The following is a 230,686-nucleotide window of genomic DNA, read 5'->3' on the forward strand; positions in this document are numbered from 1 at the left end:
TCGAGCTTGAAATACGTGCAGGTCAGCATGGGTTTTATGGATCAGAAACAACACATATTTAAGATTTTGCTTGGCTGTTGGGCCATCAATTCGACCGCTTTTATGCATACTCTCGATTAGCTTGAATAGATTGTTCAAGTGCTCCTGAACCTGCTTGGACTTCTCTGGAGAATCGATTTTAACGGGAGGGTGTTTGTCGGTTTTATCAAGAACCTGCTGACGGGTTTGTTTAACGGTATCTAGCCACTTATCCACGGGCTTATCGGTTTTGAGAGCAGCCAGATTTTTACAGGCGTCCTCCATTTGCTTGAGCAGGATAAGCTTGAGCCCTGAATTCAAATACTGGCCCGGAATCTCGGTGAGCAGTCGCGAGGCACGATTGTAGCTGTCGCGCTGATCCCGAATTTTTCGCATGCGTTCGATGCGGGCCTTTTCCCGCATCTGGGTAACCACGATGATCACTAAAGACAGGACAACGATAGCCGAAAGTATGATGACGATGGTGGTCGTTTCCATGTTCAGGGCGTGGCTCCGAATAGATTGGCAAAGAAGGCAGTGCGTGGGGTGCCAACGAATTTTGCGATATAACAGTCTGAAAGACTAGCAGAATTCTTCGGATTCGTCCGCTTGATGGTGATGCGCGCTGATGCCCTATAGATTTCATGAATTGTGATAAGTCGGTATATTAGTGGGGTGAATGAGCTAGGCCTTCACGTTCTCATTTCTGGTCGCGAGGTGTTGTTAATGGATATTTCCCGTGTGGATCTTAATTTGCTGGTCTACCTCGATGTGTTGCTGCGGGAGCGGAACGTCACCAAAGCGGCCAACCATCTGGGCATCACCCAGCCGGCTATGAGCAATGGATTGAGGCGGCTTCGGGACCTTTTCGGTGATCCGATCCTGGTGCGCACCAGCGAAGGAATGACCGCCACAGAGCGGGCGCAGGAATTGCAGCCGCTGGTACGTTCCATTCTCTCGAACATTGAGCAGGCCGTTCAGGAGAAAACGCCTTTCGCGGCAGAGAACAGTCAGCGGGTGTTTCGGATTATGGCCAGTGACTATGCGGAATCCTGCCTTATGCCGCGTGTGTTGCGCCGAATTCGGCAGGAAGCGCCGCACGTTACGCTGGATGTGCTGACGCCGAGTGATGTCAGCTTTCTGGATGTCGAACAGGGCCGTTTGGATATGGCGATCAACCGGTTCGACAAGATTCCACAATCGTTTCACCAGAAAACGTTGTGGACGGAATACTTCGCGTGCTTGATGAATGCCCATAATCCGGTGCTGGTGGAACCCTTCACCTTGGACACCTATCTGGATGCAAGTCATATCTGGGTAAGCAAAACCGGATTTGGTGTGGGGGTAGGGGTTAACCCGAAAGACGTACAGCGTTTAGGCTGGGTGGACGAAGCGCTGGGCTTAATGGGTCGTAAACGGCAGATCTCAGTGTTCACGCGGCACTATCAGGTGGCTATGTTGCTGGCTGAGCAGCACGATTTGATCGCAACCTTGCCATCGCGGGCGGCCTGGCTGCAAAAAGATAACCCGAACCTTGTGGTGAAGGTGCCGCCGTTTGAAATCCCGCCGTTCGAATTGAAAATGGCTTGGAGCCCGCTGCTGCAACATAACTCAGATCATCAATGGCTGAGAAAGCTGGTTGCCGAAGTTGCGGAAGAAGTGGACGACGAATTTGTCCCCTTTGGCGCGCAATTTGAATCGCCGCAGGCGCTGGGGTCAGATCGGTAGTTCGCGCAGTTCCAGTGATGGTTGGGCGGTGTCCCACATGCGCTGGAAAGCCTCTTCTTTAAGTTTCAGCCGCCGCCCGGCGGTGAAATTGGCGAATCCTTCAGGTTTATTGAAGTCGTGGCGGCAGAGCAGGCCGTCGCGATCGACCACGATGAAGGCTTGGTCGTCTTGCGGATAATCGTCGTTGATGACACGTAGTTCGATGCGGCTGGGCAATCGGCGCATCAGCTCGATCAGGCGGTGGCGTTTTTGTACCAGGGGTTTGTCGTCGTGTATCAGAATGCGAACATCGCTCAGGCGGTGCTGGCGAGCAACGGCGGAAATCAGTTCGCGCAGCTGGTGGCGGTCGTACCGGTCATGGTCCAGTAGGCGATCGTAAATCCAGAGACGTTGTCTTGCCTGACCCACCAACGAATCCATCAGTCCCAGAAACGTGGATTCCTGGTCGAACAACCAGCTCTCGGTGTCTGTCCCCATAATCAAGGGCTGTGCGCGATCCCTGAGCCCATGATGAGCGAGAGCCGGGGCCAGGCAGCGCATATCCAGATGAGGAATGCCGGCATCGTCATAGGGGGATGAGCACACGTGAAAGCCGCTGCGCTGATAGAAACCGATAGCATGTTGCTGGGCTGAGAGCCTGAGTTCCTGATAGCGCCCGGAAGATTCTTTCAGCAGATGCTGTATGAGAGCTTCGCCAATGCCTTGTCCGCGATATTCCGGCAGCACGGCCATGCGCCCGATGTAGCCGGTTTCTTCCAGGGCGGAGAACAGTCGCGCGGTGGCAATGGGCTGGTTGTTTGAATCGACCGCCAGGTAATGATCGGCGATCTCGTCTGTGTCATCCCACTCCAATTCCGCTGGCACTTGTTGTTCATCGATAAACACCCGTTGGCGGATATCGCGGATGGAGCCGGGAGCCAGTTGCCAGCTGTATTTGCGGAATCGTGGAGTCATTGCTTACTCGAAGTACACGGAGCCTTGGTTGTACAGCGTGGTTAGCAGGCCCACAAGCGCTTCATCCTCAGCAAAGGATGCCAGCTTGGATGGATCGATGCGGGCACCTGAGCACAGAAGAGGCGCGATCGGTTGAGCATCACCTCTCAGTAAATATTGTTCGCCGTCTACGAACAGGGCGGTTTCGCCTTCAAATTCGTGGTAGGCGAAGCGCGACCCTTCGTTCCAGCGTAGCTGCTCACCGGCTTCGATGGCTGCAATCAGGTCTTCGGGCGTTGCGGGCTCTTCCGCAGGCACGACGATATCGAGGCTTTTCGGGGCCGTGGTGTATTGGCCAAACCAGAGCGCCAGTTTGCGACGGTCGCTGATTTGTTCGCGAATAACGTGATCAAGGCGATCAATCACGTCCGGAGAAATAGTGCCGGGGTTGTCCTGAACTTTTAGGTCGGGGTCGCCCAGATGCTCCGCGGCTTTTTCCTGGTTGCACAGGAAATCGGTAAAGCCGGTCAGCATGTCATCGATCGTCGGCGCTCGGAAGCCGATCGACAAGGTAATGCAATCGTCTTCAGCAACACCGTGGTGGCCGACTCCGGGAGGAAGGTAAAGCATGTCGCCCGGTGCCAGTGTGACGGTTTCTTCTCCGTCCCAGCTGCTGAGGATTCTCAGGGGCGTGCCTTCAACTCTGGGGGAGGTGTGGTCGCAATGACCACCAAAGGTCCAGCGCCGATGGCCCTCTGCCTGCAGCAAAAACACATCGTATTGGTCGTAATGCGGGCCTACGCTGCCGCCCTTGGGCGCATAGCTGGCCATGATGTCATCCAGCCGCCAGTTGGGCACGAAACGAAACGCTTCCAGCAAATCGGATATTTCCGGCACCCAATGGTCGAGGCCTTGAACCAGTAAAGTCCAATCCTGATCCGGGAGGGTGCTGAACCGTTCCGGTGTGAACGGGCCGTTGTGTAGTTGCCAGGGCTTACCCGATTCGTTTTCAAGAACGATGCGGGATTCCACGGCTTCTTCACAGGCCAGACCCGCCAGTTCGTCCGGGCTGACCGGGCACTGGAAGCCGGGGAATGCCTGACGGATGACGAGGGGCTTCTTCTGCCAGTAGTCGCGCAGAAATTCAGAGGCTGTCAGTCCGCCAAGCATATCCATGGTGCTGCTCCAGATTTAGATGTTGCCGGCTTGTTCGACGGCGTTACCAATGTAGGTTTCCGGCGTCAGCGCGCGCAACTCGGCTTTCGCTTCTTCCGGAATCTCCAGTGTTTCCACGAAATTCTGAATCACTTCCGCTGACATGGTTTTGCCGCGGGTCAGATCCTTGAGCTTTTCGTAAGGCTTTTCGATGTTGTAGCGGCGCATCACCGTCTGTATGGGTTCCGCCAACACTTCCCAGGCGCTGTTCAGGTCTTCGCCCAAACGAACCGGGTTGATTTCCAGCTTGCCCAGACCTTTCATAGTAGCTTCGTAAGCAATCAGGCTGTGGGCAAAGCCGACGCCCAGATTACGCAGTACGGTCGAATCGGTCAGGTCGCGCTGCCAGCGGGAAATCGGTAACTTGGCCGACAAGTGCCCGAAGATGGCGTTGGCGATGCCCAGATTGCCTTCCGAGTTTTCGAAGTCGATCGGGTTGACCTTGTGCGGCATGGTAGAAGAGCCGATCTCGCCGGCAACCGTCTTCTGCTTGAAGTAACCCAGAGAGATGTAGCCCCAGATGTCACGATCCAGATCGATCAAGATGGTGTTGAAGCGGGCGATGGCATCGTACAGTTCCGCGATGTAATCGTGGGGTTCGATCTGAGTGGTGTACGGGTTCCAGTCGAGGCCGAGGCGTTCGATGAATTCTTTCGCATTGGTGGCCCAGTCTACCTGCGGGTAGGCAGACAGGTGCGCGTTGTAGTTACCGACGGCACCGTTGATTTTGCCCAGCAGCTCCACCGATTTGATCTGCTTAAGCTGACGGCGCAGGCGGTACACCACGTTTGCCAGTTCTTTGCCGACCGTAGTGGGGGAAGCCGTCTGACCGTGCGTGCGCGACAACATGGGCTGATCAGCGTGTTCTTTGGCAAGCTCGGCCAGTTTGTCGATCACTTTTTCCATGCCCGGTAGCAGGCCATGATCCAGGCCTTCACGCAGCATCAGGGCGTGAGACAGGTTGTTGATGTCTTCAGAGGTGCACGCGAAGTGAACAAACTCGGTAACGGCGTGCAGCTCGGGAACTTCGGCAATCTTCTCTTTGATGAGGTATTCAACCGCTTTGACATCGTGGTTGGTGGTGCGTTCGATTTCTTTGATGCGTTCCGCATCTGCGAGGCTGAATTCGCTGACCATTTTGTCCAGAAATGCATTGGCTTCCGCTGAAAAGGCTGGCACCTCGGTAATGGCCGGGTGTTCAGCGAGCTTTTGCAGCCAGCGGATCTCGACGGTTACCCGGTTACGGATCAGTCCGTATTCACTGAAGATGCTGCGAAATACGCTGACTTTGCTGCCGTAGCGTCCATCGACCGGGGAAATGGCGGTCAGGGCGTTGAGTTCCATCGAAAACCTCTCAGTTCATCAAAGAATCGGATAAGAATAGTAGGGGGTCTATGATACACCAGCCCGCGTCGCGAATCAGCGCAACAACTCGCGGGCGTGGTTGACCACTTTTTTACGGGCAAAAATCAGTTGCCAGCGACGGCCGCCGCATTGTCGCCAAAGCACCGCGGAACGAATACCGGCAAGGAGCAGCGCGCGAACCTTGGCGGCATTCTCGTCTTGCTGCAGGACTTGCGGATTGCCGCTGACCTGAATGCGCAAACGGAAGGTGCTGATAGTATCGGTGTAGATCGAGGCCAGATTGCCAATCAGATTACTGTGGTTGTAACCAAAATGGCTGGCAGTATGCCGTGCTTGTTCGATGCGGCTACCGATCACGTCAAGAAGGTCCGGGCTGCTTTTGAGCTTGGATTCCAGTTGCACCAGATTCAGCACATAGCGAAGTGTTTCAACATCCTCCGCGCCACTTTGCTGAGCCAGAGAGGTTGACAGTGCTTTCAGGCCTTCCCGTATATCGGACAACTCGCCACCGTACACGTCGAGAGTAGATGCGGGGTCGGTGGCAAACAGTGAGCGCAGCGAGGTTTCCAGGCTCTCTTCGTCGCACGTTCCTTTATGCGCAACTTGCTGAACCAAAGAGGCCGCCTGAAACAATCCGGCCAAGGCTAAGGTCTGGTCGTGCAGAGTGCGGCTCATGAACGCGCCTCAGCCGTATGGTTTTGATCCAAACGGCCTGGCAGTTCTTCGTTGTCGCGCCAGGTTTCTTCGATGACGCCACCGCCGAGGCACACGTCGTCGACATAAAATACTACCGACTGACCGGGTGTCACCGCCCGCTGGGCCTCGTCAAACACAACTTTCACGCCGCCGTCGATAACTGTGACCTCACAATCCTGATCCGGCTGGCGATAACGGGTTTTTGCCTTGCAGCGGAACTGCCTGGACGGTGCGTCGCCGGCAATCCAGTCTATCGGGCCGGATACCAGCCCACGGGAGAACAGCAGCGGATGGTGTTTGCCTTGCACTGCAACCAGCACGTTTCGACTCAAGTCTTTTTCGGCGACGTACCAGGGATCATCGCCGTATTTGGCCAGCCCACCAATGCCCAGGCCTTGGCGCTGACCAATGGTGTGGTACATCAATCCCTGATGCTTACCGATCACTTCGCCATCCGGGGTTTCAATGTTGCCGGGCTGGGCGGGCAGATACTGTTTCAGGAAATCGGTAAATTTGCGCTCGCCGATGAAACAGATGCCGGTGGAATCTTTTTTGTCGTGGGTGACAAACCCTTGCTCTTCCGCGATGCGGCGTACTTCGGGTTTTTCCAGTTCACCCACCGGGAACAGAGTACGGGCAATGCGATCACCGGATACGGCGTGCAGGAAGTAGCTTTGGTCTTTGTTCGGGTCCAGTCCTTTCAGCAGTTCGGCTTTACCGCTGCCATCGTTCAAAGGGCGTTGCCGGGTGTAGTGGCCCGTTGCGATGTAATCAGCACCAAGGGTTACGGCGTAGTCTAAGAACGCCCGGAATTTTACTTCCTTGTTGCACAAGATGTCGGGGTTGGGGGTGCGCCCGGCACTGTATTCTGACAAAAAATGCTCGAATACCCGGTCCCAGTATTCCGCGGCAAAGCTGGCGGTATGCAATTTGATGCCAATGGCGTCGGCCACCGCTTGCGCGTCGGCAAGATCGGTCATCGCGGTACAGTATTCCGTGCCGTCGTCTTCGTCCCAGTTCTTCATGAACAGGCCTTCCACCTGGTAGCCTTGGTCTTTCAACAACCAAGCGGCAACCGAAGAGTCTACACCGCCGGACATGCCAACGATGACGCGGGTGTTTTCTGGGGCTTTGGAATCTGGATGTGAAGTCATTTGCCTATTGATAACCGATTAGAAAGCGGCGATTTTACCACCTTGTGAGGGTTACGTCTGTCCGTCGATCACGACTTCAAGGGGGAATTGACGACCGTCTCGGTAATCCTCGATGCATTGCAGCACCAAAGGGCTGCGTAGTTTGCTTCCGAGATCCCGAATCTCGTCTATCGTCAGCCAGTGCGGTGCGATGATGCCGTTGTCCAGTTCGTCCGTGATCTTGCGAACCGGCTTGGCCGCGTAACAAAAGCGGTGATAGGTCACGCCGTTGGTCGGGGCTTTGTAGGTGTAAATACCCAGAAAATAAGTGGGTTCAACCTCCCAGCCCGTTTCTTCCAAGGTTTCCCGGCAGGCGGCCTCGAGGATCAGCTCGTCTTCTTCAATGTGTCCAGCCGGTTGATTAAAAACAACCTGACCGTTACTGAGTTCTTCGACCAGCAGGAATCGGCCTTGATCGTCTTCAGCAATGACAGCAACGGTTGCATGGGGTTTCCAGATCATTTTGAGAGGGTCCTCCTTTGGGGGCGGCGTGCTTTCGGTGAGCGAGAGCCGGTTCGGTGCGGCTTGCCGGGGGATGCCATTGGCGCGTCTGGAAGGTGCACGTGCTCTATGCGAAATTCGCCCGGCTTTAGCGTGCCAAGTGTCCAGTCACCAATTCGGTAACGGATCAATCTCAGGGTAGGGTAACCAACGGCCGCTGTCATTCTGCGTACCTGGCGGTTGCGACCTTCCGTAATGGTGAGCTCAATCCAGCTGGTGGGAATGGTTTCCCGGTGCCGAACGGGTGGGTTACGTGGCCACAGGTCAGGTGCGTCAAGTTTGCGGGCTTTCGCTGGGCGTGTCGGGCCGTCTTTCAGGTCCACGCCTCGGGATAGCTGGTCAATGGCAGCGTCCGATATGTCGCCTTCCACTTGGGCCCAGTAGGTTTTAGGCATTTTGTTGCGTGGCGAGGCGATGCGGTGTTGCAGGGGACCGTGATCCGTTAGCAGAAGCAGACCTTCGGAATCGTAGTCCAGCCGTCCAGCCGCGTAAAAACCCGGTTTTTTGATCCACTCTGCGAGGGTTGCCCGAGGGTTTTTGGGGCGCTCATCCGTGAATTGGCTGAGAACCTGAAACGGTTTGTTAAACAGGATGATGTCCGCCATTCACAGATTCCTGTCAGTTGCGGGTGGGCTAAGCTGACAAGCCTACTGTAATGGAAGCAATGAAAAAAGGATGGGTGTTGGCTCCCACCGGTGGATACCGGCAGGGAAGCGGTTGTGCCGGGCCGGGAGTGGCTCAGGCGTTTGCGGCTCGGGCGTCGTGCTGCGCGGGTGTGGTGTCGCTTGCGGCGACATCCGGCACGATGTTCACTGCATGAACGCCTTTGTCACTCGGCTTTTTATCAAACGTGACTGCCTGACCAGCTTTAAGGGTTTTGTAGCCTTCAATCTGGATGGAAGAAAAGTGCGCGAACAAATCGTCGCTGCAGCCGTCTTCTATAATGAAGCCGTATCCCTTGGCGTTGTTGAACCACTTAACCTTGCCCCTCGGCATGATGAACTCCCCCGTCCCTTAGCTGTCTCTTTTATTATTGGAGTGTTTATCCGTTGATAAACTTTCGCTGCATTCCGTTACATTAAATTACATACAATGTTAACTGTCGACCAATCAGGTTTCTGAGTCAAGGGTCACAGCTGATTGAATAAGTGTTTCATCAGGGTATGGAATCGGTATCATGTTCTCAGAGTCATAGATCCTGCGCTGGAATAGGTGCTTGCCTTGAAAATGTCTGGCCAGGTAACCACATTAAGATAGCCATCCGAATAATCGGTACATAGAACCATGCGGACAATTGAAAATTCTCTACTAATATTTAATCAGGGGGAGGACGACCAGCCCGGGCGTCAAGATGGGGTGAGTGTAGCGCCCGAGAAGCCGGCCCTGAAGCGTCCCGCCCGCTTTAGGGTGTTGCTCCTGAATGATGATTACACCCCGATGGATTTTGTGGTGGAAGTGTTGATGACGTTCTTCGGTATGAACGAAGAGAAGGCGACGCAGGTGATGCTGCTCGTCCATACGCAAGGAAAGGCCGTATGTGGGGTATATACCCGCGACATCGCAGAAACGAAAGCGGCGCAGGTGAACCAGTATTCTTCAGAATGCGAACACCCGTTGCTTTGCGAGATAGAACGCGCGGACTGACAGACCTAGGGGTAGCCCATGCTGAGTAAAGATCTTGAATTTACGCTGAATACAGCCTTCAAAAATGCCCGCGACAAGCGCCATGAATTCATGACCGTGGAGCATTTAATGTTGGCTCTTCTGGAAAATGAATCGGCAGTGGGAGTGTTAAAGGCCTGTGGTGCAGACCTCAAGCAGCTTGAGGATGAATTGATTGAGTTTGTTGATTCCACAACACCGCTGATTCCGTCCAGCGACGGCGACCGGGAAACCCAACCAACACTTGGTTTTCAGCGTGTGCTGCAGCGGGCCGTGTTCCACGTTCAGTCCTCGGGCAAAAAAGAAGTGACTGGCGCTAATGTGCTGGTGGCCATCTTTAGTGAACAGGAAAGTCAGGCGGTCTATGTTCTCAAGAAGCAGAACATTGCCCGGATCGACGTGGTGAATTTTGTTTCTCACGGTATTTCCCGTGTCCAGGGTGCCGAGGATCAGGAAGGAACCGATCACGCAGCGCAGGAAGATGCAGGCGAAGAAAGCGGCCATGCACGCCCGTTGGAAAGTTACGCTGCAAACCTGAACGAGCAAGCCCGCGAAGGGCGTATTGATCCTTTGATCGGTCGAGAGGTCGAGGTAGAGCGGGTTGTGCAGATTTTGGCTCGCCGCCGGAAAAACAACCCGTTGCTGGTGGGCGAGGCTGGCGTGGGTAAAACCGCCATTGCAGAAGGCTTGGCCCGGCGCATTGTTGACGGTGAAGTGCCGGACATCATCTCGGACGCGGTGGTTTACTCGCTTGATATGGGCGCCTTGCTGGCGGGTACAAAATACCGTGGCGACTTCGAAAAGCGCCTGAAAGGGCTGCTCGGCGATTTGAAAAAGCAGGAACACGCGATTTTGTTCATTGATGAAATCCACACCATCATCGGCGCCGGGTCGGCCTCGGGTGGCGTGATGGATGCGTCCAACCTGCTGAAGCCCATGCTCAGTTCCGGTGAGTTGCGTTGCATCGGTTCGACGACTTATCAGGAGTTCCGGGGCATCTTCGAGAAAGACAGCGCCCTGGCGCGTCGTTTCCAGAAGATTGATGTCAACGAGCCGAGCGTGGACGACACGTATCAGATCCTCAAGGGCCTGAAACCAAGCTTTGAAAAGCACCATGACCTGACCTATACCGATCAGGCGCTCAGGGTTGCAGCAGAGCTGGCGGACCGCTACATCACCGACCGGCACATGCCGGACAAAGCCATTGATGTGATTGATGAAGCGGGCGCGCGCCAGCGTCTGCAGCCGGAAGACAAACGCAAGAAATCGGTTGAAGTGGTTGATATTGAGGATGTGGTGGCCAGCATTGCCCGGATTCCGCCGAAGAATGTGTCCACCAGCGACAAAGATCTTCTGCGCAATCTGGAGCGCAACCTGAAGATGGTTGTGTTTGGGCAAGACCCGGCGATCGAATCTCTGTCTACCGCCATCAAGCTGGCTCGTGCAGGCTTGAAAGCGCCAGAGAAACCGGAAGGCGCATTCTTGTTCGCAGGTCCGACCGGGGTGGGTAAAACCGAGGTGACCAAGCAGTTGGCCAAAGTTCTGGGTATCGAGCTGGTCCGCTTTGATATGTCGGAATACATGGAACGACACACCGTGTCGCGCTTGATTGGCGCGCCTCCGGGCTACGTGGGTTATGACCAGGGCGGGCTGCTGACTGAGGCAGTCAACAAGCACCCGCACTGTGTGTTGCTGCTGGATGAAATCGAAAAGGCGCATCCGGAAGTGTTTAACCTGCTGCTGCAGGTAATGGATCACGGTACGCTGACGGATAATAATGGCCGCAAGGCGGATTTCCGGCATGTGATTCTGGTGATGACCACCAACGCTGGTGCAGAAAACATGGCTCGACGCTCGATTGGTTTCAGTGAGCAGGACCACAGCACCGATGGCATGGAGGTAATCAGCAAAACCTTCACGCCGGAATTCCGAAACCGTTTGGACGGCATCATCCAGTTCGGCGACCTGCAGAAGGGCACTATTACTCATGTCGTGGACAAGTTCCTGACCGAGCTGCAGGCGCAGCTGGACGAGAAACATGTGGTGCTGCATGTGAGCGAAGGGGCCAAGTCGTGGTTAGCAGAAAAAGGCTACGATGCGACTATGGGGGCGAGACCGATGGCGCGTTTGATTCAGGATAAGATCAAGCGGCCGCTGGCAGAGCAAATATTGTTCGGGAAATTGTCGGAGAAGGGCGGGGATGTGTTCATCCAGCTCGAAAACGACGAGCTTGTCTTTGAATACGAAGACGAACCGGCAGAAGCTCTCTGAAGCAACAAAAAAGCCCCGCATTAGCGGGGCTTTTCAGATGTCACGAGAGCATTAACGGGCGCGGTAAACGATGCGGCCCTTGCTCAGGTCATAGGGAGTCAACTCTACCTTGACCTTGTCTCCAGTCAGAATGCGGATGTAGTTCTTGCGCATCTTTCCTGAGATGTGTGCGGTCACAACGTGGCCGTTAGACAGCTCAACGCGGAACATGGTGTTCGGAAGGGTGTCTAGAATAACGCCTTCCATTTCAATGACATCTGATTTCGCCATTCAGTAAAAACCTCGTTCGGAATACTTTCGGTGATTTTAAATTGCGCAATTCTGCCTGAATTCTTGCCGTTTGGCAAAAATCAGCGGTTGCTCATTTCATGCCACTGGCCATCTTGCAGGGCTTCGATGGGTCTGTAGCGGGTTTTGTAGTTCATTTTTTTACAATCTTTAATCCAGTAACCCAGATAAAGGTGGGGCAGCTCTCGTTCTTTGGCTTCTTGTATTTGCCACAGCACAGCAAATGTTCCGAGGCTGCGATGCTCGTACTCCGGCGCGAATACGGTATATATCGCTGACAGGCCATCGTCGAGTAAGTCGATGGCGGCCAGACCTATCAGTTCGTCGCCTAAAGAGATTTCCAGAAACCAGGAGTCGGTGGAGCCTTCGACTAAAAACGACGTGAATTGTTCTCGCGTCGGCGGGTACATGTCGCCGTCTTGATGGCGTTCTTCGATGTAGTGCGCGTACAAGCGGTAGTAACGCTCGCTGTAGGCTGCCGGAACGAGCCGGCATTGCAGGTCGTCATTCTTTTTGAGCACTCTGCGCTGGCTTCGATCTGGCTGAAAATCATCCACTTTCAGGCGTACAGGCACGCAAGCCGAGCAAGATTCGCAGTGCGGCCGATAGTAATGCGAGCCGCTGCGACGAAAACCCAGTGCCGTGAGCTGGCTGTAGAGTTTTTTATCTATTTCCGCCCGCGGGTCTACAAACATCGTTGTGGCTTCACGATCAGGAAGGTAGCTGCAATCGTGGGCGGGGGTCGCAAAAAACACGAGCGTTCGGAGATTACTCATGCGTTTCTCCTAACGAGGCCACTGCCATGTAAAATTCCACCCTGACTCTTTGGGCTTGGCGTCTACACATGCTTTGAGTATAGATAAAAATTCCCGGCGGGAAACTGTTGTCGCCCCCATGGATAACAGGTGGCTGCTCTCCACCTGGCAATCCATAATCTCGTAGCCCCATTCTTGCAGTTGGTGAGCAAGGTGCACCATGAGAACTTTCGAGGCATTGGTTTCCAGCGAGAACATGGATTCACCGAAGAAACACCGCCCCAGGGCAACGCCGTACATGCCGCCGGCAAGGTCGCCATTTTGGTTCCAGACTTCAATAGAATGAGCGATGCCGAGCCGGTGAAGTTCGCTATAGGCATCGATCATGTCATCCGTAATCCAGGTGCCTTCAGCCCGAGTCGATGCGCAAAGCCGGATGATTCGCCCAAAGCATTGGTCAGATGTGATGCGAAAACGCTGCTGATTGAGGGTGCGACGAAGGCTTCGTGAGACGTGAACTTTTCCGGGGACCAGCACGCACCTAGGGTTAGGCGACCACCATAAAATGGGTTGGTCATCACTGAACCAAGGGAAGATTCCGTTCCGGTAAGCCAGTTGCAGCCTGTCTGCAGACAAATCCCCACCGACGGCCAACAGGCCGTCGGGGTCGTCTAAGGCTTCTTCGGCGGGAGGGAACCAGAGTTTATCTGGCTCAATCCACGGTAAAGACGTCATGTGGACCGGCTCGCCTTAGTCCTGCTGATCCAGAAACTTCTCGGCATCCAGCGCGGCCATGCAACCAAAGCCGGCTGAAGTTACCGCCTGACGGTAAACATGGTCTGCCACATCGCCGGCTGCAAAGACGCCGGGGATGCTGGTTTGGGTGGCCATGCCTTCCAGTCCGGATTTGATTTTCAGATAGCCGTTTTCCATGTCCAGCTGGCCGGCAAACAAGTCGGTGTTTGGTTTGTGGCCGATGGCAATAAATACGCCGGCCAAGTCCAGGTCTTGCGTGCTGCCGTCTTCGGTACTTTTGATGCGCATGCCTGTAACGCCGGTGCCATCACCCAGTACTTCTTCCAGGGTGTGGTTCCACATGATGTTTACGTTACCGTTTTCGGCTTTTTCGAACAGCTTGTCCTGCAGAATCTTTTCAGAGCGCAATTTGTCGCGGCGATGCACCAGGGTGACTTCATCGGCGATGTTGGACAGGTACAAAGCCTCTTCAACGGCCGTGTTGCCGCCACCGATGACAGCAACTTTCTGTTTGCGGTAGAAGAAACCGTCGCAGGTTGCACAGGCGGATACGCCTTGGCCTTTGAACTTTTCTTCAGAGTCCAGGCCCAGATACATAGCCGAGGCGCCAGTGGCGATGATCAGGGCGTCGCAGGTGTATTCGCCGCTGTCGCCTTTCAGACGGAATGGGCGATTTTGCAGGTCGGCTTCATTGATGGTGTCGTACACAATGGAGGTTTCAAACCGTTCGGCATGCTTTTGCATACGCTGCATCAGCTCCGGGCCCTGCACACCGTCGTTGTCGCCAGGCCAGTTGTCGACGTCTGTGGTGGTGGTAAGCTGCCCGCCCACTTCAATGCCGGTAATCAATGTCGGGTTCAGGTTAGCGCGTGCGGCGTAAACTGCAGCGGTATAACCGGCCGGGCCGGAACCAAGAATGATCAGGCGGTGGTGTTGGGTTGTGCTCATCGAAATCTCGCTAATAGTTAGGTCTGGTTTGAGCTCGCTGCCCGAGCTCAGTGTTCGAAGTGTGGTAGAAGGCTATCATGAATTTGATTGGCTGCCATTTGTTTCACAGTATACCGTTCATTGACGTTGGCTATCTGAATAGAGCCGGGAATCAAAGGACCGATACTGTGCTCAGCAGTTGGCGAACACGCTCTTGGCTTTTGCCGGTTTCGCCTTGTTCCAGGCGATGTTCGGCCACCGACGGGAATACCGCTTGAAGATCGTCGGGTAGTACGTGATCGCGCCCGGCCATTAACGCCCAGGCTTTGGCTGCGCGCAACAATCCCAGGCCAGCCCGGGGTGATAGGCCGTACATCAGGCCCGGCATCCGACGGCTTTGTTCCAGTAATCGCTGCAGGTAATCGAGCAGAGCAGGGCTGGCGGATACTTTCTCAGCGGCCGCTTGAGCCTGCTCCAGTTCTGCCTGTGGCAGGATTGCCTCAAGGCGGTCCGTTAATGCTCTTCTGTCTTCGCCTTCTAATAATTCGCGTTCTGCTTTTGGATCCGGGTAGCCCAGTTTCAGGCGCATCAAAAAACGGTCAAGTTGTGATTCCGGTAACGGGAAGGTGCCGCCTTGTTCGATCGGGTTTTGAGTGGCGATTACGAAAAACGGAGAGGGCAATGGGCGGGTTTCACCTTCGATCGAAACCTGCCGCTCTTCCATGGCTTCCAGCAGGGCGCTTTGGGTGCGCGGGGATGCCCGATTGATTTCGTCGGCCAGCACCACTTGCGCAAAAATGGGGCCGGGGTGGAACACCAGGCTGTTGGCTTGCTTGTCGTACATGGAATAGCCCAGCACGTCCGCCGGCAGCAAGTCGTTGGTGAACTGGATTCGCTGATAACTCAGCCCCATGATGCTGGCCAGCGCATGGGATAAGGTGGTTTTGCCCATGCCGGGAATATCTTCGATCAGCAGGTGGCCGCGAGCGAGCAAGCCGCACAAGGCAAGGCGTACCTGTGGCTCTTTTCCCAGCAAGATAGTGTTGAGTTGGTTAACAACCTTGTCCAGTTTTTGCTTCATGCGTTGGTTAATCCCTGACCCGTTTCAGAATGTCGCCGTAGGCATCGATGCGCCTGTCTCTCAAGTACGGCCAGATTCTGCGAATGGATTCCGATCGGTTGCGGTCTAAGGTGGTGATCAGGATGCCTTCTTGCTCATCGTCGGCCCGCGCAAGAAATTCGCCCTGAGGGCCGCAGATGAAGCTGTTGCCCCAAAAAAGAATGCCGTCGGTCTGACCTGACGGGTCTGGTTCTGTGCCTACCCGGTTTGGTGCGATTACCGGCAGGTTGTTGGCCACGGCATGGCCCCGCTGCACGGTAACCCAGGCATCCAACTGACGAGCCTGCTCGTCTTGGTCGTCGGTAATGTCCCAGCCAATGGCTGTTGGGTAGATCAGCACTTCGGCCCCCGCTAGCGCCATCAGGCGTGCGGCTTCCGGGTACCATTGATCCCAGCAAACCAAAACGCCCAACTTGCCCACCGAGGTTTGGATGGGTGTAAACCCGCTGCTGCCGTCGTTAAAGTTTGCGTCGCCCGGAGTGAAATAGAATTTTTCGTAAAAGCCCGGGTCGTCGGGTATGTGCATTTTTCGATAGATGCCGGCAAGGCTGCCGTCCGACTCATAAACGACGGCGGTGTTGTGATAAACCCCATTCATGCGGCGTTCGAAAATCGAGCCTACCAACACGATACCGAACTCTTTCGCCAGTGCTGACAATCGGTTGCTGGTTGGACCGGGAATAGGTTCGGCCAACTCGAAAACATCGGTGTCTTCCGTCTGGCAAAAATACAGGGTGGCGTGCAGCTCCTGTAAAACCACCAATTGCGCGCCGCCTTCTGCCGCCTCACGAATTAACCGTTCGGACGTGGCCAGACTGACCGCTTTGTCGTGACTGCAGCGTTGCTGGATGGCGGCAACGGTCAGCGAGTTGGAGGCTTTCTGGGTCATACTTCGACGACTCCCGCGGGAACCTGCATGGTGACGCAATGCAAACTGCCATGCTGATGAATCAGTGGGCGGCAGTTGATGGGGATGATTTCCCGATCTGGAAAAATGTCACCCATAACGCGTATGGCCTCTTGATCTTGCGGCACTTCGTAAGTTGGTAAAAGCACAGCGCCATTGATGATCAGAAAGTTAGCGTAGGTTGCGGGTAGCCGCTCGCCGTCTTCGTCGAAAATCGCATCCGGCCAAGGCAATGCGGTTAATTTATAGGGCGTTCCGTCTTTTTGGCAGAAGCCTTGTAGCTCTTCTTCCATGGCGGCGAGTGCGCTGTAATGCTCGTCAGCGACATCCGGGCAGGCCACGTAGCAGATGTGGTCTGGTGCGCAGAAGCGGGCCAGAGTGTCGATGTGACTGTCGGTGTCGTCGCCGGCCAGATAACCATGGTTCAGCCACAGGATGCGGTCTGCACCCAGCATTTCGGTAAGCAATTGCTCTATGCTGGTGCGATCCATTGTCGGATTGCGGGATGGCGTGAGCAGGCATTCGCTGGTGGTTAGGAGCGTTCCTTCACCGTCCGATTCTATGGAGCCGCCTTCCAGCACGAAGTCCACGGTTTGCATGGGGTGCTTGCCAAACACACGGGCGCCGGCCAAATGCATGTTGAGCGCGTTGTCTTTTTCCCAGTTAAATTTTCCGCCCCAAGCATTGAACTTGAAGTCGATCAGGGTGGGGCCGTCTTCTGTCGCAACGGTGATTGGGCCGTGATCTCTCACCCAGGTGTCGTTAGCTGGAGCGGGCACGGTGATGACTCTGCCGGGCAATTGGTTGTCCTCTGCCCAGGTATTGAGTTCGCCGCCGAGCTCTTGTAACCGCGCAACGTATTCGCAGCTGATAATCAGGTGCTCGAAACGGAGAGTGGCCTTGGCGATTGCCAGAAAAACTGGCTCTACCTCGGGCATCACGCTGGCCCAATCGGTGCCAGGGTGTGGCCAGGTTAGCAGGACGGCGCTCTGGGGTGCCCACTCGGCAGGCAAAACTCGTTTGGAACTCACTGTATTAAGCCACCTTGGTTCGCAAAAACTGCCATTCTATCTGACCGTTATCGGAACGTCAGGCCAAGAGAGAAGAAACTTGTCATTCCAACTAATGTATTCAGTGTTTCGGACGTTTTACCACAGCGTGCATGACGAGGTCGCGCTCGAAATAGACGACGAAGTCTGAATAATGCCACTGACTGATGGGTGGTTGGCCAACCGGGCCCTGAATGTCGAGGGGGTTGCCCCAGCGCTGGCGCACCGATGCCTGGCTCATGCCATTAGCGGGCAGGCTGATTGCGCTGCGATCCGCTTGACTGCCGACCGGGATCGCCAGATCTTCTGCCTGAACGGCCGGTACCATGGCGGTGGCCAGAAGGGCTGCGAGGCCGATTGCTGCGCCCAGGTTGTGTTTCTTTTTCATTGCGGACTCCATTAATGCTGAATTTGCTCCGGCCCTTTTGGCACATGGATAAAGCGTAATATGGTGAAAAGCTTACGAAAAGCCAACTCTTTACTGCGAGTTTACTGTTTTTGTTTCTGTCGTATTTGCCACCGCATCACATGACGGGCAATTTGTTGGCGGCTACTTTCGTCCAATTCGACGAATGCGGCCTGAACCCACGTGCCCTCTGCGGTGGTGCGGTCGAGTTCGATCACTCGGGCAATCCCTTGTGGTTGGTAAAGTTCGGGTGGCAAGGTCATGCGCACGGCCATTCGATCCCCGGCCTGCCACGCGGAGTAGTGGCTGAAAAAGGCCAAGCCACCTTCGCTCAGCGTCACATCTTGCCAGTCATCCGGTTGCAACGGATTTTGCTCAAAGGCGATAATGCGCGCCAGCGTATCCAGCTTGCTATTCAGGGTGGTTATCAGGCCGGTTAGTAAGCGGTCGCGTTCGGCAAGGTTAGCCAGATGGGTTTTTATGTCTTGGTCTAGCCGACGGTATTCGGCTTTCAATGCGTCCAGCGGCGTGTCGGTAAACAGGTCGGGATCTGCCGGAGCGTTATCGTCGAGTCGCCGGACTTCTAGCCCGATACGATCCTGAATCCGGAAAAACTCCCGACGATCTTGTGGCGACCGGGGCGTTGAGCCCGTAGTATCTTGGCTTGGCATTCTTTCTCCGGATAGCTGAGAAAATTGATAGTACAAAGTAGTTTAGCAGTTTCTTAAACCACGACAGACCCGAAGGTAGCGACAGGCACCTCCCCATGTTCAGACCCTTATCGTTTTACATTGGTTTGCGGTACACCGCGGCCAAGCGTCGTAATCACTTTATTTCGTTTATCTCTCTCACATCCATGATAGGCCTGATGCTGGGAGTGGCGGTGTTGATCATCGTACTGTCAGTCATGAACGGCTTTGATCAGGAACTCAAACAGCGCATTTTGGGCATGGTGCCGCACGCGACGATTCAGGGTGCGTCGGGACCTTTGAATGACTGGGAGGAGCTTGATAGCCGTGTAGAACAGAACCCTGATGTTCTGGCTGCCGCACCGTTTATTCAGGGGCAGGGCATGGTTACCGGAGGCGGTAACGTGCGAGGTGTGATGCTGAACGGCATTTTGCCGGAGCAGGAAGCCTCCGTCTCAATCATTGAAAACCACTTTGTGGAAGGCGGGCTGGGTGATCTCAAATCCGGTGAGTTCGGCATCATCATCGGTCGCCTGATGGCGAACAGCCTCAGGTTGGGTGTCGGGGATAAGTTGACGGTCGTTTTACCTGAGGCTTCGGTGACGCCGGCTGGCGTGTTGCCCAGGCTCAAGCGTTTCACGGTAAAGGGCATTTTCAGTGTTGGCGCTGAATTGGACGGTAACTACGCGCTGATTCACATGGACGACGCGGCTCGACTGATGCGCACCGGCGGTAAAGCTGAAGGGCTGCGCTTGTTAATGGATGATTTGTTCTCCGCCCCACGGGTTGTTAACGATGTGGCCTCTGGTTTGGGCGGTCGTTATTACGTGTCGGACTGGACGCGCACCCACGGTAACCTGTTCAACGCCATTCGCATGGAAAAGACCATGATTGGACTGTTGCTGATGTTTATCGTTGCGGTTGCCGCTTTCAATATTGTTTCTACGTTGGTCATGGTGGTTACCGATAAAACCGCAGACATCGCAATTCTGCGCACCATGGGCGCCACCCCGGGCCGGATTATGCGCATCTTCATTATTCAAGGCGCCGTGATCGGCGTTTTTGGCACCTTGATTGGCACCGCGCTGGGTGTGCTGGGGGCGCTGAATATCAGTGCTTTCATCGCTTGGCTTGAGGCCGCTATGGGGCATCAGTTCCTGAGTGCCGATGTGTACTTTATCAGTTATCTGCCGTCTCAATTGCAATGGCAGGATGTGGTAGTAATCAGTGGTGCCGGTCTGGCGATGAGCCTGTTGGCAACGATTTACCCGGCTTGGCGGGCGTCGCGAGTCGAACCGGCGGAGGCTTTGCGCTATGAGTGATGCAACGATGACTAACACAGCAACGCCTCTGGTGATTGATTGCCGGCAAGTAACGCGCACCTACAGCGAGGGGCCGGAAAAACTGACGATATTCTCTGATATTTCCCTTGAAGTGTCGGCCGGAGAAACCGTTGCGATTGTTGGCAGCAGCGGTGCCGGTAAAACCACCTTGCTGAACCTTCTGGGTGGCTTGGATAAACCCTCGTCCGGGAAAATCGAAATCTGTGGCGAGAATATTCACGGAATGTCGGAAGCGGGCCGTGCTCGATTCCGCAATCGGCATCTGGGCTTTGTCTATCAGTTTCATCACCTTTTGCCTGAGTTCACGGCACTCGAAAATGTGATGATGCCACTGGCGTTGGGCGGGCAATCTCCCCGGCAGGCAAAGCCCAAGGCCGAAGCATTGCTGGAGCGGGTAGGCTTGGGGCAAAGACTTCGTCACAAGCCGGGCGAGCTGTCGGGTGGTGAGCGTCAGAGAGTGGCCATTGCTCGCGCCTTGGTTAATGAGCCTAACTGTGTATTGATGGACGAGCCGACCGGTAACCTTGATCAGCATACAGGCGAAGGTATACGCGCTTTGATTCAGGATCTACGCGATAACTCGGGTACGGCGTTTATCATGGTAACCCACGATATGGGGATGGCGAAAAGCTTGGGGCGGGTATTGCGGTTAGAACAAGGAACCTTGGTTCAGGAGTCCTGAAGCTTGTTGCGCTGCCGCTTGGCTCTCAGGTGGCGGCGCAATTGCCAATCCGAGCGTACTTTCCGGCGCCATAGATATTGTACAGCCAGGTAGGCGATGCAAGCGCTGATGGTTGCAAGCAGTACTGAGCCCAAATAGAGCGGAATGCCAATTTCGAACAGCCGGTCACTGACCCAGTGCCAGTTTGCGTGAAATTCGAAGGGCAGCACTGGCCGGTCCAGTATCCAGGCACCTACTTTGTAGTTGAAGTAGAAAATAGGCGGCATGGTTAGGGGATTGCTGATCCAGACCAATGCGACGGATAGCGGCAGGTTTGCATTGAACCAGATGGCAAAAAAAGCGGCGGCTAGCATCTGGAACGGCATTGGAATAAAGCAAAACCAGATACCGATCAGAAAGGCCCGTGCCACGCAGTGACGATTAATGTGCCACAGGTTGGGCTCGTGAAGGATATCGCCGAGAAAGTGCAGGCTCTTCATAGACTGCACTTTTTCTGGGGTCGGCAAATACCGTTTCATAAACCTCTTCGGCATTGGACGTTTGGCCTGTTCTTTCGGTATGGATGGTAATCGGCGCATGGGAGGCGTCGATTTTGATCGGAGGACAAGGATTGTCCAGAAAAAGCACCCAGTTCAGCGCGAACGCTGAAAGATCTCTACTTTGCCCATTGGGCGTGTTCGCATTTAGTTGCGGCGTTATCTTACTGTATCGGTTCTCGGTTTTGCCACCTTATCTGTGGCTGTTTTCATCCCTATTTGTACTACCGCTGCTTTTGAAGCCGCAAACAGCCCGTTTTCGTGTGGTTGTTTTCGGGATGATCTGGTTTGCGACTGGTCTGGGATGGGCAGCATGGAATGCAGATGCCCGCCTACAGAAACAGCTTACACCCGGGGAGGAGGGTGTACCAATAACCGTCTTCGGGTATGTCTGTGATCTACCGCAGCCAGGCAGCTTCAACAGCATCCGGTTCAACTTTTGTGTGGACCGTTGGCCAGCAGGCTTCGGTTCGGCGGGAACTGGCATGCACCCCGATAAGGTTCGCCTTGCTTGGTACGGTTCCGGCGATAAGATTTTGCCCTCAGGACCAATCGCGCTGGAAGCGGTTCTTAAGCGACCTCACGGAAGCCTTAATGATGTTGGGTTTCGCTACGAGGATTGGTTGTTCAGGCACGGAGTGGGCGCGACAGGAAGCGTTCGCAAGGTAACGGATTTGCCGGGTGCTTCGTGTGGTTTGGTCTGCTCTTATCATGCTTGGCATCGGGCAGTGGCATCGGTTGTTGAGCGTTATTTTGGCGACGCAGAGCACTATTCGTTAGTCGCGTCATTGTTGATCGGTAACCGTGGGCATCTGTCTGCCGAGCAATGGCAAACCCTGAAGGCCACCGGCACGATTCATTTGGTGGCTATTTCTGGCTTGCATCTAGGTTTGGTGGCGCTGATTGCAGGATTGGTTGTTCGCCGTTTTTTACTGATGTTGCCAGCCGGAGTCATCTCCGAAAATGGCATTCGGACAACCGTTTATTGTGGCGTGCTGCTCGCATGTCTGCTCTATGCCTTGCTGGCAGGTATGACAATACCGACACGTCGGGCGCTGATCATGGTGATTGTTGGTGGGTGGTTCGTGCTCAAAGCGCGGGAGGTCAGCCCTTGGTGGCCCTTCGTGATCGCCATGGCAGGCGTTTCGATGCTCGACCCTTTCGCGCCTCTTGACCAAGGTTTTTGGCTGTCGTTTTCCGCGGTTGCGCTGCTGATTTGGGTGTTCGCCAACCGTTTGCAAGGTTTGGGGTGGCTTGCCGGCTTGGTGTTGGCGCAAGCGGCAGTGTTTGCCGGGCTTTGGCCGGTCCTGCAATCGTTCGATCAAGCCCAGCCGTTGGCGGGTGTCCTGGCGAATTTGGTTGCGATTCCCTGGGTGTCGTTTGTGGTGATGCCTGTTTTGTTGCTCGGGACGTTATTGGTAGTCGTAAGTGGCGGCACATTAACGGCCTATGTAAGCGCGGGCTTCGATGCCGTACTTGGGGTGTTGTGGGGCTTGCTGCAAGCGGTGGCGGCGTTGCCGTTATATCCGCTGCCCGGCGCGTCGCAAACCGTATTAGTGGCATTCGCTGTGCTGGTTTTGTTGCTGCTACGCTTTCCGAGCCGGTCATTCAGGGTGTTGAGTGGCGTGGTGTTTTTAGGGTGGCTAGGGGTTGGCTGGCTGACCAATGTGAATCCTGAAAATCGTTCGGTGGGGCTGTCTGAAGTTCGCATTTTTGATGTCGGGCAAGGCTTGTCGGTATTGGTCCGCTCAGGGCAGCAAGTCTTGATGTATGACACGGGGCCTGAAGTAAAAGGCGTTTATTCTGCTGCGGAGTCGGTGTTGATACCGAACCTGAAGGCGATGGGCGTGCATCGAATCGATCATCTCGTCATAAGTCACGGTGATAGTGATCATGCGGGTGGGCTGGATCTGCTGATGGGCGAGTTGGCAATAGGGCGGATCTCAACCGGAGAGCCGGAAGTGGTGCGGGGTAAGTTGGCGCGTGAACCGGTAGCGGATATTCAGCCGTGTCCTCGCTTACCGCAAGTGATGGGGGCTTTTGAATTGAGTTTCTGGAGCAGCCCCTTGCCACGCTCGGGTAACGATGCCTCGTGTGTGCTCAGAATATTTCATCGTGAATCGGGCGTGGATCTGCTGCTCACCGGCGACATTGGTCATGATGTGGAGGCGGAAATGTTGGCTGAGCCGAAGCCGGAGTGGTTGTCATTGTTTTCAGGCCAACGAATTCTGATTGCCCCACATCATGGCAGCAAAACATCGTCCTCGATGCAGTGGGTGAGGGCAGTCATGCCGAATTGGGTGATCTATACCGCGGGATATCGGCATCGCTATGGCCACCCGCACCCTGATGTCGCTAACCGTTACCGGCAAGTGGGTGCGTTGCCCCTGAACACCGCGTGTTCAGGGCAGATATCAGTGCGATTTGAGGGTGACGGCCCGAAGATCACCGAAGCAAAGCATCGGACGCCGTTTTGGATTGGTGGTCCTGGTCTTACTCGTGATCAATGTAAAATACCGTGACATTGCAGGTGTGGCCTGCACCGGCAGCTATGCTAAAGTAGCGCGGCTTGTCATTAATCAGGGAGATCAAGCGTGTTTGAGCTGTTGAAAGCCGGTGGCATCCTGATGGTGCCCATTGTTGCCTGTTCCATTTTAGCGCTTGCGATTATTTTGGAGAGGTTTTGGTCGTTGCGTGCGTCCCGCGTGGCACCTTCCCAATCGCTAAACGAACTTTGGCGCTGGATTAAAAAGAAAGAGCTGAATGGGCGCAAGCTTAAAGCGCTGCAGGGTTCGTCCCCCATGGGCAGAGTGCTCGCGAGCGGGCTTATGAACGCTAAACATGGTCGTGAGATCATGAAAGAAAGCATTGAGCACGAAGCGAGTCAGGTTATTCACGAGCTCGAACGTTTCCTTAATCCACTGGGGACTATCGCTACCATTACCCCGCTGCTGGGCCTGTTGGGCACCGTCATTGGCATGATTAAAGTGTTTGCCGAAATTCAGCTGGCGGGTGTTGGCAACGCCGGCAACCTGGCGGGCGGCATTTCGGAAGCATTGATTACGACTGCATCAGGATTGAGCGTCGCCATTCCGGCGTTGATTGCTCACCGCTATTTTATTCGCCGGGTTGATGAGCTGGTAGTCAACATGGAACAAGAAGCCATCAAGTTGGTGGAAGTGGTTCATGGTGACCGTGAAATCGACGTGGAAGGAGCCTGAACACCGTGAAGTTCAAGCGCCAGAGAAGTCAGGAAGTCGGGGTAGACCTGACGCCATTGATCGACGTGGTGTTCCTGCTGCTGATTTTTTTTATGGTTTCCACAACGTTCACTCGAGAAAGTCATCTTGAGGTGGAGTTACCGGAAGCCAGTGGTGACCCCGCAGAGCCGGCAGAAGTGCGTCAGATTGATGTGGTGATCAACGCCGAGGGTCAATATATTCTGAACGACAAAACGCTGGTCAATAATCGCCGGGAGACTCTCGAGCGCGGAGTCAGCGAATTGTCCGAAGGGGATAACAGTTTGCCGTACATCATTACTGCTGATGCCCGCACCCCCCACGAGTTTGTGGTTCGTGCTATGGATGTGGCGGGTAGGTTGGGGTTTGCTAAATTAAGCATCACCACCGAGCGGGAGGCTGAATCCCAGTGAGTCGTGCAATTCCAGAGCCCCTGAAAACGCCGCCGGCCGGAAGCTGGACGACCTATAAGCGGTTATTGACCTACGTTAAACCTTTCTGGCTGGCGTTTTCGTTAGCTGTTCTTGGGAACGTGCTCTACGCTGCGGCATCGACAGGCATGGCGGCAGCTATGGAGTACGTCATCACAGCCATCGAAAACCCGACATCGCAGAATCGTGTGCTGTTGACCGGTTTGATTGTTGGTGTGTTTGCCCTTCGGGGCGTGGGCACGTTCTTCAGTCAGTACTTCATCAGTTACGTTGGGCGTAATGTCATTAACGCTCTGCGTAATGACGTATTTGACCGGATGATGACGCTGCCGTCCCGCTATTTTGATGAAAACGCTGCCGGTAGATTGGTGTCCAAGCTGACGTTCAACGTAGAGCAGGTGGCCGAGGCCGCGACTAATGCGATCACCATCACCCTACGTGAAGGTCTCACCATCGTCGGGTTGTTGGGCTTTATGATCTACACCAACTGGAAACTCACGCTGGTGTTTCTGACGGTGGGGCCGGTCATTGGTTTTGTCGTTAGCTACGCCAGTAAGCGGTTTCGCAAGATCAGTAAGCGCATCCAGGGTTCCATGGGCGATATCACCCATGTCGCGACGGAATCGATTTCCGGCTATCGCGTGGTGCGCACCTTCGGTGGTGCAGATTACGAACGGGACCGTTTTCGCGAGGTTAGCGCGCGCAATCTGAAACAAAGTCTGAAAATGGCTTCAACGCAGGCCATCAGTGTGCCTGTCATCCAGGTATTGGTTGCGATTGCCATTGCAGCATTGGTCTGGACCATGCTCGCCCCTGAAATCCGCGGTGAAATGACCACCGGGCAGCTTATAGCCTTTATCACCGCGGCGACGACCATGGCGAAGCCGATTCGTCAGGTTACGTCTATCCATTCCAAGATTCAGAAAGGTGTTGCTGCAGCCTACGACGTGTTTGAAACCATGGACGAAAAGCCGGAAAAAGACGGCGGCACCCATGCCCCTGATCGCGTAGAAGGGCGCATCGAGTTTGATCAGGTATCGTTTCGCTACCGTGACCAGCTCGATAACGTTCTGGACCAGATCTCGATCGATTTACCTGCGGGCCAGAGTGTCGCTTTGGTGGGACGCTCCGGCAGTGGTAAGTCCACGTTGGTCAGCCTGTTGCCCCGGTTTTACGACTTCACCGGTGGCGATATCCGGGTGGATGGCCACTCCCTAATGGACTTCTCTCTCGAAGCGCTGCGCGCCCAAATAGCGCTGGTAACCCAGAACGTGGTCTTGTTTAACGATACCATTGCCGCAAACATCGCCTATGGCGCACTGCGGGATTGTAGCCGGGATGAGATTCGTGATGCCGCCGCTAAAGCCCATGCGCTTGAGTTTATTGATCGTATGCCCGAAGGTCTGGATACCGTGATCGGTGATAACGGTGTGATGTTGTCGGGTGGCCAGCGGCAGCGTTTGGCCATTGCCCGGGCGCTTCTTAAAAATGCCCCGATATTGATATTGGATGAAGCCACCTCGGCTTTGGATACCGAATCTGAACGTCACATCCAGCAGGCACTCGAAACCGTTATGCAGGGGCGCACCACCTTGGTCATTGCGCACCGACTTTCAACCATCGAAAAGGCCGACCGGATTCTAGTGATGGATAACGGCCGCATCGTTGAATCGGGAACCCATGATGAACTGCTGGCGGCTGGCGGTGCTTATGCGCAGTTGCATCAGGTGCAGTTCAGCGAGCATGCATGAGTAACGTAATCGATCGTTTGTGGTACGGCCAAAAGCGGCCTTTGAGCATTTTGGCGCCGCTCGCCTGGTTATACCGTGCAATCTCTGAATCCCGCCGCCGAAAGGCGTGGCAGGCTCAGAGCGAAAGCTTACCGGTGCCTGTGGTCGTGGTGGGCAATATTACTGTCGGCGGAACGGGGAAGTCGCCGTTAACCGCCCGATTGGTAGAATGTATGCGCCAGAAGGGGTGGCAGCCGGTTATCTTGAGCCGGGGCTATGGTGGCAAGAGTGATAGCTACCCGTTACTGGTGAAGGAGGGCACGCCCGCCGGCGTTTGTGGTGATGAACCCCTCATGCTTTCTCTGGCAACCGGTTGTCCGGTTGTGGTGGACCCTCAGCGTCTACGTGGTGCGCGTTGGGCGTTGGAGCATGGCTTGGGCAATGTGTTGATCTGCGACGATGGTCTTCAGCACTATCGTTTGCCCCGGGATATCGAATTGGCCGTATTTGATGCTCAGCGCGGTATCGGTAACGGCGCGCTGCTACCAGTGGGTCCGCTGAGGGAATCGGTTGACCGGCTGCACTCTGTCGATTTCGTGATACTCAATGGCGCTGAGTTCCCGGCAACCGGGGAGAGTATCGACGAATTCGCCAGCACGGAACATTCCGATATCCACGCGATGGCCTTGCGGCCGGCTTCCCTCGTCAATATCAACTCCGGGGAAACCCGCGCGCCCGAAGCCCTTAACGGAAAACCCGTACGCGGGGTTGCAGGCATTGGCAACCCGGGCCGATTTTTCGACACCCTCAGGCAGCTGGGTGCTCATGTTCAAGAAGAGGCATTTCCTGATCACCATCGCTTCCGGCCCGAAGACCTGGCTTCAGGCGCTGGAGAGTGGCTGGTGATGACCGCAAAAGACGCAGTGAAATGTCGCGGCTTTGCGCCTGATAATGCCTGGGTATTGGCCGTTGATGCCTGCTTGTCCGAACCTTTTGAACAACGCTTTCTGGAACGGCTCAACGAATGTGCTGAGCAGTTGCAGCCTCAAATGACCGAGAGATCAAATCATGGATAAGAAACTTCTGTCTATGCTGGCTTGCCCAGTGTGCAAAGGCGAGCTCAAACTGAATGAAGCTCGCACAGAGCTGGTGTGTTATCAGGACGCCATGGCGTTTCCGATTCGGGAAGGTATTCCCGTTATGATTGCCGGAGAAGCGCGCACACTGAGCACAGACGAGCGTCTGGACAAGCATTGAGTTAACCGTTAGCAGGACTGTCTGTATGTCTTTTACTGTCGTGATTCCCGCTCGATTCGCGTCTAGCCGGTTGCCAGGTAAGCCGTTGGCGATGATTGCTGGCAAACCCATGATTCAGCATGTCTACGAGCGCGCTCAGGAAAGCCGGGCGGGTCGTGTCGTGATTGCAACGGACGATTCGCGCATTGAAGAGGCGTGCCAGGCGTTCGGGGCAGAAGTTGTGATGACTTCACCTAACCACGCCAGTGGCACAGACCGGCTCGAAGAAGTTGCCCGTGCGCTAGAGCTCGAGTCCGATCATCGAGTTGTGAATGTCCAAGGCGATGAGCCGCTCTTGCCGCCCGCTTTGATCAATCAGGTGGCTGATAATCTGGAGCTTTACCCAGACGTTGCGATATCGACTTTGTGCGAGCGCATTCACGACGCTCAACAGGTATTTAACCCTAACGTGGTTAAAGTGGTGTTCGATGCTCAGGGCATTGCCCATTACTTCAGTCGTGCCCCGATTCCCTGGGCTCGCGATGCGTGGCCTCAGATTGCCAGCGGCGGAGAAATCGATTTACCCGATGGAATCGGTTACTTCCGTCACATTGGCATCTATGGGTATCGGGCCAGCGTGCTGGGTGACTTTGTCAGTTGGGCGCCCGCGCCAACCGAGCAGGTGGAAGCGTTGGAACAATTACGGGCGCTTTATAACGGTGCCAGTATCCATGTAGATGTCGCGGAGCGGCCCCCCGCGCCGGGCGTGGATACAGAGGAAGATTTAGAGCGAATTAGAAAGTTGATGGAAGCCGGAGGGCGTTATGTCTGAATCCGTTCGGGTTCTTTTTGTCTGTTTGGGAAACATTTGCCGTTCGCCCAGCGCGGAAGGCGTGTTTCGCAATCTGGTCACCGAGCAGGGGCTGGCCGATAAAATCTTTATTGATTCGTGCGGTACGGCTGACTGGCATACCGGAAAGTCGCCCGACTCTCGCTCTATTGAAGCGGCAGGGCGCAGGAGGATTGATCTTTCGGGTCTGAAAGCGCGTCAGCTCCAGTCAAACGATCTCGACACCTTTGATTATGTTTTGGTGATGGACCGCTCTAATCTGGCCGATGTGCGGGATATTTGGCGCCAGAACGGCGGTACTGAGCCAAAATTGTTTCTTGAATTCGGACGCTCGAATGAAGTAGAGGTGCCGGACCCGTATTACGGTGGTGGCGAAGGTTTCGAACATGTTCTCGATTTGATCCAGGACGCCAGTGAAGGGTTACTGGAGCATATTCGAGGAAAGCTGGCTTGAGCTACGGCCTGAATATCCGCGAACGGGTCGATTTGAAAGACCTGAACACGATGGCAATCGCCGTCAACGCCCAACAGTTTGTCGATATCGAAAATGCCGATCAGCTGGTCGAAGCTCTCGACCTGGCTGCTGACCGGCAGCTTGAAACGCTGGTGTTGGGTGGTGGCAGTAACCTGGTTTTTGCCGGTGACTTCGAGGGGCTTGTCTTGCACATGGCGCTTCGGGGGCGACGCTGGGAGCAGGTCGAAGGCGAGACGGCGGTGCTGGCGCTGGCCGCAGGTGAAAACTGGCACGATGCGGTGCTCTACGCCGCGCGCTCCGGCTATCGGGGTATCGAGAATTTGGCGCTTATTCCCGGAACGGCGGGCGCTGCTCCGGTTCAGAATATTGGTGCCTATGGCGTGGAATTATGCGATACGCTGGTTAGCGTAACGGCGCTGGATTGCGATTCACGCAAAACGGTCACATTAACTGCTGAAGACTGCCAGTTTGCCTATCGCGACAGTTTTTTTAAACGCAATCCGGGGCGATACATCATCCTTGAGATACGCCTTCGGCTATCCCGTTCGACATCTCTTAAACTAGGATATCGGGATCTTCAGGACTATCTGAGCGATGTTGATACAGCAAAGCTTAGTCCGCTGGAAGTGGCTGAGGCGGTTATGGCAGTGCGCCGGCGAAAACTGCCGGACCCCGATACCTTGCCAAACACCGGCAGTTTTTTCAAGAATCCGGTGATCGATCAGGCCCGGTTCGAACAGCTGCAAAAGCGGTTTCCGGATGTGGTGCATTATCCTCTGACTGATGGTGTCAAACTGGCGGCGGCTTGGTTGATTGATCAGGCTGGCTGGAAAGGCTATCGCAACGCCCGAGTGGGTATCCATAATCGACAGGCGTTAGTGCTGATAAACCATTCGCAAGGCACGGGTGAGGATGTGCTGACGTTGGCAGAGGATGTGCGAAGATCGGTGCGGGAAAAGTTCGGGGTAGAGCTGGAGGTCGAGCCGGGTATCATCGGAACACGCTAATAGGATTGGAACATTCCGGGTAACCACTCGGGCTACCCGGAATGTTTGCGTCTTACAGGCTCGCTTTCGGCGAAGCTTTCATCAGCACAGGCAGTGCGTCTTCTACCGCAATATCCTGTTTGTCTTCATCACGACGGCCTTTGTATTCCAAAGTGCCAGCGTTCAGACCACGCTCCGAAATAACGAACCGGTGCGGAATGCCCATCAGCTCCATGTCCGCAAACTTCACGCCGGGGCGCAGGTTGCGGTCATCCAGAAGTACGTCATAACCCGCTTCAAGCAGCTCGTTGTAAAGCTTTTCGCCAGCTTCGGCAACGGTCGGTGCTTTGTGGGCGTTCAGCAGCACAATGGCAACCTGGAAAGGTGCAATCGCGTCTGGCCAGATGATGCCTTTGTCGTCATGGTTTTGTTCAATGGATGAGGCCACGATGCGTGACACGCCAATGCCGTAGCAGCCCATTTCCATAACGACCGATTTTCCGTTTTCATCCAATACGGTGGCATTGAGCGCTGAGCTGTACTTGTTGCCCAGCTTGAAAATGTGGCCAACTTCGATGCCGCGACGAATTTCCAGTGTGCCGTTACCGTCCGGGCTTGGATCACCTTCTACAACGTTACGGATATCTTCAACGCGGCCTACCGGAACATCACGCTCCCAGTTAACGCCCGTCAGATGATAGTCGTCTTTATTGGCGCCGCACACGAAGTCTGCCAGATGGGCCGCGCTGCGATCGACAATGGTCGGGATCGGCAGGTTGACGGGGCCGATTGAGCCCGCTTTGCAGCCAATGGCTTTCTCGATCTCTTCATCGGCGGCCATGGTCAGAGGTTCAGCCACGCCCTGCAGATTTTCAGCTTTGATGTCGTTCAGGGTGTGGTCGCCACGCAGGATAAGCGCAATCAGGCCGGCTTCACCATTCTCGTCGGCCTCAGCTTTCACAATCAGGGTTTTCACGCTGCGCTCGGCGGGCAGGCCCAAGAATTCGGATACAGCTTCAATGGTTTTCTGACCCGGGGTGTGCACTTCTTTCATTTCTTCTGAAGCTGCAGGGCGGTCGCCGGCTGGCGCAATCGCTTCCGCTTTCTCGATGTTTGCTGCGTATTCACCGCCTGTGCTGAATACGATGGCGTCTTCACCAGAAGAGGCCAGTACGTGGAACTCGTGGGAGCTACTGCCGCCAATAGAACCAGAGTCTGCCTGTACCGGGCGGTAATCCAGGCCCAGACGATCAAATATGTTGCAGTAAGTCTGGTGCATGAGCTGGTAGGTGTCGTCCAGCGATGCCGCGTTAATATGGAAGGAGTAGGCATCCTTCATGATGAATTCACGGGCACGCATTACGCCGAATCGTGGACGGCGTTCATCACGGAATTTGGTTTGAATCTGGTAAAAGTTCGCAGGCAGTTCTTTGTAGCTTTTGAGCTCGTTGCGAACCAGATCGGTGATCACTTCTTCATGAGTCGGGCCTACGCAGAAATCCCGGCCATGACGATCGTGCAGGCGAAGCAACTCGCCACCGTATTGCTCCCAACGGCCGGATTCTTGCCATAGCTCGGCCGGCTGAACCGCAGGCATGAGTACTTCCTGGGCTCCACTTTTGTCCATTTCTTCACGTACAATCCGTTCTACTTTGCGCAAGGTTCTTAGGCCTAATGGTAGCCAAGAGTAAAGGCCTGCGGCCAACTTACGGATCATGCCTGCGCGTAGCATCAGCTGATGGCTGATAATTTCCGCGTCAGAAGGAGTCTCTTTTTGGGTGGCAATCAGATAACGGCTAGCTCGCATCGTGTCTTCCGCTTTATTGAAAAGTGGGGATTGGACTAATTGGCAGTGGTACTGGCCCGAAACTGCCTTTCATTGTCTTAAAGTGAGCGTTATTGTACGGAGCCTGCCCCATAAGGTACAGATGATGACAGACGAATCTATAAATGTAGCGCCGCGCCGAAAGCCTGTACAGGCGCGTAGCCGAGAACGTGTCGATACCATTCTCCGCCATGCGGCCGAAATCTTTCACGAAAATGGTGTGGATGGCACCAGCATGTCGGCCATCGCCCGCCAATCGGGGATGTCGCTGGCTTCGCTCTATCGCTACTTTCCAAACAAAGCAGCCATTGTTCACGCGCTCGCGGAAGGGCACGTTGAAAAAATGGAAACAGCGCTGCGTGAGCGCCTGCAAGAAGTCGGCTTGTCTGAAGCCGTCGACGTGCTGATCGACCTTTTCTACGAGTTCTATCGAACTGAACCGGCTTATTCGGCGATCTGGAGTGGCGTTGAATCAATGCCGGAACTTCGTGAGCTGGATCTGCGGGAGCTCTACAGTAACGCCCGGGATTTTGATGCGCGGCTCAAACAGGAGTTTCCCGGTATACCCGATGAGCGCCGTTGGACGGCTAGCCTGTTATTGCCACGCTCTGCAGGCTCCATTCTCAGGCTGGCAGCGACTTTGCCTGAGTCGCAGGGGGCTTTGCTGGCAACCGAGCTCAAATGTATGGCCCGCGCCTATCTAATGGAGCTGATTCGTCAGGACAAGTAACCCAAAGGCAGGGCGGTACTGTCGATGACTCGCCGCAATACGAAACTTGAGTGAACACCGCTGACGCCGGGTATGCGGGTGATGTGGTTGAGCAAGAACTGGTGGTAGTGGTCCATATCCGGTACCACAACTTTTAACATGTAATCCGCACTCTGCCCGGTGATCAGATAACATTCCTGTACTTCCGGGTAGTTTGCAATCTGCTCCTCGAAATCTGCGAACCGTTCCGGGGTGTGTCTGTCCATTCCGATCAGAATGACGGCGGTCAGGGCTAATCCTAGTTTCTTGTGGTCTAGGATCGTGGCGGTTCGGATGATGATACCCGCTTCTTCTAATGACCTAACCCGGCGTAGGCAAGGCGAAGGCGAAAGACCGACCTTCTCGGCGAGTTGCTGGTTGGTTAGTGATCCATCTCTCTGCAATTGTTCGAGAATCTTTCTATCAGTTTTGTCTATTTTAGCTAACGCTTTGTCGTTGCTTGGCACAATATTTCACCATTCGAGTTGATCTGGCAATATTTTGCCATACCTTTTGCAGCTTCGGCTAAAATTCGCAATCGAATGGCGCAATAAGTTAGTTAAACTGTCGTTATCTCTTAGATCAGTGAAAGGAATTGTCAGACATGGCTTTTGATCATCGGAAATACGCTCCCTTTAAGCCCGTAGCCAAGAAAGATCGCCGTTGGCCTGATGCGGTCATTGAGAAGGCGCCTACCTGGTGCGCCGTGGATTTGCGGGATGGCAACCAGTCTTTGATCAAACCGATGTCGGTTGCGCAAAAGCAGCGCCTGTTTGACTTGCTGGTGAAGCTGGGGTTCAAGGAAATTGAAATAGGGTTTCCGGCGGCCAGCCAGCCAGACTTCGATTTTTGTCGGAAGCTTATTGAAGAGAATCGAATTCCGGCTGATGTCACCATTCAGGTGCTGACACAGGCTCGCTCGGAATTGATTGAACGTACCTACGAAGCTCTTGATGGTGCCAAGCAGGCCATTGTGCATGTTTACAACTCCACCTCTACGGTTCAGCGTGAACAGGTATTCGGGCTCGATCGTGACGGCATCTGCGACATCGCTCGCAATGGAGCTGCGTTGGTCAAAGAGATCGCGGGACGTTATCCGAACACCGAGTGGGCATTCCAGTATTCTCCCGAAAGTTTTACCGGCACCGAACTGGATTTCGCTGCAGATGTTATCGATGCAGTCACCGAGGTGTGGCGGCCGGATCAAGGGCAACCTGTGATCATCAATTTGCCGGCTACCGTTGAAATGTCAACGCCGAATGTTTTCGCAGATCAGGTGGAATGGATCTGTGAAAACATCCGGTACCGGGATTACTTGAGCATCAGCGTTCATACCCATAACGATCGCGGCTGCGGCGTGGCGGCAGCGGAGCTGGCGGTCATGGCCGGTGCGGATCGGGTTGAAGGCACCTTGATGGGTAACGGAGAGCGCACAGGTAACATGGATTTGGTCACAATGGCCATGAACTTGTATTCCCAAGGTGTTGATCCTGAACTGGATCTGTCTGGTATGGCTGAGATTACCGAAGTGGTAGAAGCCTGTACTGAGATCTCCACACATCCTCGTCATCCCTATGCTGGCGAGTTGGTCTTTACGGCGTTTTCGGGTAGCCACCAGGACGCGATCCGAAAATGTCTGGCACAACGCAAAGACGGGGATGTGTGGAATGTTGCTTACTTGCCAATTGACCCCGCCGATCTGGGCCGTCGTTATGAAGAGGTGGTACGGATTAATAGCCAGTCCGGTAAAGGTGGTGTGGCCTACGTGTTGGAGCGCGATTACGATATCAGCTTGCCTAGATGGTTGCAGATTGAGTTCAGCAAGGTGGTCCAGTCGGAAGCCGAAACCAACGGTGGCGAGATTGACTCAAACACCATTCATCGCCTCTTCGAAGAGCGGTACCTGAAGGTAGCGAAAGACTGGGCGTTGCGTACTTACAACCTGCATCGTGACGATGATGGCGTTCGAGCCGATGTGGTCGTTGGCGCAGATGAATCGTCTGTTGCCTTGGAAGGTCGAGGCCTGGGTGCGGTTGAGGCCGTTTCAGATGCGCTTACCGGTCGATTTGGCGTCTCCATCGCGGTTGAGGCCTACGATGAGTTTGCGTTGGGTGAGGGGACGAAAGCGAATGCTTTGGCTTGTATTCGTTTGAATGCCAACGGCAGGCTTTGTAGTGCGGCCGCACTGGCTGAAGATACAACTTCGGCGACCTTGCAAGCATTGTTCTCAGCGGTGGCTCAGGAAGTTGGCGAGCAGATGCCTGCGTCAGCTGAAAGCTCGGAGCCCGTCTCCGCTTAATGGTTGTTATTTTAGCTAGAATGGAAACCAAAACAGCCGGCACGAATGCCGGCTGTTTTGTTCCGTCTGCCCGTGAGGGGCATCAGGCAGTTAACATAAGCCTTTTATAGCGGCGTTACGTTCTCTGCCTGCGGGCCTTTGGGGCCCTGAGTAACGGTGAACTGCACTTGCTGGCCTTCGGCCAATGTGCGGAAGCCGCCGGAGTTGATTGCGCTGTAGTGAACGAAAACGTCACTGCCGCCTTCCTGCTCAATAAAGCCAAAGCCTTTAGCTTCGTTGAACCACTTAACCTGGCCAGTTTTTGTATCAGACATTGATCTATCCTGTACTTACTAAAAGGTTTGCCCTCACGGGACCATGCATGCTGAATAATTCGGGAGGTTCTGATGAAAGGGGCAACGAAAAGCCGGGGGCAGGACGTTGGAGCACATTCGCCAAATACCGCTGCAGAATTACACAGCAATTTCAGTATAGACCGACTTTACCGTCCGTCAATTTTTTATTTGTCGCATTCGAAAGTTTTTTTGTCATAAAAAACAATTGTTTGTGACTTCTTGGGAAACACAAGACCACCTCCGCAATGGAGGTAGTCTCGAATCGTTTCTGCGGAGGTGCGTTTGGCAGGTCAGTGCCTGAGAGCTTCGCTGATTTCCTCCAGAATGGCCGGATCATCTATCGTACTTGGTACGCTGTATTCTTCCTGATCGGCAATCTGACGAATGACTCTCCTCAGAATTTTGCCTGATCGCGTTTTAGGCAGACGCTCAACCACGATCGCGCGCCGGAAACAGGCTATCGCGCCAATTTTTTCTCGCACCATCTCTACAAGCTCTTCTTCGAGTTCATCCGGGTCGATGGTCGCGCCGTCTTTAATGAGCACCAAGCCAATGGGTAACTGGCCTTTGAGGTCGTCGTGGGCGCCAACAACGCAACACTCTGCGATTGCCGGATGAGAGGCGACCACTTCTTCCATCTCACCGGTTGAGAGGCGATGGCCTGCCACGTTAATGACATCGTCGGTTCGACCCATGATGAAAACGTAACCGTCTTCGTCAATGTAGCCGCCATCGCCTGAACTGTAGTAGCCCGGAATCGGGCGGAGATAACTGTTCAGGAAGCGTTCGTCGTCGCCCCAAACGGTCATCAGGCAGCCGGGGGGCAGCGGGAGTTTAACGGCGATCTGGCCTTGCTCACCATCGGGAACGACAGAGCCATCCATGTTGACCACGCGCACATCGTAGCCCGGTGACGGTACGGTTGAAGAGCCGGGTTTGGTGGCCATCATTTCGATTCCGGCCGGGTTGCAGCAGATTGCCCATCCGGTTTCGGTTTGCCACCAGTGATCCAGAATCGGAAGGTTGGTGTTCTCTTTCAGCCATTCGTAGGTAGGCGGGTCCAAGCGTTCGCCGGCCAGATAAATCCGCTTCAGTGACGAGGTGTCGTATTTGCTGAGCTGTGTGGCTTCGGGGTCTTCCTTCCGAACCGCGCGAAAGGCCGTAGGGGCGGTAAACAGTATGTCTACCTTGTGGTCCTGGATGACTCGCCAGAAGGCCCCCGCATCGGGCGTTTTAATGGGTTTGCCTTCGTAAAGCACCGTGGTGCAGCCGGCGAACAGCGGACCGTAAACAATGTAGCTGTGCCCAACAACCCAGCCAACGTCGGAGGCTGCCCAATACACATCCCCGGGTTTCGCATCGTAGACCAGGCTCATGCTGTACTTGAGCGCAACGGCATGACCGCCGTTATCCCGAACTACGCCCTTGGGTTTGCCCGTGGTCCCCGACGTGTAGAGGATGTAGAGCGGATCGGTGGCGTTCACTGGTACGGGGTCTGCGGGTGCGGCGTTTACGCATAGATCGTTCCAGTCCCGGTCCCGGCTGGCTTCCATGCTGGCTTTTGCTTGTGGACGTTGGAACACCACGCAGATCTCGGGCTTATGGCTCGATTGCTCGATGGCTTTATCCACTAGCGGCTTGTATTCAATCACGTTGCTGATTTCGATACCGCAAGAAGCGGTGATGACGGCTTTTGGAGTGGCATCATCAATTCGCACAGCCAGTTCATGAGCCGCAAACCCGCCAAATACCACCGAGTGGATAGCGCCAAGACGCGCGCAGGCCAGCATGGCAATGGCGGCTTGGGGGATCATTGGCATATAGATAATGACCCGGTCGCCTTTTTGTATGCCTTGCGCTTTCAGTGCGCCTGCGAAAATTGCAACTTCGTCGCGCAGTTCGTTGTATGTGTAAGTTTTCTGGGTGTTGGTGACCGGCGAATCGTAAATAAGGGCGGCTTGGTCGCCACGGCCAGCGCGAATATTGGCATCCAGCGCAACATCACTGGTGTTCAGTGTTCCGTCTGGAAACCATTCGCCGTGACCGTTTTCGAGCGGCCGCCAGATGGTGTTGGGTGCCGAGGCCCAATCGATGTGGCGGGCTTGTTCACGCCAGAAGTCGTCACGTTGATCGATGGAATGGCGAAATGCGGAGTTGTAGCTCATAAGCTCCACCTTAGTTGAGCGGTTTTTATTTTATGTTTGGTTCCGTCAACTGTAGGAGTTTTGAGGGGCTGAGCTAGTAGACCATAGGCGTAGTAAGGGGCGATTAGTTTACCGTGGCTCAATCTCTGTAACGCTCGCCGAAATATGCCCTTGGCCGAATTGGGTGCGAATGGTGTCGCCTGTTGAGAGTTGGTTTGCGTTTCGGACGATGTCGCCGGATTCGTTTTTGACAATGGCGTAACCTCGGCCGAGCGTGGCGAGGGGGCTGACAACATTCAGAGTTTGCGCCTGCAGCTGGAGCTTGTCTTGTTGCAGTCTTAGGTTGTGCTGTATCGCCGCATGCATGCGTTCACTCAGTCTGACCACTTGCTCTTGTGTACTGAAGAGGAGTTTCTGGGGAGATTGGGTTTCGAGTCGCTGGGCCAGGTGGCTGGTTGCAAGCGACTGGTGTTCCATTTTTTGCCGCATGGCCTTGTTCAGGCGCATGTCGAGCTCGTCCATGCGCTGTGCTTTGTCCTGCAGTTCCCGGCGAGGGTTCCGAAGGCGAGCGCTAAGGTGTCCCAGTTGGTTTTCCAGTCGTTTAAACAGGCGTTGGGCCGAGTGACCCAGGCGCACCTGTTGTTCATTCAGGCGGCGAAGCCAGTCTTGTTGGTCCGGAGAGATTTTCTCGGCGGCGGCTGACGGGGTCGGAGCCCGCAAATCGGCCACGAAGTCGGCAATGGTGACATCAACTTCGTGACCAACAGCGCTGACCGTGGGGATAGGGCAGTTGGCAATTGCCCTGGCTACCGCTTCCTCATTGAAGCACCACAAATCTTCGAGAGAACCGCCGCCCCGACCGATGATCAGAACATCTGCGACATTGTGCCTTTGCGCGCGCTCGATGGCGTTGACGATTTCAGCGGTAGCTGCCTGGCCCTGAACGGCAGTTGGATAAAGTGTCACGGGAATGGCAGGACAGCGTCGCGCAAGTACGGTCAGGATGTCGTGAATTGCCGCGCCCGTGGGCGAGGTGACCACGCCAATGTGTCTAGGGGTCGGAGGCAGTGGTTTTTTATTGGTTGGCTCAAACAAGCCTTCTGCTTGAAGCTTTACTTTAAGTGCTTCGAACGCTTGCTGCAGCGCGCCCAGGCCAGCCGGTTCCATGTGCTCGGCAATGATCTGAAAATCGCCGCGATTTTCGTACAGAGTGACCTTGCCGCGAATGCGAATTTGGTCGCCTTCGCGGGGCAGGGTGCGAATGCGTTGGTTGGCGCCTCGAAACATAGCGCAGCGAATCTGGCATTTTTGGTCTTTTAGCGAGAAATACCAGTGCCCGGAAGATGGTCGCGACAGCCCCGAAATTTCGCCTTCGACCCATACCTGCATAAAGCTGGTTTCCAACAGGCGGCGAGCCTGACGGTTCAGTTCACTGACGCTAAGAGCGTGGGGTCGGGTGTCCGGGTAGGCGGGGGTCAAAGTCGGGCTCCGTGGATTTTATACGCAATAGCCGAGAAGGTGACGGGTAAAAATAACGGAAATTCAGAAAGATGCAACCTGATGGTAAGAACCCCGTGGTTTACTGTGTTCTGTCACCACTTTATAATAGATCGATTAAGGATTTCGCTCTGCCACACCGCGTCTGGTGTGGCTCTGGAGCACCCAACTTAGCATGATCAAAAGGCGGACCCAAATGCTGCGTATTGCCGAAGAAGCCCTCACGTTTGACGACGTTCTGCTTGTGCCCGGATTTTCCGAAGTGCTTCCTCACCAGGTTGACCTGAAAACTCAGTTGACCAAAGGGATTACTCTGAATATTCCGTTGATTTCTGCCGCAATGGATACGGTAACCGACGCCGAACTGGCGGTCGCGATGGCCCAGGAAGGCGGTATCGGTATCATGCACAAGAACATGACGGTAGAGCAGCAGGCCGCAGAAGTGCGCCGAGTCAAGAAGCATGAAAGCGGTGTGGTTAAAGACCCGATTACTGTAACCCCGGACACCACCGTTCGCGAGCTGGTCGATATCACCATGGCAAACAATATTTCCGGGCTGCCGGTTGTCGATGGCAACGATCTGGTTGGTATTGTTACTGGCCGTGATATTCGCTTTGAGAGCCGGATGGACACCCCGGTTCGGGATATTATGACCAGAAAAGAAAATCTGGTGACAGTGAAGGAAGGCGCTGACCTTGTTGAGGTAAAAGAGCTTCTGCACAAACACCGCATCGAGAAGATTCTGGTTGTTAACGACAACTACGAACTGCGCGGCCTGATTACCGTTAAAGATATTCAGAAAGCCAAAGATTACCCGATGGCTTGTAAAGATGATCAGGGGCGCCTGCGTGTTGGAGCTGCAGTTGGCACCGGTGGCGATACAGAAGCCCGTGTACAGGCATTGGTAGAGGCCGGTGTCGATGTGATTGTTGTGGATACCGCGCATGGTCACTCCAAAGGCGTTATTGATCGCGTGCGCTGGGTTAAAGAAAACTATCCGCAGGTGCAGGTGATTGGCGGCAACATTGCCACTGCAGACGCGGCCATTGCCTTGGCAGATGCTGGCGCTGATGCCGTGAAAGTAGGGATCGGCCCCGGCTCAATTTGTACAACGCGTATTGTCGCGGGTATTGGTGTGCCCCAAATTTCCGCGGTATCGAATGTTGCCGCAGCTCTGAAAGATCGCGGTGTTCCGCTGATCGCGGATGGTGGTGTACGTTTTTCCGGCGACATTGCCAAAGCGGTTGCAGCGGGCGCGAACTGCGTCATGATTGGCAGTCTGTTGGCGGGTACTGACGAAGCGCCGGGCGAGATCGAATTGTTCCAGGGCCGTAGCTACAAAGCTTATCGTGGCATGGGTTCTCTTGGTGCAATGGGGCAGGGCTCCAGTGACCGGTATTTCCAAGATGCCAGTAAAGGCATTGAGAAGCTGGTGCCGGAAGGTATTGAAGGCCGCGTTGCCTGCAAAGGCCCGATGCGCAACATTATTCACCAGCTGATCGGTGGCTTGCGTGCTTCTATGGGGTATACCGGTAGCGCGAACATCGATGAGATGCGTACCAAACCGGAATTTGTCCGTATTACCAATGCGGGTATGCGTGAGAGTCACGTACACGATGTGACCATCACCAAAGAAGCTCCAAACTACCGCATCGGTTAATTATTGCTTGATTTAACACAGCCCGGTTTCCGGGCTGTGTTGTTTCTCTTCAGCCCGAGGACTCCATGGCTCAGAACATTCACGACCACCGTATCCTGATTCTTGATTTCGGTTCCCAGTACACCCAATTGATTGCTCGCCGCGTGCGGGAGATTGGTGTGTACTGCGAGGTGAAAGCCTTTGATATCACCGAAGATGAACTAAACGACTTCAACCCCAAAGGCATCATTCTGGCTGGCGGGCCTGAATCGGTTACCGAATTGGGAGGGCCGCGTGCGCCAGAGAGCCTGTTCGAAAAAGGTATTCCGGTGCTTGGTATCTGCTATGGCATGCAGACCATGGCTGAGCAGCTGGGAGGCCGTGTTGCCAGCTCGGAGAAACGCGAGTTCGGCTATGCGCAAGTTAAAGTACGTGCGAAAGGGCCATTACTAAACGACATCACCGATCACCTGACGCCCGCCGGCGATTCCTTGCTGGACGTATGGATGAGTCACGGCGATAAAGTGGTGGCCATGCCAGAAGGCTTCGAGCTGCTGGCTTCTACCGAGAGTGCTCCGATTGCAGCGATGCAAGACCTGTCGCGGAATCTGTTTGGTGTGCAGTTCCATCCTGAAGTCACTCATACGCTACAGGGCAAGCGGATTCTTGAGCACTTTGTTCTGAATATCTGTACCTGCGAAGCACTATGGACACCAGCAAAGATCGTGGACGACGCTGTGCGCCAGATTCGCGAGCAGGTAGGTACTGATAAAGTATTGCTAGGCCTGTCAGGCGGTGTTGATTCCTCGGTAACCGCAGCGCTTTTGCATAAAGCGATCGGTGATCAGCTGACCTGCGTATTTGTCGATAACGGGTTGCTGCGTCTGAACGAAGGCGATCAGGTTATGGATATGTTCGGCAGCAGCATGGGGGTTAAAGTCGTCCGTGCGGATGCAGAAGATCTATTCCTGTCGAAGTTGAAAGGGGTCAGTGATCCGGAACAGAAGCGGAAAGTCATCGGCAACACCTTTATTGATGTGTTCGATGAAGAGGCTGCCAAGATTAAAGATGTGAACTGGCTGGCTCAGGGCACAATTTACCCCGACGTGATTGAATCTGCGGCATCAAAGACGGGTAAGGCGCATGTGATCAAGTCCCACCACAACGTGGGCGGTTTGCCAGAAACCATGAAGATGAAACTGGTAGAGCCATTGCGTGAGCTTTTCAAAGACGAAGTACGCAGAATCGGTCTCGAACTAGGCCTTCCCTACGATATGGTGTACCGCCATCCGTTCCCGGGGCCAGGTTTGGGTGTGCGGATTCTGGGCGAAGTTAAGAAAGAATACGCCGACATTCTGCGTCACGCCGATGCCATCTTCCTTGAAGAGTTGCACCGTGCCGACCTTTACCACAAAACCAGTCAGGCGTTTGCTGTCTTCCTGCCGGTTAAATCTGTGGGGGTTGTAGGTGATGCTCGCCGCTACGAATGGGTTGTGGCACTGCGCGCGGTTGAAACCATCGATTTCATGACTGCTCGTTGGGCGCACTTGCCGTACGAGCTGTTGGAAACGGTTTCTAACCGGATCATCAACGAGATCACCGGCATTTCCCGTGTGACCTACGATGTATCGTCCAAGCCGCCTGCGACGATAGAGTGGGAGTGACAGGTACCGACAAGTAACACTTGGCAATATCTAGCAATAACAAAATAAATCTCAGAGCCCAGCGTTTTCGCTGGGCTTTCTGTTTGTGTGGGAGAGCAAGTCCGGTCATTGAGCTTGCTTAGGATGACCTTTGTGAGTGCTGGTAGGCAATTTTTGCTTTAGTTGTAGTGGTCAATTTGTTGCTGAGAGCCGTCTGTTGGGCCTATCCTGGTAAGCTGTTGTATTTGGCTGATTACCAGAGGAAGATGATAGATGTGCAGTCGGAGCATGCTCTCCCTGCGATCTCTTAGAGGTGGCGCTCCAGCCTATTCATCCATTATGGCAGGCCGAACTGGCGGAAGAGTGGCTGTCGCTGGGTGTTTCCAAAATCCCTGAGTTAGATTGATGTAGAGCACACCGAGTCGTTTTCTCCACATATTTAACACGTCGTAGGCGTTCAGCGAGAGCATGGCGTCAATGTAAAATGAGTCAGACATTTTATAGACACTGTATCGCCATCCCTGGGAATAACTGCTGGTTAGCCATAATGTGGCTTTATTAGATAAAGCTCTTTGCTTTAATTTATCTTGCTCCTAGAAAAGAAATAATTAAACTTGTAAGAGTGTCGTTTGCTTCCTGGTAGCTTATCTCACCATGATTCATAGCTTTTCCAATTTCTTCAAGAGCTCCGAATATCGCGATTAGCTTTATTCTGAGTTCATCGTTTGGAATGGATACAAAAGGACGAAATAACTTGTGATATGACTTAACAAAATAATCTCTTATCTGAACTCGTATATTGTTATATTCAGGGTACGCCAATAAAGCTGAAATTACAGCCTCGTATAAACTCCCACAGATCTTCACACAATCCATATAGGAAGAAGCAGCGATACTGGCTGCATCTTTGAGGCTGGAGGTTTTTACCTGAATAGACACAGTCATTGCAGAGACTAATTTTTCATCGCAACGTTTATACAATTCCGAAAGCAAACCTTCGCGATTAGAAAAGTGTTCATATGTTAATGGTTTGGTTACGCCTGCCTTTTCGGCAAGCGTAATAAGTGTTAATGCATCTGCTCCTTCATTTCTAACGATCTCTTCGGCAATAGACAAGAGCTGCTCTCGACGAGCATCCTTTGACATGCGCTTTCCCATTAAATCGGCCTCTTATTACAATTTGTTGTAAGTAGTAAAGTCGTGAAAACCTGCGCGACTATAATAAACATGGCTCCTCCTGATAACAACATTTCATCGAAGAACCAAGGGCCACCATTTCCAAACTTATAGACCCCTTCATAGATGTCGTCCCAGCCCATGAAGTGTTGCATAGCTGCAACTACGAAACCGTAGCCACCTAAAACAGTAACTATATATTTAGTAAGTAGTGGATGTAATCGTGAGGTCATTAATAGTATAAGCCCCAAAATACCAATGATGGTTCTCTGGGTTCGGCAATAAGGGCAGGGGTAAGTCAGACCAGTCAGGTCAATGGCCCATGTGATTAGGAATATGGCGATGGAAACAATGCCAAAAAACCGAATAAGACGACTGTATGATGGTTGGTAATTACGCTGGCTGTTCATGTTTTCTCCTGTTGTAGTATGTTGGTTTTTATGTTTTAAGATTAAATGTTTGTAGTGCGGCCAGTTCACTTGGGGCAAAAGCGTTATACATTCACCATTACTTAAGTAACTGACCGCTTATTGATTCCATATAATGTTAAATTTTTTTGGTGTGGCTCTTATTGAGCTGATAGAGGCAGTCCAAATATTCGGTCGAACGTCCAATTATAAAAGAAAGTGAAAAACATAAAAAACAAAGTTAACCCAATATCAAGCATGAATGCGTCCCATAGTGATAGATCAAGCCACCATGAAAATAAAGGTAGAGTAATAGCTACAAAACCAACTTCAAATCCTACAGCGTGGATCACTCGTCGTATTACATCTCGCCCACGTTTAGCCAGCTTGGATTCCCACCATTCAAAAACTGTGTTATATGCAGTGTTCCAAATGATAGCCAGAACTACCGTCACAACACCTAGCATACTGGAATGTGAGGCATCTTTATCTGAGAATAAATAGAATGCGGTGCTAATAATAGCAAGAGTTATTGCTTCATAAAATAATACGTAGGTAACTTTGCGTTTAATTCCTTGCATTTCCGACCTCTTCGATAATAAACATTGAATTCCCCTGTGCTAGGGGTATAAAGCCACGTATTACGAATAGTAGGTGGACAGTGAGTACAGACTCCTGCACGCATACAGAAAAGGTCGCAATTCATATTGTTATCCATTCATATTACCCCAGCTGATTGAGCCGCCTCTGAAACTATCGGGCTCTGTCACACTTGGTTATGTTACCATTAGTAAGTTACCATTGGTAATTTTATTGTCAAGTGCATATCCAGTATGAGGATCCTTTTGCCTAGTTTTTAGTCTTGTCTACGGTGAGCTGTGTCTGCCGCTTTGGAAGGGCTTACGATGCCGCTTTATTAGTAGAGTTAGGGCAGGGCGATACCATCATGGTTGCGTCGCTGGCCGGGCTGACTCTGTTAAAACTGATTGCCTGGCAGGAGCGGGGAAACGAGAGCAGCAAAGACGTGGCTGACTTCTTAACCATTCTGCTTGAGTATCAGCATGTTCAGGAGGATCGTCTGTGGGAGCCTTATGTCCCGGCAGAGCGCCTGGAGTATGATACCGAGAGGCAAGGGGCTTTCCTGCTCGGGTATGACTTGAAGATGATCTTGTCTGAGCCAGCCACCAGCCTGGAGACCGTCAGCAGGATAACCGCATTGGCAGCTGGTATTGATGGACTGGTTGGGGCTCAGTTCAGGAGTCAGAACCTCTGCAGTTACGAGAGGGTAGAGCAGCTGCAGCATGACTTTTGGTCGGGACTGGAGTTGTAAGAACAGTCTCCACTCAGTAAAAAACCAATAAAATTCTGAACATGGTATTTTTCTTGGCATCAAAGATGTGTGGTTTGTTAAGTTATTGATATTTAATGGCTTAAGTTCGCTGTTAATAATCGAGTGGGAATGATCGGTTATTAAGCGAGTGCCTGAAGGTGTACGATAATGTGTCCAGTTATTTTACGCTCTTCCGGCGCGCGCGCTTGAGCTTTTCTTTAATTGATTGATTTTATTAGCGTATTGGTTTTAGGCACAGGATGTGCAGGCTAAAAAGTAGCGGTACTCAAATAAAGAAATTGGGGAAACCCAGGGAGCTCCTATGCGACACTTTCAATTTGCTTTAGTATTTTTTGTCTCGATGTGTTTGCCGGGTCTGGCAAGCGCTGCACTCATATCGGCTGGCTTTCAGGTAAATCTTAACGATTCAGACCCTGGGCTGGTCGTTGATTCTGCAGATATCGCGGCGAATCCGTTTTCCTTCACGTTAAACGAGGGCGGTAGCACAACGTTTAATTTGTTTAAAATTTGGACGGATGAGTCTGCGGTTAATAACGATGATGAGGTCGCAAAACCTATCTCCGTTGATTTTAACTTTACCTCTCCTGCGTTAGTGGCGGGCTCGGCGAACGGAAATACCGTCGGCAAAAAGTGGATCGGCGGACTGTTCCAGGGCGGGACTCTCTCATGGGGCGCACCTTTGCAATTGGTGTTTGGAGCGCTTGGAGATGGCCTGCTAGAGGTAAGTTTGTCTGATACTAAGTTCAATAAAGGGCTCTTTGGAATTAACGACGGTGAAAAGTACGGCGGGAAGGTTAAAGCTACCATCACGCTTGTCCGCGAGGCGAGTCAGGTACCAGAGCCCGGAACACTGGGTCTGTTAGCGGCCGGCCTTCTAGGGTTTGGGCTGCGCGCACGTCGCCGTGTGGCGAGCTAAGCGCGATCCCGCAACGTAAAGAGAGTGCCGTAACGGGGCCAGATGGGAATCTGGCCCCGTTCTTATTTGGCAGGAAAGCAGCCCTTCGATAGAACGAACAGGTCGTTAAAGTAGATTCCCGACTTTCGTTCCGGAACGCGCGCGATGAATACGAAATGCATTGCATTGATGTGGATCTGGGTGATGTAAAAAAAGCCCAGTCGCACGCTATGTCCAAGGAAGAGTTGTTGACGGGGGTGTTTGAGTCGATCCCCGATTTGTTTTTCTTGGTGACGGAAGACGGAACGATTCTTGAGTGTCACGCCGGCGATAGCCGGAAGTTATACGTTCAGTATGAAAATCTACTGGGCGAGAATATGGCGGATTTTTTGCCTGAAGAAGTGGCCGCCAAGTTTAGGAGTTACATCGAAAAAGCGATCCGGGAGGGTAGGCGACAAAGTCCTCGTTGAAGCAGCTAGAAATCGAAGAACAGTTATGTGGTGCGCTGGAGCGTGATGAATTCGAGGTTTACTATCAGCCGAAAATCAATTTAAAAGACCGGAAAGTGGTGGGTGCTGAAGCATTTTTGTCAGTGGCATAACGGCGAATAAAGAAGATCGTGATCTTGTAACAGCCACCATAGCGATGGCCCACAGCCTAAATCTGGACGTTGTAGCTCAAGGCGTTGAAACAGGTGAGCAGCTTAAACTATTAAATGGCCTGGGGTGTGATGTGGCGCAGGGGTATTATTTCAGCAGGCCTATTCCCAAGCTTGAGATGATGAAGTTCGATTTAAAGAAACGCCTTGAAGCTGAATGCTAAACAGAAGGTGCGGTGATTGAGGTAGCTAGGCCTTCGTTGTTGGTTGAAAAGCGGAATAGTGTTATTTTCCGCGTTGCTGAATGGCCGTTGCTGCGATTTGTTAAGCCCCTACCTACCATACGAACCTCGTTTATGTCCGATATACACGCCCTTGATGAATACTGGATGGCTCGCGCTTTGGCGTTGGCTGCTCAAGCTGGCCAGCTTGATGAAGTCCCGGTCGGCGCGATTGTCGTTCGCGATGGCCGAGAGTTGGGGGTAGGTTATAATGCGCCGATTACCGGATGCGATCCGACCGCCCACGCAGAGGTGCGTGCTTTGCGCGATGCTGCTGCCAGGGCAGGAAACTATCGGCTGAGCGGAGCTACGCTTTACGTTACGCTAGAGCCCTGTACCATGTGTGTAGGTGCTATTGTACACAGCCGTGTAAGCCGCATTGTTTACGGTGCACTAGAGCCCAAAGCCGGTGCCGTCGAATCGGCACGGCGCACCCTTGAGGAGCCCTTTCTCAACTGGCAAGTCGAGACGGTTGGTGGAGTTCTTGCCGATGAGTGCGGGCAAGTTATCAGCGACTTTTTCAGCCGCCGACGTAGTGAAATCCGTCGTCAGCGTAAACAACATTCAGGGAAGGAGTAATTCCACGTGAAAGTACTTGTGACCGGCGGTGCCGGCTATATCGGCAGCCATGTAGTTCGCCAGTTGGCTGAGGCCGGCCATGACATTGTTGTGTTTGATAACCTGTCAACCGGTTACCGCTGGGCCGTGACTGCTGGTGAGCTGGTGGTTGGCGATCTTTGCGATGAAGCGGCCATTGAAGAGCTGTTTGCCGCTCATGATTTTGAGGCGGTTTTGCATTTTGCCGCGAACATTGTGGTGCCCGAATCTGTCAGTAATCCGTTGAAATACTATAGCAACAACACTCGAAATACTCTGAATCTCCTGAAGGCAATTGAGCGTCACAAAACACCTTATATGGTGTTTTCGTCTACAGCGGCGGTCTATGGTATGCCCGAGCAAACCGTGCTCACCGAGGGTATGCCCCTAGCTCCGATCAATCCGTATGGCGCGTCGAAGATGATGAGTGAGCGGATGATTATGGATCTGGCCGCGGCATCCAGTCTCAATTACGTAGTGTTGCGCTACTTCAACGTCGCAGGCGCAAATCCGGACGGCCTTTTGGGGCAGGCAACACCAGAGGCTACGCATCTTATCAAAGTGGCTTGTGAATGTGTGACCGGCCAGCGCGAGGGCATGAGCGTGTTCGGTACCGACTACGAAACCCGTGATGGCACCTGTATTCGCGATTACATCCACGTTGAAGATCTGGCCAAGGCTCACGTGATGGCGTTGGAGTACATGGCGAAGGGTGGCGAGTCCCAGGTGCTTAACTGTGGCTATGGCAGCGGGTTTACGGTTAACGAAGTGATCGGTGTGGTTAAAGAAGAATCCGGAGTTGATTTCCCAGTTGAAACTACGGGCCGAAGGCCTGGCGACCCCGCAGCGCTTATGGCCGAAAATACCAAAATCAAGAACGTTTTAGGCTGGCAGCCCGATTACGACAACCTGAATACTATTGTGCGCACCGCTTTAGCCTGGGAAAAGATTTGGCTTCAGAAAAAAGCTGCGAAATAACCCTTTATTAGAGAGTTCTCGGGAAATACTTCATGAAGATTACGATTTTTGGAACGGGTTATGTCGGTCTTGTGACCGGTGCTTGTCTGGCAGATGTCGGGCACGACGTGTTATGCATGGACGTTGATGAAGGCAAGATCAACAAGCTCAAGAATGGCCAAATCCCGATTTATGAGCCGGGCCTTGAGTCAATCGTTAAGCATACCTTTGAAGCGGGACGCTTATCGTTCACCACCGATGTTGAAGAAGCCGTTAAGCACGGAACCTTGCAGTTCATCGCCGTCGGAACACCGCCGGACGAAGATGGTTCGGCTGACCTTCAGTACGTATTGGCCGTGGCAAAATCCATCGGCCAGTATATGGACGAGTATAAAGTGGTGGTCGATAAGTCTACGGTACCCGTCGGAACCGGTGACAAGGTGAAGGCTGCCGTGCGCGCGCAATTGGATAAGCGCGGTCTTGAGTTGGCGTTCGATGTTGTTTCCAACCCGGAATTCCTGAAGGAAGGGGCGGCGATCAACGACTTCATGAAGCCGGACCGTATTGTGATTGGCACCGATAGCGAGCAAGCGGCGGATTTGCTCCGGGAGGTGTATTACCCGTTCAACCGGAACCGCGACCGCATGATCTTCATGGATATTCGTTCTGCGGAACTGACCAAATACGCCGCGAACTCCATGCTGGCCACCAAAATCAGTTTTATGAACGAGATGTCGAATCTGGCGGAGCGTTTGGGGGCTGATATTGAGGCCGTTCGTCGCGGGATTGGTTCCGATCCACGTATCGGTTACCACTTCATCTACCCGGGATGTGGCTACGGTGGGTCGTGCTTCCCGAAAGATGTTCAGGCGTTGGCCCGAACCGCCCGTGATTGCGATTACGATGCCAAGCTTTTGAATGCGGTTGAGGCGGTCAACTACGCTCAAAAGCACGTATTGTTCGATAAGATCAGTCACTACTTCCAAGGTAACCTGGACGGCAAGGTTGTGGCGCTTTGGGGTTTGGCGTTCAAGCCGAACACCGACGATATGCGTGAGGCATCATCCAGAACGTTGATGGAAAGTTTGTGGAAAGCCGGCGCGAAGGTTCAGGCGTTTGATCCGGAAGCGATGAACGAAACCCAACGCATTTATGGCGACCATGACAGTCTGATCTTGTGCGGCACAAAAGAACAAGCGCTGAAAGGGGCCGATGTGCTGGTGATTTGCACTGAATGGAAGGAGTTTCGTTCCCCGGACTTTGATGCCATTGCGGGTACACTGAAACAGCCTGCGGTGTTTGATGGCCGCAATCTGTATGAACCGGAAATGCTGGAACGTTATGGCTTGACGTATTACGCCATCGGGCGCGGCCAGAACCAGTTTCATTCGGCGGGCTGATAGAGGGTAAGCCATGTTTGAGCTCCACGAACGACTTGCTGCCGACACCCATAGCTTGGGCCAGTCGGCGCTGTGCGATGTGCGATTAATGAACGACCGCACTTGGCCGTGGATTATTCTGGTGCCGGCGGTGTCCGGCATTCGGGAAATCTATCAGTTAACGGCCGATCAGCAGATGCAGTTGCTGAAAGAATCGTCGGCATTGAGCAAGGGCATGATGGAGCTCTTTGAAGGCGACAAGATGAACGTGGCGGCACTGGGTAATATGGTGCCGCAATTGCACCTGCATCATATCGTCCGGTTTCAGGATGATCCGGCTTGGCCGGGACCGGTCTGGGGCACCCAAGCCCCTGTGCCTTATACGGCTGAAGAGTTGGAGCGGGTCACTGAAAAGCTTCAGCCTGTGCTTGAGTCGTTGGCGTTGCCCTGTATCTGATTATTCCCGGCCCTGTTGCCACTGGGCGAGGGTCTGGGAACCTACCAAAATCATCCGCAGTTCGATTTTCAGCTTTGCTTTGAGCTCGTCTCGTTCTTTGGGGGTCGCATCCAAGGCTTCTGCGCCTTGGTTGAACACGAGTGTGACCATCGCCTCGGCGACCATTCGGGCGTCTGAAATTGGCTTATTTTGCTCTTCTGCGAAGCGACGCAAGTCGGCCGCCAATTCGGTAACAAAATGTTCGATCTCTGCTTTGACTGCAGTGCGGAATGGCTTGGATACGCCGGTTCGCTCCCGCAACATCAACCGGAACAGGTTGGCGTTGTTGCCAAGGTACTCCATAAAGGTGTCCACCGATGTGGAGATGGCGCTTCCATCCCGCACGATGCGCTTCCGCGCTTGACGCATCAGTTGCCGAAGCGCAACGCCGCCTTCATCAACGAGCGCCAGCCCCAATTCGTCCAGTTCAGAGAAGTGCCGGTAAAACGAGGTGGGGGCTATGCCGGCTTCGCGGGCCACTTCGCGTAAACTCAAACTGCCAAAGCCCCGATCTGCACTCAGTTGTGCGAGGGCGGCATCCATCAATGCCCGTCGGGTTTTTAGTTTTTGCTCTGCTCTGGTGGCCAAAACGGCTGCTCCAATTGCGGCTAAAGACGGTCATTCTAGCCGCCTGTCTTCATAGAGTCATCAGAGTGTCTTAAATGCGTTCTTGTACGCCTGATTTTCGGCGTCATTGTGTTTATAATGGGCGGCTTTTCCAGTAAGGTCGCAAAAATTCCAGCGACCAAGATTTTGCTGCAAGCAAGCAGGTGGAGATGGCTTTCCGAAACACGCTGTGAATACGTCCGTGTACGCTCGGCTCCGCCATCCATGGCTCCGCACGGTTTCGGAAAGCCATCTCCACCTGCTTGCCCAGACTTAACGATTTAACGCACACATTCAGAAACTACGGGAACCGGTATGCGCAGTCATTATTGCGGTGGGATCAACGAATCTCACATTGATCAGGAAGTTACACTCTGTGGATGGGTACATCGCCGCCGTGACCACGGTGGGGTTATATTCCTGGATCTGCGGGACCGGGATGGTATTTCTCAGGTCGTTGTTGACCCGGATACCGAAGAAAGTTTTGCGCTGGCGGAAAAAGTTCGCAGCGAATACGTTGTTAAAGTAACCGGTCGTGTGCGTCGTCGCCCCGCCGGTACTGAAAACGACAACATGCCGACCGGCCAGGTAGAACTGCTGGGTAAAGAGCTGGTTATTCTGAATGCCGCCGCCACGCCGCCGTTCCCGCTGGATGAGCACGTCGACGTAGGTGAAGACGTTCGCTTGCGCTACCGCTTTATCGACTTGCGTCGCCCGGAAATGATTAACCGCCTGCGTTTCCGCTCGCGGGTAACCAGCTACATCCGTAACTTCCTCGACAGCCGCGGCTTTATGGATGTGGAAACGCCCATCCTGACCCGTGCGACTCCGGAAGGAGCCCGTGACTATCTGGTACCGAGCCGTACTCACGATGGCTCCTTCTTCGCATTGCCTCAGTCTCCGCAGCTGTTCAAGCAGATGCTGATGGTCTCGGGTGTTGACCGTTACTACCAGATCGCCAAGTGCTTCCGCGACGAAGACCTTCGGGCAGATCGTCAGCCAGAATTTACTCAGGTAGACATCGAGGCCTCTTTTGTTGATGAAGAAAGCCTGATGAACCTGAACGAAGACATGATCCGCACTCTGTTTAAGGACGTGCTGGATGTTGAGCTTCCTGAATTCCCGCGTATGCCATACTCCGAAGCAATGCAGCGTTACGGCAGCGACAAGCCAGATCTGCGTATCCCGCTGGAGCTTCAGGACGTAAACGATCTGGTTGAAAGCGTGGACTTCAAAGTCTTCGCCGGCCCTGCGAAAGATCCGAAAGGCCGTGTTGCTGCGCTGCGCGTACCGAAAGGTGGTGAGCTGAGCCGTAAGCAGATTGACGAATACACCAAGTTTGTCGGCATCTACGGTGCTAAAGGTCTGGCTTACATCAAGGTCAATGAACTGGCCAAAGGCGTTGAAGGGCTGCAGTCCCCGATTGTTAAGTTCCTGGGTGACGACGTTGCCATGGCGATCATGGAGCGTGTGGGTGCGGAAGACGGCGATATCGTGTTCTTCGGCGCAGACAAAACCACCGTTGTAAACGAAGCCTTGGGCGCGCTGCGCATCAAAGTGGGCCACGACCTGAACATGCTGACCTGCGAGTGGGCCCCGATGTGGGTGGTAGATTTCCCGATGTTCGAGGAAACCTCTGACGGCGGCCTGACCGCCATTCACCATCCGTTCACTGCGCCTTCCTGCACACCGGAAGAGCTGGCGGCAGACCCGGCGAATGCTCTGTCCCGTGCCTACGACATGGTGTTGAACGGCACCGAATTGGGTGGAGGCTCCATCCGTATCCACGATGGCGCGATGCAGGACACGGTCTTCCGTATTCTGGGCATCGGTGAAGAAGAAGCGCGAGCGAAGTTCGGCTTCTTGCTGGATGCGTTGAAGTTCGGTTGCCCGCCACACGGAGGTCTGGCCTTTGGTCTGGATCGTCTGGTAATGCTGATGACTGGCTCGGCGTCTATCCGTGACGTAATCGCGTTCCCGAAAACCCAGAGCGCCACCTGCTTGATGACGCAGGCTCCGGGTGAAGTAGACGAGAAGCAGTTGAAAGAGCTGCACATCCGCTTGCGACGTTCCGCCAAACCCGCTGACGGCGGAAAAACGGAAGAGAAAGCGTAAGTGTGAACGACAAGAGGCGGCTTAGGCCGCCTCTTTGTTTTGGTGATCCTCTCACGGATTTGAAGGTAGGCGGATGCCAATCATTCTGGGTGTAGACCCCGGTTCCAGAATTACCGGTTACGGAATCATCCGCGTGGATGGTCGCCAGACCGAATATATTGATAGTGGCTGCATTCGGGTGGGGCAAAAGCCCATGGCCGAACGGTTGCAAGCCATCTTTCAGAGTCTTGCGCTGTTGATTGGTGAGTACCGTCCGGAAGAGTTTGCCATTGAACAAGTGTTTATGGCTCGCAATCCGGATTCTGCGCTTAAGTTAGGGCAGGCCAGAGGTGCGGCTATTGTTAGTGCCGCTAATAGCGGGTTGGCCGTACATGAGTACTCTGCTCGGCAAGTGAAGCAGGCCGTCGTAGGCACCGGAGGTGCCGATAAGTCGCAGGTACAGCATATGGTTCAGGCACTGCTGGGGTTGTCCCGAAAGCCACAGGAAGACGCAGCCGATGCGTTGGCCATTGCTCTGTGCCATGCCCATATGAGTCAAAGTACGCTGAAGCTTGCAGGCGTTGGCGGTAAAGTTCGGGGCGGTCGTGCCCGCCGGCAATAAACAAACGTTGATGAATGCCAGAGGAGACGGGCTTTGATAGGTCGTATTCGCGGTTTGCTGGTTGAAAAGGCCCCGGGCCAGGCGCTGGTGGAATGCGCTGGGCTGGGGTACGAAGTCGATATTCCTTACACCACGTTCTTTCACCTGCCGGAAACTGGCCAAGAGGTGACGCTTCATACCCATTTCGCTGTTCGTGAAGATGCACAAAGCCTTTTTGGCTTCGCTTCTTTGCTTGATCGTAATCTGTTTCGGCTACTGATTAAGGTGAACGGCGTAGGTCCGAAAATGGCCATTGGTATTTTGTCCGGGCTGGATGCACAACAGTTTATTCAGTGTGTGGAAGCACGAGACGTGAACGCGTTGGTGAAGTTGCCCGGTGTCGGCAAAAAAACCGCTGAGCGTTTGTTGATCGATATGGCCGATCGCATCAAGCAACTGGAAGGCCAGTTCGTGCCCTCAATGCCGGAGCAGTTGGCAGTCGGGGCTGCCAGCGTTGCACCTGTAGCGGGGTCTGACCCCAGAGAGGAAGCGGAAGCCGCCTTGATAGCGCTGGGCTACAAACCTCAGGAGGCGGCCAAAGCCATCAGCAAAGTGGCAGAGCCAGGCATGAGCAGCGAGCAGTTAATCAGACTGGCACTGCGAAACATGATTCCAGCCGGGTAAGCCCGGCTTTTTTGTGTCGTAAGATGACGCTAATGTGTATAGAGCTTAACGTGACTCAGCCCGCGCCCTTTGTACAATTAGGGCACTCAAAGCCAAGGGCGACCAGCAGGCACGTTGTTTATTCCCAGTAAGTGGATAATGCCATGATCGAATCGGACCGACTGATAACGGCCAAAGCCGGAGAATATGAAGAGGTGCATGATCGCGCCATCCGCCCCACGCTGTTGTCTGAATACGTTGGTCAGCCGACGGTGCGCGAACAAATGGAGATCTTTATCTCTGCTGCACGGGCCCGTCAGGAAGCTTTGGACCATACCTTGATTTTCGGCCCGCCAGGGCTTGGTAAAACAACATTGGCGAATATCATTGCCAATGAGATGGGTGTTGCCATCAAAACCACTTCGGGGCCCGTGCTTGAAAAAGCCGGCGACCTGGCGGCGATGCTGACCAACCTCGAAGAAGGCGATGTTCTTTTTATCGATGAGATCCATCGTTTGAGCGCGGCAGTCGAAGAGGTGTTGTATCCGGCAATGGAAGACTATCAGCTGGATATCATGATTGGCGAAGGCCCGGCCGCACGTTCGATCAAGCTGGATTTGCCACCGTTCACGCTGGTTGGAGCCACCACGCGTGCAGGCTTGCTGACATCGCCGTTGCGGGATCGTTTCGGCATTGTTCAGCGCCTTGAGTTCTATAATAACGCCGACTTGACTCATATTATTGCCCGATCAGCCCGATTGTCTTCGGTAACCCTTGATGATGGCGGTGCTTTTGAAATTGCCCGCCGCTCTCGGGGCACGCCGCGTATTGCCAACCGGTTGTTGCGCCGGGTGCGCGATTTCGCCGAAGTTCGGTCAGACGGTCGGATTACCGCCGAGATCGCGGACCAGGCACTTAATATGTTGAAGGTGGATAGCCAGGGCTTCGATCACATGGATCGCCGGTTGCTGTTAGCGATGATCGAGAAGTTTGATGGTGGCCCGGTGGGTGTTGAAAGTCTGGCGGCCGCGATCAGTGAAGAGCGCGGCACCATCGAAGACGTGCTCGAGCCGTTTTTGATTCAACAAGGGTACATGGTGCGGACACAAAGAGGGCGTATGGTAACCTCGAGCGCTTACCAACATTTTGGCGTGGTGCAGCCCGAGTCCGGGAAAGAGGGTAGCGGCTTTGACTGAGGTGGCCGGAACATCTGTCTTCGAATTACCGATTCGGGTCTACATAGAAGACACCGACGCGGGCGGAATTGTGTTTCACGCCAAGTACCTTCACTACATGGAGCGTGCCCGCACGGAATGGGTTCGCAGCCAGGGGGTGGAGTTGCGGGCTGGGCTCGAGCAGAACGTGAGTTATGTGGTGCAGAAAATGACGCTGCATTATGCGGCCCCGGCCAAGCTGGATGATCAGTTGCTGGTAACCGCCGAGCCGATTGCGTCTTCCCGGGTGTCGATGACCTTTCGTCAGCAAGTCCTTAAGGCCGATAGCCGGGCTGTGCTGTGTGATGCCGAGGTGAGAGTGGCGTGTGTGGCTCTGGATACCGGTAAACCTCGGCGTTTGCCAGATAATATGAGTGTAATTCTAAAGAACGTGCTTTAATCATCTGAAAACATAGAAACTTCTTGGGAGTGTACAGTGGGATCCGAACTATCAGTCTGGCATCTGATTGCGAACGCAGGGCTTCTGGTGCAGCTCGTTATGCTGTTACTGGTGCTGGCCTCTGTGGTGTCTTGGGCGCTGATCTTTCAGAGAGTGAAGGTCTACCGTCAAGCGAAACAGGCTCAGCTCGCGTTCGAAGAACGGTTTTGGTCTGGCATGGACCTCGGCCAGCTGTACAAAGATGTGAACGCCAACCCAACACCAAACTCGGGTATGGAGGCACTTTTCCGTGCGGGCTTTAAGGAGTTCTCCAGGCTGCGCCAGCAAAGCCGTGATGCTGACGCGGTCATGGAGGGAACCCAGCGGGCGATGCGTGTTGCCTTCTCCCGTGAGCATGAACGCCTGGATATGCATCTGCCGTTTCTGGCCACGGTTGGTTCGACCAGTCCTTACGTGGGTTTGTTTGGCACCGTTTGGGGCATCATGAACTCCTTCCGTGGTCTGGCACAGGTGCAACAGGCGACGCTTGCAACTGTCGCTCCGGGCATCTCGGAGGCATTGATTGCAACGGCGATGGGTTTGTTCGCAGCGATTCCTGCGGTTATCGCCTACAACCGCTTCTCGACGATGTCGGATGCACTCTTGAAGAACTATGAAACCTTTGCGGATGAATTCTCCAGCATCCTTCATCGCCGGGTGCATAACTCTGAACAGGCCGGCTCGTGATGGGTTTAGACGGTAAAGGGAGGGTAGCCCGATGAAAGGTATGGGAATGATGTCCCGGGAACCGCGCAAATCCATGTCGGAAATCAACGTGGTGCCCTACATTGACGTCATGTTGGTGCTGCTGGTTATTTTCATGGTGACGGCACCTATGCTCACTCAAGGCGTGAAGGTGGATTTGCCGGAAACTACCTCGGACCCGATCACGCAAGATAAAGACGTTGAAACCATCACGGTGTCGGTGGACAGCAACGGCGCCTATTTCCTGGACGTCGGTGACGACAGCAGTGAGCCTATGTCGTTGGAGAGCGTGCGGGCACAGGTCTCGAAAATCCTGTCACAGCGTTCAAATGCGGAAGTGATGGTTCGCGGCGATGAGTTTGTCGATTACGGCGTGGTTGTGCGTTTGATGGCTGAGCTTCAGGCTGCCGGTGCTTCTGGTATTGGCCTGATTACCGATGCACCTCAGGAACAGCCTTAATCAAGTGGCGGGATTGTTGTGAAGGGTCACGAACGGGACACGGTAAATAAAGACAACGTTTCATTGAAGTCGCCTGTAGCGCTTTCGCTTGGGTTGCATTTGATGATTGTTGTGGTTGCGCTTGCGGGATGGTCGTGGACCAATCCCGTGCAAGAACCGGAACCGCGGAGTATTTCTGCCAGGCTGATTAGCCCGGAACCAAAGCCGAGCCCTGTCGTTGATGAGGAAGATCAACGGGCCGAGGCCGAGAAGCGTGAGCAGGCGGCTGAGCAACAGCGTAAAAAAGACGAGGCAGAACGCAAAAAAGCGCAGCAGGAAGCCGAACGCAAAGCAGCTGAAAAAGCGGCTCAGGAAAAAGCTCGAAAGTTAGAGCAAGAGCGCAAACAGCAAGAAGCCAAAGCGCGGGAAAAGGCTGAGCAGCAGGCGCGCGCTAAGGAGGCGGCTCGTAAAAAGGCGGAAGCCGAAGCGAAAGAGCGTGAGCGCCAGAAGGCCGAACAGGAACGGAAGCGACAGGAAGAGGCCAAGCGCAAAGCCGAGGAAGAGAAAAAACGCCAGGAAGAGCGGCGTCGCGCAGAAGAAGCGGAGCGTAAACGGAAAGAGGAGCAGGCTCGTAAAGAAGCCGAGCGCAAGCGAAAAGAAGCTGAGCGGCGGCTAAGAGAACAGCAACTTAACGCATTGGCAGAAGAGGCCGAGCAAGCTCGCGAGAGCGAAGCGCGCAGGCAACGAGAGGCTGCCGCTGCTAGAGCCCGTGAAGCTCAGATGTTAACCGACAGCGAAAAGTATCAAGCGCTGATTCGCGATCGTCTGGCCCAGGCGTGGTATCCGCCAGCTTCAGCGACCGAAAACATGGTAGCGCGACTGCAAATTACGTTACTGCCGACCGGCGAGTTGCAAAGTGTCAGTTTGGTCAGCAGCAGTGGTAATACCGCGTTCGATAACTCGGCACTGAGCGCTGTGCGGTCTTTGAATCGATACCCGGTGCCGGGCGACAGGGATACGTTTGAACGATATTTCCGGCAATTTACGATTGAATTCAACCCCAAACGGTTGCGGTGAGGCAAAACATGCATAAGAGCAATAATTCGAGACATGGACTGGCAAAACGACATCTAACCGCGATTGGCTGGTTGCTGGTTATGTGCTTTGTTGCATCGAGTGCCCGTGCAGAGTTGCTGATTAGAATTACTGAGGGCGCAAACTCTGCCATTCCGGTCGCGGTCGTTCCGTTCGCGGAGAGCGGAGCCATGCCAGCCGGCGATAAGGTCAGCAGCATTGTGCAGGCCGACTTAACAATGAGTGGCGAGTTTAAGCCGTTAGATCCTTCTAAAATGCTGAGCCTGCCTTCCGAGCGTTCGGAAGTCTATTTCCGTGACTGGCGCATGCTGGGGCAGCGCTATGTTTTGGTTGGTCAGCTTACAAATAAGGGCGGAAAAATTGAGGCCCGTTACGAGTTGTTTGATGTGAATCGAGAGCAACGCATTTTAGGCGAAACCGCTGCAGCGCCTGCTGGAAATGTCCGGTCTCTCGCGCATCACATCAGCGATCGCGTCTACGAGGCGATTACCGGCGAGCCCGGCGCTTTCTCCACTAAGTTGGCCTATGTCACGCTCTCGGGCACCGGTAAGAATAGCGTCTATCGTTTGCACGTCAGTGACATTGACGGGCAACGTTCGAAGGTGCGCCTGGAAAGCGACGAGCCTATTCTGTCGCCTTCGTGGTCGCCGGACGGCAAGAAGCTGGCCTATGTGTCTTTCGAAACCGGCAAGCCCGCTATCTATATTCACGAACTGGCTACCGGCAAGCGCACCAAGGCCGCTGATTTTCCCGGGCTGAATTCTGCGCCGGCGTGGTCGCCGGATGGGCGGTCGCTGTTAATGACGCTTTCCAAGGACGGTAACGCCGAGGTGTACGAGAAGAATTTGGCCAGTGGCCGGATTACGAAACTTACCAACCATTGGGCCATTGATACGGAAGCGGCGTGGGATCACGCAGGGAAGGGCGTGTTCTTTACCTCTGACCGATCCGGTGGCCCACAGATTTATTACATGGAACGGCCCGGAGCGGAAGCGCGGCGGCTTACCTTTGGTAGTCGTTATAACGCACGCCCGCGCCCGGACTCCAAGGGTGAGTACGTGTACTACGTGCACCAACGGGATCGTTCTTTCCATATAGCGCGGCGGAACCTGAAAACCGAAGAGGAGTTCATTGTTACCCGCACCGGAACGGACGAGTCTCCCAGCGTGTCGCCGAACGGCCGCATGCTGATCTATGCCACTGAGCAAGGCGGGAAAGGCGTGCTTACTGTGGTTTCCGCTGATGGCGGTGCAGCCTATAGCTTGCCTGCGTCTGAGGGCGAAGTGAGAGAGCCTGCGTGGGGACCGATTACTCGCTAACCCCTGAAAGCTAAGAAAGTAAATGTCACCTAAAGAAGGAAAGTACTTATGAAGCTGTCTGCACAAAACAAAGCATTTGCCATGTTGTTGTCTTTTGGTCTGGTTGCGGGCTGTAGCTCGACCGGTGACACCATGGAAGATGGTGGATACGACTCCGGCTCAGATGTCGCTGCGATTGATCAGGAAGGCGGCTCTACCGTTTACGGCGGAGAAGACGGTGAAGGCGTTTCCTCTTCGGTTCTGAGTGACGAAGAGCGCGCCGAGGCCCGTGCGAAAGCAGAGCAGGAAGCCTTGCGTAACATCACCACCTTCTACTTCGACTTCGACACCTCCGAGATCAAGCAAGAGGCTCGCAACGCGCTGGTGACTCACGCCCGTTTCTTGTCCGGTAATCCGCGCCAGCAGGTTCGTCTGGAAGGTCACGCAGATGAGCGTGGTAGCAAGGAATACAACCTGGCACTGGGTGAGCGTCGTGCCAAAGCCGTCGAGCGCTTCCTGGTTGTGAATGGTGCTTCACGTGGCCAGATTGAAACCGTAAGCTATGGTGAAGAGAAGCCGGTGGTTCGTGGTTCAGGCGAAAGCGCTTACGCTCAGAACCGTCGTGTTGAGCTGATTTTCAAGTAATTAACGTTAAAACGGACTGACCCATGAGACAAACACTCATGGCGGCCGTGCTCATCCCGCTAGGCCTCGGCCTGGCGGGAGCTGTTTCTGCACAGTCGTCGACGCCTGCATTCCAAAATGTTGCTTCAGAAGCCCAGCGCAACGCTGGCAATAGCCAGGCAACTGCCGAATTGTTTTATATGATTCAGCAGCTACAGGGTGATGTGCGACGGCTTCAGGGTAAGGTAGAGGAGCAGCAATATGAAATCCGCAAGCTGCAGCAACAGGGAAGGGACCGCTACGTAGATCTCGACCAGCGTATACTCGATTTGTCGAAAACACTGGAAGAGAAGGCCTCGTCATCCCGTGGGGATGCAAGTAAGGCTACGACGTCATCGGCGAAGCCGGAAGTGCGCAAGTATAGGGCTCCGGATGCGGAGGAGCGGAAAACCTATAACCAGATTATTGATCTGATCCGCAATCAAAAGGCTTATGACGAAGCCATCACTCAGCTATACGAATTCGTTGATCAGTATCCGGAAGGCGACTTGACGGTGAATGCCTATTATTGGCTGGGCGAAGTGTATCTTGCTAAACCTCAGCTGGAGCAAGCCAAGCAAGCCTTTACCATAGTAGCGACCCGCTACGATGATCACCGAAAAGCTGCCGATGCGGTGTACAAATTAGGTGTGACGCTCGACAAGTTGGGTGAAAAAGACGAAGCTAAACGTCGGATGCAGATGGTGGTCGATCATTACCCCGATTCCAGTGCAGCCAATTTGGCCCGAAAGTTTCTGGATGAAGCGTGAAGTTGGTCGCATAACCACCAAGTTGATCGCTGTTTAGACAGTATCTGAAAAAAATTAAAAAACCCTGAAAAAGGGGTTGATCAGCAAAAAAATATCATTAATATACGCGTCTCCATTGGGTCGTTAGCTCAGTTGGTAGAGCAGTTGGCTTTTAACCAATTGGTCGATGGTTCGAATCCATCACGACCCACCAATTTCAGAACATCGGATATGTCCGTTGTTCGTCGGGTGAAAAACCGGCAATACCAGTTATGGGTCGTTAGCTCAGTTGGTAGAGCAGTTGGCTTTTAACCAATTGGTCGATGGTTCGAATCCATCACGACCCACCAACACAGCAAAGCCGGAATTGTGGTTTTGCTCGAAAAAAGAGCCTTCGGGCTCTTTTTTTTTGTCTGCAGTTTTTGGGGAGATGTCTCACTGTCCTCAATTCAAATGGGGAAGTGATATACTCGGCCTGTAACGTTCAACGCAGAGATCCATCAATGACACGAGCGCAAGACCGTATCCTTGTTCAGGAACACCTGGCTCATGCCGCTGAGCCTAAGCCTCTCAGCACTAGCGAGAAAGCCGAGCTTGAGGCCCGCATCAAACAGGTACTTTTAGACAAAGATGCTGTGCTGGTTGCTCATTACTACACCGACCCTGATATTCAGCGATTGGCTGAAGAGACAGGCGGCTGTGTGGCTGACTCTTTGGAAATGGCGCGTTTCGGTAACCAGCATTCAGCCACGACCGTGGTCGTGGCCGGTGTCCGGTTTATGGGCGAAACAGCGAAGATACTAAACCCTGAAAAACGCGTGCTTATGCCAACGCTGGAAGCGACCTGTTCGCTTGACGTAGGCTGCCCGGCGGACGAGTTTTCAGAATTCTGTGATCAGCACCCTGACCGAACCGTGGTGGTGTATGCCAACACCTCGGCGGCCGTAAAGGCGAGAGCAGACTGGGTAGTCACCTCAAGCTGTGCGCAGGCAATTGTCGAAGATCTGGATGCGCGGGGAGAAAAGATCCTCTGGGCACCCGACAAACATTTGGGCCATTACGTTCAGAAAACGACCGGCGCCGACGTGCTGTTGTGGGACGGTTCCTGCATTGTGCACGAAGAGTTCAAGTCCAGAGGGCTTGAAGACCTGAAAGCGCTGTACCCGAATGCTGCGATTCTGGTGCACCCCGAGTCGCCAGACGCAGTCGTAGAAATGGCCGATGTGGTGGGCTCGACGTCTCAGTTGATCCACGCCGTGCAGAGCATGCCGAATGAAGAGTTTATTGTCGCCACTGACAACGGCATCTTCTACAAAATGCAGCAGTTGGCACCCAATAAAACACTGATCGAGGCACCTACCGCTGGCAACGGCGCCACATGCCGGAGTTGTGCGCAGTGCCCCTGGATGGCGATGAACGGTTTGGAAAACCTGCTTCATGTGCTGGAAACCGGTGATCAGGAAGTACACGTTGATTCTGCCCTCCGTGAAGACGCTTTGCGCCCACTCAAGCGCATGCTGGATTTCACCGCAGGTATGAACCTCAAGGCGGCCGGCAACGCCTCCTGATGGGTTAGCAGGTCCTTGTCAGGACCTGTTAGCTTGCTGAATGCGGCTGGCGATATCGCTCAGCCGCTCGCTAACCACTTGCCGTTCTGCTGAGCCTGCGGGCAGCTTTTCCTGAGCTTGTCTGAGCTGGCGCTGAGCGGAACGGTAATCCCCCCGCAGTGCATCGTATTCGGCTCTCGCTCGATGGACGCCGACAATGTTTCTCGCCATGCCTTCCGCTTCCGCAAGTCGGAGCCAAATCTGATCGCCGGAGGGGCGCTGGCGGGTTAGATCTTTTAAATAACGAGCGGCTGCAGAGCCGTTGCCATCCGCAATCTCGAGCCCGGCTAGCGCCCAGGTGATCGGATAATTTCCAGGGTTGCGTGAGAGCGCCGTTTTCAGGATTTGTCGGGCATCTTCATAACGCTTCTGCTCGGTATAGATCTCGGCAAGCGTTACCTGGAAGGTAATGCGCCCCGGGTTTTTCGAAAGAAGTTCCTGCAGAATGCTTTCCGCTTTGGCCAGCTGCTTGTTTTCTTTATAGGCCACGGCAAGCCCGTAGCGTATTGCATCATTCTTTTTAGTGTCGTCTCGATTCAGGTACGACTCGAATATTTCGACCGCCGATGCCGGTGTTTTGGCGTAATGAACCTGCAAGCGGCTGCGCATCAGGTGGTACTCCTGACTATCGTGCACCGTTTTGCTGGGATACTGCTCAGCCCGGTTTTGCGTGTCAGAAACGCGGCTCTGAGTCAGAGGGTGTGTGGATAGATATTCGGGCATCTTGTTCCCTTGCAGGCGGTTCTGACGCATCATGATTTCGAACATCTCGGGCATGCCTCGTGGGTCAAGGCCGGCATTGGCGAGAATGTCCAGGCCTACCCGGTCGGCTTCCTGTTCATGAGCCCGGCTGTAGGACAGCATGTTTTGAATAGCCATAGCCTGTGTTCCTGCTATGGCGGCAATGCCAATGTCGGATTGAGTCACGGCAGAGAGCACGATGCCCGCGATCATACCGGCCAATGTTAACGGGGCGCTGGTTTCCTGCTGTTCCATGCGGCGTGCGAAGTGGCGCTGACTCAGGTGGGCCAATTCGTGGGCGAGTACCGACGCAAACTGTTGTTCTGTGGTGGCGCTGAGAAAAAGCCCGCCATTAACCCCGACTACGCCACCCGGCACGGCGAATGCGTTCAAAGCGGGACTGTCGATGAGCACCAGTTTCAGGTTTCGGTTATCTAGCGGGGCGGACGGTACGAGTCGGTAAATCACGCTGTACAAGTAGTCGTATACCAATGGATCTTGCACCTGCGGTGCCGATCGCCGGATAGATGTCATCACCTGCTCCCCGATGCTGGCTTCCTGTTGGCCAGCAATCAGGCCGCCACTGCCGCCGAACGAGGGCAGGGGGGTTGGTTCAGCCTTTACCATGGATGTTGCGACAAACGCTGTAAACAGAGCGGCCGCAATGAAACAGGTCAAAGAGCGGCGATTGTTACGAAGGAGCGTCATGGACTTTGATGTTGCCTCAACATAAGTGTGTGATGTGCGTTACGAATGGCTCTAGGGTGCCTTGCCCGATGATCCCGGGCAGCATTACCAACTGTTTTGATGCATTAGAGTAACACTGTCGGCATAATGCCTGCCCATTGTTGAATGAATATTAATGGTGTTTCCCAAGATGGCTGACAGAACTCTGGATGCAAGTGGGTTGCGTTGCCCTATGCCCCTACTGAAAACCAAGTTAGAGCTCAATGCAATGGCTGCTGGCGAGCGTTTGGAGGTGATTGCGACTGATGCCGGGTCAGCACGGGATATTCCTGCCTACATAAAATTATCCGCACACGAGCTCCTTAGCTATAAGGAAGATAACGGTGAATACCGGTTCGTGATAGAGTGCGGCGGATAATCGTCGGAGCGTTTCATGATCAGAGTCTTGCGAGATCTCGCGAATAAATATTTTTCAGACGAAGAAGCAGTGGTGCTGTTTCTTATCTTGCTTGCGGGCACCGTTTTTATTGTTTGGTTCGGCGCCATGCTGGCACCTGCTATTGCTTCTTTGATCGTTGCTTTTATTTTGCAAGGGTTGGTGCTCAAGCTGCAGCGGTGGGGCGTACCGGATTTCATTGCCGTCATCAGTGTATTTTTGATGTTTCTGGGTGTGCTGGTCGGCTTCCTGTTCGGATTGCTGCCGCTGGTTTGGTCGCAGGTGTCGAATCTGGCGAAGGAAGCGCCAAGGATTATCCGTGAGCTCCAGTCCTATTTGGAGGTGTTTCCTCATGAGTACCCGCACCTGATCTCAGCGGACGCGGTCAATGCGGTGTATCAGCAGGTGTCTAGCGAAGTTGCCCATATTACCCAGTGGTTGGTGTCGTTTTCGTTGTCCAGCATACCGGATCTGGTGGCGCTGCTGATCTATATGGTGTTGGTGCCAATTCTGGTGTTTTTCTTTCTGAAAGACCGGGAGTTGCTGATTAACTCGTTTGCGCGCCTGCTACCAAAGCAGCGCCCGATGATGATCGGTATCTGGCACGAAGTGAACCTGCAGTGTGCCAATTACGTCCGAGGTAAAGCGGTTGAGATCCTGATTGTGGGGTCGGTGACATACATTGCATTCAAAGTGTTAGGTATGCCCTATGCGGCCTTGTTGTCTTTGCTGGTGGGATTGAGTGTCGTTATTCCTTACATCGGTGCTGCTGTGGTCACCATTCCGGTCGCGGTGATCGGGCTGTTTGCGTTTGGGTGGGGTAGCCACTTCATATGGGTGATGGTTGTGTACGGCATTATTCAGGCACTGGATGGCAACGTGCTGGTGCCGGTTTTGTTCTCGGAGGTTAATAATCTGCACCCGGTCGCCATTATTGTGGCCGTGTTGTTCTTTGGGGGTGTCTGGGGCTTGTGGGGTGTTTTCTTTGCTATCCCTTTGGCGACAATGCTTAAAGCTGTGTTTGCAGCCTGGCCGGTGAAGAGCGATGTTTCCTCACCGGCGGCGAAGGTTTAAAGGCTAGAGAGCTTTGACCGCGTCTAGCACCTCGTCGGCGTGGCCTTTCACTTTAACGCCACGCCACTCTTGACGGAGCACGCCTTTCTTGTCGATCAGGAAAGTACTTCTCTCAATACCCAGATGCTCTTTTCCGTAAAGCTTTTTGAGTTTGATAACGTCAAAAAGCTTGCACAGGTCTTCGTCTTTGTCTGAAATCAGGTGAAACGGAAATTCGTGCTTGGCCCGGAAGTTCTCGTGCACTCGCAAGCTGTCTCGGGATACACCGAATATTTCGGTGTTCAGAGCAGTGAATTGCTCCATGCGATCACGAAAATCCTGGCCTTCTGTGGTGCATCCGGGGGTGTTGTCTTTCGGATAAAAGTAGATAATGACGTTTTTACCCTTAAGGTCCGCCAGGGTAATTGATTGATCACCGGTGGCCTGGGCCTGAAAATCGGGTACAGGCTGATTCAATGCTACGGATGACATGACATCTCCTTTAATTCCCTTGTGTCAGTTCGAGCCCAACATTACCATATCGGTTTTATTCGGACGGAGTTTTTATGATTACGGGTAGCCTCGTCGCACTAGTTACGCCCATGCATCCCAATGGTGACATCCACTGGGAAGATTTGGACAAACTAGTGGACTTTCATATCGAAAATGGCACTCATGGCATTGTGGCTGTGGGCACCACTGGTGAGTCCGCCACTTTGGACCCGAAAGAACATTGTCGGGTTATCGGCCATATCATAAAACGAGTGGATGGCCGGATTCCTGTGATCGCCGGTACCGGCGGCAACAGCACCCGGGAAGCGATTGATCTGACGACTGAAGCGCACAATCTGGGTGCCGATGCGTGCTTGCTGGTCGTGCCGTACTACAACAAGCCCACCCAGGAAGGCTTGTACCAGCACTTCAAGGCCATTGCCGAAGCGGTACCGGGCATGAGCCAGATCCTATACAACGTGCCGGGGCGGACTGCTTGCGACATGCTGAACGAAACGGTGCTGCGTCTTGCAGACATTCCCAACATTGTGGGCATCAAAGACGCGACCGGTAATATCCCCCGCGGGACCGAGCTGATTGAAGGTTTGGCAGGGCGCTTGGCGGTGTACTCCGGTGACGATGCTACCGCTGCAGAGTTGATGCTTGCCGGCGCCAAAGGCAACGTTTCTGTAACGGCCAACGTGGCGCCCAAAGGCATGGCTCAGTTGTGTGAGGCCGCCATCGCCGGCAACGAAGAGGAAACGCGCCGTCTGAATGAACAGCTTATGCCGCTGAATCACAAGCTGTTTCTGGAAGCGAATCCGATTCCGGTTAAATGGGCTCTACAGCATATGGGCATGATCGGTGAAGGGATTCGTTTGCCGCTGACTCCGCTCAGCGATAAGTTCCACGGTGAAGTGGAAGACGCACTCAAGGCTTCAGGTGTTCTCTGAGGCCAACCCCTTTTCTCTTCAACCGGAGTAACCCGATGCAGGTTCCTGGAAGAACCCGTAACAAACTTGTATCCCTAGCCCGGCCTGTTGCCGGGTTTGTGTTTGCTGGCACACTGGCAGGCTGTGGCTTTCTGCACGACCGTTCCGAAGATTATGTGAATGCACCTGAAGGTACGCCCATTGAGGTGCCTGCCGGCTATGACAATTCCCGTTTGGGCGAAGCTATGCCAATTCGCAGCATTCGTACGGATGATTCCCGCCGAATGTACCCGTCTTCCATTCCCCGTCCTCCTGATATGACGTCTGATATTCTCGACGAGAACTACGTTATTGAAGAGTTGGACGGCCGATTGTGGTTGCTGGTGAATGATGTGCCGGGGCGATTGTGGCCAGCTGCGAGTGCGTGGATGAATCAGTCAGGGTTGGGTGTTGCGCACGACAGCCCCCAGTTGGGTGTTTTGCAAAGCGAATTGGCCAATTTCAGCATAGCGGCGAGAACGCTGCTTGAGTTGGATAATGCGCCCGGTGCCTCTGAGCCCAAGGTGCTTGTGCAACTGAGACTGGCTCCCGGTATTCGCCGGAAAACCACGGAAATTCGTGCTCGGGTATTAGAGTTCGATGAAAAGCCTGAGGGTCTGGTCGCCTGGAACACGGATTCAACGGACAACGAGCCTTCGCAAGCGCTTCAGAAAAAGCTCTTGGGTGAACTGGCAGAGTTTCTGAAACAGCGAGAAGACAGTAAATCGTTCTCCCGAGCGGCTTCCGGGATGGTGGCGAAACCACTGGTTCGTTTGGTTTCGGAAGACGAAAAGGCGAAAGCTGTTGAAGTGGAGCTCGATTACGGCCGTACCTGGGCCGAGGTGAACCGTTCCCTTGAAGAAATTGGCGCGAACATTGTCGATATTGATCGCAGTGCCGGCTGGGTTCAGGTGGATTTCCGTACTGAAGACGAACGTTCTCCTGGCTGGTTCTCATGGTTCAGCGACGACGACAAGCTCACTCATACTCACACGGTAACAATCCGCCAGGCAGGCTCTGCCATGGTGGTTACGGCAGAGCGCGTTGACACCTATAATGGTGAACAAACCCGTGCCGACCTGCTTACCAAATTGTTTGAACATCTGTATTGATTAACGGGGTGGCCGGGCAGGCCGCTGACCGTTTGGAGACCTTAATGGAAAAGCGCGAAGAGCTATACGCGGGCAAGGCAAAATCTGTTTACCGCACCGATGACCCCAATCGTTTCGTTCTGGTATTCCGGGACGACACCTCCGCCTTCGACGGCGAGAAGAAAGAACAGCTGAACCGCAAGGGCATGGTGAACAACAAGTTCAATGCCTTCATCATGGAGAAGCTTGAGGCGGCCGGTGTGCCGACTCACTTTGAAGGGTTGCTGTCTGATACTGAATCTTTGGTGAAAAAGCTCGATATGATTCCGGTGGAATGTGTTGTGCGCAACATTTCCGCGGGCAGCCTGTGCCGCAGAATTGGCGTGGAAGAGGGTGTTGAACTGAACCCGCCAACCTACGAGCTGTTCCTGAAGGACGACGCTCTGCACGACCCAATGGTGAACGAGTCATTGGCTGTGAGCTTCGGCTGGGCATCAGAAGCCGAGCTGGCGCAGATGAAAGAGCTGACCTACAAGGTAAACGATGTCCTTAAGGCGCTGTTTGATGAAGCTGGCATGCTGCTGGTGGACTACAAGCTGGAATTTGGCCGTAGTGAAGGCAAGATCGTCTTGGGTGACGAATTCAGCCCGGATGGCTGTCGTATCTGGGATAAGGAAACCCGTAAAAAGATGGATAAAGACCGGTTCCGTCAGGGGCTGGGTAGTGTGATCGAAACCTACGAAGAAGTAGGTCGTCGTCTCGGTATCAGTTTTGACTGATCACTATAATAAATAACCAAACGACAGGGTGTGTTATGCGTAAATTGATGATTGCTGTGGGTGGCTCTTTGGTACTTGCCGCTCCGTTGGCCAGCGCTGATGTAGTTGGTGCGGGAGCAAGTGTTAGCTACTGGAACTCGGATTTTTCCGGTGATGTGGTCAACAAAGGCGACGTTGTCGATATCGACAAAGACCTCAACATGAGCAGCGACGGCAACGCCAACTTTACCGCTAACTTTGAACACCCCATCCCGGTACTGCCAAACGTACGGTTGAATTACACCGGTATTTCGCAAAGTGGCCGCGGCAAAGTTGGTTTAGCTGGCTTTGACATTATAGGTGCTGATGCTGACGTTAAATCCGACCTCGACATCGACCAACTCGATGCGACCTTTTATTACGAAGTGTTGGATAACTGGGTGAACCTAGATCTCGGCCTAACTGCTAGGAAGTTGGATGCTGAGCTGATTTTGCGCGACCTAAGTGATAGTGCCAAAGTTAGTAAAACCTCCGTTGATGGCGTGCTCCCCATGGGCTACGCGTCCGTTCGCTTCGACCTACCGTTCACCGGCGTATCGGTTGGTGGCGAAGGCAACGTGATTTCCTACAGCGGTGATTCGTTGTACGACGTCAATGTGTACGGTCAGTTTGACGTTGCAGTACTGCGCCTGCGCGCCGGTTACCGCGAAATGGCGATTGACTACGAAGACGACGATGATCGACTGGATGTGAAGCTGTCCGGCCCGTTTGCAAGTATCGGCGTGGACTTCTAAGCAAGTTATAAAGGCGCCTTCGGGCGCCATTTTTTTGGAGAACAGATTTTGAAAATCCTCGTAACGGGCACTGCTGGATTCATCGGCTCACACCTGGCTCATCGGCTGCTGGATCGCGGTGATGAAGTGATTGGTGTGGACAACGTTAACGACTATTACGACGTCAACCTCAAGGAAGCGCGATTGGCGCGGTTGCTGGATAAGCCGGGCTTTACCGAAGTGCGTGAAGACGTTGCGAATCGGGAAGCAATGGAAGCGCTGTTCCGCGAGCACAAGCCAGAGCGTGTTGTGCATCTGGCAGCCCAAGCCGGCGTGCGCTATTCACTGGAGAATCCCCACGCCTACATCGATGCCAATTTAGTAGGCTTTACCAACATTCTGGAAGGTTGCCGTCACAACGACGTGAAGCATCTGGTGTATGCGTCCAGCAGTTCTGTGTACGGCGCTAACGAAACCATGCCGTTTTCAGTGCATGACAACGTGGATCACCCGTTGAGCTTGTACGCCGCATCCAAGAAGGCTAATGAGCTGATGGCTCACACCTACAGCCATCTGTACAACATGCCGACCACCGGTTTACGGTTCTTTACCGTCTACGGTCCCTGGGGCCGCCCGGACATGGCGCTGTTTATCTTCACGAAGAAAATTCTGGCGGGCGAGCCGATTGATGTATTCAACCACGGCCAGCACCGTCGCGATTTCACCTACATTGATGACATCGTTGAAGGCGTAATCCGCACGCTGGACCACGTGGCCGAGCCAAACCCGGAGTGGTCAGGTGCTCAGCCAGACCCCGGCACCAGTAAGGCGCCGTACCGCATCTACAACATCGGTAGCAATAACCCGGTTGAGCTGTCCCGGTTTATTGAAATTATCGAGGAGCGAGTGGGTAAGAAGGCACAGAAGAATTTGCTGCCGCTGCAGCCCGGTGATGTGCCGGCTACCTATGCCAACGTTGATGATCTGATCAACGATGTAGACTACAAGCCGGCCACACCGGTTGAAGAGGGCATTGCCAACTTCGTGGATTGGTATCGAGACTTTTACAAAGTTTGACCGAAAGACTGTCTGCGCTTTAGCAACGGGCAGTCGAACGCCAGATGCACGGCTTCAAGTTGTAAACCGGCTGCATCTGGCGTCCCGTAAAGTCTGTCGCCGACAATAGGGTGATTGATACCTGCAAGGTGCCGTCGAATCTGATGCTTGCGGCCGGTTTCGATGGCCACTTTTACCACCGTAGTGTCTGCCTCACTATCGTAATTCAGTGTTGTCACTCGACTAATGGATTCCTTTCCATCCAATTTCGCATCAATCACTAAATCTTCCGCAATTAGCGGGCCTGTTACTGTAGCCCGATAGATCTTGGATACCGTACGGCCCGAAAACAGTTGTGAAAGTGCGCCTGCGGATTTGCCGTCATGAGCAACTAACATCAAGCCGGCTGCATCACCATCTAGGCGATGAACCAGAAAACAGGGCTTATTCAGCTCAACTTCTGCCAAGCGAAGCAGGCTGCAATGATCCCCCCATTGCGAACCTTGGGAAAGAAGACCGTGGGGTTTGAACCAAACACTGTAACTCCGAAAGGCTTGGACCAGTTTCGGAGGTTCGGGAATCTTTGATAGCACCTGATCGTCATAAAATAGCTCGATGCGCGTACCTACTTTAAGTTCCCGTTTGGCCTTTCGAAGCCGAACCTTCTTGCCTTTCTGTGTCCACCAGCACGCCCCTTTCGCCATTGCGTCTTTTATGCGCTGCTTGGGTAGCCCCGACGCTTGCGCCAGCGCATCCACGGCGCTTTGAGCGGAATCAACGGTGATATCAATCTGTTTGCGCATCGGGTGTCCTGGAAGCTGCGAAGATCGGGGCAATGGTACGAAGCTACACAAGGCGGGACAAGTGGTTTCTTGTTTGGGGACAGAGTTAACCAATCGGAGGAGAGGGTGTACACTGAAGTAAAACCTGCAAAGGAGAACGGTAATGCCGCTCGTAGGATGGCTCTTCATATTAGCTGCGTTTGCCATGGTGATTGGTAGTCTCTTGTTTCTCAGAGACAGTGCCAATATGAAAATTCCGGAAGAGAAGCTGGAAAAAATCCGCGCCCGAAAAGCTCAACTTGAAAAAGAAGAGCAGGAAGAGGAAAAACGGGAGGGTTAAGCGCTAGAACCCTGCCAGCAACACGTAATCTTGAGCGAAATTGAACGCCCATTCGTAATAATAGTATGGATCCAAGTATTTGGTTTCAAACAATTCGGGGTGGTCTGCGATCACTGCCAAGGCCATGATACCCGTTGCACAAGCGCACTTTTTTCCGGTTGTCACGCTCAACTCCTTTTCAACATCTCACCTCTAAGTTGAAGATGTGTTGTCTTCAGCTACGCATCTGCATACTTCCCACAAGAATAGTAGACACGGCCCAAGCATCCAGTTTTTCCGGCTATTTTTTTAGAACGGAAATTCAGAATCATAGCGGTTGGTTGTTTTGGCCTGTTAAGCGTACGTGGAACTGCTGATTTCAGTGATCAGAGGCTGTATTGTTTTGCTGATCATTTAATGATCGAGGATATTCCGACTAACAATAAGAACGTAGGATTTGCAATCATGCCAAGACGCGCAGTGCAGTTGTGCGCCGCTCTTACCAGCGGGCTCGTGGTTTCAAATGCCGATGCCAGTATGGGTAATTTGGGGACCAGTTACGGGTTAATGCCCCAGGATGTCGCCACAGCCCAAGGGCTTTCGTTGTTTAACAGTGCAGCTTCCGCGACCTACTCGCCGACTCAACACGTATTGCTTGGTTTCAAATCGAATCTTGCGTCTTTGACCCGTAAGAGGCATCCCGTCTATGTAGGTGTAATGATTGGCCTGGAAAAGTACGGCAAAGAGATGATGCCCTTCCGCTCCGAAACTGCAGACACGGGGCAACTACGATTACCGAAGGCGTGTCGGTTGGGGGTTCTGTCCGGTTAACGTTGGAATCCCGGGCAGAGTTGAAAGCGCTTTCGACGCTCGAAGGTGAGACGAGCCAAGAGCGTTTGCAGGTAAACGCCCAGCCGTCGCTGAAGACCGGCACGGATGTGATCGACTATTCGCTTGAACGAATCGATGGCGGGTATAGCGTTAGCCTCATGCCGGCAGAGCCACTGCATACTGGGACCGAGTATAAACTTATCTTCGACAAAACCGTGCTCTCTGATAAAGGGCGGCCATTCCGAACACTCTATTCGAACCGTCAGACTTCGCTTCGTTTCGCATTGAGCTGACTCACCCGGTTCATCCGGATTGGCAGAAGTTGGGCGGCAAGATTGAGCTTTTGGATGATAAGGGCAATTCGGTACAGGCAGACGTGTTTGTTCAGGATCGCCGAATTACCGTTGACCCCTGCGTTGCCGAAAGTGCCGCTAACTGTGGCTTGCCCGGGGATAAGCTGGCCAGTGGCGAACGCTACACTTTGAACACTCAAGCGCTTCCGTCCGTCAACGGAGAGCATCTAAGCAGTAAAACGGAATTCAAGGCGATGAAAACGGAGCCGGTGGTTGTTCAGTTTCAGAACGTGACCGACCCGGGCATCACGGAAGGGAATGCGGACTTGGTCTTGTCCAAGTTGAACGGACAGCCCGTCAACGGTGTGATTTTGAATTCGATGTTGCTTGGTACTACCGATGCCTCAGAGAGCAGCGGTGGTCTGTACAGTGAGTTAGCCTATGCGCCGGCATTCAGACCCGATGAGCCGTTGCCGATCCGAGTGCCGCGGGGCACTCGATTGATTGGCAGCTCCATCGATGTGAAAGCCAATGGTACTGTCTCAGTGCTTGATGAAGATGCCGGTCAATCCCTTCGTTCTGGCGCATTGAATGTTATTACGATTAGCGATGCCACGGGTTATTTAATCCCGAACCCTTATACCGACCATGTGGACGCGCCAAGCCATGTTCGATTGTTTAGCGATGCGGCAATGATCACAGAAGCGGCTAGCACGAACACAGCTTTAACGCAGAACCTGCCGCACATCGAAATGGTAGGCATCGCCCGGGTGACGGATGGCCTTTGAACCATTGATGTGATGGCGGTGCTGAAGCCGAACCTGTTAGGCCGGGAGGTCGCGGATTCTACTGTGGCCTTCCAGATAACTGCCGACACCTCGATTGATGCGCAGATGGAAGCGTTTGACAACCGAGCGCCAGACCGGGATGCGCCGAAGCTTGTGAGCTGGTCGCCCGGGTCTGATGGAAAATACGATTTCATGCCCGATCGCGATGCAATGCACCGGCCCGGTGATCCGGTAACCCTGTTTTTCGATGAGCCTGTTTTGGCTTTATCGGTTGAGTCTGGTGTCATTCAGAAAGCCGGCGCAAGCGAAGTGCCTGTAAAGTAATGGGTGGACGGCGCATCGGTGAGCCTTAACCCTGAGGGTGGTCTGCAACACGGTGTGCGTTACTTGTTAGAGCTCAACTCCAATCTTACAGACCTTGCAGGGAATGCTATTCCTCACCAAGTTCTGGAGTTTGAACTTCCGGATTTCACAATCAATCGATATAACCACGGTGCGAATAGGGGATACGTTCAGGGTGGATTCGGTTAACGAAGACGGAAGTATCCTCACTGAGAATATTCCCGGCCGGTTGGAATTCAGCAATCAACGCCTCCAGTTCTTGATTGCGAATCTCGGAATAATTGCCGGGAGCCGTTTAACCATAAGCTGGACCCCAGAGGTGAGGCGGCCCCAACACCCTACCGGCCCAGTGAGAATGCGACCACCATCTTAGCCGGTGGCAATTCCAGTTTCTTGGGTGTTCCTTCGATCCCGACAAGGATCGGGTGTGATCCATCTTTAAGTGGCGATTGCCCTGATGACAAGTTTCTGTACAAAACCTATGGGCTGAACATTGAATTCGAAGGGCCGATTGATCCAGACGTGTTCGGGAAAGAAGGCGTTGAAGTCAAAGTGTATCCAACGGTCATCGCCACCACAGGGGTTAGCGTATTTTTGACCGGGGTAGGAGAGCAGAATACCGGGCCAGCCATCGTCCGGATTCGGCATGTACCAACCGACGACAATCCTCAAGGCCATCTTGTCGGCTTGATTGACGAAGGCCCGGACGACGGGCGATTGCTGGTAACCCTTGAAACTTTAAAAGCCGTTGAACTGTCTGCCAAGGTGGATTTTAAGAATATTCCCGAGATTTTTCGAGGTATGGTTGAGATCCCTCTGATTATTCCGTCCGGCGGGGCCAATTTGAACTTGATTTCTCTGCCGATCAAACAGATGCCGGAGGCTCATCAGGTGGCGCCTTGAGGTGTTCTTTAGAGTAATAGTCAATTCGAGGTGGCATTAAAGCAGGTCGAACACTGTAACGAGGCTGCTTTAATGCCGTTTAGTTCATGCAGTTTGAGTACGTAGTTTCGCAGCGCCAATACCTGCCAAGCCAAGCAGCATAAGAATTAGAGTTGCTGGCTCTGGAACCGGAACAGGATTGATTTCCCTTTTAAGTTTCTCAATCAGTACCTTCTCGAAAGTATCGAAGCCACTAGCAAGTAATGAGAATGAATCCGGCCCATAGGCGAAGTCCGGCGCTGTCCCGGTACCTATGCCGATAGCGTTGACAACCGTAGCTTTGCCATTATCTACGGCCCAAGCTGACGTGCCATTTGTTCCCGCTGATCCGGCCGGGTCAACGCCGCGATTCCACCTTCCATCTGTTGAAACATCGATAATTGAGCGCAGCGCACTGCCTGTGAACGTGCTCTCTGCAGCAACTATGCCGCAGGAGATACATGTTGAGCTGCCATTACCAGATTTGCTAAGCCCGAGGAAGAAGTTGCTGATATTGGTAACGTCTGTGCTATTTGCTATTGTGGTCATTGCGCGGACCACCGATGCTGTCCTGCCAAATCGCACTACAGATACTGCAACTGAGCCATCTGTTGGGAGAACGGCGGTTAAGGCATTGGAATACCCTTGCATTTGCAAGTTCCACTCAGAAGAATTGATGCTCCCTGATGCATCAACAACCAAGGAGAGTTCTATCGGGACAGCGTTGGCTGATATGGGTGTTAATGCGATCGCTGCGGCAAAAATAATCGAGTTTAATAATTGTTTTATGAGTTTCATGATTAGATTTCCTTCTCATCCTTTGATCCAGGATAGTGCCGGTCTGACGAGTTCGGTTGGAACAAGTCGTGGCACTGGTGCACCCCCAGTGCGCCAAACGAAAGTGCACCTGAGGTACTGAGCGGGCTTGCAGGAACTAGACCAATTTATAAAGCCAAGAGTTAATCGATGCTTTTCATTTGCTTATGGCTTTGATCCAAGATTTTCATCTTTGAAAAATAGGTGGGGCGTAAAGAAAGCCGACGCCGGAACGTTTGCATCTGCGGTATAGCGTGGCTTGAATCAGCCGAATACGCACGTTTTTATTGAGCGTATGTGTAGATATGCAGTGTGTGGGGGGAATGTCAGTTATAGGCGAGGGAAATATCAAGCCTAATGTGGCCAAGATGCCGATCAAAATTCGGGCGCAAAAAAAGCCACTTGGCTTACGCCTAAGTGACTCTTTTACTCGCAGAATTGGTAGGACCACCCAGATTCGAACTGGGGACCTCTACCATGTCAAGGTAGCGCTCTAACCAACTGAGCTATGGTCCTATGTCCTGCAACGGGGACGAAATATACTGATTATCTCGTTACTGGTCAACTACTTTGAGTAGTATTTTTCACTTTGATCAGGCCTTTAATCGCACGCCGCAGGGCGCTCCAGCGATTGACTAATAAAGCCGCAAATATAAGGGCGCAACCGCCGATTTGGAGGAGGGTCATGCTCTCGTCAAACCACACAGCGGCAAACAGCGCGACCCATACTGGCTCCAAAATCAGAATCACCACCCCGTGGCTGTGCGCTGACAGACTTTGCGCATAGGTTTGCAGTAAAAAACGTCCCGCGGTGGCGATGAGGGCACTGGCCAATACCCATACGTACAAGATTGGCGGCGGGTTGGTGAAGGTTGCCGCCCAGGGTTCAGTGATGGCCGATTCAGCCAATGTAACTGCGCCCACGGTCAGGAGTGCCATGGCAGTGAGTGGAAGGGCGGGTACTTTCTTTTTCTCGATGGTTTCCCCGTGTTTGTTTACCACGGTTCGTTGGTTAGCCGTCCGGGTGTTCAGGGTAAAATAGAGAGCAAAAATAAATGCAGCCATCACGAAATAGAGCTGGCCCGGGTCTGGTTTGAAACCGTTTTCCAGTGAAAGCAGGGCTAGCCCGGATATCGCGATGGGTATCGCTATCCATGTGCTTATGGGCTGCGCTTCACCAAATACCGCCCTTGCGAGTATGGGTACAATAACCACGCCCAAGCTGGTTAGAAAAGCGCCTTCACCCATGCTGTCGCCGTGAAAAAGCCCCATAATCCAGCAGGTCATCGCAATCCCGAACACGGCCCCAACGCCAATACTGCGCTGAATTTGATCCATGCTCAGACGGCGCAAAGCGGGTAAGGCCAAAAGAAACAACACGCCACCGGCAACTAAAAAGCGAACGGCCATAAATAACAGCGGCGGCATCATCAGGACCGCTTCTTTCGAAAACATCCAGCCGACTGCCGCCAGAAGCGTGACAACAACCAAGAGAAAGTCGGATTTATGAGCGTCAGACATGGGTAAGCAAAGCCTGCATCGATAAAAAAGGTGGACCAATTTATCGTTAGGACGCTAAAAAATAAAGCAGCGAAAACCGATAGGCGGATGATAAGAACTCGTGCATTGTGCCTAAAGCGACATATACGCTACATTGCCGTATAACATTCTTCATCGTGCTCAATGCTAAGTGGCGGTTAAAGGCGGCCACAGTTAACCGGTCAGAGGCAACAGGATGCGGTACCTGCAAACATTTCATCGTCGCTTGCGCTATCTCCGCGAAGCGGGCCAGTTATCTTGTTCCGACATTGCGGCCATGTGTGGCGTAGAGGAAACCGTGGTTCAGCGCTGGGAGGCGCCGGAACTCAAGCAGCGGAGTTACCCGGGCTTGGCAGAACTGCTGGATTTGTGTGTAAAAACAGAAACGCCGCTAGAACAAATGCTGGACATGAATGAGGACAGCGATGCCGACCAGTTGGAGCTGCCGGGCTTGGTTGTCAGTAACGAGGACGGTCTGGCGGAAGCGCTAAAGGAGCTGGAGCAGGAAATAGAGCGCGTGCGGTTGTCCGATGAGGAGATGGAAATTCTGCGCCGGTTCCGTAAAGCCTCAATGGACAACCGGCGCATGGTATTGCAGCTGCTAGGGGGCTAAGCCCTTACTTGCCTTTCTTGTAGATGTTTTCGTACACGTAATTGGTGGCTTCCACAAAGCCATCAATGCTGCCGCAGTCGAAACGCTTACCTTTAAATTGATACGCCAGCACGCAGCCGTTCTTGGCTTGTTCCAGTAGGGCATCAGTAATCTGCACCTCGCCGTTTTTGCCCGGAGGCGTGCGCTCCAGAATCTCAAAGATGTCCGGCGTCAAAATGTAGCGACCGATGATCGCGAGGTTGCTGGGTGCATTCTCGGGCGCAGGCTTTTCAACCATGTCGGTGATGCGGTACAGGCCGTCTTTCATGGATTCACCGGCAATCACACCGTACTTATGGGTTTCATCCATCGGCACTTCTTCGATGGCGACAATTGAGCAGCGGAACTGGTTGTACAGTTTCACCATCTGGCTCAGTACACCGTCGTCGTCCTCCGGGCCCACGCAGAAGTCGTCGGCCAGAACCACAGCGAACGGGTTGTCACCAACCAGGTTGCGGCCCGTCAGAATGGCGTGCCCCAGACCTTTCATCTCGCTTTGGCGCGTAAACGCGAAGGTGTTGTTATCAATCAAATCGCGGATTGAGGTAAGCAGGCCTTCTTTGCCTGTACCGGCGATCTGGTGTTCCAGCTCGTAACTGATGTCGAAGTGGTCTTCGATTGCGCGCTTACCGCGGCCCGTCACAAAACCAAACTCGTGTATGCCAGCGTCTGACGCTTCTTCGACGCCGTACTGAACCAGCGGCTTGTTAACAACCGGCAGAATCTCTTTGGGCATGGCCTTGGTGGCCGGGAGGAAGCGTGTGCCATAACCGGCAACGGGGAAGAGACACTTCTTGATCATAGGGTTCATCCTTTATTCGATTCGGGCTTGTTGGGAGCCTTCCCACAAAGTGCGCTAAGTGTAGCGAAGTTGCGGCGCTAAATGGAGGGTTTCGTGGGCTTAAAGGAGGGAAGTGCAGGCTTCGGCCAAAATCATGCTAACAATTATACTTTCGCCGTAAGGCATATTGTTGACAATCCACGAGTTGAGGCGTACTTTTCGAAACATCATAGTCTGGATTGTTAACAAAATATGGCTGAAGTTCAGTTACAAACTCAAACCCGCGCAGACGAAGCGTTCGATTGTTTGCAAACCGCCATTGTTAAAGGTGATCTGGCGCCGGGTGAAAAAATCGGTGAGGTGGAGCTGTGCTCTCGCTTTAATCTGACCCGTGGGCCGCTTCGAGAAGCGCTGGGCCGGCTGGAATCTCGCGGCCTGTTGGTGCGCCGGCCTCATGCCGGGGTGAAGGTGGTTTCTGTCAGTGCGGATGAGTTGATCGAACTGTACCGAATTCGAGAAGTGATGGAAGGCCTGGCGGCTCGGCAAGCGGCCGAGCGCATGACTGATGAGGAAATCCAGGATTTGCTGGCGACTCTGGACAGTCATGAAGCGATGATCGAAGAAGCCCAAGGGCAGGCTTACTATCAGGCCGAAGGCGATTATGACTTTCATCACCGCATTGCCACCGGGAGCAGAAACACCAAATTGGCCCAGATGCTTTTGGGCGATCTCTACTACATGGTGCGAATGTATCGCTACCGATTAAGCACATCCGCCGGGCGCCCCCATATGGCGCTGGGTGAACACCGCAGTATCGTCGAAGCCATTGCCCAGCGTGATGGTGAACTCGCCGAATTTCTAATGAAAAGACACATCAACGCCGCCCGTCAAAATATTGAGAAAAAGATTCAAGAAGGCGTTCTAACCATCTGATTAAGAGGTAAATGTTATGGCAAAGCTTTCCGCAGGTGCTCGTTTCCGCAAAGCTCTTAAAGAAAACCAACCGCTGCAGATTGTCGGCACGATCAACGCGTACGCAGCCATGATGGCTGAGCGGGTAGGGCATCAGGCCATTTACCTGTCAGGTGGTGGTGTTGCGAACGCATCCTACGGCCTGCCGGATCTGGGCATGACCAGCATGAACGACGTTGTCGAAGACGTTCGCCGTATTACTGCCGCCACCGATGTACCGCTACTGGTTGATATCGACACGGGTTGGGGTGGTGCTTTCAACATTGCCCGCACCATTCGGGAAATGGAACGTGCAGGCGCAGCCGCTGTTCACATTGAAGACCAGGTTGCCCAGAAGCGCTGTGGCCATCGTCCGAACAAAGAAATTGTCTCCAAAGAGGAAATGGTAGATCGTATTCGTGCGGCCGCCGATGCCCGTGAAGACAAAGATTTCTTCATCATGGCCCGTACCGATGCCTTCCAGAAAGAAGGTCTGGAAGCTGCGATTGATCGTGCGAAAGCCTGCATCGAAGCCGGCGCGGATGGCATTTTCGCCGAAGCGGTCCACGAGCTGTCGGACTACAAGGCCTTTGCCGAAGCCATCGACGCGCCGATCCTGGCAAACATCACCGAGTTTGGTGCTACGCCGCTGTACAACAAGGCTGAGCTGGCGGAAGCTGGTGCCGCTATGGTGTTGTACCCACTCAGTGCCTTCCGTGCGATGAACAAAGCAGCACTGACGGTTTACCAGAACATCTTGGAAAAAGGTGACCAGAAAGACGTGGTGGATCTGATGCAGACTCGCATGGAGCTCTACGACTTCCTGAACTACCACGACTTCGAGCAGAAGCTGGACGAATTGTTCACTCAGAAAAAAGACTGAATCGTTAAAACTCTAACAACTGAACATTGAGGGAGACCAACATGGCTGAAGCAAAGAAACTAGGTGGAGCAGGTCTGCGTGGCCAGGTAGCTGGTGAAACGGCGCTATGTACGGTAGGTAAAACCGGTGCGGGCCTCACGTATCGCGGCTACGACGTGAAAGATCTGGCCGAAAATGCCCAGTTTGAAGAAGTCGCATACCTGCTACTGCGTGGCAAGCTGCCTAACCAGCAGGAGCTGGATGCATACAAGGCCAAGCTCAAGAGCCTGCGCACTCTGCCGGACGCCCTGAAAACCGTTTTGGAGCAAATTCCGAGCAACGCCCACCCGATGGACGTGATGCGCACCGGTTGCTCCATGTTGGGTAACCTGGAAACTGAAAACGATTTCAGTGAGCAGGACGATAAGATCGACCGTATGCTGGCGGCGTTCCCGGCGATTATCACTTATTGGTACCGCTTCGCCCACGAAGGCGTGCGTATCGATACCGCGAACAGCGAATCCGACTCTATCGGTGGCCTGTTCCTGGAACTGCTGCACGGCAAAAAGCCGAGCGAGCTGCATGAGCGCGTGATGAACGTGTCTCTGATTCTGTACGCAGAGCACGAGTTTAACGCGTCTACCTTCACCGCTCGCGTGTGTGCGTCAACCTTGTCAGACATTCACAGCTGTGTGACCGGTGCTATCGGTTCTCTGCGCGGACCTCTGCACGGTGGCGCCAACGAAGCAGCTATGGAACTGATCCAGCGTTTCAAGACTCCGGATGAAGCCGAAGCGGGTTTGATGGGCATGCTCGAGCGCAAAGAAAAGATCATGGGCTTCGGTCACGCGATCTACACCGACTCGGACCCCCGCAACGGCATCATCAAGAAGTGGTCCGAGAAATTGGCACAAGAAGTGGGCGATACCGTTCTGTACCCGGTTTCGGTGCGTTGTGAAGAAGTTATGTGGCGCGAGAAGAAACTGTTCTGCAACGCGGATTTCTTCCATGCCTCGGCTTATCACTTCATGGGCATCCCGACCGAACTGTTTACGCCCATCTTCGTGATGTCGCGAGTATCCGGCTGGACCGCGCACGTGAAAGAGCAGCGTGCCAAGAACCGTATCATCCGCCCAAGCGCGGACTACACCGGCCCGGAAAATCAGGAATGGCTGCCGATTGAAAAGCGCAGCTAAAGGCTAAGCAATTATAGGGAATTGTTGACTCCCCGTTGGGGTCTGACCCCGCGGGGTCAGACCCCAGCCATGTTGCCCGAGCCTATCTCCTAATTAGAGGACACAAGATGAACACCGAATACAGAAAGCCGCTTCCGGGTACCGACCTGAAGTACTACGACACCTGGCAGGCCATCGAAGACATCCAGCCTGGCGCCTACGCCAAACTGCCTTACACGTCGAAGATTCTGGCCGAACAACTGGTTCGTCGTTGCGATGCCGAATCACTGACGGATTCCCTGAAGCAACTGATTGAGCGTAAGCGCGATCTCGACTTCCCGTGGTATCCGGCGCGAGTGGTTTGTCACGACATTCTTGGCCAGACCGCATTGGTTGACCTGGCCGGCCTGCGTGATGCCATCGCCGAGAAGGGCGGTGATCCCGCCAAGGTAAACCCGGTGGTTCCGACCCAGCTGATTGTGGACCATTCCCTGGCGGTTGAAGCCGCGGGTTGTGATCCGGATGCTTTCGAGAAAAACCGTGCGATTGAAGAGCGCCGAAACGAAGATCGTTTCCACTTCATCAACTGGACACGCACCGCTTTCCGTAATGTGGACGTGATTCCGGCTGGTAACGGCATCATGCACCAGATCAATCTGGAGAAGATGTCTCCGGTGATCCAGAACCGTCCTGATGAAGACGGGCATCCGATTGCCTTCCCGGATACCTGTGTCGGAACCGACAGCCATACGCCGCACATCGATGCGCTGGGCGTTATTGCGATTGGTGTGGGTGGTCTGGAAGCAGAAACGGTTATGTTGGGACAGCCCTCCATGATGCGCCTGCCGGACATCGTTGGCGTGAAACTGACCGGCAAGCGCCAGCCAGGCATCACCGCAACTGACATCGTTCTGGCCATTACCGAATTCCTGCGTAAAGAACGCGTTGTAGGCGCGTATCTGGAGTTCTTTGGAGAAGGTGCCTCCAGCCTGACCATCGGCGACCGGGCGACCATCTCCAACATGACACCGGAATACGGTGCCACCGCGGGCATGTTCTACATCGATGAACAGACCATCGATTACCTGAAGCTGACCGGCCGTGAGCCAGAGCAGGTTGATCTGGTTGAAAAGTACGCGAAAGAAACTGGCCTGTGGGCTACCGAAATGACCGAAGCCCAGTACGAGCGTGTGCTGGAATTTGATCTGTCTACGGTTGTTCGCAACGTGGCTGGCCCGTCCAACCCGCATCGTCGTGTTGCAACCTCAGAGCTTGAAGAGCGCGGCATTGCCGTGAATCTGGAAGCAGCGCTGGAAGAAGAGCGTAAAGGGTTGATGCCAGACGGCGCAGTTATCATCGCGGCGATCACGTCGTGCACCAACACGTCTAACCCCCGGAACGTGGTGGCGGCTGGTTTGGTGGCGAAAAAAGCCAACGAGTTAGGCTTGGTTCGTAAACCTTGGGTTAAATCTTCCTTCGCGCCGGGCTCTAAAGTGGCTCGCCTGTACTTGGAAGAAGCCGGCCTGCTGCCAGAAATGGAAAAGCTGGGCTTCGGTATCGTGGCCTACGCCTGCACCACCTGTAACGGCATGTCTGGCGCGCTGGACCCGAAAATCCAGCAGGAAATCATCGACCGTGATCTGTACTCAACCGCAGTACTGTCCGGTAACCGTAACTTTGATGGCCGTATCCACCCGTATGCGAAGCAAGCCTTCCTGGCATCACCTCCGCTCGTTGTGGCCTACGCCATTGCCGGTACGGTGCGCTTCGACATCGAACAGGATGCCTTGGGTTACGACAAAGACGGCAAGCCGGTCACATTGAAAGATCTGTGGCCGTCTGATGAAGAAATCGACCGCATCGTCGGCGAATTCGTGAAGCCAGAACAGTTCAAAGAAGTCTACATCCCGATGTTCAACCTGGATGCCGTTGAACAGGCCAAGAGCCCTCTTTACGACTGGCGCCCGATGTCTACCTACATCCGTCGCCCGCCATACTGGGAAGGCGCTTTGGCGGCAGAGCGCACCATGACAGGCATGCGTCCGCTGGCGGTTCTGGGTGACAACATCACCACAGACCACCTGTCGCCGTCCAATGCCATCATGATGGATTCTGCAGCGGGTGAATACCTGCACAAAATGGGCGTGCCGGAGGAAGACTTTAACTCTTACGCTACCCACCGTGGTGACCACCTGACCGCACAGCGCGCGACCTTTGCTAACCCGAAACTGCTGAACGAAATGGTTCGGGATGAAAACGGCGAAGTGAAGCAGGGCTCCCTTGCTCGCATCGAGCCGGAAGGGCAGGTCACTCGTATGTGGGAAGCTATTGAAACCTACATGGAGCGCAAGCAGCCACTGATTATCGTTGCCGGTGCGGATTACGGCCAGGGTTCCTCCCGTGACTGGGCGGCCAAGGGCGTTCGTCTGGCGGGTGTGGAGGTGATTGTCGCGGAAGGCTTCGAGCGTATTCACCGTACCAACCTGGTTGGCATGGGCGTACTGCCGGTGCAGTTCCGTGAAGGCGACACTCGCCACACCTACAACATCGACGGCACTGAAACCTTCGATGTAAAAGGCGAAATTGCCCCGGGTGCGGAGCTCACGCTGGTCATCAACCGCAAGAACGGCGAGTCCGTTGAAGTGCCTGTGACGTGCCGTCTGGATACCTTCGCTGAGCTGAACATCTATTCAGCTGGCGGTGTACTCCAGCGCTTCGCCCAAGACTTCCTGGAAGCCGAAGGCGCTGCGTAATCAGATTGTAGTTTGGGCATCTGACCCCAGCCATTCTGGCAAAGGGGTCAGACCTCACCCATCCAAATGCTTTCAAAGAGAGGCATTTCATGAGCTTCCCCCCACAAATTAAAGTACCCGCTACCTACATGCGCGGCGGCACCAGTAAAGGCGCGTTTTTTCGTCTGCAAGATCTGCCCGAAGCCTGCCAAGTGCCCGGCGAGGCTCGCGATAAGCTGTTGCTCAGAGTCATCGGCAGCCCCGATCCCTACGAGAAGCAAATCGACGGTTTGGGCAACGCCACCTCCAGTACCAGTAAAACCGTGATTCTGGCGGCACCTACTCAGCCAGACCACGACGTGGACTACCTGTTCGGTCAGGTGTCCATCGACAAACCCTTCGTGGATTGGAGCGGCAACTGCGGCAACCTGACCGCGGCAGTCGGTGCGTTCGCCATCAACAGCGGCTTCGTTGCGAAAGAGCGCATTCCTGAAAACGGCATCTGCACGGTTCGGATCTGGCAAGCGAACATCAAGAAGACCATCGTTGCCCACGTACCCATCACCAACGGTAAGGTGCAGGAAACCGGCGATTTCGAGCTGGATGGCGTGACTTTCCCGGCCGCTGAAGTGAAGGTCGAGTTCATGGACCCGGCCGATGGCGAAGGCTCCATGTTCCCGACCGGCAATCTGGTAGACGATCTGGAAGTGCCGGGCGTAGGCACGCTCAAAGCGACCATGATCAACGCCGGTATCCCCACGATCTTCGTGAACGCCGAAGACATTGGCTACAAAGGCAGTGAGCTTCAGGGCGACATCAACAGTGACCCGAAAGCTTTAACCATGTTCGAAACCATCCGCGCCCACGGTGCGGTGAAAATGGGCCTGATCACAGACATCGCCGAAGCAGCTAATCGTCAGCACACCCCGAAAGTGGCCTTTGTCGCCAAACCAGTCGATTACGTATCGTCCAGCGGCAAGCAAATTAACGCCTCGGACGTGGATTTGCTGGTACGCGCTCTGTCTATGGGCAAGCTGCATCACGCCATGATGGGCACGGCGGCGGTGGCTATCGCGACGGCATCGGCTATCCCGGGCACATTGGTGAACCTGGCGGCTGGCGGCGGTGACCGTGCCGAAGTTACCTTTGGCCATCCTTCAGGAACTTTGCGCGTAGGCGCGGAAGCCAAAAAAGTGAATGGCCAGTGGACTGCAACCAAAGCCATCATGAGCCGCAGTGCGCGGATTATCATGGAAGGTTGGGTGAGGGTGCCTCAAGACAGTTTCTGAACTAAGCTGAGGCATACCCTGACGATTCCGGAAATTGGAGGATTTTGCCATGGGAGCCAACGTAGACCAGAACATACGTCCTGATTACGATGAGGTGTTACAGGAAATTGCGGACTATGTCCTCAATTACCAAATCGACAGTGACGAGGCATGGGAGACTGCCCGTTACTGTTTGATGGACACCCTGGGCTGCGGGCTTCTCGCCTTAAAGTTTCCGGAATGCACCAAACACCTTGGCCCCTATGTGGAAGGCACTGTTGTTCCTCACGGGGCGAGGGTGCCCGGCACGCCATATCGGTTAGACCCGGTTAAAGCGGCCTGGGATATCGGCTGCACCGTGCGCTGGCTGGATTACAACGATACCTGGCTGGCGGCCGAATGGGGCCACCCCTCTGATAACCTCGGCGCCATTCTCGCGGTTGCCGATCACCTTTCCCAGAAACGCGTCGCCAACGGGCAAGCGTCCCTAGCCATGAAAGCCGTGCTGGAAGCCATGATCATGGCCCACGAAATTCAGGGTGTTCTCGCTCTGGAAAACTCGTTTAACCGGGTTGGGCTGGATCACGTTGTACTCGTAAAGGTGGCCTCCACCGCTGTAAGCGCAAAATTGATGGGGGCGGATAGAGAGCAAATGCTCTCGGCTTTGTCCCACGCTTGGGTAGACGGGCAATCCCTTCGCACATACCGCCACGCCCCAAACGCTGGCTCCCGTAAATCCTGGGCCGCAGGTGACGCCGCATCACGTGGCGTGCGTTTGGCCGATATTGCTATGCGAGGCGAAATGGGTGTTCCCGGAGCCCTGACCGCCAATCAATGGGGTTTCTACGACGTACTCTTTAGCAAGACCAATCGCGATCAGGCTCTAAAGCCTGACGCACTCCGCAAGTTCTCATTACCGCAGCCTTTTGGCTCCTATGTGATGGAGAACGTGCTGTTCAAAATCTCGTTCCCGGCGGAGTTCCATGCCCAAACCGCGGCCGAGGCCGCTGTGAAACTTCACCCGGAAGTGAAAGACCGGCTCGATGAGATCGACCGCATCGAGCTAACCACCCACGAATCCGCCATACGTATCATCTCCAAGCAGGGCGAACTGGCCAATCCGGCCGACCGTGATCATTGCCTGCAATACATGACCGCGGTGCCACTGATTTTTGGCAGCCTTACTGCCGAGCACTACGAAGACAGCTTTCACCAAGCCCACCCCGAGATCGACCGCCTGCGCGAAAAAATGCAGGTGATTGAGGATGAACGCTACACGCGGGAATATCTGGAGCCAGACAAGCGCTCCATCGCCAACGCAATTAAGGTGTTTTTCACCGATGGCAGCAGTACGGAAAAGATCGCGGTGGAATACCCGATTGGGCATCGGAGAAGGCGAGAAGAGGGTATGCCGTTGTTGGTTGAGAAGTTCGAAAACAGCTTAAAATCGCGATTCGTGCCGCGGAAATGCCAGGCGATTATGGCCCGTTGCGAAGATCTCGGGGCGTTGGAGATTATGCCGGTGCATGAGTTTGTGGGTTTGTTTGGGGTGTAGATGGCGTGTCTTAACGCTCTCCCGTTTGAAACGGAATTGTAAAACAAAATAAAATCTTGCTCATGGGGTGATTGAAGTTTCAACTAATTGACGTACAATCTTGTTACGGTTTGTTACGGTGTGTAGCAAGGGACGCTAGTAGTACAGTGCAGTATAAACCGCACAAGGAGATGACGTGGCCCACGTCAGGTTATTCAGACACTATATCCACCTGCCTTTTGTAATTCTTGGCTTCATTGACTTTGTTGTCATATGCCTTGCATTTTCACTGGCCGCGTTCTTCCGCTTTTTCGGGGAAATGGACTTCTTTGCGGAAAGTTTTCTCTTCGTTTTTCCTTCCATTCTTGTTTTCGCGTTAGCCAACCTGATTGTCATGATCGCCCTCGGTGTGCACGAAGCCAGCGTTGAGGAGGGCATGTCCGGAATGATGCTGCGAACCATCATGGCGATGATTCTTGCCATACCTGTGCATGGTTTTGCGTATTTTATTGCAGATGATTGGCTCTGGTATCTCGGTAACTTTGGAGTGCTTACCTCAGCCACTGTGCTTTCAATTTTTTCACTCGGCATTATTCGTGTTTTATTCTTCGCGATGGTTGGCAGTGATGTTTTCAAGCGACGCGTTCTGGTGCTGGGCGCAGGGCACAGGGCGAAACAGATGCTTGAAGACCTCACCACTCCCTTCAACCGGAAAGGTTTCAAGCTAGACGGCTTTGTGCCGATGCCAGAAGAACAGGTGCAAGTCGCCGAGGAGCATCTTCTTAACGTCCCCTTTACGCTTCACGACTATGTGTTACGCCATCCTGTGAGAGAAATTGTGGTCGCCGTAGATGACCGCCGGCGTGGGTTGCCAATGGAAGATCTTTTGGAATGCAAAATGGAAGGCGTTCAGATCATTGATGGTGCGAGTTTCTACGAACGGGAGTCCCGCAAAGTCGCGCTGGAGATGATTACGCGGGGCTGGCTTGTGTTCTCGGATGGCTTCACCGTTTCTTCAGTTTACGGCTTAGGAAAACGCGGCCTGGACATCCTGACTGCCTGCACTTTGCTGCTAGCCACTTTCCCGATCATGTTGCTGACAGCGCTTGCGATCAAGATAGAGGATGGATTGAAAGCACCTGTGCTCTATAGCCAGGAGCGAGTGGGGCTAAATAACCGGGTCTTTCGTGTTTATAAATTCCGGTCTATGACAACCGATGCGGAAAAGCATGGTGCGGTATGGGCCAAAAAGAATGACACCCGGGTTACGCGAGTCGGTGAATTTATCCGCAAAGTTCGGATCGACGAGCTGCCACAGATTTTTAACGTGCTCAACGGCACCATGGCCTTTGTTGGGCCACGCCCAGAGCGGCCGGTGTTCGTGGAACAGCTCTCCGAGAGCATTCCCTTTTATTCGGAGCGACACCGCGTGAAGCCCGGTGTGACCGGGTGGGCACAATTGTGTTTTGCCTACGCAGATAATGAGGAAGATACCCGAGAAAAGCTCAGGTATGACCTATACTACATCAAGAATCAAAGCCTGCTTCTTGATCTTCTGGTTATTATTCAGACAGTCGAAGTGGTGTTGTTCAAGAAAGGATCAAGGTAGTTTCGGGATAAAGCTGTTCCCGGGACATGGAACGAAGCACGGACCTCAGACGCGAGGAAATAAGATGTCACGGAAGTATCTCACCCAAGGGCTTATTGTCTCTTTGTTGGCGGTAGCGTTGTTTTCCGGCTGTGCCGGCCCATCTGCCTCTTCTCCCGAGAAGATTCAACGCGCGTTAAAAGTTGAATCACGCGATAGTGTTGATCAGTACATCTTAGGTGCAACCGATGTGGTTCAAGTGTCGGTATGGCGAAACGAAGACCTGAGCATTGCCGTTCCCGTTCGGCCGGATGGCAAGATCTCGGTTCCTTTGGTTGGTGATGTGCAAGCCAGCGGACGCACCCCGGAAGAGTTGGCAACTAATATCAAAGCATCACTCGCAGAATACATACGTGAACCTCAGGTTAGCGTGGTCGTTACTTCCATGGGTAGCCATGAATTTACCGACCGGGTGCGGGTTACCGGAGCGGTTCGCCAGCCCCTATCCGTGCCACATCGCAGTGGAATGACGGTGCTGGATGTGTTTCTCAGTGCCGGTGGAGCAAATGAGTTTGCGGCGCTAAACGATGCCATGCTTTATCGGAAACTAGACGGTGAGGTTGTCGCCATTCCGGTGAATGTTGATGACATCCTGAGTAAAGGTGAAGTAACCACCAATTACTCCATGCGCCCGGGAGATATCCTGACCATTCCTGAACGGCGGTTCTGATGGGCAGTTCCATCGGAACACAGAAGGTTAAGTAATATGGCTTTACCGCTCTCGCAGATACCGCAGGAAGTTATCAGAGAAGTTCGCAACCGAAAGTGGCTTGCGTTCTTCGCGTTCGTAGTCGTGAGTTTTGCAATTCTTGGCGCTGGTTTTTTGTGGCCTTACAAGTACCAGTCTGACGTCGTGATTTTTGTAGATGACAAAAATATTATCACTCCGCTCATGGAGGGGAGAGCTGTCACTACGGAGATAAGTGATCGCATATCGGCGGCTAAGGAACTTCTCCTTAGCCGCACCGTTATCGAAAAGGTCGCTACCGACTCGAGTATTTTTGGTGAAGCACCAGCTGATCAGGAATCTATCGAAAAACGGATTGCATACGTGCGCTCAGGTGTCGCAGTGCGTCCGCGTGGAGATAACTACTTTAGTATTGGTTTTAAATCTACATCTCAAATGGAGTCGTTCCGAACAGCTCAACGTTTAGCCCAGCTGTTTATCGAAGAAACAAAGAATAGAAAACGCGTTGAAAGTCGTGGCGCGTACGAATTTATAGATAAACAGGTTAAGGGGTACGAGCAGCAACTCGCCGATGCGGAGAATCGCCTGAAACAGTTTTTGTCGGAACACAATGACGGAACAGAAGAGCAGGGTAATGCTCGTATGGCTCAGCTTCGAAACCAATTAGAACTGGCGAAGCTAGAGCAAGAAGAACTCATTACCCGAACTGCCTCCCTGGAAGAGCAGCTAGCAGGGGTTCGACCGACTATTCGGCAAGGTCGGAGCCAAGACAGCTACAGCGAGAGGATCCGAATTCTTGAAGAACGTTTGGACTCCCTAAGACTGCAGTACCACGACACCTACCCGGACATCGTTATTCTGCAAGAGCAACTTGCAGAGCTTAGAAAGCAGCAACGAGCAGCCGCACGTCGCCCGAACACTCGACGGAGTTTGTCCGGTGAAGATGCGGTGAACCCGCTCTATCAGGAGCTCAGTGCATCCCTTTCAACCACTCGGGCCGACATGGCTACGGTGAAGACCCGTATTGGCTCCCTCGAAAAGCTGATGGAAGAACAAACGCTCAGAATGGAGCGGATTCAAGCTAACAAAGCTCGTTATTCCGAGCTAACCCGGGATATGGAAGTAAACCGCGAGATATACGACGACTTACTGAAGCGTCGGGAAAAAGCCCGTGTCTCCATGCATTTGGATATTGAAGGGCAGGGGCTTAATTACCGAATTAACGAGCCCGCACAGTACCCTCGTGAACCCACAGGCCCTAAGTTTTCAATGTTCGCGATTGCCGGATTGTTTTTGGGAATGGCTGCACCTTTCGGAGCGCTGGCCGGGATTCTCCAGGTTGATCCGCGCATACGAGCTTCCAAGCAGTTGGAAGATGATATTGGGCTTCCTGTGCTCATCGAAATTCCTAAAGTACGAACGCCTTATGAAAAGCGCATCGACCGTAAAGTGACGCTGCTTGTGGGTGTTTTAGCACTCGTGGCCGTTGTTATTTATGTTGCCGTTGTCGTACTTGCTTATCTGGGAGTGGTTTGATGCCTGAACAAAGGAACCTGAAGTCGGAGATGCCACGGCGCGATGAGGAAGATTCCCGTTTGTTGGTGCCGAGTTCTCTAGAGCTCGGGCCCGGGGCTGTCGATAAGTACGTAATCAGCAAACAGATCGTTCGGATGCAGGAGCCCCGGAAGTTAACCCCGGATGACTTGGACGAACGGCGGGTAATATATCCGGAATCTCCTGACCGGGGCTTGGTAAACCGTTTCCGTAACCTAAGGACCAAACTGCTGGAGCTTTCAGGCGGCAACAACTTTACATTAGTGGTTAGTGGAGCCAGCCCAGGCGCTGGTACTTCCTTCGTGGCCCTGAACCTCGCGGCCGCCTTTGCATTCGACCAGTCAAAAACTGCTTTGATTATCGATTGCAACCTTCGGGACCCATCGTTGCACAGCACCTTGGACGTTATGCCGGAAACAGGCTTAACCGACTTTCTCGATGACCCGGATTTCGATATCGCCCGAATTCTCTATCCCACCGGTATCCCTCGCCTACGGTTGATTCCGGCCGGAAGCCGGCGAGAAACTCCCGGCGAATTCTTTACGTCGTTTCGCATGAAGCAGTTTTTGCAGGCGGTTCGCCGGCGTTACCCGGATCGCTTCATTGTTTTGGATACGGCACCCATCTCGGAATCGCCAGACGCACGCATTCTCACTGAACTTTGTGATTACGCCATGCTTGTGGTGCCTCACGGCAAAATTACAGCCACTACTGCGGAAAATGCAGCAATGGCGTTCAATCCCGACAAATTCGTTGGAGCTGTGATCAATGGGTAGGCCGCAGAACGTGAGGGTTCACCGTAGCATAGCCCCAATGATGTTGGTGTTGGCAGTGGCCGGTACATCGATGCCGAGTGCTCAGGCTCAAGTAGAACTTACCGGAGGTTTGGATTCCAGGTATACCGACAACGCGAGCAAGGCCAGCCGAGATGAAGAAAGTGATCTCGAGTCTCGGGTATATATCAAAGCTGAATACACCAGTGATCCAGGGCGTTGCAACGCGACATTTGCCGGAACACTGGGCTATTCAAACTGGTTGGACGGGACCTTTGATGACGAAGCCTATGGAGAGATGGACTTTCTTGGCGACTGCGAATTGGCCAATCAGCTGTACTGGGATGTGGCTAATACCCTTCGTGAAGTGACCCAGAGTAGCCGTTCAAGCGATACGCCGGATAACCGCACCCGGAAAAACGTGTTTAGCACCGGGCCCAGATACAACTGGCGCATTAACGAGACGAATTGGTTAACCCTATCTACACGCTATGAGAACACGGAATTTTCTGAGGGAGATACCAGCGACACCGAACGTTATTTAGGGTCCGCCGCTTGGAATCATGCCTTCAGCAAAACCTTTAATGGTGGCGTGAGCGCCAACTACAGCCGTACTGAATACGAAACAGGGGCTGAAGTTGACGTCAAAACCGTAAACCTAACGTTCGGCAGAAACTGGCCGACCATGGATGTGTCAGGCGCGATAGGTGTAAGCGAAATTGAAACCAAGGCAGGTAGTTCGACGCAATCCAGTGATGGTCTGGTGGGCGAACTGTCGATTCAACGGGCGCTTACACCCAGCTCGGATTGGTATCTGCGTGCAGCTCACCAATTGACGGATAGAAGTTCGAACGTGGATTTTGTTTTCGAGAACTTCCAGTTCAGTTTAGAAGATTCCATTACCGTCGAAACGACGACCGTTTCGACGGGCTTTGACAATCGTTTCTCCAACGGCGCAACGCTAAATGTCGAGTTTTATGGCAGCCAGTCGGACTATATCGATGACCCCGAACGAGAAGACGGCGGTGGCGTGAACTTCAGATACGGCCGTCCAATTGCAGAGCGCACCACAGGGCATATTGGGTTGGGGTATGACTACCTGACATATGCCAGCGACGAGCTGGATGAACGAATTACACGGTTTGAAGTAGGGGCTGAGCATGAGGCCTCCAGAGATTTGAGCTTGACCGCAAAAGTCGGTCATCAAAATAAAGTCAGTGATGCGCCCACCAGTGAATATGACGAGAACTGGGTGTTGGTTGGTTTGGAATACCGATTCCGATAACACGCACAGGATGTGCGAGAGGCTTGAGCGATGACGCAGCGAATTCAAAATGCATTGACCATCGACGTGGAAGATTACTTTCAGGTTGCTGCGCTGGCGGAGGCCGTGGATTACGACGATTGGGCCAGCATGGAGTATCGGGTTGAAGCCAATACAGACCGAATCCTCAGTTTGTTTGACGAAGCCGGCGTAAAGGGCACATTTTTCACACTAGGCTGGGTGGCAGAGCGTTCTCCGGAAATGGTTAAGCGTATAGCAGTGGCGGGCCATGAAGTGGCTAGCCACGGCTACAGCCATCAGTTGATTTATAATCAAACCCCAGAAGTATTCCGCGAAGAAACCATCCGTTCGAAAAAGATTCTGGAAGACATTGTTCAGGCGCCTGTCACAGGCTACCGCGCAGCCAGTTACTCCATCACGAATGAGTCGCGATGGGCGCTGGATATTTTAGCCGAGCAAGGCTTCACCTGGGACTCATCAATCTTCCCGGTGCACCACGACCGATACGGCATGCCCGGCACCCCACGATGGCCGCACCGGCTAACAACCGATAACGGTTATGAGCTAGCGGAATTCCCACTTAGCACCCTGAAGTTTCCCGGTTATACCTTACCGATTGCGGGTGGCGGATATTTTCGCTTATTCCCGTATAGGTTTAGCAGGATGGGGCTGGGCTCAATAAACCGCCAAGGGAAACCTTTTGTCTTTTATCTCCATCCTTGGGAGGTAGACCCTGAACAACCTCGGCTTGACGTGAAATGGTTCTCGCGATTTCGTCATTACAATAATCTGGATGTGTGTGAGCAGCGATTAGCAACGTTGTTGTCAGATTTCCGGTTTACCACCATGAGCAAAGTTCTGGAAAGCGAGGGAGTTCTTGACCGATCACTGAACACTCTGGGTTCAGACTCTGTAGCAGGGATAGCATGATGGTTGCAGTTTTCTGGTTGTCTTTCCTGTTGTTGCTATACATATACTTTGGCTATCCCATCTGCATCAAGCTGCTGGCGGCAGCGCGCCCTTTGCCAATAAACAAGAGCGGTGCTTATCTACCAAAAGTCTCGATACTGATAGCGGCCTACAATGAGGCTAAAGATATTGAGGCTACGCTCAGGAACAAGCTGGCGTTGGACTATCCCAGGGAGCAATTGGAGATCCTGGTGGTTTCCGATGAGTCAGAGGACGGAACCGACGAGATTGTCCAGGCGGTTGCTGCGGATGCGCCTTTCCCGGTCAAACTGTTTCGTCAGGTACCTCGGCAGGGAAAAACCGCAGGGCTCAACATGCTCAAACAGCATGCGGAGGGGGATATTCTGGCGTTTTCGGATGCCAACTCCGAATGGGATCAACAAGCCCTTAAAGCACTGGTGAGTAACTTCAACGACCCAGCGGTGGGATACGTAACCGGAAAAATGGTCTACGTGAACCCGGAGGGCGCCCTGATTGGCGACGGCTGTAGTGCTTACATGAAGTATGAGAACTGGCTCAGGGCACAGGAGACTCTGGTAGGCTCTGTGGTGGGCGTTGATGGTGGCATTGACGCAATGCGTAAAGAACTGCATTCCGAGCTGAATGCCGATCAGTTGCCGGATTTCGTGCAGCCACTCAAAGTGGTTGAGCAGGGGTACCGCGTTGTTTATGAACCTGGGGCGCTGCTCAAGGAAGAAGCATTAAGCGATGGGGGCAGTGAATTCAGCATGCGGGTGAGGGTTAGTCTTCGTGCGTTGTGGGCTCTGAAAGATATGAAGCGGCTGATGAACCCAGCCAATGATCCGCTTTTCGCTTGGCAGCTTATTTCCCACAAACTGCTTCGCTACGCGGCCTTTGCGCCCATGGTAACCCTTGCGATTGCAGCACTTTATCTTGCATCGGTGAAAGGGCTTTATGCATTAGCGGCAATTGGTTATGCACTGTTTCTTTATTTCGCGTGGGCGGGCTATCAAAAAGAGAGCCGGGGACAATCGCTTTCTACCGTTTATGCCCTGCCTTACTACTTCGTGTTGTTAAACCTTGCGTCCTTTAAGGCATTTGTCGCCTTCTCCAAGGGCGAGAAGAAGGTTGTCTGGAATCCAAGGAAGGGCTGAGTTGAGTATTCGTGTGCTACACCTCATCGATAGCGGCGGGCTATACGGGGCAGAAAAAATGCTACTCGCCTTAGCTAAAGCTCAACTTAATCAAGGTTTGGAGCCTGTCATACTTAGCGCCGGGGAGCCTGCTAACGACGAGAAACCGCTTGAATTAGAAGCCCGACGCCTTGGGTTGCCAATTAAACCATGGCGAATGAAACCGGGGTTCAACATCAGGGAGGGGTATAGAATCGTTAAGTGGGCTCTTAACAATAACTTTGACATTCTCCATTCACACGGCTTCAAGTTCAATATTTTGGTAGGATGCTATCCAAAAGCGTGTAGGCGAATGCCGATGGTGGCAACGTTACACGGTTATGTACACGCCAGAAGATTTTCAAAAATATGGTTTTACGAGCTTCTTGATCGGGTTGCACTCGCATTGTTACAAGGTGTGGTTCTTGTGGGAGATGCGATGAAGAGAGAGCTTCCCTCAGTGTTATTGAGGGGGGAAAAGGTAAGGGTTATTCCAAATGGCCTAGATATTAAAGGAATCCAAGCGCAGGCAGATCATCCTATTGATTTGCCGATTGAGGATTTTTTGGCTAATCACTCTCCGGTGGTCTTGGGCGTTGGGCGCCTGTCACAGGAAAAGGGCTTTGACCGTTTGGTCGAGTCGTTTCAGATTCTTTGTCAAAAATATCATAATCCCGGGCTAATTATAGTTGGTGAGGGAAAGGAGAGGGATCGTCTCGATGCAAGAATCACTGAACTTGGGCTGAGCGATAAAGCCTTAATGCCTGGATACTGTAGCAACGTGCCTGGCCTTCAACGAAGATCAGACCTTCTTGTAATGCCATCTCATACAGAAGGCTTGCCTATTACTCTTTTGGAAGCAATGGCTGTTGGAATTACAGTATTAGTTTCCCCCGTAGGAGAAATGCCAGCTGTCGTTGGCGAGGGTGAAGGTGGTTATCTACTAGCTAAAGACTGTAATTCAGAAGATTTAGGAAAGCATATTGTTAGTTCTTTGAATGATAGTCAAAGAGAGGTTAAGGCGAAATGGTCTATTAGTAAAGTCGTTAGATACTACTCTGTGGAGGCGATGGAAGAACGCTACAGGGAAGTTTATATCGCGGCGATGGGAGTTGCCGTGTGATTCGAACGTTTCGTTACTATCTGACACGTATGTTTTTTGTTATTGCGGGGCTCAGGGTTGCTAAATGGTACAGATATACGGAGAATTTTTGGAATTCAAGCAAAGAAGAGAGGAAGTTAACATTAGAGAATCTATTGAGGACTCAAAGCCTCCTCAACTCAGATAGCATTCCGGTGTTGTCTTTAGACGAAATCTATGGATCTCCCATATTAACCAAGAGTAGGTACCGGGAAATCAATACGAAGTTCTCTAATCGCGGTAGTTTCGAGAGAAAGACTTCCGGAACCACTGGTGAGCCGACAAAGGTTCCGTTATCTCGAGATGAATTGTCGCGCATGTTGGGAGTAAGGGATTACTGCTTTAGGCATTATGGTATTCGCTTGGGAGAGAGAGAAGCGCGATTTTGGGGCAGGGCCGAAGAGGGGATAAAAAATAGACTGAAAAATTTTGCTCTTAACCGAAAGGTTTGCTTTCCAGTGGGTGAGAGTGCGGTTGCGTCAATTTCAAAAGTATTGAGCTGGAAACCCGACTATCTTTATGGGTACGGATCACTGTTATTAGAAGCTGCGGCCTTGGTTGAAAAACACAAGATAGAATTTACGCCACCTGAATTAGTGATCTGTACTGCAGAAACGATTACACCGGCACAGAAAGATTATTTGGCGCGAATATTCAGCGCCCCAGTTGCGGAAGAGTATGGAGCTACTGAATTCGATATTCTAGCTTTCGAGTGCAGGAAGGGGCATCGGCATTTTGTGAGCCCTTGGATTCTGGTGCGAGCCAAAAATGGACAGCTTCTCGTTACAGATATAGCCCGAAACTCAAGTAATTTGGTCAATTACGATATCGGAGATTCTGGCGAAATTGGTAATTCCGAATGCGCTATGCTAGGAGGGCCTGACTACATCTCTGTTCTTGAGGGGCGGTCCATACACCGTTTTGTCTATTTGAATCCAGATATACGGTTCCATTCTGTGGATTTGGCCTACGCTATCAATGCTTATCAACATTCACGACGAGAAATTTTTAGTTTTAAGTTTGTGCAATCAGAGTATGGTGCTGTTGATCTATATGTAAGTGCCCGGCCCTCTGCTGGAACTATAGATTTACAGCAATACATAGAGAGTGAAATTCGGGCTCGGACGGGAAATAATATAGTTATCTATCCACACTTTGCTGAAAAATCTAATCAGAAGATCGAGAAATCATATTTTATCCAGATGCTTCAGCATCCGACGAGAGATGCGGCAACGCTATGAATATCAATCTTGAGGCACTATCCGAAAGATTCAAAATAGAGGCGTCCCTGATTGCGGGACGGGTTGTCCCTTACTTCAGGCGCGTTCTTCGATTTTTAGCTCTTCCTTACTGTTTTTCAAAAGTAAATTGGGATGAGTGTACTAAGAAAAGGCGGCAGGTTTTCTTTGATTTTTTATATGTATTCTTTAGATTAAAATACTTTCCAGATAATTATTCATCCTGCCGTCTCTGGGAGAAGAGCAGGGCAGAATGGGTGTATTACTACGGATCTAATTACGACCCTTATCAAAGAAGGCAGCTTCGAAAAGAGGTTCAGCCTGCAGTTTACGAAATCCTCTTCCAAGATAAAGTGGTGTCTGAATTGCTGTGTAACGCAAAACAGATTCCAACACCAAAAGTGTTAAAGGTTACATCAGATGGTGAGAGTATCGAAGTTATTGCGCGCCAACTAAGCATGGATGGTATCGCCCAACTTATATTCAAACCCCGGTTCGGAAAAGGGGGCGGGGGGATTGTCTGTACTGAGTTTCAAGATGGTGTTTTAAAAGCGATAAGTAAAGGAAAAGAGGTTTCGATAATTAACCTGAGATCACAAGGTGAAATGGTTGTTCAGGAATTCATTAAGCAGCACTGGGGTATGAATAGAATTTCGAACTCAACCAATACAATTCGCGTGGTGACCATTCGGAAGAGAAGTGGTGACGTTATTATCATTGGGACCTATGCTAGGTTTGGTGTGGGGCATAGTAAGGTAGACAATCTCAGCCAGGGAGGGATCTGTGTTGGAGTCGACATCCTTACGGGTAGACTCATGCGGTCGGGTACAGATCGTATGAGTCGAGTTTTTGAGGCTCATCCAACTTCTGGTGTGACATTTAGTGGTTATCAGATTCCTTTTTGGGACGACATAATCAGTTTGGCTAGAAGGGTTCAGAATTCATTTGAATTCTACCCACTTTTAGGTATGGATATCGCGATTTCGGACGGTGGGCCGGTCGTTGTTGAGATTAATTCTGGTTACGACAACGTGGATCTTGAGCAAGCAACTGGACCAATTTTGAAGAAACCAGAGGTTTATCAGGCCTATGAAGAGTACAGTCTATTTATTAATAAGTATCAAAGAAACTTGAAATATGTTCAATAAGGTTTTTGATGTGGATAAAGAAATTTGCTGGATTACATGGGAGGATCATCGACGATCGATTGAGCTTGCCAAACAATTAGCGGCTGACTATCACTATGTTCGATCAAAGGAGACATTTGTAATTCGGCATCTGATTAAGGCAGTTAAAACCATATCGATTATTTATCGCTATAGAAAGGGGATGGTTGTCGTCCAAAACCCAAGTCGTATTCTTGCGGCTTTGGCTGCATTGATGAAGCTGATATTTCGTTTTCCGTTGATTGTAGATAGGCATACCAATTTTCGCATTGGTAAAGGTTTTACGCTTAATCCTGCAATATGGTTTGTGATTTTGTGTAGCGAGTTTAGCTTGAGAGTTGCCGATCTGACTATTGTTACAAATGATTTTCTGAAAGATTTGGTTGAGCGTAAAGGTGGGAGAGCTTTAGTTTTACATGACAAGATTCCGTGTATGAAACAGCCTGAAAAAATACTGGATTTGCCTAGAGGTGTTAACATTCTTTTTGTCTGTAGTTATGCACCGGATGAACCCTATCGTGAAGTGGTATCGGCAGCTAGATTGCTATCGTCTGATTTTCATATTCATATCACTGGGAATTACCATAAAGCTAGCCTTGGCGACATAGGTCAGGATTTGCCTCCAAATATTCATTTACTCGGGTACGTTTCAAATGAGGAATATGATGCTTACATGTTTAATTGTGATGTTGTTTTGGTTTTGACGACCTCGGAATGGGTTGTCGTTTGCGGTGGCTACGAGGCCTTGGCAGTAGAGAAACCCTTAATAACGTCTTCAACAACCGCACTGAGAGAGTTCTATCAGGGTTATGCATGTCACACTGAGCCATCCGCACAGGCAATCGCCAACGCTATCTTGGATGTGGGCGAGAATTTACAGGGGTACCAAAAAAGTATATGTGAACTAGCGGGTATCGAACGAGAACGTTGGATAGAGCAATGGTCGTTTTTTTGTCGGGAATTGAAGAGGTTAGCTGAGCTGTAATCGGAAACCTGATAGGTTCGGTAGCTCAAATGTATCTCAGTGTTTGGTTGCCAGATTCGTTGTATTTGCTAAACTTAAAACTAGGTAATCAGATTCGCTGTTACAGTGCTCTTTAGAGCATTAGTCGAGCAATCCTGAGAATGCCTCTCGTTGGAGGGCGGGTCATGAGAATTATAGCTAAGCAAGCCTTGGTAAGAGTTCTTTTCTTTATTTTTGCGTTTTCGTCAAGTTCAGTATTGGGTAACGTCAGCGTTACTGAGCTCTCGATTGAAAGAGAATTTTCTGGTCAGGGTGACTCAAAGCTTTTGATTTCTTTGAAGGGGTCGGGTTTTGGTTTGAAGCAAAATGCACCCCCATTGCTTTGGGTATTCGGGGCGGATGTAAGGGAAAAGGGTGTGTCGGTATCAGGCCTTGACTATAAGGTTGGTCAGCCTTTAGCGTCAAACGGTACTAAGGTATGGGGGCGCATTGATCAGTCGGTCACTATAAGTGACGTTGTTCGTTATCCCGGTTTGGATCATTCATATTTTGTTGGTAATTCGGGAACTATTGGGAGCCCCTATGTCTTTGGTGGTGATAACCCTCCATACTCAGACCGCATTTATTTTTCATTTCGGGTTAAACCTGTAGAGGCTTGGCATAATTTTCGAAGTTCAGAGTTTTCCAGCCTCTCCGGAGTGTTTTCAACAGGATTTTCCCGTTATGAGGCCGGCGAAAAGATAGTATTGCAATCAAAGTTCGATGGCTCCAAGACTTTTGGGCGAATAATATATTTGGACCCTGTGACCAAATATGTGACATTTGAGACAGACGAAAACTGGGGGCGAGAGCAACTTCAAAATGCGTCTGTTTTTGGAGTCAAATCTGGAGCATATATGACTCTAAATACAGATAAACACTATGCTTTCAGTACAGGTTCTAAATATTTCCGAATGTGGTCGGGTGGAAAGCCAGGCCTATATAATACGTTTTCGACCAATCGTCTGATTGTTGGTTATAGAGATGATTTTGGAAATGTTATAGCTGTACCCCAAACTGAAGATGGTCAAAAAGATTTGGGGTATGGGGTTCCCGATGTTACGGAAAAGCTTGAGTGGAGGTTAGTTGAGTCCTTCATTGACCAGTCGGGCACTGATATTAAAGTCTACTTGGATATAGATAATGAATCAAGGAGATATTTAAATAACCTAGTTGTTTCAGATGGGGCCAAGTATAAAGATCGAAGTCCTACGATTTCGCAGTTAGGGTTAGATGCCGCTGGTGGCACAGAAATGATAGATGCTGCGCTATATTTTGGAGAGATCTATTTTGATAACTCTCCAATGCGTATAATGATTAGTAACAGCAAGACGTATTCGGATTCGGGTGCAGAATTGGAGATCCAGTTCCCCTTAGTGTGGAAGGAGGATTTTTTGCAGTTTGAGTTCAGGCGAGGAGGGTTGAATACTTCAGATGATCTGTATATGTACATATTTGATGCCGATAGTAGGCCAAATGAGAACGGGATCCCCCTTTGTATAGACTGTAAACTGGCAGCTCCGGCCTCGGTAGAACTGCTGGTTGAGTAGATTTATTGTTTTAGAGATCTTGTGCTCATGCCGATTGAAATTGCGCTTTGTTTAGGTTGCTACAATGAGCACTCTAAACAATTGTTGATTTTAAATGTTAATTAAACGGGTGCTAGCCTAGCGGTTTCTGTACAATTTATAAAAGGTTTATTGTGTGCTTTTTAGTATGCTGGCCTGAGGTCTACTTTTGAACCCCGTTAAAAATGGGGGGATTACCAACCCACGTCGCAGTATTACCGGCTATTACAAATAGTATGGCTTGGTTGCAGGATTTTACAAAGGGGTTGAGCGAAAAATGAGCAGCAATCTTTAGAGTAAACAAAGTTCAGATATTCATTCGGTTGAAAACGATTCTTGGCAAATGCCTGATTATCATCATTATCAGCGCCCATTTCATGGGGACATAAGCGGTTGCCCTGTGAGAGTCTATGGCTTTGAGTATCTGCTGGGCCACGTCGCGCACGTCGGCGAATGAGTCAGCGTTTGTCATTGCCTGCGTCATCGGTGTTTTGGTTGGTCCAGGCTTGACTAGGGTGACCCGCACGCCTGTTTTCGCGAATCTGTGCTGGAGTCCCTGGGCGTATCGTGTGACGAGTCCCTTTGCTGCGCCGTAAACATAATTGGACTTTCGCCCCCTGTCTCCTGCTACCGAACCAATCAAAGCGATATGGCCGTAATCCAGTGGTGCCATTTGATTGGCGAAAGCCTCTGCGAAGATCACCGGTGAAGTGCCATTGATCGTCAGCGTGTGTTCACACAGGCTAAGATCCTCTTCGCACGCCTGCTGATCGGGTAAAGTTCCATGTGCTATTAACGCGATATCAACGGGAATTTCTGAAACCCGCGTAATGAGTTCGGAGATTGCGGCGGGGTCTGTAAAGTTGACTTGATAAAGCTTGCACTGCGTGTTGGGGTTTCTGGTTTCAAGGTCTTTTTGGATGCGGGCGCATCTTTGCTGATCTCGTGCAATCAGAGAAAACAGGCAATCTTCGCGTTCAGCCCATATACGAGCGCAGTGCTCTGCCATGGCGGATGTGGCACCTACAATAACAATGTGTTTCATTGGGTCGGTCAACTTCCTGTTAGTCGGCGAGATAGGGAGGAGCTGATGCCCGGGTCCCTGAATCGCTGGAATTTCTGGAGGTTAGGGTAGCCGAGTTCGAACAGCTCCCTGGGCATGCGTGCGTCTTTTGCAGGGTAGATCCTGCCGTGGGCCTCCCGGACGATGGCATCCAGCCGCTCAAACAGCTTTAGCGTAGTGGTATTCCTATTGGGGAAGTCCAGAGCGAGTGTTACGCCTTCCATCGGAAAGCTCATCAGCCCCGGGGGTTGCCTCGCCCCGAACGTTTTAAGTACTGCAAGCATTGAACCTTGTCCGGAGCGCTTTATTTCATTAAGCATTTCGGCGGTCGCATCTTCTCGGTGTTTTCTGGGAACAACAGACTGATATTGATAAAATCCGCGACGGCCGTACGCTCTGTTCCAGTGCTTAATAGCGTCTAGTGGGTAGAAAAAAGGTTCGTAGTGTTGGACCTGGATGCCAGCACGTTTTGATTGTTGGCGGAAGTAGATTGAATTAAAGAGTGGCAGTGAAAACCGGTTTACCAATGACATTGGCGGAATGAAAGGAAGCGACAGCTTTTGAGGGCGTTCTTCGGGAGTATCCCTTCTCCGGGAAGGGTTTCCTCGCATGAATATACCTCGGACTCCGCGTTGGCTGGTGCAGTCAATCCAGGAGACAGTGTGCTCCCACTCAGATTCCGACTCGTCCGACAAAAGAAAGAACTCATCCAGGCTGTGGTAAGGGATACTTTCAGTAGTTAGCCAAGGGCCGCAGGTGGCTTTCAATTGTATCGTTGCCGACAGGATTACGCCGGTAAGCCCAAGCCCCCCGGCAGTGGCTGTGAACCAGTCGGTATTATGTTCTTTGCTGCAAGTGAGGCGCTTGCCGTCTGTCCTGGCGAGCTCAAGTACTGTTACGTGATCACAAAAAGATCCATGGCGGTGATGATTTTTCCCGTGGACATCGTTGGCGATGGCTCCACCAACAGTTATGAGTTGTGTCCCTGGGGTTACAGGAAGCGTCCATCCTCTTGGAATGAGCAGGCGTTGTATGTCTGCAAGGAGGACGCCCGGCTCGCACGTTAACAACCCCGTTTCGGAGCTGAACGAAATAAGGCGGTCCAGAGTGCGTGTTTCCCAAAGAGTCCCGCTGGGGTTCAGGCATGAGTCGCCATAGCTGCGACCATTGCCAAAGGGGAGAGACGGTCCTCTGGTCTTGGCTATAATATCTGGCGCGTTCGTGACGGAGCTGAGTGTTACCAAGGTGTGGGAGGGGGTAGAAAGCCTGCCCCAGGATTCAATCTTCGTCACGTCGCCTCCGTGCGAAATACGTATCGCTTATCAAGATGATATTTCGTCAGGTATCCCACGGCAAGGCCAAGTATTCCCCCTAAATATCGCATTTCTTTTGTTTCAAATAGCAGATGGAAAGTGAACTCAAAGCCCCAGAATACTATGGTTGTTACAATGCCCATAATCGAATACAAAAAGAAAACTTGGCTATCGTGAGACAAACTTTTGCTCTGGAACGCAAAAATGTAACGCTTGTCGAGTAGATATTTGACAACTAGACCCGCGCCCGTGCCTACGAACACTGATAGAATTACGGGTAATGGGCCTTTATAAAACCTCGTAACCAGGTCCTGCGCCCCGATATTAGCGATGGTGGCGATTACGGCGAGAATTGTATAGATTAGCGCGATTCTCATGTTTCGACCGTGCCTGCAGGGAAGTGAGTAAGGTATGTTTTATGGATGATACAACACTAGCGGTGCCCCCACTACGGCAAGTCCGTGGGCTTGTGAAGCTGGTTCGGCCTAAACAGTGGGCGAAAAACGGTTTCGTGCTGGCACCTTTGGTTTTTGCGGGTGAATTTCTTGATCCGGCATCCGCATCCAGCGCGCTTTTGGCTTTTGCTCTATTCTGTGTTGGGTCCTCAGCCACGTACATTGTTAACGATCTCAGCGATATTGATGGCGATCGTCGTCATCCTCGTAAGCGACACGAGCGCCCACTCGCTGCCGGCCAGGTAAAACCTGGAATGGCCTTTGGGCTGTTAATTGCGCTATATGCAGTGTTGGCTGCGTGCTGGTTTATTGTCCCTTCAGTCGTTTCCGTTATTGGCATCTATCTTGTACTGAATATTGCTTACACATTTGTGCTCAAGCATCAGCCCGTTCTTGATATTTTTACCATCGCCATCGGGTTTGTGTTGAGAGTGTATGCCGGTGCAATGGCGCTGGCCGTTCCTGTATCTGGTTGGATGTTTGTAACTACCCTTTGCCTTGCGCTTTATCTGGCGGCCGTCAAGCGTAGGCAGGAACTCAGCCAGAGTGGCGACCAGGCCCGAAAGGTTCTTGGAAGTTACAGTGTTGCGCTGGTTGATCGTTATGCTGAGATGTCGGCGACTGGCGCATTGGTGTTTTACAGTATGTTTGTTATGTCTGCTCGCCCTGAATTGGTTGTAACTGTGCCGCTGGTTCTATTTGGTCTTTTTCGATACTGGTATGTCGTTGAAACGATGGACGGGGGAGAGTCTCCAACGGATGCGCTTTTTTCTGACTGGCAGCTGTTGCTCACTGTCGTGCTTTGGGTAGCTACCTGTGGATGGGCGTTATGGCCCGAGGCTGTTCTGGTATGACGTTATCGTATGCGATTACGCCATTCACCGCCTGGTTAGTGGCGGGAGGGCTTAAATTTCTGGTTAATTCGATTCGGGCTGGAAAACCAGCGTTTGGATTGATTGGCTACGGTGGTTTTCCAAGTAACCATAGCGCCATTGTTAGCAGTATGTGTGCTTTGATTGCTTTTTTAGAGGGCGTAGATCACCCCGCTTTTGGAGTCGCACTGACGGTAGCATTCATTGTCATGCTTGATGCTTCAAGCCTTAGGCAGCAGGTTGGGAAGCAAGCTGCCTCAATCAATCGGCTCACCGAGCAAATGGCCGAGCGTAATATTCATCGAGAGCGTATGGGGCATACTCCGTTAGAAATTGCCGGGGGAGTGCTGGTTGGTATCGCTGTCGGAGCGTTCGTGGCCTGTTTTTCGTAGTCGAGGTAGCGGGAACGTTTTTGTAGGGCACTGAAAGTCAGCGGCTAAGGATAGTGATTATGAATGATGACAAGCTTGGGGTGGTTGCCCGTACGTTTTTACTGGCTGTGCTGTCTGCTTTGGCAGCAGTCGCTATTTTACCCTATGCCTCTGCATTTCCTTCTTTGATTATTGAAGATGATGGTTTCTTCTATGCAGAAATCGCCAGAAACATTTCTGCGCTCGGTGTTTCCACATTCGATGGCCTGCATGAAACCTCTGGTTATCACCTTCTGTGGATGGCCGTTATGGCAGGTACGTCCTGGGTGTTACAGTTAGTTAGTTCTCAGCCGGAGTTTTTGCTCTGGGGCTATCTTTCGCTTTCGTTCTTCGTTATCTCTGTCTATACCAATCTTTTCTTTAACAGTCTTGAGGCCCGGATTTTAGTTTGGGTTTTGTCTTTGATGTGTTCGCTGTTGATGGAAGTGAATCTGTTGGTCCTCCTGATTCTGCCGGCCTATCAAGTTCTCTTAGATCGCATTCAGAATCGGGCGAGCGTGCCGCTCTGGTTCTACGGATTGATCGCACTGATACCCTTGGTGCGCATCGACGCTACAATTATGCTTGCCGTGCCGATTTGTTATCTTTTAATCACTGATCGCCGGATTGGTTTTGGCGGTGGGATTGCACTCCTGTTTGGTCTTGCGGTTCAGCTGGTTGTGATGAAGCTGGCTTTCGGCCATATGTTTTCGGTGTCCTCGACCCTCAAGGCTGCCGATATGGAGGGCTCGCGATTGATCAGTAATCTGTTGCACCGAGGGGCGGACTATACACTGCGCAATCTACTGGCATTTGGGTTGCTGGTGCTGGCTTTTGGTTTAGCAGTCATTCGCAGGCATTGGCTTGCCGTTGCCATTGTCATTTCCGTGGCAGGGTTCTATGCCGCGCACTTAATTTTCAATCACCAGCGGCACTGGTACTTCTTACCGGTCTATCTGTCCGCCTTTTATTTGGTGGTGAACCTCTGGCCTGTCAGCGGGTGGTGGTTCCGGATTTTCCGACCTGGGGCGTTGGTTGCGGCGCTGATACTAGGCATGGGTTTTGGGCTTGGCTATCAATTGACGCACATACCTGCGCGCATTAACTCGCTGGCGTTTGTGAAACAGGCGAATGCTATCCTTGATGAGTCAGATGTTGTCTTTCAGGTGGATGGTTCCGGCTGGACGGGATTTTTTCTGGATGCGCATTTGGTGAATGGGGACGGCTTGGTCAATTCTTACGAGTACGCTAACCGCTTAGTGAATGGGGAACTCGCAGGATACCTGGGCGATATTGATGCTGATTATGTGTTGGTTAATAAGCCCTACAGAGACAATTTAGTGGTTGACATCGGTGGCTTGAAGGTGTCGGAGTCTGATCTCGAACCGGTACTGGAAACCGCTTTGCAATCTGATTATCGGTTCACACAGTTTAAGCTCTACAGGCTCAAGTAGGTGAAGAAATGAAACCTTTAGTTTCTGTTCTCACGCCAGCGTACAATCGGGCTGCCTTTATAAGTGAGGCTGTGGAATCCGTCCTTAATCAGACATACGACAATATCGAGTATATTGTCATTGATGATGGCTCGACTGATGACACTTACAGCATTCTTCAGGAATACGAGGATACTGGTAGGCTCCGGTTGCTGACCCATAAAAACCGGCAGAATCGTGGTCAGTCTGCTTCGTTGAATCTTGGCCTGAAGGCGGCGACCGGTGACTACATTGTAATACTGGATAGCGATGACCGATTACACCAGCACAAGCTTCAGAAGCAGGTGGAGTTTCTGGAACAGAATCCTGGAATCGGGATGGTGTATGGACAAGCTATGGCGATTGATGAAGGGGGGAAAGAACTGTTTCCAATTCCTCCCGACAACCATGTTGAGCCAGGTGATCCAAATCGGTTGCTCCTCGACTGCTATATGGCGTTGCCGGGTGGCGCGATGGTCCGGAAAACTGTCTTTGATTGCGTGGGTTTTTTTGAAGAGGAGTTCAGGGCGAGTCAGGACCATGACATGGTCATTCGATTGGCGGAAGCCGCACCGTTTGCCTATGTGAAGGAAACGGCTTTTTATTACCGAAAGCACGATGACGCTATTAGCAGTCACGGCCTGGAAAGACGATGGCGGGCAGGGTTTGAAATACTCAATCGCGCTGCTGCTCGGTATCCATATAAGCGCTCGACCCTCCGCAAACGTCGTGCTTTGCTTCACTTTAGAATGGGTCAGGTCTATTGGAAGAAGGGGAATGTTGGGCGCTCTGCTATCCATATTCTACTGGCTGGATTCGGTGATCCGGTGCGCGCTGTAAACGTTATTCTGGGTGTTGAAAAGCCAAGCTGAATCATTGGGAAGTCGTCTTATGGAAATGGGAAGTCCGGTTCGTGTTCTGTTTGTGATCGATCATTTCTCCAGCCCCTATGCAGGAACAGAAGGCCAGTTGCTTCAACTCATCTCAAACCTTCCTGCTGATCGATTTGTCCCGGAGTTGTTGGTTCTTCGTTCATCAGACTATGTCTATGAAGGCAATATCCCATGTAAGGTGCACGTATTGGGCTCCTCGAAGCTTTTCAACATGAAAACATGGCTGGCATTGTTTGAATTTGCTCGCCGACAAAAACGGGCTGGCACGGCTCTGTGCCATGTATTTTTCAACGATTCATCCGTTCTTTGTCCTCCTGTATTTGGCCTTGTGGGAATTCCTACGCTTATTTCCCGAAGAGACATGGGGTATTGGTATACCCGTAAATACCTTTGGGTGCTCCGGCGAACGGCTGGTTTTGTGAGGGGCGTTGTTGCAAACAGCGAAGCGGTAAAACGAATCACTGTCCAGAAAGAAGGGTTTTCAGATGCGGATGTTTCAGTGATTTACAATGGATACCCTGAAGATGACGAGGAGTTGCACCCTTTGACCGGCGAAGAACGACAGCGATATGTCGAGACTCTGGGCTTGCCGAAAAGTGGACGGTTTGTGGTGCTGGTTGCAAATTTGCGTGACATAAAGCGAATTGGTGATGCTATTAGTGCTTTAGCCCGACTTAACCAAACGCTCCCCGATACTCATTTGGTATTGATAGGAGCGGGTGATCAGAAGCCCTACCGTATGCTCGCCGAAGCAGCAGGTATTGCCGGACAGGTCCATTTTTTGGGGGCACGTTCGGATGTAAAAAATATTCTGCGAGTCATGGATGTTGGTTTACTGTGCTCGGAGTCAGAAGGTTATTCGAATGCCATTGTTGAGTATATGCAAGCCAGGCTTCCGGTTGTGGCATCTGACGTTGGAGGAAATAGTGAAGCCGTAGAGCATGGTGTTACGGGATTCCTGTTTCCGATGGGTGATGTTGATCAAATGGCTGAGCAGTTGGCTACTGTTCTGAATGGTGAGTCACGAGCAGTGGCCTCCATGGGTGAAGCTGGCTACAAACGTGCGGGACACCGGCATGCATTGCACACAATGATTGAGGCTCACTGTGGTTTGTACGATCGGTTGTTGTCGGGTTCAGATTATAGCCGGTCGGAATTGGGGGTTCGATGAATATCTCGAGGTGGGTAAAGATCGTTGGTGAGGCGGGGGGCTATGCCCTGTCTCGAGCTATTACTGCTCGTCGCCCGCGTATTCTTATGTATCATCGCTTTTCCCGGCTACCCAAGAATGGCTATGTCAGCGCGGAGGAATTTGAGTGGCAGGTAAGGTATATAGCGCGGCATCTTAATCCAGTAACGGTTTCCCAAATTGCGTCGTCACTCTATGGCAGCCATGAACTCCCCAGGAACAGTGTTGCGATTACTGTAGATGACGGTTACCAGGATTTCTATTCAATTGCCTGGCCGATCCTGAAGAAATATGGTGTGCCGGCCACATTCTATGTAACCACAGGGTTCGTGAGTGGCGATCTATGGTTGTGGCCAGATCAATTGCGATATTTATTGATGAATGCCCCACAATCACAAGCAACGTTTGATCTCGGCCTGTTCCACATTCAAACACCGTTGAGTACAGACGATTTTGAGAGCGAATTTTGGAGGGTCAATCAAACCCTCTTAATGGCTGATGACGCAGAAAAGCTCGAGTGTCTGGCGAGTATGGCTCGCACCTGGAAGGTTGAATTGCCGAAGTGCCCCCCTGAGGCGTTCAGGCCCGTTACGTGGGACCAGCTGAAAGAGATGCAGGCTGAGGGGCTGGAGGTCGGAGGGCACACTGTTACCCACCCATCGCTCGCCAGAGTGAGCAGCGATCAGGCCAGAAACGAGATTCTGGGTTGTGGGAGAATGCTGGAGAAAATGCTTGGTAACGTTACCCGTTCGTTTTGTTACCCAAACGGAACGCCCGATGATTTCGTTGGAGGGCAGGTTCAGTTTGTAAAGGATGCAGGATTTTCGTGTGCTGTCGTGGCTTTTGCCGACGATGGGGAGCATCGCCAACGCTACGCCATGCGCAGACATGCGAGCTCTTCAGACCAGTTTCAGTTTCTCAAAGCGGTTTCGGGTATTGAATTACTTGGGATGAAGTTCAGAGGGCACCATTTAGAGACCCGATATGACTAGTGTAGGGGCTGATGAAAGAGCGTCGGCCAGCGCATTTACATTTTGGTTGTTTATCTATTTTCTAGTAGATTTTTTTCTTCACCTCTCGGCCAGGATTCCTGGTTATGGGTTAATCAGGCCGACCTTACTCTTAGTAGTGCTGATCTCTGCGAGTCTTTTCTTACAGCGGGACAAGTTTCGAGGATGGGCCCGAGACCCGATTGTGGCGTCTCTTTTGGTATTGGTTGGCTATCTGGTGGTATCTCTGCCTTTGGTTGAATGGCCGGGTAGCGTTGTGAAGAATAACTTGGGAGATTTTGTTAAAGCGATTGTGTTTTTCTTTTTTACCGTGCTTTTGGTGGACTCGAATCGACGACTGAAGATTTTCTTGACCGTGTTTATCGCGTGCCAGGTTTTACGAGTTCTCGAACCCTTGTTTTTGCACGTGACGGAGGGATATTGGGGCAGCAGAACGCATCTTGGGCATGGGGAGTTTTCACAGCGGCTGGCTGGTGCGCCTTCGGATGTTATTAACCCCAATGAGTTAGGCTTTGTGATCGTAACGGCCGTACCTTTTCTTCATTATCTGCTTTGGTCATCAGGGTTTAAGGCGAAGCTTCTTTATCTGCTTTTGATGCCACCTTTACTGTATGCTCTTATTCTAACGCAGTCGCGAGGGGCCCTGTTGGCATTGTTCGTGGTCGCTTTTTTTGTGTTCAAGGAGTCGAGCCGAAAGTTCAGTTTGATTGTCGTAGCTGTGTTGATCGGCTTTGCAGGGTGGCAAGTGATGAGTGATGAGCAGAAAGACCGTTATCTGTCGTTGGTTGGCCAGTCTGAGACGTCCAATGCGGCGACCGCTGACGGCCGCATTCAGGGAATGATGCGAGAATTCGCTCTGGGCTTTGAACGGCCGATTGTTGGCCACGGCCTTGGCACGACGCCAGAGGCTAAAACGCACATACTGGGCAGTCGTCAGGCTTCTCACAATCTGTATGCGGAATTGCTGATTGAGCTTGGCATCATTGGAACCCTGATTTTTCTGCGCTTCCTTTTAAAGGTCTACCAGGGGCTTTTCGAAATTCAAAAGCGAATCTCTCGGCTCTCTAAAAGTCCTGGGTCCTTCTATGTCAGTTTGAACAAAGCTTTGATCGCCTTGTTCTGGATGTATGCGGTATACAGCTTAAACTATTGGGGGCTTTCCCAGTACTATTGGTATCTCTTTGCGGGTGCGGTTGTCGTATTTCATCGTTTGGTTCTGTTGGACCTGCTGGATGCCAGTGAGGTTGAAAGTATTCCTGTCAGTTCGGTTCAGAAAAGCCGTTTCAGTAACTTGGTTGGCCTGGCCGATAGGCGCTAACTCTTCGTTTTAAAGGGAATTTTGAATGCAAGTTGTTGTATTTGCTAGGCACCCAGGTGGAGGAATTCGAACCTATTTCTCTTATGTTTATGGGGACAAAGTATTCAAGGATTTTGAGTTTAACCTCATAGCACCGAAATCTTCGGCTCTGGAGTCTTTGGTAAATCGTATAGACAACGTTTACGTAAGAGAACAAACCACGGAAAGTAATGTAAATCTGTTAATTTCACTTTTACGGTTTGTAATGAAAAATCGGCCGGCATTGGTTCACTCTCATGGTTTTACCGCCGGCCTGATCTCTGCATTTCCGCTTTGGATATTGCGTATCCCTCACATCATTACAACGCATGATGTTTTTATGCCCGGCCACTTTTCAAGCAGGCTAGGAGGGCTTAAAAAGTTCATTATGGCCCGCCTATTTTCCCTAGCAAATGTGGTTAATCCCGTGGGTGAAGATGCCGCTGAGAACTTTCGGGAAACCTTTCCTGCCCTCGCCGGGAAGGGGCGGGTTCAGGCTGTAAGAAATGGCATCAGAACCCAGGCATTTCTTGGAGACGGCGCCAGAGAGCTTCGGAAAGAGGCTCGCATTCCCGAAAACGCCCTAGTCGTTGGCTTCTTTGGCCGATTTATGGCCCAGAAAGGATTCGGTTTGTTGGTTGATGCTGTCGAACAGTGGAACGGTGCGCAGCTTGGCAGGCCCCTTCACGTGTGTTGTTTTGGCTGGGGAGGATTTATTCGTGAGGAACAGGCGGATATCGCGCGTAGGAAACTTGACCAGTATTTTCATTTTTTTCCCGGTACGGATGAGATGGGCGCAGCCATTCGAGGTGTTGATGCGGTTGTTATGCCATCCCGCTGGGAGGCCTGCCCGTTGCTGCCGATGGAAGTGATGGTGGCTGGTAAACCTCTGATTGCAACCAACTGTATTGGTTTGAAGGAAGTCGCTGAAGACACACCTGCTTTGATTTTTGATGTGGGTTCGTTAGAGGGCTTGCTTGCCCGGCTTTCTGAATTTGAGGAACGGCAGGCAGATTTTGCCTCGAAGTCTATTGATTTCAGAGCGATTGCAGCAAAGCGATTTAATGTATCCGCCACGGCAGAAACTCTTTTGAGTGTATTCAATTCGGCGCTTGATAGTACGGAACAGGAAAAGTGATCCGAACGCTGTTAGTGAACACTGGGTCAAACGTTCTGGTGATGTTCGTTAAGCTGGCGATTACTTTCATCATGACGCCCATATTTGTACATAATTTGGGCAAGTATGATTACGGTCTATGGGAGATGATTGGTGCCGTTATTGGCTATATGGGGATACTTGATCTCGGATTAAGACCTGCAATTAGTCGATACGCAGCGAAGCACCATGCAGAAAATGACGAAGTTGCACTTCAATCTGTGTATGTGTCTGCACTGGCATTTATGGCCGTTGTAGGTGCGCTTCTTTTCCTTTTCTTTTTCCTATGGGGGAATTGGTTTTCATCTTCCCTTGCGCCAACAGGCGAACCTAACCAAAAATACACTCTGCTGCTGATCATTATTGGTGCTTACCTTTTAATTTCTTTTCCTGGTTATGTGTCTGAAAGCTACCTTGAGGGGTTTCAGAAATACTATTTAAAGAATAACGTTACGATTATTAATTCGATTGTAGGATCAAGTCTTTTATACGCGTTTATAACCCCTGAAAACGGTCTTTTGCTTTTAGCTGGGATTAATGGAATCGGATTATCGATAAAGTATGTACTATTCATGTGGATACTTTCCCGGCCTGCATATGGAGCGCTTAAGGCACAGGCTGGTAACTATTCGTGGGCTCGGCTAAAGGAATTGATTGGTTTTGGTTTTAAGTCTTTTGTGCAGGGTATTGCGTCAAGAGTCGAAAATGCGACCGATGTCTTGGTGATCGGGATGGTTCTCGGCCCTGCGATGGTTCCGTTTTACAGTATTCCCGCCAACCTCACGCAGCAGATTAGGACAATGGGGTGGACGTTAACTCATGCGTTTATGCCGTTGTTCAGTGGACTAAGTGCGAAATCCGACGAAACAACGATTAGGCAGGTGTTCGTTGTTTCGTCCCGATATGTTGTCAGTATTTTACTTGCCATGGGTACCGGGGCTTTAATGTTGGGTGTGCCGTTCATTTCGGTTTGGCTTGAGCCGGAGTTTGCTGAAAAAGCGGGCCTTATCATCGTGTTTTTGGTGTTCTTCACAATTCTTCCTTTTATCAATCCCTTCTCAAGTCGGTACCTCACTGCCATTAATAAACATGGTATTTTAGCTAAGCTGACGCCAATCGCGGCGGCGATTAACGTAGCTTTGAGTCTTATACTAGTGCATCCCTTCGGCTTGGAAGGCGTGGCTTTTGCGTCGGTTGTACCCGGTCTGATTTTTGTGCCCTTGTATCTTCATTACACCTGCCGACACTTGGGTATCTCCGTGCTCTATTATCTGCAGTCGTCAGTTCTGCCTGGGTTTTTGCCAGCTGGAATTATGGCGCTGGTTTTAGTGATTGTCGGTGAGTACCTGATTTATGATTCTTACACCGATATCCTTGTAGGAGCGGGGTTAAGTAGCCTTAGCTGGCTAGCCGGCTTCTGGTTGCTGGTGCTGAACAAGGAAGAACGAGGATTTCTGGGTGCCAAAATTGCTCGCATGCATAAAAGGACGTAGCAAATGTGTGGTTTTGCCGGGTTTGTAAGCCTTCAGGGCTCTGGGCTAACAGAGAATACGTTGCGCAGGATGGGGCGGGCGATAGCCCATCGTGGGCCAGATGCTGACGGCGTGTGGATTGGCGAAGGGCTGGGTGTGGGGTTAGTTCACCGGCGCTTGGCTATTCAGGATCTGTCTCCCGCAGGGGCACAGCCTATGGCATCGGCCTCTGGCCGTTACGTGATCGCGTTTAACGGGGAGATTTATAACTTCCGGCAGATTCGAAAGGACTTAGAGAAGGGTGGCTGCGTTTTCATAGGCCATTCAGATACTGAAGTCATGCTTGCGTCCATTGAAGCGTGGGGGTTGGAAGCAAGTCTTGAGCGCTTTTCCGGGATGTTTGCCTTTGCCTTGGTAGATACTCATAAACGAAGGCTCTTCCTAGCGCGGGACCGCATGGGGGAGAAGCCCCTGTATTACGGTTGGCAGGGGAAAACACTACTGTTTGGGTCCGAGTTAAAGGCGCTGCGTGTGCACCCGGACTGGAAAGGAGGCATAGAGCCGAAAGCGTTGGCCCTGTTGCTGCGCCATAACGTTATTCCAGCCCCATGGAGTATTCACCCAGGGATTTTCAAGTTACCACCGGCTTCGCTGATTTCTTTTGATTTAACGAGTCTCACTTCTGGTCAGGCTCCAGCCCCTAAACGTTACTGGCAACTCGAAACGTGCTTTAGCAAGCGGGCTGAGGGCACGTTTGAAGATTGCAGTCAGCAACTCGAGAGCCTGTTAGGCGATGTGATCGAAGACCAGATGGTGTCTGATGTGCCTTTAGGCGCATTCCTTTCTGGTGGAATTGATTCTTCAACTGTCGTCGCGCTGATGCAATCTCGGGCATCCAACCCAGTCCGGACCTTTAGTATTGGGTTTGATGACCCCGGTTTTAACGAGGCGATCCATGCGGCCGAAGTGGCGCGGCATCTCGGCACCCAACATACCGAGCTTTACGTAAAGCCAGCGGATGCTCTGCACTTGGTTCCTCAATTGCCCGAGCTTTACGACGAACCCTTTGCAGACTCCTCGCAGTTGCCAACCTTCTTGGTCAGCCAAATGACCCGTAAGCACGTCACGGTTGCGCTTTCCGGAGACGGTGGCGACGAGCTGTTTTGCGGTTACACCCGCTATCAATCCGTATTTAATCGTTGGCAGAATCGGTTCGGTGCTAAGTCTCTAGGGCGCAAAGCTGCATCCTTCCTGCCCGAGGCCCTGGCAAGCAGGGCCATACGCGCAGCTGTACCCTCGCAGAGAGGGCGTTCACATTTGGCGGTTGCCCATCGCTTGCAAGCTGAACGAGCCATGGCAAAAGCCGGTAATATCTCAGAGTTTTATCGCCAGTCGGTCTCGTTTTGGAATGGGCCAGAAGGTATCACGCAGCCATTTCCCGAGGGCGTCTATGGATTAAACAGTCCGCTGCCACAAGACGTGCCGGATAACAGCATGAAGACTCTGATGTGGCGAGATCTAAACTGGTACTTACCCGATGATATTCTGGTGAAAGTAGACCGATCTGCCATGGCTTGCAGTTTGGAAACTCGCATCCCGATGCTGGACCCGAAGGTTGTTGCTTTCGCGCTATCACTACCCTTGAGCTATAACGTTAGAGGTGGTGTTGGAAAGCAGGTGTTACGTAGTGTTCTATTTCGACATGTACCACAAGCACTGGTCGACCGCCCCAAACAAGGTTTTGCGGTGCCAATTGGCCAGTGGTTAAGAGGGCCTCTGCGCGACTGGGCAGAGTCTTTACTCGCGCCTTCCGTATTCCGCAAGCAAGACTTCTTGGATGAAAAGGTTGTTTTGGCTTTTTGGCAGGAACACTTGCGCGGGCGGGAGGACTACTCCTCCGAACTGTGGGGAATCCTGATGTTTCTTGCTTGGCTGGAGCGGTCTTTTGGCTAAAGTTGTTCCTTATAATGACCAATTACATCGTGATCAAGTACTGGCACTGTTTTCTGATGTGCCTTTCAAAAAAGCTATGTGGGAATATCAGTTCCTATTGAATCCCGGTACGGTTAAAAGCGGTTTTCAGCCTGTTGTTGCGGTAGAAAGTGATCGTGTAGCAGGTTTTAATGGCGTGGTTCCTGTGGCTATTTTATGGCACGGTAAGCATCGCGAAGGTCTGTGGAGTTGCGACTTTAAAGTTTCTAGTGAACTTCGGGGTAAGGGAGTAGGGCGATTAATCAAAGAAGAACTTGCTCAACAATCTCCGATACTTATTTCTTTTGGTATTAGCCCAGTTGCCGCCATTGTTTTGAAACGCATGGGTTGGCAACCCAACAATGATGTTCACTTTCTTAAAAAGATCCGATGCCCATCCTCCATGCGTGACCACGCACTTTCAGTTTTCCAGCGTATGACGTCGGTTGTTAACTGGACCTTTGGTGGCGATGAGTACTCCGTTTCAGTGCGTGAGACACTTCCGGAACAGCCTGCCGTTGACGCCCTGTGGGACGATGTGAAAACCGGTTATAACAAAGTGGTTGTCCGAAACTGGTCCTACCTGCACTGGCGTTATGAGACGCACCCTTTGGCTACGTACAGTTTCCTAGAGCTAAGTGACAGCGCTAACAAATTAAAAGCAATTGGTATCGTTCGGGCGTCCGGGGGGCAACTGCGCCTTGTTGATTACATGGGGCCCGCCCGAGATTTAGGCGTTAAACGAGCGTTAATCAAAGGGGTGCTAGATACCTGGCCCGATGCGAAAGCCGTCTCGGCGATGACTTCAGACCTGCAGTTCAAAAAGATTATGAAGTCCCTGGGTTTTTACCAAGGGCGTGAGCAGCCACGCTTTTATGTATGGACATCTCCAAGGGAGTTTAGCCCCGCAGAGTGCGAACGTAACACGGAAGGCTGGTTCATTATGGGTGGGGATTCCGACGGTGAATTGTTGCAAGCCGCAAGTGAATCTTGGAATGAGAATATCAACCACAGGGAAAACGTGTAATGTCGCTTCATCGGCCCTTAGTGAGCATCATCACGCCAACGTACAACCGAGCGGATTTTCTAGGCGAGGCCGTCGAAAGTGTATTGTCTCAGAGCTACCCTGATTTCGAGTTTTTGATCGTTGACGATGGCTCTGAAGACAATACATCGGAAGTGCTCGCACCATACTTGAACGATAGCCGGATCAAGCTGTTTCGGCAGGAGAATCAGGGGCAAAGTGTAGCGCGAAACCTGGCTTTGGCTGAGGCGAAAGGAGAGTTTATCTGCTTCCTGGACTCCGATAATTACTGGCCAAAGCAGAAGCTTGAACAGCAAGTTCGGTTGTTTGGAGCACATCCCGAAACAGACGTGTTGTATGGCGATAATGTCATTATCGATGAAAACGGACGTGAGATCAGCCGTAAAAATATGTCGCGTTATTCTGGCCGCATTGCTTATCAGATGATTAAGGATAATTGCGTGGCGATGAACACAACCATGGCGCGCCGGAAGTGTTTTGATGAAATGGGAGGAATGAGCGGTAAGCGGCGAGTTGCTGATGATTACGATTTGTGGCTTCGCTTATCGGCCAAGTACATTTTTAGATATGAACCCGAATATTGGGCTTGGTATCGGGTTATGGAGGATCAGATTTCTTCTGATAAAACTCGTCGCTTTAAAGTTAACGAAGAAATTATTCGCGATTTTAGACGGGACTACCCGGACGCTCTGTCCATTAAAGAATTCGACCGCGGTTTTGCACATTTTCATCTTCGCAAGGGGCGCTACCTAGGAAGCGCAGGAAGCAAGGCTGAGGGAATAAAGGAGATAGGAAAGGCGATTCGGTACGCGCCTTTGGAGTATACGGTATGGCGGTCTTTTTTCGCCGTTTTGCTTAAGTGAAAGCAGGGTAAGTACGACAGGGAAGCGTAGCAGTTATGGCAAACAAGCCTCGGGTATCAGTGATCACGCCAACGTTTAATCGAGCAGACTATCTGCCTGTAGCGATTGAGAGCGTGCTCGCACAGACGTTTGGTGATTTTGAGCTAATCGTCATTGACGATGGTTCAACGGACCATACGCCAGAACTGATGCAGCGGTATTTAGATGACCCTCGGGTTCGCTATTTTCAGCAGCCGAATAGGGGGCAGAGTGTTGCTCGGAACCGAGGCGTTGCCGAATCAGTCGGTGAGTTCATTTGTTTTCTGGATTCGGATAATGCCTGGGTTGAAACAAAGCTGGCTGCTTCTCTGCAGGCGTTTGATGAGCGCCCTCAATCGGATGTTGTATACGGCGATTATGTTGTCATCGATGCTGAGGGCCGTGAGTTAGGCGTAAATCGAATGACACGCTATTCTGGCCGGATAACCCCAATGCTGATTTGCGACAACTTTGTCAGTATGAACACGACCATGACCCGTAGGCGCTGTTTTGACGAATTGGGCGCCTTTGATAGCAATGATCGGCTAGCCGAGGATTATGGCTTATGGCTGCGTTTTTCGACGCGATATCAGTTTTTGTATTTGCCAGAAGTTCTGGGTTACTACCGAGTTATGGAAGACCAAATCTCCAGTGATAAAGACAGTCGTTTTAACGCTAATGAAGAGCTAATACTGGAATTTTTAAAGGCTTATCCTGATGCACTCGATTCACTCGAGGTACGGCAGGGATTGAGCCGTTTCTACCATAGGAAAGGGCGGTACGAACTCTCCGTAGGCCGGTCAAAGAGTGCGGCGCGTGATCTGGGCCGTTCGTTGGTTCAATATCCGGCTTGGTCGGGTCCATGGCGACTGGCTGCGAAGTTGGCGATTAACGTGCTTCGCGGTGGAGTGAGATAATGTTAACCGTTCGGGCTCTCAGTGAACCCCAGTTATTCGGTTTCGAAAAGAACTGGGCGGAACTGCTCTCTCGGTCTGATGCGGACCCTCTGTTCATGAGCTGGCCTTGGCTGGTCTCCTGGTGGGAGGTCTGGGGTAATAAGCTAAATCTTCAATTGTTGCTGCTGGCAGTTTACGATCGAGATGATCAACTTGTCGCTTTGGCGCCTTTGTATGCTAGTCGGTACAGAACGCCTATCGGATGGCGTTTGAAGCGTCTTCATGTGATTGGCAATGCATGGAAACTTGGCCCGACCGTTCGCACAGAATACGTTAGTTGCATTTGCGATAGACAATACAAAGAACAGGCGCTTGAGGCGTTGTCTGTTTATTTAAAAGGTGAGGCCTGGGATGAGCTTATCCTTGCGGACGCGACGGAGAGCGAAGTCGCAGGCTGGGGTCAAACGCTTGAACATCAGATGAGCGTTACCTGCCATGTTCGTAGTGAGGCTGAGGGGATCGCGATTGACACCGCGGGCTCGCATGACGAGTGGCTTGCAACTCTTGGTAAAAATACTCGTTTGAAAGTCTATAACCGTCGTTCATTGTTCGAAGGTGCGTTAGGAGGTCATCGTCTGGCCTGGAGCGACCACGAGAATTTTTTGGAAATCTTGAATGATTTTCATGTGACACGATGGGGGAAACCCTGCTTTGACGCGGATGCTGTGCGATTTCATCGGCTGCTCTTAGCTCGATTGGGCGATACCCAAAAAGCACAGTTGTCCGTATTGAAGGCCGGCGAGAACGTCGTATCGGTGCTCTATGACATCCATGCCAGGAATCGCATCTACAATCTACAGGCAGGGTTTCGCGAACAATTCCATCCCAAGATTTCGTTGGGTACTTTACATCTGGGGTATTCTATCGAAGACGCCTTCAGAAACGTTGAAATCGATAGTTATGATTTGTTGGCAGGCTCCGGGAAAAATACGTTTTATAAGAGTCGTTTTAAAGGCCAAACCGTTCGGTTCCCTACCGTCGAATATGTGCGTTCGCCCGTGTTGAAGGCGGCATATGGTGCAAGGGGATATTTGCCGCAGGGTTTGGTGTCATCTGTTAACCGCTTTTTCAGGCTGTGAATAGGGTATTTATGATCAGGGAATGGATTCCAGGGCGAGGTGTCGCCGCGCAGTTTTTGCCTTATCTACTAGTGTTGTGCGGGCTTGGATTATTGGCATGGCCTACTCTTGAGGGCGTGGTTTCGCGTTGGTTTAAGCTGGACGAGTCCTATTCTCATGGGTTTCTTTTATTGGCGGTTTCCGTATTTCTGATTGCGCAGTCTGTTAAACGGCACCCTGTTACTTCTGGTTTTTATCCGTTTTGGCTTGTGCCTTTGTGTTTGAGTTTGTTGGGCTATTGGCTTGGTGGGCTCATTCGTTTACAGGCATTGCAACAGCTCACTTTAGTGCCAATGCTACTCAGTGCCCTGGCGGTGTTGATGGGGTGGCGGCAAGTACGATGGCTGATTATCCCGGTAGGACTGCTTTTTCTTACGGTACCTGTGTGGGATTTCTTATCGTGGAATCTGCAATTGATTACCGTGGCAGTAAACAAGTTCCTGCTGGGGTTGCTGGATATTGATTTTGAGGTCGAAGGTGTATTTGTTTACTTAATTGGTGTGGGGACCTTTGAGGTTGCTCACGGCTGTTCAGGGTTGCGGTACTTATTGGTTGGGCAGGCGTTGGTTTTGATATACGGAGAGATGTACCTCTCACGGTTGAGTTCTCGAGTTTTGCTCTTCTGTTGCGGAGTTGCGTTTGCTCTGGTTGCAAATTGGATTCGGGTGTTTGTCATTATCTATATGGGTTACGAAACCAACATGCAGTCCAGCTTAATAGAAGATCACGATAATTTTGGCTGGTGGGTATTTGCAGCCACTTTAGTGCCTCTCTATTTCATTGCTCGGCGGCTTGAGGTAAGAGACGGCGAGTGTTCGAGCAATGCGAGCGCCGAAACCGGTTCCGTCTCCTCGAGAAAGTCGGTTGGCATCTCGCTTGGAGCAATCTTGGTTTGTGTCGTCCTCACCTATTCCGCCTTACCAGAAAAGCGATCGCCTGTATCGGACCATCCAGAAAACTACAGTATTGATATTCAACAGCGTTATGCTCCGGTGTTTGGCGCCCAACTTGCGGGCTGGCGCCCTCAAATTCAAAATCCGGACCGGACTTACACGCAAACCTTATTTGATCGGCAGAGGATTTCGTCCGACGGCAGTATCGATGAACAGTTCTACTTGGGTATTTTTACCTATGAGTTTCAACGCCATCGTGCTGAATTGATCCAGTATAGCAATAAGCTATATGACAGTTCAGTGTGGGCGCCGCAGCAGTTCTACAGGGTTGAAACAGATCTGAGCATACCGATCCAAGGCATCACCCTCGAAAATCGGTTAACCGGTGAAAATATCCATGTTGCCTATAGCTATCTCGTGGAAGGACGCTGGGAGACAGATCAGTGGCGCGCGAAACTGGCGCAGGTACTTGGCTTCTTCAGTGACCGAAGCGATGCCAGCCTCCTAATAGCGGCTGTTCGTTGTGGTGAATGTGCCCCTCGGGATAGTTTGGTGAACTTTGTGGAGACAACGTTCCCGCAATCTGTCTCTACTATTAATCAGGAGCTTGCCGGCTTATCGGATGAAGGAATCTCTGTAATCGCTGAATGAACTCGGTATGGTTAAGTTGATACCAAGCGATTGATGCTGCAGATAGCTCTTTAAGTCTGCTCTTTTCCGTGTTGAGGACTTCGGTGATGGTTTCTTCAATGTTTGCCGAAGAGACGAAGTATCGAGTGCCAAGCCGGAATGGTTCATTCTTTACGGGTGCAATCAAGAAACCGCGATTTCGGTTGATAACCTCGTTCATTGGGGGGGCATCGGTCGTAATGGTGACGCAACCGTGGGCCATGGCTTCCGCTAGAACCTGCCCGTAACCCTCTACTTCTGACGGTATAACGGCAACTCCCGCCTTTTCCCACAAAGCCGATAGCTCTTCCTCAGAAAGCGACTTATGGTGTTTTATATTTTTGCTATGAGGTGGGCTGCTGTTTAGGTGTTGTGATACCACTTCCAGCCTCGGCCATTCAGGGTGTTCTTTCCAACAATTAACCAGAGATTTCGTGCCTTTAAATTGGCTATTGCCGGCAACATGCAAAGCGAGCCCATAGTCTTTATCGAGAGTCTCTGGATTAATTGGGCAAATGGAACCGGTGAACCCAAGGTATCTAGTGTTCGAGTGTTTGCGGGAAAAAATCTCAACGGCCTGGTGGGTTTTACAAAGAATCTGATCAACAAACCGTAGATAAGGCAATCGGGATTCGATAAACCATTCCTGATTCGGAATGAGCCAGTGCGTTGCATTAACGTGTAGCTCTGATGGCCGTATGTTCTCAAGATGTATTACGAGGTTAATGTCTGGCGCAGATTTGCTTAAGCACATCTTTAACCATCTATTGAATGCGTAATAATGAGCACTGAAAGCTTTAGGGAAATACTTTTCAATAGCGAGGTTTCGTAACCGGGAAAGATTGCTGCGCCATGGCGGGGTAGGTGGTACGCAACGAAGTTCGCACCTGTGCCCAAGCTTTGTAAATGATTCCAACAGTATTTCGGCATCTTTCTGTAGACCGCGACCACTGCCTGCGTATACCACTCGTATGATCATGTTCCGAAACCAAATGAAAAAGGCCCCGCAGTTGCAGGGCCTTTAAACATAGCACAATGCTAGCGATGTTAGGCTTTTTTACGGCCTCTCATTCGAACAGCAATACCGGCTAAGCCAAGACCAAACAGAGCAAGTGTGCCCGGCTCAGGAACGGCTGTGGCCTTCACCATAACGAGCATATCGTCGTGGTTATCGTCGGTTTGGTTGTTATCATCCAGGCTCAGGATGAACCAGTCTTCACCTGCATCAAAAATTGAGAAGTTATAGCCGTTGGCTAAATTGCCCGTACCCATATTCGATACAGAACCTGCAGGCGCTACTGGCAGCCCGTTTGTCACGGAAGAAAAACCGAAATCGAGTTTGGCTAAGCCACCATTGTAAACCGCGCTAAACGTATCGCCCAATCCACTGGTGTCTGTGTTAAAAACTTCCGAGCCTTCATACAGGAAAGAACCGGTATAGCCCGCCTCTTTACCAAGATACGTAAAAGTTAGTTTGAACGGATCGCTAGATACTGACTCAAGCGAATGGGACAGAAGTACAGTATCTCCGAGACCGTAATGCTGTGGCCCAATAAAATCCCCGTTGGGGATGCCGTTACCGTTCGCATAGTCGTTGTTTCCGGGAACTGCAACAGGAGCCTGTGCGGGGCCAGTGTTTGCAACAACGTCAATATAAGCAGCCTGAGCTAAACCTGTAACGCCCATCGCCGCGGCCAGTGTTAAACCTTGAGTAAGTTTTTTCATGTTGTCCACTCCTCCAGTGAGCGATCTTATAGATACTTCAATAACTCACTAAGCATGCACTGTGCCAATATATAACTTGTTGAAATTTGGTCGTTTAATTCGGGATACTTGAGCACCATGTAAAGTATCTCGACGACCTGTATTCTTACTTAACAGAATATTGAACGGGTTCAGAGGGCTCGCTACTCAGCCCGTTATTGTCAATCACCTGGATCGTGAAGAACCAAACCCCAGCGGTTAGGCCAGTAATCTGGGTTGTTGTCGTCCCTGCTGCCACGTCCAGCGATTGGTTTAATGTTTCAACGTTCTGGCCGTATGAAATCTTGTAGTTCTTGATTTCACTGAGGGAAATGCTGCTACCGTCTACGCGTGTACCTGGCGGTGTCCACGTGAGTGTGACGCTGCCGAGCGTGGGATCGCTGGGAGCCGGCTCCGCTGTGTTGGGCGCATCGGGGGCCGAAACAGTTTCGAGAGTGTAAGGGTGAAGCCCGGATTGATAGGCATCCAAAACAGTGACGCCGCTGTTGTTAAATACCTGTGTGCCGACCGGCTTTAAAAGGGGTAAACCATAGCGCAACTTGTAAAGGTCACCTATTCCGTCTCCTATGCTGCTTTCAGCAAACTCGCTGTTTAGTGCAAGTTGTTGAATAACGCTTTGCGGAGCGAGAATCTTGCCGGTGTCGGTTTCGCTGATGGTGAGTTTAGCCGTGGCACCCCAGCCGTATTCGAAATATTCCATGTTGACAGCAACAGGCTGGTCAGCGGCTAGGCTGGCGGTCGCCGTGTACTCTGTGGGCGACTGGTTTTTCCATTGGTCGATTACCAATGTCCCGTTTACGTATAACCTCACACCATCGTCGGTGGTGGTGCTAAACGTATACTCTTTCGTGCCTGAACTGTGGGGTGGAGTAAACCAACCTTGCCAGCGGGCACTGAACCTGTCTTTTGGCATGTCAGGGGAAGGTCCACCATTTCCCCAGCTGAAATCGATCTCTGCGTCTTTTTGACTGTAAACAAACTGGTCAAAGTTGGTTCCTGTAAAGTACTGACCAACAAAGCCTGGCTCGTACAGGGGTTCGGCAAGCGGTGCATCGGTTGCATCGTCGGGATTCGTATTGGCCAAGTATTCATCGAGAGCGCTGTAGCCGTCTCCGTCGATGTCGAAGTCAGCATCTGCGGGGTTGGTTGGGTCCGTTCCGTAGGCGTATTCATAACCATCAGGGAGACCATCGCCGTCGGTATCCTCTGAGTTTGGATCTGTGCCTGCCCAGTATTCATCCAGCGCGGTCATTAGGTCGTTGTCAGAATCTGAAGTCACATCGCTTGGGTTACGTGGGTCTAGGCCGTGCAGTGTCTCCCAATTGTCGTATAGGTTGTCGCCATCTTCGTCGAGTGGCGGATAAGTATCATTGAAACTCAAGCCTTGTTCGGCATCGAAGTAACCGATTTTATAGCCAAGCTTATAGGCTTCAGCTGTCCCCAATTCAGGTTTGGCATCCGGTGCAGTTTTAGCCCAACTGTATAGATGTTCGCCCCGAATCACTTGTTGTGAGATGCCGGGGCCAGACCAGGCTACCGTGAAGTGGTCGTCCCAACCGCCTTCTTTGTGGCGAAGCTGAAAGTAATACTTTTTGCCGGCTTCAAGGTAACGCACGCCAGAGGTTTGGGAGCTGTACCTCGAAAAGTTGTCTAAGGGTGTGGCCATCGTCATAGCAATCTGAACTGCGGCGTCAGGATTCTCGGTTTCAGAGAGCCATAGTTGAGTTTCGTCGTCACCGCTTATATAGAAGGTATATTCACCGGTAGTCGGCGGAGCGAGAAATCCTTGAATGAGTGTGCCGTAGTTGTTTCCCCGGCTGGCCGGTTGGCGCAGTTCGGTAAAGGTCGATACCTCATCTGGAGCGTCAGGATACTTGTTTGAATCTAAAAGGTTCTGAACGTTATTTCCAGAAATTGAATCGTAGTACCAAACGTCCACCTGACCCTTGGTGCTCACTTCAGGGACTGAGGCTGTAGGAGGGAGCTTTTCAATGTCCCTGAATTGCCAGCTCTGACATCCGCTGACGACGACCACCATGGTGCCTATCCCCAATGCTTTTATAGTAGCCATACCTCACCCTTATTATGTTCTGAAACATTAAGTAAAGTATTGTTGTGAAAGGCGTGAGCCGCCACCGGCGCATAGGAACGATTGGTTATGACACCGGTAGGGTTATGCGGGTTATCCTTGATCGGTTTCTTGAAATTTGGCCAAAACTTGTTTAGCTCGATCTGTTTTTCCAGCTAATCGATAAGCCTCAACCAAGTGCATGGCAATTTCTTTAGATTCGGGATCTAGCGCGTGGGCTTTTTCGAGCACAGGTACGCTCTCGGGCTGTCTGCCTGTTTCGAATAAAATCCACCCGAAAGTATCTGCAATAGCTGCGTTATTCGGTGCGAGTTCATAGGCTTTCTGCGCAATTTTTGCCGCTTTCTCATCGCCCTTTTCATAATATAGCCACGCTAAATTATTCAGGACCAAGGGGTTATCAGGGTTGATGCCCATCAGCGCCTGGTAGCGCGCAATCGCTTCATCAGGCTGATTCAATTGCTGATGAGTCATCGCCAAACTTAACAAGATCGGCTGATTATTAGGGAATTGCTCAGCTGCGGCTTCCAGTCCGTCCAGCGCCTTTTGGCTTTGTCCCGAGCGGGCGAGGGCGCGCGCGTGGGCTACCTCCAATTCCGGGGTTCGGCGTTTCTCAATTGCCAATTCGTAGAGTTCAGCGGCTTGCTGGTGCTCACCGGCGTTCTCGTAGAAATTAGCTTCAACCTGATAGGGGGCGGGAGAGTCTGGATGGTGTTGTTTTACATCTTGCAAAACATCTCGCGCTTCAGAAGTATTCCCCTGTTGGAACTCAATGGTAGCCAGTTTCAGAGATATGCTTTCAGATTCCGGGAACAGAATTCGGCCTCTGTTTAGTATGCTCAGCGCCCGTTCAAAATTTCCCCGCTGAGCCATTTGGGTGGCTATGCCCTCGTAGACGGTCGCAACCATTGGCTCGTTGGGGCTGGGCAGGTCCTCTTGTTCGCGCTCCATGAGCTGAGCAGTAAGCTCATCGACTTGAGACGCTTCGTTATTAATTAACGCAGATTCAAGCATTACTAAACGAGGGCCAGCGGCTTGCGGATTTTGGTCGTTAATCGTGTGCATGAACGCTGTTAGCTTGTCCCGGCCCATAGTAACTGCAGCCCCCTGAATGGCTCCGACGTGGTTGGGGTCAAGTTCGATTGCTTGTTTATAGTACTTTATTGCCTGTTCGGTGTTGTCTGATTTACGGGCAAGATTACCCATGGCTACCAACGGGGCGGGGTTGTCAGGGGCTTTGGCCTGCGCGGTCTTGTAGTATTTTTCAGCCTCTGCGGGTTGGTCCAGGCTATTCGCGAGATGGCCTCTGGCCAGAAGCACCCGGATGCTGTCCGGATGATCGGAAAGCCAGTTGTCCAGTGTTTTCTGAGCGCTATCAGCGTCGCCGGATAGTGTCTGAATGCGGGCGGTAAGAAGCTGAGCCTGTAAGGCTTCGTCAGCAGCTTTCGGCACTTTGCGGATTTGTTCGAGCGCCGGTTGATACTCGTTCATTTGGGTCAGGTAGGCGGCGTAGCGAATCCTGAGGTTGTGGTTGTCTGGGTCCAGCTCAAGAGACTTTTCGAGCAGAGGGCGGCCCGTTTGCTCATCGCCCGATGCAAGCGCCGCTATACCGACCAAGGCAAGCGTCTGGGGGTCGGATTCTTTGTTATCGATGTTGTCGAGGATCGATTGCGCGCCCTGCGGGTCACGCATTGAAATTCGAGTAGCGGCCAATAGTTTGCGGACGCCATCGGCATCCTCCATATCCGCCAGCGGCTCGAGTAACTTTTCCGCTTCTTCCGCGCGGCCCTGCCGGAACCGCACAACGCCCAGCATAAGAGTGCTTTGCTGATGCCCCGGCGCTTGGTTCAGCACTTCTTGCAAGTATTTGCCGGCGGTGTCTAGGTCCCCGCTTGTATAGGCGGCGGTCGCGGCTTCCAGGTTGCTTTTGATCGTGCCCGGTGCCGATTTGGCCAGAATTTCTTCGTAGACGAAGGCTTCCGCGGATTTACCCTGTTGACGCAATACAGTAACCAGAGCCGAAATAGTCTGGTACTTTTGGAAGGTCATTACGTCGTATTGACCAATTGTTTCGAGGGCTCGAATGTACGCTTGTTCTGCCTCGGCCCAGTTACCCTGCATATGATGCAGCTGCGCCTTCCAGAGCCAAAGTTCCTCATGTTCAGCGTCTATGCCTTCAGCGTGGCCCAGATGCGTTTTCGCGGATTCAAAGTCGTCGCGGGCAGCGGCTACCCGGGATAACCCGATGTGACCCAGAGCATTGTTGGTGTGGTTGTTGATGGCTTGTTGGTATGCGTGCTCGGCTTTATCCAGGTCGCCGCTTATTAGCCAAGCCTTGCCTCTCAGATTGTCGGCTTGCCGCGACTGATCCGGGGAAGGAGATTCAAGTTGTTTAAGGGCTTCGAGAGCACCTTCGGTTTTACCACTGAGCGCCCGTGCTTCGGCGCGAATCAGTATCGCTTTGTTTTTGTCGGCGTGAGTTAACTGATCTGCTCCGATTTCAGCCACCAGCTTATCGACTTGGCGTTCGGCGTTTGCCGCATCACCGGCAGTTAACAAATTGTCGATAATAACGAAGTAGGGGGCAGGTCGTTCAGGCTGGAGTTGTATAGCGCTCCGGGCCTCGATGGTGCTTGCTTTTAGCTCGCCCTGTCTTTGGAAAAAGCGTGCTTGGTCAACGTGGCTGATGTACTGAATGTCGTCCTGTGACATGTCAGGTTCGTTGCTGCAACCCGCGATGCCAACCGAGGCGATGGCAACTGAGAGTAACGATGCACGCACAATGTTGTTCATTTTCATGCCCTGTTCCTTTTTTCTGTCGGGTCTTTCTTATTCCGTTCGAAGATCTCAGGTACCGTTGGTCGCGGTTGACGTTTCTATCCGGTACTTATCCGTTAAGTTATAAAGAGTCGGCCGCGTGATGCCGAGCAGGCGTGACGCTTGAGCCATGTTGTGGCCACAGCGTGTCAGCGCCTGTAAAATTGCTTTCCGTTCTGCGTGTTCGCGAACTTGCCTGAGATTTAACTGGTAATCCGAATCGCACGCCTGTTCAAAGGGCAGTAACAGATCGTCAGCGGTAATTCGCTTGTCATCCGCCATAATAATCGCCCGCTTAACCTTGTTAATCATTTCACGAACGTTGCCTGGCCATGAGTAGGCGCTGATTGCCTGGGCCGCGTCTTCGGAAAAGGAGAGGTTCGGGCGGTCCATTTGCTTGCCCAAACTCATCAACAGTGATTGGGCAATGACGATTGCGTCTCCTTCCCGACTGCGCAGGGCGGGAACATCCAAAGTGATTTCGCTGATGCGGTAATAGAGATCTTCTCGGAAGGTGCCTTCTGTGATCAGGTCTTGCACGTTTCGGTGTGTTGCGCACACCACTCGAATGTCTACAGGAATAGGGTTTACAGAGCCTACGCGATCAACCACACGCTCTTGTAGGAACCTTAGCAGTTTTGCCTGCAGTGGCATGGGCATGTCGCCGATTTCATCGAGGAACAGCGTGCCGCCGTTGGCGCTTTCGATCTTGCCTTTTTTGCTTTGTGTGGCACCGGTGAATGAGCCTTTTTCGAAACCAAAAAGTTCGCTCTCAAGCAAATTTTCGGGAATGGCTGCGCAGTTGATTGCCGCGAAGGGTTTATCTGCCCGTTGGCTGTGATCATGCAATGCTTGTGCGAGCAGTTCTTTGCCGGTACCGGTTTCACCCGTAATCAGTGTGGTGACATCGGTCGGCGCAACCTTCTCGACGGTTCGGCATATGGCCAGCATTTCCGGGCTTGAAGCGACAATGCCTTTTATATGCGTACCGTTGTTCTGGCTGGCCAGTAGGCGGTTTTCTTGTTCAAGCTCGGCTAACCGGAAAGCGCGGTTGACGACAAAGGTGAGAATGTCTGCATCCAGGGGCTTTTGATAAAAATCACACGCCCCCATGCCCACAGCTTTGACCGCGTTTTCTTTATCTTCCCGCCCGGTAACGACCACCACTTTGGATTGGGGCGAAAGGCGTAAAATGTCTTCAAGCAGCGCAAAACCTTCCGTTGCACCACCGGGATCAGGGGGCAGACCTAAATCCAAGGTCACCACCTGGGGTTCGAGGCGGCGCAGTGCGGCCAGTGCGCTGTCACGGTCCGATGCCACGGATACTTCAACGTTGTCGCTGAAACACCAGCGCATCTGGCTTTGAAGGCCTGGGTCGTCTTCGACAATCAATAGTTGCTTCACAACAGCAGTCATTCCTTTGGTTTATGCCCCGTTGGGGCTCTTGGTTCGTCTTCGCTGGCTCCCTATGTAAGATTCTTAACTTAAGATTGACACTTTGCAATGCTGCGGCAACAAAAAATCCATGAAGCGTCGGTTAATTGACGGTTTTGTGCTGTGTGTGCGCTTCGAGATTTGGCGTTGCACCCAGTGCACGGGATTTTTCCATGTCTAGGCTTGCCATTGGGATGCGCACAGAGAAACAAGATCCAACGCCTGGTTCACTGGTCACATCGATATTGCCCCCGAGTTCCTGCACGTACTCACGAGTCTGGTAGGCACCGATACCCATGCCGGTTAAGCCTTTGGTGCTCTCGAACGGTTTGAACAATTTAGAGCGAATGAATTCGTCGGTCATGCCGGTTCCGGTGTCTTGTATAAACAAGACCACGTTGCCCTTGGCCGTTTTCAGGCTTAGTGTGATTTCGCCATCAGGCGGGGTTGCATCCTGAGCGTTTCGGATGAGATGCCCTAGCACACTTCTGAGTTGCTCCGGTTCGGCACACACGAGAATGGGAGGTGGGTCACCCTGTATTTGCGGTACAGGCAGGCGCTGACTGTTGTTCTCGATCACTGACCGCACCACCTCGGTAAGATCCACTTTACGTCGTGCCACTTCGTTGGGGGTTGCGGGTTTCCTGATATGATCAACCAGGTTCGACATTTTGCGAACAGCGTGATCCGTTGTGGAAATCATGTCGTCGATAAAAGCGGGATTTCCCCGGTGTTTGGGGGCGTTTTTTACCAACAGCGACAGTTGTGCGATCAGTGTTTTCAGGTCATGCACCATAAACGCAGATGCTTTGCTGACCGCTTCGAACTGCATGGCACGTGACAATCGGTTTTGTGCATCGGCTTGCGCAAGCAGGTTGCAGGTTTGGCGTGCCACCACTTTGATCAGGTCAAAGTTCTCCCAGTTCAAAACAACTTTGGCGTAAGGTCGCCCGACTACTGCGATGCCGTACAACTCACTGCCAAGAAATAAAGGAACCACCAGCCACGCGTCGGGCAGGTTGGTGATGGGGTCAGGCAACTCGATCAAGTCGTAGCTAAGAGGATCAACGCGGTATTCGGCCAGATCAATAATCCATTCTTTATTCTGAAACAGCCTCACAAGATCGCAGTCGCCATCAATGGTTGTGTGTTTCGGTGTTGCGATGTTAACGCTGCTTTTTAGTTCATAGATGTTCTGGTCGGATTTTATCCAGATTGCGCCTGCGTTGCTTTCAACAAGATCTGCCAATATCCGGATGGCGCGTTCCGGGAGTGGTGGCTCATCACTAAGGTTGGCGAGCTCTTGGGTCATCCTCAGCCACTCTTCCCGGTAATCGTATTTGTAATCAAAGAAGTTCTGGCTGATAAACACCATAATTCGGGCACGAATACGCCGTGACATCACGAGGGTCACGAGAAAAGCGAGTGCGACGGTGATGAACAGTACCTGAAGGGCATCACCCCATTCACCGCCCAGGCTGCGAACGTAATAACCGCCAATGGCGAGAAGTAACAGGTAGCCGCCGCCCATCAGCAGAGCGCCGGCATGGAAGACCGCAGCCCGCGAAAGACGAAAGTCCACCGGCTGTTTGCGTGAATTAATAATGTTGACGGCAAACAAGGGAACGAGGGCAGCATTAATGAAACCGCGGGCGTCCCAAAAAGAATCAGCTACGTGCCCGAACAGCAACGCATCGGCGTACATAATAAAGTCGTACGCGAAAATAGTAGCGGTACCAATACAAAGATATTTGACGCTGGACCGGCCCAACGCCGGGGAGTTGCGCCAGATCTGTTCGACTAATGATAAGCCAAGTAAGGATAGGGCAATCTGCCCGATCAACTTGGTTTTTCCGCTGACCAGATCCGCATCAAACGCAAACTCTAAGGTGCCGAGGGAGAGAAGGGTGATAACCAGTACAGTGGTTGCGATCCCTAGCGTTTTGCGGAGTTGCCCGGTAAATCTCGCTTGCCGGAAGGAGTCACGTAATAAGGCAAAAAGCAGGAGCAGCCATGCCGTGTCTCGTAGCAATTCAAGCAAGTAGCGGATGAAGAATCCGGGCTCTCCCCAAAGGCTTTGAGACACCAAAGCCGATGCCCAGAGGGTGGTAACAAAAGCCGCAAGAAACAGCGCGCGATCAAGTTCACGCCGAAGGTAGCGCGTTGCTACCAGGGTGGATAGCACGGCAAATACAATCGCCGATGCGCCATAGCTGATAACGCTGAGGTCACTGAACATTCGGTCTTTCCTTAAACCGCGGATCTGTCTCTAACCTCTACAGAGTAGCGTTGAACCTCTGTTTGCGTCCATTTAATTTGTCAATTTAGCTGCCCCGATCACACGTTTATTTGTTGTCTCGGTAATAGCGGAAAATTTCTGACAACGACCGTTTAGGTGTGAAGTTAAATTCTTTGGCAAACGTTCGACCATCAATCACAACCGGGTATTTGAAGAACGCCAATAGATAGTGGGGGAAGCTTCGAAGGCGTAAGATTTTTGCGATGGTTTTTGGCAGAACCGGCGGGACGGAAGCGATAGGAATGCGCGTGCATCCGCACAGCTTTAAAGCCTGCTGGTACGCAACCCAGTCATGAGGGGCTACGTTAAATACCCCTTTCGTTGTTTTCTGCCAGGCCAGTGTAATTGCATCCGCCATATCGTCGATATGGATGAATTGCATCATGGGAGAGAAGCCGGCCAGAACCGGTGCGACCTTGCTGCTCAGGAGGCGGCTCATAGTATTGCGCACACCGGGCCCGACGATGTTGCAAGCGCGCAAAATGGTGACATTCAGTTCCGGGTAACGCCACAAGTACAGATTGGCGAGGTTCTCCAGCTCCACGGAATCAACCAGATCGGCACTTAGGCCGGCACTTTTCAGTGGTGCGCATTCATCGATCAGTGCCGGGTTATACGCAACCGCACCGTACACGTGATAAGTGGACAGAACGATTACCCGTTTAATGCCGTATTTTTGTGACAAATCAAGCAGTTTCTGAGTGCCAAGGACATTGGCGTTGTACCGACGCATGCGAGTGAGCTCGCTGGATTGCACGCGGCCCAAGTGTATAACGCCCTCGAACTGGTACCGTCGGAACAAATCTTCAAACACGCGTTTGTTAAAGTCGATGCAGTAGCTGGGTACCTTGTTGCCCAAATCGACTTGCTCTCGAAAGTCGACGGCAACGATGTCGCAGGTGTCACTGAGTTGTTTGATGACCTGCTGGGCGAGTGCACCGGCGGCGCCTGTCACTAGTATTTGCGGTCTGGGTTTGTTTGGCATCAGAACAACCTTTTTCTCTCGGTCAGGCCTTTATCAATGAGTCGGTTTATTTCGGATTTAACCGCTTCAACGCGTTCGGTAACTTGTTCTTCCGGTATTTCGGAGCCGCCGAAGTACATGGGTTTCCCGAAGTTTAGGTGTACCTTCGCCGGGAAGATAAAGGGCAGGGCAATTGGGGCGTAGGGTACCCCGAGCGCTTTCGCCAGGGGCTTGATGTTGGCAATCGCGGGAATGGTTTCTTCGCAGCCGACCACGCCCACGGGCACGATGGGCGCGTTGTACTTCATTGCCAGATGCATAAAACCATTGCCGAAGCGTTGAAGCTGATAGCGGTCTCTATACAGTTTTCCGGAACCACGAACACCTTCGGGGAACACGATGATGGCTTCATCGTTTTCTAGCATTTTGGCGCAGTTCACGGGGTCGCCCAGTACCGCACCCACTTCGTTCAGCATGTTGCCAAGCCAGGGAACGGTTGGAAAAAATCGCTCGATCATGGCTCGTGGCAAGCGCGGCTTTACTTTGCGGTTGGCCAGCGCATAACCAATGAGAATGCCATCAAGGGGCAGTTGGCCTGAGTGGTTGGCAATAATGAGTACCGGACCCTCAGCGGGGATGTTGTCGATGCCGCTGGTTTCAACCCTAAAGTACTTCTCGTAGACGTGGCGTACAAGCCCCATGCCCATCTTGACCATATCGCTATTGAAGCCCCAGGGATCGTAGCCTAGGGTGCCGATAGGCTTTTCTATACGGTCAATCTGGTTATCTGATTCGGTTGAAATCAGCTTTGATCTGATAAAAGACGCCAGGCCCATACCTGCTCCCTGTGTTGAATCCGGGTGCATGCTGGCGGTCTGAAGGTTACGAATTATCCCCGCTCAAGCAACACGCCCAGTGTGTGGCTCTGGCCGGTATTTAATACTCGATAGTCGCCAGCCGCATTGGCCGTTTCGACACACAGCATGTTTCGCCAGCCAGTTGCAGGGAAGTCAGAAAGTCGTTGAGATTTATCGGGGCCCGGGTTCCAGACGACGGTTGAGTCGCTGCCAAAACCGATCAATTTGGTTCGCCGCTCGGGGGTCGTTGCAATCAATACGTCGCCGGATTCATAGATGCGGTCGGTTTCTCCGTCGAAATAGACGGGGCCGTCCTGTGTGGCGTAATTCCAGTCTTTTAAAGTATCGATGTACTGACTGTCACCCAGGCCGAGAAGCCGGGTGTTGGTGATGTCTGGGGTGGGTAGGTAAGTGTGCAGGGCTTGGCTTAAGGCTAAAGGTTCGTGGGCAAGGTTGGTTGTGGTGAGGGCGATCTGGCAGCCTCGAAGCGAAAAGTGGAAGGTGATCAGAGCCAGGGCGTTGCCCTCCCACTCCTCGGAAAAGTCGGCGCCAGTGGTTAACGACAGGCTGATCTCTACTTCGTGAGCGCTCTCGTTAACATCTTCCAGTTGCCACAAAGCTGTCCGGGCAAAACCGTGTGCCGAGGGGGTTTTAATGTGATTGCGGATGGCCGGCGGATTGCGCGCCGGGTCGCCAAACCACGGCCAGCATACGGGAATGCCGCCTCTGATCGCTCGCCCCGGTTGGAAGCGCGCGAACTCGCTTAACCACAGCCAGTTTTTCTCGTGGGCGTGGGAGAAGTGCACCAAGTGCGCTCCCTGAAGGGTGATCGCTGCTTCGAACAAGGGATGTTGAACTTCCAATGCTTCCAGCTGACCAATGGTTTTCCAGCGCGTAAAAGACCATTGACCGGGAGCCAAGGTAGTAGAGGGTTTGTCACTGCGTTCTGACATGCTGAAGCCGTTTGTTTAGGTGCATTTGCGTACTATCAGGTTAAAATAAAAGCGCCAATCCGGCGACTTTAGTCATACAATATCTCAAATTGCTGGAGTGCTGCTAATGGACTCAGAGAAGACAAAAGGTGTTGTGGTCCCGCTGATTGAGCCTCGGCTTGAGCGAGGTGGTGAGGCCTTGGATCGGTTGGCCGGAGATGACCCGCAAAATATCGGTGAGGCGCCCTCTGGGCCAAACGTCGTAGATAGTTTCTGGTTAGACGAATTGGCTGATGCTCTTGCCAGTACGGGATGGATTGAGTGTGATCTTAGCTTTCGTTTGCCTGCGGGGTTGTTGGGTGAATTGAAGCGTGAAGTAGAGATCCTTGATAAAACCGAAGCCATGGCGCGAGCTGGCATAGGTAGAGGTTCGGATTTGCTGAAAGACCGCAGTGTACGGCGGGATAAAATTGTCTGGATGGACGGATTCAGCGCGCCCCAGGCCGAACTGTTCCGGTTTTTTGATCAAGTTCGGGATGGATTGAATCGCCGTTTGTTTTTGGGGTTGAAGCGGTATGAAGCCCATTATTCCACCTATCAGTCGGGTGACTTCTATAAGCGGCACGTGGACAGTTTTCAGGGGAGAGCCTCCCGGATGATCAGTCTGGTGCTTTATTTGAACGACGATTGGGGGCTGGAAGATGGCGGAGAGTTGCGAATATTCGATGCAAAAGATCACGAGGCGCCAGTTGGTTTGTTGAGGCCTGAAACCGGGCGTGCGGCGTTCTTCCTGAGCGAAACCGTCCCCCACGAGGTATTGCCGGCAAGGCGCACCCGATACAGCATTGCCTGTTGGTTTCGACAAGATGAAGTGCCTTTACCGCTATAGGCGTTGTAGTCCCTGTAACTCTCTGATACTATTCGCGCCGCTTTCAGGGAAATCTTCTGAAACGCCGTTATGGTGGCCCCATTGGTGCCTCCGCAACATGAAACCGTGAACCCGGTCAGGCCCGGAAGGGAGCAGCCGAAGCGGTGGAATTGTGTGCCGGAGAATTGCTGGTGGGGTCACCCCCATTTCCTTCCTTGAACACCTTTCGTTTCCAGATTCTTTTGGCCCCTTAAGACCTGTTTGTCTGTTCGGCACTTGTGACCATGTTCGCAAATCCAGCCATGCTTGTGCGCTAAGCTGATTTGGCTCGATATGTTGCATTCTGAACTAAAACAAAAAAACAGGTGATGAAATGAAACGCTCGAATCGAAAGCTGGCTGTTGTGGCCGGCGCCTTCGCTATTGGTTTGTCTTCGCAATCTGCATCTGCCGGATGGTTCGATTGGCTATTCGGAAAAACAGCGGATACCTACACTCAAACGGAACACCCGATTGTGCTGGTGCACGGTTTGTCTGGCTTTAACAAGCTCTTGGGTTTCGTTGAATACTTTAATGGCATTCCTGAGGCGTTGACCGAAAGCGGGGCTGAAGTGTTCGTGCCTCAAGTGTCGGCAGCAAATTCCACCGAGGTTCGCGGTGAGCAACTGCTTGCCCAAATCGAAGAGTACGTGGCGGTGACCGGGGCTGAAAAGGTGCACCTGATTGGTCATAGTCATGGTGGGCCCACCGTTCGTTACGTCGCCGGAGTTCGGCCTGACCTCGTGGCTTCGGTTTCCAGTGTCGGTGGCGTTAACTGGGGAACACCGGTTGCGGATGCCGCAAATAATGGTGCGTTGGACGGTCTGGGCAATTTCTTCTTTGGCTTGATTGACACCTTCTCAGGTGGTGGCGGGTTGCCGCAGGATACCGGAGCAGCGATCGAATCACTCAGCACAGACGGCTCCCTCGCGTTTAACGCGCAGTTTCCTGCCGGCCTGCCTTCTACCTACTGCGGCAACGATGGTGAAGAAGTCGTTGATGGAGTGCGTTATTACTCATGGGGCGGCAACAAGGTCTGGACCAATGTGTTGGATGCCAGTGACGCGTTGCTACTGGCGCTGAAGCCGATGTTTGACGAGCCGACAGACGGCCTGGTGCCGGCCTGCAGCATGAAAGTTGGTAAGGTGCTTGGGGTTGATTACGCCCATAACCATCTCGATCAGGTGAATCTGTTGTTTGGATTGGTCGGGCGCAATGCCGCCGATCCGGTGCAGCTGTATCGACAGCAGGCCAATCGCCTCAAGAATCTGGGGCTCTGATACGGTCTTTATGCCGGGCGGGCCTGTTTGGCCCGCCCTAGAGGTGGTGCATGAGTAAGCGTTACATCTTTGTTTGTTTTGGTGTATTGCTCTTTGTGGCGGCGGGCACGGGGTTGTTCTATTGGTACGCTGATGTGGAATTTGGCAAAGGCGCACGCAAGACTTCCGTTGATCAAAATCCATTTGTTGATGGACATGCCCGGAGTGCTGCTTCTCCTTTAAAGTCCCCCGATCAATCGCAACAGCTCCCTGCTTTGCCAAGAGATGAGCGCGTTGACGATATCGAGATCGATGGCGCGGTTCGTCTCGACATGAACGGGAATCTGGTGCTCGACCGGCAGCTCCGCCGTTTTCTGGATTTTTTTATAGGTCTGGCACCCGGGCGTAAGCACGAACCCGCCATGACTCTTCGTGTGCGCGCTGAGATGGAAGCGAACGGTGTTCCCACCTCGGTGCAGCAAGAAGTGCTTGATATTCTTGCGCAGTATCTGGCCTATCGGGAAGCGGCCGAGGAGATGGAGCTTCGGTCAGAGCCTTATTCGATGGATATTTTTGCGGCCTTTGAGGCGGTGTATCACCTACGTAGAGAATATCTGGGCCCGGACGTTGCTGAAGGGTTTTATGGTTTGGAGGAGAGTCGCCTGCGCTTGGCCCTTGAGCGTCAGCGCGTGATGTCAGATGACCGTTTAAGCGATCCTGAAAAAAGCACAGCATTGGCGCAGATTGATCAAAAGCTGCCCGAGCACGTTCGAAAATCGAAAGAAACCTCGCGAGCCGTGGTTAGCAACGTTCAACGGGTAAAGGCGCTTCGGCAATCTGGTGCAAGTGAGGCAGAAGTTCGTGCGTTGCGGTTACAGCAGTATGGCCCGGAAGCAACCGCAAGACTTGAACAAGTGGATAGAGAGCGGCAGCAATGGCAGCAGCGGCTTGCGGACTATCAGCGGCGCAAGCAGGCGGTAATACAAAGTGAAGGTTTGGCGCCGCAAGACCGAAGCGAGGCGCTTCAATTGTTGAGGGAATCAATGTTTGAAGGGCATGAGTTGCGCCGTATTAATGCTCTGGACAAGATAGCCGAAACGTCTGGCTAGCGTGATCATCCTTCTTCTGGCAACGGGTCCATGGTATTGTTAAGCCCTGATTTCAGAGCAGTTGGCGGATCATGAGCTACCAGGTTTTAGCCCGAAAATGGCGCCCCCGTACCTTCGAAGATATGGTGGGGCAAGAGCATGTGCTTCAGGCACTTGTACACGCGTTGGAGCACCAGCGCCTTCACCATGCCTATCTTTTTACCGGCACCCGTGGTGTTGGTAAAACCACCATTGGTCGACTGTTGGCCCGTTGCCTGAATTGCGAGACGGGAATTACGGCCAATCCGTGCGGCGAGTGTGGAAGTTGTAAAGAGATCTTGGACGGGCGGTTCGTCGATCTGATCGAGATCGACGCGGCGTCCCGAACCGGGGTGGACGACATGCGCGAGCTGACCGATAACGTTCAGTATTCGCCAACCCGCGGCCGCTACAAAGTGTACCTCATCGATGAGGTTCACATGCTCACCAATCAATCGTTCAACGCCTTCCTGAAAACACTGGAAGAGCCACCCGAACACGTGAAATTCCTGCTGGCAACGACCGATCCGCAGAAGCTGCCGGTTACCGTATTGTCGCGGTGCCTGCAGTTTAACCTCAAGCGCATGACACCCGAGCACATCGTGGGGCATTTGCAGAAGGTGTTGGCAGAAGAGCAAATTCCCTTCGAAGATCCGGCATTGTGGCTATTGGCCCGCGCTGCGGACGGCAGTATGCGTGACGCTTTGAGTCTGACCGATCAGGCAATTGCGTTCGGTAACCAGAAGCTGGCCGCCAGTGATGTCAGCACCATGCTGGGAACTATCGACCAGCAAGACATCGAGCGCATTGTCGATGCGCTGGTCGAACGAGATGGTCCCGGGTTGCTGGCTGAGATCAATCGTATTTCTGACTTTGCGCCGGATTACGACGTTATCCTGGCGGACCTGTTGTCGTTATTCCATCGGGTCACCATGGAACAGGTGGTACCGGGTAGCGCCGATAACGCCATGGGTGATGCTGCCCAAGCTCAGGCACTGGCGCGCAAGCTCAGTGCAGAAGACGCTCAGTTGTTTTATCAAACTGCATTGATGGGACGAAAAGATCTCGCCATCACTCCTGATGCGCGAATGGGGTTTGAGATGACACTGTTGCGCATGCTGGCTTTCCGTCCGGGTGCTGATCGTAAAGCGCCGCCGGCCGTGTCTTCGAGCGGTAGTGAAAGTGCCGGGCGCGCAGAACCCGAACCGGAGCCCGCCCAAGCCCAAGCTGTTGCTCCGGAAGCACCAGAACCTGAACCCGCGCCTGCTCCGGCAGAGGCAGCTGTATCGCCTTCGGCCCCTCAACCTGAAGCGGCTGTGGAACAGGTGCCGCCACCGGTCATGGATGATGCCCCGCCTTGGGATCCAGAGCCCAATGAGCCGGTGTTCGCAACAGTGCCTCCGGAACCTGAGCCTCCAGCGAATACAGAGGAGCCATCTGCAGCTGTCGTGGAACCAAAGCCAGTGCCTGAAGCAACGCTGCACGCTGAGCCAATGCCGCATCCGGAGCTCGTAAATACGGGCGAGGTGCCAACGGTCGAGTTGGCGGCGCCGGTTAATGAGGATGGCTTCGTTTGGGAGCGTGACTATCGGTCCTTGGAGATTAACGGCATGCCCGGAAATCTGGCCAGTTACAGCGCCATGAAGCGTGAGGGCGAGACGGTTGTGTTAACGCTGGACGAGGGGCACGCCCGGCTTTTGAACGAACGGCACGAAGAAAAAATTCTTGCGGCCTTGAGATTACGCTTTGGCGACGCCACACAGTTGAAAGTGGTTGAAGGTGAGCCCGGCTTACATACACCGGCCGCCTTTGAAGAGCGGCAGCGGGTGGCCCGCCTTAAGGCAGCCGTAGAGTCGATTCGCCGAGATCCGCTGGTGCACAACATTGTTGAACGGTTTGAAGGGCGGGTTGTCGAAGAAAGTATCCGCCCGATAGATACAAGCAGGAGATAATCGCATGATGAATAACATGGGCGATCTGATGAAAAAGGCCCAGCAAATGCAAGAGCAGATGCAGAAGGCCCAGGAAGAAGCCGCTAAAGCCGAAGTTACGGGTGAGTCCGGCGCTGGCATGGTCAAAGTGACCATGAATGGCCGTCACGATGTTCGAAAGGTTGATATTGATCCTTCCTTGTTGTCTGAAGACAAAGAAATTCTGGAAGATCTTCTGGCTGCCGCCGTTAATGACGCCGTTCGCCGGGTTGAAGCAAACCAGAAAGACAAAATGTCCGGCATGATGTCGGGTATGGGGATGCCGCCAGGGTTCAAAATGCCGTTCTAACGGTGTGCCGTTTAGTTGTTTGAGGAGTATTCATGGCATTCAGCCCCATGGTTGATGAATTGGTCGAGTCACTGCGCTGTTTACCCGGGGTAGGCCAGAAGACCGCCCAGCGTATGGCTTTTCATTTGCTTGAGCGTGGCCGTTCCGGTGGTGTTCGGTTAGCCGGTGCTTTGAATCAGGCAATGGACGCTGTCCGCCGTTGCGATAGTTGTCAGAATTTTTCGGATACTGACATTTGTCAGCTTTGCGCCAAGCCTGAGCGCCGTACCGGAACCTTATGTGTTGTCGAAAGCCCCTCCGACCTACTCGCGATAGAGCAGGCGGGTGATTACCGTGGCGGTTATTTCGTACTTATGGGCCATTTGTCACCCATCGATGGCGTGGGTCCTGAAGAAATCGGTATTGAACGCCTGTTGCGCAGGATTCACGAGGAGGGCGTGACCGAGCTGATATTGGCCACCAACCCAACGGTGGAAGGAGAAGCTACAGCTCACTACATTGCTGACCGTCTGGATGGTCAGGACATTTTGATCACCCGGCTCGCACACGGTATTCCGGTGGGCGGCGAGTTGGGCTATGTCGATGGTTTCACTCTCACGCATGCCTTCCGGGGCCGTAAACCCCTTTCAGAATAGTTCCAGGTTAATTTATGACTCAAAGCCATACGGCCATACCGGTTCCACCAGCGCCGGAAACCATTCGCTGGCTGGAAACGCCGGAGCAGCTCGATCAGTGGCTGAACAGTTTACCTAGTGGCTGTCCCATTGCGCTCGATACCGAATTCGAACGGGTGTCCACCTTTTACCCGATACCGGGCTTGGTTCAGTTGGGCGGGGCGGGTGATTTCTGGCTCGTTGAACCCAATGTCGCGGAGGCTTCAGCCCAATTCCGGCTTATGCTGTCAGACGGCGAACGCCCGAAGTTGCTCTATGCGATGAGCGAGGATCTGGAGCTGTTTCGCCACTGGCTGCAGGTGCAGCCACAAGGTCTTCTGGATCTGCAAATTGGTGCGGCGTTGGCGGGCGCCGGCTTTTCGGTTGGTTACGCGCGATTGGTCGAGACTCTGTTTGAAGAAACGCTCGACAAGTCAGTCACCCGCTCAGACTGGCTATCGCGACCATTGTCGCCTGAGCAAGAGCGCTACGCCGTAGACGATATTCGATATCTTGAGCCACTGGCGAACTGGGTAGTCGCCAAGCTGAAAGAGCGCAATTTGGAGCATGCCTTGGCCGAAGAGTCACGACGCTTTGCAGACGAAGCCGCAGCGCCAGAGGATGTTAACCGGCATTATCTCAAACTTCGTGGTGGCTGGACTTTGCTCCCCGCCCAGCAAGCCGTGCTTCAGCGTTTGGCCGCCTGGCGTGAGCAGGAGTGTCGGAAGGTGGACCGCCCCAGAAACCGAGTATTAAGTGATGCGTTGCTAATTGCCATCGCAGAACGAAACCCCGACTCGTTGAGCGATCTGAGTGGCATTCAGGGCGTTCCGGGTGGCATCGTGAAGCGATATGGCGAACACTTGCTGGCCCTTATACGTGCCGGCAAAAATGCCGCCACCGCGGATGTTGAGCCCATTCAGCGGCCGCTTACTCGAGATCAGCAAGCGCTTTATAAAAGCGTAAAAAAATACTTCAATAAAGTAGCCCAAGAGTTTGATATTCCAATAGAAATCATGGCGCCAAGAAAGCGAATTGAAAAAGTGATTCAAGACCGATCGCTGCAGGGACAGGCTTTTTTCGAAGGCTGGCGCGCAACACTGCTGGGGTCGGTCGTCAGAGACATTGAGGAACTTGTAAAATCATGACCACCCGAGAATTTGTATCGGTGTTTCGCAGTACCAAAAAATTAGACACATATATTTATGTTCGTCGAGGTCAGGACTGGCAAGAGCTTCCCGAAGGCCTCCGTTCGATTTTTGGCCTGCCAGCACATGCCATGGATCTGTTGCTGACACCGGACAAAAAGCTGGCTCGAACAACGGGCGAAGAAGTGTTGAATGCGCTGGAAGACAAAGGTTTTTTCCTGCAGATGCCCGAAGAGCAGGACACCTACATCGTCGATTTCAAGCGCAAGGTCGAGCAACATAAAAAATGAGTGCACAAATCCCGTTCTGGCAGCGTAAACGCCTTGATGAAATGACCCCGTCAGAGTGGGAGTCCTTGTGTGACGGCTGTGGCCAATGTTGCCTTCAAAAGCTGGAAGATGAAGAAACCGGCGACGTGTACCACACCGACCTGGTTTGTCGGTGTATGAACATCGAAAACGGCCAGTGCACGGTTTATTCTCAGAGGTCAGACGTGGTTCCCGAATGCACGGTGCTTACGCCAGACACTATTACTGATTATGCCTGGCTGCCGCATACCTGCGCTTACCGAACGCTCGCCGAAGGCCGGCCACTGGCCGATTGGCACCCGCTGCGGTCGGGCGACCCGGATACTGTGCGCAAAGCCGGTTTATCCATTCAAGGTAGAGTGACCTCCGAAAGCGATGTGCCGGAAGAGGAATGGGAAGAACATATAATTCACTGGATTATCTAATGATTGATGCAGATGCTTCTTTGGCTTACGCCATTTTCTGGGGTGCCTACGCCGTGGCTTTCATCGTATTGTTTTTTATGATGAAGGCCTTGTTTCGTTTTTTGCCGTTCTATGGTTTCCGCACACTTTTGCTGGCGACTCTGACGGTTTTAGTGCTGACGCCGGTTGAATCGCCAGACATTGCAGGATGGTGGATTCCGGCATGGCTCTATGCAGGCTATGAACTGATTCTTGGGGATATTGACGCCGCAGGCATTGCGCTGTTCAACTTTGGGTTAGCGGCTGCCGTGATACTGCTGGTTTGGATTCTTGATTTGGTGCGATACCGGCTCGTGCGTAAATAACCCTGATAACTATCCAAATAATAACTGGTAGGCGACCCGTGATAAGTAACCGTACAACCAGGCTGTTTGCAGTCGTTTTTCTTGTTTTGATGCCATGGCAGGCGTCCGCAGCGGAAACAGCCGCCGGTTCACCGCCTATTGATGTTCGGCTCGTTGTCGATATTTCCGGCTCAATGAAACAGACCGATCCGGATAATCTCCGGCGCCCGGCTGTCAGGTTGTTAGCCGGGTTGCTTCCGGATGAATCGGAAGCCGGGGTTTGGACGTTCGGCCAGTACGTGAACATGCTGGTACCCCATGATTCGGTAAATCAATCGTGGCGCAGCACAGCGATTGAGCGGTCAGAGCAGATTAATTCCGTTGCTCTGCACACGAATCTCGGGCTGGCGATTGAAAAGGCCAGTAACGACTGGCTGTCCGGAGGCACGCTCGAACACACGCATCTGATTCTCTTGAGCGACGGAAAGGTTGATATCCCGAAAGGTGAGGCGGCCAGCCGTGCTGAGGAAAAGCGGATTCTCCAATCTGTGTTGCCGGAGCTGAAATCAAAAGGGTTAACCGTACACACCGTGGGTCTGTCAGAGTTTGCTGATGTTTCGTTTCTGCGCACGTTAGCCGATGAAACCGGCGGAAGCTTCCGGTTGGCGCGTTCGGCCGAAGCGTTGAATCTGGCGTTTGCGGATGCGTTGAACGCTGCAGTCCCGCAAGCTCAGTTGCCTATTGAGGGCAACGAATTCTCAGTCGATGAGGGCGTCGAGGAGTTTACCGCACTCATCTTCACTGGTGGTCCATCTTCGGAGCAGAGCGAACTCCGGTTGGCTCAGCCGGCTGGTGAGCTGTTCACGGTTGCAGAGTCGCCGGATAGCGTTCGTTGGATGGCCGAGCCGGGATACGACCTGATTACCGTGACCAATCCGAAACCCGGTAAGTGGAAGATTGACGGGGAACTGGGGCAGGGTAGTCGTGTTACTGTTGTGAGCAATCTGCGGATGGTTGTTAGCCCGATCCCGGCACAGTTCAGTACGGAAGAGCCGCTGGACATTGAAGTAGCCTTCTATGAGGGCAACGAAACGCTAAAAGACCCCAACTTCCTGGATGTGATGGACGTAACGCTTTCACTCAGTGCGGGCAGCAAGCGAAAGGGCTCCAAGTCGCTTTCCGCTGGTTCTCCTCCGGAAGACGGGGTATACCGGGAGTCGCTGAAACAGTTGTCCAAGGCGGGTGTTTATCGGGTGGACGTCGTTGCCGACGGCGGAACCTTTGCACGTAAATTCAGCGCTGAAACCAGCTTCGTGATTCCGGGGGAAGAGCCGCCCGTTGCCGTGGTGTCCGAACCTCTGGTTCCAGATTTGAGTCAGCCGCTGGAGCCAGTTGCAGAGCCTGACGCGCAAAATGAAGCGGTTGTTGTTAGCGAGCCACTGCCCGAGCCGGTCGAGCCGAAAGCGCCGGTAGCCGAAGCTCCGCCCATTCACGAGCCCGACAAAGGGACGTTGTGGGGCGTTCCAGTCTGGCTGCTGGGTGCAATCGCAGCTCTTGTTGTTATCATTGTCGGGTTTGCCCTATTTGCGGTGCGCCGCAAGCAAGAGAAGCAAGAGCCCGAAGAAACGTTGCCGGTTCTTGAAGAAACTGTCCCAGAGCCAGAGCCAGAGCCAGAGCCAGAGCCAGAGCCAGAGCCAGAGCCAGTAAAAGTGCCTGAGTTGGTGCCCGAGCCGGAATCAGAAGATCAGATTCCCGAGGTGACTGAGACAATCGATCCAGAGCCCGAGACATACCAAGACGAATTGGAAGAATTTGGTTTGGAAGATTTTGATCTGTCAGAATTCGACGATTTGTCCGAAGACAAAACCAAAAAAGATTAAGCTTTAAAGTAACTAACAGGAATTAGACACATGAAGTTTACCGGTACCGAAAAATACGTAGCCACCGACGACCTGCAAATGGCCGTTAACGCAGCCATCGCGCTTCAGCGCCCGTTGCTGATTAAAGGCGAGCCCGGCACCGGCAAAACCTTGTTGGCGGAAGAAATGGCGGCCTCTCTGGGAATGAAGCTGATCCCGTGGCATATCAAGTCAACTACCAAAGCCCAGCAAGGCCTGTATGAGTACGATGCGGTATCCCGCCTGCGCGATTCCCAGCTGGGTGACGAGAAAGTAAAAGACATCCGAAACTACATCGTTAAAGGGAAGTTGTGGGAAGCCTTCGAGTCTGACGAGCAAGTGATCCTGCTGATCGATGAAATCGACAAAGCCGACATTGAATTCCCGAATGACTTGTTGCTAGAACTCGACCGCATGGAGTTCTTTGTTTACGAAACCCAGGAATTCGTTAAAGCGAAGAAGCGCCCGATCATCGTGATCACCAGCAACAACGAAAAAGAGTTGCCCGATGCGTTCTTGCGCCGTTGCTTCTTCCACTACATCAGCTTCCCGGACCACGACACCATGAAAGACATCGTGGATGTTCATTTCCCGGGCTTGCAGCAGCAAGTAGTGCGCGATGCTTTGGAAGTCTTTTTCGATGTTCGCAAAGTGCCCGGTCTGAAGAAAAAACCGTCCACATCAGAGCTGATCGATTGGCTGAAGCTACTGATGGCCGATGAACTGTCCGCCAAAGCGCTGCAGGAAAAAGACAGCAGCTCTGCATTGCCACCGCTTTACGGTGCGCTGGTGAAGAACGAGCAAGACGTTCATTTGCTGCAGAGGCTGGCGTTTATGGCGCGCCGTCGCAACTGATTGCTGGCAAGAGCATCGCTTTATGTTGATTGATTTTTTTCTCGAAATCCGCCGCGCGAAAGTACCGGCCAGTCTGCGGGAATTTTTGGATCTGCTGGAAGCTATCCAGCAGCGTCTGGCGTTTGCCGATATGGAAGAGTTCTATTATCTCGCCCGTGTCTGCCTGGTTAAGGATGAACGGCATTTCGATAAGTTTGACCGGGCGTTCAAGGCTTACTTTGACGGCATCGAAAACCTCGATGACCTGCTCGAGGCTTTGATTCCCGATGAGTGGCTAAGGGCTGAGTTCGAGAAGCACCTCAGCGAAGAAGAAAAAGCCAAAATCGAGTCCCTTGGTGGCCTTGAAGAGCTGATTGAAACCTTCAAAAAACGCATGGAAGAGCAGAAAGAGCGCCATGCAGGTGGAAACAAGTGGGTGGGCACCGGCGGTACATCCCCGTTTGGAGCCAACGGTTACAACCCGGAAGGTTTTCGCATTGGGCAGAAAAATGGCCGGCACGGCAGGGCAGTGAAAGTCTGGGAGAAACGGGACTACAAGGATCTGGATGACAGCATCACGCTGGGGCTTCGCAATATCAAGGTGGCCCTGCGCCGGTTGCGCAAGTTTGCTCGCCAGGGTGCGGCCGATCAGCTGGATCTCGATGACACCATCCGGTCAACGGCCCGAAACGCTGGTTATCTGGATCTTAAAATGGTGCCCGAACGGCATAACGCCGTGAAGGTTCTGATCTTCTTTGATGTGGGTGGTTCCATGGACCCGCACATCCGCGTGTGTGAAGAGTTGTTTTCGGCGGCTCGCCTTGAGTTCAAGCACATGGAATATTTTTACTTCCACAACTTCATTTATGAAAGTGTGTGGAAGAACAATATTCGCCGAATGAATGAAACCACCAGTACGTGGGATATTCTTCATAAATACACGCCAGACTACAAAGTGATCTTTGTCGGCGATGCCACCATGGCGCCTTATGAAGTTACGCACCCTGGTGGGTCAATCGAGCACTGGAACGAAGAGGCCGGCGCAACCTGGATGCAGCGTGTGACCGAGCATTTTCATAAAGTGGTGTGGCTGAATCCGTTGCCAGAGAGCTACTGGGGCACCGGAGGATCCTTGGGTATCACCCGGCAACTGGTGAACGATCACATGTTCCCGCTTACCATTGAAGGTCTCGAATCGGCCATGAAACAGCTGACCAAATAGCGTTTTAATTGCCCATAAAAAAGCCGATGCGTATTGCAGCATCGGCAAAGCTCGGCATATTCAAGCGGGTGCAGTCTTAAGGCGCGCCCGCCTGTTTAACGTAAGCAGAGATTAGGCCAGTTTTCTATAATGTCGTTAAAAATCAATTGTTTGATATTTGCTCTAGTGTTTCTTCGTTCGCATTGAACGCCTTTTCCTGACGCCGCCTGTCAAATATATCGACACTTTATGTCGTGCAGGCATCTCAAATGTCCATTTGGTGAATTAGATACCGTTCTTGGCTGTTAGCCGGTGTTACTCTTTATTTCGAATTGTTACACGGCTGCCGTCTTCGTTGCGGCCAGACACCACAGGACAGCTATGTTCGGCAAACAAAAATCACAACTGTGCCGGATGATTGCTCCAAGGACGTTGGAGCGTTGGATATCCGGATTACTGATCGTATTCATGGTCGCCAGTGCTCAAGCTGCGTTACCCGAGAATACGATGGTGCAACTTAATGACAAAGTTGCGCGCCACACAGAGGGCGTACGGGCTATCGAACAGCAGCTTTTGGCCCTCACAGATACCCGTGTAACGGTAGCGTTTTCAATTGCCACGCCGGCCGAACTCGCTGCCGATTCCGCGCAAATTTATCTCGACCAGCAACTGGTTGCATCCCATCGGTACGCAGAAAATGACCGAGACGAGTTCGCGCAGGGGCAAGCCTTGCCGTTGTATCAAGGAAACCTCTCCAGCGGCTCTCATCACCTGAAAATCGTGGTTAACGCTCGGGCGGACAATAATCGATTCGTGCGCCGTGAGTTCGTCCATCCTTTCGTTAAACAGTCCACTAAAAAACACGTGCAGATTACTCTGCACGCCAAAGCACCTGAATTTGAGCCAAAAGCACTGTTTTCCGAAGACGTTGCACCCCCATCCGGCAATTCAGCTCAGCAAGGCGACGCCAAGCCTGCCTCCCGAGAACGGCGGGAACAACAAATGTTTGAGCTGGCTGAGCAGGAGCGGAACAACGGCAGAACAGATGCGGCGGGTCGTTATCTTGCGAAAATGGATGAGGGCTATTGGGCAGCATTGGGTTACCTCAACCTCGCCAACGATTTTGCCAGAGACGATTTGAACTCTACGAGGGCGCTCGTTTCTCTAAGAGTGGCCATGGCGATGGCCGCCAAAGACAACAATCAGGCACGCCGCGACAACCTCCTTGATCAATTGCATCTTCGGGCCGGGTACCTTGCCCTAAAAAGCAACGAAAACGACAAGACCATTACTCTGCTCGAAAAAGTAAGGCTGGATAGTTATTACGCGCCCCAGGCGTTGTACCTGCATGGCCTCGCGCTAGCGAACAAAGGCAGCCATCGGGCTGCCATGCAAAGCTGGCATCGCGCTAAAAAGTTTCCTCTGGCCTTTCCTGGCGTCACCGATGCCTGGATTGGTATGGGGCGGGGTTACGATTTGGCGGGTTATCCGGGGCAAGCGGGAGAATCCTGGTTAGCGGCTAACGCGGCCTATCAGGGCGAGCGAGTGACTTTGAAGGAACTCGGCCAGCGGATCAAGCAGCAAGGTGCTTATAAGGCTCTGGTTGAAGATGCCCGAAACACTGGTCCGGAATGGTTTTTGGCGGATAGCCGAACGTTAACCCAGCCCCGGATGGCGTATCTGTTGAGATTTCTGGAAGCGGAGAAAGCTCAGGACGCCGTCAGGACCGTTGCGCTACTGGATGGGTTTGCATCGCAGCTAAACCGCAACACCCATGATCTGTCAGTGTTTATAAAGGCGCTAACCGATTTGCGTAACTCAGGCAACACTGCTTCTTCCATCAAAGCCATGCTTTCAGAATCGAAAGATTTAAAGCAACAGATCGCTGGATTGCTCGCTCAGGTGGATGCGCAGAGAACCGGCTCTGCCCAAGCCTTGGATCAGTTGGCGTTGAATTTTGTTGAACACCAATATCAGTTGATGGGCCACGCTCTTGATAAAACGGAGCAGCAGATTGCGCACCTTTACGAATACCTTGCCCTCGAGTCGCTAGGGGAGAGTAAACAATGAAACTTCCTCACGTTTCCAAGCGGCTTCTACCTTGGTTAGTGGTGGCTTCATTGGGCCAATGCCACGTATCCGCTCAGGAATCGTTTCGAGTGGAACTTGGGAAAGACGGCGAAACCCTGCGCGATATGCGACCAGTGTTTTTAACCTTTGAAACCCGACCCTTACCCGCGATCTCCCCGGCGGAGGTGGCGCGACGGTACCAGAAACTGTTCGAGGATTCCGATGAGCCCGAGGTGCGTATTGATGCGCTGAACCGTTTGAATAACATTCGGGATCGCTCGGGGCAGGATATTGGTTTCTCGCAGGCCAGAGAGGCTGAAATATACCAAGAGATATTAGGCAGTTACGAAAGCATTCTGTCGCGAGGCTCTTTTTCGGGTCGTTTGGATGAATTGCTATATCAAATGGCAAAAGCGCATTCCCTGACTGGCCAGCACCAGGAATCCATTCAGCGATTGCGACAACTGGTCGGGCTGTACCCGCAATCGGTACTGGTTCCCGAAGCTCGTTTTCGCATCGCGGAAGCCGAGTTTTCCGCCGGCCGATACCAGGAGGCAGAACGTGGGTATCAGGCATTGATATCCGCAAAGCCCGATTCGGAACTTGCCACCAAAGCCAGCTACATGCTGGGGTGGAGCCAGTTCAAACAAGGTGATTCAGGTTGGGAAAAAGCGGCAAGCACGTTCATGCAATTGCTTGACCAGCAACTTCCGGGCAGCGTTCAGGAGCAACAGCCGGTTACGTCCAATCTCAACATGATCGAAGACAGCTTTCGGATACTCGCACTTATGGCTTCCCGAATGACCGATCATCAAACCCTGGAACGTTGGTTGGCAGGTCGAAACCAGTCCCAGTGGTTTTACCTGTTGTACGACCGGCTGGCGGACTTACATGCTATCGAAGGCCGTTATGATCAGGCCGTAGCGGTGAATAACGCGTTTGTACGGGCGCACTCCGAGCATGAATCTAAGCCCGATTTTCTGGTTCAGAATGTCGAGTTCTGGAAGCGGGCGGGAGAGCTCGAGCCGGTTCGCAGGGCCAAAGCCGAGTTTGTCGAGCAGTATGTATCTGAAGAACGCTACCGGAACCTGTCGGACCTCCACCGGCAGCATTGGCAAACCTATGGGCGATCGTTGGCTGACCACTATTACGCGGCTGGCTCAACCTATCAATCGGGAGGCGAGCCACAGGAGGCGAAGCGTTCCTGGGCTAAGGCGGCCGAATACTACGAAGTGTTGGCGCCCCGTTCGGTGGTAGAAGGCGAGTTAATGCATTTGGCCGGGGATGCCCGATTGCTGGCAGAGCAAGATGTGCAAGCTTTGGCTAACTTCCGGCGTGCAGCCTATGGTGCGGACTATGAGCAAGCCAGAGACGCGGGCTGGGCAGCGATAACCTTGCTCAGAAGTGCGCTGCCACCTGTAACCCACGGCCCAAAACCCGATGATGCCCAAAAAGCTCTAGCGCGGTTGAGTTCGGAAGAACAACGTTATTCGGGTACCTTCGGTACCGATGACCGAGTATCGGCATTGCGTGCCGACCTGGGGAACCGTTGGTATGCCCACGGCGACTATGAACGTGCACTCAGTTATGCCAAGAAAACACTCGATTGGGAATCACCAAGCACTGAGCAACAATACGCTGCTTGGCTGATCATCGCCCGCGTGCAGCAACATAAGGCCGAGTTTGGTTTGGCTGAGCGGGCGTGGCGCCAAGCCATAACGCTTGCTGAAACGGAACGCCATTTGGCTGTATCACCGACTGAGCGAAACGATCTTCGCGAGCAACTGGCCGTCGCGATTTATAAGCAGGGTGAGCAAGCGGCGTCGGTCGGTAATTCGACCTTGGCTGTTGCGCACTTTAAGCGTGTGGTTAATGTGTTGCCGGGGTCCGAATTGGCGATTAAATCCCGTTTTGACGCGGCCAACACCTTATTGAAAAGTTCGGAATGGCTCGGTGCAATCAACGAACTGAAACAGTTCCGGTCAGATTATCCGAATCATGCATTAACAGACCAGATCAGCGAGAAGCTGGTCCTTTCCTATAGGCAGTCGCAGCAGCCATTAAAAGCCGCTGACGAATTGCTTGCCTCCGCAGCTCAATTGGCCGAGCCGTGGTCACACCGGCTGCGGGCCGCGGCGATCTACCACGAAGCCGGGAAAACTGACCGCCGCGACAGACTCTATCGTGAGTGGCTTTCCGTAGCGCCAACCGCAGTGTCCGCCAGTGAACATGTGCAGCAGCAGACCATGCGCCACCGACTGATCGAGTCAGGCGCAAGTGATTCCGAAACCTTGCAGGAATTAGTCGCTACGGAGTCTCGCAGCCAGTGGCATTCCGAGGAAACGCTCGTGTGGGCCGCGGATGCCGCGCTACGGCTTGGTGCTCGCGCTGCGGATAACTTTGCGGCCATTGCTCTGGTTCATCCTCTCGAAGAAACATTGGTTCGTAAACAAGCAGCGCTGGAGCGTGCACAGAATTACCTGCTGGATGCCGAATCATTTGCTGGTGAGAAGGTGGCAACAGAGGTCTTGTTCCGGCGAGCTGAGCTCTATCGCGTACTGGCCGCCGACTTGATGGCGTCAGAGGTGCCGTCGGAGCTCAATGAGCTGGAAACTATGCAATACCAAATGCTGCTTGAGGAAGAAGCCTACCCGCTGGAAGAAAGGGCTCTGGAGCTGCACACGCAGAACCATCAAAAAATCAAACAACAGGGTTACGACACGTGGATTGGGCAGAGTCTGGAGGCGTTGGCCGCCATGCACCCGGGCCGGTATAGCCGAAATCTGCGCTGGATGACATGGGCAGCACAGGAGAACGACGGTGTTTGACTGCACGCGGAATCTAAGCCTTTGCCTGCTGGTCGCGGTTGCGGCCGCGTTATCGGGATGCGCGGCAACCGGTAGCGGCGCTGGTTCGGATAAAAGCCGGACATCGTCGCAACTCGACCATTCACCGGAGCAGGCGGAGAGTTTGGCTCGTGAAGGTAAGAACGCCTATGAACGGGGTGACTTGGAGGCTGCTATTCAATCATGGCAGCGTGCGGTGTCGCTTAATCCGGCCGATGCAGCCACCGTCAATAATCTTGCTCTGGTTCTAAAAGACGAAAACCGGTTTGCTGAAGCGGCGAAGCTTTTGGAGAAAGGTGTCGATGTGTCGCCGGGAACGGCTGAATTGCACTACAACCTGGCGGTTATATCCGAGCTCTACCTACTCCAGCTCGACAAAGCTCTGACTCACTACAAGCGTTACCAGCAGCTTTCCAGTAATGAAGATGAGGCGGTTGCGGGCTGGATTGTGGATTTGGAACGGAGGCTTCAATAATGCGTTCGTTAGTAAAAATCGGCGGCTTTTTTGCACTTGTCTTGACGATTGACTTGCCTTTGGCCGCACAATCAGAAACGTCCGTCGAGCGCGCTGAGACATCGCCTTTGAGTGTTGCCGGGATATCCGCGAGCCCGGGTGAGGATGACCCACGGATTCTTTACATCTTGCCATGGCAAGGCCCCAGCTTGCCCAGAAGGCCAAGGGCCGAGCTGAATCAGGAATTGCCCGAACTTACCCAACCGGTAACCGCAACAGCCGTGGAAAACCACCGTCTGTTTCGTGAAACCCTGAACCCACTGGTTTTGGAGCCAACAGGCATGGCTGCAGGCCGGGATAAACCGTGATACAGCAGTAACAACGGAGAACAACAGTATGCTCGACACCCTTATCCGATTCTTTCAGGACGGCGGTCCTTTCATGTATCCGATTGCGGTCGTTTTGGCGATTGGATTGGCGATTACTCTGGAGCGATTTATTTACCTCGGCTCGGTTCGCCGCCGTAATCGCATGGCGTTCGAACGCGGTATTTTGCCGGCATTACAAAAGCGTGATTATTCTCGTGCTATGAAGGCAGCAAGCAGCTCGGACAGTGCAATTGCTTCTGTTCTCGGCGCCGGTATAGCCCGGTTGTTGAATAACAGCCGCCGTGAAGACATCGAGTACGCCATGGAAGAGGGCTTGATGGAGGTGCTTCCGCGGTTGGAAAAACGAACCCAATACCTGGCGACTTTGGCGAACGTGGCAACGCTGCTCGGCCTGCTGGGAACCATCATTGGGTTGATTGCTGCTTTCACGGCGGTGGCTGCGGCTGATCCCGCCCAAAAAGCGAGTTTGCTGTCTGAAAGTATATCCGTTGCCATGAACACCACAGCCTTCGGTTTGATCTCGGCCATCCCCCTGCTGTTGTTCCATGCGCTGTTGCAAACCCGAACCAATGAAATCGTTGATAGCTTCGAAATGGCAGGCGTCAAACTCCTGAACATTGTGTCTGAGCCCGCAGCTGATAACGCAGCGGCGTAATCCGTCAGATTCTCAAACGAGTTTGAACAGGAGTAGGGCGATATGAGACGTCGACACCGCCGGTTAACCACCGAGGCGGAACTGGATATTACGGCCTTTATGAACCTGATGATCGTGCTGGTGCCCGTGTTGCTATTGGGCATGGTGTTTAGCCAGGTTCGCATGATAGAGCTTAATTTTCCGGGTATGGAGGCGGGTGAGGTGCCCGCAGCAGAAGATTTGCGACTGGTTGTTACCGTCATCCCCTCTGGTTTGGAAGTGGCAGACAGCGAACGCGGCCTTATCGAAGTGTTGCCGGTTTCCGGCGAGGTTCAGAATTACGAGGGCCTGCGCAGGGTGCTGCAACAAATTAAGCGCCACGTTCCCGATAAAACCGATGTGATCCTGGAGGTTGGGCCCAGCGTTGATTATCAAACCCTTGTATCGGTGATGGATACCGTGCGGTCATACCCGGCAGTTGTGGCAACCAGTGTTGTTGAAGCCGAGCTGTTCCCTGATGTATCGCTCATGGATGCCGATGAAAATCGTGTATTGGCGCAAAACTCAAGTGCTGCTGACGGAGAGGGCGTATGAAAACATCCCGCAGAGCCCGCATGCGCAAACGCCACTACAGCCGAATGCACAAAGCCGGTGGCCTGAATCTTGTGTCTTTGATGGATATTTTTACCATTCTGGTGTTTTTCCTGATGGTGAACTCTTCCGACGTCAAAGTGATGCAGAACAAGGCCGATGTACCTTTGCCGACCTCAACCGCAGAGCAAGAGGCGGTCGAAAACCTGACAGTACAGGTGGTTGGCCAATCGATACTCGTGCAGGGCCGCGAAGTGGCAACGCTTGACGGAATTGAAGAGACAGATACGCGAATCCCCGGCTTGTCCGATGAGTTGGCTTACCGCCGCAGTCGGTGGGATGCAGTACCCGAACAGGGGCTGGAAATCACCATTATGGCGGCTAGAGATACCGATTACCGGTTGTTGCGCCGGATTATGCAAACCTGCGTTGATGAACAATTTCGCCAGGTCCGGCTCGCCGTAGAGGCGGAGGTCAGCCATGGTTGATCGCGTCGAACGCCGGGGCAGTACCCGCTTGCCGTGGAGCCGTGATCGCGCAGAGGGCGTTCGCTTCGGTGTCATCGTAGCGGTGGTGTTGGCCCTGTTTATGGTGCCGGCAATTCTGATACCTGGTTTGGATGTCCCTGAGCTTGAACGGGCTGAAGCGGAGCGGATACCGCCACGGCTTGCCAAACTGGTTGCTCCACCGCCTCCGGAACCACCCACACAGCCGGAGCCCGTCAGAGAACCCGAGCCTGAACCGGCGCCCGAGATAGCTCAAAAGGAAATAGCGCCGAAACCGGCCCCCGAACCTCAACAACCTGACGTTGTTCCCGAGGTTGCGAAACAACCTGTTCAAACGAAAGAGCAAGCGCGGGAAACGGCGTCGAAGTCTGGCTTGTTCGCCATGAAAAACCGGCTGCAAGCTTTGACACAAACCCAGCCGAAGCACAGTCGGGAGCTCGCTGCTAATGTAACAAGTGCTGAAGCGATCGATTTGTCAGCGGACTCGCCAAAGGCTGACGTATTAGCTAGCAGTGGTGGCGTCGAAACCCGTGAAGGTCCGGCCCGAGAGGTGGTGGTTGAAGCTCATCAGGTTGCGGATGTGGAAGCGCCCGAAGAAGTCGTTGTAGCGAAGGCCGCAAAAACGGCGCGCAAACCCTCAAAACAACGTGCTATGAGCAATATTCGTCAGGTTTTCGATGCTCAGAAGAGTGTTCTGTACTCGCTTTATAAGCGAGAGCTCAGGAAAGATCCGACGCTTGAGGGTAAGGTTACCTTGGAGCTAACGATCGAGCCTAATGGCTCTGTATCCGCTTGCCGTGTGGTAGCGTCCGAATTGAGCAATCCGACACTGGAACAGCGTATTGCCATGAGGGTGCAAATGTTCGATTTCGGGGCGGCTCAGGTGAGCACCCGGAAGGTTCAGTTTCCGATCGATTTCCTTCCGGGCTAAGTGCTTAGCCTTCGATGGTGATTTTCGGCAAGCGGGGTTTTTGCAGGGAGACTTTTTCAGTCGGTGCAATAACCTTGGCTTCGCCGACCACGACTTGGTCATCGTTTTGGTTGCGAACATCACAAGCTAACGTGACGCGATTCTTCGCACCTTTTTCAGAGACGGTGAGTTTTACCGTAAGGGTGTCGTCCAGTTTTACCGGTCGTTTGAATGACAAGGTTTGGTCCAGATAGATGGTGCCGGGGCCAGGCATAACCGTAGCGAGTGCGGCTGAGATCAGCGAACCACTCCACATGCCGTGGGCGATGCGTTCCTTGAACATGGTGTCAGCTGCAAATTCCGAATCCAGATGCACCGGGTTCACATCACCTGAAACCGCCGCAAACAGCACCAGTTCATCTTCGGTGAGGGTTCGGGTGAAGGTCGCGGAATCACCTTCATTCAGTTCGTCGTAAGTAATATTTTCGAGAATGTCCAAGGTGTCGCTCATAGTGACCTCTAGAGTTTAAGGGCAGGTGAATGGTTGTAGCCGGATAGATTTTTGAAAGCTACCTCATCGTTACCAAAACTGCTATTCTCTCTCCACTTTTAAGGATTGAGACTTTAGTCGGGTTGCTCTTTGAGCCCGATTGCCACCAATCAGACAGGAGATGGTGATGGATTTTGAGCAGTTCTATCAAGATAAATACCCTGCGGGCATTCCCCGTGAGGTAGATCTCAGCAAGTACAAAAACATGGTAGATGTTTTTGAGCAGGCCGTTCAGAAATACGCAGACAAGCCTGCGTTCAGCGCGGTCGGCGTCACTCTGACGTACAAAGATCTTGATACTCAGAGTCGCAATTTCGCGGCTTGGCTGCAAAACAAAACCGACCTGAAGCCTGGCGACCGAATTGCCGTTCAGATGCCGAACATCACCCAATACCCGGTGGTTGTTTTCGGTGCTATGCGTGCCGGTTTGATTGTGGTGAATACCAATCCGCTTTACACCACGCGGGAAATGGAACACCAGTTTAACGATTCCGGTGCGAAAGCGCTCGTGGTTCTTGCCAACATGGCAGAGAACGCCGAGAAAGTGCTACCGCACACGGGCATTGAACACGTAATCGTCACCGAAGTTGCAGACATGCATTCGCCCATCAAGCGCAAGCTGATGAACGCGGTGGTGAAGCACGTTAAAAAAATGGTGCCTCCGTTCAACATTCCGGGCTCCCATAAGCTGCCAGCGGTTCTAAGTGCGGGCGCGCGCGAGAAGTTTAGCCCGATTGAAATCAAGCTGGACGATCTGGCCGTACTGCAATACACCGGTGGTACCACTGGTGTGGCGAAAGGTGCCATGCTTACGCACGCTAACCTGGTGGCTAACCTGACTCAGGTTCGCCCTATGCTGGAAGATCAGGTTTCCGAAGGCGAAGAAGTGGTTATTGCGCCGCTGCCGCTGTACCACATTTATTCCTTCACGCTGAACTGCGGCATCATGCTGGAAGCGGGTGCGCATAACATCCTGATCCCGAATCCGCGCGATATCCCAGGCTTCGTAAAAGAGCTCCAGAAACAGAAGTTCTCGGCTTTCATCGGCCTGAATACCTTGTTCGTCGCTCTGTGTAACAACGAAGATTTCCAGAAGCTGGATTTCTCCGGTGTGAAACTGACCGCCTCGGGTGGAATGGCGTTGACCAGTGACGCCGCGAAAATGTGGGAACGAGTTACCGGGTGTGAGATCAGCGAAGGTTACGGCATGACCGAAACCTCACCGGTGGTCACCTTCAACCCCCGCAGCGCGATCAAACTGGGCACCATCGGTCTGCCAATCCCGTCTACCATCGTTAAAACGATTGATGATGAAGGCAACGAGACGGCTGTAGGCGAACCGGGCGAACTGTGCGTGAAAGGCCCGCAGGTCATGCGTGGCTACTGGCAGCGTCCTGAAGATACCCGACAGTCTTTCACTGAAGATGGCTTCATCCAGACCGGCGATATCGCGTTGATTCAGGAAGACGGGTACATCCGCATTGTGGATCGTAAGAAAGACATGATCATTGTGTCTGGCTTTAACGTCTTCCCGAATGAAATCGAAGACGTTGTAACCAGCCACCCGAAAGTGGTTGAGTGCGCAGCCGTTGGTGTCGAAGATGCCAAGAGCGGTGAAGCGGTTAAGGTTTACGTTGTTGCCACCAAAGAAGGCGTGTCTGCGAACGAGCTGAAAGAGTTCTGTCGTGAGCGTTTGACCGCGTATAAAGTGCCGAAGCACTTTGAGTTCCGGGAAGAGCTGCCCAAGAGTAACGTGGGCAAGATCCTTCGTCGTGAACTGCGAGACGAAGAAGCAAACGCGTAAACCGTTCTCCTTGCGGGGAGCTGACCCCGCACCTGAAGACCCTGCCTCGGCAGGGTTTTTGTGTTTATACGGTACAGGTTTCCGGCTAGACTGTGGCGCCTGTTTACCCCGATTGAAACTTTGAGAGCCAGTGGCAAGTAATGTCTGATTCGAACCCGAACAAAGCTTCCGCACCCAATGTGACCGATCCCAAAGCGGAGGTGGCCGCTATCAAGCGTCAACTTGCTGAGTGCAATCAGCATGAGGCCGCTCGTATTGTCCGGCGCTTGGGGCGGAGCAAAGGCCTGCCCGGCCAGAAGGATATCGCTGTAATGAGCGATTGGTTGGAGCAGGGCAAAGAGAAAGTTCGGAAGCGTCAGGCGTTGAATAAGCCCGCTACCTTCCCGGAAGGCCTGCCAGTTAGCGACCGGGTTGACGACATCAGCAAAGCCATTGAAGAGCACCAGGTCGTTATTGTTGCCGGTGAAACCGGATCGGGAAAGACCACCCAGATTCCCAAGATTTGTTTAAACCTGGGCCGTGGCGTTCGTGGATTGGTGGGGCACACGCAACCTAGGCGTATTGCAGCGCGTAGTGTGTCGAGCCGGATTGCCGAGGAGTTAGGCGAGCAGGTCGGTCAGCGCGTGGGTTATCAGGTTCGGTTTACCGACAATACCTCTGAGCATTCGCAAATTAAGGTAATGACCGATGGTATCTTGCTGGCGGAAGTACAGCATGACCGGTTTCTGGATCGCTACGATACGCTGATCATTGATGAGGCCCATGAGCGAAGCCTGAACATTGATTTTCTTCTAGGCTACCTCAAACAGCTTTTGCCAAAGCGCCCGGATCTGAAAGTGATCATTACCTCGGCAACCATCGAGGTAGAGCGTTTCAGCGAGTTTTTCGACAAAGCCCCGGTTATAGAGGTGAGCGGCCGGACCTACCCCGTAGATGTTCGCTATCGCCCGTTGGTCGGTGACGAGGACGACAAGGATCAAGGCTGGACCGACGGCATTCTTTCTGCCATTGAGGAAATCGAACAGCACGAACGCTTTGAAAAAAAGCCCCCGGGGGATGTGTTGGTGTTCCTGCCGGGCGAGCGGGAAATTCGAGCTGTCAGCAAAGTGCTCCGGCATGCCGAACTGCGTCATACCGAAGTATTGCCGCTGTATTCCCGCTTGAGTAATCAAGAGCAGAATCGGGTGTTCCAGTCACATCGTGGACGGCGAATTGTACTGTCTACCAACGTGGCGGAAACCTCACTCACCGTGCCGGGTATCCGTTATGTTATTGATACCGGCGTCGCCCGAATCAGCCGGTACAGTGTCCGTTCGAAAATTCAGCGATTGCCGATTGAACCGATTTCTCAAGCCAGTGCAAACCAGCGAGCAGGGCGTTGTGGCCGGGTTGCGCCCGGCATTTGCTTCCGGTTGTACGACGAAGCTGATTTTATCAATCGTCCGGAATACACCGATCCGGAAATTCTGCGCACCAACCTGGCTTCCGTTATTTTGCAAATGGCCACCTCTGGTTTAGGCGAAATACGCCAGTTTCCGTTTCTGGAATCGCCGGACCGCCGCCAGGTTAATGATGGCTACAAATTGCTTGAGGAGCTCAGTGCGGTTGATGACAAACGGCGGGTAACCAAGCTCGGGCGTACTATGTCCCGGCTTCCCTTGGACCCTCGCTTAGCCAGAATGCTGGTCACCTCGGCCGACCACGGCAGTTTAGCGGAAGTGTTGATTGTGATTGCCGGCCTGAGCGTGCAAGACCCACGGGAAAGGCCCCAGGATAAACAGCAGGCTGCCGATCAGGCCCATGCGCCGTTTAACGATAAAGAATCGGATTTCGCAACACTGCTGAATATCTGGAACTGGTTTGAAGAGCAGCGCCAGGAATTGTCACAGAATCAGCTCAAAAAACTCTGTCAGAAGAGCTTTCTGAGCTACATGCGCATGCGCGAGTGGCGTGATATTCACCGGCAGCTTACGCTGATCTGCCGGGACCAAAAGCTGTCCATGAATCGACAGCCAGCAAACTACGATGCTATTCATAAACCCATTTTGGCAGGCCTTTTGGGGCAGATCGCCGTCAAAGTGGAAAAGCGGGAATATCTGGCGACGCGGAATCGCAAAGTCATGATTTTTCCGGGCTCTAAAGTGGCGAAATCCGGCCTCAAGTGGATTGTGGCCGCTGAGATTGTTGAAACCAGTAAGGTATTCGCCCGCATGGTTGCCGGTATTCAGCCTGAATGGGTGGAGCCTTTGGCCGGGCACATTGTTAAACGCCACTATTTTGAACCCCATTGGGAGCAAAAACGTGCGCAGGTGATGGGGTATGAAAAGGTCACTCTGTACGGCCTGGATGTGGTGCCCAAGCGCCGTATTCCCTACACCAAAGTGGACCCTGCCGAATGCCGGAACCTGTTTATCCGTCGAGCGCTGGTGGAAGGGGAGTTGCGGTCGAAGGCTCCTTTTATTGCTCGCAACCGCGAGATGCTGGATACCGTCGAAAACCTGGAAAGGAAAACGCGGCGTCGTGACTTGTTGGTGGATGACGAAGTCTTGGTGGCGTTTTACGACGAGCGCCTGCCGGATGACATTGTCAGCGGTCGGCATTTCGAAAGTTGGTGGAAGAACTTGTCCGCCGAAGCACTGCGAAACATGGAGCTCACCGAAGCCGATGTGTTGCAGCGGCCGGTTGATCAGTCCGCGGAAGCGCTTTATCCGGATTACCTGGAATGGGAGGGGGCGAAGTACCCCTTGAGCTACGAGTTTGAGCCGACCAGTGACCGGGACGGCGTGACTCTGAATGTGCCTTTGATGGCCCTGAAGCAAATTCCTGCTCGCCGTCTGGAATGGCTGGTGCCGGGCTTGTTGCGTGAGAAATGCATTGCACTGGTGAAAGGCTTGCCTAAGTCTGTGCGTCGAAACTTCGTACCCGTGCCGGATTTTGTCGATGCCGCGCTCGAAAACATGCAGCCCAGCAACGAACCTTTAACCGTAAAACTGGCCGATCAATTGCGCCGGATGACGGGTGTTCGAATAGACCCAGACGCTTGGCCAGAAGAAGAGCTGCCCCGGCATTTGCGGATGAATCTGAAAGTCACCGGCAACAAAGGCAAGGTGATGGCCGAAAGCCGAAGCGCTGATGACCTTCAGGCGAAACTGGGTGAGCAGGCTGAAATGGCCTTGACCACGGCCGCGTCGGACGACACCGCTGAAGCCCAAGTGATTGAGCACTCGGATTGGCAGTTTAGCGAGCTGCCCGAGCGGATTCAGACCGAAAAGGGCGGTATGCAAGTGACGGTCTACCCGGCGCTGGAAGATCTTGGCAAGCAGGTCAGGGCGATTCGTTGCCTTGACCCCTTAACGGCGGACACCACCATGCGCCGGGGTGTTGCCCGGTTAATCATTAACCGGTTTGGCAGCACCTTAACGGATCTCGAGCGCCGCCTGCCTAAGTTTAAGCAGTCTGCACTAATGTTTGCGCCGGTGGGGCAAGCGAAAGCGCTGCTGGATGATTTGCTGCTTGCCGCTGTGATGGAACACTTTTTGTCAGCGGAGGTTCCACGAGATTCCGAAAGCTTTGATCGGGTGTTTGATCAGCATCGGGGGGATTTTATTCCAGCACTGGAGCTGGCCGACGAACGCCTACATGCAGCCATGACGGGCTATCAGAAAGTAGCGAAGCAGTTGAAAGGCAAGATTAATCTAGCCTTAGCGAACAGCATGGCGGACATTAAGTTTCAACTTCAACATCTTGTTTACCCAGGCTTTCTTGTTGAAACGCCTTCAGAGTGGCTGAGCCGTTTCGGCATCTATTTTCAAGCAGCACTCATTCGGCTGGAAAAGATGCCGAGGGAAATGGGCAAAGAGCGAGAGTTTCTGCACAGCATCGATGCGCTGTGGACTCGCTACGCCAAGAAACTGGAGCAGCAAAAGCGTCAGAGTGTTCGCGATCCCGAGTTGGAGCTGTATCGCTGGATGCTGGAAGAATACAGGGTGTCGTTTTTTGCCCAGCAATTAGGTACGGCGATGACCGTGTCGGTAAAGCGTCTGGATAAACAATGGGCGGCAACGCGGGTTTGATGAAATGTGCCACCGTTGAAGGCCTCGTTACTGAACGATAGTCCAACGGGCAAATCCTCAGGACTGTGTTAGTATTTCTGGCAGTGCATTCTCAAAAACTGTTTTTATAACCATGACGTGGGGTTATTGTGATTAAAGCCGTCATCAGCGGAACCGGCCTGTATACGCCGCCCGCCACCATCGAAAACGACGAATTGGTCGAAGCCTTCAACCAGTATGTGGATCTGTACAACACCGAGCATGCGGACGAGATAGCCCGCGGTGAACTGGCGGCGCTGCAACCCTCGTCTTCTGCATTCATTGAAAAAGCGTCTGGCATTAAACGCCGGCACGTTATCGATCGTGAAGGTATCCTCGATCCCAAACGCATGACACCACACATTCCCGAGCGGAGTAACGACGAGCCTTCCGTGCAATGTGATATGGCGGTGACAGCGTGCAATGAAGCTTTGGAGCAAGCGGGCAAAACCGTGGCTGATGTCGATGCCGTCATCGTGGCGTGCTCCAACTTGCAGCGAGCCTACCCCGCGATTTCCATCGAAGTTCAGCAAGCCTTGGGTATTGACGGCTTTGCCTACGACATGAACGTTGCCTGCAGCTCGGCAACCTTTGGACTGCAGGCAGCAGCAAACGCCGTTGAAAACGGAACAGCTCGTGCCGTTCTGGTTGTCAGCCCCGAGATTTGTTCCGGTCATTTGAATTTCCGCGATCGTGACAGCCACTTTATTTTCGGTGATGCCTGCACTGCGATGCTTGTCGAGCGAGACGAAGATGTGAAGGCGGGTCAGGGTTTCGAGATCGTTGGTACCCGTTTGGTGACCAAATTCTCCAACAATATTCGGAATAACTTTGGTTTTCTGAATCGTGCGGATGAATCCGGCGTAGGTAAACCGGATAAACTGTTTGTTCAGCAGGGCCGGAAGGTGTTCAAAGAAGTATCGCCGTTGGTCGCATCAACGATTCAGGGGCATCTGGAGGCTTTGGAGTTGGCACCGGACAATCTGGCGCGCATGTGGCTGCATCAGGCCAACCTGAACATGAATCAGTTAATTGCCCGTCGAGTGCTGGGCCGGGATGCCACCGTTGAAGAGGCACCGGTGATTTTGGATGAATACGCCAACACCAGCTCTGCCGGTTCCATCATTGCGTTCCATAAGTTTAAGGACGATCTGAAAGCCGGCGATCTGGGCGTTATTTGCTCCTTCGGCGCCGGCTATTCCATCGGCAGCGTGGTCGTACGCCACCGCTGATTTCTGTTATTCCGCTGCCAGCGCTCTTAGGGTGTCTGGCAGTGGGGTAGATTTTCTGGTGGTGTTATCCATCCAGACAATCTTTGCATAGCCTTCCGCGTACACGTCTCCGGTGTCTGCATCTTTCAGCAAGTGGTAAGTATCCAGACTGGTATTTCCAGCTTTGCCCGCGTATGTTTCCACCACCACGGTGGCGGGGTGAGTTAATTCCTTCAGAAACGTGGCGCTGGTCTTTATAATAACGGGACCTGTAGGTTCACCTGTGCCGCCAAGGTCAAGCTTTGCCAGCCAGACAATACGAGCCTCTTCAAAGAAGCGAAAGTAAACTGTGTTGTTAGCGTGACCGTATGCATCCATGTCACCCCATCTAAGGGCCATGGCAAGGGAGCTGACGAGGTTTCCCTGAACTGACATTTAATTTCCTCCGGATGACTGAGATAAAAAGAATACAACGCCGGTATTGTCGACCAATGGACTCGGATTAAACAACCCAAGAGATTGAAATGACTCAAACGACTACTCGGTATTGGATACTCGCAGCATTAATGATCGTGCTCTTGGTCATATTGGCCACATCGCCTGTCGCCGCACAAACCGTTCAAGAGCCTGTGGGCCAGAGAGCGGCAAAGGTGAATCCTGCTGACCCATACGAAAACTGGAACCGAAGCGTGTTTTCGTTTAACGAAACGGTCGATGAATGGGTGCTTCGCCCCGTGGCCAAGACCTATCGTACCGTCACCCCGGATATTGTGGATCGTGGCGTGACTAACTTCTTCAACAATCTGACAGAAATTCGCAACTTTAGTAATAGCCTGTTCCAGCTCAAGGGCGAGTCAGCGGTTGTGGCCTTTGGTCGTTTTACCTTCAATACGGTATTCGGTTTGGGCGGCATTTTTGATGTGGCTACGGCTTTTGATCTGCCGGAGCGACCGGAAGATTTTGGTCAAACCTTGGGTTATTGGGGCGTGGGCTCCGGCCCGTATCTGATGTTGCCGTTCCTCGGGCCGTCAACTCCGCGGCATTTCTCGGGCCTGGCGTCCGACAGCTTTGTTTTGCCCTCAGCCTGGGACGCGGTTGAAGAACCCGACGTGTACTTTCTGCGCGCCCTGCAAATTGTTGATAAACGCGCGGACTTGATCCCCGCAGAAGGTATTATTTCTGGGGATCGGTACACGTTCGTGAGAAATGCCTTCCTGCAGCGGCGTGAATTCCTGATTAACGATGGTAAGATCACAGCTGACCCCTTCGCCAATGATGACGAAGATGACCTGATGCTCGACGATTTCTGAGCAGCGCCGGGAGTTCGATGTTGATTAAAGATCCGAGGATAAACCGATTTCGCAAGCAGCTGGCAGATGCTCAGAACTATGAGCAATGGAAAGCGGCTGCGCTGGAGTTGGATTACCTCGAAGGCAATGTCGAGTGGAAGGAAGACTTCGCCTCTGATTTGTATCACTACGAACTGATCTACGACAGGCTCTGTCATCTCAAGCAGTATCGTCAACAAAACGATTTCGAACGATTGAAGCGCGCCCTGCGTGAAGGACTCCATCACGACTTGGGCAACATGGGTAACCCGGCGCTTTACACGCGCTCACGGGTAGGCACCAAGCATCTGGTTGAAGAGTACATTACTCAGGTTTGTGAGTCGCTGGATTATCTGTGTGACCATCCGGTGCCGAACTTTTCGGTACACGACAAACTGCAGTTTTTCCGGGATACCCTGACCAGCTTTGGCCGACCGGCATTACTGCTCAGTGGCGGTGCCGGGTTAGGCATGTTCCACTTTGGTGTGATCAAGGCGCTGTGGGAGAAGGGTCTGCTGCCGCAGGTGGTTGCCGGATCCAGCGTTGGCGCTATCATTGCTGGCATTCTGGGGGTGCATACCGATGCTGAAATACCGGAAATGCTGGTGCCAGAAAACCACAATCTCAATGCCTGGAAGTGGCGCGGTCTATTCAGTGCGCTTCGCGGCGACGGATTGATGGATCAGGACACCCTGAAACAGTGCCTTCGTGACAATATCGGTGAATATACCTTTGAAGAGGCTTACCAGCGCACAGGGCGAAGTGTAAATATCAGTGTGTCGCCAGTACAAACGCATCAAAAAGCGCGGTTGTTAAGCGGCTATACCTCACCTTATCTGATGATGTGGAGCGCCGCTCTCGCAAGTGCAGCCGTGCCCGGGGTGTTCCCGCCGGTCACCCTGATGAAGAAAGATCTCAACGGAAATACTCTGCCATACATGCCGCGTTTGAAATTCGTAGACGGTTCGGTGGTCAGTGATCTTCCTGTTGACCGATTGATGCATCTGTACGATGTGAATTTCACCATCGTGAGTCAAACCAATCCCCATGTAATCCCGTTTCTGAACGCCAAGGGCCAGGACGAGAAGTTGTCGCTATTGAATTTGCCCTCGTATCTGTTGAAGGCTGAAGTGGCGTTTCACGGGCAGGGCGTGTTTGATTTCTTGCGCAAGCGCGTTAAGCCTGAGCTGTTGCGGCAAGTGTCTGGTCAGATGTATACGATCATGGCGCAGCGTTATTCCGGTGATGTAACCATAGCGCCGAGCTATTCTCTTCGCCACTACCGCCATATTCTGTCTAGCCCGACCCCCGAATACGTGCGGGAAATGATCCTTCAGGGGGAAAAATCGACCTGGCCGAAGATTTCCATGATCCGCTCTCACGCACGCATATCAAAAACTCTGGAGCGCTGCGTGCGTCGCCTGAAATATCAAAGCCGCCGCGCTGCCGAACTGAAGTTGGTTAGCAGCGGCAGCCAGGCAAGGCCCTAGGAACGATGTACTACGATTTTTTCGGTTTTCGAGAGCCGCCTTTTTCCATCGCACCGGACCCGCGATACCTGTACCTGAGTGATCGTCACAAAGAGGCGCTTGCGCACCTGATGTACGGTGTGCAGGGGCAGGGTGGTTTTATTGTGATTACCGGCGAAGTGGGCACCGGTAAAACCACGGTGTGCCGATGCTTTCTTGATAACGCGCCTGAGCATGTCGATATTGCCCTGATACTCAACCCCCGGCTTTCAGCCCGGGAGTTGCTGTCGGCCGTTTGCGATGAGCTCGAAATTGCTCACGATCCAGACGCCAGTATCAAGGTGCTGGTAGACGCTATTAATGCCGATTTATTGAAAGCCCACGCCGCTGGCCGACACAAAGTCCTCATCATCGACGAGGCGCAGAACCTTTCTGCCGATGTCCTTGAACAGCTACGCCTGCTAACCAACCTGGAAACCGCTGAAAAGAAGTTGCTGCAGATTGTTCTGCTGGGGCAGCCCGAATTGCAGGATATTCTGGCGTTGCCGGAGTTGCGCCAGCTTAACCAAAGAGTGACCGCGCGCTACCATCTGGATGCAATCGACAAGGCAGAGCTGCCGGCTTACTTGCAGTACCGGGTAAGTGTGGCCGGACTGAGAGGCGATTTGTTCACCCCGGCCGCGATTCGGAAACTGTACCGTGCCAGCCAGGGTGTGCCTCGCCTGATTAACCTGATCAGCGACCGTGCTTTGCTGGGCGCTTACGCGGAAGGCGATCACCAGATAACTGCGCTACATATAAAGCGAGCAGCCAAGGAAGTCAGCGGCGGGTTGAAGCAAAAAGACGGTAAGCCCGCCCGGTTCGGCGATAGCGTCAGCCATTTGTGGTTGGTGGTAGCGTCGGCTTTAATCGCGATTATGGGGACGCTTTGGGTGCTGGACAGCCCGCACTATGGAGTTCTCGCAGAGCCCGAAGACGGGCAATCGGTGTCGGGTGTTATTGAGCGGGTTGTGGCCGCCACGACGGATGATGAGAGCGTGTCCGAGGCGCAAATTCCAGGCGAATCTGATGGTTCCGTCGAGCCCGAATTTATTCCGGAGCAACACGGGCTTTCCACACAAGATGCGTACGTTGAACTCTTCGAGCTATGGGGCAAGATTTATCATCCCGAAGTTGCGCCATACCCGTGTCAGCACGCCCAGAACGTGGGTTTGGAATGCTTGCAGCGAGAGGGGGCTCGTCGAACACTGGAGTTTCTGGATCGTCCTGCGATCCTGAATCTGCGCGTTGCGCCGGGGCAGGAAATTCAGGTTGTTTTGCGGGCTCTGAACGGCCCCAGCGCGACCCTCAACACTTCGGAAGGGCCGGTTACCGTCTCATTCCAACAAATCGAACGGTATTGGTTTGGCGGGTTCCGTGTCCTTTGGCGGGCGCCAGATTATCAACAGGGCGGCGTATACAGTGACAAACAAGGCCAAACCCTATGGATCAGTTCGAAAATGATGGAGCTGGCGGATCGGTACGCGGGCAATGAGCAGGAAGCGGACCGCATCAAGCGATTGGCGGTGCCTGATCAGGTGCGTTGGTATCAAAAACTGCGTGGGCTAACGGTAGACGGCATTCCCGGTGCCATGACGATCATCCAGATTCAAAACGATCTGGGGGTTGATGTGCCGCGATTGGTTGCAGAGTCGGTGACGGGAAACAGCTAAGCTATGTCATACATACTCGAAGCCTTAAAGAAATCCGAAGCAGAGCGGCGCCAGGGTAAAGCGCCAGATCTCGGCCAACAGGTTCAGATGATCTACCGCCCCAAGAAAAAACCGGTATCGGCGGTAATCTGGGTGGTCTTGGCGTTAATCATTAATGCTGGTGTGCTGGCATACGTGTTCTGGCCGTCAAGGCAACTTCCAGAGCCTGTGACTGCCCCTGCTGCCACTGACGAACCATCTTCCGTCGCTTCCTCTTCGTCGTCTGTGCCGACGACACAACCCAAGGTTGTGCCTGAGCCTACGCCCGTCAGCCAGGTTCCCGTTGCGCCCGTTGAAACGCCGCAAGCAGTTGCGGAATCCGGTGTGAATGAGCGTCAGTTCGAACAGCCCACCATAATCGTGCCGAGCCAACCGCAGCCACAAAGCGTGCTGGCCCCCGTACAATCACGGCCCCAAGGCCGGGTGCCACATCTGGTAGAATTGCCGCTTTCTTTTCAAAAGAGTGTTCCTGATTTGACCTTTAATAGCCATATCTATTCCTCAGACCCTTCAGCCAGCCGGGTGATGATCAACAACCGATATTTGCGAGCGGGCCAGGGCCTGGGTTCGTTGGTGGTTGAAAACATCACAGAAGATGGCGTGGTGCTGAGTAAAAATGGTCAGCGGTTCCGGGTCGGGATCGTTCGTGATTGGGTGAGCCCGAGATAATGGCGCTGACCGACGACGTTAAACAGGACATTCAACAGGCGTATCGGGATGTGTTGGCGGGCAAAGGCGTGCGAGCCCGCTACGGCCAGCGCCTGATGATCGCTGAAATTGCCCGTTATATGGGCGAGATTACCGAGAACGACGGTCAGCGCACATCGCCCGCGTCAGCGTGTGTGGTGGAAGCCGGTACCGGTACGGGTAAAACGCTGGCCTATCTGATTTCTGCGATTCCAGTTGCGAGGGCGTTGGGTAAGACGCTGGTCATTTCAACGGCGACCGTGGCTCTGCAAGACCAGATTGTTCTGAAAGACCTGCCGGATTTGCGTAAACACAGCAAACTGAAATTCAACTGGACCCTCGCCAAAGGCCGAGGCCGGTATTTGTGCATGTCTCGACTCGAGGCGCGCTTACACGATGAAGGGCACGGCGACAGCGACACCATGCCGCTCTTCCTGCTGGACAATCCGATAGATGATGAAGCCAGCAGCCGAGCGACGTTCGAGAAAATGCTCGGCAGCTACGGTTCACGGGAATGGGACGGCGACCGCGACCATTGGCCGGAACAAATTCCGGATGAAATCTGGCGACAAGTCACCACCGACCACCGTCAGTGTACCAATAGACATTGCGCCTACTTTGATAGCTGTGCTTTTTTCGAAGCCCGAAAAGATCTGGACGATGCCGATATTGTGGTGGCGAACCATGATCTGGTGTTGGCTGACCTTGCTTTGGGCGGCGGCGCTATTCTTCCTGAACCGGAAAACGCCTTGTTTATCTTCGACGAGGCGCACCACCTTCCGGATAAGGCACTGAACCACTTCGCCGCGTCTGTGCCGTTGAATTCGACGCGCCAATGGCTGAAGCAATTGTCACAGGCTTTGGTGAAAATGCAGCCGTGGCTCCCGGGTGGATCTCAGGCAACCAAAGCCGTTGAAAAAATCAGTCTGGCGGGGCGGGATCTCGATATTGCGTTGGCCAAGGTGTACGAAGAGGTTGAGCAAAATACCGGTTGGGATTTTAACGAAGAGCGCCGAAGCGCCCAATGGCGTTACCCGGAAGGTGAATTGCCCGATAGCCTGGCTGAATTGGCGGGTGAAACCCGAATTGTCACCGCCGGCTTGTGCCGCAACCTTGGTACCCTGGTTGAGGAGCTGCAAAGTGCGTTCGATGAGCGCAAAGATCCTGAACTTGATCGCGATACGGCCGAATCCTGGTATCCGGTGATTGGTGCATTCCATAGCCGGGCAGAAGAGCAGCTTCGATTATGGGAAGCCTGGTCAGAAGGGGCCGTTGCGGCGAAACCGGACCAGGACGAAAGCGCCCAACCGATTCCCCGCAAAGGACCACCTGCGGCGCGTTGGTCGGTGCGTCAACGTTGGGAACACGCGGAAGACATTACGCTGTACAGTTCACCTGTGCTGGCCGACAACCTGTTGTATTCCCGGTTATGGTCGAGAGTTTACGGTGCGGTATTGACCAGCGCGACCTTAACCGCGCTCGGGCGATTCGACCGTCTACGCTCACGAGCCGGTTTGCCGGAAGCCAGCCGATACATGGTGGTACCAAGCTCGTTTAAGTACAACGAAATGGCCACGGTTGAAGTGCCTGCGATTGAAGCCATGCCAACGGATGACGGGTTTGGTGATGCGTTGATAAAACGCCTGCCGGATTTATGGGCGGGTGAGAAAGCCACACTGGTGCTGTTTACTTCTCGTCGGCAAATGCAGCAGGTGAGGGACGCGTTGGCACCGGAATACCCGGAGCTGATTCTGACTCAGGACGACATGGCGAAGAACGAAGTGCTCCGCACCCACTGCAGTCGGATTGATGAAGGTAAAGCCAGTGTACTCTTCGGAGTGGCCAGTTTTGCCGAAGGAATCGATTTACCCGGAAAGTATCTGCATCACGTAGTGATCACCCGATTGCCGTTCTCGGTGCCGGACGATCCCATTGAAGCCAGTTTGGCTGAATGGGTGACTCAGAGGGGCGGTAATCCGTTTATGGAAATCACCGTGCCGGATGCGTCTGTGAAACTGGTGCAGGCGGTTGGGCGGCTTCTGAGGACCGAGCAAGACACCGGCCGTGTGACGATTCTTGATAGGCGTATTGTTGCCAGGCGTTATGGTCAGTTGTTGCTGGATGCGCTACCTCCGTTCCGCCGGTTAATTGAGCATTAACCCCGCATTTATTTCCTTCCAAAAAAAAGAGCCAGCCCAAAAGGATGGCTCTTGTAGAAAGGGTTCTTAAAGAACCCGGGCGTCCAAACAACGCAATACAAGGAGACTGAAGGCCTGAGTTTCAGATCTCGTGTGAGGCGTTAACCTCACGATGGATTCATCATAGGGCGCAAGGGGGCGTATAAGGATCGTCCTAAAGGCGTAGTGGGTAGGCTTAATTCTCGGAAAGTGTGACTCGCGTCACACTTTAGAGTGAGTCGGTCAACAATCCGAGTTCTCGCGCCTTGGCCAGGGCTTCCGTTCTGCGGCCTACACCCAGCTTGCTGTAAAGGTTGCGGATGTGAGCTTTCACAGTGGCGGGTGCCACAGCCATCTTCACGGCAATGTCTTTATTCGCCAAGCCTTCGTTTATAAGTTGAAGAACTTCTTGCTCGCGTAGACTCAGGGGTTCTACGAGCGATGAGCGTGCAGGTGATGGTTTGGTGTGTGCCTCACCCTTGGCCGGCGGGGTGGAGTGAGGCTGCGAAAGTGAGTCGGTTTGCTGATCTTCGAGCATGGCCAGCAGATCTCGATTCCAGCGGCCCGGTGTTTTTAGCCGGGGTAAATCCATTAGCAGCTGTTTTAGTGTGTTCGATTCTTCAGCGAACAGCCGCATAAAACCCGCATCTTCTGCTTTATCCAGAGCGCGCTCCAGCATGGCCGAAGCTTCTTCTGAGCGGCTCTCGTGTTGCAGGGCGTCCGCATACACCAGCAGGATTTCGACCAAATGGCGGTTGTGGGCGTTACGCTCGGCAAGGGGGATCAACGAAGAAAGCGTGTCTTGTGCTTCGCGGTATTGCCCGCCAGAAATGAGGGTTCGTGCCAGCGCAATCTGGTTTTGTTCCCGGTTCAACGGATTGTTGGCTGGTTGCCGGATGGCGGGCTCAATGCAGCGCATGGCTTTCGCCTGATCGCCAGTCGCCAGATAACATCGAGCTAACAAGGCGGAGACGGCCGGCGGCTCGAACACAATATGTTCGCGGCGTTTGTTGCCTACAAACAACGCATCTTCCAGGGCCTCAATCGCAGCTTCCAGCTTTCCTTCGCTAAATGCCAAATGCCCTCGCACGTACTGAATAACCACGTGTTGGCCCGGCTCGGTGCCATTGTCGACATGCTCAAGCAGTGGCGATAAATAACTCGCAGCTAATTCGAGCTCGTTTCGTTCCCGGTATATTTCCGTCAGCGCTGAATTTTGCCAGCATGAAATAAGTCTTGGTTGGCTCGGATCTGAGTAGTGCTCATCCACCCAACGGCGGATTCGTGTTGTGGTTTCAAGCGCAATGTCGGTATCGCCGCGATGGTACTGAATCCACGACAAAAGACCGCCGGACGACAACACCGTGCTGGGCTTGCGCTCCACCTGCCCGAAACGGACGGCGGCTTCTAACGCTTCCTGTGCGTCGTTCAGCTCGCCTTTTCCGAAGTAATCCAACCCTAATCCGTAATAGGTAACGGATTTTAGTGGAATCTGGTTGTGGTCGATATCTTTCAATGCTTGGCGAGTGAGGTCTGATGCGTTTTGTTCGTCGTTTCGGCTGCGGGCCAGATACGAGCGCACCAGAGATAACTCGGCGTGGATCGCCAGCGCGCCGTCGGCGTCCGGATGGGAATCGGCCACCTGCCTGTCCAGACGGTCCTCAACCTGAGCCAGAGCCGGTTCCAGGCCATCGACACGATTGGCAAAGTAAAGTCCCCAGACTTTCAGCATCATCAGTTGAGGGTTTTCCTGCACCTGTTCCTCAGGTAAGTATCGGAGCCATTCCAGTACCGGCAAGTGAAAGCCACCGTGGATTAGGTTGTTGCCGTGCTCGGCCAGCACCTGAGCTAATCGTGCGGTATCTTCACTGCTGACAATCTGGGCAATGGCCTCTTGCACGTGACCGTGGTTGAGTAGCCAGTTTATGGTGCTCTGTTGCAGTATATCGGCTTTTTCGCTATCGATGATGCGGGCCCGCTGTAGCAAAGCTTCACGAAACAAATCGTGGTATCGGAACCATTCGTTACGATTGTCCAGCGGAATAATGAAGAGGTTCTGGGCGACTAGCGATTCAAGCATCTCCTCGCTGCCTGTCCGATTCCGAATGGCATCGCAAAGGGGCGCGCATAGCCGGGGGCAGCAGGCTGTATCCAGCAGGAATTCCGTAAGCTCATCCGATAGTTGCTCGAGCACTTCCGTTAACACGTAGTCGCTGATTAGCTTGCCTTCGGCAGCGATTGGGGCGGTCAGACTACTTTGTCCCTGAGATTCTTGTTGAGCGGCACCGGATAAAGCGGACAGTTGCATCGCCGCCACCCAGCCTTCCGTGCGCTGACAAATTGCACGGGCCTCCGGCTCGGTCAGATCCATCGCCATGGTGTCCCGGAAAAACGAGAGGCATTCGTCTTCGGAAAATGCGAGCAAACTGGGGTAAATGTCTTGAACCTGTCGGCGAACTCGCCAGCGAGCCAGCGGCAAAGGCGGTTCTGTACGAGAAGCCAGGGTCACCAGCATGCCTGGTGGCAAGTAGTCAATAAACCATGCCAGTTGACGATGAACGTCAGCATTAGATATGACGTGGTAGTCATCCAGAATTAACGACCAAGGCGTGCTTTCGGTTGCCAGCGTGTTAATCAGGCAAGTAATTGCAGCCGTCAGGTCGTCGCCAGAGGTTTGTGACAGCTGTTTTTTCGCGTCTTCCAATCCCATCAAGCCGGTGTGTTCAAAAGCGCCAATCAGGTATTGCCAAAACTGTCTGGGTTTGTCGTCGTGAGAATCCAGAGACAGCCAAGCGGTCGGGGCTGTGGTATGTGCGCACCATTGGCTTGCGAGCGTCGATTTACCAAAGCCTGCAGGCGCAACAATCAAATTCAGCCGTTTGTTGTCAGAGCGATCAAGAAGCGCGTTCAAACGCTCTCTTTGGACCGCTCGACGATCGGGGGATGGCCTTAAAAATTTGGTGTTTAGCAGCATGGTTCAACGCGATGATAAATAGCTTCGATAAGCGATTGTGTGCTTTGTCACGCTCAAGTCAAGAGTAAACGGATGCAACCTGCTGGCAGGGCGGTTAAAACGAGGAATTAAGCTACACTGAAGATGGGTGCCTATGTATATCCAAAAAGAATGAAAATTCTTATTTTTATGCGTATTATTCGGTAAAAGGTCTTATCTGGGAGCGACGGGTTTAATGAAATTACAACAGCTGCGTTATATCTGGGAAGTTGCACACCACGATTTGAATGTGTCTGCCACTGCCCAGAGCCTCTTTACCTCTCAGCCCGGGATTTCAAAGCAGATCCGTTTGTTGGAAGACGAATTAGGGCTGGAAGTGTTTGCCCGTAGCGGGAAGCATTTAACTCGAATCACTCCGGGCGGCGAAATCATTATCCGCGAAGCCGGCGAGATTCTGCGGCGTGCGGAAGGTATCAAAAAAATCGCTCAGGAGTTCAGTAACCAACGCAAGGGCGACCTGAGTATTGCCACCACCCACACGCAAGCCCGTTATGCACTGCCGCCGGTCATTCAGGGTTTTATTGAAGAGTATCCCGATGTGTCCTTGCATATGCATCAAGGCACCCCGATGCAGATCTCGGAAATGGCGGCGAACGGCGCGGTTGATTTCGCCATCGCCACTGAAGGCATGGAGCTGTTTAACGACCTGCTGATGATGCCGTGCTATCGCTGGAACCGGTGTGTGGTGGTGCCCAAAGACCATCCGCTGGCACAGGGCCAAGAACTGACTCTGGAAGAGCTCGCGGAATACCAGCTGGTTACTTACGTTTTCGGCTTTACCGGGCGTTCCAAACTGGACGAAGCGTTCCAGTCTAAGGGGCTGACACCAAAAGTGGTGTTCACCGCGGCCGATGCTGACGTCATCAAAACCTATGTAAGGCTTGGCTTGGGGGTAGGGATCATTGCCAGCATGGCCTACGACCCGAAAGTGGATACCGACTTGGTGGCGCTCGATGGCAGCAAGCTGTTCCGCCCGTCGGTCACGCGCCTGGGCTTCCGTAAAGGAACCTTCTTACGCGGTTACATGTACGATTTCATGAACCGGTTTGCGCCGCATCTAACCAAAGAGATGGTTGATCGCGTTGTTGCGCACCAGGGCAGTCGCACCGAAATTGCAGCTCTGTTTGAAGATATAGAATTGCCCACGTACTAATCGTGCACGAAACAAAAAAGCCCGCCGGTGTCGTCAACACGGGCGGGCTTTTTTGTGATTCGCGATTAGCCGGATTTTCCGATCAGGTTCCCTGCGTGCAGCCCGCATTCTTTATGAGTGGCTTCTTCCCACCACCAACGACCTTCGCGTTCGTGCTGTCCCGGCAATACCGGGCGGGTGCAGGGCTGGCAGCCAATGCTGATGAAGCCTTTTTCGTGCAGCGCGTTGTAGGGAGCTTCCGACATCCGGATGTAGTCCCATACTTCTTTAGAGCTCCAGTTGGCCAGCGGGTTGAACTTCACCAGCGGCTTGTCGTCCGTTGAGAAGGCACCATCAATCTGAACCACGGGTACGTCGTTACGGGTGCCGGGGCTCTGGTCGCGACGCTGTCCGGTGATCCAAGCATCCACGGTGGCCAGTTTTTTACGCAGCGGTGCCACTTTGCGAATACCACAGCATTCGGAATGGCCGTCTTCGTAGAAGCTGAACATGCCTTTCTTGCTGACAAGGTTCTGAACGGCTTCCGCGTCCGGAAACAGCACTTCAATCTCGATACCGTAATGCTGGCGGACCTTTTCGATGAACTCATAAGTCTCGGGGTGCAGCCGACCGGTATCCAGCGTGAAGACTTTCAGGTTATCCGTCAGTTTGTGGGCCATTTCAATCAGCACCACATCTTCAGCGCCGCTGAAGGAAATGGCGATGTTGTCGTAACGTGCCAAGGCGGCTTTCAGAATCGCGCGCGGGCTTTGGCCGTCCAGTTCCGTGCGGAGGGAATCTATGTCAGTCATGTTGCTCCAGCATTGCTCGTACAGAATTTTCCAAGGCTACAACAAACAACTCATAACCTGAAGGAATGACAATCTATATGTTTATGCATTGTCGGCAGGCGCGCTGGCCCAATACACGATGCATTTGCGCCCCTTTTTTCATATGATACCCGCACGAAAGATGAGCACCGGTTGTGCTCTCTCACCAATAAATGAATCAGGAGACCGTCGTGGAACTCGCATGTCTTGACCTTGAGGGCGTATTGATCCCGGAAATCTGGATCGCATTTGCAGAAAAAACCGGTATTGAGGAGCTCAAGGCGACCACCCGGGATATTCCTGATTACGATGTGCTGATGAAGCAGCGTCTGCGTATTCTGGATGAGCACGGCTATGGTTTGCCGGCTATTCAGGAAGTGATCGGAACCCTGGACCCGCTGCCGGGTGCTCGCGAGTTTCTGGATTGGTTGCGTGAGCGTTTCCAAGTGGTGATTCTGTCTGACACTTTCTACGAATTCGCGATGCCGCTGATGAAGAAACTGGGCTACCCGGCGCTGCTGTGCCACAAGCTGGAAGTGGCCGAGAACGGCCAGATCACCAATTATTTGCTGCGTCAGCGTGACCCCAAGCGCCAGTCCGTTCGTGCTTTCCAGCTGTTGAACTACCGCGTGATTGCTGCCGGTGATTCCTATAACGACACCACTATGCTGGGGCAGGCCGAGGCCGGTATTTTGTTCCACGCACCGCAGAACGTGATTGAAGAATTCCCGCAGTTCCCGGCGGTGCATGAATTCGAAGATCTGAAGAAAGAGTTTTTGAAGGCAAGTGCTGTTCACAGCGCTTAATAGAATAAACGGCTGACCTGCGCCACCAAAAGGTGGTGCCGGTCAGAGTTTCAAATCCTCAAGGAACTTCATCAGGGGCTGAACTTTGGTCAGCGTTTCCTGATACTCCGCCTCCGGCTCCGAATCGGCAACGATTCCACCGCCACCCCAGCATCGAATAGTGCCATGCTCTAACCCGTTTTCATCTGTATGTTCGTTCTCGCAGAGTAGGGTGCGAATAGCGATGTTGCTGTCGAGCTTGCCATCTAACCCGTAATAGAACACCGAGCCGCAATAAGGCCCACGCCAATGGGGTTCAAGTTCCCGAATGATTTCCATCGCCCGGATTTTCGGGGCACCGGTAATGGAGCCGCCGGGGAAAGCATCGAACAGTGCCTGCAACGGTGACACGCCGTCTTTCAGTTCAGCCCTGATATGACTGACCAGATGGTGAACGTTTTCGTAGCTCTCCAACGCAAACAGTTCGTCAACTTTTACGGAACCGGGTTGGGCGTTGACGCTAAGATCGTTGCGGAGTAGATCGACAATCATCAAGTTTTCCGCGCGATCTTTTTCGGAGGCTAGCAGTTCCTGGGCTAAAGCAGCATCTTGTTCGGGTGTGGTTCCGCGGGGGCGGGTACCCTTTATTGGGCTGGTTTTTACGGTGCGATCTGTGATTTCCAGAAAACGCTCGGGAGAAATAGACAGCACGGAACGGGTCGGAGTTTTCAGGAATGCGCTGTAAGGCGTGGGATTGGCTTCAGCTAATTTCTGAAAAGCAAACCATGGGTTTCCGCTATAACGTGCTGTGAATTCTTGAGAGAGGTTCGCTTGGTAGCAATCTCCGGCGGTGATGTAACTGAGGACTTTCGATGCGCTCGTTTTGAAATCCGAAGCTATTTGCGTAGCTGTAAAACCCGCCGGTATTTTCCAGCTTTCGAGTCGGTTAGGAGTTTCGTTGTCTAGCCAGGAATTGATAAGAGTCCGAGTTTTGCTCGGACACTCGGGGTGGAGCCATAAATGATAGGTGTCTGATTCGACATTATGGCTGGCCGCCCACAAATAAAGGCCAGCGTATAAAAGCGGTGTCGATGCCATTTGGTTTTCGCCGGCAAGGCGTTTTTCTCTTGCGTATCCGAATTCATAACTGAGCAAGCCTATCCAGCCGCCTGTCAGAATATTTCTTGCGTCGCTATCGGGCACACTGAACTGGCGAGCCAGACTTTCCATCTTTGAGGCCAGCGAATCTGTTTCTAGAAGATCAGTATTAGGTTCGATGCATACCGTTTCCACTGCGCAGCCTGTGAACCCCCTAAACGAACCGCGGTTGTGGCCTGAACCTGTACTTCCTAAATAGGCGAAATCTTCTAGCTCGGCCGCCCAAGCAAGTAAGCGTTCGTATTTTTTTCGGTCAATCTGGGTGGAGGCGGAAAGCGGCAAATTAGCTCCAGTTAATTAGAAGAATGATACTTAGGCCACAAAACCGGCATTGTCGGTTCAGGAAGGCCGCTGGTCTAATAAAAAGGGGAAGAAAGCCAAAGCGGCATTCTAACTTAATTTGGATCGCCGCTCCTCCTGCAAATAACGCGTAAGGATTCTAATAATGATAAGAGATATGAAAAGTCTGTTTTGGATAATGCTGACGGTTGTTTTTGTAACAGTGCCGGTGACCTTCGCCCAAGCTGAGGAAGAGTTGCCAATACCTGATCGCAATGCATTGTCAGACGGGAAATTGACCGAAGAAGAGATCAAGCAATACGCAACGCTTGCTGCGGTACACGTTCAAAAGCTGACAACAGTCGCGCGAGAAGAAGTCGGCGCGGAACTAGAGCAAAGCGGCATAGTTATCCCGTCAGCGTGGATGATGATGAATGACGGTGAAGTGAAAAGGGTCAAACTCGGGGAAACCGGAGACAAGGCTTCAGCAACGATTAAGGTGTTGATGTATCGGGCGGCGCTGAAGTCGCTGGCACGCCACGGCAAAATTTTAGGAACGGCAATCGTCTACGCGGGCAATCTGGACGGCGAGGATGATATCCGCGTTTTGGCGGTGGAGCATGAACATCGTCTTGGAATTTCGGGGTTGCAGATTGTTCCATACCGCTTCCAGCAAGGTGAGCTGAGTTTTGGTGATGCCCAATCGCAGAAAAAACCTTATGAACTGTTTTACGACGGTGCTACAGAAAGTTGAGATGTTTTGGGGAAATGTGGGGCAGGCGCCTTTTGTAAGTTTTCGTAGCTTTGATGTGGGGAAGTGTGAGTACAGTCACGGAATCGGACTGTAAAACAATCTTAAATGAACTCGTGGGGTCATCGATCTCGCATCAAAAAATACAAACTCAGATAAAAACAACGAAGAGTTTTAAGGAGAATAATATGAAAGGCCTGAAAAAAATTGCTCTGGTAACAGCTATTGCTGCGGCACCCTTTGCTGCCAATGCTGAGCTGCAAGCGATGAACGACATGGCGATGGGTAACGTTACTGGCCAAGCCGGTGTCACCATCGAGCTGGAAACCCAGGTAAGCATCGGTCAGTTCAAGTACACCGACACGAACGCCGGTGGCGCCAATGAAATCGGTGGTGGTTCCTTCACCGTGAACAACATCGATCTTGGCGGTGCTGGGCTTATCACTGGTGCAACTCCAATTTTTGACGCCGATGGTGATGGCACGCCTGATCTTGCAGCGACTCAGTTGCTTGACGATCTGTCAATCGACATCGACATTGCGGCAGATGGTGATGCGGTAATCTCCGTTCACACCATCAGCGGCCTGCCAATTGACTTTGGTTTGACTGCGGACAGCATGATGCTGGAAGGCACCGATAGCACTACATTGGTTTCTGGCCTGAAAGCTTGGGGTATGCTGGCTAAGCTGGATATCCGTGTTGACACTGAAGATGCAGCGACCAACTTGGGTGGAACTGGTGACGGTTCTCTGAACATTGATACCGCTTTCACTGTAAACAGCATGGAGTTTGATGTTCCGTTCCTGGCTTTGGGTATCAAGGGTATGTCGATCACTGGTGCAGGCGCGAACTTTGACTATGATGGTGATGGTTTAAGTCTGGCCGGAGGTGATAACGATGAGGTTATTTCACCCAACTTGAGTGTAGCGCCAGGGGATCTGGGTAGCCTTTCCAAGGAGCAGAAAGTTGCCCTAGGTTTCGCAAGTGTAAATCTGGACGTTTATAAGGGTAGTAGCTTTGGCGCCTCTCCCGCCGCGACCGACGCCCTTCGCATCAACATCAACGACATCGTTATGGATGTTAACGTAGATCAAGTTCTGATCGGCGGAACCAATATCGGTACCGTTGCTCTGGACAACCTGCATGTGCAGAACACCCGTTTGGCAGTATACGGTCACTAATCTGACCTGATCGCTTAATTGGTGAAGAAGCGCCCCGCACTGCGGGGCGTTTTTTGTGCCTGAAATAAAAGCATGAAAACAAAAACGGCAACCCTTAAGTTGCCGTTTTCGCGTGTAGGGCTATATCTGAATGATCAGCGGTCCGGCACCGCAATCGATAAATCAAACCCGCCACCTGGCCGTGGTGTCAGTGTAACCGGCCCCTCATTAATTCCTTGCGGTACCTGTATCTGATTTAACCCCGGTGGGTTGCCAATACTGAAATTCAAATTCTTCCCGTCAAACCCAAGCCCTAGCTGATCGTTCATAAACGTTTGTGTGAAAGGCTCGTCTGGTATCTCGGGCTGCTGGCCAAAAATCAAAGGCAGTGTCCTTGGCGTAAATTCCGCCGGTGGTTGCGCACTTGCCAGTTCGTCGACGGGGAGCAACAGTGCCTTTCGCACAAATTCCTCTTCGGCATCGGTCAATGCATCTTTTCGGCCGTCTTCAATATAGCGCTGCAACGCTTCCCGATAGGCTTCTTCTTCTGCTTGGGTGATGACCGGTTCACCCGGTGAAATAGTCAGGGCGCGAATAATTTTTTGGCGGTCGGTTTCGGATTTCTGCTGATTTCTGGGTACTACGATGACAGCGGAGTCTTCAACGTAAGTATCAACCATCTCATCAGAGCTCATTGTTTGAACGCCGGCCCAAGCGGGGCTGGCCAAAGTCGCTGCAATGGTTGCTGCAAGCAGTGATGGGCGAGTCATAATTCGTGCCTCGTGCGTTACCGTGTCTGTTCAGAGCTGCCGCTGAGAATGCTATGTTCAGCCGATACGCTCCCTTATTGGAGTATTCTGGTTGTCAGACACTTTTTCAATCAGAAAGTGCCGCAGGTGTGATCAGAACCCGCAGTTAATCAGTATAGTTGTGTCTGAAGTGCCAAACTGTGGTTTGATGAGCACCGAATCGGGTGAGAATAAATAGTCGCGGGGACTTGGAGGGTGTGTTGAGGCAAGGTTTGTTACATCGATGGCGGCGCTGGATCAATCGACGGATTCCTCGTTCTGATAGACAGATGTTTAGCCAAAAGAACCTCTTCATTTTGCCCACCGGGGCAGGGGTGGTGTTTGGCATTCTGCTGCTGATCATGCTGATTACCGGTATCAACTACCAGAATAGCCTCATTTACCTGATGACGTTTGTGTTGGGTACCGTGTTTATCGGTGCGATGCACCAAACCCACCGAAATTTGTCGGGATTGACTCTGTCGGTTGCCCGAACTGGCGAAGGAACAGCCGGCGACGATATTCCTTTTTATCTAAGGCTGACGGCCGGCAAAGATCAGGCCGTGGCGATTCAGGTGTCAGTGGAAGATTCGGTGCTTGAGCAGCTTCATATTCCCGCAGGCGCAACCAAAGACGTGGTGTTGCCAGTTCCATCTGCACATCGAGGGTATGTGCGTCCGGATAGGATTCGTATAGAAACACGTTTTCCCTTTGGTTTGTTAAAGGCATGGTCCTGGCTGCGACCTTCATCCGCCGCTTTAGCGTATCCGCGCCCTTTGGTGGCACCGGAAGCGGGAAGTCAGGTTGACGACGGCGCTGAAGCAACGGCCGCTAAGCCGGTGATAGGGCAGGACAATGCGGATTTGCGGCCATTCCGTGAGGGTGACCTCAGTCAGCGGGTAATGTGGAAGCGGTTCGCGCGCTCGGGCCAGATGGTGGTCGCAGATTGGCAGGGCGAGCAGGGCAGCCCCCATTGGCTGGATTTCAACGCCTTTCCGGGTGCCGATGCGGAGCTACGTTTAAGTTATCTGGCCTGGCTTGTGGCGGATCGTGTTCAGCAAGGGGCTCGATTCGGCCTCAATCTTCCCGGTGAAATCATTGAGCCGGATTCAGGCCTGGTTCATGGCGAACGCTGCCTGCGCGCGCTTGCCGCTTGGGGTGAGCAGCCGCCTAGGGATCAAGATTCTTTGTCGTATGGAACACGAAAATCGTTGGATGCGGGTTTTACGGGGGCATCGCAATGAGCGTGTTGGGCCGTTTTAGCTTTAGGCAGGGCGACGAAGGCGACGGCGCGATGCAGGCCATTCCTGCGGGTGCATTGCTGTGGTTGATCGGCGCCTTTGCCTTGCTGCTCGCTCCCCAGTGGGATCGTCTGCCTTTGTGGTTGGTAGCCGCATGTGCGGTTTTGGCGGTGTGGCGTTGGTTGGCACAACAAGGAAGATTTCGACTACCGGGCCGGTGGCTGAAGACCGGCGTGATGTTGGTGTTGGTTGCGGTGTATGTAACTACGGTGCAAGGCCGCTTTACCGTTGATACCGCAGCATCGTTTTTTGTGCTTGCCGTGGGTTTGAAATGGCTGGAAACCCGAACAGCACGGGATTTCTATGTTTTGTTTTTTATTTTGGTTTATCTCGCGGCTGTCAATTTTCTGTTCCAGCAAAGCATTATTTGGGCGTTGATAACCTTTTCGGCCATCGGGTGTCTGCTGGTGGGGCTGCAAATTTTGAATGCACCGGCGTTGCCGGGGCATGTCCGCGCAGGCTGGAAACGGTTAGGCTTGTTGTTACTGAAAACCCTGCCAATTGTTATTTTGCTCTTTGTGTTTTTCCCGCGAATGGCGCCGTTGTGGAGTGTGCCGCTGGTCTCGGGACAGGCCCGCAGCGGAATCTCGGATACCATGCGCCCCGGTGATATTTCGAATCTGGCTCAAAGTAGCGAAAGAGCCTTTCGCGTAACGTTTGGCGGAGAGAATCCGGATTACAGGGATCGTTATTGGCGCGGACTGATCCTTGATTATCTGGATGGCGAAACCTGGCGCCAGCGAGATAACGAACCCTTCCGGCGGCTAGGGCGGGTCGCGACCGACGGCGGGGCTGGCTCGCTGGCAGAGAACGAATACGATGTATTGATGGAGCCAACAGATCAGCGCTGGGCCTTTACCCTTGAGAACTCAGTAGCGGCTTCAAACAATGTTTTTTCGGCCGGCGAGGATTTGTTTCGGTTTGAGAGACCGGCCGACAGCCCGATACGTTACCGGATGGCCTTGGCTGAAGCATCGAGCGCGTCGATGTTGGAGCTAAATCCTGTTCAGCGAAACCGCTATCTGCAATTACCGCGCAGTGGCAATCCGCGAGCCCGGGCACTAGCCGAAGCCATGTCTGCTGATCTCAACCCTGCACAGTTGGTTGATGCGCTCATGCGCAGGTTCCGGGAACAGGCGTATTACTACACACTACGCCCACCGGCCATGCCAGAGGATGGCATAGACGCTTTACTGTTTGATGAAAAACGGGGTTTTTGTGCTCATTACGCTGGGGCTTCAACCTTTCTGTTCAGAGCGGCTGGTATCCCGGCACGGGTTGTTGTCGGTTATCAGGGCGGTGACCCCGGAGCGGGAGGAGAGTATCTGATCGTGCGCCAATACGACGCACACGCCTGGGTTGAGGTGTGGTTGGAGGGGCGCGGCTGGGTGCGAGTCGATCCCACGGCGGCGATTGCCCCGAGCCGAATAGAATCCGGGCTGAGAGATGCGGTAGAGGAGGAAGGCTCGTTTCTTGAAAATGATTTCACATCACTTCAGCGCTATCAGGATTTTGCGGCACTCCAGTGGGTTGGGCTTCAGCTCGACCGGATTAATTATCAGTGGCAACGCTGGGTAGTTGGTTATCAAGGTCAGAGCCAGTTAGATCTGATGTCCCGTTTGCCGGGCGGGATGGGGTTGAAGGAGCTGGGTTATCTCACGGCCGGAATTGTCGGTTTGGCGTTATTAATTGCCGGTGTTGTGTCGGGCCTGAGTCTTAAGTCCCGCGAGCGGCGTGACGGTTTTGGAAGAGCCTTGGACAGCTGGCGGCGTATCTGTCAGCAAGCCGGGGTGCCTGTGCGCGGTGGCGAAACCCCGATGGTGCAAGCCGAACGTTTAGCCCAGGCGCGGCCAGCCGTGGCGGAATCCGCAAGGACTTTTGCCCGGGCGGTTAACAGCCATTACTATAGACAACAGCCACTATCGCAGCGCGATGACGACTTGCAGCGACTCAAACGATTATTAAAAGCCATCCAACGTCAACTTCGACAGGACGGCCAACGACGTTCCACGGGCCCGGATAAATGACGGATATAGCACAGGACATACCTTGGCTCGCTGATCACTGGCGAAGCATTCAGCAGCGCTTGGTTCAGGGGCGCCTGCCTCACGCTCTGTTGGTGGGTGGTGAAAGAGGTGTTGGTAAGCAGGCCTGGGCGAAAGCCGTTGGCGCGCTTCTTCTGTGTGAAGCCCCGAGCGGTATGGAGAACGGTTCACCGTTGGCGTGCGGGCACTGCAAACAATGTGAGCTTTTGGCAGCAGGAACTCATCCCGATTTGCGAGTCTACGCCCCTGAAAAATCACGGATGATCAAAGTTGATCAGATCCGTGCGTTGACCTCGTTTGCGGTGTCTTCGGCACAGGTCGCTCAACATAAGGTTGCCATCATAGACCGAGCGGACCAGCTAAACATTAATGCCGCCAACGCGTTGCTGAAAACCCTGGAAGAGCCGCAGCCAGATGTCACCTTGCTGTTGTTGCAGGAGAGCGGGCGACCCATTTTGCCGACGATTCGATCGCGCTGTCAGGCGCTTGCGTTGCCGCTTCCCACCGCCGAGCAGGCGAGCCGGTGGCTGGCGGCTAAGATGTCGAGCTTGGATGAAGATAAGCGGCCATCAGACCGGGACCTGGCGCGTAGCTTGTTGTTGTCCGGTAACGCGCCGCGCTTGGCACTTGAATACGCTACAGGCGAGTTTTTGTCCCTTCGGGATGCCGCTTTTGAGGCCTTCCGCCAATTCATGAAGGGGCAGGTCGGGGTAGGTGAGGCTGCAAAGAAATTTAAAGCCTTGGGCGTTGATGATGCGCTCGGGCTATTTGAAAGCTGGGCAGCAGATCTGGCGCGCTGCTGTGCCGGAGGAGAGGTGTCTGACCCCGAAACCGCAGACATGTTTGGTTATCTTGCCGGAAGTAATCCGGCTTGGCGTGCCCATGAGTTGTTGGATAAAGTAAAAGAGAGCCGGGGCGCTGCGGTTTACAACGCGAGTCCTGAATTGGAAGCCAGCCAACTATTGATCGCCTGGCGCTCGTTGATGCCGGTGCGGCGCAAAGCAAGTTGAGCTTTGTTTAAGATCAGCTGCTATGATTGTGAAATATCGGGAAATTCTTGGCGAAAAATAGCATAAAATAACGTCTCGAAACTTTTAGCATTCAAAGGTGTTTGATATGGGCCCCGGATTCGGAGCACGCAGCGGTATACTGACCCTGACCATCAAAGATAAGGCGGTACTTTACGCCGCCTACATGCCGTACATCCGACAAGGCGGGTTATTCATACCCACCCAAAAGCAATATCAGCTGGGGGACGAAGTCTTCCTGTTGCTCAATCTGATGGACGAGCCAGAGAAAATACCGGTCGCCGGAAAAGTGGTGTGGATTACGCCAAAAGGCGCTCAGGGCAACCGGGCTGCGGGTATTGGTGTTCAGTTTAACGGTGATGATGAAACTGCGCGCACTAAAATTGAGTCATACCTTGCCGGTTCTTTGAGTTCAGATCGCCCCACGCACACGATGTAGGATTTTCTAGATGAATGATGCCGTGTTAGCTGGCAGCAGGCTCGCGAATCCGGCCGGTTGCCGGGAAGCACACTGGCCCCTGCAATACATTGAGCTGGCGGGTCTTAACTGGCCGGCTAAAAACGCTTCGGAAACTCACCCTCCCATTCTTATGGTGCATGGCTGGCTGGACAATGCCATGACCTTCGCCCGTTTGGCTCCGGCCATTTCGGAAGTGGCAGATGTGTATGGCATTGATATGGCCGGGCACGGCCATTCTCAGCATCGGCCTCCCGGATATGGCTACTGGTTGACCGACTATGTTGCTGACCTGTGTGAACTCATTGATGTTCATTTCACCAAGGGCGGCGAACAGCCGCTGGATCTGGTTGGCCACTCTTTAGGCGGCATTGTCTGTGCGCTCTACGCTGCGGCTTTTCCCGAGCGGGTCCGGCGGTTGGTCATGATAGACAGCATCGGCGCATTAAGCCGCCCGGCGAAAGAAACCGTTCCGCAACTGCGTCGCGCCTTGCAGAAAAAACGAAGCGGTTCAGCGCCTCCTGCGGTCTATTCTTCGATTGAGACAGCCGCAAAGATTCGGGAAGGGGGACTCAGTCCGTTAAGTCCGGAAGCGGCCGCTACTCTGGTACCGCGAAACATGCGAGAGCATCCAGATGGCTTTGTCTGGAGAACGGATTCGCGCCTGAGGCACCCGACCGCCCTGATGATGACCGAAGAGCAGGTGCACGCATCGTTGTCGGTGCTGACGGTTCCGACTTTATTCGTTCGAGCGCAGGAGGGGTTGCTGGCCGGTCGAAAAGGTGTGGATAAGCGGATTGAATTAATTCCCGATTTAACCACCGTGGAAGTGCCCGGCGGGCATCATTGTCATCTTGATGGTGACACGGCGCCGGTCGCTTCTGCGATAAAAAGGTTCCTATTTAATGTGTGAGTCTGTGCGATTTCGTTGTCTGCAAAGCCTCGTCGCTGTTGTCTTGCTTGGGCTTTCGTGGGCTGCTGCTGCCGATTCTTTTCGGGAAGCGCCCGAAGCCTTTCCTCAGTCCCGGCTCCAGTTAACCAAGCCCATTGAGTCTTCGGGCCACTTGGTGCTGTTTAGTCCAACCCGGGAAGTGAGGAATGAAATTCGCTCCAAAGTAATGGCTCGTTTACCCGTTCGTGGAGAGGGACTGTTGTACGAGATTAGTCGTGATGCCAGTCGCCATGACGCGCGAAACCATTATTTGAAGCGGTTGCAGGCCCGCGGGGCTCAGGTGCTTTTCGAGTGTTCCGGCATCAATTGCGGCAGGAGTAACGTGTGGGCGAATCAGGTCTTTGAACAGCCGAAATTACTGGGACGGGATACTGAGCAGGATTACTTCGTGGTGGCCGCATTGGATGAACAGGGGCGGCAATGGCTGACCTCGGTATATACCGTCACGCGTGGTAATTTGCGGGAATATGTTTGGGTCGAGCATTTGAACGTTACCGGCGGTGCAGTCATCCCGGGCTTTGAAGCCGGTAACGGTCGAGTTCAAGGCCCGGTGATTGTGCCTTGGCAGGGTGGCATTACATACCGGTTTGATTTCACATCCGGCGATAGGCGGCAGTTATTAGCCTGGAGTGAGCAAGCGGAAACCGAAGTGGTTTTGGTGGCGTTTTCCGAGCTCGCTAATGAAGAAAGCTTCGAGGATTCCGTTGAGCGCTCCCGGCAGGCCGCAGATTCGTTTGCCGATTTGTTGAGTAAAATCGGCGTTTCACGCAGCCAGATACAAATCATACCGGCAGGGTCGGCCGTACAGGCGATTGCTCCAGAGAGATCCGGTAACCGAATTGAAGTCGTCGTGATCAAGAGGCCGTAATCATGTCAGAGAAGGACAAGCCTGGGTCGGACAGCGGTTCTGATGACAACCGACCTGCACAAGACGCTGTCAGGGCCATTGTTGAAAGTTCCGCGGTTTCACCACCGTCGCCTGGCAACCGGCAAACGGGTAACGGCAAAACTGTTGCTTTGACACTCGGCAGTGGTGGCGCGCGAGGCTATGCCCATATCGGCGCAATTGAGGTGCTGCATGAACGCGGCTACAAGATCATTGCGATATCCGGTTGCTCAATGGGCGCTCTGGTCGGCGGAATGTATGCTGCCGGCAAGCTGCAAGAGTATAAAGACTGGGTAACCGGGCTGGGGCAGTTTGATGTGCTTAAACTGCTGGATGTGACCTTTACGTCGATTGGGGCCATTCGCGGAGAGAAAGTCTTTTCGGTAGTGCGGGATATTTTGGGCGATACGCGCATTGAAGATTTGCCAATGTCCTACACGGCTGTGGCGACCGATCTGCTTGCTCACAAAGAGATATGGTTTCAGGAAGGACCATTGGATCAGGCCATTCGCGCTTCCATTGCGATTCCCAGTGTTGTGACACCATTGGTGCTTAATGGTCGGGTTTTGGTAGACGGCGCTTTGCTGAATCCACTCCCCATTATTCCCACCATTTCGGCCCACGCGGATCTTGTGATGGCCGTAAACCTCAGCGGTGAAGATGACAAGCAACGGCGTATACCCGATGCGGCGTTTTCATTTAATGACGACGACGGAAGCGATATTGAAGAGTGGGTTGGGGCGATGAGGGACAAAGCTTCCCGTTGGTTTGACTGGGATGCGATTAAATCGCTCACCACCCGTAACCCGAGAGGTGACGAGTCACCGGAAGACAAAATCAGCCGGGAGATCGCGAAGAGAACGGCGGAAGAGAACAGGAAGATCGAACCGAAGGCCAAAGAAGAGGAGCGCATTCAGAATAGGGCGAAGCAGAAAGAGGAACATCCCACGATTGATTGGGACAAGCTGGGCATTGGTAAGTTTGATGTGATGAACCTGACCATCGAAACGATGCAAAGTGCTTTGGTTCAGTACAAGATCGCGGGTTATCCGCCAGATCTGCTCGTGAATATCCCCAAGAACGCGAGTCGAAGTTACGACTACCATAAAGCGCCGGAACTAATTCGCTTGGGGCGCGAACGAATGATTGCGGCGCTGGATCGGTTTGAGGAAAGCCGCAGCAGTTCCGGCCCTCTGGCGCTTTAAGCGCCTGTGATGCTGCAGTTGTTCGTTCAATCAGCGTATAATGCGGCGCTAAATAACCCTCGATCAGGAATGTTTTTTTGTGACTAGCCCCGTAGATGACCTGCACACCATCCGTGATTTGTTGCGCTATGCCGCTTCGCGTTTCGCGGCATCGCCTCTCTATTTCGGTCACGGCACTGACAACGTGTGGGATGAAGCGGTTCAGCTAGTGCTTCGCAGTGTTCACCTGCCGTTGGAAAACAACAATATCTTCCTGGATGCACGGCTAACCCGGTCAGAAAGGGATCTGATTCTGAATCGTATCGATCGTCGCATCAACGAGCGCATGCCGATTGCCTATTTGTTGGGCGAGGGTTGGTTTATGGGAATGCCGTTCAATGTCGATGAGCGGGTTTTGGTTCCGCGATCTCCTTTGGGAGAGTTGCTCGAAAACGGTTTGCAGCCATGGTTGGGTGAGGCTGACGTTCAGCGTGTGCTGGATTTGTGTACGGGCAGCGGATGCATCGGGATTGGTGCAGCGACGGTATTTGACGAAGCAGAAGTCACTCTGTCTGATATATCTGAAGACGCGCTGGCGGTGGCAGAATCGAACATTGAGCTACACGGCCTCCAAGGCCGAGTGCACGCAGTCCGCTCGGATGTGTTCACCAACATTGAAGGCCGCTACGATGTGATTCTGAGCAATCCGCCTTATGTAGATGCTGAAGACATGGCGGATATGCCCGAAGAGTATCGACACGAGCCGGAACTTGGGTTAGCGGCGGGGCATGACGGGCTGGATATTGCGCACCGTATTATCGCCGAGGCCGCGGATCACCTAACGGAAAGCGGTTTGTTAATTGTCGAAGTGGGCAACTCTTGGGGCGCGATGGATGATGCCTATCCGGATCTGCCGTTGGTTTGGCTCGAGTTCGAAAGTGGCGGCGATGGCGTATTCCTCATTACTGCCCGTGATCTTCGCGAATGGCAGGCAAGCAAGTCTTAATTCTGTTTTTATAAAACTTCAATAAAGTGCTGAAATATGTCGGGAAATACTTTCGGAAAGCTGTTTACGGTCACTACCTTCGGTGAAAGCCACGGCGCCGCGTTAGGCTGCATCATTGACGGGTGTCCGCCGGGGCTCGAGCTGTCAGAAGCGGACATGCAGGCTGATCTGGATCGCCGAAAACCGGGTACTTCCCGCCATACCACTCAGCGTCGTGAAGCGGATGAGGTTCGAATTCTGTCGGGAGTGTTTGAAGGTAAAACCACCGGCACGCCAATCGGGTTGATTATCGAAAACACCGATCAGCGCTCCAAGGATTACTCCAAGATTTCTGAGCAGTTTCGTCCGGCCCACGCTGATTACACGTACCACCATAAGTACGGCAACCGGGATTACCGTGGCGGCGGCCGTTCTTCAGCCCGCGAAACGGCAATGCGTGTGGCAGCCGGTGCTGTGGCTCGAAAGTTTCTGGAGCAACGCCTCGGCATTCGGATCCGCGGGTACTTGTCCCAGTTAGGCCCCATTAAAGTTGAAAAGCTGGATTGGGAACAGATTCACCAGAACCCGTTTTTCTGTCCGGATGCTGACAAGGTGCCGGAAATGGAAGCCTACATGGACGCCTTGCGAAAAGAGGGTGACTCCATCGGTGCTCGCATCAGTGTTGTGGCAGAGGGTGTGCCACCGGGGCTGGGCGAGCCGATCTTTGATCGTTTGGATGCTGACCTGGCTCATGCCTTGATGAGCATTAATGCTGTTAAAGGCGTGGAAATTGGTGCCGGTTTCGGCTGCGTTGAGCAAAAAGGTACAGAGCACCGGGATGAACTAACACCGGAAGGCTTTCTGTCAAACGAGGCGGGCGGGGTTCTTGGCGGTATTTCGTCAGGGCAGCCCATCGTTGCCAGTATTGCCTTAAAGCCGACTTCCAGTCTGCGTTTGCCCGGGCGAAGCATTGACGTACACGGCAATCCGGTTGAGGTGATTACAACCGGTCGTCACGACCCTTGTGTTGGTATTCGGGCGACCCCGATTGCTGAAGCCATGATGGCCATTACTCTGTTGGATCATTACCTACGTCATCGCGCTCAAAATGGCGATGTCGAGGTAGCCACTCCGGTTATCGGCCAGCTCTGATCATAAGGAGGCGACACCATCTACTGGCGGCTGTCTAACCTCTACTTCTGGTTCTTTGCCCTCTTAGGAGGGCTTTTGCCTTACTGGTCCCTCTATCTGGAGGGGCAGGGCTTTTCCTATCTGCAAATCGCCACGCTCATGGCGACCATCCAGCTAACCAAAATTGTAGCTCCCAGTTTGTGGGGATGGCTAGGCGACCGGACCGGGCAGCGTGTTCGTCTGGTTCGCTTTGGCGCTATTACAGGCTCATTGTTCTTTGCGGGCGTGTTTCTGGAGCCGGGCTTCTACGGCCTGTTGTTGGTTATGTTGGTCTTCACCTTCTTCTGGAATGCCATTCTTCCGCTCTATGAAGTTATTACCTTGCGGGTGCTGGGCGCGCAGAGAGAAAAATATGGCAAAGTTCGCCTTTGGGGATCGGTGGGTTTTATCGGTGCGGTCGCGCTGGTTGGCGCGTTGTTGGAGTGGCTGCCGATTGAATACCTTCCATGGCTGCTGTTACCGGTGTTTGCCGGCATCGCCGTTTCAGCGTTTTTGATACCGTCAGACCGTGGTGAGCTTAAGCAGCGTGCGCCCAGGGGTAGCTTGAAGGCGATTGTCACCCACCCGGCGGTGATTGCATTCTTTGCGATGAACTTTCTGTTGCAGGTGTCCCATGGGGCCTATTACACCTTCTTCAGCATTCACCTTGAGCAACATGGCTACGGTAAATTATCCATCGGCATGCTGTGGTCGCTCGGTGTGATTGCGGAAATCGTACTGTTCCTGTTTTTGCATCGGCTAACCCGGCGGTTATCTGTCCGGCAGGTCGTGCTTGGCGCATTAGTCCTGACCTTGATTCGCTGGGCCCTTATTGCCGAACTGACGGCCGTTGTTCCAATTCTGATTTTTGCTCAACTGCTGCACGCCGCGTCTTACGGTGTCTTGCACGCGGTTTCGGTTCAGTACGTTCAGGGGTTCTTCGGCAAGCATCACCATGGCCAAGGGCAGGCATTGTATAGCGGATTGACGTTCGGTGCGGGTGGCGCGCTCGGTGCGTGGATGTCTGGATTTCTGGTGGATGGCTACAGCACGACCGCGGCGTTCTGGGGCGGTGCAGTCGCTATGGCTGTTGCGATCGTTGTGACTTGGTGGGGGCTGAAACCGCCGCCCGATCAAGCATAGGCAATGGGCTTAATGTTTGTTTCCATCTTTTACGTCGATTCTTCCATCTGCACAACGTCCAGCATGGCTCTGGCGGCTTGGCTCAGGTGTCTTCCCGAGAGCCCGACAGCACCAAGCACTCGGCTGACCGTGATTCCCGTGTCAAGTTGATGCAGCGTTCTGTCTGCCATGCTCAATGGTAGAACGCTCCAGCCTAGGCCGACACTCGTCATCATTTTAATGGTTTCCAGGTAGTTTGTCGGGATTTGTTGCTTCAGGGGTAAGTTGGCTTCCAGAAAGAGGCGGCTTACGGCTCGATAGGTGGCGGTTGTGGTGTCTGGCAGTAGTGCAGGGTATTTTGCCAAATCGCTTAGCGTTGTCGTGTTGTTCGCGGCCAGTTCGTGGTCGGGTCCGGTAACGAACGCCATGGGGTCGGGCCACTGTTGGTACACTTTGAACTGGCTTTCCATGCTGTCGCTGAGCGTTACGAATGCAAGCTCTGCGTTGCGTTTGACCATTTGGCTGTAGGCTGCATCAGACTCCATAAATTGCAGGTTTACGGATACCTCGGGGTATTCTCGCGCGAAACGGCGTAGCCAATTGGGCAGGTGGTGCAGGCCAATGTGGTGGCTGGCGATGATGTTCAGTTCGCCGGTGATGGTGCCGTTATCGGATGATAGCGCGGCTTTTGCGTTGTGTATGTCATCGAGTATTTGTCGGGCGTGGGGGAGTAGCCGGCTGCCTGCGTCGGTCAGGCGGATTTCCCGGTGGCCCCGTTCGATCAGTTTGGTTCCGAGTTGGTGCTCTAATGTAGCCAAGCGTTTGCTGACGGCTGGCTGTGTCAGATGCAGCGTTTCGGCGGCCTCGGAGAAAGAGCCTTGGTCAACGATTGTCAGGAATGCTTTTAGGGAGTTTGCGTCCATTTTTTAGGTCTCACCTGTCTCGAACTGCACCTTTGGAGTGTGTCGCGACTTCAGTACCCCCTCCCAAAAACCGCTACGAGCACATCCATGTGCGCTTCTCTTCGGCCATCCATGGCCTACGAAATTTTTGGGAGGGGGTACTGAAGTCGCTAACTGTGCACCTGCATATGCCGTTTAGTTTCGATTTTATCTGTGCCGGTGAATTACGTGATGAGCATTGGGGCGCTATCGATACGGGGTGGCTTTTCAAAACCGTTGAGGGCCATGGACGGCCCGAAACGAGCCTACAGGGACGTGCTCGTAGGCGTGTTTTGAAAAGCCACCCCGTATCGGTAGTGACCTGCACTCAAGATGGTTACCAGTCGAACCAAAACTATCATCGATAACCATTTGGAATGCAATGAATGAAAAACATGAATTGGGGTTATTGGGCGCAAAATAGTATGATGGCCCCAGTTTAGAATGAAACAGAAACCCCCAGAGAGTGAGAGAGAATCATGGCGGGCAAGACCTTATACGACAAGTTGTGGGATGACCATTTGGTCAAACAGCGCGATGACGGTTCAGCATTGATCTATATCGATCGCCAGTTGCTGCACGAAGTTACATCGCCGCAGGCGTTTGAAGGCCTCCGGTTGGCTAACCGTAAGCCGTGGCGCATTGATGCGAACCTGGCAACGCCGGATCACAACGTACCGACTACCGACCGTGACAAAGGCATCGATGGCATTGTCGATCCAGTGTCTCGTACCCAGGTTGAAACCTTGGGCAAGAACTGCGATGAGTTCGGTATTCTCGAGTTCAAGATCAAAGACATTCGCCAAGGTATTGTTCACGTTATCGGGCCAGAGCAAGGCGCTACTTTGCCGGGTATGAGTATTGTGTGTGGTGACTCCCATACCTCGACACACGGCGCGTTTGGTTGCTTGGCGCACGGTATCGGCACCTCCGAGGTTGAGCACGTACTGGCCACTCAGTGCCTGGTTCAGAAGAAGATGAAAAACATGCTGGTCAAAGTGACTGGTAAGTTGGGCGCGGGCGTGACCGGCAAAGACGTAGTGTTGGCGATTATCGGTAAGATCGGCACGGCCGGCGGCACGGGTTATGCCATCGAATTCGGTGGTGAGGCGATTCGTGGTTTGAGCATGGAAGGCCGGATGACCATTTGTAATATGGCCATCGAAGGCGGTGCGCGTGTCGGTATGGTCGGGGTAGACGACACCACGATCGAATACGTAAAGGACCGCCCATTTGCGCCCAAGGGTGAAACCTGGGACAAGGCCGTTGAATACTGGCGCACGTTGCACAGTGATGATGACGCGGTTTTCGACAAGATCGTCGAAATCGATGGCACAAAAATTCAGCCGCAAGTGAGTTGGGGTACTTCACCTGAGATGGTGGCAGATGTAGGTGCGAACGTGCCGGATCCTGCGAAAGAAGAAGATCCCATCAAGCGTGAAGGCATTGTCCGTGCACTGAAGTACATGGGCTTGGAACCGAATCAGAAGATTACCGACATCAAACTGGATCGTGTGTTTATTGGCTCTTGTACCAACAGCCGTATTGAAGATCTGCGTGAGGCCGCTGCGGTTGTTAAAGGCCGCAAGGTTGCTGCTGGTTTGAAGCAGGCGATGGTAGTGCCCGGTTCCGGTTTGGTGAAAGAGCAGGCAGAGAAGGAAGGTTTGGATAAGATCTTCATCGAAGCCGGTCTTGAGTGGCGTGACCCAGGTTGTTCCATGTGCCTGGCGATGAACGCCGACAAGTTGGGGCAGGGCGAGCATTGTGCGTCTACGTCAAACCGTAACTTCGAAGGTCGTCAAGGTTTCGGTGGGCGTACTCACTTGGTGAGCCCGGCGATGGCTGCTGCTGCTGCAGTAACGGGCCACTTTGTTGATGTCCGTGAGTTGATGAACTGATCCACAGGAGAGACACCATGCGAGCATTTACGCAACATCAGGGCATCGTTGCCCCCATGGACCGTTCCAATGTGGATACGGACATGATTATTCCCAAGCAGTTTTTGAAATCCATCAAGCGTACGGGCTTTGGCCCGAACTTGTTTGATGAGCTGCGCTATCTGGATGAAGGTAAGCCGGATCAGGATTGTGCGGGACGGCCGTTGAATCCGGACTTCGTGTTAAATCAGGAGCGGTACAAGAATGCCAGCGTGTTGTTGGCGCGCGCCAACTTTGGTTGCGGATCGAGTCGCGAGCACGCGCCGTGGGCACTGGATGATTACGGTTTTCGTGTGATTATCGCGCCGAGCTTTGCGGATATATTCTACAACAATTGCTTTAAGAATGGTCTGTTACCGATTGTTCTTGAAGAGGAAATCGTTGATAAGCTTTTTGAAAGTGTCGAAGCGAACGAAGGGTATCAGCTGACCGTTGATCTTGAGGCTCAGACCGTCACGACACCAGACGGTGAGTCCTTCAGCTTTGAGGTTGATAACTTCCGTCGCCATTGTTTGCTGAACGGTTTGGATGACATCGGCGTTACCCTCGAAGACGCCGATGCCATCAAAGCGTACGAAGACGCGCGTCGCCAAAGCGCTCCCTGGTTGTTTAACGCTGGAAATTGATAAAAGGATTCTGATATGTCCCGTAGTGTGTTGTTGTTGCCAGGTGATGGCATTGGCCCCGAGATTGTCGCAGAAGCTGAAAAAGTGCTGAACAAGGTCAACGAAAAGTTTTCCTTAGGTTTGTCTTTTGATACCGCTCTGGTTGGGGGTGCGGCGATCGATGCGGAAGATACACCGCTGCCGGCCGACACTTTGGATAAGGCACGTAAAGCCGAAGCCATTTTGCTGGGTGCGGTAGGTGGTCCTAAGTGGGATAGCCTGCCCATGGCAAAGCGTCCGGAAAAAGGTCTGTTGGGTTTGCGGTCCAGTCTGGAATTGTTTGCGAACTTGCGGCCGGCTATTCTCTACCCGCAATTGGCGTCTGCTTCATCGCTCAAGCCCGAGGTGGTTTCCGGTTTGGATATCTTGATTGTTCGTGAGCTGACGGGCGGCATTTATTTTGGTCAGCCGCGTGGTGTGCGTCTGCTGGAAAGCGGTGAGCGTCAGGGTTACAACACCTATCAGTACACTGAGTCTGAAATTCGCCGTATTGGCCGTGTTGCGTTTGAAGCCGCACAGCAGCGCGGTAAGAAGCTGTGCTCAGTCGATAAAGCAAACGTTCTGGAAGTGACCGTGCTGTGGCGCGAGATCATGGAAGAGTTGAAGGGTGAATATCCAGACGTCGAACTGTCCCATATGTACGTTGATAATGCGGCGATGCAGTTAGTGAAAGCGCCAAAGCAGTTCGACGTGATTGTGACTGGCAACATGTTTGGTGATATTCTTTCTGACGAAGCAGCAATGCTGACCGGCTCAATTGGTATGTTGCCGTCTGCTTCGCTGAATTCCGAGAAGCAGGGTATGTATGAGCCCTGCCACGGTTCAGCGCCGGATATTGCCGGGCAGGGCATTGCGAATCCGCTGGCCACGATTATCAGTGCAGCAATGATGTTGCGGTACAGTCTGAACGAAGACGAAGCCGCAGAAGCGATTGAAGCTGCGGTCAGCAAGGTATTGGACCAAGGTTTGCGTACCGCCGATATTATGTCAGAAGGCGGCAAGAAGGTTTCGACCCGTGAGATGGGCGAAGCTGTACTGAGTGCGCTTTAAAATTTTGGTTCAGAAACCGAGGCCCGACAGCGGCGCGATGCAGTCGTTGCGGGATCATCCATCCGGTCCCTGCCAGCGATAACGGTAGGGGCGGGCATAATGTGAGGTTCAAAGGTCGCACATGAAGCGAGTTGGACTTGTAGGTTGGCGTGGCATGGTGGGGTCTGTCCTCATGCAACGCATGCGCGAAGAAAATGATTTTGCTGACATCGATCCGGTGTTCTTTACCACATCCCAGGCGGGTAAGCCGGCTCCGGATGTAGGCAAAGAGGGCGTTCCGGCTCTTCAGGATGCATTTGATATCGACATCCTGAAAACGATGGACGTGATTGTCACGTGTCAGGGCGGTGATTACACCTCCGCGGTTTACGAAAAGCTGCGTGATGCGGGCTGGCAGGGTTACTGGATTGATGCAGCTTCTACCCTGCGGATGGCTGATCATTCCGTCATCGTTCTGGACCCGGTTAACCGTAACGTTATCGATGAAGCGCTCGAGAAGGGTGTGAAAGATTACGTTGGTGGCAACTGCACCGTAAGTCTTATGATGTTGGCTCTGGGCGGGCTGCTCGAGCAGGATCTGATCGAGTGGGTGTCGCCAATGACCTATCAGGCGGCTTCTGGTTCCGGCGCACAGAACATGCGTGAGTTGCTGAACCAGATGGGCGCGTTGAACGACAGCGTCAAGTCTGAGCTAGAGGATACTTCCTCTGCGATTCTGGAAATCGACCGCAAGGTCACCGACACCATGCGTTCAGGCGATTTTCCAACGGAACATTTTGGTGTGCCGCTTGCAGGTAGCCTGATTCCGTTTATCGACAAGCAGCTTGATAACGGCATGAGCAAGGAAGAATGGAAGGCCGGTGTTGAAACCAACAAAATTCTTGGTCGCAGTGGTAACCCGATTCCGATTGATGGCATTTGCGTTCGTATTGGCGCGATGCGTTCTCATAGTCAGGCGCTGACCATCAAGTTGAAAAAGGATTTGCCGGTTTCAGAGATTGAAAGCATTCTGGCAAAAGGTAACGATTGGGTGAAGGTCATTCCGAATGATCGCGACGCGACCATGCAGGAGCTGACCCCAACGAAGGTAACAGGTACTTTGAGTGTGCCAATCGGACGTATTCGGAAGTTAGCCATGGGGCCGGAATACATCTCCGCGTTCACCGTCGGTGATCAGTTGTTGTGGGGCGCTGCAGAGCCGCTTCGCAGAATGCTGAGAATCCTTCAGGAACGTTAAAAATTGTTACAGGTTGGTCATTAATGCCAACTGTGTCCGGTTTTTCATAAGCCGGTTCGGGGCGGGTGCTGATTTCAGTGTCCGCCCCTGTTATTTTCAGGGACACTAATGAGTTCCATGGGAGTGGTGAACTAATGGTGCAAGGAATGCAGCTGATTGATTGATAAAAGAGGTTTTATCAACAATACTCCCAAACTATAAAAAGACGAAAGTCATCCAACCTCGTCCGATTCTGTTGAGATTCAGCAGTCAAAGAATAACGGAGACTGGAAAGGAAAAAGCATGAAGGTACGCAAGCTTGCGGTTGCCCTGGCGTTGGCGGGAGGGCTCGGCTCGGGCATGGCTCAGGCCCTGGGGCTGGGTGAAATTGAGATGCAGTCCTGGTTGAATCAGCCGCTGGATGCTGAGATTTCGTTGCGACAAAGTCGTGGAGTCGATCCCGGTGATGTCTTCGTTAACGTGGCTCCTGAAGCTGCTTACCAACGAGTCGGAATTGAGCGACATCAGTTTCTGAGCAAACTGAAATTTGAAGTAGTAACAGAGGCAGACGGTAATCTCGTGATCAATGTGTCATCACGGGAACCTTTCCGCGAACCTTACCTGAATTTCCTTCTCGAGCTCACTTGGCCTAGTGGTCGCTTGATGCGTGAATACGCCGTACTGGTCGATCCTCCGGTCTATGCGGAAGAGTCGGGCATACGTGAGCAAGTAACGCCGCCCACATCGGCTCCGCAGCGCAGCACGGCTTCCCAGGCCAGCCGCAGTGTCGAGTCTGTGCGCCGACAAGCCGCTGTTCAAAGCTCCCGTACCTCTAGCGCCAGCGCTGACAGTTTTGGCCCTACCGGACCGTCTGACACGCTTTGGACCATTGCTCAGCGCATGCGTCCAGATAGCTCGGTGTCAATGCAGCAGGTCATGCTGGCTATCCAGGATAAAAATCCGGAAGCATTTATTGGCGGAAACATTAACCGCCTTAAGCGCGGGCAGGTACTGCGCGCACCAAGTCTCGCTGAAATTGAACGTCGTAGCCAAGCTGAAGCATCTCGGGTGGTTGCAAAGCAGAATCAGGAGCTTAAATCTCCACGCCCTGTCGATGCCACGCAAACAGCTGAGGCTGCTCAGCCGTCGAATGTGAATCCTCAAGAGGGCGGAGCTGAGCTTCGCTTGATTGCCGCTGATGACACCGAAGCTCGTACCGAAGAACAGGGTGGTTCTGCCGGCGGGGATGGCTCCAGCGAAGGGGGTGTGGATGCAGGGTCTGCAGTCGCGATGGAGGAGCTTGAAGCCACGCGTCGCGAGAACGAAGAGCTGAATTCCAAGCTTGAAGACATGCAAGCCCAGGTTGAGACGCTTCAGCGTCTTCTGGAGCTGAAGAGTTCCCAGCTTGCTGATCTGCAAGGCGTAGTCTCCGAAGAGTCCTCCGCTGCTCCGGGGGACGTAGAAGTTGGCCAGGTTGCTGAAGGCAGTGCCGACGAAGCCTCGGGGGAAGAAGTAGAAGCGCCCGAAACAGGTTCTGATGACGTTGTCCCGGCGCAGGATGAAAATGCCGAAGCCGGGGAAACCGGTGCGGAAAAATCGCAGGCCTCAGAAGAAAGTGTCTCTGGAGAATCTGTAGAGGCAGCAATCGCGGATGAAGACGAAGACGTGGCCGGTGCCGCGGAATCAGAAATGGTTGCTCAAGAAGGTGGCGAGACGGCTCCGGAAGACGCTGTAACCGAGGGTGCAGAAGAATCGGCACAACCGATTGCGAGCGCGGACAATGCGGAACCCAATGTTCAACAGTCGGAAGAACGCCAGCCTGAGCAGCAATCTAAAAAAGGTTTGCTGGGTCAGTTGATGGATGCGGTCGTCGGGAATCCGATGTACCAGATCGCCTTAGGTGGCGGTCTGATCCTGTTACTGCTTCTGCTTTTGTTGGTCGCTCGTAGGAACGCTAATCGCGAGAAGGCGTTTTACGATCAGTTAAACGCGGATGATGACGGCGATACAGAAGGCTTTGAACTCTCCGCTGCGGATGAGTCAAGTCAGGTCGCAGTCAGCCCAGAGGGCGACGAGGTGTTGGCAGAAGCCAATAGCTATATTGCATACGGCCAGCATGATAAGGCGGCCGAAGTGCTGGAAACGGCTATTTCCCGCGAACCAAGCCGTACGGATTTGCGTCTGAAGCTGCTTGAAAGCTATGCCGAGGCGCAGGATTATCAGTCTTTTGACAAGCAGTTTGGCGAAGTGGAAGCCTTGGGTGATGACGAAGCGCTCGCTAAAGCTGTGGTTCTTAAGCAGCAGCTGCAAGATGCGCAAGAAATGCCGAGTATAGACGATCTTGAAAACGAGCTTCGCTCCGATTCGCTGGCTGGCTTCGCATCAGAAACCTACGATAACGAGAACGAGCCTGAAGTGTCCGCAACGCCTTTGGACGATGAATTTGAAGGGCTAGACGATAGCTTGGGCGAGTTTGATTTAAATGATGACCTCGAGGGCGATAAAGAGCGCGTTAGCTCACCAGATGATCCTATTGAGTACGATCTTACCGGTATTGCAGCGCTCGATAATTCAGAGGAGGCAACGGAAAAGCCTTCTGAGGAATCCGATTTCTCATCGTTTGAAATGGATGTCGATTCGGACTCTCAAGTTGCAAAGCCCGATGACGTTCTTGGCGAAGATGAGTTCAGTCTTGATTTTGAGCTAAGCGAAGAAGATGAAGCTGTTTTCGGTTCGGGTGAGTCGGAAGATGCGATTGACCCAGAGCTGGATTTGACAGAAAGCCTTAATATTGACGGTGAGCTGGACGAGTTGGCCGCTCTCGCGGGTGATACCGAGGAGCAGTCAGAAGCGGAAAATGAGGCTGTATCTTTGGATGAAGTCTCGAGTGACGATGGTCTGGATGAGTCTTTCCTCGATGAACTGGATGCAGAGCTGGACAAGGTGGAAGAAGACAATGAGTCCGAGCCTCTGGATTTGAGTGAATCGGCTCTGGACGATCTTGAGTTGGATGTTTCCGACGACGACCTGGCTTTGATGGACGAGTTTGCTGAACTTGATGTTGCCGATCCAGAGAACGAGGATGCGAATGCCTTGAGTGAGGAGCTCGGCCTTGAAGACGCGCTTGATAAACTGGATCAAGATGATGAGGCAAGTGCCGATTCGGATGACGGTATTCCGTCATTGGATACCGAAGTCGATACAGGTGAAGACGTAAACAAAGGTTTGTCTGGCCTTGATATCGATGATGCGGATCTTGGCGACGACGATGATTTCGACTTCCTCGCCGGTACTGATGAAGCGGCAACCAAGCTTGATTTGGCGCGCGCCTACGTAGAGATGGGCGACGGCGATGGTGCCAGGGACATTTTGGAAGAAGTTGCTTTGGAAGGTAACGAGGAGCAGAAGGCCGAAGCGCAAGAGCTTCTTAAAAATCTCTCCTGATTCGTTATAATCAACCTATAACGGCAACAGCGCCGGCCATTGTGCCGGCGCTTTGTTTTTCTGAACCCGAAAAAACTGGATGCTCCATTGTTTCTTCAGCCGCACCCTTTAACGACACATAATGCGATTGGCGACGGTCGTGTTGTCATTGCGTTCGAATACGATGGTCAAGCATTTCACGGTTGGCAGCAGCAAAAAAGTGGCGTTCGTTCGGTTCAGGCTGAGCTAACGAAAGCAGTCAGTAAAATTGCCAACCACGACGTTGAGTTGGTGTGCGCGGGTCGGACAGATGCAGGCGTTCATGCGAGCTTTCAGGTCGTTCATTTTGATACTAAGGCTGTGCGTACGTTGCGGTCTTGGGTTATGGGTATCAATACGGCTCTGCCAAACGACATAGCGGTGCACTGGGCAGGCAGTGGCGAAGGTGATTTCCATGCCCGCTTCTCTGCCATCTACCGCCGTTATCGCTACGTTATTTTTAACAATCCGGTTCGGCCGGGTATTCAGCGCGGTCAGGTGAGTTGGAATTTTCGGCCGTTGGATGCTGAAAAAATGCACGAAGCGGCGCAAGCGCTGGTCGGCGAGCACGATTTTTCGTCTTTCCGGGCTGCAGGGTGTCAATCCCGAACCCCCATTCGCTTTTTGGAGCGTATCGCCGTCTCCCGCTCAGGCGACTACGTGGTGATTGATGTGCAGGCCAATGCGTTCCTGCATCACATGGTCCGTAACATTGCCGGCGCCCTTATGGCTGTAGGTACCGGCGAGCAAGCAGTAGGATGGGTCGGCGATGTGCTGGCCGCCCGGGACAGAACGATTGCAGGAGTGACCGCGCCGCCATACGGGCTTTATCTGGTGGATGTGGGGTATCCTGATCACTTCGACATTCCCCAAGCACTGTGTGGCCCGGCTTTCGTGTCGCCATGGTTCTCCCGGGAAGAGAATTTACCTATAGCCCCGACTCATATTCATCCCAAGCAACCGGTTACTGAATCATGAACGCGCGTGTAAAGATCTGTGGCGTAACCCGAGTAGAAGATGTAAGAACTGCTGTAGACAGCGGTGCGGATTCCATTGGTTTGGTATTTTACGAGCCCAGCCCGCGAGCGGTAACGATTGAGCAGGCACGGGCGTTGGCCGCAGCGATTCCGGCGTTTGTAACGGTCACGGGGCTGTTTGTGAACCCGGAGGCTGATTTTGTTAAAGAGGTTCTCAGTGCGGTTCCGCTGGATCTGTTGCAGTTCCACGGCGATGAAACGCCAGAGTTTTGCGAGTCGTTCGGGCGGCGGTGGATTAAAGCCATAAGAGTTCGGAGTTCAGAACAGATCTTAGAAGCCTATTCTACGTATAACAAAGCGGTAGGGTTGCTGGTTGATGCCTGGGATCCCGAACGCTATGGCGGAACAGGTCAATCCTTTAACTGGCAGCTGATACCCGATCACCGTCCTATCCCCTTGATATTGGCCGGCGGCTTGTCATCTGCTAACGTAGCCCGCGCCATTGAAGAGGTCCGCCCTTGGGCGGTTGATGTCAGCGGCGGGGTTGAGCTGAGTAAGGGTATTAAAGACGCCACCAAATTGTCTGAATTTTTTAAAGAGGTGCAAAGTGTCCGTAAAACTGACTGATGAAATGCTGAAGGCACTCCCGGATTCCAGAGGTCACTTTGGTGCCTTCGGTGGCCGTTTTGTTTCAGAAACCCTCATGGATTCGTTAATGACACTGGAGAAAGAGTATCTTCAGTTGAAAGACGACCCTGAATTTCAGGCCAATTTCGATAAAGATCTGGCCGACTATGTAGGCCGGCCAAGTCCGCTGTATTTTGCCGAACGCCTGACCCGGGAAACCGGTGGCGCACAGATCTGGCTCAAGCGGGAAGACCTCAACCATACCGGTGCCCACAAGGTGAACAACACCATCGGCCAGGCACTCCTTGCTAGTTTTTTGGGCAAAAAACGCATCATTGCTGAAACCGGCGCTGGTCAGCATGGCGTGGCCACCGCCACGGTTTGCGCCCGGCTCGGCCTTGAATGCCACATATTCATGGGTTCGGAAGATGTTCAGCGTCAATCTCTGAACGTTTATCGCATGAAGTTGTTGGGCGCCACCGTTCACGCTGTCGAGAGCGGCACGAAAACGCTCAAAGACGCTATGAACGAGGCCATGCGGGACTGGGTGGCAAACGTAGACGATACCTTCTACATCATTGGTACCGTAGCGGGGCCGCACCCGTACCCGCTATTAGTGCGCGACTTCCAATCTGTGATTGGCCGCGAGTTGCGTGAGCAGTCCATGGAAAAAATGGGCAAACTACCCGATGCCTTGGTTGCGTGTGTAGGTGGTGGCTCCAATGCCATTGGCATGTTTTACCCGTTCCTGACCGACGAGTCGGTTGAGCTTTACGGTGTAGAGGCAGGTGGTCTGGGTATCGAAACGGGTGATCACGCCGCGCCATTGTGTGCGGGTCGGCCGGGGGTACTGCACGGTAACCGAACCTACCTGATGGAAGACGAGAACGGCCAGATCTCAGGAACGCACTCCGTCAGTGCTGGATTGGATTACCCGGGGGTAGGGCCAGAGCACTCCTGGTTGAAAGACATCGGCCGCGCCCACTATGTATCCGTGACCGATGAAGAAGCGCTGGCCGGTTTCCGCACTTTGACTCAGGTCGAAGGCATTATGCCAGCACTGGAGTCGTCCCATGCGGTGGCCTATGCGCTGAAGCTGGCTGCGACTATGGATAAGGACAAAGTTCTGGTTATTAACGTGTCGGGCCGCGGCGATAAAGACATTCATACCATCGCCCAGTTGGATGGCATCGAGATCTGAAGGTATCAGGAGCAGGCATGAGTCGTATTGAAGGTGTATTGAAGTCCTTGAAAGAGCAGGGGCGCAAGGCGTTGATTCCCTATATCACGGCGGGGGATCCTCATCCTGATCAAACGGTCAGCCTGATGCATACTCTGGTCAAGGCCGGCGCCGACATCATCGAGCTTGGCGTTCCGTTTTCCGACCCGATGGCCGACGGCCCGGTCATCCAATTGGCGTGTGAGCGAGCGCTGAAGCACAACACCTCGTTGCGCCAAGTGATCGGTATGGTCGAAGAGTTTCGTAAAACCGATCCCGATACCCCAGTCGTGTTGATGGGCTACCTCAATCCGATGGAAGCCATGGGTTATGAAGCCTTCGCCGATGCGGCAGCAAAAGCCGGGGTTGATGGGGTGTTGACCGTTGACTTGCCGCCGGAAGAAGCTGGGGATGTTGCGCCACTATTTTCTAAGCGCAATATAGATCCGATCTTTTTGCTGGCGCCAACTACGACGGATGACCGAATTACGGCCATTAGCAAGCACTCTTCCGGTTATGTGTACTATGTTTCTATCAAGGGCGTGACCGGCTCGGCTACGATCAATGTTGATGAAGTCGCTGAGAAAGTGGCTCATATCCACGAGTTAACCGCACTTCCTGTCGGCGTTGGCTTTGGTATTCGGGATGCGGAAACCGCAGGCGCTATTGGCAAAGTATCCGATGGTGTAATTGTGGGTAGCGTACTGGTGGATACAATAGCCCGAAATCAATCAGATTCTGACGCATTGAACCAAGCGTTACACGATCTGTTGTACCCGATGCGCGAAGCACTGGATAGCCTTGCCTGATACGCGGGCATCCGGGCACAAAAGGACAGGACCTAAGCATGAGTAACTGGCTGGACAAGATAATGCCGAGCAAGATTCGCTCGGAATCAAGACAACGTACCGGTGTCCCGGAAGGGCTCTGGAAGAAGTGTCCGAAATGTGGCGCATTTCTATATAAGCCAGAGCTGGAAAAGAACCTGGATGTGTGTCCAAAGTGCAATCACCACCTTCGTGTGTCTGCTCGTCGCCGCCTTGAAATCTTTCTAGACAAAGATGGGCGCGAAGAGATTGCCGCTGGTCTCGAGCCGAACGATCGGCTGAAGTTTAAAGACACCAAACGTTACAAAGACCGTTTGGCAGCCGCTCAGAAAGCGACCGGCGAGAAAGATGCCTTGGTGGCGATGAGCGGTAGTACTTTGGGTGTGCCACTGGTTGCCTGCGCATTTGAATTTAACTTCCTTGGCGGCTCCATGGGCCAGGTTGTGGGTGAGAAGTTTGTTCAGGCCGCCAACGTTGCTTTGGAGCGCAGGATACCGCTGGTTTGCTTCTCGGCAAGTGGTGGCGCGCGTATGCAGGAAGCTATTCTGTCACTGATGCAGATGGCGAAAACTGCCGCGGTACTTGAGCGCATGAAAGAGGAGGGCATTCCCTACATTTCGGTGATGACCGATCCAGTGTTTGGTGGTGTTTCCGCGAGTTTGGCTATGTTGGGTGATCTCAACATTGCAGAGCCTTATGCGCTGATCGGATTCGCGGGGCCTCGGGTTATCGAACAGACCGTGCGTGAGAAGCTGCCGGAAGGTTTTCAGCGCAGTGAGTTTTTGTTGGAGCACGGTGCCATCGATATGATTCTGCACCGTCATCAGATGCGTGAGCGTATTGCGCACGTGCTGGCGAAATTCACGGGGCAGGAGAAGCCGGGCACCGAAGCGCCAATTGAGTTTGAAATCACAGAAAAGCCGGGTTCAGATGAATCTGTCGAGTAATTCCTGCAAGGCGGTAAAGAGCCCTAGCGAGGGCGCTTCGGTTAATGAATGGCTTCAGTGGTTAGAAGCCATTCATCCAACGGAAATCGACATGGGGCTTGACCGTGTTCTGGTGGTGCTTCGCCGCTTGTTCCCGAAAAAGCCCAATGCCCGAATCATTACCGTTGCCGGCACCAACGGGAAAGGTTCCACCGTTGCCACGCTGGAACGCCAGTTATTGGACGCTGGCCGCACGACGGGGGCTTACACTTCGCCTCATCTGCAGCACTACAACGAGCGTGTCCGTATCAACGGAGCTAATGTTTCCGATACGGCTTTGGTGGCTGCATTCGAAACGGTCGAAGAAGCTCGGGGTAGTGTCTCATTGACCTACTTCGAATTTGGAACCTTGGCTGCGTTTGTGGCCCTTGATCAAGCCGGTGTTCAGGATTGGGTGCTGGAGGTCGGTTTGGGGGGGCGGCTGGATGCAGTGAACGTTCTGGATGCCGATTACGCGATTATTACTTCCATCGATATTGATCATATCGGGTTTCTGGGTGATAACCGGGAGGTGATTGGATTCGAGAAAGCGGGTATTTTGCGCCCTGGAATTCCCGCGGTTTGCGCAGATCCGGTGCCGCCCAGTTCGGTGTTGCAACAGGCTGCTGCTCAGAAGGTTGATTTGCGGCTGACAGGCCGCGATTACCGCCTCGAGCCCCGTGCAAGCGACCCTGATATTATAGATTTGGTGATAGCAGATAAGCGTATTGCCTTGCCGGCCGGGCCATTGCCCATTGAAAGTGTAGCTGCGGCGACGGTTATGGCTGTGAAACTCCTGCCGGATGTGAGCCTTGACCGGCTGGGAGAGGCTGCTAAGGCAGTTAATCTGCCGGGGCGCTTCGAAAAGCTTAGTAGTACACCCTTGGTTATCGCCGATGTCGGCCACAATCCCCACGCCGCTCGTTGGCTGGCCAGTAAGCTTTATGAATTGAAGCAGCAACGTGGCGGTCGGGTCGTCGCGGTTTACGCGGCGCTTGGCGATAAAGATATTGAGGGTGTTGTGTCAGCTATGATGCCAGTTGTTGATCACTGGTGTCTGGCGGGCCTGGATGTGCCCCGAGGCTTGTCTGTTAGCGATCTTGAAGCTCGTGTGGGCGAGGTGTCCAGCGCCGGTGCCAGTGTCACCATCGCTGACGCTTTGGAGGCTGCCAAGAGTAAGGCTTCAGAGCCCGAAGACTGTGTCGTAGTGTTTGGATCCTTCTTTACCGTGGCCGAAGCAAGAGCGTTGCTGTTAGGTGGATCGCCTTAAACTTTGTTCATTGGCCGGATATGGCTTCAGTTCTGTTTTTCACACAGTTACTATCGAACTCAAATAGGTTGGCATAGGGAGTTCTTTCAGGTGGACGGATTAAAACAGCGAATCATTGGTGCTTTGGTTCTGATCTCCCTGGCTGTCATCTTTGTGCCAATGATTTTTGATGAGCCCCACTCACAGCGAAAATCCACGTCTATTACCATTCCTGAAGAGCCGCCGTTCCCCGAAGTGGATATGCCCGAAGAACCGTCAGGTGATGCTGTTGGTTATGAGGTTCCCTCAGATACGGTAGCGCCCGCGGCCGGCGAATCGGCGAAAGCACCGGGGTTCCGGATTATTGAGGATGAAAGCGTGCAAGCGACTGCAGAGCCTGAGCCAAGCGAGTCGTCACAGGCTGCACCGGTTAAACAGCCAGAAATCGCGGAAACCCAGTCTCCAGTGGAAAAGCCGCAGGCAGCGCCAGCTGAAAAAGCGTCGGCGACGCCTGCCGAAGAAAAGGCCGAATACACCCGCACCCTGGAGGGGGCCTGGGTTGTTCAGTTGGGAAGCTTCGGCAATGAAGGTAATGCCCGACGGTTGCGAGATAAAGTTATCGAAATGGGTTTTGGCGCCCATCTGCAGCAGTTTTCCAGCGGCGACAAAACGTTGACTCGTGTCTTCAGTGGTCCTTTTGTGAATCGCGACGATGCGGACGAGGCCAAGGCCAAACTGGATAAAAAGTTCGGTCTGAAAAGCTTGGTGACCAAAGGCGGAAAATAATTTCGCCAGAAACCGAATTATCTTGAGACGAGAGTTTGGTGCGCTCGCGTTTCCTGTTAGAATTGCCCCTTCGTTTTCTCCACCGGGTTGTTCATGGAATCGCTGATCTGGATTGACTGGGTCATCATTGCCCTCATTTCTGTTTCCACGCTCATCAGTCTGAAGCGGGGGTTCGTTCGCGAAGCTCTGTCATTGGTGACCTGGATCGGTGCATTTATCATCGCCCGCACCTTTCATCCGCAAATGCAGGCATTACTCGAATCATCCGTCGAGACACCGTTGGTTCGTTTGGTTGCTGCATTCGCCATTCTGTTTTTCGGCACTCTGATCGTGGGTGCCATCGTTAACAATCTCATTGGTCATTTGGTTCGCGCCACCGGTCTTTCAGCTACCGATCGGGTCTTGGGCATGGGGTTTGGTTTGCTCCGTGGCGTGGTGGTCGTCATCGTTGGCATCGCTTTCACCCGCTATACCCCGTTGGCTCAGGATACCTGGTGGCAATCCTCCGTCATGATTGATCGTTTGGCTGTGGTCGAAGATTGGTCTCGACGCACCTTTGGTGATGAATTTGCCCGCTTTCTGGGGCCGGCAGATGGTAGTTCAGATAATTCCCAGGCACCCAGTGAACCGCAAGGCGTGGAACCCGCGTCTGCCTCTCTCTAACATTCAGTTCTAACACTCGGAGAATCGTCCAGCCATGTGTGGCATTGTCGGTATTGTCAGTACTTCTAACGTCAATCAGATGCTTTATGATGCATTGACCGTTCTACAGCACCGTGGCCAGGATGCGGCGGGTATTGTTACCTTCCAGGATGACCGTTTCTTTTTGCGTAAAGACAATGGTTTAGTGAGAGACGTTTTCCACACGCGCCATATGCGTCGTTTAGTGGGCAATGTGGGTATCGGTCACGTTCGGTATCCGACGGCAGGCAGTGCAAGTTCTGCCGAAGCCCAACCGTTCTACGTAAACAGTCCCTACGGCATCACCCTTGCTCATAACGGCAACCTGACCAATGCCGACGAGTTGAGCAGCGATCTGTTCCGCACCGACCTTCGTCATATCAATACCAATTCCGATTCGGAAGTCCTGTTGAACGTGTTTGCACACGAGCTGCAGAAACTTGGCAAGCTGAACCCGACCAAAGACGAAATTTTTGCGGCTGTTCGTGCCGTTCATCAGCGCTGCCGCGGGGCCTACGGTGTGATTGCCATGATCACCGGCTACGGCATTGTTGGTTTCCGTGACCCTAACGGTATTCGCCCGGCGTGTTACGGCGTTCGTGACGGTGAGAACGGCCAGAAGGAGTACATGATTGCATCCGAGAGTGTAGCTCTCAATGCAGCAGGCTTTACATTGGTCCGGGATATTGAGCCCGGTGAAGCGGTGTATATTGAAACCGATGGAACGCTTTATTCAGAACAATGCGCGGAGTCACCGAAGCTTTATCCATGTATTTTTGAACACGTGTATTTTGCCCGCCCTGACTCCATCATGGACGGCGTTTCCGTGTACAAGGCTCGTCTGCGCATGGGTGAAGTACTGGCCGATAAAGTGCTGCGTGAACGCCCGGATCACGACATCGATGTGGTGATCCCGATTCCGGATACCAGTCGCACGTCTGCCATGCAAATGGCTTATCAACTCGGCGTGAAATATCGGGAAGGCTTTATCAAAAACCGCTATATCGGCCGGACTTTCATTATGCCGGGCCAGAAAATGCGGAAGAAATCGGTGCGCCAGAAGCTGAATCCTATCGATCTGGAATTCCGCGGCAAGAACGTCATGTTGGTGGACGACTCCATTGTTCGTGGTACCACCTGTAAAGAAATCGTTCAGATGGCCCGGGATGCCGGCGCGCGCAACGTTTATTTTGCATCCGCAGCGCCCCCGGTTCGGTACCCGAACGTTTACGGTATCGACATGCCGTCGGCTTCTGAACTGATCGCTCACGACCGCACCGTTGAAGAAGTTGGCGAACTGATCGGCACCGATTGGTTGGTCTATCAGGAACTGGATGATCTGATCTCGTGCGTTAACGACGTCAACGAAGCGATCGATGGTTGGGAATGCTCGGTGTTTAGTGGCAATTACATTACCGGCGACATCGATAAAGACTACCTGACACGCCTTGAGAATCGCCGGAAAGATAGCAGTACCGCGACCACCAGTGTGACGGACGTTGACTCAGATTCGGATTCTGACTCAGATAACGACAATATTGACCTACATAACGACGAAGACTGAGCACTGCCCAGTAACCAGGAGAATGCCATGAGCCACACGCGTGAAGAACACCTCTGGATTCCCGAGTCCGACCTCGAAGGGATGTCCGTAGATACGCTGTCGGTGAGGGCAGGGCAGATTCGTACGGGGCAGTTGGAGCACAGCGACGCAATTTTTCCCACCTCGAGCTTTGTTTATGGCAGCGCGGCGCAGGCCGCGGCGCGGTTTGGCGGAGAAGAAGCGGGCAATATCTACTCACGCTTCACCAACCCGACCGTTCAGGCGTTTGAAGGGCGTATTGCCGCCATGGAAGGCGGTGAGAAAGCGGTTGCCACGGCTTCAGGTATGGCGGCAATTCTCAGCACCTGTATGTCGCTATTGAAAACAGGCGATCACGTGGTCTGTTCACGAGGTGTGTTCGGAACCACGAACGTGTTGTTTCAGAAGTACATGGCCCGGTTTGGCGTCGAAACCACCTTTGTTGGTCTTACCGATATGGATGAGTGGCAGGCTGCCGTTCGTCCGGAAACCCGGATGCTGTTTATTGAAACACCGTCCAACCCGTTATGCGAAGTGGCGGATGTAAGGGCTCTGGCCAGCTTGGCTCACGATAACGATGCGTTGCTGGTGGTTGATAACTGCTTCTGCACGCCGATTCTCCAGCGGCCTCTGGATTTGGGTGCGGATTTGGTTATTCATTCTGCAACCAAGTATCTTGATGGTCAGGGGCGCTGCGTTGGTGGTGTGGTCGTTGGGCCGGCCAAATATCTGGATGAGGTTTATGGCTTCATTCGCTCTGCTGGCCCTACGATGAGCCCGTTCAATGCCTGGGTCTTCCAGAAAGGGCTCGAAACCTTACCGATTCGTATGCGAGCTCACTGCGACAATGCGTTAGAGTTGGCTAAGTGGTTGGAAACACAGCCCTCTGTTGAAAAAGTATTCTATGCAGGGCTCGAAAGCCATCCTCAGCATGCGTTGGCTAAACAACAGCAGAGCGGATTTGGTGGCATGGTGTCCTTTGCGCTCAAGGGCGGAAGAGAACAAGCGTGGCAGTTTATCGACGGCACGCGGATGATCTCCATTACCGCCAATCTGGGGGATGTGAAAACCACGATCACCCACCCGGCAACGACAACGCATGGGCGATTGGCACCTGAAGATAAAGCAAAAGCAGGCATTACTGAAAATCTGATCCGGCTGTCAGTTGGCATTGAAGCCATTGACGACCTGAAAACCGATCTCGAAAGGGGTTTTCAGGCGCTGGAAGACTAAACTTACAGACGGTTTGAGTATTCATGGCGGAATCCGCTAAAGCGAAAAAATCTGTACCAACGGAACTCACAGAAAAACAAAAGCGCTTTCGCCTCTTGATGGCTCAAGGTGCCCGTGAGGGGGCTGTACTGGGCCTCATCGTGCTGTGCATCTACCTTGCAATGGCGCTTTTCACCTTTAGCCACTCAGACCCCGGCTGGGCCAGTATTGGCCATGAAACCAATGTAGAAAACTACGCCGGCCGCACCGGAGCCTGGCTCGCCAGCCTGTTAATGGACTTTTTCGGGCATGTATCCTGGCTTTTCCCTGTCATGGTCGCCGGCTACGCCTTCATGCTCATTCGGTTGCGGCACCAGCCGCTTGATCTGCACTGGCCATTGTTCATGGTCCGTTTTGGCGGATTCATCCTCATTCTGCTGTCTGCCACGAGTTTGCTGTCTCTCTATTCCTTGTTTGGCTTGGGCATGTCTTCCGGTGGTGTCTTGGGCAAGGCTGTTTCCGAGTCGATGGTGCGTTTTTTCAACTTGCCAGCAACCACGCTCTTATTAATCGCTATTTTCCTGTTTGCGCTCACCGTAACAATCGGGCTTTCCTGGTTCCGGTTGATGGACAGGGTGGGCGGACTGACGCTGAAAGCAGCTTTGGCCGTGAGCGCTTTCTTCAAGACTCAAGCGTCCAAGCCGAAGCGTGGGGACAAGCCTCAGTCATCCGATCAGCCAGAACCACCTGTATTGAACGCCCGTGCCAAGGCGGAACCTGCCAACACAAAACCTGATGCTGCTTCCAAATTGCCTTGGTGGCGTCGCTTGTTTGCAAAGAAAAACAAAGCAAACACACCCACAACCGATCCTAAGCCGAGCAGGCCGCGTAAAGAGCCTGCACTGGAAGGCCGCCCGACAGCGGAGCCTGAGCCAACAGAGGTCGAGAGCTTCAGCTCCCGGGATGTTGAGCCGATTGCGCCCAAGCCAGCGGCCAAAAAAGCCGAGAAACCGCTAAGCCGGGCGCTGAAAATTGCGCCGTTCAAAAAAGAAGACCAAGGCGTTTCGGAATCGAAAAAAGGCAACAACAAACAAGGTTCGTTGCTGGAAGATATTGAGAGCCCGATTCCACCGATCACGCTGCTGGATCCGCCGGAAGAGCACAAAGAGAGCGGCTATTCCGAAGAATCCCTCGAGCATATGTCGCGTTTGCTGGAAGAGAAGCTGGCTGATTTCGGTGTTACGGTTGAAGTCGTTGAGGTGAACCCGGGCCCCGTTATTACCCGTTTCGAGATCAAACCTGCGGCGGGTGTGAAGGTCAGCAAAATCTCTAATTTGGCGAAAGACCTTGCCCGTTCGTTGGCGGTGCTCAGTGTTCGTGTAGTGGAAGTCATACCGGGTAAATCGGTAGTCGGTATAGAAATACCGAACGAAACCCGGGAAATCGTTCGGCTCAGTGAGGTGCTGGGCGCCCGTGTGTTTACCGACTCTTCGTCGCCGATCACCCTGGCGCTGGGTAACGACATCGGTGGCAATCCAATGGTCGCCAATCTGGCGAAAATGCCGCACTTGCTGGTTGCCGGTACGACCGGTTCCGGTAAGTCGGTCGGCGTGAACGCGATGTTGCTCAGCATGCTGCTCAAAGCCGGCCCGGAAGATGTTCGCTTCATTATGGTTGACCCGAAGATGCTCGAACTGAGCATCTACGACGGCATTCCGCATTTGTTGGCCCCTGTGGTGACCGACATGAAAGAAGCTGCCAATGCACTGCGTTGGTGTGTGGCGGAAATGGAGCGTCGCTATCGCCTTATGGCGAGTTTGGGTGTGCGTAATTTGGCGGGCTACAACAAAAAGGTAAAAGATGCCCGGGCGGAGGGTGAACCTCTGCTGGATCCACTCTGGAAACCGGATGATCATCTTGCGAATGATGAGCAGGAGCGCCCCGAGCTGGAAACCTTGCCGTTCATTGTTGTGGTGATCGACGAATTTGCCGACATGATGATGATTGTTGGCAAAAAAGTTGAAGAACTGATTGCGCGAATTGCCCAAAAAGCCCGGGCTGCCGGTATCCATCTGATCCTGGCGACGCAGCGTCCGTCGGTTGACGTTATTACCGGTTTGATCAAAGCCAACATACCGACCCGGATCTCGTTTCAGGTTTCCTCGAAAATCGACTCTAGAACCGTACTGGACCAGGGTGGGGCAGAGCAGCTCCTGGGGCACGGGGATATGTTGTATCTGCCGCCGGGTTCAGGTTTGCCTGTTCGAGTGCACGGTGCCTTTGTGGACGATGATGAAGTGCATCGGGTGGTCAGTGCGTGGAAGGCTCGGGGCGAGCCGGAATACGTTGACGATGTACTCAGTGGTGCCGAAGGAGAGCATCTGCCCGGTGTGCCCACGCTGACCGAAGGCGGTGGTGGTGACGAAGGCGATGCATTGTTTGATGAAGCCGTCGCTTTCGTGACGGAAAACCGCAGGGTGTCCATCTCCTCGGTTCAGCGTAAATTCAAAATTGGCTACAACCGCGCCGCCAACCTGGTGGATGCAATGGAAGCAGCGGGTGTGGTCAGTGCGGCGGGTCATAATGGCGCCAGAGAAGTTCTGGCACCGCCGCCCCCAAGAGACTAGGAGCGTTAGTATGAATCGATTTATGACTTCTTTGATCATGAGCCTGTTGCTTGTTTTTGCAGCGGGGTTTAGCCATGCCGAAGAGGCTTCCACCGGCGCAGCCGAACAGCTTTCATCAATCTTGCGTAGTTATGAAACCTATCAGGCTGACTTTATTCAGATCGTAGTAGGTGAAAACGGGGGCCGGGTACAAGAAACACGTGGCTCCCTGAAGGCCAAGAGGCCCGGATTGTTCTACTGGGAAACTGCAGCTCCGTTGTCGCAATTCATTGTGAGTGACGGCGAAACTGTTGAAGTTTATGACCCGGATCTTGAGCAAGTGACGATCCACAAGCTGGATGACCGTGTCCAGAGCACGCCTGCGCTGTTGCTCAGTGGTGAGGTCGATAATCTGGACGAAACCTATGAGGTTAGCCAGCGCAGAATCGGCGAGTCGACGCAAGAATTTACCCTGATTCCGAAAGGTGCTGACTCTTTGTTCGTTTCACTGCGTCTGAGCTTTTTCGACGGTGAATTGCAAGAAATGAGAATGGAAGATTCGCTGGCTCAAATCAGCATTCTCAGCTTTGATTCCATTAAACTGAACAAAGATGTTGATCAGAAAGCCTTCACGCTGGAGTACCCCGAGGAGGTTGACGTTATTCGGGACGGTGCTTAATGCAGGACAGCCTGTTTCAGCCAGAGGTCGGGTTTCAGCCTTTGGCCGCCAGAATGCGACCAACAACCCTTGCCGACTATGTCGGGCAAGCCCATCTGGTTGGTGAAGGTAAGCCGCTTCGCAAGGCTGTGGAGCAAGGTCAGCTGCATTCTATGATCCTGTGGGGGCCACCCGGCGTGGGCAAAACAACCTTTGCTCAACTGCTTGCGAATGTGGGTGAGTTAACGTTTGAAACCCTGTCGGCGGTGCTCAGCGGCGTAAAAGAAATACGCGAAGTGGTCGATCGCGCGAAACATCGAAAGCAGGCGCAAGGTCGCGATACCCTGCTTTTCGTGGATGAGGTTCACCGCTTCAACAAAAGCCAGCAAGATGCCTTCCTGCCTCATATCGAAGATGGCACCTTCATTTTTGTCGGGGCGACCACCGAAAACCCGTCGTTCGAACTCAACAGCGCTTTGCTGTCTCGCACCCGTGTTTACGTTCTCAAAAACCTCGAGTCTGACGATATTCTGACCCTGCTTCATCGTGCACTTTCGAGCGACGAAGGATTTGCTGGGGCTTTAAAGGTTGAGCCTTCGGTGCTCGATACCATGGCTTCGGCTTCCGGAGGCGATGCCCGGCGGGCACTCAACATCCTGGAAGTGGCCGCAGATCTGGCTGAGCCTGACGAAGAAGGCCATAGCCGAGTTCTGGCGTCTACGCTTGAGCAAGTACTGCAAACCAGCTTGCGCCGTTTTGATAAGGGTGGGGATGTTTTTTACGATCAGATTTCGGCGTTGCACAAGTCGATTCGGGGCTCCAGTTCGGATGGCGCACTTTACTGGCTGTGCCGAATGCTCGATGGCGGCTGTGACCCGCTTTACATCGCACGAAGGCTCGTTCGTATCGCCAGCGAAGATATAGGCAACGCTGACCCCAGAGCGCTGCAAATTGCTATGCAGGCTTGGGACGCTCAGGAACGCCTGGGTTCGCCGGAAGGCGAGTTGACGCTAGCCCAAGCCGCAACCTATCTGGCCATGGCGCCTAAAAGCAACGCCGTCTATACCGCCTTCAACCAGTGCATGGCCGATATCAAGAACGATCCGGACTACGATGTACCCGTGCATCTGCGCAACGCACCGACCAAACTGCTTAAGAGTATGGGGCATGGCGAAGAGTATCGGTATGCTCACGATGAGCCTGATGCCTATGCAGCAGGTGAGAACTATCTGCCCGAAGCCATCCATCAGCGCCGATATTATGAGCCGGTCATGCGGGGGTTGGAAATCAAGCTTGCGGAGAAGCGTCAGCGGTTGGATGCTCTCGATAAGCAAAGCACGGTCAAACGCTATTAGATTGCGCCGCCGGGATTTGCGTTGCTGTTCAGGTCAATGGTGGCCACCAAACTCACGGCGGGTATAATGTTCGCCTATTCACCCATTCGTTAACTGGATAATTCAGGAACACCATGCTCGATCCCAAACGTGTCCGTTCACAGACAGAAGAGATCGCCCGCCGGCTGGCCATTAAAAACTTTGAGCTCGATGTCGCTACTTTCGAGCAGCTGGAAGAGCGCCGCCGAGCCATTCAGGTTCGTACCGAGACCCTGCAGAGCGAGCAGAACAAACGTTCCAAGTCGATTGGTAAAGCCAAAGCTGCCGGTGAAGATATCAAGCCGCTGTTGGATGAGGTCGAGAGTTTAAAGCAGCAGCGCGGCGAAGCGGAAGATGAGCTACGTTCCGTGCAAGAGGCTTTGAACGCGTTTTTTGCCGGTATTCCGAACGTGCCAGACGAAGACGTGCCGCCTGGCAAAAGCGAAGACGACAACGTGGAAACCCGCGTTTGGGGTACGCCTAAAGAATTTGATTTTGAGCCGAAAGATCACGTTGCCTTGGGTGAAGCCATTAACGGGCTCGATTTTGAGAAAGCGACCCATCTCGCTCATTCCCGTTTTGCGGTTATGCGTGGTTCATTGGCTAGGCTGCATAGGGCGTTAGCTCAGTTTATGCTCGATCTGCACACCAGCGAGCACGGTTACACCGAAACTTATGTCCCTTACTTGGTGAACGGAAACGCCCTTTTCGGCACCGGCCAGTTGCCAAAGTTCGAAGAAGACCTGTTCCGCATGGAAGGCGACAATCCTTTGTACTTGATACCGACTGCGGAAGTACCGGTCACCAATCTGGTGGCTGACAGCATTCTGGAAGATTCAGAGTTGCCTCTGCGCATGGTGGCTCATACTCCTTGTTTCCGAAGTGAGGCAGGATCGTACGGCCGTGACGTGCGTGGCATGATCCGTCAGCACCAGTTCGACAAAGTCGAGTTGGTACAGGTGGTTCGCCCGGACGAGTCCAGTGCAGCTTTGGAGCAACTGACCGGTCACGCGGAAAAGGTTTTGCAGTTGTTGGAGTTGCCGTATCGCATGGTCACGCTGTGCGGTGGTGATATGGGCTTCTCTGCAGTTAAGACCTATGACCTTGAGGTGTGGCTGCCGGGCCAAGGCAAGTACCGTGAAATTTCCTCTTGCTCCAATACCCGGGATTTCCAGGCGCGCCGGATGCAGGCTCGCTGGCGTAATCCGGAAACCGGTAAGCCAGAGCCTGTGCATACACTGAACGGATCAGGCTTGGCGGTCGGCCGGGCCATGATTGCGGTTATGGAAAACTATCAGCAGGCCGACGGAAGCATTGTTGTGCCTGAGGTTTTAAAACCCTATATGGGAGGCGTTGAGCGCATCCAATGAGCCGACAAACCGAGGTGCCAGGGAAAGGTGTGAAGGTGGGAGCGGGCCCCGTCCGCTTCAAACCGAATCCGGTCACAGATAACCCGAACAATTCCGCCGGTGAGGTGGCTCTTGTGGGCGCGGGCCCGGGTGATCCAGAGCTTTTGACGCTCAAAGCGTGGCGATTGATTCAGGATGCAGAAGTCGTGCTGCACGACAGTCTGGTGTCGCCGGAGATTATGGCGCTCATCCCGGAACACGCTGAAAAGATTCATGTTGGAAAGCAGCGGGCAAACCATACGCTTCCTCAAGACCAGATCAATCAGCGTTTGGTTGATCTGGCGCGGGAAGGGTATCGGGTTGTGCGGTTAAAAGGGGGTGACCCTTTTATTTTCGGCCGTGGTGGCGAGGAAATTGAAACCTTGGCAGCGGCCGGCATTCGGTTCCAGGTTGTGCCGGGTATCACCGCGGCATCGGGCTGCGCTGCCTATTCGGGGATTCCGCTCACACATCGGGATCACGCCCAATCCGTTCGCTTTATTACTGGCCATCTGAAGAACGACACCTGCGACTTGCCATGGTCGGATTTTGTTCAGAACAACCAAACACTTGTATTTTACATGGGATTGGTTGGGCTACCGATCATCTGCCGTGAACTGATTGCCCACGGCATGGATTCGAGCATGCCGGTTGCCTTGGTATCAAAGGGCACAACGCCAGAGCAAGCGGTGGTGACGGGCACCCTGGACGCCATTGTCGAGGTGGTTAAAAGCAGTGGGGTGCAGGCTCCAACCATCGTAATCATTGGTCACGTGGTCAGTTTGAGAGGGAAGTTGGACTGGCTGGGGTGTGAGTCGATTAACTGATGGCTCGATCGGCCAAAAAAAGGCCCGGCGCCTAGACAGCGCCGGGCCTTTTTCGTTTTATTCGCCGCGCTTTGGCAACACATCCTTCAGCTTTTCGCGCATTTCACGAATTGCCTTTTCGGTTGTGTCCCAATCAATACAGGCGTCGGTGATCGATACACCGTATTTCAGGTCTTCGAGGTTGTCAGGAATGGACTGGTTGCCCCAGTTGATGTTGCTTTCTACCATCAGGCTCTGAATCGATTCATTGCCTTCGATAATCTGGCGCGTAACGTCCTGCATAACCAGTGGCTGGATGCCGGGGTCTTTGTTGGAGTTTGCGTGACTGCAATCCACCATAATGGATTGGCGCAGGTTGGCTTTTTCCAGCGCACGTTCGCACAAAGCAACATTCACCGAGTCGTAGTTGGGTTTGCCACCACCACCGCGCAGAACAACGTGGCCGTAGTTATTGCCTTTGGTGCGGATTATGGCCCCTCGACCTTGCTGATCAATACCCAAAAAGCTGTGTGGGTGTGAAACCGAGTTCATGGCATTCACCGCCACGTCCAGATTGCCGTCGGTGCCGTTTTTGAAGCCGATGGCCATCGACAGTCCGCTACTCATCTCACGGTGTGTCTGCGACTCGGTGGTACGTGCCCCAATCGCTGACCAGGCAATAGTGTCTTGCAGATACTGAGGAGAGATCGGGTCAAGCGCTTCGGTAGCCGCTGGCAGGCCCATTTCGTTGATGTCGAGCAGCAAGCGGCGGCCAATATGAAGCCCCTGTTCAATATCGAACGTGTCGTTCAGGTGCGGATCGTTAATGAGCCCTTTCCAGCCAACCGTGGTGCGGGGCTTTTCAAAATACACTCGCATCACGATAAGCAGTGTATCGCTGACCTCATCGGCCAGCTTTTTCAATCGGCTGGCATAATCTCTTGCTGCTTCGGGATCGTGGATAGAGCAGGGGCCGACCACGATAAATAGTCGTTTATCTTTGCCGTCCATGATGTCGTAAATAGCCTGACGGCCTGATGCAACCGTATCTGCAGCCTTATCCGACAATGGCAGCTCTGCTTTCAAGGCTTCAGGAGTGATGAGTTGTTCCTGGCTGGCCACGTTCAGGTTTTCAAGTTTCTTGCCCGACATCTTGTTGTAGTTCCCCGACTCAAATCGTTACGTCACCGAAACAAGACCGTGTTGCGTTGCCCGGTGATAGAAGATAAACACGAATGGCGCCGGTACACGGTTGCAGCAAACCCCGGCGAGTTGGTTATACTGCGTTATTTGAAGGTCCATTTCAACGATTCCAGACAACAGGCACCGGATGTCCTCTACGGCGAAGCAGCCACAAGCAGAACCAATTTCCCGCAAAACGGTTGCTGCCCGAATTAATCAGGTTCTCACCGGTATTCGTGTTCCGGACCTGCCATACCCTGCTGGCAATGCCTCGTCGGAAGCGCTGCCTGATTGGCGCCCGTTGCTTCTGTCTTGTTGGTCGGAGCAGCGGGACGAACGTGTCACTCATGTTTTGCGTTCAGTGCAGATCGCCTGGAGCATTCGGCAGGTGAACGCTGCATATTTGGCTGACCGCATTATGGATGTGTTCCTGAATACCAGCGGGCTTCACGCTTCATTGGTCAAACGTATCGCACGGCTCAGATTTTGGTTCGCTTGGCGTCTTGGTGAAGCGGGTGGTGAAGGTTTTCCTGTGGTGGTGCTGGATTGGCTTAACCATCTTCAGGAATGGCGTGGATGGAGCGACACCGGCGGTCGGTCGTCTCGGGTTTTGCTGGATTTGCTCGACAGCCTGGTGATCGCCGTAGCCGCGAGCTTTGAGCAGCAGTCCATTGAGCCGGTGGAAGACTATTGCCAACAGTGGCTCAACGACAGCCTGAAGCAGCGCGGCAAGGCTGATAAGCTTCGTCGACGCTTGTACGAAACCGAGCGCGGGCTGTCGCGCCAGCGTCACGCTGAGTACATATCGAAAGCACTGGTAGGACGAGCTCTGAAAGGGCGTCAGTTGCCAGCGGTTATTTCCAGCTTTGTACTTAACGATTGGCTATTGGTACTTAAACAAAGTGTGCTGAGCAGCGGCGAAGAAAGCGAGTTATGCCGTCACGCCAACAAAATTCTTGAATGGTTGGTGTGGGCGAGCGACCCCGCGTTGTCTGATCGCGACCGGAGCAAGCTTTATCGAGTGGGCGAACAGATTGGGGATTTGCTGCATGACGTTTGGCGCCGTGCCATGGAACAAGACATACCGGTGGCAAAAATTGAAGCGATCAATGCGGTTATCGTTGACCGGATAAAAGGTGAAACCATCGATCTGGAAGCGGCGTTACCCGCTAACGATAGCTTCTCCTACGACATTGAACGCCTTGACCGAAAGGCCGTAGCAGCCAGTGATGTTGAACCCTATCTCGAACACTGGTTCGTGCAAGGCGAGGGTGTCGATGAGCAACGGCGATTTTTCTTCACTCTGTTGCCGGACAGCCAGGAAATCGTTTGGACGAACGGCTCGGGTGTCAAGCTCGGTTTGCAGGATTGGACCGAATTCCAGCGAGAGCTCAAGGCGGGAACGCTGCGGTTGTTACCCGATCTGAAACCGTTCGGAGAGGTGTTGGCAGAAACCATACAACTGCTGGTGACTGTTTGCGATAAGCAGCAACAGCAACGAGAGCAGGCGGCAAGGGACGTGCGCGCAAGAGCTGAAGCTATCCGCCGCGAGAAAGAACAAGCAGAGCGCCTGGCGGCGGAACAAAAGGCAGCACATGAAGCTGAGCTGGAACAGCAGCGGGCAGAGGCCGAGCAGCAGCGGATTGCTGATGAAAAGCTGAAACGGGACAGGTTGGCCCGGGAAGCGGAAGCTGAAGCAAGCCGAAAAGTTGATCAGCTTGGGCTAGAAGGCTGGATTGTTATCGAACCTGAGGGGGAAAGTGGTGCGCCTTTGCGACTAAAACTCGCCGTTAAAATCGCAGCGACGGGGAAGTTTGTATTTGTTGACCGTTTGGGGCTGAACCGTCACCAGTTCATGAGGGGCGAATTGGTGGCAGGTATCGTCGCTGGCACCATCAAAATTCTCGGTGGTGGTGCCGCTTTTGACGACACGCTCAGCCGTGTCGTTGGCCGAATTCGGGGTGGCCGTAACGAAGGGGGGCTGTGATGGACAAAGATTACCGCTTTGGTCAGGAATCCTCTGTTCCTGATGGCACCGAAAAACGCGGAGATTACCGGTTATCCGCTCGGGCTACCGTTCGGCTGCATACCGAATCCGCCGAGCCGCTTGAGCTTAGTGGTAAGTTGCTCGAGGGGTCTGTGCAAACGTGCGAGGTTCGGGATCTGTCCGCAAACGGGATGAGCCTGGTCACCAACGAGGTGCTACGCACAGGCTCGTTGCTTACCGCTGAAGTCCTTCTGTCGGGGCAACACCAATCTTTAAAGCTGATGGTTGAGGTGGTTTGGCAGAAAGCGGAGGGAGCCCGTTATCTCAATGGTGTGCGGGTTGTTGATTCGGACGAAACAGATTATTTGCACTGGCTTGAAGCCGTTGCGGATGCTTTTTCCCGATCAGAATGAACAAAGCCGGCATAAGCCGGCTTTGTTCATAATGGATGGTCTGTGAAGAGTGTTTAGTCTTCCAGTTCGCCCATGCCGGTGATGTTGAAACCACCGTCAACGTACATAATCTCACCGGTAATACCGGATGCCAGGTCTGAACACATGAACGCAGCGGCATTACCCACTTCTTCAGTGGTCACGTTGCGGCGCAACGGAGCGCGTTTGGCATTTTCTGCCAGCATTCGGCGGAAGCTCTTAATACCCGAAGCGGCCAGAGTCTTGATCGGGCCTGCTGAAATACCGTTCACACGGATGCCTTCTTTGCCCAGGCTGGCGGCCATGTACCGCACGTTGGCTTCCAGAGAGGCTTTGGCAAGGCCCATTACGTTGTAGTTTTGCAGTACCTTTTCTGCGCCCAGATAGCTCAGAGTCAGCAGGCTGCTGCCTTCGTGCATCATCTTGCGAGCACCTTTCGCCAAAGCGACGAAGCTGTAAGAGCTGATGTCGTGGGCGATGCGGAATCCGTCACGGGTAGTCACATCAACGTAGTTACCATCCAGCTCATGACCGGGCGCGAAGCCAACGGCGTGGATGATGATGTCGATGTTGTCCCAGTGTTTGCCCAGCTCGGTGAACACGTTCTCGATTTCTTCATCGCTGGCAACGTCGCAGGGGATAGTGATTTTGCTTCCCCATTGTTCAGCAAACTTCTCGACGCGGGACTGAAGTTTTTCATTCTGATACGTGAACGCCAGTTCTGCGCCTTCGCGAGCGAAAGCTTCGGCAATGCCGTAAGCGATGGAATGTTTACTGGCAACACCAACAATCAGTGCTTTCTTACCACTGAGAATACCCATGGGTATCAACTCCCTATGTTCCTTGATTTTGGCGCATTATCCCCGACACGAGTCAAAGGGGGTAATGTCAATTGGTCGTAGTGCTGTAGAAAAATGCCGCGTTCAGCAGCTCCCGTGTGTAGGTTTCTTGGGGCGCCCGGAAGATAGTTTCCGCGTCGCCGTATTCGATTACCTCACCATGTCGTAATACCAACAGCTTGTGGCTGAGCGCACGAACAACACTCAAGTCGTGACTGATAAAAATATAGCTTAGCCCATACTGGGCCTGAAGTTCTTGCAGCAGCTCAATTACTTGTTTCTGAACCGTGCGATCAAGTGCCGATGTCGGTTCGTCCAGAATGATCACATCCGGTTGCAAAACCAGCGCGCGGGCTATCGCAATACGTTGGCGCTGGCCTCCGGAAAACTCGTGAGGGTACCGGTGGCGAGCATCAGGGTCTAGCCCGACATCGTTCAGGGCCTGAATGACCTTAGCATCGTGTTGTTCGGTATTGGCCTGGTCGTGAATCTGGAGCCCTTCTTTAATGATTTCGGCCACTGACATGCGTGGACTTAAGCTGCCAAAAGGATCCTGGAACACAATCTGTATGCGTCGGCGCCAAGGTCGAAACTGCTTTTGTGACAAAGGCGATAAATCGGTGCCGTCGAGGTGAATAGAGCCGGTGCTGCCGGTTAGCTTGAGCAAGGCATGGCCGATGGTGGTTTTACCGCTGCCGCTTTCCCCGACAATGCCTAAGGTTTCGCCGCGGCCGAGTTGCAGGCTCACGTTTTTCACCGCATGGAAGCTATTAGTGACTTTACCCAGCAAATTCTTCTTGAGTGTGAAGGATACGTTCAGCGCCGCAACATCGAGTAAAGGCTCTGCATTGGTCTGAGCGGATTTTGGTTGTTCAGGAGGCTCCGCATCAATCAAGGTCCGGGTGTAGGAGTGCTGGGGCGAGGCAAATAAGCGTTCGGTTTCCGCTTCTTCAACCTTAATGCCTTTTTCCATTACCAATACCCGGTCGGCATAGCGTCTGACTAGGCTAAGATCGTGGGTGATCAGCAGCATCGCCATACCAAGTTTCTTCTGAAGCGATTTGAGAAGTTCCAGAACCTGCTTCTGTACCGTTACATCCAGCGCGGTCGTGGGTTCGTCGGCGATCAGGAGTTCCGGCTCGTTGGCCAGTGCCATGGCGATCATCACCCGTTGCTTCTGGCCGCCGGACAACTGATGCGGGTAGCTCGCCAAGCGCTGTTCCGGGTCAGGAATACCAACCAGATTCAGCAATTCGACACAGCGTGCGCGTGCTTGCGGCCCACGCATGCCGAGGTGAATCTGAAGGGTTTCTGAAATCTGTTTCTCAACGGTGTGCAATGGATTGAGAGAGGTCATCGGTTCCTGAAAAATCATACTGATTTTTCGGCCTCGAATGGTTTTCATGGCTTTTTCGGAAGCCTCAAGCACATTGGTGCCCTGAAACAGAATCTTTCCGGAGGGATAGCTTACGTGTCGTTCGTCCAGCAGCCGGAGCACCGAAAGTGCGGAAACCGATTTGCCTGAGCCGCTTTCGCCGACGACCGCCAGCGTCTCGCCCGGGCCAATCGACAGCGAAAGGTTCTGCACTGCGAGAGGGCCGTTATCAAACTGTATGGACAGATCCGAGATGGTTAACAAGTCGCTCATATCAATTCTTTCTCGGGTCAAAGGCATCGCGCACGGCTTCTCCGGTAAACACCAGAAGCGTCAGCATGAGTGACAGGGAAACGAACGCTGAGATGCCTAGCCAAGGCGCGTGCAGGTTGGCCTTGCCTTGGGCAATCAGTTCACCAAGCGAAGGTGAGCCCGAGGGCAGGCCGAACCCTAGAAAATCGAGCGAGGTGAGGCTGGTAATAGCGCCTGCGAGAATAAAGGGTAGAAAGGTGAGGGTGGCCACCATGGCATTCGGCAGTACATGACGGAACATGATATGCCGGTTCTCCAGCCCCAACGCTCTTGCAGCCCTTACATATTCAAAATTTCGCGCTCTCAGAAATTCCGCCCGAACCACGTCTACAAGCCCCATCCAGCTAAACAGCAACATAATGCCCAAAAGCCACCAGAAATTGGGTTGAACAATAGCTGACAGGATAATCAACAGATAAAGCATGGGCAGACCGGACCAGATTTCCAGAAACCGCTGGCCAAGAAGGTCGATTTTGCCTCCGTAATAGCCTTGAATGGCCCCGACCGCCACGCCGATAACGCAACTGACCAATGTCAGCGTGAGCCCGAATACCACAGAAATCCGGAAACCGTAAATCACTCTGGCGGCCACGTCCCGGCCTTGGTCGTCTGTGCCCAGCCAGTTGATGGCACTGGGAGGCGCCGGGGATGGCACCTCCAGGTCGTAATTGATGGTGTTGTAGCTAAACCGGATCGGGGGCCAGAGCATCCAGCCATTGGCATTGATTTCGTCGGCAATAAAGCTGTCGCGGTAATCCGCTTCGGTTGGCAGGAACCCGCCGAAGGTGTCCTCTGGAATGGTCTGCGCTACCGGGAAGTACCAATCGCCGTGGTAGGAAACAACCAAGGGCTTGTCGTTAGCAATCAGTTCGGCGCAAAGGCTGATGCCGAATATCAGAAGAAATAGCCAGAGTGACCAATACCCGCGGCGGTTATTGCGAAAATTACGCACACGACGTTGTTGGATGGGGGAGAGTTTGATCACGGTTACGCGCCCTCCCGGCTTTCAAAGTCGATACGCGGGTCTACCAGAACATAGGTGATGTCGCTGATGAGTTTGAGCAGAAGGCCCATCAGCGTGAAGATATACAGGGTGCCGAATATGACCGGATAATCCCGGTTCAAGGCTGCTTCGAAACCAAGCAACCCAAGACCGTCGAGTGAGAAGATTACCTCGATCAGCAGCGAGCCAGTGAAGAATAACGAGACAAGCACGCCGGGTAAGCTGGCAATAACAATTAGCATGGCGTTGCGGAATACGTGGCCATAAAGAACTTGTTTCTCGTCCAGCCCTTTTGCCCGGGCGGTCACCACGTACTGTTTGCCAATCTCATCCAGAAAGGAGTTTTTGGTCAGTAGGGTGAGAGTGGCAAAACCGCCGATGACGTTGGCCGTGACAGGCAGCGCCAAGTGCCAGAAGTAATCGGCTACCTTCTGGTACCAGGTCATGGTTTCGAAGTCAGGTGAGGTTAGCCCCCGCAGAGGAAACCAGTCGAAATAACTGCCGCCGGCAAACAGAACGATCAACAAAATCGCAAACAAAAAACCGGGAATGGCGTACCCGACTACAATGGCCGAACTGCTCCAGACATCGAACCGGGAACCGTCGTTTACTGCCTTACGAATGCCCAGAGGGATGGAAATCAGGTAGATCACCAGGGTTGACCAAAGCCCGAGGGAGATTGAAACCGGCATTTTATCGATAATCAGTTCGACGACGGAGCGGTCCCGGAAAAAGGAGTCGCCAAAATCAAAGGTAGCGTAATCCTTCAACATCCCCAAAAAACGTTCGTGTGCCGGCTTGTCGAAACCGTACCGGGCTTCCATTTCTGAAAGCAGCTCAGGGGGCAGGCCGCGGGCACCCCGGCTTTCGCCCGACGCTGACGATACTTCGCCGCCCATGTCACCACCACCGGCCCGGGCCAGGGTACTGCCGCCCAGACCTTCCATTTCGGCAATCAGCTGCTCGATCGGTCCCCCGGGCGCGGCCTGCACGATGATGAAGTTGAGCAGCATTATTCCGATCAGAGTCGGAATAATAAGCGCCAATCGCCGAAGTATGTATGTACCCATCTAGGGAAGGAATCCTTTCATCACGGCTTGGTTCATGGCGGGCCGTTTAGCGGCCGACCCACCAGTTGTTTAGATCGATACCGCTATCAGGGGTAACGTCGGGCCGCTCAAGGTGGTTCCAATAGGCCACTCTGTCTTTGCTCAGGTGCCAGTGAGGAATCACGTAATAACCATGCAGGAGCACATGATCCAGCGCGCGAACCCGATGCACCAGTTCGTCCCGGTCGGGCGCCTGAATCACCATACCGATCAATTCATCGACAACCGGATCGTTCACGCCAATGGTATTGCGAGAGCCTTCAACATCCACGTTCGAGGAGTGCCAGTAATCGCGCTGCTCGTTACCCGGCGAATCGGATTGAGGAAGAACTTGCGTGATCATGTCGAAATCAAAGCTCCGGACGCGACGGATGTACTGACTGGTATCAACCAGACGTACGGTCACATCGATACCGAGTTTCTTGAGGTTCTGGGTAAACGGCAATACCACGCGCTCAAAGCTTTTTTGAGCCAGCAGGATTTCAAACGTCAGCGGCTTGCCGGTTTCTTTGTGAACCATTTTTCCGCCCTTAATCCCGTAGCCGGCTTCGGTCAGCAGCTTTAACGCCTGCTTCAGGTTGTCACGCACACTGCGGGATTTACCGGTGTCAGGCGGGGTGTATACCTTGTTGAAGACGTCCGGGCTCAGTTGCTCTCGGAACGGCTCCAGAATCTCCAAAGTGCGGCCAGATGGCAGCCCGGTAGCGGCCAGCTCACTGTTCTCAAAGAAACTGTCGGTGCGGGTGTACTGGCCATAGAACAGGTTCCGGTTTGCCCATTCAAAGTCGAAGCCGTAGGCCAAAGCTTCACGCACTTTCGGGTCTTTAAACACGTCCTTTCGGGTATTGAAAATAAACCCCTGCAAGCCGGTTGGGCGGTGGTGTTCGATCGCGGCTTTGGTGATCGAGCCATTTTCGAACGGCGGGCCGGTGTAGGCGGTGGCCCAGTTTTTCGCTGACGTTTCTTGCCGGAAATCGAAATTGCCCGCTTTGAACGATTCCAGCGCCACCGTGTCGTCGCTGTAGTACTCGTAGGTAATCTTGTTGAAATTAAAACGGCCCTTACGGACAGGAAGCTTGGCTGCCCAATAATCGGGCACCCGTTCGAACGTGAGGGAACGGCCTGCATCAAAAGACGAAATGCGATAAGCGCCACTGCCTACCGGTATGTTGAGCCCGTTGCCTTCAAAGTCACGGCCTTGCCAGTAGTGGGCTGGCAACACCGGCATTTGGCCGATAATCAGGGGCAACTCGCGGTTCTCTGTTTCACCGAAATCAAACCGGACCCGGTGGCCGCCTTCGACCGACACACTTTCGATATCGGAGTAATAGTTACGGTAAAAGGGATGGCCTTCCGTGGTCAGGATACGGAAGGAAAAGGCTACGTCTTCGGCGGTAATCGGTTCGCCGTCCTGAAAGCGGGCTTCTTTCCGCAGGTTGAAAATAACGTAGCTTCGGTCTTCGGGTACTTCCAGACTCTCTGCGATCAACCCGTAAGCCGAGAAAGGCTCGTCATCGGATGCCACCATCAGGGTATCGTAGACATAGGTGCTGATGCCGGCGGCAGCGACGCCTCTGACAACAAAGGGGTTGAAGCTATCGAAACCGTTTGCGACGGCGCTCAGTTTAAGATGGCCGCCTTTTGGGGCTGTCGGATTCACATAGTCAAAATGATCGAAATCCGACGGGTATTTCACTTCCCCGTGCATGGCAATTCCGTGCACGGGAGCGGGTGTGTCCGTTATAGGGCTGTCTGCTTGTGAAACAAAAGAAGTGACCGTTAGGGCCAGTGACGTAACCAGTCCTGCCAGACTCGGTGCTTTACGTATTTTTGTCATAGTTCTCGCACGTTATGGGCTGTTTCTTATGTCAACGTAGAGTACCAGACTTTGGCCGGGTTGCAGATAACGGTTGGTATTAAGATCGTTCCATGATGCGATGTCACGCACATTCACGGAGAAGCGGGATGCAATTGTCGACAAAGAGTCGCCCTTTCGCACCCGATATCCAACTTTACGAACCATGGCTTTACTTCTGGCATTGCTGGCAACGGTTTTGGGTTGCTTAACTTTGCTCCAGATAACCAGTTCCCGGCCGGGGTGAAGAGGGTCCCCGGGCGCCATGCCGTTCCATGCGGCCACTTCGCGCACGCTCACACGGTGTTCACGTGCAATGTCCCAGAAAGTATCTCCCCGACGGACGGTATAGCGTACTTTATTGCCTGAGCGTTTCCGTTCCTGTTTGCGCTCGAGTCGCTGAGACTGGCTCAACGCATAGGCGTCTGAACTCTTGGTGGAAGAGGGAATCAGCAGCTGCTGGCCAATGCGAATCATATCGCCCTTCAGCTTGTTCACCTGACGTATCACAGAAGTAGTCGTTGAGAAACGCTTAGCGATGCTGCCCAGGTTGTCGCCTTTAGAAACCTTATAGTTTTGCCATGAAACTCGTTGATTCTCTGGGAAATTCGCCAGCGCAGTGCGGAAAGTCTCGGCGCTCTGTGTTGGTACCAATAAACGGTGAGGGCCGTCGGGATTAGTCGCCCAGCGGTTGTAAGACGGGTTTAGCAGGTAAATTTCGTCAATATCGACACCTGCAAGCTTGGCCGCCTGGGCAAGATCCAGTTGTGAGCCCGTTTCGACCACCTCGAAATAAGGCTCGTTCTTGAGTTCCGGTAGCTGAATGCCATAGGCGTCAGGATTGTCGATCACCTTAGCCAGCGCTAACAGTTTCGGAACATAGTGCCGGGTTTCTTTTGGCAATCTAAGCGACCAATAGTCCGTTGGTTTTCCTGCCTTGCGATTCCGGCGCATTGCGCTGGAAACCGTGCCACCACCGGAGTTATAGGCCGCCAGAGCCAGCGTAAAATCGCCATCGAAGCGCTTCGCCAAACGGTCCAGATAGGTGAGGGCAGCGTCGGTGGATGTCAGCACATCCCGACGATCGTCATGCCACCAGCTTTGCGTCAGACCGAAGTACTTTCCGGTAGACGGAATAAACTGCCAGAGCCCTGCCGCGCGGCCATGCGAATAAGCGAAGGGATCAAACGCGCTTTCCACCACGGGCAGTAGGGCCAATTCGGTGGGTAATCCCCGAGCTTCGGCCTCGCTCAAAATATGATGCAGGTATCGGGCGCCTCGCTCAGTGACTCGTTGAATGTAGCGGGGGTTACGGGCATACCAGTCAAGCTGGGCTTGCATCCGGGCGTTATCAACCGAATGGTCCATGGCGAAACCCGCGCGCATGCGGCTCCACAGATCTGTTTGCACAAACTCATCGGCACCGGAGGACTTAGGTTCGTCGAGCTTTTTTCGAGCGGATTTGGCTTTGGCTTTTAGGTCGGCCGAAATGGCATCATCCAACGGCGCATTTGCGGCAAGATCTTCTTCGGAGTCGATCGCCGCGATCAGTTCGTCGTCGCCCTGAGCCACCACAACGCGTTCAGATTCAAGAGGGTTGCTGTGCCAATTTTCGAATAACGGGCTACTGCTGCAGCCAGCGGTTAAAGAGCTGGTAAGCAAGACCAATGACAAGCGATTAACCGGCATAACTAGGCTTCCGGGAGGTTGCGCCGGACGTTGGTGCCAAGGTCCGGCGTAAAGATAAATACAATGCTACAAACACAGTTCGAGCGAGATTCTATGGGACGGGTTTTGAGGCGGTCAAGGCAAGTGATGTTACCGCTTTGAGAGGTAGTGTTACCCCGCCTCAAGCGTGGTGCGTATCAGAAGTGATCTTTCCCATGCCGAACGGCCGCAAATACTTCAGCCGGGTTGGTTACCGATAAACCGTGTTCTGCACCATAGGTTTCCGCGGCTTCGATAACCGAAGGGTCGTCCCAGCGAAGGAAAAGGTTAAGTGCTTTTTCTTTTTCCAGGCTGGAAGGTACTGTCGGCTTGCCGGCTTCTCTGGATGCCTTGCATGCCTGCTCGAACTCGATCAACCCCGAATCCTCGGGCAACCAGTGGCGAGCAAAGCGCAGATTGGCAAGGGTGTATTCGTGGGCGCAATAGATGAGCGTGTTACCGGGCAACGTGAGCAACGCCGCAAGAGAGCGGTGCATTTGCTCCGGAGTGCCTTCAAATAATCTGCCACAGCCGCCAATAAAGAGCGTATCGCCACTGAACAGAGCGGGCGAGCCGTCAATGTGAGTCTCGGTAAAATAGACAATGTGATCCAGGGTATGCCCCGGGGTAGCCGTTACCGTAAAGCGTATATCCTGCCATTCCAGGTGATCGCCATGGCTTACGGTCTCAGTCACATTGGTAAACGGTGATCCTTCCGGACCGACAATTCGAACACCCGGTTGGTATGTTTTTAGTTCAGCAATACCGCCAACGTGGTCCGGGTGATGATGAGTAACCAGGATGGTGTCGAGTGTCAGGCCGGCTTGTTCCAGATAATCTATGACTGGTTGCGCCTGCCCCGGGTCCACCACAAGGGCTTTACCTGTTGATGAGTCTGCAAGGCACCAGATGTAGTTGTCTGAAAACGCCGGAATAGGGTAAATACTAAACATCATGACCACATGTGCTTGATGGATGTGCCTGTTATCATAAAGCAACAGTGCGCCTATCCCAAGGTGTCCGATACCAGGGCCACAGGAGTAGAGGATTAAACCGTGAAAGACTCTAGGCCGGTAGATTACGTAGCACGCCACGAAAGTTTTGAAGTTTGGTTCCAGAGCCCGCTAGGGCGAGCTTTGCTGGCCAGTCAGCGGTGTGTGCTCGATAAAGAGCTCGGTGGGCTGACTGGCGCCAGACAGTTGCAAATTGGCTTAAGCCACCGCTTGCCCTTGGCCA

The 230,686-nt window shown here is 53.0% G+C and carries 213 protein-coding genes, 3 tRNA genes and 1 other RNA gene (2 of these 217 cut by a window edge); 154 read left to right on the forward strand and 63 right to left on the reverse strand.

Features of this window, described 5'->3' with window-relative positions; genetic code table 11:
- Nucleotides 1–516: the 5' portion of a hypothetical protein gene (locus MWU64_RS03615; protein WP_247061083.1), read on the reverse strand. It extends 255 nt beyond the left edge of the window; 516 of the gene's 771 nt are visible here — the first part of the coding sequence; its start codon is at nt 514–516; its stop codon lies off the left edge, out of view.
- A 228-nt stretch (nt 517–744) separates the two neighbouring features.
- Between MWU64_RS03615 and MWU64_RS03620 the strand changes: the two genes are divergently transcribed.
- Nucleotides 745–1,746, forward strand: a complete 1,002-nt coding sequence (locus MWU64_RS03620) for a LysR family transcriptional regulator (RefSeq protein ID WP_247061085.1) — start codon at nt 745–747, stop codon at nt 1,744–1,746.
- Here MWU64_RS03620 and MWU64_RS03625 read toward each other — a convergent pair.
- The 8 genes from MWU64_RS03625 to MWU64_RS03660 all read right to left on the reverse strand — a co-directional run bounded on the left by MWU64_RS03625 (nt 1,735) and on the right by MWU64_RS03660 (nt 8,645).
- Complete coding sequence (locus tag MWU64_RS03625; RefSeq protein WP_247061087.1) at nt 1,735–2,700, reverse strand: GNAT family N-acetyltransferase; 966 nt, start codon at nt 2,698–2,700, stop codon at nt 1,735–1,737. The two genes, MWU64_RS03620 and MWU64_RS03625, sit on opposite strands and share 12 nt — an antisense overlap.
- A gap of 3 nt (nt 2,701–2,703) precedes the next feature.
- A complete protein-coding gene (locus MWU64_RS03630; protein ID WP_247061090.1) occupies nt 2,704–3,855 on the reverse strand; it encodes a cupin domain-containing protein in 1,152 nt (383 codons plus the stop codon).
- Nucleotides 3,856–3,870: 15 nt separating this feature from the next.
- Complete coding sequence (gene purB, locus MWU64_RS03635) at nt 3,871–5,238, reverse strand: adenylosuccinate lyase (protein WP_247061092.1); 1,368 nt, start codon at nt 5,236–5,238, stop codon at nt 3,871–3,873.
- 75 nt (nt 5,239–5,313) lie between these two features.
- Nucleotides 5,314–5,934: a high frequency lysogenization protein HflD gene (hflD, locus tag MWU64_RS03640; RefSeq protein ID WP_247061094.1), complete on the reverse strand. Its 621-nt coding sequence runs from the start codon at nt 5,932–5,934 to the stop codon at nt 5,314–5,316.
- Entirely contained in the window at nt 5,931–7,109 is a 1,179-nt protein-coding gene (gene mnmA / locus MWU64_RS03645) for a tRNA 2-thiouridine(34) synthase MnmA (protein WP_247061096.1), read from the reverse strand. The genes hflD and mnmA overlap by 4 nt, the downstream gene beginning before the upstream one ends.
- 51 nt (nt 7,110–7,160) lie before the next feature.
- Entirely contained in the window at nt 7,161–7,610 is a 450-nt protein-coding gene (locus MWU64_RS03650) for an NUDIX hydrolase (RefSeq protein ID WP_247061099.1), read from the reverse strand.
- Complete coding sequence (locus MWU64_RS03655; protein WP_247061116.1) at nt 7,607–8,254, reverse strand: pseudouridine synthase; 648 nt, start codon at nt 8,252–8,254, stop codon at nt 7,607–7,609. Before MWU64_RS03655 ends, MWU64_RS03650 begins: the two co-directional genes overlap by 4 nt.
- Nucleotides 8,255–8,387: 133 nt before the next feature.
- A complete protein-coding gene (locus tag MWU64_RS03660) occupies nt 8,388–8,645 on the reverse strand; it encodes a cold shock domain-containing protein (RefSeq protein WP_247061118.1) in 258 nt (85 codons plus the stop codon).
- 288 nt (nt 8,646–8,933) lie between these two features.
- Here MWU64_RS03660 and clpS point away from each other — a divergent pair, with 288 nt between their 5' ends.
- Entirely contained in the window at nt 8,934–9,293 is a 360-nt protein-coding gene (clpS, locus tag MWU64_RS03665; protein ID WP_114333516.1) for an ATP-dependent Clp protease adapter ClpS, read from the forward strand.
- 18 nt (nt 9,294–9,311) lie between these two features.
- A complete protein-coding gene (gene clpA, locus MWU64_RS03670) occupies nt 9,312–11,582 on the forward strand; it encodes an ATP-dependent Clp protease ATP-binding subunit ClpA (RefSeq protein ID WP_247061120.1) in 2,271 nt (756 codons plus the stop codon).
- 51 nt (nt 11,583–11,633) lie between these two features.
- Here clpA and infA read toward each other — a convergent pair whose 3' ends face one another.
- The 9 genes from infA to MWU64_RS03715 all read right to left on the reverse strand — a co-directional run bounded on the left by infA (nt 11,634) and on the right by MWU64_RS03715 (nt 18,461).
- On the reverse strand, nt 11,634–11,852 hold the full coding sequence (infA, locus tag MWU64_RS03675; protein WP_044386042.1) for a translation initiation factor IF-1: 219 nt from the start codon (nt 11,850–11,852) through the stop codon (nt 11,634–11,636).
- Nucleotides 11,853–11,932: 80 nt separating this feature from the next.
- Entirely contained in the window at nt 11,933–12,646 is a 714-nt protein-coding gene (locus MWU64_RS03680) for an arginyltransferase (RefSeq protein ID WP_247061122.1), read from the reverse strand.
- A gap of 9 nt (nt 12,647–12,655) precedes the next feature.
- Nucleotides 12,656–13,360 (reverse strand): leucyl/phenylalanyl-tRNA--protein transferase, encoded by a 705-nt coding sequence (gene aat / locus MWU64_RS03685; RefSeq protein WP_247061132.1) that lies wholly within the window; start codon nt 13,358–13,360, stop codon nt 12,656–12,658.
- A 15-nt stretch (nt 13,361–13,375) separates the two neighbouring features.
- The gene (gene trxB, locus MWU64_RS03690; protein WP_247061134.1) at nt 13,376–14,329 is read right to left on the reverse strand and encodes a thioredoxin-disulfide reductase; all 954 of its coding nucleotides are present in this window, start codon (nt 14,327–14,329) and stop codon (nt 13,376–13,378) included.
- Between the two features lie 151 nt (nt 14,330–14,480).
- A complete protein-coding gene (locus MWU64_RS03695; protein WP_247061143.1) occupies nt 14,481–15,389 on the reverse strand; it encodes an AAA family ATPase in 909 nt (302 codons plus the stop codon).
- A gap of 7 nt (nt 15,390–15,396) precedes the next feature.
- Nucleotides 15,397–16,317: a carbon-nitrogen hydrolase gene (locus MWU64_RS03700; RefSeq protein ID WP_281496230.1), complete on the reverse strand. Its 921-nt coding sequence runs from the start codon at nt 16,315–16,317 to the stop codon at nt 15,397–15,399.
- The gene (locus MWU64_RS03705) at nt 16,314–17,366 is read right to left on the reverse strand and encodes an agmatine deiminase family protein (RefSeq protein ID WP_348645542.1); all 1,053 of its coding nucleotides are present in this window, start codon (nt 17,364–17,366) and stop codon (nt 16,314–16,316) included. Before MWU64_RS03705 ends, MWU64_RS03700 begins: the two co-directional genes overlap by 4 nt.
- 100 nt (nt 17,367–17,466) lie before the next feature.
- On the reverse strand, nt 17,467–17,712 hold the full coding sequence (locus MWU64_RS03710; RefSeq protein WP_247062025.1) for a hypothetical protein: 246 nt from the start codon (nt 17,710–17,712) through the stop codon (nt 17,467–17,469).
- A 161-nt stretch (nt 17,713–17,873) separates the two neighbouring features.
- Nucleotides 17,874–18,461 carry a PilZ domain-containing protein gene (locus MWU64_RS03715; protein WP_247061145.1) on the reverse strand — a complete coding sequence of 196 codons (588 nt, stop codon included), beginning with the start codon at nt 18,459–18,461 and terminating at the stop codon, nt 17,874–17,876.
- Nucleotides 18,462–18,556: 95 nt separating this feature from the next.
- Here MWU64_RS03715 and MWU64_RS03720 point away from each other — a divergent pair, with 95 nt between their 5' ends.
- Complete coding sequence (locus MWU64_RS03720) at nt 18,557–19,801, forward strand: lipoprotein-releasing ABC transporter permease subunit (protein ID WP_247061150.1); 1,245 nt, start codon at nt 18,557–18,559, stop codon at nt 19,799–19,801.
- Complete coding sequence (gene lolD, locus MWU64_RS03725) at nt 19,794–20,504, forward strand: lipoprotein-releasing ABC transporter ATP-binding protein LolD (RefSeq protein WP_247061152.1); 711 nt, start codon at nt 19,794–19,796, stop codon at nt 20,502–20,504. Before MWU64_RS03720 ends, lolD begins: the two co-directional genes overlap by 8 nt.
- On the opposite strand, the gene MWU64_RS03730 is transcribed toward lolD, so the two are convergent.
- Nucleotides 20,492–21,037, reverse strand: coding sequence for a DUF2062 domain-containing protein (locus tag MWU64_RS03730; protein WP_247061159.1), 546 nt, complete (start codon nt 21,035–21,037; stop codon nt 20,492–20,494). The genes lolD and MWU64_RS03730 overlap by 13 nt on opposite strands.
- Nucleotides 21,038–21,177: 140 nt before the next feature.
- On the opposite strand from MWU64_RS03730, the gene MWU64_RS03735 reads away from it, so the two are divergent.
- From MWU64_RS03735 to murB, 9 genes are all read left to right on the forward strand, one after another.
- Nucleotides 21,178–23,562, forward strand: coding sequence for a DNA internalization-related competence protein ComEC/Rec2 (locus MWU64_RS03735; protein WP_247062027.1), 2,385 nt, complete (start codon nt 21,178–21,180; stop codon nt 23,560–23,562).
- Between the two features lie 72 nt (nt 23,563–23,634).
- Nucleotides 23,635–24,261 (forward strand): MotA/TolQ/ExbB proton channel family protein, encoded by a 627-nt coding sequence (locus tag MWU64_RS03740; RefSeq protein ID WP_247061161.1) that lies wholly within the window; start codon nt 23,635–23,637, stop codon nt 24,259–24,261.
- Nucleotides 24,262–24,266: 5 nt separating this feature from the next.
- Nucleotides 24,267–24,692 (forward strand): biopolymer transporter ExbD, encoded by a 426-nt coding sequence (locus MWU64_RS03745; protein WP_247061163.1) that lies wholly within the window; start codon nt 24,267–24,269, stop codon nt 24,690–24,692.
- Complete coding sequence (msbA, locus tag MWU64_RS03750) at nt 24,689–26,461, forward strand: lipid A export permease/ATP-binding protein MsbA (RefSeq protein ID WP_247061173.1); 1,773 nt, start codon at nt 24,689–24,691, stop codon at nt 26,459–26,461. The genes MWU64_RS03745 and msbA overlap by 4 nt, the downstream gene beginning before the upstream one ends.
- Nucleotides 26,458–27,516 (forward strand): tetraacyldisaccharide 4'-kinase, encoded by a 1,059-nt coding sequence (lpxK, locus tag MWU64_RS03755; protein WP_247061175.1) that lies wholly within the window; start codon nt 26,458–26,460, stop codon nt 27,514–27,516. Before msbA ends, lpxK begins: the two co-directional genes overlap by 4 nt.
- Nucleotides 27,509–27,697, forward strand: a complete 189-nt coding sequence (locus MWU64_RS03760) for a Trm112 family protein (RefSeq protein WP_247061177.1) — start codon at nt 27,509–27,511, stop codon at nt 27,695–27,697. The genes lpxK and MWU64_RS03760 overlap by 8 nt, the downstream gene beginning before the upstream one ends.
- A 25-nt stretch (nt 27,698–27,722) precedes the next feature.
- Entirely contained in the window at nt 27,723–28,508 is a 786-nt protein-coding gene (kdsB, locus tag MWU64_RS03765) for a 3-deoxy-manno-octulosonate cytidylyltransferase (protein WP_247061179.1), read from the forward strand.
- Entirely contained in the window at nt 28,501–28,980 is a 480-nt protein-coding gene (locus tag MWU64_RS03770; RefSeq protein ID WP_247061181.1) for a low molecular weight protein-tyrosine-phosphatase, read from the forward strand. The genes kdsB and MWU64_RS03770 overlap by 8 nt, the downstream gene beginning before the upstream one ends.
- Nucleotides 28,977–30,008, forward strand: coding sequence for a UDP-N-acetylmuramate dehydrogenase (gene murB, locus MWU64_RS03775; RefSeq protein WP_247061193.1), 1,032 nt, complete (start codon nt 28,977–28,979; stop codon nt 30,006–30,008). The genes MWU64_RS03770 and murB overlap by 4 nt, the downstream gene beginning before the upstream one ends.
- Nucleotides 30,009–30,060: 52 nt before the next feature.
- Here the strand turns inward: murB and MWU64_RS03780 are convergent, their stop codons facing one another.
- Entirely contained in the window at nt 30,061–31,794 is a 1,734-nt protein-coding gene (locus tag MWU64_RS03780; RefSeq protein ID WP_247061195.1) for a proline--tRNA ligase, read from the reverse strand.
- A gap of 124 nt (nt 31,795–31,918) precedes the next feature.
- On the opposite strand from MWU64_RS03780, the gene MWU64_RS03785 reads away from it, so the two are divergent.
- Complete coding sequence (locus tag MWU64_RS03785) at nt 31,919–32,542, forward strand: TetR/AcrR family transcriptional regulator (RefSeq protein WP_247061197.1); 624 nt, start codon at nt 31,919–31,921, stop codon at nt 32,540–32,542.
- Here the strand turns inward: MWU64_RS03785 and MWU64_RS03790 are convergent.
- Nucleotides 32,530–33,027 carry an Lrp/AsnC family transcriptional regulator gene (locus MWU64_RS03790; RefSeq protein ID WP_247061199.1) on the reverse strand — a complete coding sequence of 166 codons (498 nt, stop codon included), beginning with the start codon at nt 33,025–33,027 and terminating at the stop codon, nt 32,530–32,532. The genes MWU64_RS03785 and MWU64_RS03790 overlap by 13 nt on opposite strands.
- A gap of 137 nt (nt 33,028–33,164) precedes the next feature.
- On the opposite strand from MWU64_RS03790, the gene leuA reads away from it, so the two are divergent.
- Entirely contained in the window at nt 33,165–34,859 is a 1,695-nt protein-coding gene (gene leuA / locus MWU64_RS03795) for a 2-isopropylmalate synthase (protein WP_247061201.1), read from the forward strand.
- 104 nt (nt 34,860–34,963) lie between these two features.
- Here the strand turns inward: leuA and MWU64_RS03800 are convergent, their stop codons facing one another.
- The 3 genes from MWU64_RS03800 to xseA form a co-directional block, all read right to left on the reverse strand.
- Complete coding sequence (locus tag MWU64_RS03800) at nt 34,964–35,173, reverse strand: cold shock domain-containing protein (RefSeq protein WP_114333539.1); 210 nt, start codon at nt 35,171–35,173, stop codon at nt 34,964–34,966.
- Between the two features lie 311 nt (nt 35,174–35,484).
- On the reverse strand, nt 35,485–37,359 hold the full coding sequence (locus MWU64_RS03805) for a propionyl-CoA synthetase (protein WP_247061202.1): 1,875 nt from the start codon (nt 37,357–37,359) through the stop codon (nt 35,485–35,487).
- 108 nt (nt 37,360–37,467) lie between these two features.
- A complete protein-coding gene (xseA, locus tag MWU64_RS03810) occupies nt 37,468–38,817 on the reverse strand; it encodes an exodeoxyribonuclease VII large subunit (protein ID WP_247061204.1) in 1,350 nt (449 codons plus the stop codon).
- 214 nt (nt 38,818–39,031) lie between these two features.
- Here xseA and guaB point away from each other — a divergent pair, with 214 nt between their 5' ends.
- Both guaB and guaA read left to right on the forward strand, forming a co-directional pair.
- Nucleotides 39,032–40,495, forward strand: coding sequence for an IMP dehydrogenase (gene guaB, locus MWU64_RS03815; RefSeq protein ID WP_247062038.1), 1,464 nt, complete (start codon nt 39,032–39,034; stop codon nt 40,493–40,495).
- Nucleotides 40,496–40,560: 65 nt separating this feature from the next.
- On the forward strand, nt 40,561–42,138 hold the full coding sequence (guaA, locus tag MWU64_RS03820; protein ID WP_247061206.1) for a glutamine-hydrolyzing GMP synthase: 1,578 nt from the start codon (nt 40,561–40,563) through the stop codon (nt 42,136–42,138).
- Nucleotides 42,139–42,699: 561 nt separating this feature from the next.
- On the opposite strand, the gene MWU64_RS03825 is transcribed toward guaA, so the two are convergent.
- The 3 genes from MWU64_RS03825 to MWU64_RS03835 form a co-directional block, all read right to left on the reverse strand.
- Entirely contained in the window at nt 42,700–43,275 is a 576-nt protein-coding gene (locus tag MWU64_RS03825) for a TetR/AcrR family transcriptional regulator (protein ID WP_247061208.1), read from the reverse strand.
- Entirely contained in the window at nt 43,275–43,703 is a 429-nt protein-coding gene (locus MWU64_RS03830) for a disulfide bond formation protein B (RefSeq protein ID WP_247061210.1), read from the reverse strand. The genes MWU64_RS03825 and MWU64_RS03830 overlap by 1 nt, the downstream gene beginning before the upstream one ends.
- A 158-nt stretch (nt 43,704–43,861) precedes the next feature.
- Nucleotides 43,862–44,281 (reverse strand): PACE efflux transporter, encoded by a 420-nt coding sequence (locus MWU64_RS03835; protein ID WP_208170943.1) that lies wholly within the window; start codon nt 44,279–44,281, stop codon nt 43,862–43,864.
- A 365-nt stretch (nt 44,282–44,646) separates the two neighbouring features.
- Here MWU64_RS03835 and MWU64_RS03840 point away from each other — a divergent pair, with 365 nt between their 5' ends.
- The 9 genes from MWU64_RS03840 to MWU64_RS03875 all read left to right on the forward strand — a co-directional run bounded on the left by MWU64_RS03840 (nt 44,647) and on the right by MWU64_RS03875 (nt 50,215).
- The gene (locus MWU64_RS03840) at nt 44,647–45,030 is read left to right on the forward strand and encodes a hypothetical protein (RefSeq protein WP_247061213.1); all 384 of its coding nucleotides are present in this window, start codon (nt 44,647–44,649) and stop codon (nt 45,028–45,030) included.
- A 322-nt stretch (nt 45,031–45,352) separates the two neighbouring features.
- Nucleotides 45,353–45,967: a PEP-CTERM sorting domain-containing protein gene (locus tag MWU64_RS03845; RefSeq protein WP_247061215.1), complete on the forward strand. Its 615-nt coding sequence runs from the start codon at nt 45,353–45,355 to the stop codon at nt 45,965–45,967.
- Between the two features lie 155 nt (nt 45,968–46,122).
- Complete coding sequence (locus MWU64_RS03850) at nt 46,123–46,416, forward strand: PAS domain-containing protein (RefSeq protein WP_247061217.1); 294 nt, start codon at nt 46,123–46,125, stop codon at nt 46,414–46,416.
- Nucleotides 46,413–46,547 carry a hypothetical protein gene (locus MWU64_RS15405; protein ID WP_281496231.1) on the forward strand — a complete coding sequence of 45 codons (135 nt, stop codon included), beginning with the start codon at nt 46,413–46,415 and terminating at the stop codon, nt 46,545–46,547. Before MWU64_RS03850 ends, MWU64_RS15405 begins: the two co-directional genes overlap by 4 nt.
- 44 nt (nt 46,548–46,591) lie before the next feature.
- Nucleotides 46,592–46,768, forward strand: a complete 177-nt coding sequence (locus MWU64_RS03855) for an EAL domain-containing protein (RefSeq protein ID WP_247061227.1) — start codon at nt 46,592–46,594, stop codon at nt 46,766–46,768.
- A gap of 132 nt (nt 46,769–46,900) precedes the next feature.
- Nucleotides 46,901–47,404 carry a tRNA adenosine(34) deaminase TadA gene (gene tadA / locus MWU64_RS03860; protein ID WP_247061229.1) on the forward strand — a complete coding sequence of 168 codons (504 nt, stop codon included), beginning with the start codon at nt 46,901–46,903 and terminating at the stop codon, nt 47,402–47,404.
- 6 nt (nt 47,405–47,410) lie between these two features.
- A complete protein-coding gene (gene galE, locus MWU64_RS03865) occupies nt 47,411–48,400 on the forward strand; it encodes a UDP-glucose 4-epimerase GalE (RefSeq protein ID WP_247061231.1) in 990 nt (329 codons plus the stop codon).
- A 32-nt stretch (nt 48,401–48,432) separates the two neighbouring features.
- Entirely contained in the window at nt 48,433–49,779 is a 1,347-nt protein-coding gene (locus tag MWU64_RS03870) for a UDP-glucose/GDP-mannose dehydrogenase family protein (RefSeq protein WP_247061233.1), read from the forward strand.
- 13 nt (nt 49,780–49,792) lie between these two features.
- Nucleotides 49,793–50,215, forward strand: a complete 423-nt coding sequence (locus tag MWU64_RS03875; RefSeq protein ID WP_247061235.1) for an HIT family protein — start codon at nt 49,793–49,795, stop codon at nt 50,213–50,215.
- Here MWU64_RS03875 and fabR read toward each other — a convergent pair whose 3' ends face one another.
- Nucleotides 50,216–50,842 (reverse strand): HTH-type transcriptional repressor FabR, encoded by a 627-nt coding sequence (gene fabR, locus MWU64_RS03880; protein ID WP_247061237.1) that lies wholly within the window; start codon nt 50,840–50,842, stop codon nt 50,216–50,218. It lies immediately after the preceding gene.
- 333 nt (nt 50,843–51,175) lie between these two features.
- On the opposite strand from fabR, the gene aspS reads away from it, so the two are divergent.
- The 14 genes from aspS to nadA all read left to right on the forward strand — a co-directional run bounded on the left by aspS (nt 51,176) and on the right by nadA (nt 62,388).
- The gene (aspS, locus tag MWU64_RS03885) at nt 51,176–52,975 is read left to right on the forward strand and encodes an aspartate--tRNA ligase (RefSeq protein WP_247061239.1); all 1,800 of its coding nucleotides are present in this window, start codon (nt 51,176–51,178) and stop codon (nt 52,973–52,975) included.
- A 73-nt stretch (nt 52,976–53,048) separates the two neighbouring features.
- The gene (gene ruvC / locus MWU64_RS03890) at nt 53,049–53,576 is read left to right on the forward strand and encodes a crossover junction endodeoxyribonuclease RuvC (protein ID WP_247061247.1); all 528 of its coding nucleotides are present in this window, start codon (nt 53,049–53,051) and stop codon (nt 53,574–53,576) included.
- Between the two features lie 33 nt (nt 53,577–53,609).
- Complete coding sequence (gene ruvA, locus MWU64_RS03895; protein ID WP_247061249.1) at nt 53,610–54,239, forward strand: Holliday junction branch migration protein RuvA; 630 nt, start codon at nt 53,610–53,612, stop codon at nt 54,237–54,239.
- Between the two features lie 143 nt (nt 54,240–54,382).
- Complete coding sequence (ruvB, locus tag MWU64_RS03900; RefSeq protein ID WP_247061251.1) at nt 54,383–55,414, forward strand: Holliday junction branch migration DNA helicase RuvB; 1,032 nt, start codon at nt 54,383–54,385, stop codon at nt 55,412–55,414.
- Nucleotides 55,407–55,832: a tol-pal system-associated acyl-CoA thioesterase gene (ybgC, locus tag MWU64_RS03905; protein ID WP_247061253.1), complete on the forward strand. Its 426-nt coding sequence runs from the start codon at nt 55,407–55,409 to the stop codon at nt 55,830–55,832. Before ruvB ends, ybgC begins: the two co-directional genes overlap by 8 nt.
- A gap of 36 nt (nt 55,833–55,868) precedes the next feature.
- Nucleotides 55,869–56,558 (forward strand): protein TolQ, encoded by a 690-nt coding sequence (tolQ, locus tag MWU64_RS03910; protein ID WP_247061255.1) that lies wholly within the window; start codon nt 55,869–55,871, stop codon nt 56,556–56,558.
- Nucleotides 56,559–56,589: 31 nt separating this feature from the next.
- Nucleotides 56,590–57,036 (forward strand): protein TolR, encoded by a 447-nt coding sequence (gene tolR / locus MWU64_RS03915; protein ID WP_247061257.1) that lies wholly within the window; start codon nt 56,590–56,592, stop codon nt 57,034–57,036.
- Between the two features lie 18 nt (nt 57,037–57,054).
- On the forward strand, nt 57,055–58,092 hold the full coding sequence (gene tolA / locus MWU64_RS03920) for a cell envelope integrity protein TolA (protein ID WP_247061259.1): 1,038 nt from the start codon (nt 57,055–57,057) through the stop codon (nt 58,090–58,092).
- 80 nt (nt 58,093–58,172) lie between these two features.
- Nucleotides 58,173–59,429 (forward strand): Tol-Pal system beta propeller repeat protein TolB, encoded by a 1,257-nt coding sequence (tolB, locus tag MWU64_RS03925; protein ID WP_247062041.1) that lies wholly within the window; start codon nt 58,173–58,175, stop codon nt 59,427–59,429.
- A gap of 48 nt (nt 59,430–59,477) precedes the next feature.
- Entirely contained in the window at nt 59,478–60,053 is a 576-nt protein-coding gene (gene pal, locus MWU64_RS03930) for a peptidoglycan-associated lipoprotein Pal (protein WP_247061268.1), read from the forward strand.
- A 23-nt stretch (nt 60,054–60,076) separates the two neighbouring features.
- A complete protein-coding gene (gene ybgF / locus MWU64_RS03935; RefSeq protein WP_247061270.1) occupies nt 60,077–60,841 on the forward strand; it encodes a tol-pal system protein YbgF in 765 nt (254 codons plus the stop codon).
- Nucleotides 60,842–60,958: 117 nt separating this feature from the next.
- Nucleotides 60,959–61,034, forward strand: a tRNA-Lys gene (locus MWU64_RS03940).
- A gap of 60 nt (nt 61,035–61,094) precedes the next feature.
- A tRNA-Lys gene (locus MWU64_RS03945) sits at nt 61,095–61,170 on the forward strand.
- A 153-nt stretch (nt 61,171–61,323) separates the two neighbouring features.
- Entirely contained in the window at nt 61,324–62,388 is a 1,065-nt protein-coding gene (nadA, locus tag MWU64_RS03950; protein ID WP_247061272.1) for a quinolinate synthase NadA, read from the forward strand.
- Nucleotides 62,389–62,406: 18 nt separating this feature from the next.
- Here nadA and MWU64_RS03955 read toward each other — a convergent pair whose 3' ends face one another.
- Nucleotides 62,407–63,795 (reverse strand): M48 family metalloprotease, encoded by a 1,389-nt coding sequence (locus MWU64_RS03955; protein ID WP_247062043.1) that lies wholly within the window; start codon nt 63,793–63,795, stop codon nt 62,407–62,409.
- A 250-nt stretch (nt 63,796–64,045) separates the two neighbouring features.
- Between MWU64_RS03955 and MWU64_RS03960 the strand changes: the two genes are divergently transcribed.
- Together MWU64_RS03960 and MWU64_RS03965 are read left to right on the forward strand one after the other, a co-directional pair.
- Nucleotides 64,046–64,273, forward strand: coding sequence for a sulfurtransferase TusA family protein (locus MWU64_RS03960; RefSeq protein ID WP_247061273.1), 228 nt, complete (start codon nt 64,046–64,048; stop codon nt 64,271–64,273).
- Nucleotides 64,274–64,288: 15 nt separating this feature from the next.
- Nucleotides 64,289–65,365 carry an AI-2E family transporter gene (locus tag MWU64_RS03965; RefSeq protein WP_247061276.1) on the forward strand — a complete coding sequence of 359 codons (1,077 nt, stop codon included), beginning with the start codon at nt 64,289–64,291 and terminating at the stop codon, nt 65,363–65,365.
- A 3-nt stretch (nt 65,366–65,368) separates the two neighbouring features.
- Here MWU64_RS03965 and MWU64_RS03970 read toward each other — a convergent pair whose 3' ends face one another.
- Nucleotides 65,369–65,836, reverse strand: coding sequence for a peroxiredoxin (locus MWU64_RS03970; protein ID WP_247061278.1), 468 nt, complete (start codon nt 65,834–65,836; stop codon nt 65,369–65,371).
- Nucleotides 65,837–65,910: 74 nt separating this feature from the next.
- Here MWU64_RS03970 and dapA point away from each other — a divergent pair, with 74 nt between their 5' ends.
- The 5 genes from dapA to MWU64_RS03995 are packed head-to-tail and all read left to right on the forward strand — an operon-like array spanning nt 65,911 to nt 70,506.
- The gene (gene dapA / locus MWU64_RS03975) at nt 65,911–66,789 is read left to right on the forward strand and encodes a 4-hydroxy-tetrahydrodipicolinate synthase (RefSeq protein ID WP_247061280.1); all 879 of its coding nucleotides are present in this window, start codon (nt 65,911–65,913) and stop codon (nt 66,787–66,789) included.
- 35 nt (nt 66,790–66,824) lie between these two features.
- Entirely contained in the window at nt 66,825–67,919 is a 1,095-nt protein-coding gene (gene bamC / locus MWU64_RS03980; protein ID WP_247061282.1) for an outer membrane protein assembly factor BamC, read from the forward strand.
- 44 nt (nt 67,920–67,963) lie between these two features.
- Complete coding sequence (gene purC, locus MWU64_RS03985) at nt 67,964–68,677, forward strand: phosphoribosylaminoimidazolesuccinocarboxamide synthase (protein WP_247061284.1); 714 nt, start codon at nt 67,964–67,966, stop codon at nt 68,675–68,677.
- A 35-nt stretch (nt 68,678–68,712) separates the two neighbouring features.
- Nucleotides 68,713–69,450 carry a TIGR04219 family outer membrane beta-barrel protein gene (locus tag MWU64_RS03990; protein ID WP_247061286.1) on the forward strand — a complete coding sequence of 246 codons (738 nt, stop codon included), beginning with the start codon at nt 68,713–68,715 and terminating at the stop codon, nt 69,448–69,450.
- 48 nt (nt 69,451–69,498) lie between these two features.
- Nucleotides 69,499–70,506: an NAD-dependent epimerase gene (locus tag MWU64_RS03995; RefSeq protein WP_247061288.1), complete on the forward strand. Its 1,008-nt coding sequence runs from the start codon at nt 69,499–69,501 to the stop codon at nt 70,504–70,506.
- On the opposite strand, the gene MWU64_RS04000 is transcribed toward MWU64_RS03995, so the two are convergent.
- Nucleotides 70,494–71,288, reverse strand: a complete 795-nt coding sequence (locus MWU64_RS04000) for an RluA family pseudouridine synthase (protein WP_247061296.1) — start codon at nt 71,286–71,288, stop codon at nt 70,494–70,496. The two genes, MWU64_RS03995 and MWU64_RS04000, sit on opposite strands and share 13 nt — an antisense overlap.
- Before the next feature lie 142 nt (nt 71,289–71,430).
- Here MWU64_RS04000 and MWU64_RS04005 point away from each other — a divergent pair, with 142 nt between their 5' ends.
- Nucleotides 71,431–71,607, forward strand: a complete 177-nt coding sequence (locus MWU64_RS04005) for a DUF2897 family protein (RefSeq protein WP_247061298.1) — start codon at nt 71,431–71,433, stop codon at nt 71,605–71,607.
- A gap of 3 nt (nt 71,608–71,610) precedes the next feature.
- Here the strand turns inward: MWU64_RS04005 and MWU64_RS04010 are convergent, their stop codons facing one another.
- A complete protein-coding gene (locus MWU64_RS04010) occupies nt 71,611–71,772 on the reverse strand; it encodes a hypothetical protein (protein ID WP_247061300.1) in 162 nt (53 codons plus the stop codon).
- 279 nt (nt 71,773–72,051) lie between these two features.
- On the opposite strand from MWU64_RS04010, the gene MWU64_RS04015 reads away from it, so the two are divergent.
- The 4 genes from MWU64_RS04015 to MWU64_RS04030 all read left to right on the forward strand — a co-directional run bounded on the left by MWU64_RS04015 (nt 72,052) and on the right by MWU64_RS04030 (nt 74,743).
- Complete coding sequence (locus tag MWU64_RS04015) at nt 72,052–72,417, forward strand: hypothetical protein (protein WP_247061302.1); 366 nt, start codon at nt 72,052–72,054, stop codon at nt 72,415–72,417.
- Between the two features lie 322 nt (nt 72,418–72,739).
- Nucleotides 72,740–73,498, forward strand: a complete 759-nt coding sequence (locus MWU64_RS04020; RefSeq protein WP_247061304.1) for a hypothetical protein — start codon at nt 72,740–72,742, stop codon at nt 73,496–73,498.
- A 63-nt stretch (nt 73,499–73,561) separates the two neighbouring features.
- The gene (locus tag MWU64_RS04025; RefSeq protein ID WP_247061306.1) at nt 73,562–73,822 is read left to right on the forward strand and encodes a hypothetical protein; all 261 of its coding nucleotides are present in this window, start codon (nt 73,562–73,564) and stop codon (nt 73,820–73,822) included.
- Between the two features lie 411 nt (nt 73,823–74,233).
- Entirely contained in the window at nt 74,234–74,743 is a 510-nt protein-coding gene (locus tag MWU64_RS04030) for a hypothetical protein (RefSeq protein WP_247061316.1), read from the forward strand.
- A gap of 84 nt (nt 74,744–74,827) precedes the next feature.
- Here the strand turns inward: MWU64_RS04030 and MWU64_RS04035 are convergent, their stop codons facing one another.
- From MWU64_RS04035 to MWU64_RS04045, 3 genes are all read right to left on the reverse strand, one after another.
- Complete coding sequence (locus MWU64_RS04035; RefSeq protein ID WP_247061318.1) at nt 74,828–75,559, reverse strand: DUF1194 domain-containing protein; 732 nt, start codon at nt 75,557–75,559, stop codon at nt 74,828–74,830.
- A 457-nt stretch (nt 75,560–76,016) separates the two neighbouring features.
- Nucleotides 76,017–76,093: transfer RNA gene (locus tag MWU64_RS04040), tRNA-Val, on the reverse strand.
- A gap of 45 nt (nt 76,094–76,138) precedes the next feature.
- On the reverse strand, nt 76,139–77,098 hold the full coding sequence (locus tag MWU64_RS04045; RefSeq protein ID WP_247061326.1) for a DMT family transporter: 960 nt from the start codon (nt 77,096–77,098) through the stop codon (nt 76,139–76,141).
- A 214-nt stretch (nt 77,099–77,312) separates the two neighbouring features.
- Here MWU64_RS04045 and MWU64_RS04050 point away from each other — a divergent pair, with 214 nt between their 5' ends.
- On the forward strand, nt 77,313–77,729 hold the full coding sequence (locus MWU64_RS04050; RefSeq protein WP_247061329.1) for an XRE family transcriptional regulator: 417 nt from the start codon (nt 77,313–77,315) through the stop codon (nt 77,727–77,729).
- Between the two features lie 4 nt (nt 77,730–77,733).
- Here MWU64_RS04050 and galU read toward each other — a convergent pair whose 3' ends face one another.
- The gene (gene galU, locus MWU64_RS04055; protein WP_247061347.1) at nt 77,734–78,570 is read right to left on the reverse strand and encodes a UTP--glucose-1-phosphate uridylyltransferase GalU; all 837 of its coding nucleotides are present in this window, start codon (nt 78,568–78,570) and stop codon (nt 77,734–77,736) included.
- A 231-nt stretch (nt 78,571–78,801) separates the two neighbouring features.
- On the opposite strand from galU, the gene MWU64_RS04060 reads away from it, so the two are divergent.
- The 18 genes from MWU64_RS04060 (at nt 78,802) to MWU64_RS04145 (ending at nt 101,219) form a co-directional block, all read left to right on the forward strand.
- Nucleotides 78,802–79,482: a GntR family transcriptional regulator gene (locus tag MWU64_RS04060; protein ID WP_199006935.1), complete on the forward strand. Its 681-nt coding sequence runs from the start codon at nt 78,802–78,804 to the stop codon at nt 79,480–79,482.
- Nucleotides 79,483–79,498: 16 nt separating this feature from the next.
- On the forward strand, nt 79,499–80,383 hold the full coding sequence (gene prpB, locus MWU64_RS04065; RefSeq protein WP_114333582.1) for a methylisocitrate lyase: 885 nt from the start codon (nt 79,499–79,501) through the stop codon (nt 80,381–80,383).
- A 41-nt stretch (nt 80,384–80,424) separates the two neighbouring features.
- The gene (prpC, locus tag MWU64_RS04070; protein ID WP_247061349.1) at nt 80,425–81,558 is read left to right on the forward strand and encodes a 2-methylcitrate synthase; all 1,134 of its coding nucleotides are present in this window, start codon (nt 80,425–80,427) and stop codon (nt 81,556–81,558) included.
- 107 nt (nt 81,559–81,665) lie between these two features.
- On the forward strand, nt 81,666–84,290 hold the full coding sequence (gene acnD / locus MWU64_RS04075; RefSeq protein WP_247061351.1) for a Fe/S-dependent 2-methylisocitrate dehydratase AcnD: 2,625 nt from the start codon (nt 81,666–81,668) through the stop codon (nt 84,288–84,290).
- Between the two features lie 89 nt (nt 84,291–84,379).
- A complete protein-coding gene (gene prpF, locus MWU64_RS04080) occupies nt 84,380–85,558 on the forward strand; it encodes a 2-methylaconitate cis-trans isomerase PrpF (protein WP_247061354.1) in 1,179 nt (392 codons plus the stop codon).
- A 49-nt stretch (nt 85,559–85,607) separates the two neighbouring features.
- Nucleotides 85,608–87,092 carry a bifunctional 2-methylcitrate dehydratase/aconitate hydratase gene (locus MWU64_RS04085; RefSeq protein ID WP_247061363.1) on the forward strand — a complete coding sequence of 495 codons (1,485 nt, stop codon included), beginning with the start codon at nt 85,608–85,610 and terminating at the stop codon, nt 87,090–87,092.
- Between the two features lie 175 nt (nt 87,093–87,267).
- Entirely contained in the window at nt 87,268–88,680 is a 1,413-nt protein-coding gene (locus MWU64_RS04090; RefSeq protein ID WP_247061365.1) for a TIGR03013 family XrtA/PEP-CTERM system glycosyltransferase, read from the forward strand.
- Between the two features lie 64 nt (nt 88,681–88,744).
- Nucleotides 88,745–89,389 carry an XrtA/PEP-CTERM system exopolysaccharide export protein gene (locus MWU64_RS04095; RefSeq protein WP_247061367.1) on the forward strand — a complete coding sequence of 215 codons (645 nt, stop codon included), beginning with the start codon at nt 88,745–88,747 and terminating at the stop codon, nt 89,387–89,389.
- A 36-nt stretch (nt 89,390–89,425) separates the two neighbouring features.
- Nucleotides 89,426–90,943, forward strand: a complete 1,518-nt coding sequence (locus MWU64_RS04100; protein ID WP_247061369.1) for an XrtA system polysaccharide chain length determinant — start codon at nt 89,426–89,428, stop codon at nt 90,941–90,943.
- On the forward strand, nt 90,943–91,737 hold the full coding sequence (locus MWU64_RS04105; protein ID WP_247061371.1) for a polysaccharide biosynthesis protein: 795 nt from the start codon (nt 90,943–90,945) through the stop codon (nt 91,735–91,737). Before MWU64_RS04100 ends, MWU64_RS04105 begins: the two co-directional genes overlap by 1 nt.
- Complete coding sequence (locus tag MWU64_RS04110; protein ID WP_247061373.1) at nt 91,730–93,019, forward strand: outer membrane beta-barrel protein; 1,290 nt, start codon at nt 91,730–91,732, stop codon at nt 93,017–93,019. The genes MWU64_RS04105 and MWU64_RS04110 overlap by 8 nt, the downstream gene beginning before the upstream one ends.
- A gap of 30 nt (nt 93,020–93,049) precedes the next feature.
- Nucleotides 93,050–93,949: an XrtA system polysaccharide deacetylase gene (locus MWU64_RS04115; RefSeq protein WP_247061375.1), complete on the forward strand. Its 900-nt coding sequence runs from the start codon at nt 93,050–93,052 to the stop codon at nt 93,947–93,949.
- Nucleotides 93,946–95,103: a glycosyltransferase family 2 protein gene (locus MWU64_RS04120; RefSeq protein ID WP_247061377.1), complete on the forward strand. Its 1,158-nt coding sequence runs from the start codon at nt 93,946–93,948 to the stop codon at nt 95,101–95,103. Before MWU64_RS04115 ends, MWU64_RS04120 begins: the two co-directional genes overlap by 4 nt.
- Nucleotide 95,104: 1 nt before the next feature.
- The gene (locus MWU64_RS04125; RefSeq protein ID WP_247061379.1) at nt 95,105–96,244 is read left to right on the forward strand and encodes a glycosyltransferase; all 1,140 of its coding nucleotides are present in this window, start codon (nt 95,105–95,107) and stop codon (nt 96,242–96,244) included.
- The gene (locus MWU64_RS04130; protein ID WP_247061381.1) at nt 96,241–97,503 is read left to right on the forward strand and encodes a CoF synthetase; all 1,263 of its coding nucleotides are present in this window, start codon (nt 96,241–96,243) and stop codon (nt 97,501–97,503) included. Before MWU64_RS04125 ends, MWU64_RS04130 begins: the two co-directional genes overlap by 4 nt.
- The gene (locus MWU64_RS04135; RefSeq protein ID WP_247061383.1) at nt 97,500–98,648 is read left to right on the forward strand and encodes a sugar-transfer associated ATP-grasp domain-containing protein; all 1,149 of its coding nucleotides are present in this window, start codon (nt 97,500–97,502) and stop codon (nt 98,646–98,648) included. Before MWU64_RS04130 ends, MWU64_RS04135 begins: the two co-directional genes overlap by 4 nt.
- The gene (locus MWU64_RS04140) at nt 98,638–99,651 is read left to right on the forward strand and encodes a glycosyltransferase (RefSeq protein ID WP_247061392.1); all 1,014 of its coding nucleotides are present in this window, start codon (nt 98,638–98,640) and stop codon (nt 99,649–99,651) included. Before MWU64_RS04135 ends, MWU64_RS04140 begins: the two co-directional genes overlap by 11 nt.
- 164 nt (nt 99,652–99,815) lie before the next feature.
- Nucleotides 99,816–101,219 carry a hypothetical protein gene (locus MWU64_RS04145; protein ID WP_247061394.1) on the forward strand — a complete coding sequence of 468 codons (1,404 nt, stop codon included), beginning with the start codon at nt 99,816–99,818 and terminating at the stop codon, nt 101,217–101,219.
- A 325-nt stretch (nt 101,220–101,544) separates the two neighbouring features.
- Here MWU64_RS04145 and MWU64_RS04150 read toward each other — a convergent pair whose 3' ends face one another.
- The 3 genes from MWU64_RS04150 to MWU64_RS04160 are packed head-to-tail and all read right to left on the reverse strand — an operon-like array spanning nt 101,545 to nt 103,990.
- Entirely contained in the window at nt 101,545–102,282 is a 738-nt protein-coding gene (locus MWU64_RS04150) for an SDR family NAD(P)-dependent oxidoreductase (RefSeq protein WP_247061404.1), read from the reverse strand.
- A gap of 8 nt (nt 102,283–102,290) precedes the next feature.
- A complete protein-coding gene (locus tag MWU64_RS04155) occupies nt 102,291–103,592 on the reverse strand; it encodes an FAD-binding oxidoreductase (protein ID WP_247061406.1) in 1,302 nt (433 codons plus the stop codon).
- On the reverse strand, nt 103,589–103,990 hold the full coding sequence (locus tag MWU64_RS04160; RefSeq protein ID WP_247061408.1) for a GtrA family protein: 402 nt from the start codon (nt 103,988–103,990) through the stop codon (nt 103,589–103,591). The genes MWU64_RS04155 and MWU64_RS04160 overlap by 4 nt, the downstream gene beginning before the upstream one ends.
- 41 nt (nt 103,991–104,031) lie before the next feature.
- Between MWU64_RS04160 and MWU64_RS04165 the strand changes: the two genes are divergently transcribed.
- From MWU64_RS04165 to MWU64_RS04235, 15 genes are read left to right on the forward strand one after another with little or no spacing between them, the layout of a single operon-like run.
- Nucleotides 104,032–104,922: a decaprenyl-phosphate phosphoribosyltransferase gene (locus tag MWU64_RS04165; protein ID WP_247061410.1), complete on the forward strand. Its 891-nt coding sequence runs from the start codon at nt 104,032–104,034 to the stop codon at nt 104,920–104,922.
- Nucleotides 104,919–105,332, forward strand: coding sequence for a divergent PAP2 family protein (locus MWU64_RS04170; RefSeq protein WP_222180133.1), 414 nt, complete (start codon nt 104,919–104,921; stop codon nt 105,330–105,332). The genes MWU64_RS04165 and MWU64_RS04170 overlap by 4 nt, the downstream gene beginning before the upstream one ends.
- 59 nt (nt 105,333–105,391) lie before the next feature.
- Nucleotides 105,392–106,804, forward strand: coding sequence for a hypothetical protein (locus tag MWU64_RS04175; protein ID WP_247061425.1), 1,413 nt, complete (start codon nt 105,392–105,394; stop codon nt 106,802–106,804).
- A gap of 8 nt (nt 106,805–106,812) precedes the next feature.
- A complete protein-coding gene (locus tag MWU64_RS04180) occupies nt 106,813–107,694 on the forward strand; it encodes a glycosyltransferase (RefSeq protein ID WP_247061427.1) in 882 nt (293 codons plus the stop codon).
- A 19-nt stretch (nt 107,695–107,713) separates the two neighbouring features.
- Entirely contained in the window at nt 107,714–108,886 is a 1,173-nt protein-coding gene (locus tag MWU64_RS04185) for a glycosyltransferase (protein ID WP_247061429.1), read from the forward strand.
- Nucleotides 108,883–109,896 carry a polysaccharide deacetylase family protein gene (locus MWU64_RS04190; protein WP_247061445.1) on the forward strand — a complete coding sequence of 338 codons (1,014 nt, stop codon included), beginning with the start codon at nt 108,883–108,885 and terminating at the stop codon, nt 109,894–109,896. The genes MWU64_RS04185 and MWU64_RS04190 overlap by 4 nt, the downstream gene beginning before the upstream one ends.
- Nucleotides 109,889–111,232, forward strand: a complete 1,344-nt coding sequence (locus tag MWU64_RS04195) for an O-antigen ligase family protein (protein WP_247061464.1) — start codon at nt 109,889–109,891, stop codon at nt 111,230–111,232. The genes MWU64_RS04190 and MWU64_RS04195 overlap by 8 nt, the downstream gene beginning before the upstream one ends.
- A gap of 25 nt (nt 111,233–111,257) precedes the next feature.
- Nucleotides 111,258–112,388 (forward strand): glycosyltransferase family 4 protein, encoded by a 1,131-nt coding sequence (locus tag MWU64_RS04200; RefSeq protein ID WP_247061466.1) that lies wholly within the window; start codon nt 111,258–111,260, stop codon nt 112,386–112,388.
- Complete coding sequence (locus MWU64_RS04205; RefSeq protein WP_247061476.1) at nt 112,385–113,899, forward strand: oligosaccharide flippase family protein; 1,515 nt, start codon at nt 112,385–112,387, stop codon at nt 113,897–113,899. The genes MWU64_RS04200 and MWU64_RS04205 overlap by 4 nt, the downstream gene beginning before the upstream one ends.
- A gap of 3 nt (nt 113,900–113,902) precedes the next feature.
- Entirely contained in the window at nt 113,903–115,831 is a 1,929-nt protein-coding gene (gene asnB / locus MWU64_RS04210; protein WP_247061478.1) for an asparagine synthase (glutamine-hydrolyzing), read from the forward strand.
- A complete protein-coding gene (locus MWU64_RS04215; RefSeq protein WP_247061480.1) occupies nt 115,824–116,876 on the forward strand; it encodes a GNAT family N-acetyltransferase in 1,053 nt (350 codons plus the stop codon). The genes asnB and MWU64_RS04215 overlap by 8 nt, the downstream gene beginning before the upstream one ends.
- On the forward strand, nt 116,876–117,757 hold the full coding sequence (locus MWU64_RS04220; protein WP_247061483.1) for a glycosyltransferase: 882 nt from the start codon (nt 116,876–116,878) through the stop codon (nt 117,755–117,757). The genes MWU64_RS04215 and MWU64_RS04220 overlap by 1 nt, the downstream gene beginning before the upstream one ends.
- Before the next feature lie 35 nt (nt 117,758–117,792).
- Nucleotides 117,793–118,692 carry a glycosyltransferase gene (locus MWU64_RS04225; protein WP_247061485.1) on the forward strand — a complete coding sequence of 300 codons (900 nt, stop codon included), beginning with the start codon at nt 117,793–117,795 and terminating at the stop codon, nt 118,690–118,692.
- Nucleotides 118,692–119,810 carry a GNAT family N-acetyltransferase gene (locus tag MWU64_RS04230; protein ID WP_247061487.1) on the forward strand — a complete coding sequence of 373 codons (1,119 nt, stop codon included), beginning with the start codon at nt 118,692–118,694 and terminating at the stop codon, nt 119,808–119,810. The genes MWU64_RS04225 and MWU64_RS04230 overlap by 1 nt, the downstream gene beginning before the upstream one ends.
- A gap of 11 nt (nt 119,811–119,821) precedes the next feature.
- On the forward strand, nt 119,822–121,393 hold the full coding sequence (locus MWU64_RS04235) for an exosortase/archaeosortase family protein (protein ID WP_247061507.1): 1,572 nt from the start codon (nt 119,822–119,824) through the stop codon (nt 121,391–121,393).
- Here the strand turns inward: MWU64_RS04235 and MWU64_RS04240 are convergent.
- From MWU64_RS04240 to MWU64_RS04280, 9 genes are all read right to left on the reverse strand, one after another.
- Nucleotides 121,338–122,390 carry a glycosyltransferase gene (locus tag MWU64_RS04240; protein WP_247061509.1) on the reverse strand — a complete coding sequence of 351 codons (1,053 nt, stop codon included), beginning with the start codon at nt 122,388–122,390 and terminating at the stop codon, nt 121,338–121,340. The two genes, MWU64_RS04235 and MWU64_RS04240, sit on opposite strands and share 56 nt — an antisense overlap.
- Before the next feature lie 68 nt (nt 122,391–122,458).
- Complete coding sequence (locus tag MWU64_RS04245) at nt 122,459–123,136, reverse strand: PEP-CTERM sorting domain-containing protein (RefSeq protein WP_247061512.1); 678 nt, start codon at nt 123,134–123,136, stop codon at nt 122,459–122,461.
- 145 nt (nt 123,137–123,281) lie between these two features.
- Nucleotides 123,282–125,246, reverse strand: a complete 1,965-nt coding sequence (locus MWU64_RS04250; RefSeq protein WP_247061514.1) for a PA14 domain-containing protein — start codon at nt 125,244–125,246, stop codon at nt 123,282–123,284.
- Nucleotides 125,247–125,357: 111 nt separating this feature from the next.
- Nucleotides 125,358–128,063 carry a tetratricopeptide repeat protein gene (locus MWU64_RS04255; RefSeq protein ID WP_247061523.1) on the reverse strand — a complete coding sequence of 902 codons (2,706 nt, stop codon included), beginning with the start codon at nt 128,061–128,063 and terminating at the stop codon, nt 125,358–125,360.
- Nucleotides 128,064–128,111: 48 nt separating this feature from the next.
- A complete protein-coding gene (prsR, locus tag MWU64_RS04260; protein WP_281496232.1) occupies nt 128,112–129,497 on the reverse strand; it encodes a PEP-CTERM-box response regulator transcription factor in 1,386 nt (461 codons plus the stop codon).
- 121 nt (nt 129,498–129,618) lie between these two features.
- On the reverse strand, nt 129,619–131,754 hold the full coding sequence (gene prsK, locus MWU64_RS04265) for an XrtA/PEP-CTERM system histidine kinase PrsK (protein ID WP_247061524.1): 2,136 nt from the start codon (nt 131,752–131,754) through the stop codon (nt 129,619–129,621).
- A 106-nt stretch (nt 131,755–131,860) separates the two neighbouring features.
- A complete protein-coding gene (locus tag MWU64_RS04270) occupies nt 131,861–132,799 on the reverse strand; it encodes an SDR family oxidoreductase (protein WP_247061526.1) in 939 nt (312 codons plus the stop codon).
- The gene (locus tag MWU64_RS04275; protein WP_247061528.1) at nt 132,799–133,614 is read right to left on the reverse strand and encodes a lysophospholipid acyltransferase family protein; all 816 of its coding nucleotides are present in this window, start codon (nt 133,612–133,614) and stop codon (nt 132,799–132,801) included. Before MWU64_RS04275 ends, MWU64_RS04270 begins: the two co-directional genes overlap by 1 nt.
- A 53-nt stretch (nt 133,615–133,667) precedes the next feature.
- Nucleotides 133,668–134,588: a D-hexose-6-phosphate mutarotase gene (locus tag MWU64_RS04280; protein ID WP_247061530.1), complete on the reverse strand. Its 921-nt coding sequence runs from the start codon at nt 134,586–134,588 to the stop codon at nt 133,668–133,670.
- 106 nt (nt 134,589–134,694) lie between these two features.
- Between MWU64_RS04280 and MWU64_RS04285 the strand changes: the two genes are divergently transcribed.
- The 22 genes from MWU64_RS04285 to MWU64_RS04390 all read left to right on the forward strand — a co-directional run bounded on the left by MWU64_RS04285 (nt 134,695) and on the right by MWU64_RS04390 (nt 155,350).
- Nucleotides 134,695–135,456 (forward strand): 2OG-Fe(II) oxygenase, encoded by a 762-nt coding sequence (locus MWU64_RS04285; RefSeq protein WP_247061532.1) that lies wholly within the window; start codon nt 134,695–134,697, stop codon nt 135,454–135,456.
- A gap of 79 nt (nt 135,457–135,535) precedes the next feature.
- Nucleotides 135,536–135,632, forward strand: an RNA gene (gene ffs / locus MWU64_RS04290) — signal recognition particle sRNA small type.
- Nucleotides 135,633–135,808: 176 nt separating this feature from the next.
- Complete coding sequence (locus MWU64_RS04295; protein ID WP_114333617.1) at nt 135,809–136,753, forward strand: triacylglycerol lipase; 945 nt, start codon at nt 135,809–135,811, stop codon at nt 136,751–136,753.
- 50 nt (nt 136,754–136,803) lie between these two features.
- The gene (locus tag MWU64_RS04300) at nt 136,804–137,841 is read left to right on the forward strand and encodes a lipase secretion chaperone (RefSeq protein ID WP_247061541.1); all 1,038 of its coding nucleotides are present in this window, start codon (nt 136,804–136,806) and stop codon (nt 137,839–137,841) included.
- Between the two features lie 71 nt (nt 137,842–137,912).
- Nucleotides 137,913–139,811 carry a DNA polymerase III subunit gamma/tau gene (gene dnaX / locus MWU64_RS04305; RefSeq protein ID WP_247061543.1) on the forward strand — a complete coding sequence of 633 codons (1,899 nt, stop codon included), beginning with the start codon at nt 137,913–137,915 and terminating at the stop codon, nt 139,809–139,811.
- Between the two features lie 4 nt (nt 139,812–139,815).
- Nucleotides 139,816–140,139: a YbaB/EbfC family nucleoid-associated protein gene (locus tag MWU64_RS04310; RefSeq protein WP_247061560.1), complete on the forward strand. Its 324-nt coding sequence runs from the start codon at nt 139,816–139,818 to the stop codon at nt 140,137–140,139.
- A 32-nt stretch (nt 140,140–140,171) separates the two neighbouring features.
- A complete protein-coding gene (gene recR, locus MWU64_RS04315; RefSeq protein ID WP_247061569.1) occupies nt 140,172–140,774 on the forward strand; it encodes a recombination mediator RecR in 603 nt (200 codons plus the stop codon).
- A gap of 14 nt (nt 140,775–140,788) precedes the next feature.
- On the forward strand, nt 140,789–141,940 hold the full coding sequence (locus tag MWU64_RS04320) for an HRDC domain-containing protein (RefSeq protein ID WP_247061584.1): 1,152 nt from the start codon (nt 140,789–140,791) through the stop codon (nt 141,938–141,940).
- Complete coding sequence (locus tag MWU64_RS04325; RefSeq protein WP_247061586.1) at nt 141,937–142,230, forward strand: YcgL domain-containing protein; 294 nt, start codon at nt 141,937–141,939, stop codon at nt 142,228–142,230. Before MWU64_RS04320 ends, MWU64_RS04325 begins: the two co-directional genes overlap by 4 nt.
- Nucleotides 142,227–142,673, forward strand: a complete 447-nt coding sequence (locus tag MWU64_RS04330) for a YcgN family cysteine cluster protein (RefSeq protein WP_247061588.1) — start codon at nt 142,227–142,229, stop codon at nt 142,671–142,673. The genes MWU64_RS04325 and MWU64_RS04330 overlap by 4 nt, the downstream gene beginning before the upstream one ends.
- A complete protein-coding gene (locus MWU64_RS04335) occupies nt 142,673–143,017 on the forward strand; it encodes a hypothetical protein (RefSeq protein ID WP_247061590.1) in 345 nt (114 codons plus the stop codon). Before MWU64_RS04330 ends, MWU64_RS04335 begins: the two co-directional genes overlap by 1 nt.
- Nucleotides 143,018–143,106: 89 nt before the next feature.
- The gene (locus tag MWU64_RS04340) at nt 143,107–144,876 is read left to right on the forward strand and encodes a VWA domain-containing protein (protein ID WP_281496253.1); all 1,770 of its coding nucleotides are present in this window, start codon (nt 143,107–143,109) and stop codon (nt 144,874–144,876) included.
- A gap of 30 nt (nt 144,877–144,906) precedes the next feature.
- Nucleotides 144,907–145,749, forward strand: coding sequence for a MoxR family ATPase (locus MWU64_RS04345; RefSeq protein ID WP_114333626.1), 843 nt, complete (start codon nt 144,907–144,909; stop codon nt 145,747–145,749).
- 22 nt (nt 145,750–145,771) lie between these two features.
- Nucleotides 145,772–146,950, forward strand: coding sequence for a VWA domain-containing protein (locus MWU64_RS04350; protein WP_247061600.1), 1,179 nt, complete (start codon nt 145,772–145,774; stop codon nt 146,948–146,950).
- A 360-nt stretch (nt 146,951–147,310) separates the two neighbouring features.
- Nucleotides 147,311–148,999: a hypothetical protein gene (locus MWU64_RS04355; protein ID WP_247061602.1), complete on the forward strand. Its 1,689-nt coding sequence runs from the start codon at nt 147,311–147,313 to the stop codon at nt 148,997–148,999.
- Nucleotides 148,996–151,827, forward strand: a complete 2,832-nt coding sequence (gene bamD, locus MWU64_RS04360; protein WP_247061604.1) for an outer membrane protein assembly factor BamD — start codon at nt 148,996–148,998, stop codon at nt 151,825–151,827. The genes MWU64_RS04355 and bamD overlap by 4 nt, the downstream gene beginning before the upstream one ends.
- Nucleotides 151,820–152,320 carry a tetratricopeptide repeat protein gene (locus MWU64_RS04365; RefSeq protein WP_247061614.1) on the forward strand — a complete coding sequence of 167 codons (501 nt, stop codon included), beginning with the start codon at nt 151,820–151,822 and terminating at the stop codon, nt 152,318–152,320. The genes bamD and MWU64_RS04365 overlap by 8 nt, the downstream gene beginning before the upstream one ends.
- The gene (locus tag MWU64_RS04370; protein ID WP_247061616.1) at nt 152,320–152,667 is read left to right on the forward strand and encodes a hypothetical protein; all 348 of its coding nucleotides are present in this window, start codon (nt 152,320–152,322) and stop codon (nt 152,665–152,667) included. Before MWU64_RS04365 ends, MWU64_RS04370 begins: the two co-directional genes overlap by 1 nt.
- A gap of 28 nt (nt 152,668–152,695) precedes the next feature.
- Nucleotides 152,696–153,343 carry a MotA/TolQ/ExbB proton channel family protein gene (locus MWU64_RS04375; protein WP_247061618.1) on the forward strand — a complete coding sequence of 216 codons (648 nt, stop codon included), beginning with the start codon at nt 152,696–152,698 and terminating at the stop codon, nt 153,341–153,343.
- A gap of 42 nt (nt 153,344–153,385) precedes the next feature.
- On the forward strand, nt 153,386–153,916 hold the full coding sequence (locus MWU64_RS04380; protein ID WP_247061627.1) for a biopolymer transporter ExbD: 531 nt from the start codon (nt 153,386–153,388) through the stop codon (nt 153,914–153,916).
- Complete coding sequence (locus MWU64_RS04385; protein ID WP_247061629.1) at nt 153,913–154,401, forward strand: biopolymer transporter ExbD; 489 nt, start codon at nt 153,913–153,915, stop codon at nt 154,399–154,401. The genes MWU64_RS04380 and MWU64_RS04385 overlap by 4 nt, the downstream gene beginning before the upstream one ends.
- The gene (locus MWU64_RS04390; RefSeq protein ID WP_247061631.1) at nt 154,394–155,350 is read left to right on the forward strand and encodes an AgmX/PglI C-terminal domain-containing protein; all 957 of its coding nucleotides are present in this window, start codon (nt 154,394–154,396) and stop codon (nt 155,348–155,350) included. Before MWU64_RS04385 ends, MWU64_RS04390 begins: the two co-directional genes overlap by 8 nt.
- Before the next feature lie 4 nt (nt 155,351–155,354).
- Here the strand turns inward: MWU64_RS04390 and MWU64_RS04395 are convergent, their stop codons facing one another.
- Complete coding sequence (locus MWU64_RS04395; protein ID WP_247061640.1) at nt 155,355–155,840, reverse strand: MaoC/PaaZ C-terminal domain-containing protein; 486 nt, start codon at nt 155,838–155,840, stop codon at nt 155,355–155,357.
- A 166-nt stretch (nt 155,841–156,006) separates the two neighbouring features.
- On the opposite strand from MWU64_RS04395, the gene MWU64_RS04400 reads away from it, so the two are divergent.
- The 3 genes from MWU64_RS04400 (at nt 156,007) to MWU64_RS04410 (ending at nt 163,006) form a co-directional block, all read left to right on the forward strand.
- Complete coding sequence (locus MWU64_RS04400) at nt 156,007–157,683, forward strand: AMP-binding protein (RefSeq protein ID WP_247061642.1); 1,677 nt, start codon at nt 156,007–156,009, stop codon at nt 157,681–157,683.
- Nucleotides 157,684–157,823: 140 nt separating this feature from the next.
- Complete coding sequence (hrpA, locus tag MWU64_RS04405; RefSeq protein WP_247061647.1) at nt 157,824–161,756, forward strand: ATP-dependent RNA helicase HrpA; 3,933 nt, start codon at nt 157,824–157,826, stop codon at nt 161,754–161,756.
- 128 nt (nt 161,757–161,884) lie between these two features.
- The gene (locus tag MWU64_RS04410) at nt 161,885–163,006 is read left to right on the forward strand and encodes a beta-ketoacyl-ACP synthase III (RefSeq protein ID WP_247061650.1); all 1,122 of its coding nucleotides are present in this window, start codon (nt 161,885–161,887) and stop codon (nt 163,004–163,006) included.
- Between the two features lie 6 nt (nt 163,007–163,012).
- Here the strand turns inward: MWU64_RS04410 and MWU64_RS04415 are convergent, their stop codons facing one another.
- Entirely contained in the window at nt 163,013–163,420 is a 408-nt protein-coding gene (locus MWU64_RS04415; protein WP_247061660.1) for an acyl-CoA thioesterase, read from the reverse strand.
- A 131-nt stretch (nt 163,421–163,551) separates the two neighbouring features.
- Between MWU64_RS04415 and MWU64_RS04420 the strand changes: the two genes are divergently transcribed.
- The 5 genes from MWU64_RS04420 to dinG are packed head-to-tail and all read left to right on the forward strand — an operon-like array spanning nt 163,552 to nt 170,379.
- The gene (locus tag MWU64_RS04420) at nt 163,552–164,295 is read left to right on the forward strand and encodes a VacJ family lipoprotein (RefSeq protein WP_247062048.1); all 744 of its coding nucleotides are present in this window, start codon (nt 163,552–163,554) and stop codon (nt 164,293–164,295) included.
- A gap of 17 nt (nt 164,296–164,312) precedes the next feature.
- Complete coding sequence (locus tag MWU64_RS04425) at nt 164,313–165,803, forward strand: DUF3336 domain-containing protein (protein ID WP_247061662.1); 1,491 nt, start codon at nt 164,313–164,315, stop codon at nt 165,801–165,803.
- 5 nt (nt 165,804–165,808) lie between these two features.
- Nucleotides 165,809–167,494 (forward strand): AAA family ATPase, encoded by a 1,686-nt coding sequence (locus tag MWU64_RS04430; RefSeq protein ID WP_247061664.1) that lies wholly within the window; start codon nt 165,809–165,811, stop codon nt 167,492–167,494.
- Between the two features lie 3 nt (nt 167,495–167,497).
- Nucleotides 167,498–168,202 carry a general secretion pathway protein GspB gene (locus tag MWU64_RS04435; protein WP_247061666.1) on the forward strand — a complete coding sequence of 235 codons (705 nt, stop codon included), beginning with the start codon at nt 167,498–167,500 and terminating at the stop codon, nt 168,200–168,202.
- Nucleotides 168,202–170,379: an ATP-dependent DNA helicase DinG gene (gene dinG, locus MWU64_RS04440; protein ID WP_247061668.1), complete on the forward strand. Its 2,178-nt coding sequence runs from the start codon at nt 168,202–168,204 to the stop codon at nt 170,377–170,379. Before MWU64_RS04435 ends, dinG begins: the two co-directional genes overlap by 1 nt.
- A 247-nt stretch (nt 170,380–170,626) precedes the next feature.
- Here the strand turns inward: dinG and MWU64_RS04445 are convergent, their stop codons facing one another.
- Entirely contained in the window at nt 170,627–173,308 is a 2,682-nt protein-coding gene (locus MWU64_RS04445) for a LuxR C-terminal-related transcriptional regulator (RefSeq protein WP_348645543.1), read from the reverse strand.
- Nucleotides 173,309–173,585: 277 nt separating this feature from the next.
- Here MWU64_RS04445 and cysB point away from each other — a divergent pair, with 277 nt between their 5' ends.
- Complete coding sequence (cysB, locus tag MWU64_RS04450; RefSeq protein WP_247061677.1) at nt 173,586–174,563, forward strand: HTH-type transcriptional regulator CysB; 978 nt, start codon at nt 173,586–173,588, stop codon at nt 174,561–174,563.
- A 65-nt stretch (nt 174,564–174,628) separates the two neighbouring features.
- On the opposite strand, the gene MWU64_RS04455 is transcribed toward cysB, so the two are convergent.
- Nucleotides 174,629–175,354: a phosphoadenylyl-sulfate reductase gene (locus MWU64_RS04455; protein ID WP_247061679.1), complete on the reverse strand. Its 726-nt coding sequence runs from the start codon at nt 175,352–175,354 to the stop codon at nt 174,629–174,631.
- Between the two features lie 209 nt (nt 175,355–175,563).
- Here MWU64_RS04455 and thrH point away from each other — a divergent pair, with 209 nt between their 5' ends.
- Nucleotides 175,564–176,178, forward strand: a complete 615-nt coding sequence (gene thrH, locus MWU64_RS04460; RefSeq protein WP_247061681.1) for a bifunctional phosphoserine phosphatase/homoserine phosphotransferase ThrH — start codon at nt 175,564–175,566, stop codon at nt 176,176–176,178.
- 42 nt (nt 176,179–176,220) lie between these two features.
- Here thrH and pabB read toward each other — a convergent pair whose 3' ends face one another.
- Nucleotides 176,221–177,573, reverse strand: a complete 1,353-nt coding sequence (gene pabB, locus MWU64_RS04465) for an aminodeoxychorismate synthase component I (RefSeq protein WP_247062058.1) — start codon at nt 177,571–177,573, stop codon at nt 176,221–176,223.
- A 187-nt stretch (nt 177,574–177,760) separates the two neighbouring features.
- Between pabB and MWU64_RS04470 the strand changes: the two genes are divergently transcribed.
- Both MWU64_RS04470 and MWU64_RS04475 read left to right on the forward strand, forming a co-directional pair.
- Nucleotides 177,761–178,348, forward strand: a complete 588-nt coding sequence (locus MWU64_RS04470) for a hypothetical protein (RefSeq protein ID WP_247061683.1) — start codon at nt 177,761–177,763, stop codon at nt 178,346–178,348.
- Nucleotides 178,349–178,533: 185 nt separating this feature from the next.
- Nucleotides 178,534–179,526, forward strand: coding sequence for a DUF6160 family protein (locus tag MWU64_RS04475; RefSeq protein WP_247061685.1), 993 nt, complete (start codon nt 178,534–178,536; stop codon nt 179,524–179,526).
- A 134-nt stretch (nt 179,527–179,660) separates the two neighbouring features.
- Here the strand turns inward: MWU64_RS04475 and MWU64_RS04480 are convergent, their stop codons facing one another.
- Nucleotides 179,661–180,275 (reverse strand): hypothetical protein, encoded by a 615-nt coding sequence (locus tag MWU64_RS04480; RefSeq protein WP_247061686.1) that lies wholly within the window; start codon nt 180,273–180,275, stop codon nt 179,661–179,663.
- Nucleotides 180,276–180,583: 308 nt separating this feature from the next.
- On the opposite strand from MWU64_RS04480, the gene MWU64_RS04485 reads away from it, so the two are divergent.
- The 10 genes from MWU64_RS04485 to MWU64_RS04530 all read left to right on the forward strand — a co-directional run bounded on the left by MWU64_RS04485 (nt 180,584) and on the right by MWU64_RS04530 (nt 191,444).
- On the forward strand, nt 180,584–181,537 hold the full coding sequence (locus MWU64_RS04485; protein WP_247061688.1) for a DUF58 domain-containing protein: 954 nt from the start codon (nt 180,584–180,586) through the stop codon (nt 181,535–181,537).
- Nucleotides 181,538–181,587: 50 nt separating this feature from the next.
- A complete protein-coding gene (locus MWU64_RS04490) occupies nt 181,588–183,621 on the forward strand; it encodes a transglutaminaseTgpA domain-containing protein (protein ID WP_247062060.1) in 2,034 nt (677 codons plus the stop codon).
- Nucleotides 183,618–184,649 (forward strand): DNA polymerase III subunit delta', encoded by a 1,032-nt coding sequence (gene holB / locus MWU64_RS04495; protein WP_247061690.1) that lies wholly within the window; start codon nt 183,618–183,620, stop codon nt 184,647–184,649. The genes MWU64_RS04490 and holB overlap by 4 nt, the downstream gene beginning before the upstream one ends.
- Before the next feature lie 106 nt (nt 184,650–184,755).
- On the forward strand, nt 184,756–185,106 hold the full coding sequence (locus MWU64_RS04500; RefSeq protein WP_114333655.1) for a PilZ domain-containing protein: 351 nt from the start codon (nt 184,756–184,758) through the stop codon (nt 185,104–185,106).
- A 10-nt stretch (nt 185,107–185,116) separates the two neighbouring features.
- Nucleotides 185,117–186,037 (forward strand): alpha/beta hydrolase, encoded by a 921-nt coding sequence (locus MWU64_RS04505; RefSeq protein ID WP_247061692.1) that lies wholly within the window; start codon nt 185,117–185,119, stop codon nt 186,035–186,037.
- Nucleotides 186,030–186,944: a DUF4892 domain-containing protein gene (locus MWU64_RS04510; RefSeq protein WP_247061694.1), complete on the forward strand. Its 915-nt coding sequence runs from the start codon at nt 186,030–186,032 to the stop codon at nt 186,942–186,944. The genes MWU64_RS04505 and MWU64_RS04510 overlap by 8 nt, the downstream gene beginning before the upstream one ends.
- Before the next feature lie 2 nt (nt 186,945–186,946).
- Nucleotides 186,947–188,167: a patatin-like phospholipase family protein gene (locus MWU64_RS04515; RefSeq protein ID WP_247061696.1), complete on the forward strand. Its 1,221-nt coding sequence runs from the start codon at nt 186,947–186,949 to the stop codon at nt 188,165–188,167.
- 79 nt (nt 188,168–188,246) lie between these two features.
- Nucleotides 188,247–189,152 carry a 50S ribosomal protein L3 N(5)-glutamine methyltransferase gene (prmB, locus tag MWU64_RS04520; protein WP_247061698.1) on the forward strand — a complete coding sequence of 302 codons (906 nt, stop codon included), beginning with the start codon at nt 188,247–188,249 and terminating at the stop codon, nt 189,150–189,152.
- A gap of 36 nt (nt 189,153–189,188) precedes the next feature.
- On the forward strand, nt 189,189–190,283 hold the full coding sequence (aroC, locus tag MWU64_RS04525) for a chorismate synthase (RefSeq protein ID WP_247061708.1): 1,095 nt from the start codon (nt 189,189–189,191) through the stop codon (nt 190,281–190,283).
- 18 nt (nt 190,284–190,301) lie between these two features.
- Nucleotides 190,302–191,444, forward strand: coding sequence for an MFS transporter (locus MWU64_RS04530; protein ID WP_348645546.1), 1,143 nt, complete (start codon nt 190,302–190,304; stop codon nt 191,442–191,444).
- 29 nt (nt 191,445–191,473) lie between these two features.
- Here MWU64_RS04530 and MWU64_RS04535 read toward each other — a convergent pair whose 3' ends face one another.
- Nucleotides 191,474–192,346, reverse strand: coding sequence for a LysR family transcriptional regulator (locus MWU64_RS04535; protein WP_247061712.1), 873 nt, complete (start codon nt 192,344–192,346; stop codon nt 191,474–191,476).
- Between the two features lie 497 nt (nt 192,347–192,843).
- On the opposite strand from MWU64_RS04535, the gene leuC reads away from it, so the two are divergent.
- The 20 genes from leuC to cobA all read left to right on the forward strand — a co-directional run bounded on the left by leuC (nt 192,844) and on the right by cobA (nt 217,671).
- Complete coding sequence (leuC, locus tag MWU64_RS04540) at nt 192,844–194,262, forward strand: 3-isopropylmalate dehydratase large subunit (protein WP_247061714.1); 1,419 nt, start codon at nt 192,844–192,846, stop codon at nt 194,260–194,262.
- Nucleotides 194,263–194,279: 17 nt separating this feature from the next.
- On the forward strand, nt 194,280–194,927 hold the full coding sequence (gene leuD, locus MWU64_RS04545; RefSeq protein WP_247061716.1) for a 3-isopropylmalate dehydratase small subunit: 648 nt from the start codon (nt 194,280–194,282) through the stop codon (nt 194,925–194,927).
- A 15-nt stretch (nt 194,928–194,942) separates the two neighbouring features.
- Complete coding sequence (gene leuB / locus MWU64_RS04550; RefSeq protein WP_247061718.1) at nt 194,943–196,016, forward strand: 3-isopropylmalate dehydrogenase; 1,074 nt, start codon at nt 194,943–194,945, stop codon at nt 196,014–196,016.
- Nucleotides 196,017–196,137: 121 nt separating this feature from the next.
- Complete coding sequence (gene asd / locus MWU64_RS04555) at nt 196,138–197,253, forward strand: aspartate-semialdehyde dehydrogenase (RefSeq protein WP_247061720.1); 1,116 nt, start codon at nt 196,138–196,140, stop codon at nt 197,251–197,253.
- A gap of 282 nt (nt 197,254–197,535) precedes the next feature.
- Nucleotides 197,536–200,676 (forward strand): FimV/HubP family polar landmark protein, encoded by a 3,141-nt coding sequence (locus MWU64_RS04560; protein ID WP_247061722.1) that lies wholly within the window; start codon nt 197,536–197,538, stop codon nt 200,674–200,676.
- 87 nt (nt 200,677–200,763) lie between these two features.
- Nucleotides 200,764–201,672, forward strand: a complete 909-nt coding sequence (gene truA / locus MWU64_RS04565; RefSeq protein ID WP_247061724.1) for a tRNA pseudouridine(38-40) synthase TruA — start codon at nt 200,764–200,766, stop codon at nt 201,670–201,672.
- Nucleotides 201,669–202,298 (forward strand): phosphoribosylanthranilate isomerase, encoded by a 630-nt coding sequence (locus MWU64_RS04570; protein ID WP_247061733.1) that lies wholly within the window; start codon nt 201,669–201,671, stop codon nt 202,296–202,298. Before truA ends, MWU64_RS04570 begins: the two co-directional genes overlap by 4 nt.
- 4 nt (nt 202,299–202,302) lie before the next feature.
- The gene (gene trpB, locus MWU64_RS04575; protein ID WP_348645547.1) at nt 202,303–203,499 is read left to right on the forward strand and encodes a tryptophan synthase subunit beta; all 1,197 of its coding nucleotides are present in this window, start codon (nt 202,303–202,305) and stop codon (nt 203,497–203,499) included.
- 17 nt (nt 203,500–203,516) lie between these two features.
- Entirely contained in the window at nt 203,517–204,326 is an 810-nt protein-coding gene (trpA, locus tag MWU64_RS04580) for a tryptophan synthase subunit alpha (protein WP_247061735.1), read from the forward strand.
- Nucleotides 204,327–204,364: 38 nt separating this feature from the next.
- A complete protein-coding gene (accD, locus tag MWU64_RS04585; RefSeq protein ID WP_247061737.1) occupies nt 204,365–205,291 on the forward strand; it encodes an acetyl-CoA carboxylase, carboxyltransferase subunit beta in 927 nt (308 codons plus the stop codon).
- The gene (gene folC / locus MWU64_RS04590; protein ID WP_247062064.1) at nt 205,275–206,579 is read left to right on the forward strand and encodes a bifunctional tetrahydrofolate synthase/dihydrofolate synthase; all 1,305 of its coding nucleotides are present in this window, start codon (nt 205,275–205,277) and stop codon (nt 206,577–206,579) included. The genes accD and folC overlap by 17 nt, the downstream gene beginning before the upstream one ends.
- A 90-nt stretch (nt 206,580–206,669) precedes the next feature.
- Complete coding sequence (locus MWU64_RS04595) at nt 206,670–207,344, forward strand: SPOR domain-containing protein (RefSeq protein ID WP_247061739.1); 675 nt, start codon at nt 206,670–206,672, stop codon at nt 207,342–207,344.
- Nucleotides 207,345–207,437: 93 nt separating this feature from the next.
- Complete coding sequence (locus MWU64_RS04600; protein WP_247061741.1) at nt 207,438–208,007, forward strand: CvpA family protein; 570 nt, start codon at nt 207,438–207,440, stop codon at nt 208,005–208,007.
- Between the two features lie 34 nt (nt 208,008–208,041).
- Entirely contained in the window at nt 208,042–209,589 is a 1,548-nt protein-coding gene (purF, locus tag MWU64_RS04605) for an amidophosphoribosyltransferase (RefSeq protein ID WP_247061743.1), read from the forward strand.
- Nucleotides 209,590–209,616: 27 nt separating this feature from the next.
- Nucleotides 209,617–210,840 (forward strand): O-succinylhomoserine sulfhydrylase, encoded by a 1,224-nt coding sequence (locus tag MWU64_RS04610; protein ID WP_247061745.1) that lies wholly within the window; start codon nt 209,617–209,619, stop codon nt 210,838–210,840.
- Nucleotides 210,841–210,863: 23 nt separating this feature from the next.
- Nucleotides 210,864–213,446, forward strand: a complete 2,583-nt coding sequence (locus MWU64_RS04615) for a DNA translocase FtsK (RefSeq protein WP_247061755.1) — start codon at nt 210,864–210,866, stop codon at nt 213,444–213,446.
- A 37-nt stretch (nt 213,447–213,483) separates the two neighbouring features.
- Nucleotides 213,484–214,104, forward strand: coding sequence for an outer membrane lipoprotein chaperone LolA (gene lolA, locus MWU64_RS04620; protein ID WP_247062066.1), 621 nt, complete (start codon nt 213,484–213,486; stop codon nt 214,102–214,104).
- Nucleotides 214,104–215,438 carry a replication-associated recombination protein A gene (locus MWU64_RS04625; protein ID WP_247061757.1) on the forward strand — a complete coding sequence of 445 codons (1,335 nt, stop codon included), beginning with the start codon at nt 214,104–214,106 and terminating at the stop codon, nt 215,436–215,438. The genes lolA and MWU64_RS04625 overlap by 1 nt, the downstream gene beginning before the upstream one ends.
- Nucleotides 215,439–215,551: 113 nt before the next feature.
- On the forward strand, nt 215,552–216,826 hold the full coding sequence (gene serS, locus MWU64_RS04630; protein WP_247061759.1) for a serine--tRNA ligase: 1,275 nt from the start codon (nt 215,552–215,554) through the stop codon (nt 216,824–216,826).
- Complete coding sequence (cobA, locus tag MWU64_RS04635; RefSeq protein ID WP_247061762.1) at nt 216,823–217,671, forward strand: uroporphyrinogen-III C-methyltransferase; 849 nt, start codon at nt 216,823–216,825, stop codon at nt 217,669–217,671. The genes serS and cobA overlap by 4 nt, the downstream gene beginning before the upstream one ends.
- 57 nt (nt 217,672–217,728) lie before the next feature.
- Here cobA and MWU64_RS04640 read toward each other — a convergent pair whose 3' ends face one another.
- Nucleotides 217,729–218,802, reverse strand: coding sequence for a 3-deoxy-7-phosphoheptulonate synthase (locus MWU64_RS04640; protein ID WP_247061764.1), 1,074 nt, complete (start codon nt 218,800–218,802; stop codon nt 217,729–217,731).
- A gap of 178 nt (nt 218,803–218,980) precedes the next feature.
- On the opposite strand from MWU64_RS04640, the gene MWU64_RS04645 reads away from it, so the two are divergent.
- Together MWU64_RS04645 and MWU64_RS04650 are read left to right on the forward strand one after the other, a co-directional pair.
- On the forward strand, nt 218,981–220,819 hold the full coding sequence (locus MWU64_RS04645; RefSeq protein ID WP_247061766.1) for a DUF1631 family protein: 1,839 nt from the start codon (nt 218,981–218,983) through the stop codon (nt 220,817–220,819).
- Entirely contained in the window at nt 220,819–221,232 is a 414-nt protein-coding gene (locus MWU64_RS04650) for a PilZ domain-containing protein (RefSeq protein ID WP_247061768.1), read from the forward strand. The genes MWU64_RS04645 and MWU64_RS04650 overlap by 1 nt, the downstream gene beginning before the upstream one ends.
- Before the next feature lie 53 nt (nt 221,233–221,285).
- On the opposite strand, the gene MWU64_RS04655 is transcribed toward MWU64_RS04650, so the two are convergent.
- The 7 genes from MWU64_RS04655 to gloB form a co-directional block, all read right to left on the reverse strand.
- The gene (locus tag MWU64_RS04655; protein WP_247061776.1) at nt 221,286–222,071 is read right to left on the reverse strand and encodes an enoyl-ACP reductase; all 786 of its coding nucleotides are present in this window, start codon (nt 222,069–222,071) and stop codon (nt 221,286–221,288) included.
- Nucleotides 222,072–222,138: 67 nt separating this feature from the next.
- The gene (locus MWU64_RS04660; RefSeq protein ID WP_247061778.1) at nt 222,139–223,737 is read right to left on the reverse strand and encodes an ABC transporter ATP-binding protein; all 1,599 of its coding nucleotides are present in this window, start codon (nt 223,735–223,737) and stop codon (nt 222,139–222,141) included.
- Nucleotide 223,738: 1 nt separating this feature from the next.
- Nucleotides 223,739–224,758, reverse strand: coding sequence for an ABC transporter permease (locus MWU64_RS04665; RefSeq protein ID WP_247062068.1), 1,020 nt, complete (start codon nt 224,756–224,758; stop codon nt 223,739–223,741).
- A gap of 5 nt (nt 224,759–224,763) precedes the next feature.
- On the reverse strand, nt 224,764–225,849 hold the full coding sequence (locus tag MWU64_RS04670) for a microcin C ABC transporter permease YejB (RefSeq protein ID WP_247061780.1): 1,086 nt from the start codon (nt 225,847–225,849) through the stop codon (nt 224,764–224,766).
- A gap of 46 nt (nt 225,850–225,895) precedes the next feature.
- On the reverse strand, nt 225,896–227,725 hold the full coding sequence (locus MWU64_RS04675; RefSeq protein ID WP_247061789.1) for an extracellular solute-binding protein: 1,830 nt from the start codon (nt 227,723–227,725) through the stop codon (nt 225,896–225,898).
- A 12-nt stretch (nt 227,726–227,737) separates the two neighbouring features.
- On the reverse strand, nt 227,738–229,432 hold the full coding sequence (locus MWU64_RS04680) for a LysM peptidoglycan-binding domain-containing protein (protein ID WP_247061791.1): 1,695 nt from the start codon (nt 229,430–229,432) through the stop codon (nt 227,738–227,740).
- A 176-nt stretch (nt 229,433–229,608) separates the two neighbouring features.
- Nucleotides 229,609–230,403 (reverse strand): hydroxyacylglutathione hydrolase, encoded by a 795-nt coding sequence (gloB, locus tag MWU64_RS04685; protein ID WP_247062070.1) that lies wholly within the window; start codon nt 230,401–230,403, stop codon nt 229,609–229,611.
- Between the two features lie 102 nt (nt 230,404–230,505).
- On the opposite strand from gloB, the gene MWU64_RS04690 reads away from it, so the two are divergent.
- Nucleotides 230,506–230,686, forward strand: the start of a protein-coding gene (locus tag MWU64_RS04690) for a class I SAM-dependent methyltransferase (protein WP_247061793.1). 620 nt of this gene lie beyond the right edge of the window; only the first 181 of its 801 coding nucleotides appear in the window; it begins with the start codon at nt 230,506–230,508; the stop codon falls past the right edge of the window.

It is taken from the genome of Marinobacter sp. S0848L (assembly GCF_023016065.1).
Classification (GTDB): Bacteria; Pseudomonadota; Gammaproteobacteria; order Pseudomonadales; family Oleiphilaceae; genus Marinobacter.

Excerpts from the sequence above, each read along its gene's own strand:
- MWU64_RS03620 (WP_247061085.1), top strand. The coding sequence starts at position 745 with ATGGATATTTCCCGTGTGGATCTTAATTTGCTGGTCTACCTCGATGTG.
- MWU64_RS03625 (WP_247061087.1), bottom strand. The coding sequence starts at position 2,700 with ATGACTCCACGATTCCGCAAATACAGCTGGCAACTGGCTCCCGGCTCC.
- MWU64_RS03630 (WP_247061090.1), bottom strand. The coding sequence starts at position 3,855 with ATGGATATGCTTGGCGGACTGACAGCCTCTGAATTTCTGCGCGACTAC.
- purB (WP_247061092.1), bottom strand. The coding sequence starts at position 5,238 with ATGGAACTCAACGCCCTGACCGCCATTTCCCCGGTCGATGGACGCTAC.
- hflD (WP_247061094.1), bottom strand. The coding sequence starts at position 5,934 with ATGAGCCGCACTCTGCACGACCAGACCTTAGCCTTGGCCGGATTGTTT.
- mnmA (WP_247061096.1), bottom strand. The coding sequence starts at position 7,109 with ATGACTTCACATCCAGATTCCAAAGCCCCAGAAAACACCCGCGTCATC.
- MWU64_RS03650 (WP_247061099.1), bottom strand. The coding sequence starts at position 7,610 with ATGATCTGGAAACCCCATGCAACCGTTGCTGTCATTGCTGAAGACGAT.
- MWU64_RS03655 (WP_247061116.1), bottom strand. The coding sequence starts at position 8,254 with ATGGCGGACATCATCCTGTTTAACAAACCGTTTCAGGTTCTCAGCCAA.
- MWU64_RS03660 (WP_247061118.1), bottom strand. The coding sequence starts at position 8,645 with ATGCCGAGGGGCAAGGTTAAGTGGTTCAACAACGCCAAGGGATACGGC.
- clpS (WP_114333516.1), top strand. The coding sequence starts at position 8,934 with ATGCGGACAATTGAAAATTCTCTACTAATATTTAATCAGGGGGAGGAC.
- clpA (WP_247061120.1), top strand. The coding sequence starts at position 9,312 with ATGCTGAGTAAAGATCTTGAATTTACGCTGAATACAGCCTTCAAAAAT.
- infA (WP_044386042.1), bottom strand. The coding sequence starts at position 11,852 with ATGGCGAAATCAGATGTCATTGAAATGGAAGGCGTTATTCTAGACACC.
- MWU64_RS03680 (WP_247061122.1), bottom strand. The coding sequence starts at position 12,646 with ATGAGTAATCTCCGAACGCTCGTGTTTTTTGCGACCCCCGCCCACGAT.
- aat (WP_247061132.1), bottom strand. The coding sequence starts at position 13,360 with ATGACGTCTTTACCGTGGATTGAGCCAGATAAACTCTGGTTCCCTCCC.
- trxB (WP_247061134.1), bottom strand. The coding sequence starts at position 14,329 with ATGAGCACAACCCAACACCACCGCCTGATCATTCTTGGTTCCGGCCCG.
- MWU64_RS03695 (WP_247061143.1), bottom strand. The coding sequence starts at position 15,389 with ATGAAGCAAAAACTGGACAAGGTTGTTAACCAACTCAACACTATCTTG.
- MWU64_RS03700 (WP_281496230.1), bottom strand. The coding sequence starts at position 16,317 with ATGACCCAGAAAGCCTCCAACTCGCTGACCGTTGCCGCCATCCAGCAA.
- MWU64_RS03710 (WP_247062025.1), bottom strand. The coding sequence starts at position 17,712 with ATGGTACCGGCCGTTCAGGCAGAAGATCTGGCGATCCCGGTCGGCAGT.
- MWU64_RS03715 (WP_247061145.1), bottom strand. The coding sequence starts at position 18,461 with ATGCCAAGCCAAGATACTACGGGCTCAACGCCCCGGTCGCCACAAGAT.
- MWU64_RS03720 (WP_247061150.1), top strand. The coding sequence starts at position 18,557 with ATGTTCAGACCCTTATCGTTTTACATTGGTTTGCGGTACACCGCGGCC.
- lolD (WP_247061152.1), top strand. The coding sequence starts at position 19,794 with ATGAGTGATGCAACGATGACTAACACAGCAACGCCTCTGGTGATTGAT.
- MWU64_RS03730 (WP_247061159.1), bottom strand. The coding sequence starts at position 21,037 with ATGCCGAAGAGGTTTATGAAACGGTATTTGCCGACCCCAGAAAAAGTG.
- lpxK (WP_247061175.1), top strand. The coding sequence starts at position 26,458 with ATGAGTAACGTAATCGATCGTTTGTGGTACGGCCAAAAGCGGCCTTTG.
- MWU64_RS03760 (WP_247061177.1), top strand. The coding sequence starts at position 27,509 with ATGGATAAGAAACTTCTGTCTATGCTGGCTTGCCCAGTGTGCAAAGGC.
- kdsB (WP_247061179.1), top strand. The coding sequence starts at position 27,723 with ATGTCTTTTACTGTCGTGATTCCCGCTCGATTCGCGTCTAGCCGGTTG.
- MWU64_RS03770 (WP_247061181.1), top strand. The coding sequence starts at position 28,501 with ATGTCTGAATCCGTTCGGGTTCTTTTTGTCTGTTTGGGAAACATTTGC.
- MWU64_RS03780 (WP_247061195.1), bottom strand. The coding sequence starts at position 31,794 with ATGCGAGCTAGCCGTTATCTGATTGCCACCCAAAAAGAGACTCCTTCT.
- MWU64_RS03785 (WP_247061197.1), top strand. The coding sequence starts at position 31,919 with ATGACAGACGAATCTATAAATGTAGCGCCGCGCCGAAAGCCTGTACAG.
- leuA (WP_247061201.1), top strand. The coding sequence starts at position 33,165 with ATGGCTTTTGATCATCGGAAATACGCTCCCTTTAAGCCCGTAGCCAAG.
- MWU64_RS03800 (WP_114333539.1), bottom strand. The coding sequence starts at position 35,173 with ATGTCTGATACAAAAACTGGCCAGGTTAAGTGGTTCAACGAAGCTAAA.
- MWU64_RS03805 (WP_247061202.1), bottom strand. The coding sequence starts at position 37,359 with ATGAGCTACAACTCCGCATTTCGCCATTCCATCGATCAACGTGACGAC.
- guaB (WP_247062038.1), top strand. The coding sequence starts at position 39,032 with ATGCTGCGTATTGCCGAAGAAGCCCTCACGTTTGACGACGTTCTGCTT.
- guaA (WP_247061206.1), top strand. The coding sequence starts at position 40,561 with ATGGCTCAGAACATTCACGACCACCGTATCCTGATTCTTGATTTCGGT.
- MWU64_RS03825 (WP_247061208.1), bottom strand. The coding sequence starts at position 43,275 with ATGGGAAAGCGCATGTCAAAGGATGCTCGTCGAGAGCAGCTCTTGTCT.
- MWU64_RS03830 (WP_247061210.1), bottom strand. The coding sequence starts at position 43,703 with ATGAACAGCCAGCGTAATTACCAACCATCATACAGTCGTCTTATTCGG.
- MWU64_RS03835 (WP_208170943.1), bottom strand. The coding sequence starts at position 44,281 with ATGCAAGGAATTAAACGCAAAGTTACCTACGTATTATTTTATGAAGCA.
- MWU64_RS03840 (WP_247061213.1), top strand. The coding sequence starts at position 44,647 with ATGGTTGCGTCGCTGGCCGGGCTGACTCTGTTAAAACTGATTGCCTGG.
- MWU64_RS03845 (WP_247061215.1), top strand. The coding sequence starts at position 45,353 with ATGCGACACTTTCAATTTGCTTTAGTATTTTTTGTCTCGATGTGTTTG.
- MWU64_RS03850 (WP_247061217.1), top strand. The coding sequence starts at position 46,123 with ATGCATTGCATTGATGTGGATCTGGGTGATGTAAAAAAAGCCCAGTCG.
- MWU64_RS03855 (WP_247061227.1), top strand. The coding sequence starts at position 46,592 with ATGGCCCACAGCCTAAATCTGGACGTTGTAGCTCAAGGCGTTGAAACA.
- tadA (WP_247061229.1), top strand. The coding sequence starts at position 46,901 with ATGTCCGATATACACGCCCTTGATGAATACTGGATGGCTCGCGCTTTG.
- MWU64_RS03870 (WP_247061233.1), top strand. The coding sequence starts at position 48,433 with ATGAAGATTACGATTTTTGGAACGGGTTATGTCGGTCTTGTGACCGGT.
- MWU64_RS03875 (WP_247061235.1), top strand. The coding sequence starts at position 49,793 with ATGTTTGAGCTCCACGAACGACTTGCTGCCGACACCCATAGCTTGGGC.
- aspS (WP_247061239.1), top strand. The coding sequence starts at position 51,176 with ATGCGCAGTCATTATTGCGGTGGGATCAACGAATCTCACATTGATCAG.
- ruvC (WP_247061247.1), top strand. The coding sequence starts at position 53,049 with ATGCCAATCATTCTGGGTGTAGACCCCGGTTCCAGAATTACCGGTTAC.
- ruvB (WP_247061251.1), top strand. The coding sequence starts at position 54,383 with ATGATCGAATCGGACCGACTGATAACGGCCAAAGCCGGAGAATATGAA.
- tolR (WP_247061257.1), top strand. The coding sequence starts at position 56,590 with ATGAAAGGTATGGGAATGATGTCCCGGGAACCGCGCAAATCCATGTCG.
- tolB (WP_247062041.1), top strand. The coding sequence starts at position 58,173 with ATGTGCTTTGTTGCATCGAGTGCCCGTGCAGAGTTGCTGATTAGAATT.
- pal (WP_247061268.1), top strand. The coding sequence starts at position 59,478 with ATGAAGCTGTCTGCACAAAACAAAGCATTTGCCATGTTGTTGTCTTTT.
- ybgF (WP_247061270.1), top strand. The coding sequence starts at position 60,077 with ATGAGACAAACACTCATGGCGGCCGTGCTCATCCCGCTAGGCCTCGGC.
- nadA (WP_247061272.1), top strand. The coding sequence starts at position 61,324 with ATGACACGAGCGCAAGACCGTATCCTTGTTCAGGAACACCTGGCTCAT.
- MWU64_RS03955 (WP_247062043.1), bottom strand. The coding sequence starts at position 63,795 with ATGGTAAAGGCTGAACCAACCCCCCTGCCCTCGTTCGGCGGCAGTGGC.
- MWU64_RS03960 (WP_247061273.1), top strand. The coding sequence starts at position 64,046 with ATGGCTGACAGAACTCTGGATGCAAGTGGGTTGCGTTGCCCTATGCCC.
- MWU64_RS03965 (WP_247061276.1), top strand. The coding sequence starts at position 64,289 with ATGATCAGAGTCTTGCGAGATCTCGCGAATAAATATTTTTCAGACGAA.
- MWU64_RS03970 (WP_247061278.1), bottom strand. The coding sequence starts at position 65,836 with ATGTCATCCGTAGCATTGAATCAGCCTGTACCCGATTTTCAGGCCCAG.
- dapA (WP_247061280.1), top strand. The coding sequence starts at position 65,911 with ATGATTACGGGTAGCCTCGTCGCACTAGTTACGCCCATGCATCCCAAT.
- bamC (WP_247061282.1), top strand. The coding sequence starts at position 66,825 with ATGCAGGTTCCTGGAAGAACCCGTAACAAACTTGTATCCCTAGCCCGG.
- purC (WP_247061284.1), top strand. The coding sequence starts at position 67,964 with ATGGAAAAGCGCGAAGAGCTATACGCGGGCAAGGCAAAATCTGTTTAC.
- MWU64_RS03990 (WP_247061286.1), top strand. The coding sequence starts at position 68,713 with ATGCGTAAATTGATGATTGCTGTGGGTGGCTCTTTGGTACTTGCCGCT.
- MWU64_RS04000 (WP_247061296.1), bottom strand. The coding sequence starts at position 71,288 with ATGCGCAAACAGATTGATATCACCGTTGATTCCGCTCAAAGCGCCGTG.
- MWU64_RS04005 (WP_247061298.1), top strand. The coding sequence starts at position 71,431 with ATGCCGCTCGTAGGATGGCTCTTCATATTAGCTGCGTTTGCCATGGTG.
- MWU64_RS04015 (WP_247061302.1), top strand. The coding sequence starts at position 72,052 with ATGCCAAGACGCGCAGTGCAGTTGTGCGCCGCTCTTACCAGCGGGCTC.
- MWU64_RS04035 (WP_247061318.1), bottom strand. The coding sequence starts at position 75,559 with ATGAAACTCATAAAACAATTATTAAACTCGATTATTTTTGCCGCAGCG.
- MWU64_RS04045 (WP_247061326.1), bottom strand. The coding sequence starts at position 77,098 with ATGTCTGACGCTCATAAATCCGACTTTCTCTTGGTTGTTGTCACGCTT.
- MWU64_RS04050 (WP_247061329.1), top strand. The coding sequence starts at position 77,313 with ATGCGGTACCTGCAAACATTTCATCGTCGCTTGCGCTATCTCCGCGAA.
- galU (WP_247061347.1), bottom strand. The coding sequence starts at position 78,570 with ATGATCAAGAAGTGTCTCTTCCCCGTTGCCGGTTATGGCACACGCTTC.
- MWU64_RS04060 (WP_199006935.1), top strand. The coding sequence starts at position 78,802 with ATGGCTGAAGTTCAGTTACAAACTCAAACCCGCGCAGACGAAGCGTTC.
- prpB (WP_114333582.1), top strand. The coding sequence starts at position 79,499 with ATGGCAAAGCTTTCCGCAGGTGCTCGTTTCCGCAAAGCTCTTAAAGAA.
- prpC (WP_247061349.1), top strand. The coding sequence starts at position 80,425 with ATGGCTGAAGCAAAGAAACTAGGTGGAGCAGGTCTGCGTGGCCAGGTA.
- acnD (WP_247061351.1), top strand. The coding sequence starts at position 81,666 with ATGAACACCGAATACAGAAAGCCGCTTCCGGGTACCGACCTGAAGTAC.
- prpF (WP_247061354.1), top strand. The coding sequence starts at position 84,380 with ATGAGCTTCCCCCCACAAATTAAAGTACCCGCTACCTACATGCGCGGC.
- MWU64_RS04085 (WP_247061363.1), top strand. The coding sequence starts at position 85,608 with ATGGGAGCCAACGTAGACCAGAACATACGTCCTGATTACGATGAGGTG.
- MWU64_RS04095 (WP_247061367.1), top strand. The coding sequence starts at position 88,745 with ATGTCACGGAAGTATCTCACCCAAGGGCTTATTGTCTCTTTGTTGGCG.
- MWU64_RS04100 (WP_247061369.1), top strand. The coding sequence starts at position 89,426 with ATGGCTTTACCGCTCTCGCAGATACCGCAGGAAGTTATCAGAGAAGTT.
- MWU64_RS04105 (WP_247061371.1), top strand. The coding sequence starts at position 90,943 with ATGCCTGAACAAAGGAACCTGAAGTCGGAGATGCCACGGCGCGATGAG.
- MWU64_RS04110 (WP_247061373.1), top strand. The coding sequence starts at position 91,730 with ATGGGTAGGCCGCAGAACGTGAGGGTTCACCGTAGCATAGCCCCAATG.
- MWU64_RS04115 (WP_247061375.1), top strand. The coding sequence starts at position 93,050 with ATGACGCAGCGAATTCAAAATGCATTGACCATCGACGTGGAAGATTAC.
- MWU64_RS04120 (WP_247061377.1), top strand. The coding sequence starts at position 93,946 with ATGATGGTTGCAGTTTTCTGGTTGTCTTTCCTGTTGTTGCTATACATA.
- MWU64_RS04135 (WP_247061383.1), top strand. The coding sequence starts at position 97,500 with ATGAATATCAATCTTGAGGCACTATCCGAAAGATTCAAAATAGAGGCG.
- MWU64_RS04140 (WP_247061392.1), top strand. The coding sequence starts at position 98,638 with ATGTTCAATAAGGTTTTTGATGTGGATAAAGAAATTTGCTGGATTACA.
- MWU64_RS04145 (WP_247061394.1), top strand. The coding sequence starts at position 99,816 with ATGAGAATTATAGCTAAGCAAGCCTTGGTAAGAGTTCTTTTCTTTATT.
- MWU64_RS04150 (WP_247061404.1), bottom strand. The coding sequence starts at position 102,282 with ATGAAACACATTGTTATTGTAGGTGCCACATCCGCCATGGCAGAGCAC.
- MWU64_RS04160 (WP_247061408.1), bottom strand. The coding sequence starts at position 103,990 with ATGAGAATCGCGCTAATCTATACAATTCTCGCCGTAATCGCCACCATC.
- MWU64_RS04165 (WP_247061410.1), top strand. The coding sequence starts at position 104,032 with ATGGATGATACAACACTAGCGGTGCCCCCACTACGGCAAGTCCGTGGG.
- MWU64_RS04170 (WP_222180133.1), top strand. The coding sequence starts at position 104,919 with ATGACGTTATCGTATGCGATTACGCCATTCACCGCCTGGTTAGTGGCG.
- MWU64_RS04175 (WP_247061425.1), top strand. The coding sequence starts at position 105,392 with ATGAATGATGACAAGCTTGGGGTGGTTGCCCGTACGTTTTTACTGGCT.
- MWU64_RS04180 (WP_247061427.1), top strand. The coding sequence starts at position 106,813 with ATGAAACCTTTAGTTTCTGTTCTCACGCCAGCGTACAATCGGGCTGCC.
- MWU64_RS04185 (WP_247061429.1), top strand. The coding sequence starts at position 107,714 with ATGGAAATGGGAAGTCCGGTTCGTGTTCTGTTTGTGATCGATCATTTC.
- MWU64_RS04190 (WP_247061445.1), top strand. The coding sequence starts at position 108,883 with ATGAATATCTCGAGGTGGGTAAAGATCGTTGGTGAGGCGGGGGGCTAT.
- MWU64_RS04195 (WP_247061464.1), top strand. The coding sequence starts at position 109,889 with ATGACTAGTGTAGGGGCTGATGAAAGAGCGTCGGCCAGCGCATTTACA.
- MWU64_RS04200 (WP_247061466.1), top strand. The coding sequence starts at position 111,258 with ATGCAAGTTGTTGTATTTGCTAGGCACCCAGGTGGAGGAATTCGAACC.
- asnB (WP_247061478.1), top strand. The coding sequence starts at position 113,903 with ATGTGTGGTTTTGCCGGGTTTGTAAGCCTTCAGGGCTCTGGGCTAACA.
- MWU64_RS04220 (WP_247061483.1), top strand. The coding sequence starts at position 116,876 with ATGTCGCTTCATCGGCCCTTAGTGAGCATCATCACGCCAACGTACAAC.
- MWU64_RS04225 (WP_247061485.1), top strand. The coding sequence starts at position 117,793 with ATGGCAAACAAGCCTCGGGTATCAGTGATCACGCCAACGTTTAATCGA.
- MWU64_RS04230 (WP_247061487.1), top strand. The coding sequence starts at position 118,692 with ATGTTAACCGTTCGGGCTCTCAGTGAACCCCAGTTATTCGGTTTCGAA.
- MWU64_RS04235 (WP_247061507.1), top strand. The coding sequence starts at position 119,822 with ATGATCAGGGAATGGATTCCAGGGCGAGGTGTCGCCGCGCAGTTTTTG.
- MWU64_RS04240 (WP_247061509.1), bottom strand. The coding sequence starts at position 122,390 with ATGATCATACGAGTGGTATACGCAGGCAGTGGTCGCGGTCTACAGAAA.
- MWU64_RS04245 (WP_247061512.1), bottom strand. The coding sequence starts at position 123,136 with ATGAAAAAACTTACTCAAGGTTTAACACTGGCCGCGGCGATGGGCGTT.
- MWU64_RS04250 (WP_247061514.1), bottom strand. The coding sequence starts at position 125,246 with ATGGCTACTATAAAAGCATTGGGGATAGGCACCATGGTGGTCGTCGTC.
- MWU64_RS04255 (WP_247061523.1), bottom strand. The coding sequence starts at position 128,063 with ATGAAAATGAACAACATTGTGCGTGCATCGTTACTCTCAGTTGCCATC.
- prsR (WP_281496232.1), bottom strand. The coding sequence starts at position 129,497 with ATGACTGCTGTTGTGAAGCAACTATTGATTGTCGAAGACGACCCAGGC.
- prsK (WP_247061524.1), bottom strand. The coding sequence starts at position 131,754 with ATGTTCAGTGACCTCAGCGTTATCAGCTATGGCGCATCGGCGATTGTA.
- MWU64_RS04270 (WP_247061526.1), bottom strand. The coding sequence starts at position 132,799 with ATGCCAAACAAACCCAGACCGCAAATACTAGTGACAGGCGCCGCCGGT.
- MWU64_RS04275 (WP_247061528.1), bottom strand. The coding sequence starts at position 133,614 with ATGGGCCTGGCGTCTTTTATCAGATCAAAGCTGATTTCAACCGAATCA.
- MWU64_RS04280 (WP_247061530.1), bottom strand. The coding sequence starts at position 134,588 with ATGTCAGAACGCAGTGACAAACCCTCTACTACCTTGGCTCCCGGTCAA.
- MWU64_RS04285 (WP_247061532.1), top strand. The coding sequence starts at position 134,695 with ATGGACTCAGAGAAGACAAAAGGTGTTGTGGTCCCGCTGATTGAGCCT.
- MWU64_RS04295 (WP_114333617.1), top strand. The coding sequence starts at position 135,809 with ATGAAACGCTCGAATCGAAAGCTGGCTGTTGTGGCCGGCGCCTTCGCT.
- MWU64_RS04300 (WP_247061541.1), top strand. The coding sequence starts at position 136,804 with ATGAGTAAGCGTTACATCTTTGTTTGTTTTGGTGTATTGCTCTTTGTG.
- dnaX (WP_247061543.1), top strand. The coding sequence starts at position 137,913 with ATGAGCTACCAGGTTTTAGCCCGAAAATGGCGCCCCCGTACCTTCGAA.
- MWU64_RS04310 (WP_247061560.1), top strand. The coding sequence starts at position 139,816 with ATGATGAATAACATGGGCGATCTGATGAAAAAGGCCCAGCAAATGCAA.
- recR (WP_247061569.1), top strand. The coding sequence starts at position 140,172 with ATGGCATTCAGCCCCATGGTTGATGAATTGGTCGAGTCACTGCGCTGT.
- MWU64_RS04320 (WP_247061584.1), top strand. The coding sequence starts at position 140,789 with ATGACTCAAAGCCATACGGCCATACCGGTTCCACCAGCGCCGGAAACC.
- MWU64_RS04325 (WP_247061586.1), top strand. The coding sequence starts at position 141,937 with ATGACCACCCGAGAATTTGTATCGGTGTTTCGCAGTACCAAAAAATTA.
- MWU64_RS04330 (WP_247061588.1), top strand. The coding sequence starts at position 142,227 with ATGAGTGCACAAATCCCGTTCTGGCAGCGTAAACGCCTTGATGAAATG.
- MWU64_RS04335 (WP_247061590.1), top strand. The coding sequence starts at position 142,673 with ATGATTGATGCAGATGCTTCTTTGGCTTACGCCATTTTCTGGGGTGCC.
- MWU64_RS04340 (WP_281496253.1), top strand. The coding sequence starts at position 143,107 with ATGCCATGGCAGGCGTCCGCAGCGGAAACAGCCGCCGGTTCACCGCCT.
- MWU64_RS04345 (WP_114333626.1), top strand. The coding sequence starts at position 144,907 with ATGAAGTTTACCGGTACCGAAAAATACGTAGCCACCGACGACCTGCAA.
- MWU64_RS04350 (WP_247061600.1), top strand. The coding sequence starts at position 145,772 with ATGTTGATTGATTTTTTTCTCGAAATCCGCCGCGCGAAAGTACCGGCC.
- MWU64_RS04355 (WP_247061602.1), top strand. The coding sequence starts at position 147,311 with ATGTTCGGCAAACAAAAATCACAACTGTGCCGGATGATTGCTCCAAGG.
- bamD (WP_247061604.1), top strand. The coding sequence starts at position 148,996 with ATGAAACTTCCTCACGTTTCCAAGCGGCTTCTACCTTGGTTAGTGGTG.
- MWU64_RS04370 (WP_247061616.1), top strand. The coding sequence starts at position 152,320 with ATGCGTTCGTTAGTAAAAATCGGCGGCTTTTTTGCACTTGTCTTGACG.
- MWU64_RS04375 (WP_247061618.1), top strand. The coding sequence starts at position 152,696 with ATGCTCGACACCCTTATCCGATTCTTTCAGGACGGCGGTCCTTTCATG.
- MWU64_RS04380 (WP_247061627.1), top strand. The coding sequence starts at position 153,386 with ATGAGACGTCGACACCGCCGGTTAACCACCGAGGCGGAACTGGATATT.
- MWU64_RS04385 (WP_247061629.1), top strand. The coding sequence starts at position 153,913 with ATGAAAACATCCCGCAGAGCCCGCATGCGCAAACGCCACTACAGCCGA.
- MWU64_RS04390 (WP_247061631.1), top strand. The coding sequence starts at position 154,394 with ATGGTTGATCGCGTCGAACGCCGGGGCAGTACCCGCTTGCCGTGGAGC.
- MWU64_RS04395 (WP_247061640.1), bottom strand. The coding sequence starts at position 155,840 with ATGAGCGACACCTTGGACATTCTCGAAAATATTACTTACGACGAACTG.
- MWU64_RS04400 (WP_247061642.1), top strand. The coding sequence starts at position 156,007 with ATGGATTTTGAGCAGTTCTATCAAGATAAATACCCTGCGGGCATTCCC.
- hrpA (WP_247061647.1), top strand. The coding sequence starts at position 157,824 with ATGTCTGATTCGAACCCGAACAAAGCTTCCGCACCCAATGTGACCGAT.
- MWU64_RS04415 (WP_247061660.1), bottom strand. The coding sequence starts at position 163,420 with ATGTCAGTTCAGGGAAACCTCGTCAGCTCCCTTGCCATGGCCCTTAGA.
- MWU64_RS04420 (WP_247062048.1), top strand. The coding sequence starts at position 163,552 with ATGATCGTGCTCTTGGTCATATTGGCCACATCGCCTGTCGCCGCACAA.
- MWU64_RS04425 (WP_247061662.1), top strand. The coding sequence starts at position 164,313 with ATGTTGATTAAAGATCCGAGGATAAACCGATTTCGCAAGCAGCTGGCA.
- MWU64_RS04430 (WP_247061664.1), top strand. The coding sequence starts at position 165,809 with ATGTACTACGATTTTTTCGGTTTTCGAGAGCCGCCTTTTTCCATCGCA.
- MWU64_RS04435 (WP_247061666.1), top strand. The coding sequence starts at position 167,498 with ATGTCATACATACTCGAAGCCTTAAAGAAATCCGAAGCAGAGCGGCGC.
- dinG (WP_247061668.1), top strand. The coding sequence starts at position 168,202 with ATGGCGCTGACCGACGACGTTAAACAGGACATTCAACAGGCGTATCGG.
- cysB (WP_247061677.1), top strand. The coding sequence starts at position 173,586 with ATGAAATTACAACAGCTGCGTTATATCTGGGAAGTTGCACACCACGAT.
- MWU64_RS04455 (WP_247061679.1), bottom strand. The coding sequence starts at position 175,354 with ATGACTGACATAGATTCCCTCCGCACGGAACTGGACGGCCAAAGCCCG.
- MWU64_RS04470 (WP_247061683.1), top strand. The coding sequence starts at position 177,761 with ATGATAAGAGATATGAAAAGTCTGTTTTGGATAATGCTGACGGTTGTT.
- MWU64_RS04475 (WP_247061685.1), top strand. The coding sequence starts at position 178,534 with ATGAAAGGCCTGAAAAAAATTGCTCTGGTAACAGCTATTGCTGCGGCA.
- MWU64_RS04480 (WP_247061686.1), bottom strand. The coding sequence starts at position 180,275 with ATGACTCGCCCATCACTGCTTGCAGCAACCATTGCAGCGACTTTGGCC.
- MWU64_RS04485 (WP_247061688.1), top strand. The coding sequence starts at position 180,584 with ATGTTTAGCCAAAAGAACCTCTTCATTTTGCCCACCGGGGCAGGGGTG.
- MWU64_RS04490 (WP_247062060.1), top strand. The coding sequence starts at position 181,588 with ATGCAGGCCATTCCTGCGGGTGCATTGCTGTGGTTGATCGGCGCCTTT.
- holB (WP_247061690.1), top strand. The coding sequence starts at position 183,618 with ATGACGGATATAGCACAGGACATACCTTGGCTCGCTGATCACTGGCGA.
- MWU64_RS04500 (WP_114333655.1), top strand. The coding sequence starts at position 184,756 with ATGGGCCCCGGATTCGGAGCACGCAGCGGTATACTGACCCTGACCATC.
- MWU64_RS04505 (WP_247061692.1), top strand. The coding sequence starts at position 185,117 with ATGAATGATGCCGTGTTAGCTGGCAGCAGGCTCGCGAATCCGGCCGGT.
- MWU64_RS04510 (WP_247061694.1), top strand. The coding sequence starts at position 186,030 with ATGTGTGAGTCTGTGCGATTTCGTTGTCTGCAAAGCCTCGTCGCTGTT.
- MWU64_RS04515 (WP_247061696.1), top strand. The coding sequence starts at position 186,947 with ATGTCAGAGAAGGACAAGCCTGGGTCGGACAGCGGTTCTGATGACAAC.
- aroC (WP_247061708.1), top strand. The coding sequence starts at position 189,189 with ATGTCGGGAAATACTTTCGGAAAGCTGTTTACGGTCACTACCTTCGGT.
- MWU64_RS04535 (WP_247061712.1), bottom strand. The coding sequence starts at position 192,346 with ATGGACGCAAACTCCCTAAAAGCATTCCTGACAATCGTTGACCAAGGC.
- leuC (WP_247061714.1), top strand. The coding sequence starts at position 192,844 with ATGGCGGGCAAGACCTTATACGACAAGTTGTGGGATGACCATTTGGTC.
- leuD (WP_247061716.1), top strand. The coding sequence starts at position 194,280 with ATGCGAGCATTTACGCAACATCAGGGCATCGTTGCCCCCATGGACCGT.
- leuB (WP_247061718.1), top strand. The coding sequence starts at position 194,943 with ATGTCCCGTAGTGTGTTGTTGTTGCCAGGTGATGGCATTGGCCCCGAG.
- asd (WP_247061720.1), top strand. The coding sequence starts at position 196,138 with ATGAAGCGAGTTGGACTTGTAGGTTGGCGTGGCATGGTGGGGTCTGTC.
- MWU64_RS04560 (WP_247061722.1), top strand. The coding sequence starts at position 197,536 with ATGAAGGTACGCAAGCTTGCGGTTGCCCTGGCGTTGGCGGGAGGGCTC.
- MWU64_RS04570 (WP_247061733.1), top strand. The coding sequence starts at position 201,669 with ATGAACGCGCGTGTAAAGATCTGTGGCGTAACCCGAGTAGAAGATGTA.
- trpB (WP_348645547.1), top strand. The coding sequence starts at position 202,303 with ATGCTGAAGGCACTCCCGGATTCCAGAGGTCACTTTGGTGCCTTCGGT.
- trpA (WP_247061735.1), top strand. The coding sequence starts at position 203,517 with ATGAGTCGTATTGAAGGTGTATTGAAGTCCTTGAAAGAGCAGGGGCGC.
- accD (WP_247061737.1), top strand. The coding sequence starts at position 204,365 with ATGAGTAACTGGCTGGACAAGATAATGCCGAGCAAGATTCGCTCGGAA.
- folC (WP_247062064.1), top strand. The coding sequence starts at position 205,275 with ATGAATCTGTCGAGTAATTCCTGCAAGGCGGTAAAGAGCCCTAGCGAG.
- MWU64_RS04600 (WP_247061741.1), top strand. The coding sequence starts at position 207,438 with ATGGAATCGCTGATCTGGATTGACTGGGTCATCATTGCCCTCATTTCT.
- purF (WP_247061743.1), top strand. The coding sequence starts at position 208,042 with ATGTGTGGCATTGTCGGTATTGTCAGTACTTCTAACGTCAATCAGATG.
- MWU64_RS04610 (WP_247061745.1), top strand. The coding sequence starts at position 209,617 with ATGAGCCACACGCGTGAAGAACACCTCTGGATTCCCGAGTCCGACCTC.
- MWU64_RS04615 (WP_247061755.1), top strand. The coding sequence starts at position 210,864 with ATGGCGGAATCCGCTAAAGCGAAAAAATCTGTACCAACGGAACTCACA.
- lolA (WP_247062066.1), top strand. The coding sequence starts at position 213,484 with ATGAGCCTGTTGCTTGTTTTTGCAGCGGGGTTTAGCCATGCCGAAGAG.
- MWU64_RS04625 (WP_247061757.1), top strand. The coding sequence starts at position 214,104 with ATGCAGGACAGCCTGTTTCAGCCAGAGGTCGGGTTTCAGCCTTTGGCC.
- serS (WP_247061759.1), top strand. The coding sequence starts at position 215,552 with ATGCTCGATCCCAAACGTGTCCGTTCACAGACAGAAGAGATCGCCCGC.
- cobA (WP_247061762.1), top strand. The coding sequence starts at position 216,823 with ATGAGCCGACAAACCGAGGTGCCAGGGAAAGGTGTGAAGGTGGGAGCG.
- MWU64_RS04640 (WP_247061764.1), bottom strand. The coding sequence starts at position 218,802 with ATGTCGGGCAAGAAACTTGAAAACCTGAACGTGGCCAGCCAGGAACAA.
- MWU64_RS04645 (WP_247061766.1), top strand. The coding sequence starts at position 218,981 with ATGTCCTCTACGGCGAAGCAGCCACAAGCAGAACCAATTTCCCGCAAA.
- MWU64_RS04650 (WP_247061768.1), top strand. The coding sequence starts at position 220,819 with ATGGACAAAGATTACCGCTTTGGTCAGGAATCCTCTGTTCCTGATGGC.
- MWU64_RS04655 (WP_247061776.1), bottom strand. The coding sequence starts at position 222,071 with ATGGGTATTCTCAGTGGTAAGAAAGCACTGATTGTTGGTGTTGCCAGT.
- MWU64_RS04660 (WP_247061778.1), bottom strand. The coding sequence starts at position 223,737 with ATGAGCGACTTGTTAACCATCTCGGATCTGTCCATACAGTTTGATAAC.
- MWU64_RS04670 (WP_247061780.1), bottom strand. The coding sequence starts at position 225,849 with ATGGGTACATACATACTTCGGCGATTGGCGCTTATTATTCCGACTCTG.
- MWU64_RS04675 (WP_247061789.1), bottom strand. The coding sequence starts at position 227,725 with ATGACAAAAATACGTAAAGCACCGAGTCTGGCAGGACTGGTTACGTCA.
- MWU64_RS04680 (WP_247061791.1), bottom strand. The coding sequence starts at position 229,432 with ATGCCGGTTAATCGCTTGTCATTGGTCTTGCTTACCAGCTCTTTAACC.
- gloB (WP_247062070.1), bottom strand. The coding sequence starts at position 230,403 with ATGTTTAGTATTTACCCTATTCCGGCGTTTTCAGACAACTACATCTGG.